This window comes from Roseimicrobium gellanilyticum (assembly GCF_003315205.1).
GTDB lineage: Bacteria > Verrucomicrobiota > Verrucomicrobiia > Verrucomicrobiales > Verrucomicrobiaceae > Roseimicrobium > Roseimicrobium gellanilyticum.
Genome location: NZ_QNRR01000005.1, coordinates 1 through 230,686, shown reverse-complemented (window position 1 = coordinate 230,686; position 230,686 = coordinate 1). Strand labels below are relative to the sequence as shown.

Genomic DNA, 230,686 nt, shown 5'->3' with positions numbered 1-230,686 from the left:
CTCGATGGACGGGAACTCGACGAAGTCTGCCCGCTGGACCTCGCCCTCCTGACCCCGGAGGAGCGGGCGCATTACCACGCGACCTACCGTACAGGCAGCGCCCTCGCCCTGGCGGTACGCAGCCGGGCGGAACTGCGCTGGATGCTTTCCCGCGAAATCGGCCTCCCGCCGAACAAGGTGCCCATTGCCCCCGACCGACACGGCAAGCCGCGTTGCACCTACCCCACCGCTGCGGACTTGGATTTCAGCGTTTCCCGCGCGGGGGACTGCGCGATCATCGCCCTCGGAGAGGCTACCGGGGTGGGCGTGGACGTGGAGGAAATCATCGACGAGGAACCCTCCGATGAGAATCTGGCCATCGTCTTCAACGAGGCCGAGTTCCGCGCCTGGGCCTGCCTCGCCGCTCCGCAACGACGCAAGGCCTTCACCCAGGCATGGACCATCAAGGAAGCAGCGTTGAAGGCCAGTGGCATGGGTCTGGATGGCGACGTCCATGAGATCACCGTCCGCTTCGACGACAACGGCAATGCCGTGCCCATCCTGCCATCTTCCCGCTGGATCTTTGAGCGCCTTGAGTTCTGCCCCAGCTACGCCGCCAGCTTCATGGCGGTGACGGCGTAGTACATTCGGAGAAACGCACCCACAGCATGGCTTCTGGAGAAGCCATCTATAATGGCTCACGGCGTCTTCGTCGCAGGAATCACCCCTGCGGGCGTTCCCGGAGCGGTCGCAGGTAAAGCCGGTGAGCCTGGCGTGGTGGGCAGAGGAGGTGAGGGTGCCGGAGCTGTTCCTTGGGTAGCAGTGCTGGTTGGTGCAGTTGCAGGGGCAGAGCCCGTGACCACGGGTGCGGCGGGTTGCGGTGGCGATTGGGGTGTACCCGGGATGGGCACGGTCTCGCCCGGCTTTGGTGCCGTGCCAGTGGCCAGCGTGGGTGGGGTGGCAGGGGGAGCAGGTGGTGGGGGCGGGGGGAAGGGCTCCCACTTGTGCAACTCATACCCTGCCCCCATGCCGCCGCAGTCACGCAGGTAGGCGCCGACCTTCTCATGCCATTTGTTCACATCCGGCGGGCCAAAGGGTCTGTCTGCGGTGCCGGGGAAGATGAGGTAAGTCACCTTCAGGTCACTCTCAGGACGCACATAGGGCGTGGCCTTTTCATTGATGGTCTTCGCCATGAGCAGGGAGGCCTCGCCCATCTTCATGGTCGGTCCATAGTCGCCGCAGATGGCGGGATAGATCTTTCCTCCATGCAATACTGCCGCGTAGTCGCCAATCGAAGGTGCATGCGGATGTGTCTTGGGGTAGTCTTTGAAAATCAGCGAAATCACGATGAAGGGGTCCTTCTCCGCAATGAGGCTGCTGCGAGCCTTGAGCGCGCGAACCGTGGACTCGATCTGCTGGAGCTCACCCTTCAGCTCTGCATTCCTCGCGGCGGAGAGCCCCTTGGCTCCATATTCCTTCTTCACCGACTCCTGCCGGGACTGCCAGCGGGCCAGCAGAGGATTGGGGGTCTGGGATTTCTTCGCCCACTCGTAGCTGGTGAAGGGCTGGTAGTAGTCGCTGTTGTAGATGCTTGCGCTCATTTCCGGCATGCGGTCGCCGTCCGAGCCGTCTGCCACTACGTCCATCTCGCTTTGGATGAGCAGCACTCGCCGCTTGGTATCCGGATGCGTGAGTTCCAAGATGGTCTCGCAGTCGAAGAAATTGTGCCGGTCGAGAATCTTGTTCAGCCGGGTGAGGTTCTGCTGCACGAGTGAAGTCTTCCGCTCATACAGCTTGTGGTAGAAGCCGGAGACTTTTGCATCCTTCAGCATCGGTTCGAGACCGGGAAGCACCTTGGGTAGCTGGTCATTGATGCGCGAGAGCTCGGCCAGTGTGGTATTCGGCTTCGGCACACGGAGCTTGAGCTGGAACTCCACGGTGAAAGCATCCTTGTCGAGACGTTCGATGCTTGCGAAGTTCCCCTCCTGGGCATCCAGCTTCGTCTGGATGGTGATGCCGTTGTAGAGCGTGGCCACGTCCACCTCTTTGCGCGGAATGAACTTGGAAGGCAAGGGCGGCGGCGGCGCAGGCACCTCGACGATTTTTTCCTTTTCCACGATCTTTTCCTTCTCCACGGTCTTCTCTTCGACGACCTTTTTCTCGCGGAAGACAACTTTGCCCTCTTTCGCCTTGTCCACGATTCGCTCGAGACCACGCTTCACCTTTCCGGCATAGGGCGTGAAAGGAAGAATGAGCGCCACCAGGATGATGCTCAGCACCAGCACACGGACCAGCCCGCCAAAAAAACCGATGCGGGGCTTCTGGCTCGACCAGCGCTCGGGCAATTCGGAGTCGTCCTCGGGTGGGGGTACCTGCGCACCGCGAAGTGGCTTGGGGGACGGAGTCTGATCAGATGGGGGGACGTCTGACATGCAATGATGAAATCAAAAACGGGGGTTCATTACTTGGCCATCGCGCGGCGGTACCGCGCCGTCAGAATGCCCCGCAACATCCAGCGGGGCATCTTCTCAAATAGAAACGCGGCAAGTGCCACACGCTTCCCAGGAAACATTCGCCGGTGACCGACCTCCAGGCTGTGCAGGGCGGAAGAAACCACGCGCTGGGGCGGGACGGTCAGCAGATCCTGCCCACTCCGATCCGTGTCCTTCCCGGCCTCTCGGCGGGCATTTTTCCCGAAGTTCGTGGGCGTGGGTCCGGGGCACACGGCGAGCAATCGAATGTGGCGGGACTCCAGCTCGATGGCGAGTCCTTCCGTGAGGCTGGATACATACGACTTTGTCGCGGCATACACGGCGAGCTCGGGCACCGGAGTCGTGCTGGCCAGCGAACTGATATTGATGATGGCCGACGGCCGCTCTTCGGTGGCCTGCGTTCGGGCCACGAATTCGTGAAGCAGCATGGTGAGCGCCGTGATGTTCAGATCAATCTGTGAACGAATACGTGCCTCGCTCGCCTCCATGAACTGGCCGTAGTCTCCGAGACCGGCATTGTTAATCAACAGATTCGGTGGCGTCGGGAGCGTTGATACCTTTTCCCAAAGCGCTGCTCTTCCCGCCTCTGTGGAAAGGTCACAGGCGACGACATGCACCTGGAGCTGCCCATTACCCAGTTCCGCCTTCAGCTTCTCCAGTGCATCGCCACTGCGCGCCGCCAGCACGAGGGTCGATGCCGAAAGCCTCAGCTGCCTGGCAAACTCTGCACCCAACCCCGAAGAGGCACCCGTGATGATGGCGCTGCAACCGGGCAGGGTGAAAGGCCGCGCCCGTCCTGTCTTGCCCACACGAGCATCTCCGGAGGGCACTACACCGTTTGCCGCTGCGGATGCGGAGACGCTCTCGTGAACCTTGGGATCGTGTGGGTTGGCCATAGGAAAATGCAAAGCACAGCAAACAGCAGCTTGCGACACAAGCCAAGCCACGAAAACGATGGCTCAGCCATGCTGACAATCAACCAGCATTCCAAGGAGGCTCGCTCGCCTGGTCCTTTCTCAGGGGGTGGCAGCGCCGCTGGGCGATGAGGAAACGCCGGTGCTATTTACTGTGCGCACCGTGTAAGAATGTTTCTTCCCGGCTTCCGCACCGATATCCTTATACCGCATCTCTGCGAGTGGTGGCGAAGGCGAGTCACTGTACCCATTCTTCTGGAAAATCGGCCGGCCAATCGAGCCCGACGGCTTCTCCGGCACCCGGCCAATTTCCTTGCCGTCTCTCTCGATGATGAATGCCGCAATACCGCTCTCAAAATCCGCCTCAGCATCCCAAGTGATCACGCCGTCTGCACTCACCTGCACCTTGGCGGGAGCAGGCGGTGGGGTGGCATCGCTCACGTTGCCGTCCTTGGTATATTCCGTCCAAGCCTTCGCCACACGTGCGTCGGGCAACCACGAGGCTGTCTTGGCGTCGCCCTTGTACTGCGCAGCTGGTAGGGCGGCATCCCCCAGCACGGCCGTCAGGTGGGCGTCCTCTTGTTTCATGGGTCTGAGTGCCGCATCGCCCGCCTTGTCTGGCAAACGTGCCGCAAGGCAGGCGTCGAACCACGGGATGGCGAGGTAGCGTTGGTTTCCGCAATCGTGGCTGCTGTTCGGATCCACGGACACGCCGATGAGCCCTCCTTTGGATCGCATGGCAGTGAAGAACGCTTCGTTGCCTTTCCACACCCCAGCAAAGCGACCTTCCTTGACCGTCACACCTTCCTGGGTGCCCAGGTTGCACATGGCGGGCACCGCGAGCGCAGCATCGGGAATAGAGAGAGGGGGCAAGGTCGCAGGAGTGGCGGCGCTCAGCTTCGGCGTTCCTGACCGCAGCCATGCTGCCGCGACGCGATCCGGATGCATCAGCATCATCGACCCCGCCCAAGTGCCTCCGCCGGAATGCCCCCACAGCGCCCATGGCACGGTCTCCAGTTCGGGATGCTGTGTAGCTTTGGCGAGGTCCGTCAGGGCTTGCTGGAACTTTTTCGCGGAACCATTTCGTGGATCACACCAGAGCTGACAGTTCTCCTTCTCCGGTTGCTCATACGAAGGCCCGAGGAGGGCGCACTCATGCTTCTTCGCCAGTGCCTGCCAGTGCAGGTCATAGGCGGCCGTCTGGCCAGATTTGCATGATCCTTCCCCGCAACCGTGCTGATGCACAATGACACCTCGTAGGGTTTTCACTCCCGGTGGCACCCAGAGCGTATACGTCACCGCGTAGACCAGCTCACCTGGTTTCGTGGAGCCATCGTAGCGGACACGGTAATATGGAGGAGCGGCAGGCGGAGGAGCGTCGTACGGAGCGACTTGGGCCGAGAGAGCACCCACTGCGACAAACGCCATGAGGAGGGACCAGCGAAACACTTGGGAGCGGAGACAGGTGTGCATGAAAGCGGTAAATGCAGTGGCGGAGGGAAAGCGGATTCTTTCATACCGTGCGACCACGTCAAACATTGCATGCTCTGTATGTTGCGGTGGTCTCTCGCCCCTCATCCCCCGCTCACTCGATGGCCATTCTCCTTGCGCCACTCGCAATCCGGCGAAACGATGACCTCACCCCGGCGCCATGACCATCAACCAGCTCTCTGCACAAGCCCCCTTCACCACGAAGGATGGCTCCACCATCCGCAGCATCCTTGATCGCACCAATGCGCCCGTGGAAATGCAGAGCCTCGCGGAAGCCACCGTCCCTGCAGGCACGGCCACCCAGCGTCACTACCACAAGGTGAGCGAGGAGTTCTATTTCATCCTCGAAGGTCACGGCCTGATGGAAATCAATGGCGAGACTCAAAACGTCGGCCCCGGCGATGCCATCCTGATTCCCCGCACCGCGTGGCATCAGATCACCGCGAATGCGGGATCGACCCTCCGCTTCCTCTGCTGTTGCGCCCCGCCGTATGCGCATGAGGACACTTATTTCGAATAAGTGCCCAGACCTGCCGAAGAGCCCGTTCCCTCCTACATTTATCACGGTGACTCGGACTATTGTCACCACGGTGTCAGTATCAGCGGCAAAGGCCCGTATGAGTCGGCATGCTCGGCAGAATTTGCCCAGCGCTTCCGGCGCTCTCGATCTCGCTCACCTTGACGGCTTTGACCCCTGCTGTCCAGGCCGGTGAATCGCGTCCGCTGACATTTGTACGGGACATCGCACCCATCCTGACCAAGGCGAGCTGCAACACAGGCGCATGTCATGCCAAAGCGGATGTGGGCCAGCGCGGGTTCCGGCTTTCGCTCCTGGGCTTTGAGCCGCAGGAGGACTTCGAGCACATCGTGAAGGAGGGGAAAGGTCGCCGCGTCTTCCCCGCCGCGCCCGAGCAAAGCTTATTGGTGCTGAAGGCAGCGAACATCGTGCCCCATGGCGGCGGCAAACAGCTTGAGCCTGGTTCGGAGAATTTCGAAACACTCGTGCGCTGGATCCGTGAAGGCATGGCATATGGCACGGAAACCGACGCGAAGCTTCTTTCCATTGAAGTCGAGCCGAAACGCATCTCGATGAAGATGCATGCCTCGCAACAACTCAAGGTGACCGCACGCTATTCAGACGGCGCGTCACGCGATGTCACACGCATGGCCCTGTATGAGGGCAACGAAACGAGCATGGTCGAAGCCGGTGGCGCGGGTCTGGTGCAGACGCTCGACATCCCCGGCAACGTAGCCGTGATGGTGCGCTACGCCGGCATGGTCACGGTATGCAGCGTCTCCATTCCGCTGGGTGCGCCGATGGATCACCTGCCGGCCTCGCAGAATTTCATCGACGACCTCGCCTTTGCCAACCTGAAGCGCATCGGCATCCCGCCCTCGCCCGTGAGCGATGACGCTACCTTTCTGCGCCGCGTATCGCTCGACATCGCGGGACGACTTCCCACCGCGGAAGAAGCCAGGAGCTTCCTCGCGAGTCAGGATCCTGACAAACGGGACAAGGCTATCGATTCCCTGCTCACCAGCCCCGACTACGCGGACTACTTCGCAAACAAGTGGACGGCGCTGCTGAAGAACAAGCGTGACGACGCGGCAGACATCACCGCGAACTTCGCCTTCCACGCGTGGATGCGCGACAGCCTGTTGGCGAACAAGCCCTATGATGAAATCGTGCGCCAGATCCTCGCGGCGACGGGCACGATCGTGGCGAATCCCGCCGTGGCCTGGTACAAGCGGGTGAAGGAACCCAACCAGCAGATTGAAGACGTGGCACAGCTTTTCCTCGGTGTGCGCATGCAGTGTGCGCAGTGCCACCATCATCCCTTTGAGCGCTGGAGCCAGCATGACTACTACAGCCTCGCTGCCTTCTTCAGCCAGGTGGGGCGCAAACCCACAGCGATCGCAGGTGAAGATCTGATCTTCCACAAACGCGGCATCGCCCAGTATGAAAACAAGAAGACACGCCAGTCGGTGAAGCCTGCCGCTCTGGGTGCTCCTACGCAGGACATTCTGCCGGATGAAGACCCGCGCCTTCGTCTCGCGGACTGGATGAGCGACAAGGCAAACCCCTTCTTCGCCAAGGCGCTGGTGAATCGCTACTGGAAGCACTTCTTCAAGCGCGGCCTCGTAGAGCCCGAGGATGACATGCGCGATACCAATCCGCCCACCAATCCCGAACTGCTCGACGCGCTCGCGAAGCACTTCGTGGACAGCGGCTTCGACCTCCGGGCATTGGTGAAGGCCATCACGCAGAGCCGCACCTATCAGCTCAGTGCGATGCCCAATGATCACAACGGGGTCGATCGCCAGAACTTCTCCCACTACTACCCCAAGCGCATGCAGGCCGAGGTATTGCTGGATGCCCTGGACCAGGTCTCTGGCGCGCGCTCGGACTTCGCCGACCTGCCTCCGGGCACACGTGCCATCTCACTCCCTGACAACAGCTACAATCGCGCCTCGCCATTCCTCAAGGTCTTTGGTCGTCCCGAAGGCACCAGCGTGTGTGAGTGCGAGCGAGTGCAGTCCTCCAGTCTCGCACAGAGTTTGCACCTCATGAATGCCTCGGATGTGAAAGCAAAGCTCGCCGCCAGGGAAGGACGCGCGGAGCGGCTCTCCAAAGCAGAATCCTCAGAGCCTGCACGCGTGCGTGAACTCTACTTCGCCACCTTCGCACGTGAACCTGATCCCGAGGAGATGCGTATCGCCGTGGAACACCTCTCCAAGCCCCGCACCGATGCGAACGGCAAACTGCTCGATACGCAAACGTCGAAGCGGCAGGCCTTCGAAGACCTCATCTGGGCGCTGGTGAATACCAAGGAGTTTCTTTTCAACCACTGACCGTTCCTTCCCATCATGTTCCGGAAGTTCAAGACTGCATTGCCCTGTGCGCTGGGCCTGGCTGCCCTCAGCATCCCTGCGATGCTCACGGCCCAACAGGTATGCCTTCCCGCACCGCGTCTTCTCACCACCATGCCCATGGGTGGCCAGGCAGGCACGGATGTGGAGGTGACCATCACGGGCGAGAATCTGGAAGACATCAGCGCGCTCACTTTCTCCACGCCGAAGATCACCGCGAAGCCAGTGCTCAATGCAGAAGGAAAAAGTGTGGAGGGCAAGTTCCTCGTGAACATCGCCGCAGATGCACCCGTGGGCGTCTATGATGCGCGTGTAACCTCGCGACTGGGCGTTTCCTCCGCACGCGCGTTCTCTGTCAGCAAGGTGCAGGAACTCACGCGCTCCAAGCCGAACACCACGTTGGAAACTGCCATGGCACTTCCCACGAATGCCATCTGCAACGCCACCATGACCGCGAAGGCCGTGGACTACTATGCATTCCAGGCCGTGAAAGGAAAGCGTGTGGCCGTCGACTGTGCAGCGGTGGGCATCGACTCGAAGCTGCGTCCCGTGGTCATCATCGCTGATGCACAGGGCCGCGACCTTCTCGTGAATCGCACCGGCGGCGTGCTGGACTTCACTCCGAAGGAAGATGGGAACTGCATCATCAAGGTGCACGCCCTCACCTTCAAAGGCGGCGCGGATCACTTTTATCGTCTCTCACTGGTCGAAGTCCCTGGCGATGAGCCCGCGCCGCGCCAGCCAGCGACACAGATGGTAAGCGCCATGTCCTGGCCACCACAAGATCTCGCGGCCACATCTCCTTCCAAAGAAACCGAGCCGAACAACCTGCCTGCCCAAGTGCAGAAGATCACGCTTCCCTACGATGGCGCAGGCAGCTTCTTCCCCGCGGCAGATGTGGATACCTATGAATTCTCCGCAAGGAAAGGAGAGGTGTGGTGGGTGGAAGTTGCCTCTGAACGTCTCGGTCTCGACACGGATCCCTTCGTGCTTGTCCAACGCGTCACCAAGGATGGCGAGAAGGAGACACTCACGGATGTGGCCGAGCTGTATGACATCGCGAGCCCCATGAAGCTCTCCAGCAACGGATATTCCTACGATGGACCTCCCTACGACGCAGGTTCACCAGATGTTCTTGGCAAAGTGGAAATCAAAGAAGATGGCATCTATCGCCTCGCTGTGCGCGATCTCTTCGGCGGCACGCGCAACGAACCCGGAAATATCTACCGTCTTCTCGTGCGTCAGGCGGCGCCAGACTTCTCCCTCGCTGCCTGGGCCGTGCACATGACCCTGCGCAATGGCGATCGCAACGCCCTCTCCAAACCCATCGCACTCCGTGCTGGAGCAAGTGTGGCCTTCGAAGTCGTGGCCATTCGCCGCGATGGATTCGATGGCGACATCGAACTTGAGATGAAGAACTTGCCACCCGGCGTGACTGCCACGGGGTTGAAGATTCCCGCAGGCAAAGTGCAGGGCTGGATGATCATCAGTGCGGACACGGATGCGAAGGCGGCCTTCTCTGTCGCGGAGATGATGGGCTCCGCACAAATCGACGGAATCAAGATCACGCGTCCCTGCCGTGTGGCATCCATGGAGTGGGCATCAAAGGATGGGAAACAGGAGATTCCCAGCCCGCGACTCATGGCGGACGTGCCTGTATCCGTGACGGACTCCGAGGCCGCGCCAGTCACCATCGCGGCGGCGGAGGAAAAGGTTTGGGAGGCAACCGCAGGTCAGACGTTGAAGATCCCTCTCAAAGCCGCCTGGCGAAATGAATTCACCGATGGCGTGCTCAAGCTCAAAGCTTATGCCACGCCCCTCGGCACCGTGAAGGAGGTCGACCTTCCCATCAAAGCCGCCGGTGCAGACTTGGTACTGGACCTCGCCACCATGAAGACGACTCCAGGCGACTACACGATCGCCTTGTATGGCAGCGCCGTGAGCAAGTATCGCTACAATCCGGAGGGTGTGAAAACCGCAGAATCCGAGCAGAAGAAGGCTGAACAGGAGCTCGTCGCTCTCACGGCCAGCACCAAGAAGCTCAGCGATGAAGCCGCCAACGCGCCTGCTGAAAAGAAGAGCGAGATGGCTGGCGCTCTCAAGTCCGCCACTGAAAAGCAAAGGCAGGCGGAAGCGATGATGACCCAGGCCAGCACCCGCATGAAGGCCGCCACCACCACCGCCACACCGAAGGACACCGTGGACATCATTGTCTCCCGCCCCATCCGCATTTCCGTGAAGCCAGCCGCACCCGCAACTCCAGCCGTAGTGGCATCGCCCAAGGCCTGACTCATCTCATGAAGGTTCGATTCCCATCGCAGTTGAAGCGCCCCCGGCATCTGGCCGCATTGGTGGTGCATGCTGCGGTGCTGCAAGCCACGGCCACACTCCAGGCAACCACGCCGGACTTCTATCAGGATGTCTTCCCCTTCCTGAAGGCGAACTGCATTTCCTGCCACAACAAGACCACCACGAAAGCCGGGCTGAATATGGAGACGCCCGAGCTCATGAAAAAGGGCGGTGACTCCGGCCCCAGCATTGTCCCCGGCAAAAGTGCGGAGAGTCTCATTGTCCTCGCGTCTCAGCACAAAGAGGACATGGAGATGCCGCCGAAGAACAACAAGTCCGGCGCCGTGGATCTCACGCCAGCTGAACTGGAGATACTGAAGGCTTGGATCGATCAGGGCGCGAAGGACTCTGTACAGCAAGAGCGGCACGTGGTACTCACGTCGCCTTCGGCCAGTGTGGATCCTATCTACACGGTTGCGATGACCCGTGACGGACGCTACGCCGCCTGCGGAAGATCGAACCAGATCTTCCTCTACGATCTCGCGCAGAGAAAATTCATCAGCAAGCTCTCTGACGGAAAAGCAAAAGATGCCTCCGCGCACCGCGCCTTGGTGCAGACACTCGATTTCAGTCCGGATGGCACCCGTCTCGCGTCCGGAAGTTTCCGCGAAGTGAACATCTGGAAGCGTGAAGCCAGCGCTGCAGCCGTTCCGCGTCATCCTGATGCTGCGCTCAACATCACCATTTGTGAAGCCACCCCGAATGGTGAACATCTCGTCGCCGTGAACAAGAGCGGCGATGTGCTTCTGCTGAAAGCTGCGGATGGCTCTGTGGTGAAGAAGGCAGGTAACCTTGGAAGCACTGAGGTAAAGCAGATCGAGGCCTCACGAGAGGGCACTCTGCTCGCCATCCATTCGGGGAATGACATGCTCCAGGTTTGGAGTCTTCAAGACGGTACTGCAAAGGCTCTGCCTGTGACCATCGCAGGGCTTCAAAAGCTGGCGTGGTCTCAAGACGGCAAATCGATCATCACTGCGGGCGCAGATGGAATCATGCGCGCATGGGCACTCCCCGCAGACAGCAACTCGCCCCTCGTGAAGGGCAAAGACCTTAAGGGAGCCGCGGGAACCATCACATCCATCATTGCCGGACCTGCCACCGACCAGCTGTTTGTCGCAAGCAACGACGGCAAAGTGCGCCTGTGGAGCATCACCGAAGCCAAGGTTCTCCGTGAGCTGCCCATCCCTGCCGTACAAAGTCTGGACCTCTCCTCCGATGGAAAGCAGCTGGCCTGCGGTACGAGCGACGGCGCCGTTCGCATTTGGGATCTCGCGACAAACAAACAAGCAGCAGAGTTGCGCGGAAGCCTCCCCACCTCCCGTCGCATCACCGAACTGGACCTTGCGATCGCGCGGCAGGCGCTGGAGCAGGAGTATCAGCGTTCCCAAGTCACGAAGCTGGAAGCGCAGAACAAGGCACTGGATGAACTGCTCAAGAAGGCCAACGAAACCATCGACTCGGTGAAGAAGTCCCTGCCAGAGAAGCAGAAGGCCCTGCCACCCGCACAAGAAGCGGCAGCAGCAGCGAAAAAGGCATTGGACGAAGCCTCAGCGAAATTGACCTCGGGCACCACGGACGGCAAAGCAGATGCTGCCTTGGAGAAAGAACGCGTCGCAGCCCAGGAGAAATATGACACGGCGGTGAAGGCAGAGACGTCCGCCCAGGCAGCACTCAGCGCCGCAGAGCAAAACATCAAGGATGCACAGGCGGAGGAGAAACGCATCAGCGATACCAAGGTGCGCAACACCCAGGAACTCACGGCTGCCAATGCTGCGATTGATGTGGCAAAAAAAGCACAGGATCAGGCGACGGCAGATCTCACCGCGGCGAAGGCTTCTCTCACCAAACCGGGTGCAGGCACCGTCACGGTTCGTTTCTCGCGGGACGCCCAGCTGCTCGCCACGACCTCCAGTGATGGCACCTGCAGTGTGTGGGCCATCTCTTCCAGTGCGTTGGTTTCGCAATCCATCAGCCAGGGCTTTGCTCCCACCAACATCACCGCTCAAGCGGACGGCACCTTTATCGCCTCGGCTTCGAATGGCGCTTCGATGAAGCTCAACCAGCCGGACTCATGGAAGCTGGAGCGTGTGCTGGACAAAGGCAAGGATGGCGCCTTTTTCGCGGATCGCGTGAATGCCGTGCGCTTCAGCCCGGATGGCAAGATGCTGGCCACGGGCAGTGGCGAGCCTTCACGCTCGGGAGATATCAACATCTTCGATGTCGCTTCAGGAAATGTCCTGCACACATGGAAAGAGCATCATGACGACACCGTGCTGTGTCTCGACTTCTCGCCAGACGGCAAGCTCCTGGCATCTGGTGCTGCGGACAAGATCGCCCGCGTCACTGAAATCTCGAGCCGTAAGCGCGTGAACCTCTTCGAGGGCCACACGCATCATGTCATGGGAATCGCCTTCCGCGCCGACGGCCGCGTGCTCGCCTCCGCGGGAGCGGATGGCATCGTGACCACGTGGGACATGGCCATGGGTGAGCGCATCAAGAAGATTCAGGGCTGGACCAAGGAGGTCACTTCTTTGCAGTTCATCGGTGCCACCAGCAAGATCGTCACGTCGTCCGGCGACAACCTCGTGCGCATCGTGAATGACAGCGGCAGCGAGGTGCGTGCCATGTCCCGACTCCCCGATTTCATGCAGTCCGCCGCCAGCACGCCAGACGGCACACTCATCGTCGCCGGCGGTGAAGACAGTGTGCTACGCATCTGGGATGGCGCCAGCGGCAAGGAGCTCGCTGTATTCGGCGGCAACCCAGCCAGCACTCCGTAAAAAATCACCCGACCCGACCCCGAACCCACGTCCATCATGTCCTCCATCATCCAACCACCCTCCATCGTGCGCTGCGCCGGTCCCATGGGCCGTAGGGGATTCATGCAGATCGGGCTTGCGGGTTTTGCCTCACTCGGCTGGCCGGGCTTGCTCAAGCTGCGCGCGGAGAATGCTTTGAAACCCGCGAGCGAGCGCACTGCCGTGATCATGGTTTGGCTTCCCGGAGGTCTCTCACACATCGACACCTACGATCCCAAGCCGGAAATCGGCAGTGAGTACCGCGGCCCCTTCAGCACCATTCCCACCAAGGTTCCGGGGCTGCACTTCACCGAGCTCATGCCGATGCAGGCGCGCATCGCGGACAAGTTCACCGTGCTGCGCTCCATGAACCAGAAAGCAGGCGGGCATCCTGCCGGGTCCATGCAGATGCTCTCGGGTGATTCGGACGAACGCGACAAGCCCAAGCCGCGTCTTCCCGACTGGATGTCCGTTGCCTATTACCTGCGCAACAAGGCAGGCGGTCGCAGCAATCCCCTGCCCAACTACGTGGGCGTGAATCCCCCGCTGGAATACAACGGCCCGGCGTATCTCGGCGATGCATACTCGCCCTTCTCGGTCACGGATGATCCGAGCCGCCCCAATTTCCAGGTGCCGAACATTGGTCTCTCCGACGAAGCGGAAACACGCCGTCTGAACGATCGCATCGCCTTGCGCAAGAATCTGGATCGCATGGAGCGTGCCTTTGATCGCGAAGGCGAACTCGGCGCGCTCGATCAGTTCGAGCAGCAGGCCATGACCTTGCTCACCAATCCGCAGACGCGTGATGCCTTTGACCTCAGCCGTGAAGATGCACGCACACGCGATCGCTACGGACGCAATCGCTGGGGACAGCAACTCCTCCTCGCCCGCCGTCTTGTGGAGTCCGGCGTGGAGATCGTCACCAGCAGTCTTAGCGGCCCTCTCTGTGGTCGTGTGCAAAACTGGGATGACCATGCGGTGAATCATCACGTGTTCGATGGTCTGCGCTTCCGCATGAAGAACTACGACCAGGCCGTCTCCGCTCTCATTGAGGACATCTACGAACGAGGCCTCGGCAAGAAGGTGCTCGTGGTGGTGACGGGAGAATTCGGCCGCACGCCGAAGATCAGCTTTGATCGCAGCACCGGCGCTGGCGATGCCAGCGCGCCTGCAGGCACACTGCAACCGGGTCGCGACCACTGGCCGCGCGCTTTCTCGAACATCTGGGCCGGTGGTGGCATCCAGACGGGCGGCATCATCGGCGCCACAGACAAGCGCGGGGAAGACGTCATCGAGCGCCCCTGCGGCCCGGGAGACTTCCTTGCGACGATCTACCACCACCTGGGCATCGACTCTTCCAAGATCACCATCAACGACTTCAACGGGCGCCCCACACCGATCGTGGATCATGGCAAACCCATCCCCGAACTGATCGCGTGAAGAGCACTCCACCTCCCGTCTCGTCATCCCATATTCCTTCATCCCGCAGCCTGAGCCGCCGCTCGCTGTTGCAGCGCCTGCCACTCGTCGCCCTGGCGGGCGGACTCCACATTCACGTGCGCGGTGAGGATGCCAGGAAGATCTGGATGACGGGTAATCCCGTGATCGACAAGGCCCGCGAAGTCGCGCTGAACATCCTCAAGCCCACGCAGGCCCAGATCGAGCATGCCTGGGAGCTGCACTTCCAGTCACTGGTGTTTGAATCCTACGGCTTCGCTCCACGCTTCGCCATCGATGGAGAACGCATCAGCCAGGCCATGGCCTCAGGCGCATCGCGAGATGAACTTGCCGACCTGCGTGAGTCCATGTCCATGAATCGCGGAGCCACCAGCGAGCGGGAACGCAAGGAGTTCTTTGACACCTTCCATGCCGCCGGGGTTGCGGTGGTGTTCCAGAATGCAGGCGAGGAAGGCAGCGACCCGCTCCGGCTCATCAAGCGGCTCGCGCATTTCACGCATGCGACAGACATGATGAAGCCACAGCTCACCAAGGTGGTGACGGTCGAGGACGCGCTGGCCGTGAAGAAGGCAGGGCATGTGGGCCTTTGCTTCACCGGCAATGGAGTGCCCCTGCGCCAGGAGTGGGAGAGCACCAAGGACGAGCTGCGCTTCATCCCGGTATTCCATGAGCTGGGTATTCGCATGATGCACCTCACCTACAACCGCCGCAATCCCATCGGCGATGGCGCAGGCGAACCGCACGACGGAGGCTTGAGCGACTTCGGCCACGCAGCGGTGGCAGAGATGAACCGCACCGGTGTGATCGTGGATGTCGCCCACAGCGGCTGGAAGACCGCGGGCGATGCGGCCAGGGCCTCAAGCAAACCCATGGTCGCGAGCCACACTTCTTGTGCCGATGTGTACCGCCACTTCCGTGGCAAGCCGGATGCCGTGATCAAGGCCATCTGCGATACCGACGGACTCGTGGGTATGTGCTGCATTCCCCGCTTCCTCGGCGGCTCAGGCGATATCAATGCGCTGCTCGACCACCTGGATCACATGATTAAGAAATTCGGCGCGCAATACACCGCCATCGGTGTGGACACAGCCTATGTGTCCCGCTTCGACAAGGAGGAACGATTGAAGATCAAGAAACGCCCCGATGGTTCCTCACCGCTTGGCGGCGCGGGAGATCGCTGGGAACATCTGTGGCCGAAAGATGACTTCCAGACCACGCTGGAGATGGATCAATCCATCGCGTGGACGAACTGGCCCATCTTCACCCTGGGCATGGTCATGCGCGGACACTCCGACGAAGCCATTCGCAAGGTGCTTGGTGAAAACGTGATGCGCGTACTGAAGGCGAATGCGGTCGCGGCGGCTTAGCGCGCTTCAGAAAAGGTCGTGGTCTTGAGTCAGGGATGGCTCCGCTGCACCGCGACCAACGGTCGCAGCCACAACCTGAGCCACCCGCCGAACAGCAATAGCGCCCCCAGACAGCCACTATTGGCTGCGACCGCTGGTCGCGGGTGGATGGCGCGGCTCAAGACGAAATGGGAAACGGTGCCTCGTTGATACAAAAACGCCTCTTCGCGGCAGCACCGCAAAGAGGCGTTTTCAAAAGTCACCAGCGCTTGAGGCTTAGTGCTTGTGGTCGTGGCCGCAGTCTTCCTTCTCGGGCTCGGTCTCTTCCACAGCAGCACTGTCCTTCAGGAACTGAAGAGCGTTCTCCAGCAGGAGGTCTTCGCGAAGACGCTCGATGAGGCCGTTCTTGCGGGCATCCGCGAGAAGCTTCTTCGGAGTCACGCGCTGCTGCGCGGCCATGCGGGCAAGCGCCATGCGAAGCTGCTCTTCACGTACGGTGAGACTTTCCTTCTTGGCCACTTCACCGAGGATGAAGCCGACCTTCACGTTCTGGCGGGCCTGCTGGGTGGCGGCGCTCACAATCTGGTCCTGGGCTCCCATGATGGCTTCTTGAGCCATGCCCTGGCGCATCGCGTTCATGGCGATGTCATTGGTGCGGCGCTGGGCTTCGCGATTCACGATGTCCTGCGGCAGTTCGAATTCAAGGCGGTCGGCGAGGTGAGCGATGACCTGGTTGGACTTGGACTCTTCACGAGCCTGCTCGCGACGGCGCTGGATGGCGATGCGCACTTCTCCGCGCAGACGCTCCAGATCCCACTCGGGATTGACCTTCTTGGCGAAGTCTTCGTCTAGGGCGGGCACCTGGGCTTCCTTCACGGCATCGGCCTTCGCGTGCAGCACGATGGTCTGGCCGCGCAGCGCTTCGAAATGGAAATCATCACCAAGGGTGACGGTCACGTCGCGCTCCTCATCCTTCTTGATGCCTACGAGGGCGGCGAAGAAACCGGGCAGGAAGTTTTCTTCTTCCGTGAGCTCGAACCAGTTGCCTTCAATCTTCTTGAGGAACGCAGGAGCATCGGGATGAGCCTCGCCGATGGGCGTGCCGTTCACTTCGCCGGTGGCATGCAGCACCACGTAGTTGCCGAGCTTCGCTTCGCCTTCCACATCATGGAAGGTCTGGTAGCGTTCGCGCAGATGCAGAAGGTCGTGCTCCACGTCTTCATCCGTCACTTCCACGCGGGGAAGCTTCACTTGGATACCCTTGTATTCGGGAAGCTCAAAGGTCGGAGCGGTGGTCACCTCAAGGGTGAAGGTGAAATGGTCGTCCGCATGAAGCGCCTTCTCCTTCACATCTACCACGTTGAGAATCTCCACGTCATCACGCTTGGCCGCTTCTTGATAGCCGCTGCGCACCAGCGCACTCTCAAGTTCTTCACGGATCTGAGGTTCAAACTTCTTTTCCACGACCGCCTTCGGAGCTTTGCCAGGGCGGAAGCCAGGAAGGCGGGCAAACTTCGCATAGTCACCCGTCACACGGTCGCGTTCCTTTTTGACCTCGGCAGCAGGGATGTCGATGCGCAGGACGGCGCGGCAGTTCGGCTGGGTTTCGAGCGTGATGTTCATGGGCGAAAGACGGAGGAAGGACAGGGGTGTGGGGGCTCCGCCGCACCACACAGGCACGGCGAGGGGGCAGGGAGCTTAGCGGATCGCCCGCCCTTGGCAAATAGGAAACGCATCCCTTCCAGAGACACGGGTATCTGGCACCATGAGGGATGGAATAATCAACATAAACATCTCTATTTCAGTTGTTTACACTAAATTCCATTCATCCCCCCTCCCTTGGACAGGCATCGCAGGGCGTTTTTCCGACCATCGGCAATGACCAGCAGCGTGCTGTCAGACGAAGAAGAGCCAGCGACATCTCGGAACAGGGTGCCCTTTCACACCTGCGCCCGGCGGCGGCGGAAACCACACCAAAGGATTCCAGTGAGCAGGAGAAGCATCTTGGAGGGCTCCGGCACTGCCACGTAAAGGATGCCGTCGGAGAGGAACCGATCGGTTTCAAAATGCAATCCCCCTCCCCATGATGCCACAGCACTGAGGTCCAGGTCTCCGAGCGTGAAGGTATTGCCGGCGCCCAGTTGCAACCAGTCCAGCAGGTTGAAAACATCGCCGACGCTAGCCATGTAGCCTTGCGCGAACTCCACCTTGATGGTGCCACCGGCATTGAGGTTCAGAGTGCCATTGATTTCGATTTGATCATACAGCCCTCCACCGCTCGCATCCGCGAAGAATCCCGCATCGCCACCGGAGGCAGGATCAAAGAGGCTGCTGGTAGTGCCTCCCAACTGGAACAAAGCACGCGTGCCTCCTGTGGCCAAGGTGAGATCGCCATTCACAGTGAGCGTGCCGGTGCCAATGCCCGCTTGCGCAAGAGTCGCACTGGCACTGTTCCCGCCCGGCTTGATGATGCTCGTTCCGCTGATAGTGAGATTTCCCGTGACTGTTCCGGTCCCAGAGAGTGTCTTGTTCGTGAGATCGTATCCGCCTCCCGTGCGTCCGGTGACATCAAAGAAGGCGCCCTGATCGACCTGAATCCACGGAGTGCCTTGAAGATTGCCAGTTCCCTTCAACGCCAGCGTACCGCCACTGATGGTAGTTTTACCCGTATAAGTACTCGAACTCGCTGCGGGGGCAGTGGCGTTGTACGTATTGGTGAGCGTCAGAATCCCGGCCCCCTTTTTGGTGAGCGCCAAGTTTCCTGTGATCTTCCCATGGTAGGTTTGGTCGGTGGCTTGGTCGATCGTGAGCGTGGATTCGTTTGCAGTATCAGAGTTGGTGACGATCACCACGTCATTGTTTCCGTTGGGGACCACGCTGCTGAGTCCTGCAATCGACTGATCATGTCCGTTCAGGTCGAAGGCGGTGATTTCAGAAACGGTAGCTGCCGTGTACACGGTGAGAACCGTTCCGGTGGGCAGGGCGTTGTCCACGCCCAGCTTCACCGTGCCTCGCACAATGCCGGTGGATCCGGTATAGACACTGTTGTTGGTGAGCAAGACCACGCCCATCTCGTTTGTGGAGGTGGTGGATCCACTCGCAGAGAACCAGATCGAACTGGCTGCACCGTCCCTGATGGCTCCTGCAATCGTCAGCGTCCCAAATCCACTCACGCCAACTCGCGAATCCGCGGCCCCGAGGAAGATATCGCCCGCCCATGTGGCGCTGGTAGCACTGGCAGCATCGCTTCCTCCAATGAGGTTGAGCGCGCCGTTGTTGTTACCATTGCCATAAATGGTGAGTGTTTCGCCGGTCACCACGATGCCATTCGCCAGGCGGAGCATGGGGCCGCCGCCACCTGCGCTTCCCACAATCGTACCACCCGCCGTGGAGCCCAGCGCCTGGTTGTGCCGCACCTCAATGATGCCCGCAGTGATAAGGGTCTCGCCGGTATAGGTATTGGCGTTTCCCAGGATGAGATTCCCTGCGCCCGTCGTGCCTCCACTCTTGATCAGATCGCCGGAGCCGCTGATGATCCCGTTGTAGGTAACATTGAAGTTCCCGGTGTTGATCGTGCCGCCACCGTCCAGCAAGGTGATGCCACGATTGCTGTTGAGCGTCATGGAAGCCGAAAACTGCAGGGCACCGCCGTTGAAGGTGAGATTGTCCGCATCAAAGCTGACCGGCACAGCGCCCAGGTTGCGATCGTTCCCGATCCGCACGGTGCCTCCATTGAAGACCGTTCCGCCGGAGTAGTTGCTGGTGGTGCTGTTCAGCACCAGGAGGCCAGGGCCATTCTTCACCAGCGTCACGGCGCCAGTGCCATTGTTCATCACACCGGCGTTCACCGTGATGGCATTGGTCGAGTAATTGTAAAAGACCAGATTCCCGGCCGTGTTGTCGATCGGCCCGCCGGCGGTCAGGGATGCGCCTGCGGTCGTTTGGTCTCCGATGGTCAGCGCGCCGGCCCCGGCGGCGAGCATGATGGCCCCGTCCGTCCCGATGCGGAGCGTGCCGCTCGCAGGGTCTGCGGAATTGTTGATCTCGATGACGGTTGGTCCCGTGGCATCCACTACCAGCGAAGCGATATCGGTGGTAGCATTGGGATCTCCCAGCAGAACATTTCCGCTTTCGCCTCCATCAATGATCTTCACATGGGCGGTGGGGCTATCCGGAATGGGGCCCGAGGCATTCGTTCCCACGGAGAAATTTGTCACCGTCTGATATCCTGTAAACGCAACGACATTTCCACCCGCGTTGACTGCAGCCCAATCCTCACCATTCACCGTGGCCCACGTGCCGAGCATACCGGCAGCATTGGTGGTGGTGATGCCGTTGAAGGCGCTTTGCCCTCCAGACGGAAGCACAAAGTTCACATACCCGCCCGTGCGGGTGATTGTTCCCAGGGAGAGCAGCAGGTTTTGCGGTGTGGTGCTGTTCTGGGCGAGTTCAATGGTGGAAGAACCGGACTGCACGGTGAGTCCGTTGAATTGCTGGCTATTTGCCGCCGTTGCACTCCCCTCAAGCCGCAACGTGCCACCTTGCATGATCAAGGTCGAGATATTCGCGGCATTGTTGACGACATTGTCCGAGATCGTACGGAAGTTCAATGCCAGCGTGCCTGCTTTCACGGTAGTGTCACCGGAATAGGCGTTGGCGCCTGTAAGCGTCTGGGTGCCTGTGCCGGTCTTCGCCAATGCCAGCACGCCTCCTTCGTTGCCATCACGAATGATGCCACTGAAGGAGTAGTTGAGCCGGCTGTCGATCGTCAACGTCGCAGCCGTACCACTGGCGTTCTCGACAAAGTTGTTGGTGGAACCTGCGTTCCCCAGTGTGAGCCCTCCGACGGACACATTGTGCCCGTTCAACTGAAGTATCTTGGAGGACGAGGAGGAAGTGAGGGGACCAAAGGTGAAGAGATTTGGTGTGTTGGCGTTAAGCGCACCCGTGCTGCCAAGCTTCAAAATGCCGGCATGCAGGATCACACCACCTGTGAAGCTGTTGTCACCACTCAGCAGGATCATGCCATTGATGCCATTGACGTTGATCGACAGACTGCTGCCTGCAACCTTCTCAGTGATGTTGCCGCTAACCGTCCCGTTGGCGTCGAAACCGTTCGTGACCACGTTGGCTGAAATCGAAGCGTCTCCACGCAAAGTGATTTGCCCCTTGAGATCACCTGCCGCATCGAAGCGAATCGCGCCGCGAGTGAGTGAGCCAACGCCGATCTCGATTGGGACTGTGTAATCGTTCGCCTGCACGATGGCCAGCGTCACCCGGTCACCCACCACCACTTTGTCGAGATTGTTGATGGCTGCAGAGTTCGCCTCTACAAACAGTCCGTCGCTGGTGTTGTTCACCAAATCCAAGAGAGTCAGCGTACCTGTCCATGTATTGTTCCCGTACAAGCGAACGGCTCCCAGCAAGCCTCCTGTATTGGCACTCGGAGTCTTGGCAATAGTGACGTTGCTACCTGCAAGGATACTGTTGAAGGTTAAGCGCTTGCCCGTGCTCGACCCAGTCGCGCCATTGAGCACCGAGATTATCGCTCCATCAGCAAACTGAATCGTGCCTCCATTGAAAATGTAGGCAGCGTCGTTGGTAGCCGGATTGAACTTCATGCCAGCCACACCCACGGTGCCGCTTACGGTTATTGTCCTGCCGGAACTACTTGGCCCAGTAGAGCCGTTTCCAAACTCCGCAATAGTCCCTGTTCCCGAAGGCCAGGTGGTGTTGGTGCCGGTCACGGGATTGAGCCAGTTCGGTCCGTTCACTGACCATGTGCCGTTGCCATCCTGCACTCCACCCATTCCAGCATTGATATCCCAAGTCAGCTGCGTCTGGGCCATCGCACCGCCACACGCAAATGACCATGCCAGAGAGGCGAGAACCTTGCCCAGCCTCGCGCAACGCTTGAATATCTGGTGATGGGAGGGTGTGGCTTGAAAAGGGCTCATGGACGTCTGGCCGTTGGAGGAAGGGGGAATTCAATTCATGAAGCAGTGACTGCAGGCCTTGCCACGAGGGCAAGCGCAGCCACAAGCCACTTGGTGGCTGGCTACCGGTTCCTGGAATACAGGCTTGGGCAGTCGCGATCCGACTCGAGTTCATCGAACGCCGCCACGGATGGGGTCACCGATGAGATCTTATATCGACTACGCGGCTATCAGTGTCTTTGGGGATGGTGTGAACAGGGGGCTTTTTGCAGAAGGGGCGAGATGACTGAATAGGCATGAGACCGTCAGCAATTGGAGGTCTCCTCACATCTTAAGAGCAGCCACGAATGGCCGTCTGTAGATGAGAGCGCTAGGTGAACATAGATAAATTGCATACGACCGGCGTGATTCTGGCAAGCGGGAAACATGCGCACGTCATTTCAACATCAACTCATCCTATTGTTATAGGTCGCATATCACAGCACCACGCGCGATTCTTTTTCCTCAGGCGTAAATCGCCCGCCGCACCACTTTTGGATGCGCGTTCCTCCCGTGAATTCTTTGCTATCGAAATCCTCCTGCGCTGGAGGCGCATCTTATCGAGCAACCATTATTTTCCGTCTTATAGATGATATATACAAATAACGACCCCAATGACAATCTCATCCTGTCACGGCAAAGCACCAGCGCCGCACGAGTAAGCAATCCGCTCAGATGAAGTTAAGCGGAATTTCTCAGCTGCTTTCCCACTAGCGATCAGGAAATTCCGAAGCTTTTTGACTCTTGTGAGTCAGCCTCCGTGCCATATCAGGCCGGAGCAGTCAGCTTCGCCACTACACGACTGAGATACGGGAAGAGCTGTTTCTTGCGGCTCACGACTCCCTTCAACTCAAACACCCCTGGCTCAATTTCCGGATATTCAATGGCGCCGATCACACGCTCGCTCCCCGCGGTGAGCAAGATGCTGTCATGGCGCGTGATGTCCGTCACCAGCACACAGGCGAAATGAACTCCACGCAGACGCACCACGTTTCCGAGTGCTTCTCGCAAGGCCTTCTCCTGCTTCCAGAATTCATCAAGCCCCAGCTCTTCAATCTGGCTGATGCTCAGCCTCCATGCATTCTCCTCAAACTCCTTGCGATCGGACTCCAGCGCGGCTGCGGCAGGCTTGTCCCGCAACATGGAGCCGGCGCTGAAGAATTCTGAGGTGAACTTGGCCACATCGATGCCTGCGATGCCCGCAAGCCAGGGAAGGATCTCCCGGTCAGTTCCTGTGGTTGTTGGGGATGTCAGGTTGAGTGTGTCCGAAATCAGTCCTGCGCAGAGGCAGACGGCCGTGGCACGATCTGGCTCCAGTTTTTGCAGCCGGAACATCATCGCCACAATCGTGCTGGTGCTGCCCACCGGTTCATTGATGAAGCGGACGGGCTCCTTCGTTCGCAAGTTCCCACTGAGACGATGGTGGTCGATGACTTCCAGGATCTCGGCCTCGTCTGCACCGGTCACTGCCTGGGCAAATTCATTGTGATCCACGAGCACGATCTTCGCGCGGGGTACGTCCACGAGGTCGGACTTGGAAAACACCCCCAGCAACTTGCCGGTGTCATCATCCACTACAGGAAACAGTGGCTGATGTGAGTCGTGCGTCTGTGCCAGGATTTCTTTCAGGGGCGTCTTTGCTGCAAAGCGCAAGAAGCCATCGTGCAATGCATCGGCGATGGGCCGTGAGAAGCGGACAAGCTGGGCCGCGCTGGCGGTGTCATAGCGTGTGTAGATGATGGGGACATTTTCGTGCCTGGCCAACGCCATGATGGCATCATCCACCTGGAAGCCACCTGTGATGATCAGGCAGTCCACGCCGTTGCGGATGGCCATTTCCTGAACATCCGGCCGATCGCCCACCAGCACCATCACGCTGGAGTGGGGAAAGCGCTTCATGCGGCTCTGAGTCGTACCCATGCTGGAACCCGCCACCATGAGCACACGGGTCTCCACCTCTTGCAACGCCTCACGTCCGTTGGGGAATGAGCCATCCAGCGCTGCCACGATGTTCGCTTCGCTGGTACGCACATAGCGGTTGGCATCCTCGTCACTCGCCTCAGAGGGGAGGAAAAGCTGCGCCAGCTCCTGCAGGGAGGGCATGCCAACGATGCACCCTTCCTCATCGACCACAGGCAGGCTGCGAAACCCATGGGCCAGCATCTTGCGGTGCACGGAGAGACAGGTGTCCTCCCGCCGGGCGGTGATGACATTCTTGCGGCACATGGTGACTGCCGTGGGCCTCACATCCATGATGAGCTTGGGTGCATCCACCTTCGCGTAGTCCAGCACCCAAGAGGTGCGGGTATTCATCTCACCACAGCACGCCGCACGGGCATCTGAGCCCCGGGACGCACGCAAAAATGCCGCATAGCCAATCGCGGAACAGATCGCGTCCGCATCCGGATTCCGGTGGCCGATGACGAAGATGGGGTCTGATTCGGGAACTGACATGGGGACAAGGGCGGGCAGGGACGTCCAATCTGGCGCGGCATTCCATGCCTCGCAATGACGAGAAAACATCCTTCTCATCCGCAGTCTGGCATGGGCGTGGCTTAACAGCCACCAGCTCCACACCCGACTTCCTTGAGGTGGTGCTCCAAATGCCAGAGCACCTATCTCAGAATTGCACCCTCACCCGGGCGGTAAAGCAATCCCTGTTACGCCAGGCTCAGTTCGCGCACCTTATCGGCAACCGCGTCCTTGTGCTTCAGAAGCTCCGCGATGGGATCCCACTGACCCGTGGTCAGTGCTTCGCGGGCGGTGTGCGGCACCACGATGGCGAATTCCTGGTCTTCGAAAAGCACCTTCTCCGCCACGAGATCCACGGTGACCTCCAACTTCGGATTGCGCTCCACTTCCTTTGCCAGCATGCGGATGTCCTGTCCGCTGGCCACGGCGCAGGGGATGCCCAGTGTCGTGCAGTTGCCAAAGAAGATTTCCGCGAAGCTCTCCGCGATGACGGCCCGGAAACCGAAGCGATACAGCGCCTGCGGAGCATGTTCGCGGGAGCTGCCGCAGCCGAAATTCGAGCCGGAAAGCAGAATGTTTGCGCCCTTGAAGCGTTCGTCATTCAGGGGGTGCTCCCTGTCCGTGCCATCGGCATTCTTACGCACATCGTAAAAGGCAAACTCGCCGAGCCCGTCAAAGGTGACGCACTTCATGAAGCGCGCCGGAATGATACGGTCCGTGTCGATGTCAGATCCTGGGACGTAGACAGCGGTACCGGCGACTTGAGTGACTTTGGCGAGGGACATGGGGTGGAGAGGATAGCGCGAATCAGCCAGAGGGCAAATGCGTGTTTGTTCTCTGAAACGCACCGGCATTGCGGGCTGTCCGCAATGCCTTCAGCGTCTGACTAGTAACTACGCGCAAACACCACGCGCCGGTTGCTGGGCCTGCCGGTAAGGAAACAAGTCCCCTCCTCTGCATACTGGTCTCCTTTGGGAATGCAGCGGATGGTGACCTTCATTTCCTTGGCAATACGCTCCTCTTCTTCGCTTGAACCTGCCCAGTGCATCAAAGCAAATCCACCGGGGGCATCCTCCTTGAAATACTCGCGGAACTCGGCCTCGGTTTCGAGTTTTTTGGTGTTCGCGTCGCGGAGAGCAGTGGCACGCTGAAGCAGGGTGGTCTGGATGCTGTCCAGGATCTCCTCCACGTCGCGAATGAATTGCTCCTTCGGGATGAACTCCTTGCCCTTGGGCGTCTTGTCGCGACGAGAAACGGCGACACTGCGCTTCTCGATATCGCGAGGTCCAAACTCCAGGCGGATGGGCACGCCCTTCTTGATCCATTCCCAGTTGCGCTGGCCGCCGGGAATGTCGCGCTTGTCCACATGCACGCGCAGGGGCTCGTTGTGGTAAGTCTGGGAGCGAAGCGTCTTCGCCAGGGCCTCGCAGGCGTCGATGACCGCATCACGGGTCTCGGGCTTGGGGGTGACGGGCAGGATGACGATTTGCGTGGGGGCAATGCGCGGAGGCAGGATGATGCCGTCATCGTCCCCGTGAGTCATGATGAGTGTGCCGATCAGACGGGTGCTCATGCCCCAGCTCGTAGTCCACGCGAGGTGACGGATGTTGTCGCGACCCAAGAATTCGATGTTCGCCGCTTTGGCAAAATTCTGGCCAAGGAAGTGGGACGTGCCCGCCTGGATGGCCTTTCGATCCTGCACCATGGCTTCCACAGTGAAGGTATTCACAGCTCCAGGGAAACGCTCGCGAGCGCTCTTTTCCCCAGGAATGACCGGGATGGCAAGGTGAGTCGTGAGGAACTCCTCATACACGCCGTGCATGAGCTTCGCCTCCTCCATGGCCTCCTGCTCCGTCTCGTGCGCGGTGTGCCCTTCCTGCCAGAGGAATTCAGCGGTGCGTAGAAACAGGCGGGGGCGCATTTCCCAGCGCATCACGTTGCACCATTGATTGATGAGCAGGGGCAAATCACGATAGCTCTCCACCCAACGGGCAAACGCGGCACCGATGATGGTTTCCGAAGTGGGGCGAATGACGAAGGGCTCCGCCAGCTCCCCGGTGGGAACCATCTTGGTGCTGCCATCTTCCTGCTTTTGGGCTTCGAGACGATGATGGGTGACGACGGCGCACTCCGTGGCGAAGCCTTCGGCATGCTCCGCCTCCTTTTCCAAGTAGCTTAGAGGAATAAGCAGGGGGAAGTAGGCATTGACGTGGCCGGTGGCCTTGAACTTCGCATCAAGCTGGCGCTGGATGTTCTCCCACAGGCCAAAGCCCCATGGCTTGATCACCATGCAGCCACGGACCTCGGAATTTTCCGCCAGATCGGCGGCGCGAACGACCTGCTGGTACCATTCAGGAAAGTCGTCAGCACGGGTGGGGGTGATGGCAGTGGCGGAACTCATGACGGATCAATATGGGAAGGGAGAGTAAAGGACATGCGAATCGGGACACCGCAAGTGCCCCGTGCACGGAGTTTCTCGACCCGGGAAGGTGCGCCAGACAATCATCCGGCGCTGTCCATGTCCCCCGGGAGGGCTATTTCGGAAACAGAGATGGACCCTGACGGACAGTGCCGTCCGGCATCACGATGTTCGGCCCGTCTCCCTTGCCATGCATCTCTCCCCGCTCAATGAGCCAGGGCTGATTCCCCCAGAGAAAGGCGGTATTGGGCCGCTCATCAAACATGGTGGGAATATACGACCCGGTAAAATCACTTTCGGTGGAATACACCTCTTCTGAGGAAAGGACATCCGCGGGACAGGTCCACATGGGCTTGCCAATCCCATAGGGCTTGAGCGTTTCGAAGTACCACCTCCACATCCTTTCATCGTCTGAGGAGTTGAAGATGTCCTCCGGGACCTGCGGCCAGACCATGTCATTGTCCATCATGTGGGCCATGAACCCACCGTGAAGGACCCGAAGGTGGCTCACACAGCTCACAAACTGGGCCTTCTTTCTGAAGTAGCCAAACAGAGGGAAAGCCAACGTGGCCAACACTGCCACGAGCGTCACAACAATGAGCAACTCAATCAGGGTCCAGCCGCGGGGGGCAGAGCGGAGGGCGGGGATCTTCATCCAAAAAAGAGGGGCATCGTTTAGGAAACGATGCCCCGTTGAAGTGCGTTCGTCAAAGGATCAGCCTAGAAATAGCGACGTGAACCAAAGACCTTGGTCTTGACGAATTCGATGTTGTTCGCAGGGCTGCTGGCGTCGTCGATTTCCTTGTAAAGATCGATGGCCGCGTGAATGATGTCGGCCAGAGCCGCCGTGTTGAAGCTATCAGTCAAAGGATCGACAAAGGCATCGAAGTCGATGGTGCCAATGGCGGTGGTGACCACGTCACGAAGGTCTTCAACCTGAGGATCGATGAAGAAGGAAGCCTCACCCTTGCCCTGGAAGCGAAGGAGGGGTGCCATCCGGGTGATCTTGGCCGTGAACTGCGAGTTCGAGAAGCCGAATCCGGGATCGGGCTCATTGCCGTTCACCACGACATAATCCGAGGCCGAGCCACCGCCAGTACCACCGGTGATGGTCGTCTGTACCGTTGTGCTTCCGTTGGTGAAACCGTGGACCTTACGGGATTCAAAGTCCACTACGCCAGTGGCGACGCCGGCATAGGTGATGCCCTTGTAATAGAGCAGGGAGCGGTTTTCCAAGCTGAACACGCTGAGTCCTGGGGAGCCGGCAGCGGTAGACTGGGCGCCAAGGGCGTTGTCCTGGGAGAACTGGCAGAAACCTGAACCGTTCTTGTAGGTCATGGTTGCCTGATACACACCCTCACGCTCATGGAGGATGTTGTAGTCACCGCTGTCAAAGGGACCACCCACCCACGCCTGGGCTTGGGGAACTGCCACAAGGGCAAACAAAAAAGCTGAAAAACTCAGGAGGCCTTTTTTCATAATTCCTTTCAATTAAGCAATTGGCATTTCCACCAGCAAGATTTTTTTAAACTCCGTGCTATGTCCCTGCGATGCCGCCGGACTATCACACCCATACTCCCCTCTGCAAGCACGCCGAGGGTCATCCTCGCGAATATGCGGCTCGCGCCGTGGATCTCGGTCTGCCGGAGTTGGGCCTGTCGGACCACAGCCCCATGCAAACCTACTTCGACGACTGGCGCATGGCGTGGGAGGAGTTCCCGAAATACCTTGAAATGGTGGACGAAGCCCGCGCTGCCCACCCCTCCCTGCCCATTCGCCTGGGGCTGGAGGTGGACTACCTTCAAGGCGGGGAAGCTTGGGTGGAGGAGCTCTCCAAAGCAGCCGATTTCGACTACCTCATCGGGAGTGTCCACTACATCGCGCCGGGCTGGGACGTGGATAATCCGAAATACATCTCCCGCTTCACGGAGGGCAGTGTCGACGAGATCTGGGCCCTCTATTTCCACCTCTATGAAAAGGCCATCCGCTCCCGGCTCTTCGACTTCATGGGCCACCCGGACTTGCCCAAAAAGTTCGGCTTCCGCGCCTCCGGCGACTTACGTCGATTCTATGAGCCTGTGATTCAAGCACTTGTAGACACAGACACCGCGTTCGAAATCAATACGGCGGGCCTCCGCAAGGACGTGCGGGAGATGTACCCCGCCCGCGAGTTTCTGGTGCTGGCGCATTCCGCCGGGGTCCCGCTGCTCATTAACTCGGACGCCCATGCCCCCGGAGAGGTCGGCGCGGACTTTGCACAGGCCGTCCAACTGGCCCAGGACGTCGGCTACACCCACAGTGCCCGATTTGAAAAAAGACGCCGTACCCTGGCTCCGCTCGACTAAGACCTGAACACCGTCATACCCCGGCCTCCCTGCTCCGATTTCATGAAGCTCACCCTCCTCTCCGGTACGAATCGCCCCGGCAGCAACACGCGGAAGATCGTCTCCATCATCGCCGACCTCTACCAGGATCTGGGTCATCCAGTGGAAATCCTCGACTTGGCAGACCTGCCACAGGACATCTTCCTGCCACAGTCCTATGCGAAAAAGCCGGATTCCTTTGGCCGCTTCAGCGAAACCATCCTGCAGAGTGACGGCGTGCACATCGTGACCCCTGAATACAACGGGGGCGTGCCAGGCATCCTGAAATATTTCATCGACATGCTGAAGTTCCCGGAGTCCTTCGAGCACCGGCCGGTGGTCTTCACGGGGCTGGCCGGCGGCATGTGGGGTGCGTTGCGCCCTGTGGAGCAGCTCCAGGCCATCTTCGGCTATCGGAATGCGTACATCTGCCCCGAGCGCGTCTTTTTGCCCCATGTCTCCGGCTTGTTGTCTGATGACGGGAACCTCACCGATGCATCCATTGTAGATCGTTTGCGCTCCCAAGCGACGGCCTTTGTGAAATTCGCCGGGCAATTGCAGGCCATTCGCTGACTTCGCGTGTTCCCAAGCCACCACCCCATGCGTCTGGCCTTACGCCACCGGAGCCTGCTTTTCCCACGCAGGCCGCTGGTGATGGGCATCGTCAACATCAACGACGATTCTTTTTGCCGGGATGGCTCGCTGGAGGTCAGCACAGCGCTGGCCCAGGCTGAGCGCATGCTGCGTGAAGGGGCGGACATCATCGATATCGGCGCGGAAAGTGCGCGCACCAACCGCGGCCCCATCTCCATTGATGAAGAAGTGGCAAGGCTGATCCCTTTCATCCGCGCATGGCCTGCATTGCTGGACTCCATGCCCACGCCTCCATGGGATGCGGAACAGTGCTGGCCTCCGATTCTTTCCATCAATACCTGGCGCAGCGAGGTGGTGGCCCAGGTACTGCCGGAAGGAGGAGATCTCCTCAACGATATCTCCGCACTGCCCACCGCACGCAATGCGGAACTCTGCGCGAAGCATGACACTGCGCTGCTCATCATGCACTCGATAGGCGAACCAAAGGTGCCCCACACCCATGTGGTGTATCCGGAGGTGATGACCACTCTGGACACCTTCTTCGCCGAAAAAATCCAGCTCGCGCTGGGGGCCGGGCTTTCCCAGGACCATCTCCTGCTGGATCCCGGCATCGACTTCGCCAAACAACGCGATGACAATCTGCGCATCTACCGCGAGCTTCCCGCGCTGCACCACTTCGAGCGGCCCATTCTGCTCCCCGTTTCGCGGAAGACGGTCATCGGTGACGTGCTTGCATTACCGGACCCACTTGATCGCGATGCGGGCACCGTGGCCTGCGTTGCCGCCGGCATTCGTCGTGGTGCACACGTGTTTCGAGTGCACCACGTACTCGCGGCGGCTCAAGCCGTGAAAACGCTTTGGAACGCCACCGTGACAGGTTAAAAAAGCACCCGAGAGACGCGGGAATTTACACAAAGCTGATGCCGAATTTCGCGCACAGGTCGCCCAGCTTGGCCAGATCCGGAGGTACATCTGAGGGCCACGAAGCAAGCTGCGCAAACATGCCCTCTATCTCACCGGGTGAGACAAGGAACCGAATCTTGGCCGGCACCTCTCCCACGCCCTTGTAAGCATGTGGCACTCCGCGGGGCGCATGCAGGACGTCCCCTGCCTTGGCGATCACAGACTGGTCTCCCGCGAGAAACTCCACCTCACCGTCCAGCACAAAGAAGACTTCATCTTCCCGAGTGTGCACGTGCGGCGGCACGCCCATGCCGGGCAGCACAATCTGCTCATAGAGCACATAGGCGCCGCCACTCTGCGCGGCGGTCACCTTGATGGTGGTGGAAAGGCCCAGGAGGTTGAAGTTTGCGCCCGAGCCTTCGGGAATGTGCAATGCTTGAAGCGTGGTGGACATGGCAGGTGAAATGGAGGAGGCAGAGCGCGGAGCTGTCTCTCCCGCAGCAGGAGCCAGGAGCAGCCGGTACAGGGGCGCATCCATGCCATAGATTTTCTCCGTGTGCGAGTAACGAAATCCCAGCTTCTCCATCACATGCAGGGATGGCTTGTTCTCCGGATGCGCAAAGGCGAACAGCTCGCGGAAGCCATACCACTCATCTGCCACCTCCAGCCAACGCGCCGCAATCTCAGTGGCCAGGCCCTTCCCCCACTCCTTCCTCGCAAGCCGGTAGCCCAACTCGACCCGATTGCTGCCAGGAATGGTATAGAAGCCTGCGTCGCCAATGGGGGCTCCCGTCTTCTCATCCAGGACAATCCACTTGCTGAAGCCATGGTTGCGACCGTGCTCCATGTAGCGGCCGATCCGCTCTTCCGTCTGGTGCACCGTGGCATCCGGAGGAGAGGGAATATAACGCATCACCTCCGGATCACTGAACCACGCGAAGGCCGCATCCGCATCCGTGAGCTCAAACGGGCGCAAGTGGGTGCGTGCAGTGGAGAGAACCTGTGGTGTGGACATGCCGATGCTGTAATGCCAGCCGCCCCACCACGTCAACGCGCAGGCGCCGCGGGCTTTTGCCTCCAGAACCACTCATGATAGTGCGCCGTGTGCCCGCTCCTGGCCTGTGCCTTCGCATACTCAAAGGCCAGCGGCAGTTCGTAACTTGAGAGGTCCGTGAGCTTGGGATTGATCCACGTGAGCATCTCACGCGGAATGCCGCCATCCAACACAGCATTCAGTTCCGCCAATACAAATCGATGATAGCGCAACCCGTCGTACTCGATGAGCTCATGCAGCAGGCCAAACTCAGCAGGTGTCTCGATCGCGCCGCTGCGGACCTTCTCGTCGACCTCATCATGCAGCCGCTTCTGGTAGGCATTCGTCAGTTCGAAGATGTGAATGCTCAACCGCGCCGCGCCTTTCAATTCCTTCGCGAGCAAGATGCGTCCCGGGCCCTGACCGGTCCCACTTTCCACCATCCCCCCCTTCTGATTTTCCAGAACATCGAAGCTGATGTCGCCACGCTTCTCCACCTCCTCCGCCATGAGGCTGTAGTACGGGCTGTTCTCTTTGAGCCAGAGATGCGCCTCTTGGTCAGATTCAAACGCGGGCAGCCCCCCTGCGTGAATCCAGGGCGCCGAACTCGTGAGGAGTACCCCAATCAGAATCAGCCACAAGCTTCTTGATCGATGGCGCCATCTTGGATGACCGCTTAAGGACTGGAATAGAGCAGACGATTTCATGACGAGCCGGGCATGGGTTGGATGGAGGCTATTCCCACCAGCGACCTCCTATATTCCATCAAGAGCGAGTCCTGCTCAATCCTCCACAAGCACCACTGGTTCCAAGCCTCAGTCGTCTGAGCTGTCTTCAGAAGATTCTTCTGTCGCTCCACGTCTGCGGATGCGCTTCACGCGCCCCATCTCCTGCAGCTTGCGCTGGAGGGTGCGGCGGCTCAGCCCCAGCAACTCCGCCGCCTCGGTGCGATTGTCACCCGTGCGCTGCAGCGCCGCTTCAATCATGGCACGTTCCATCTTCTCAAGGTTCAGGTCATCGCCTGGGCGAAACACTCCCGACCCCGTGGCGCCACCACCAACAGTGTTCGCATCCACGCCTTTACCAGAAGAAGCGCCGGGCAGGATTGACCCACCGGACAGGATGTACTGGGGCAGATGCCGCAGGCCAACGCGTGGAGTATTGCACATGACCACGCCGTGCTCCAAGGCCGTGCGCAACTCGCGGACATTTCCCGGCCAGTCATAGGCCAGCAGCGCCTGTAGCGCATCTTCACTCAGCGGCTTGTAGGGTTTCCCGTTGAGAGCGGCGAGTTCCTTCAAAAATGACTCTGCCAGGATGGGGATGTCGCCTTTGCGGGCCCTCAGTGGTGGCAGGTCAATCTGCACGACGCGAAGGCGCCAGAAGAGGTCCTCGCGGAACTTCCCCTCCTGCACCAGCGCCGCCAGGTCCTTGTTCGTGGCGGCGATGACCCGGACGTCCACTTTGATGGGTTTGCTGCCGCCGACACGTTCGATGGTCTGCTCGCCCAGTGCACGGAGCAGCTTCACCTGCACGTTGGCATCGATCTCGCCGATCTCATCCAGAAACAAGGTGCCGCCATCAGCGAGCTCGAAACGCCCGATGCGGCGATCCATGGCCCCGGTGAAGGACCCCTTCTCGTGGCCGAAGAGCTCGCTCTCCAGGACATTCGGAGCCAGCGCCGCGCAATGCACCGTGACCAGCTTCGCCTTCGGCCTGCCGCTGAGGTGATGGAGCGCTCGCGCCACCAGTTCCTTCCCCGTGCCACTTTCGCCTTCGATCAACACCGTTGCGCGCGTGGGTGCCACCTGTTCGATGATTTCGAACACCGGCTTCATCACCTCGCTCTGCCCCAGGATGCCCTCGATGGAGTACTTCCGCTCCACCTGCTTTTTGAGCTCGACGTTCTCACGCTCGAGCGTGCGGCTTTTCAGCGCCCGTTTGATGAGAATTTCCACCTCATCCAGATTGAGGGGCTTGGTGACAAAGTCGTAGGCCCCACGCTTCATGGCCTCCACCGCCGTATCTACCGACCCATAGGCGGTCATCATGATGCAGATGGGTGGGTGCGGGAGCTTGAGCGCCTTCTCGATCAAATCCATGCCGCTCTCACCACCCAGCCGCAGGTCGGTGAGCATCACGTCCATCGGATCGCCTTTGAGAATCTCCAGCGCCTCGGTGGTGCTGCCTGCCACATAGACGTCAAACTCCTCCTCGAGCGAGAGGCGCAACCCTTCACGGGTATGCTTCTCGTCATCGACAATGAGGACCGTGGCCTGGGAGGTCATTCGGGGCGGGAGGAGGGGCGAACTGCGTGTGAAAACACAACTCCTGTCCACGGCTCCCGGCGTTCGTCAAGTGCTGTGCTTCAGCACGAAGGGGTGCAACCGCCTGCCGCACACATGCTCACCCCCGCGCCCTGGCACGCTCCGCCTTCAACATCTCCAAGTCCATCACCAGTGCTGGGTTGAACCAGACATTGGGGCCATCAGGGTAGGCTCTCGGATTGGCCACCACCCTTGTCTGCCCAATATGATAGTCGCAGCTGTGATGAATGTGCCCGTGAATCCACAGCAGGGGCTCATGTTTCAAGATGAAGTCGTCGAGATGGGAGGCGTAAGCACAGCTCAACAACTTCGACCTCCGGTGCTCCGGCAATGAGCACATGGACGGCGCATGGTGTGTCACGACGACTGTCCTGGATGGATCGTGGCCCTCCAAAAACTCCCCCATGGCTTCAACGGAATGCAGATGCAGAGCCCGGGTATCCTGAGGTGTGAGATGACGGTAGCTCTTTTCAGAGTTCCTCACGCGCTTGTAGTCATTCATCAACTCCCCGGCCTCACCGGCACCCACATGCCAGTCACCGTGCAAGGCCAGGTCTGTCCACAACGTGCAGCCATAGAACCAGTACCCTCCCAGCTCCACGGCATCATTCTCGAGATAGTGCACATTCGTGCCCTCACACTCCAGCCTCAGCTTTTCCGTCACACGCGGAAGCTTCTCCCCATAGAACTCATGGTTCCCACAGAGATAGATCACAGGCATGGAGGGGAACCGTTTCCGGATCCACGTCAGTCCATTCAGCTTGGTGGACACATCGCCTGCGAGGATGACCAAGTCACACGACACCTCAGGCACATCGACTTCTCCAAATTCCTGATGGAGATCGCTCAGGATGTGAATGCGCATGCCCGCCCTTCCATTTCAATTTTTTTCCTCATCGCACTTCGGCCCGTCATACAGCGTCACCTGGTTTCGACTCCAAGTTTGCGCAGTACTTTGCTTTCCCCTCCAAGGTCTGCGGCTCTGTTTTCTTCCTAAAGAATGAATGCATGGAACATTCTGAAAAGATACCGCCTTCATTCAAGCAACCGATGCAACAAATACGGGACAATTTCCGAGTGCGATCGGTGTCATTTTCTCAGGAGTGACGGCAATGAGCACCGTCACACACCGTCTGCCCATTTCCAGATTTCCTCTGACATCGGGCCCACGTGAATCTCGTGGCGAATCACCATGCTGTACACACCTTCACGCACACGCTTCTCCCCATAAGTCTCGTAGTAAGGCGGCAGGGAAGGCGGAGGAATGGGAACTGAAGGGTTGCCCACATGGCGCAACACTTCCGTGGCGAATGCCTCCCGGCCAAAGATCTCCACGGCAGACTGAATTTCCGCCGCGAGTTCAGGATAGTGACTGGCAGCGTCCAGCTTCCGCTGCAGCGCCTGTTCGTCCAGCCGATGCACGGTGCACTCTCCTGTCGGGATCGTATCAGGCCGGCCAACCAGCAGAAAGTCCCGCACCAAGATGGGGCGCCTCTGCGCGCGCACCGCAGACAGCACCAACTGAAAGCAGAGATCATGAGAGGTGTTGTACCCCTCGACCGCATCGCAGACCACCGTGTCCACATCTGCCCTCGCCATCAAGTTGCTGATGGCATCAAAAATTGCTCTGAAGAACGCCCGGTCCTGTGTCCGCAAAGCTGTGTACATTTCGGCATCGGTTCGCTCTCCCGATTGTAGCGCCAGCGTGGAGCCCGCGCCCTCAATCAAACGACGCGTTGATGCCATGCGGCTCCGCATCGTAGAGCCCGAGCCATCGGTCAGTACAAATACCTCCGGCCTCTCCACCTCCAGCCAATGGTGCAACCTCAATTCATGGCCGGGATGGCTGACGACCAGCAACGATGACATTCCACGAACTAAGCAGCCCGGCATTGCGTGTCAACGCATCGCGTCACGATGCCACCGGGGTCCCGCTCTTGTTGTGGAATCTCACTTCTTCTTTCCCTTCGTGTCCTTCAAGGGAAACTCGGCCGAGTCCACCCGCGCAGCGCTCATCATGCCCTGGGCTTGCGTCACCACATCCGGCTTTTCCTTCGCCAGGTCCTTGGATTCCTTTTCATCCGTGCTGAGATCATAGAGTTCGATTGCCTTGGAGGGCCCACCGCGCACGGCTTTCCAGTTGTCGAAGCGCAACGCCTGAATCGTGGGTCCCTCGTGCAGTTCCCAATAGAAATACTCCCGGTGCGGAGCCTCACCACCTTTCAGCATCGAGACCAGGGAATTGCCATCGGTCTTGTACCCTTGAGGAAGCTCGGCGCCGGCCAGTTCCGCTGCTGTGGGCAGAAAATCCCAAAAAGCCCATGGCTCATCACTCACCTTTCCGGCAGGAATGACACCCGGCCAGCGTGCGATCGCCGCCTGCCGGAGTCCACCTTCATAGAGGGAACGCTTGTTGCCTCGCAGCTTGCCTCCCATGCTTTGGTCAAAGTGTTTCCCGATTTCGGACTCTGGCGCGAAGGCAGAGCCATTGTCACCCGCGAACATCACCAGCGTCTTGTTCTCGATGTTCAGCGCCTTGAGCGTGGTCATCAAGCGTCCCACATCACTGTCCAGTCGCGTGACCATGGCGGCATAGGTCTGCTGCTGCTTGGTCCACTTTTCCTGCTGTGCGTATTCCCCGAGGCTGTCGATCTCATACTTCCCGTGGGGAAGCGTGACCGCGTAGTAGAGGAAGAAGGGCCGGCTCTTTTGAGAGGCCACCCAGCGCTCCGCATCCCGCGCCAGTACTTCCTGCGCATACGTCTTCCCATCCAACGCAAACTTCTGATCGTCTGTGTACAGATAGGTGGGGAAGTAGCTGTGCGCGTGACGCTGGCAGTTGTACCCAAAGAAGTGCTCAAAGCCCACCTTCAGCGGGCTGCCGCTGGTGTTGAACATGCCCATGCCCCACTTGCCCACGCAGGCAGTCGCATAGCCTGCGTCTTTCAAGATCTGGGCCACAGTCACCGTGCCCTGCGGCAGCGGCATCTGACCCTCCTTGCCAATCTCACGATTCGCACGAATCGGGCAATGCCCCATGTGCAGCCCCGTCATCAGCGCGCTGCGTGAAGGTGCACACACACTCGTGCCACTGTAGGCCTGGTTGAAACGCATGCCTTCCGCTGCCAGCCGATCCAGGTTTGGTGTCTTGATCAGCTTCTGCCCATAACAACCGAGATCTCCCTGCGCCAGATCATCTGCGAGGATGAAGATGATGTTGGGCCGGTCGGCGCCCCGCGCACCGGGAATCCATCCCAACATTGGCAACAACAGAAGGAGAAACAGACGTCGGCTGTACGTGAGGTCCATGCGTGTGGGGATGTAACGACCAACTTAATCACATCTTCCCATGGAATGAAATGAGAGATGCATAAACAATGCCTCGTCATGGTGACATGCACCTCGGACGCATCATTCCTGCCCTGCTGCTGACCCTGCCCCTCCTGCTTTTGACGCACCGGGCACTTTGCGTGGAGCCGCTGGAGATCGGTCACACGCCGCAGTTCTTCCTGGATGACCACCTCGTGGACAACCGCTGGTCCCTGAAACCCAAGCGCGAGGAAGTGCTCCGTGCCTTTCATGCGCCCGCCAAACATGAAGGCAACCCTGTGATCGCCGACGACGGCGGCTATGTGACTGTGGCACGCGATCCGGAAAGCGGCGTCTTCAGAATGTGGTACCAAACCCACGTCCGCAGTGAGAGTGGTGAAGAGGGAAACGACTACGCCATCGCGTATGCAGAATCCGGCGACGGGCTGAGGTGGACCCGTCCCGAACTGGAATTGCACGAGTGGAAGGGCACCAAGGTCAACAACATCGTATGGAAAGGCTGGGGCGGCAAACGCGCCAGTGGACCGCAAGTCATCCAGGTACCCGAAAGAGACCGACGCGGACACCGATTCATCATGACCTATCGTACCGGCGGTGTCCGTGACCAGAGTGGCATTCGCGTGGTGGGTTCCCGGGATGGCATCCATTGGGAGGAAAAGAACGACTCGCTCGTACTCCCCCTGCATAGCGACACGCAGAACTCCATCATCTACGACGATGCCGCGGGTGAGTATGTCATGTTCTGCCGCGCCAAGGATCGCTACCTGGTGGGCGGCCGCACGGACATGCTGCACGATGGCGAGTCCCGCCGAATTGCCAGCATCCGGGGGAAGGATCTGTGGAGCACTTGGACCGGATCACCAGAGATGATTCTCGTGCCAGACGAGCTCGACATGGAGCGTGGGTTCAATCGCTTCTACGGCATGTCCGCAAAACGTCACGCGGGCATCACCTGGGGCTTCCTCTGGCCATTCAAGCTGAATACGGACATTGTCACTGAGCTCACATGGACTCGTGACGGCGAACACTGGCAGCGCTTCCCTACCCGTCCAAGACTCCTCGAACTCGGCAGGGACGGCGCGTGGGATGACGGCATGGTCTTCGGCAGCGCCGACTGGATTGAGATGGGAGACGAATGGTGGATCTACTATGCGGCCAGCGATGGTCCCCATGAATTGCGGGATCGCACCGCTGGCATCGGCCTGGCGAAGCTGCGCAAGGAGGGCTTCATCTCCATGCATGGTCCACCCGGAGGTGGCGTTCTTTGCACCAAACTCATTCGCTGGCCAGGCGGCCCTCTAATTGTCAACGCAAATGCCGGCAAGGGTGAACTGCGCGTGCAGATCTCCGACGAAAAGCGGAAGGTGCTGCCGGGCTATGCATTTGATGATGGTGAAACCTTCAAAGGTGACAGCACAGCGCACGAGCTGAAATGGCGGGAAAAGTCACTGGAGGATCTCAAAGGAAAGACGTTGCGTTTGGAGTTCTTCCTGAAGGAAGCGGACATCTACACCTTCCGAGCTGGCTCCTCATAGATCTAAAGGCAAATTCTCGAGTTCAGCGTTGCATCACCTGACGTCGACATGACATAACCCGCGCATGAAACGAGCTCTCGACTGGCTGTTCTCAAACCGGAATCTGGCAGTGCTGCTGCTGGGCCTGAAGGCCTATGCATTTGGCCTCGCCAGCACTCTTCCGGGACGCGGATGGACGATGGCCTTGGTTGCCCTTGCCGTAGCAGCGATTATTGGGCTTTGCCTGTGGAAAACTTGGGCACAAAAGCTGGCAGCAGCTCTCCTGGCCGCCTCGGCCGTTTTTAGTCTCTATGTGATGTCGAACAACGGCTTTTCCACACGCCGCCTGTTCGGCGCCATCGCATCGGCCTATATTGCCTGGGGTGTATGGAAGAGACCCAAGGAGGGTTTCTTTGACGCTGGCGACGGAGATGCCTCGCATCCTTCAAGCGATGGTGATGACAAGCCCCTCATCTCGCTGGTGCATCTCCGCTCGAGCCAGCGCTATCTTGAGCCGGCAATCCTCGCGCAAGCACTCTCCGACGCCTGGAGCATCAAGCTCGAAGCAAAAGCAGACCCGGAGGACGAAGCCTCTGATGAGTCCGATGGCTTCGTGGCCGGAGGTGATGCGGTCTACTTTGTATTCACTTTCAAACCAGCCATGGCCATGTTCATGGTGCACAACCGTGAAGACCAGTACTTCAACGAAGTGGAGGATCTCGCCAGGAAGGTGCCCAACCTCCGCTTCGCCAATATCATCCGCGAACACTCAGCATGGCTGGCCATCGACCTCATGGAAAATGCCACGGTTCCGCAGATGCGCGATCAGGCGTATCAGATGATTGGCAAGGCTATCACCGCGCTGGCCGATGACGACACCCTCGCCCTCTTCTGCCCGCAGCACCAGTATTTCAACCTGTGGAGCGAGGAGCTGGAGAACGTACTTTGCGGCCCGAATCCTCTCGGCGCCTTCAAGAAGGAAGTGAAAGCGCCCGTGATCGGTGTGAAAAACAGCACCACCATGGAAGAAGCCATCGCGGAAGCGAAACGACGGTGGCCCGAATTCGTCGCAGCCTTCAAGGAACGGGACCCTAACGATCCTCGTTTCATCGTAAAAGCCGCCTTCACCACCGGCGAGGACACGGAACACATGTGGCTGGAGGTTTTTGGCATCGAGCCGGAGTATGTGCATGGCCACCTGATGAACGAGCCATTTCACCATCCTACTCTAAAACAGGGCTCCCAAGTGGAAGTGCCTGTGTCGGATATCAGTGACTGGTTGTTCCCGAAAGGAGATGAACCCGTCGGGAACTTCACCGGCCATCTCGTCAACGCCGCGGCGAAGCCACAGGCGGGTTGATCAGGCTTCCACGCTAGAAGTCACGGAACGGTCCACGAGGCTCGCTCTCATCCATCTCCCTGCGCCAGGCAGCGAAGCGTTCCTGCACCCTCTTCAGCACCTCCGGTTTCTCGGCGGAGAGATCGTGCTTCTCTCCAAGATCGGTGCTGAGATCATACAATCCCCGACCCTTTTCGCTCTCCAGCCATTTCCAGTTGCCCACCCGTGCGGCCTTGTCTCCGCGACGCTGCCAGAACATGGCCTCACGCGGCGATTTTTCCACCCCACGCAATACAGGCATCATGTCGAACCCGTCGAGCTTCACGCCGTCCGGTGCCTTCGTGCCTGAGGCCTCAAGAAGAGTCGGAAGGATCTCCAACGCTGTGAGAAATTCGTCTGTCACCTTTCCCGCAGGCAGATGCCCGGGCCACCACGCAATGAAAGGCACACGCAGACCGCCCTCCCACATGGTGCTCTTGCTGCCCTTCAGCGGAGCGTTTCCCCCATTGCCACTGCCACCATTGTCGGACATGAACAGAACCAGCGTATTCTTGTCCTTGCCGGTTTCCTTCAGCTTCTTCAGCACCTCACCAATGGCGTCATCCATGCAGGTGACCGCGGCACAGTAGCGCTCCAGTTTCTTCTCCACCTTGCCCCGGTACATGGCCACGTATTTCTCCGGGGCCTGCACACCTGCACTGGTCTTTCGCCCATCCGCCGCAGGCTCGCCAAAGGAAGACGCACCATGCGGCGCATTGAACGCCAGGTGCAGGAAGAATGGCTTCTCTCCTGACTCGCCAATGAAACGCAAGGCTTCCCTTCCAAAGAGGTCGGTCACATAAGTCCCACGATCCTCCTGGGTGCGTTCATTGTCACGGAAGAGGCTGGGCACGCCGTAGCGCTCGTGCGTGTAGTAGTCGATGCCGTTGTTTCCATGGCCGTAGAAGAACTGGAATCCGCGTTGCAGCGGCAGGTAGCGCTTCGCCTGACCCATGTCCCACTTGCCCACCACGCCACAGTGGTAGCCTGCCTTCGTGAGCAGATCGCCGCTGGTGATTTCCTTCGGATCCAATCCCAACGTCATCTCAGGTGACACGGCATACTCTTCCGCATCATAGCGATGGCCAAAGTTCACCAGATCATTGCGCACCATGTCATAGAGGCCGTTGCGCTGCGGATAGCGACCCGTGAGCACACTGCCTCGTGAGGGTGTGCAAGCAGGCCAGGTGGCATAGAAATTCGTGGCCCGCACCCCTTCTGCCGCCAGCCGATCGAGATTCGGAGTGATGAGCGGTTTGCTGCCGATGCATCCCAGATCCGGCCAGCCCTGGTCATCGCTGATGACAAAGAGGATGTTGGGGCGCGCGGTTGTCGCCTTTGCATCGGCAGAGAAACCAGCCGTGGCGAAAAGCACACCGTGGATCACGAACAGGAATGCGCGCATGAGCATGGCTGTCTCAACGTCACAACCGCGCGGTGCTTTCCACGATTCACTTCTTGGTCACGGGAGGAAAAAAACCCACAACCTCCGAAATCTTATTCCCGAGGGGCGTCTTGATGAATTCCAGAAACTCACGCTCGATCGGAGTCGCTTCCAAGGACACGTAAAGATATGCAGCCCGTTCATAGGGATAGGGTGGCGCCCCCCCTGCCCGCCCGGGTTGAACTCCATCGATGGGGACGACCTTGATGCCCTTGGCTTTCGCATAGGCGAATCCCAAATACGCAATGCCCCCCCGCTGTCCGGCGACTTGCAGCGAAGGTGGATCGGTGTCCAAAATGCGGTTGGCGCCATAGTCCCGTCCGTTCATGGCCAGAACTTTGAAATCCTTGTAGGCGCCAGAAGACGAATTTCGCGTGGCGATGCGAACAGGAACATCATCACCACCGAGCTCAGACCAGTTCAAGATGTCACCGGTGAAAAGCTTCTCCACCTGTTCCTTCGACAGCGCGGAGATGGGGTTCTCGGCATTCAATGCGATTACTATCTGATCACGCGCCACCTCAATCTCTTGCACCTGCACACCAGCCTTCTTCAGCATTTCAGTCTCCTCTGGCGTCACTCTCCGGCTCGACATGCCAATCCGGCACGTCTTGTCTGCCAGATTGGTGAACGCTGTGGTGGAGCCCTCTGCGGCAATATCGAAGGACACTTTTGCTCCCGCTTTTCTAAATCCTTCCGCCCACTGGGGTATCAGCTTCGCCCCCAGAGTGTCCGAGCCCCGAATGACAATCACCTTGTCCGAAGGCTGCTGGGCACGCATCGACGGATGCGCTGCAAGGCACCACAACGACGCAAGGATACACATCCAGCGCAGGGAATTTCGGCTCATGGCATTCATATGGCTCCCTCCAAAAAACGTCTCATGTCTGGCACTTGTCTGTGATGCAGTAGGAACAAAACTGTCACATTCCCGCCATCTCACCAAACCCAGCCCTTCTCCGGCGACGGGCGCGTTGCAGAATGGGCAGCGCAATCACGGCTGCGAGAATGATCCCCGCTCCCAGATAAAATCCGCTGCTCATCTGTTCCGTGTCGCCGAAGACGAGCGCCGCCAGCACGATGCCGTACACGGGCTCGAGGTTGTAGGTGACGTTGATGTTGAACACGGACATCCGGCGCAGCACATCCATGTACGCAGCATAGGCACCCACTGTGCATACTTGCGAAAGCACCAGCAGACAGATCAGATCCTGTCCCGTGGGCCAGTGAAACCATGTGCCGCCATCAGCAAAGAATGGCAGGGCGATAGAGGACGCAACAAAGGCCCCGGCCATTTCATAGCAGGACACCACGGCGTAGTGCTGTCGTGACACAAGCACCTTGTTCATCACGGCAAATACCGCGCCGGCGAAGGCTGCTGCGAGGCCCGCGGCGAATCCCGCCCAGTGTGTGAACTCCACGCGAAAGATGAGCCAAACCGCCGCCACCATGAGCGCACCCATGCCCAGTTCCAGCTTGCTGATACGGCGCCCCTTTTCAAAGAGCGGCTCCAGCAGGGTGCACCACAGCATGGTAGTGGGCATGGCAGCCATGCAGACGGAGACATTGCTCAGGCGCACGGAGAGAAAGAAGAGCATCCAGTGTGTGCCGATGAGCAGACCTATGCCGAGCAGCTTCACCACCACCACGGAGGGAATGCGCAGAGTGGCGCCCATGTAGCGTGTCACGACCACCAATCCCAGGGTCGCCAGCGCCGTGCGCCACACCACGACTTCTACGGGGGGCAGGGTCAGCAGCTTCCCCAGCACCGCCGTGAATCCCCATGCCAGCACGACCAGATGCAATTGCACCCAATCCCGGGCCGTGTGGGGCGGCGTGGCGAGAGGCGGCGATGAAGTTCCGGACATGGTAATCAGCTCTCCCTCGGGCTCATGCAGCCACCCCATTTCATACGAGTGCCCTGAGACCGAGGTCCCTCACCGTGTATCTTTGTACCTGTCACGTCCATCCCCCTTCTACCATCCGTCGGCCTTTCCCGGCACACGTGGGTCATGCGCAGCCCGGAACGACTTTGCCTCCTTGTCCCACATCACCCCCTGGCTCACACCAATGCCCACGCCACTGGACTCCTTGATGATGTGTCCACGTTCCCTGAGCACCTTCATGACCTCGTCTCCCATCGCCTTCTCAACACGCAACTCATCGGGCGACCACTGGTGATGCAGCCGCGGCGCACCGAGCGCTTCCTCCACCCCCATCTTCAGGTCGAGCACGTTCACGAGGTTTTGCAGGGTCTGTGAGATGATGGTGGGACCTCCCGCTGCACCGATGGCCAGAAAAGGCTCTCCATCCTTGTCCAGCACGATGGTGGGGCTCATGCTGCTGAGGGGACGTTTACCTGGTGCGATGGCATTCGCTTCTGCACCTACCAGCTTGAAGGCATTCGGCACACCCGGCGCCACGGCGAAGTCATCCATCTCATTGTTCAGAATCACCCCGGTACCCGGTACGATGACCTTGCTGCCAAAGGCAGTATTCACCGTTTGCGTGAGCGCGACCCAATTCCCTTCCGCATCCGCTGCCGAGAGATGGGTGGTGTGCTTCAGGGTGTCGCCAAAGATATCTTCCTGCGCACGTGGCGGTTCACCATGCGATGGCACCACCGTGGCCTTTGTGAGGTCAATCTTGGCCGCAAGTTCCCTGGCATAGTCGCGATGGATGAGTCCGCGCGGTACTTTGGCGAAATCCGGATCGCCCAACCAATGGGCCCGATCTGCGAAGGCCAGTTTCATGCTCTCTGCGATCACGTGCTCGCGGTCCACGACAGGCATTGAGGCCAGTTCAAACGTTTCCAGCATGTTGAGGATCTGCGCCACATGCACTCCACCACTGCTGGGCGGCGGGAATCCCAGGATCTCGTACCCGCGGTAGTCTGTTTGCAATGGAACGTGCAGTTTGGCTTCATACCTCCCGAAGTCTTCCTTCCGCAGGATGCCACCGTTTTCCTTCATCCAGGCATCAACCTTCTCAGCCACTTCACCACGATAGAACCAATCGGGTCCATGCTCTGCGATATTCCGAAGTGTGCGCGCCAGATCCGGCTGCTTCAGGACATCGCCCTTTTTCAACAGGCTGCCATCCTCCTTGAAGAAGAGCGCCTTTGATGCCGGGAACTTTGCCAACTCCTCCTTAGTCGATTCCAATTTGCGTGCGTACACCGCATCAAGCGCGAAGCCTTCCTCTGCCAGCTTGGCAGCAGGCAACAGCACGTCCGCAAGATTCAACTTGCCGTGATGCTCGATGGCGAATGCGTATGCTGCCAATGCACCTGGCGTGCCCGGCGCGAGCGCACCTGTCTTGCTCGCCTCGTCATCCACCTTGCCGTCTCTCAGATACATGTCACGGGTGGCCAGCGCAGGTGCCGTCTCCCTGCCATCGATGGCGATAATCAATCCATCCATTCTCCGGATCAGCACAAAGCAACCGCCTCCCAGACCGCTGTTGTGTCCATCCACCACACCCAATGTGATGGCGGTCGCAATCGCCGCGTCCACGGCATTGCCCCCACGCTTCATCGCATTCAGGCCCGCTTCCGTAGCCAGCGGGTGCACCGAGGCCACAGCTCCCTTCGCCCACACCGGCTTCGGCTCCGCCATCTTGAGTGTGGCTTTGCGGATGGAGAAGCTGTCATTGCCTGAAAAAACGAGGTGCAACGCACGGCCATCCTCAGCCATCCACTTCACAGGAAGACTCGCGGAGTCACCCGGCCCCGTGTCCCACGTGGGCTCATAAAACACCGTGCTCCATGGTCCCCACGGTTCCGGAGCATCGAACACGGCCAGTCCTCCGGAGAACCGCACATCCAGCCTGCCTGACTTGTCCCGCGCCTCTTCACTCGCGATCGGCTGCACAAGAAGGTAGCGCTTCGTCGACGCATGATACGAGACGCTGGTACGGTATGCTTTGCCAGGGTGCTTGAGCACGTGCTGCCTGTCCTTCACCTCACCGCTCCAGCGTGCAGTGCCATCCGCATGCAGCCCCGCAAAGAACTCCCATGCGCTCTGTTCTTTCAACTTCCCCTTCGGCACTCGCGCGAGCACCACACCATCTGCGACATTGTATGCAGAGTCGGCATCCTGCGAATAGGTGTACACGAACTCATCACGCGCGCCTGCATAGTTCTTTCCAAAATTCAGGAACGTCGGGCACCCAAAGCTGGTGGTGAACTTCCAGTCGCTCCACTGCCAGGTCACGCCATGATCTTCAGACCACGCGAGTTGCGCATTGCCCGCATTGCGTGCCCACAAATACAGCACGCCATCCACGCAGAGCATGCCGCTTGCCTTCTTTCCCGTGGGCCCGTGCCCAATCGTTTCACCACTGGATGAGCGTACATTCGTTCCTGTGAAGCCGCCGGGCCCGCCGGTGATCTTTGCGAAGCCCATGCTCAGCTTCTGCGGCACAAAGGGTTCGAAGCCATTCCCATCGCCATACGCCGTGTACTGGGCGTCATCGTCCGCCCATGTCATGGGCCAATTGTCACTGCCCCTGGCGCTGCGCACAATCGACTCGACGGGAGACCACTCCACTCCGGTGATCACGGTGCTACGTGGATAGGGCAGTGCGGCCCTTGCAGGCGCCATGGCGGAGGCAATCACACCCAGAAAGGGTTTCAGAGGCTCATAATGTGCGTCGCCCTCCTCCCGAGGCAGAGACTTCCCCGCTCGCACCACCACCAGATCCAGGCTCGGCACCACGACAATGAGGCTGTCATACATACCCCACGTCCAGCACGCGTCCTTGGGAAGATCAGAAATGGTGCCATCGATATTGTTCCACCACAGCATGGAGTAGTGTTTCGGAGCGAGCTCATGGAGCTCCGGTTCATGCTGGGGAAGTCCCGCGAGACCCGGTTCAGGATGGCGAATCGCATCAATGAAGGCCTTCGGAAGAATTTCCTGCCCGTTCCATTTTCCATCCCGCAGATACAGATATCCCAGACGCGCCATCGCCTGCACATTGGCGGTAAAGCCGGATCCAAACTCGCGTCTCGGAACCCCGTTGAACTCCTTCGGCCGGTAGGCATGTGTGCGCCAGCGGATGTCCCCCTGCTTGATGCCGATGGGTGTGAAGACCCTCTCCCACATCACCGCATCGAGATCGCGGCCATAGTCGAGCGTGAGGCATTCCGCCAGCCAGTTCGGGCCACCGTCGCTGTAGTGCCATTTGGTTCCCGGCTCGAAAAGCAGCGGCTCATACCCACCCTTCTTCGCGAAGCCTGCCGTCTGGTTCGCCAGCATGCGCAGGGTCACCTTGTCCGGCCAGCCCTGCTGTTTGTTCTCGTCCGGTGGCACACCGAAATCCGGATGATGTTTCTTCGCAAGGTCATCCAGGTTCGCCTTCCCATCCTTCATGGCGATGCCCAGCAGCGTCACGCCGATGCCCTTCGAAGACGACTTCAAGTCATACATCGCCTTCGGATCCCCCCACTCCATGACCACTTTTCCCCGATAGATGATGCGTCCGGATCCTTCTCCCGTGAGCGCATAGTCACGCGCCTGCGCCAGCTTGGCCTTGTCCACTCCCAGACTTTCCGGCGTCGCCGCCTCCCAGGAACCACCGGGATACTGGGCGGCTGCCTGGGACACCATGAAAAGCAACATGGCGCCCAAGCACGGAGCGATGCGGAAGAAACAGTGCATGCGCTATCAACGTGGCACGGCCTCCTCCGCTTGCACAGGGGACTTCGGCGCTTTGTCCACGCTGGTCGTCGCCGTGCCCGCGTTGCGAGCGACAGAGGCCCGCACCAGCACCAGGGCCGCGAGCACACCCACCGTGGCCGTCACCACCCACACGGCATTTGGACTCCACTGGTAGAGCGCCATCGCCCCCACCGAAGCAGTGATATTTCCGATGCTCCATGCCAGCCCCAGGAAGCCGCTGTACCGACCCCGCATGTCTTCAGGTGAGAGGCTGGCTGCATACGCCTGCTGCCGCGAGAAGGCCATCATCTCACCGGCCGTGAAGATCACCATGCACACCGTGAAGGCCGTGACGCTGTTGCCGAAGAGAAACACAATGAAGCTCAGGGCCATCCCCACATAACCCACAGCTATGGCATTCCGCACGGGCATCCACCGTGTGTACGAGGCCAGCGGCATTTCCATCAGGCAGATCATCACACCATTGATCGCGAGCACCCAGCCGAGCACCGAAGCCGGATTCCCGCTCTTCTCGAAGTGCAGTGTGAATGTCGTGTTCGTCTGCCGGAACATGAATGCCACCGCCACGCACGAGATGAAGAGCACGAGGAAAGGACGATTCACCCGAATGGAGGCCAGTGCGTGACTCCATCCGCTGGTGTGGCGGCATGAGCGCTTCCCCCGGGGCAGGAAGAACAAGGCCACCACCCCGAAGATCCCACTCGAAATCGCATCCCCAGCGAACAGCCAGAAAATCGACCTCTCCACGACAAATCCCGCCACAGCCGGACCGAAGGCCCATGCCAAGTTCACCACAAAGCGCTGTACTGCGTATGCCGCCAGGCGGTGTTCCGGGGGCACGATGTCCTGCACCAGGGCCACGCTGGCTGGTCCGCCGGCTTCACCCACAAATCCCGCCAGCAGCGTCAACAGCACCAGCCAGTGCAACTGCTCCGCCTGCGAAAGCAGGAGCATGCACACCGCTCCCAGGAGGCCAGCCGCTGCCATGGTCACATTTCTGCCGAACCGATCCGCCACCCAACCTCCGACAAGGGACGCACAAAAGCTGCCAGCCGAGTAGGCCGCCACCGTCCACCCAGCCTCCAGCGGCGAGAAACCACGCTTGGTCATCACCCATGTCAAGAAAGGGACCACGAATACCCCGAACCTCGTCACAAAGGTTGCGCCCATCAGCACCCAGAAGGGCGCAGGCAGGATGCGTATACTTTCTCTGAAGGAGGGAGGCATGGGAGCAGGAGCGGGGCGTGGATCGTTGAGAAGGCGGGAGAGGCGGCAACGAGCAGGCCACAAAAAAGCCCGCTCACGGTGGTGGCGGGCTTCGCAAAGGGGATGGGAAAACGAAATAGTTCCTCGATCATCCGGCCCTGGACCCGCCACGCGCAAACTTGCCACCGCCGACGTAAATTCGGTGTTCAGGCTTGGCGCAGAGCTGGAGGGACCAGGTCATCAATTGAGAAAGGGAATGTATGGGAGATTAAGTCGACGCGAAAATTTGTCAACTGGGTGCTGAATTCGCGGTCACCGGCTGCTCAGCCTCCCTTCTTGGAGATAGAGTCCAGGTTCTTGTAAAACTCCACTCCCTTCCTTGCATCCACGGCCTCCACCAGTTTCTCCATGTCATCCACATTCAGCTCCGTGTGCTGTTTCTTGAGCCTTTGGTAGAGTTCCGCCGTGACACCCATGCCAGCCGCAATCACCTCGTCGTCCGACTGGCTTTTCATCGACGCTTCCACGCCTCCCACGATGAAGGCTCTCAACAAATGCAGACGGCTGTCAGGAGCGACCTTTTCACAGACCCCTCCCCATTGCACGATCTCCAACGGGATGTTCAGCGACACGAAGGGTGACTCTTCTGCGTAGGCGGCCACGCTGCCAGCCGCCGTCACACCTTCATCCGAGAGCGGGTCCTGGTGATATTTCTTCAGCGCCTCCTCGACCTTTGGTCTCAGGAAAGGCTCCGAGATCGCCATGCGCACCTTCTTCACCCACACCACACTCGCCGGGTCGCCCTCGAGCTTGCGATCCGCAGGGTAGATATAGCGCACTTTCACGAAGTACCCACTCACCACGGTCACTCCCAGTCGTGAAGAAACCGGTCTCGCGGCCTTGCCAGCACTTTCGTGGACCACGCAGGAAAGGGGGACCTCTACAAACGCCGTCTTCTCATTGGGACCGGTGGAGACCTTCCAGGACTCGCCCTCGCCGTACTCCAGCTTGGAACAAGCACCCTCCTTCTCCATCTTTTTGAGGTCGCCGAGCACTGCCGCTGCCTCGCCACTGACCACCTTCAGTTTTTCCTCCTCGGTGCCGTGGGGTTGCTTGCAAGGGTACACGTTCACCTCCGCCCGGACACTCCCGTCTTCACTGGCGTAGCGTACGGACACTCCGAGATCAGGGGTGTCATGACGGCGACCGCCCTGCATGGTGAGACCTCCCAGTTTCTGAGGAAGCTGGATGCCGGACTCCTCATGCTTCCAGGGGCTGCCTTTGGCTGGCTTTGGGAAATCCCCCGGCGCCCCGGGGGACTTTTCCACTTCAGCTGCGATGCAGCAAAGGGAAGGAAGCAAAACGAGAGCGGCAAAGCGAAGCATGATGGCGCGGATGCTACCACAGGCACTTGGCAGAGCCCAAGCATCACTTTTGCCCCATGGCACCGAATGCGCTTTCGCTTATGCCCCGCAGATGCCCGCGCCTCATTTCCAGAGATCCCACGCCACGATCTCCGTGTCGCTCCGGGCATATACTGCACCCTTCGTAAAGGCGGGATGGGCCCAGGTCTTCCCGACAATCTGGTGACGCGTGATCTCCTCCATCTTCTCCGGCGTGAACTGCGCAAAGAACAGCTCACCATTCGCATTCAGGCCGCAGGCAATGTTGTTCTTCTCATCCGCCCACACGAGGCTGATCTGCGGATTGCGATCCTTCGGTGTGAGTTGGTGATCGTCCTTCCATTGAATGGAGCCGTCACTGAGCTTGAAGCAGATCACCCCCTGCGCCTTCGTCAGCAGGTAAACATAGCCCTCCTTGTACAGTGGCTGGCTCATGAGACCGCAGAGTGTCTTCTCATCACTCCACGCCAGACTCACATCCTCAGGTCCGCTTCCCAGCTTGAGCGCGCGCGTTCCATGCCAGTAGCCGGAGACAAGCAGGATGCCCTCATGATAGATGGGCTGCGCAATGGAGACACCATAGGTGATTTCATAGGGGAACTTCCAGTACTCCTGGCCATCCTTCGGCGACATTCCGGTGATGTTTTGTGGCCCCCACTGGATGAGCATGGGTCCTGACGGCGCATCAAACACCACCGGCGTGCAGTAGCCCGCCTTGTCACTACCGCCACGCCAGCGCAACTTTCCCGTAGCCGACTCCAGGGCGATGATGCTTCCCTTTGGTTCCGCGCCACAGTGCAAAAGCACCGCACCCTCCCACAGGAAGGGAGAAGCCGCGAACCCCCAGGTGGGAATCACCGCGCTGTGCTCCTGCACCAGATCTACCTGCCAGACCACCTTGCCCGTGGCGGCATCCAGACATGCAGCCACTCCTGTGGTGCCTAGGGTGTAGGCCCTGCCGTCGTGAATGACCACACTCGCGCGCGGACCATTGCCGTAGTCGATGGAGCCGTACGTCACAGGATAGCGATGCTCCCAGATCGTCTTCCCGGTCGCTTCGTCCAGGCACAGCACCCGCTCAGACTCGGGTTGCTTCTCGCGGTCCATCACATAGACGCGTCCTCCGCTCACGGTCACGCCACCGTATCCACCGCCGATCTTCACACTCCAGCGTTGTTGGGGATTGATGCCAGCGAGGTCCTTGGGCAGACCCGGCGGATTCCATGCTCCGTCCCCCTTGGGTCCGCGAAAACGCGGCCATTCATGCACATTGGCCTGGGCACAGACGTCCGCTGCGAGGATGATCAGAGCGAGGGTGACACATTTCATCGCGCAAGAATACGTGTCCAATCCACCAGCGTCTGGCGCTTTTTCGTCGCGGATCCTGATTGTTTTCTTCACCGTGACTTGGGCCAGCCCCACCTGTAGACCTCACCTTCCTCCCATGAACCGACGCTTCTTTCTCGCCCTGCTAGCCGCGCTCCTCGTGGGCACGGGCACTCTGACCGCGCAACAACCAGCCCGCTACGATGTGCTGGTGTATGGAGGCACACCTGCAGGCATCGCCGCCGCCTGCGCCGCCGCAGATGAGGGGCGTACCGTGGCCCTCGTGGAGCCCTTCTCCTTTGTAGGTGGCCTGGTGACGAATGGACTGAGCCATACCGACTTCCGATCCATGGAGTGCCACTCCGGCTTCTGGTGGGACTTCACCCAGCGTGTGTACGCTCACTACGTGAGAGAGTATGGCAAGGACTCACCACAGGCGAAGCTGAGTTTCCAGGGACAATTCGGCGAACCGAAGGTGAACCAGCAGCTCCTCGAAGCCATGCTGGCGGAGCGCAAAGGGGTGTCCGTGCTGACAAAGCACCGGCTGCTGAATGTGGCCAGCACTCGCAGCATGCCCTCGCGCATCATCTCGACTGTGTTTCGCAAAGGCGACGGAGAGCAAGTGAATCTCGCCGCAGGCATGTACATCGATGCCTCCTATGAAGGAGACCTCATGGCTAAGGCGGGTGTGGAATACACCGTCGGGCGTGAAGACCAGGCCAAGTATGGCGAGTCACTGGCGAAGGGTGTGCCGGCCGGCGGGGACAAGCAGGTGCAGGGCTACAACTTCCGCTGGTGCATGACCATTGACCCGGCTAACAAATTGCCCGCGCCGAAACCTGAAGGTTACAATCGCGAGGACTTCCTACCTGTGCTGGATCTCTACAGGAGCAAGAAGCTCACCCATGTCTTCGGCGTGGCCATCACCACCGGGCTGGAAGTTCCAGACAGCATGGGAGCCAAGACTTCCAAGGCCATCTACAAGGTCCAACCGCCTCTCCTGCCGAATGACAAGACGGACATCAACGATATGTCCCACGGCGTGGTGCGCCTCTCCATGCCGGATATCAACGACGGATATCCCGATGCGTCGGATGAAGAACGCACCCGGATCGTGCAGCAGCACCTTTCGTATGCTCTCGGCCTCCTCTACTTCCTGCAAAACGATCCGGAGGTGCCCGCCAACGTGCGCGAAGACGCCCATCGCTGGGGCTTTCCCAAGGACGAATTCGTGAAGAACAGCCACCTGCCAGAGCAGCTCTACGTGCGCGAAGCACGGCGCATGGTGGGCATGCATGTCTTCACGCAGAATGACACCGCCTTCGGCCCGGATGACGTTCGCATTCCCTTGAAGAAGGACAGCATCGCCATCGGCGACTATTCACACAACTGTCATGGCACCGGTCGCGAAGGCACGCGTTTCAATGGCAAGCACACCGGCGAGTTCTACCAGCGTGCAGCGCCGTATCAGGTGGCGTATGGCACGTTGGTTCCAAAATCGGTGAGCAACCTCCTCGTACCCGTCGCTGCCTCCTCCAGCCACGTGGGCTTCTGCGCGCTTCGCCTTGAGCCTATCTGGACCCAGATGGGCCATGCTGCTGGCTTCGCCGCGCATCTCGCACTGAAGGAAGATGCTGGCTCAGTGCAGAAGGTGGATGTAAAGTTGCTGCAACGCCTACTGCACTCCCATGGTGCTGCGACCATCTATGTGAATGACGTTCCGCAGAACTCCCCGGACTATGCCGCCGTCCAGTGGCTCGGCATGCTGGGTGGGTTGCATGGATTTCACAAACCTGAAGGCGAGAACAAGCCCCTCTGGCAACCGCTCTTCGGTCAGTATGCGAAGCCGTATCCGCTTCATGAGGTGGAGCTGGAGAAGCCGATTGATGAGGCATTGCTCCAGCGCTGGATTTCGCTGTTGCCGGAGAGTGTGCGAACGAAGGCGATAGCCCTTGCGCTGAAAGCAGATAGCAAGACCACTCGAGGTGATGTCATCCGTGCGTGGTACAAGCTTTCGGCGGAGTAGAACAAAAAAACGACGGAAACCCGCTGTACACAACTAATCCACCGCATTCGCGCCCTGAAGGCGCAGGAGTCCAGCCCAGGGTTAGGGAGCCTTAGCGACCGACACCCTGGGTCGCATGAAATTGCACTACCGCCCTGAAGGGGCGGAGGAGAATGCTCCACCCGAATGACGGATGGATACCCAGTCAAAACCATCGGTCATAGATAGCATGCGCTGGATCACACCGCCCGCTCCTCCACCCTTTCAGGGTGGGATGGATTCTTGCGTCTACCCAGAGTGTCGGTCGCTAAGGCTCCCTAACTCTGGGCTGGATTCCCGCTGCCCTTCAGGCAGCAACTTCGGTATGCAGTAGAAACAACAAACCGACGACCACCGTCCTACCGTCGCACTGCTTACCGTCGCACCGACTACCCCTTCACCCGCACCGCGTAGTTGTAGTTCCCAGCCTTTTCATCCGCCTTCAGTGTCACCAATCCTCTCCGCTGGGCCTCTTCCAGAAGGGCATTGAACGACTTGAAACCAAACGCCCGCTCATTGAATCCCGGGTCGCGGCGTTTCAACGCCTGCTTGATCATGGAACCCCAGATAGGATCGTCTGAATCCCGCTCCTCTGCCAGAAGCTCGATCGTCTCGCTCAGCTTCTGCAGTGCGTCCTCGGGATCCAGCTTCTTCACTGCCGGCCCATGCTCGGTTTCCTTGGGCGCTGCAGCATCCTTGGCATCCTTCTCCTTCACATGCTTCCGCACCTTGGAGGCTTCCTTGCGCACCAGGTCATCGTAGTAGATGAACTCATCGCAGTTCGAGATGAAAAGATTCGCGGTGGAGTTCTTCACCCCCATGCCGATCACCTTCTTGGCATTCTCACGCAGCTTGCTCACCAGCGGCGAGAAATCCGAGTCACCGCTCACGATGACGAACGTATCCACGTGGCTCTTTGTGTAACACAGATCCAGTGCATCCACGACCATGCGGATGTCCGCCGAGTTCTTCCCCGACTGCCGGAGGTGTGGCACCTCGATCATCTCAAACGCCGTCTCGTGCAAGCTGCGCTTGAATTCCTTGTACCGCTCCCAGTCGCAATACGCCTTCTTCGTCACGATGTGTCCCTTGAGCAGCAGTCGCTCGAGCACCTTCTGGATGTCGAACTTGGGATACCGCGCTTCCTGGATGCCGATGACGATGTTCTCCAGATCGAGATACACCGCCATCGTGGCGTTGGTGTCTGTGGCAGTCATGATTTTGGTAAATACACCCTATCACAGATGCCAGCAGGAAACAGGAAGATTCCTTCCCTCCTCACACCGGCACCGCTTCTCCACTACCCGGCAGCTTTTCCTTCTCTTCCTCGTTCTTCCCCTTCTTGCCACGCTTCAACCAGGCCTGGAAACGCTCCATGTAAATGTAGAACACGGGCGTGATGTACAGCGTGAGAAGCTGGGACAACAGCAGACCACCCACCACCGCAAGGCCGAGGGAGCGTCGCGACTCCGCGCCAGCACCAATGCCCATGGCGATCGGCAGCGCGCCCATCAGCGCCGCAAAGGTGGTCATCATGATGGGGCGAAAACGCACAAGGCATGCCTGGTAGATGGCATCCGCAGGGCTCTTGCCTTCGTTGCGCTGCGCCTCCAGGGCGAAGTCGATCATCATGATGGCGTTCTTCTTCACAATGCCGATCAGCATCAGAATGCCCACAAAGCCATACACGTTCAGCTCATAACCAAAGATCAGCAGCGTCAGAAGGGCGCCCACACCGGCGGAAGGCAGGCCGGAGAGAATCGTGATCGGGTGGATGAAGCTCTCGTAGAGGATGCCCAGGACGAGATAGATGAGCAGCACCGCCATCACGAGAAGCAGCCCTAGGCCTTGCAGAGAACTCTGGAACGCCTGTGCCTCCCCTTGGAAACTGGTGCTCACTGTCACAGGGAGCTGTCCTTGCACGGCATCCTGGATGGAATTCACTGCATCCCCCAGGGACACGCCCGGCTTCGTCGCGAAGGAGACCGTCACGGACGGAAGCTGACCCGCGTGATTCACCGTGAGCGGGCCCACCGTGCGGCGAATCTCCGCCACGGAACCCAGTGGCACCAGGTCGCCATTGCCACCGCGGATGTACAGCATGGAGAGCGCTTCAGGGTCGGCCCGGTACCTGGGATCCACCTCCATGATCACATAGTACTGGTTGCTCGGAGTGAAGATGGAGGAGATCTGGCGCGAGCCGTAGGCGTTGTAGAGCGCCGTCTCGATCTGGTTGGCGGTGAGGCCCACGGTGGAAGCCTTGTCGCGATTCACCTTCACGAAGATCTGTGGGCTGGTTACCTGCAGGTCACTGGTCACGTCCGTGAGACCCGGAAGTCCACTCATCAGTTTTTCAATCTTGGGTGCCACCGAGAAGAGTTCCTCGATGTCCGGGCTGGCCAGCGTGAACTGATATGGGCTCTTGCTCGCGCGTCCGCCAATGCGGATGGCCGCAGGTACCGAGGCATAGGCCCGGATGCCGGGAATCTTTGCGAACTGGGGACGCAACTCATCTACGATCTGCGCGGCTGAAGGACGCTCCTTGCGCGGCTTGAGCTGGATGAAGATACGACCGCTGTTACCCGTGGAACTCGACCCACTCGCGCCCACGGAGGAGCTGTAGGCCTGGATGTACGGATTCTTCTCCAGAATGGCCGCAACCGCCTGCTGGTGCCTGACCATGGATTCATACGAGGCATCCTGGGCGCCCTCCGTGCTCACCATAATCTGTCCGATGTCTTCCGGCGGGATGAATCCCTTGGGCAGATGCAGGAAGAGCCAAGCCGTCACGGCCACAGTGCCGGCTGTGAGGAGCATCATGGTGACACGATGTTTCAGGGAGAATCTCAGCGTGTGGTCATAGATGTCCCGCATCCAGTCAAAGAACCTCTCCGAAAGCTGGAAAATCTTCCCGGGCTTCTTCTCCTGGTGCTGCCCTCTCAGGAAGCGGCTGCACAACATCGGCGTGAGGGTCAACGAGACCACGCCGGATACAAGGATGGCCACGGCAATGGTGACGGCAAATTCATTGAGCAGTCTCCCCAAGATGCCTCCCATGAAGAGCACAGGCAGGAACACCGCCGCGAGAGAGATGGTCATGGAAATGACCGTGAAGCCGATCTCTCGCGAGCCCTTCAGTGCCGCGTCCCACACCTTCTCCCCATTCTCCACGTGACGCACGATGTTCTCCAACACCACGATGGCGTCGTCCACGATGAAGCCCACGCTCAGGGTCAGCGCCATGAGCGACAGGTTGTTGATGCTGAACCCGAGCAAGTACATCACGCCGAACGTGCCCACGATCGAGAGCGGAATGGCAATGCTGGGAATGACCGTTGCTGTCAGGTTCCGCAGGAAAAGGAAGATCACCATTACCACCAGCCCGATGGTTAGCAGAAGTGTGAGCTGCACGTCATGCACGGACTCACGGATCGTCTGCGCACGGTCGGTGAGAATCTTCACCTGCACCGCGGCGGGAAGCTGGGCATTGATGGAAGGCAGCAGCTCCTTGATGGCGTCAACGATCTGGACGGTATTGGTCCCGGGCTGGCGCTGGATGCTGAGCACGATGGCTCGCTCCGTCCCGAACCAGCTTGCCACCTTGTCGTTCTCCACACTGTCCGAAACCAAGGCCACCTGATCCAGCCGTACCGGAGCACCATCGCGATAGGCCACAATCACCGGTCGGAACTGCTTGGCATTCTCCAGCTGCCCGCTGGTTTGCACTGTGAAGTTCTGGTCGCGTCCCTGTAGAGTGCCCGTGGGCAGATTGCTGTTCCCTTGTGAGATCGCATTGCGCACTTCATCGAAACCAATGCCTCGCGAGGCCAGCTTCAGCGGATCCACCTGCACACGCACGGCATACTTTTGCGCACCACGCACTTCCACCTGGGCCACGCCTTCCACCATGGAGATGCGCTGGGCGATCGCCGTTTCCGCATACTCATCCACCTCAGAAAGCGGGAGCGTTGGAGACACCAGCGAGAGGTAGAGAACCGGGAAGTCCGCCGGGTTCACCTTGCGGAAGGAGGGCGGATTCGGCATGTCCGGCGGCAGATTGCGCAAAGCACTGGAGATCGCGGTCTGCACGTCCAGCGCCGCCCCATCGATATCGCGATCCAGTTTGAACTGGATGGTGATCGAAGTGGAGCCCAGCGCACTGACGGAGGTCATCGAATCAATGCCGGCAATCGTGGAGAACTGTTTCTCCAGCGGCGTCGCCACGGAAGAAGCCATTGTTTCCGGGCTCGCGCCCGGCAGACTCGCGCTCACCGAGATGGTGGGGAAGTCGACGTTGGGCAGGTCATTGACCGGCAGCTTGAAGTAGGCAAGCAGGCCAAAGCCCAGGATGCCAATCATGACCAGCGAGGTCATCACAGGTCGGCGGATGCAGAGTTCCGGCGTGGTCATGGCGTATGAAAATGAAGATTACTGAGCCGGACTGATCAGGGCACGGTGTTCGCCACCTGCTTGCCGGCGGCTTCTGCGGGAGGGGCTTCGCTGCCTACCGGCGGCTTGAGTTCCACCTTCGCGCCAGGGAAGAGGCGCAGATGCCCATCAATGACCACACTCTCGCCCGGATTGAGACCCTTTTGGATCACGCTTTCATCCGCCACTGTACGCTCCACCACGACCTCGCGTACCTCGACCGTTTTGTCGGCTTTCACCACAAACACATAAGGCCCCTTCTGCCCGATCTGCACAGCCACCGCTGGCGCCACCGTGGCATCTTTTTGTGTGGAGAGTGTCAGCATCACTTCGCCGAACTGCCCTGGCCAGAGGGTGAGGTCCTTGTTGGGAAACATGGCCTTCAGCTCGATGGTGCCCGTGGCGGGCTTCACCGCGTTGTCCACAAAGGTGAGTTCACCCGAGGTCTGCGCTGCGGCATTCTCATTCAGCGCAATGCCAGCCTTGAGCGGTCCCTTCGCCATCTCCTTTGAAATCACGCCGAGGTATTGCTCTGGTACCGAGAATACCACCTCAATCGGCTGGAGTTGGTTGATCACCACCAGTTCTGTCTCGTCCGCCTTCACCACGTTGCCCGCATCCATGACGCGGCGGCCCACACGACCAGCCATGGGCGAGTAGATCGTGCAATAGGAGAGCTGCAGCTCCGCAGCTTCCACGGCCGCTTCTTCCGCCTCGGCGTTCGCTTGGGCCACCTTCAGGTCACTCTGCACCTGGTCCACCTGCTCTTTTGCCACCGCGCCGGACTTCTGCAGCGCGACATAACGATCCGCCTGTTTCTGCGCGAGATTGAGCTGCGTGCCCACCTGGTTCTGCTTGGCCTTCGCCTGCGCGAGGGCGACCTGGAAAGGCTTCGGATCGATCGTCACCAGCAAGTCACCCTGCTTCACGAACTGCCCTTCCTTGTAATGAAGCTCCGCGATCTGGCCGGACACCCGCGGTTTCACCGACACCGTGGAAAAAGCCCGCACATTGCCGATGCCCGGCAGTATCACCGGCATGTCCTTCTTCACCACGTCCGCCGCAGTCACCGGCACCGCACCACCACCCCGGCCACCACCGCCCTTCTGGGCGCCTTCCGGCGATTTGGAACACGCGGCGAGCGCCAGGGACAGGACGCATCCCGCGAGTGCGAGCAGGCGGTGGTGGTGGTTGGGGGGAAACATGGAAAAGCTGCCTTTCTGGGACCGGTTGAGGAGGGTTTCTTTTGGCGCTGCCCCCGTGGTGATTTCGAAGGGAAGTAGTGAGATGGCGGGACGCATCAGGTGCGGGCCACCTCCATGGGCTGGCAAGGCTGGAAAATGCTGCGCAGGCTGCGCATGGCGGACAGGATCTCCGAACGCTGCGGCTCTCCGAGGTGCTCCACCTTGTGCGAGAGGAAGGCGCGGGCATGCGAGAGTATGGCCTGGTGCTTCGCTTCCCCCGAAGGGCTGAGCTTCAGAGAAATCTTGCGGCGGTCCGTGGGATCCTGGCGGCGAATCGCAAACTGCGCCACGACGAGGCCCTCCACCAGCTTCGAAGCGGCAGGCAGGCTCTGACCCAGAAAGTTGGCCACGTCAGAAAGCATGGCCCCCTCATTTCGGCCAATGAAGGCCAATGCTCGGAACTGGGGCATCGAGAGCTCCGGGGCACGATGCCCGCGCACCTCTGCCCTCATGGCGCGCATGACCATCGGCACCACCTCGAGCAACTCGGCGGCGCAGTCTTGGGGCATGGCGGGATTTCCTTCCATCTGGCAATAGTGTCGGACGTTAACTAATCGGATCTGAGAATTTGGACGGGCTGCTCGGAGGAATTGTTCAGGCCGTCGGGACTGTCCGGCCAGATACATACGCAGTCATCTCAGCAAGAATGACATGCATGCATCACTAAAGGAATTGCTTGGCGTCAATTCCAGCATGTCGCCACTCGCCTCCAGCCGAAAAAGCAGGGCCCCTCCCGCCGCCTCAATTCACGGATCAGCGCAAAAAATTGCCCCGCTACAGTATCAAGACCGCAGCGGGGCTGGATGGAAAACTCTTGAGGTTGAGAGACCCAAGTTGTGCCGCTTAGCTTCGGCGCAGAAGGGACTTGCCGGTCATTTCAGGAGGCTGCGGCACGCCCAGCATTTCCAGCAGCGTCGGCGCGACATCTGCCAGTTTGCCATCGCCCACGGAGAAGAGGTGGGCGTCCTTGGCCACATACACGCCATGCACCAGATTGGTGGTGTGCGCGGTGTGCGGCGAGCCATCCTCATTGCGCATCTGCTCGCAGTTTCCGTGGTCGGCGGTGATGAAGAGTTTGCCGCCCAATGCGAGGGTCTTTTCCACCAGGAGCTGCACACCGAGATCGATGGTCTCCACCGCATGCACGCCGGCTTCCACAATTCCCGTGTGGCCCACCATGTCCGGATTGGCGAAGTTTACGATCACGAGATCGTAGTTCTCGAGACGGCGATACACCTCGAAGGCCACATCCGGTCCGCTCATCTGCGGCTTCTGATCGTACGTAGGCACTTCCTTAGGGCTGATGGCGAGGTAGCGATCTTCGCCAGGGAAGGGTGTCTCCACGCCACCATTGAAGAAGAAGGTCACGTGCGGGTATTTCTCCGTCTCCGCGGATCGGAGCTGTTTCAGCCCGGCGGCGGACACCACCTGGCCGAGGATGTTGTTCATGCTTTCCGCCGTGAATACCACCTTGACGCCGAACGCCTCATAGGTGGCATCATATTCAGTGAGGGTGTAGTACTCCACCTTCGGCTGGACCTCGCGGTCGAAGCCCTTGAACTCGGGATCGAGGAAGGCCACGGAAAGCTGGCGCGCGCGGTCGGCACGGAAGTTGAACCAGAAGATCACATCGCCGTCGCGCACACGCTGCTCATTCGCATGGCTGAAGATGAGAGGCGGCAGGAATTCATCACCACGGGTTTCGGTGGCATATGCCTCCTGGATGGCCTGGCTCGGCTTGTTGGCCTTCACCTCACCGCGACCCAGCACAATGGCATCCCACGCGAGCTTGTTGCGCTCCCAGCGCTTGTCACGGTCCATGGCGAAGTAACGACCGATGACGGTGGCAATATTCGCCCCACTGGCCGCGAGATCCGCCTCCAGCTTGGCAAGGTATCCCGCACCACCCTTCGGCGAAGTGTCGCGGCCATCCGTGATCGCATGTACCATGATGTCATTCACCCCAGCCGCCTTCGCGGCATTGCAGAGGGCCACGAGATGGTCCTGGTGAGAATGCACCCCACCATCGCTGATGAGGCCGAGGAAGTGGATGCGCTTGCCCTGTGCCTTGCTCAGCGCCTCCTGCAGCACGGGATTTTTCACCAACTCGCCTTCGCGGATCGCCTTGTTGATACGGGTCAGGTCCTGATACACGACGCGGCCCGCGCCGAGATTCAGGTGGCCCACTTCGCTGTTGCCCATCTGGCCTTCCGGCAGGCCCACGTCCTCACCACTTCCGCTGACCTTGCCCCAGGGATAGGTGGCATACAGATGATCGTGGAAGGGCGTGCGCGCCAGCAGGGTCGCATCGCCATTGTCCACGGCCTTGGCTTTGCCGCCGGGGTTGATTCCCCAGCCATCGCGGATGATCAGAACAACGGGTTTCTTGGACATGATGATATGAAAAGGGTTAAGGACGCCGGGCGATCCTCGTGCAGGATGTGGCGAGCTGTTTCCATGCCTGCAAAGAGGCCGGAATCAAGGGGAACAAAAGCCAGCTGCACGCCTGACCTATGCGCTGGTGCCGAATGCCCATTTATGATATCACTCCTGCATGGGCGAAGAGCCGGCTCCACAGAAGACAACCACCACCACGATGTGGGCTGCCGTTTGCACCCTGGTGCTACTCGTGTATTTGCTATCTCCCGGCCTGCTTGTGGCGGCCTCCATCCGCTGGGGTTGGAAATCAAACGAAACGATGGAGAAGGCGGTCTCCATCGCCTACTCCCCCATTGGCCTTCTCGTGAAATGGCACCCGGCTGCCGAGTTCTACGCATGGTACTTCAGCTTGTGCAGCGGTCGGGACGTCAAGATCCCGCCTTGAAGCTCAGACCGCCCCCAGCGGAATAGAGCCGGAAGGCGAAGGACGACATCCTGGCATTTTTTCCCTCGCCAAGCTAGACCACCCGTGTATTCTGCGCGCCCCCTTTTCCACAACGCGCATGGCGGACAACAGCACCCAGAAGAACATCCTCCGGCTCGGACTGCCCAAAGGCAGCCTCCAGGAGCCGACCTTGGATCTCTTCAACCGTTCTGGATACAACATCGTCGTCAACAGCCGCTCCTACCGCCCCAGCGTGGATGATCCGGAACTGGAGATCCGCTTGCTGCGCGCCCAGGAAATCGGTCGCTACGTCGACCATGGGTTCCTCGACTGCGGCATCACCGGAAAGGACTGGATTGCGGAGAATGCTGCTGACGTTGAGGTGATTACAGACCTGCGTTACAGCAAGGCCACTTCCATGCCCACCCGCTGGGTGCTGGTTGTCCCCGAGGACTCCTCTATCCGGACCGTCAAAGACCTTCAGGGCAAGCGCATCGCAACCGAGGCCATCGGTCTCACCCGTGCCTACCTTGACCGCAACGGCGTTCAGGCGGAGCTCGAGTTCTCTTGGGGTGCTACCGAAGTGAAGGTCCCCGAAATGGTAGACGCCATCGTGGACATCACAGAGACCGGTTCCTCCCTGCGTGCGAACAAGTTGCGCATCGTGGACACGCTGATGGAGAGCTACCCGCAGTTCGTCAGCAGCAAGCCGGCCTACTCGGATCCCTGGAAGCGCGAAAAGATGCAGCGTCTCTCGATGCTGCTGAATGGAGCCCTCGAAGCCCGCTACAAGGTCGGCGTGAAGATGAACCTGCCAGAGCACAAGCTGGAGAACATGCTCCACGCTCTGCCCTCCCTGCGCCGTCCCACCATCTCCCAGCTCGCCGGCGGTGGCTGGGTGGCCATCGAAACCATCATTGATGAATCGGTGGTCCGTGAAATCATCCCCCAACTGAAGGCGCTCGGCGCGGAGGGGATCATCGAATACCCTCTGAACAAGGTCGTCCATTGACCTGCAGACCCCTTTCCCCTAACCAAACCAAAGACAAACACGAAACATGGGCTCGCTCAAGAAGCGTCGTAAGACGAAAATCAACAAACACAAACGCAAGAAGCGCATGAAGGCCAACCGCCACAAGAAGCGCTTGCGTTACAAGGCGTAGCCCGCCTGGGACGCACGCTTTTGCTGCAGTCCCGCGTGTTGCCCTCCCGACAGTTTTCCTTCAAAGCGTGCTGCCACACCGTGGGCGGCACGCTTTGTTGTGCCCGGATAGAAAGTAGTCCGCCGAGCCTCGGCGGTCAGTCCTCCGTGCTCCATGCGTGGCGGGAGCAGTCGTCTATCGCTGAATGCCCAGCGCGCCCAGCAGGCTGCTCACGGTGACACCATCGAGGTTCGGCAGGGCAACGTCCGCATCCGTGAGTGTATGGCGCGGGTGCGTGGTAGCCACGCCCACAACTTTCATGCCCGCACGCTTGCCTGCCTCGATGCCAACGTAGGCATCTTCGAATACAATGCAGTTCTTGGGCTCCCGCTGGATGCCTTCTGCCGCTTTCAAGAAGACCTGCGGATCCGGCTTACCGGCGGTGACGTCCTCTGCCGTGACGCTGGCGGTGAACATGCCGGACAGCCCGATCATATCCATGACGAAGTCGATGTTCACCCGGGGAGTGGACGAACCCACGGCCGCAGGGATTCCAAGGTTCTGCAGTTCCTCAAGGAGGTCGTGCACCCCCGGCAAGGCCTGAAGTCCATCCCGGCGCAGGATATCCCGATACAGCTCCTCCTTGCGGCCACCGAGGCGGGCAATAGTCTCGAGGTCGGACGCGTCTACGAAGTCGAACCACTCGGGGATGATCTGCTGATTCCGCATGCCGAAGGTGCGCTTGAAGAAGTCCTCCGGCATGTCGCGGCCCAACTCGTCGAAGAGAAGGCCCCAGCTTTCCTCATGCTGGGCGTGCGAATCGATGACCACGCCGTCCCAATCGAAGATGAATCCCAAATGCTGCATGTGGCATGGAGCACGCAGATGCGCGGGATGCAAGCGCCAGCGGTGATGCAGACGCGGCTATTCCGTCACCCTACCGGCGGACGAAACTTCCTTTCCCCCATCGATCGCATTGTGGGTCGCCGCACGACTGCGCAGCAATCCATGGGGGCCAAACAGCCACGCCAGGACGAACAATCCTGTCCCCGACACCACCACCGCGGCCGCCATGGAGCTGCCGATCCACAGACTGAGATGCAAACCAAGCACCGAGCTGATGGCCGCAAAGACCACACTCAGCCACAGACAGGCGGAAAGCCGGGAACTAATAAGCTGCGCCGTGGCACCCGGCAGGATGAGCGTGGCAATCACCAGGATGGCCCCCACGCTTTCAAACGCCGACACAATCACAATGGAAAGCACCGCCATGAGTGCGAGGTGGATGAGCTTGGGAGGGAAGCCCAGCGATGCCGACAGTGATGCATCGAACGAGCTGACAAGCAGTTCCTTGTAGAAGAGCGCGATCAAAAGTGCCACGACAATAGCCACCCCACCCATCACCAGCACTTCCTGCGGAGCGATTTCATCCGCACCACGGCTGAGATAGCTCAGCTCGCCGTACAACACGCAATCGGTGTCCAGGTGCACGCGCGAGGCAAAGACATTGATGATCACCACACCGAGCGCGAACAGGGTGCAGAACGTGATGCCGATGGCCGCGTCCGCCTTGATGCGGGAGCGCGTGTGGATGAATTCAATAAGCCCCGTGGTGAGAAGCCCGGCTCCCAGCGCCCCGGCAAACATGATGGGAATCGACAACGCGCCCGTGGCAAGATAAGCCACGGCCAGACCCGGAAGCACACTGTGGCTGATGGCGTCTCCCACCAACGCCATGCGACGCAGGATGAGATAATTCCCCACCAGGCCGCACGTGGCAGTGACGAGGAAGGCCATGAGCACCATCCACCCGTACACATCGATCGCATCCGTCCATGGCGAGACCACCATACGGTGAAAATCGAAAGCTGGGATCAACTGGCTCATGACTTGTAACCGGTGAGGTCCGAGGTTGGCTGCGGGGCCATGTCTGCCTCGCGCACGCCCGGAATCTTACGCCCGTGCGGATCGGTCTGCGGGAACGCCAGCTTGCGCTCGAGCTCGCGCACCGCGTCCGCACCGAGGATGTGCTCGATCTTCTCCGCCTCATCATGCACATGGTCCGACTCGAACTGCATGATGTTCGTGAGGTAAAGCTCCCACAGCCGGTGATTCCGCACAATGGCCTGCGCCTGCTGCCAGCCCTGCGGGGTGAAGTGCAATTCCTTGCCGCCCTCACTCAGGGTGGCCAGATGCGCACGCTGCAGCTCAAGCGCCCGAAGCCGGCTTTCCTCAAGCGTTTCACGGCGGAGCTGGGCCAGCTCCAGCAGCGACACGGACTCTCCGTGAAACTGGCGGTTCTCCAGAACACGATGCATTGCCTTGAGCGTATTCTCACGCTCGGTGCGAAGACGACGGGAACGCTGTCGCCACAGCCTCACCAGCCAGCCGTGACGGGGACTCAGGAAGAACGCCGCCAGGAAGAACACCGCTCCCGCGAGTACCATGAAAGGCCCCGTGGGCAGATTGTTTCCAAGGAACGAGAAGAAGGCTCCCAACGCCGCCGTGAGCACGCCCAGAACCGCCGCATACACCAGCAGCCGGTGCATGCGATCGGTGAGCAGATACGCCGTGGCCGCAGGAATGATGAGCATGGCGGAGACGAGCACGACTCCCACTGCCTGCATCGCGGTCACCACCGCGAACGAGGTGAGAAGCATGAGGACGTGATGCAGCCAGCTCATGGGCAGGCCGAGCGTCTCCCCATAACCGCGATGAAAACTCAGCGTGAGGAGGCCTCGATAACACACTGCGAGGAATGTGAGCGACACCAGCGAAGTGCCGGACAACAGCCACAGGTCACCCTCCGAGATCGCGGCCGCCTGGCCGAAGAAGAATTTGTCCAGGCCGCTTTTGTTCCCTGTGGGCAACTGCTGGATGATGGATACCAGACACAAGCCAATCGCGAAGAATGACGAGAGCACGAGACCCAGCGCCGTGTCCTGCTTCAGCTTCGTAGTGCGCGTGATGACATTCACCACCAGCATGGCCAGGCCGCCAACCAAGGTAGCGCCCACCAGGATGGCCACGGGGTGCTTGCTCATGTTCCACAGGAAACCCAGTGCCACCCCGGGGAGCACTGCATGTGAAAGTGTATCTCCCACGAGCGAGAGACGACGCACCACGATGAACCCGCCAAGCAGGCCGCAGTTCAACCCCAACAGCATGCAACCAGCCAACGCCACACGCAGGCCATCGTCACGGAAACTGAAGAAACGCAGGGCCTGCTCCCACGCATTGGTGTCCGTCACATCGCCAATCCGTGCAGCGTGCGCGGGACTTGCGACCACCAATGCCAGCAACAGCAGCATCAGGATCTTGCGCCCGTGCCTTGCGAACCTGGATATCATGCCCTGACGGTTCATCTCCAAGCGCGGGTCATCCCCGCTCCCCCCTTTCGCTACGCGCCAGTTCGCTCGTGACATCGCTCAGCAGGGTGAGCTTGCCACCGTAGGTTTTCTGCAACAGCTCCGCATTGAATATCTGCTCCGTGGGACCCGTGGCCACCACGCGCATGTTCAGCAACACCAGCCGGTCAAAGTATTCCCGCGCCGTCGTGAGATCATGATGGACCACCAGGATGGTCTTGCCTCGGGATTTCAGCTCCTGGAGCAACGCAATGATGGCGCGCTCCGTAGCCGCATCCACCCCGGCGAAGGGCTCATCCATGAGATACAGGTCACTTTCCTGCGCCAGCGCTCGTGCAAGGAACACCCGCTGCTGCTGGCCACCGCTGAGGTTGGAGATCTGTCTTCCAGCAAAAGGAAGCATGGAGACCTTGTCGAGCGCTTCACGGGCCTTTTCGCGGTCCTCCTTGCCCGGCCGCTTGAAGAGCCCCAACTTCCCGTACCTTCCCATGAGCACCACGTCCATGACGTTCACGGGAAAGTCCCAATCCACCTCCTCACGCTGCGGCACGTAGCCGACACGCTTGCGGGCATCCTTGAACGGCTGGCCGAAGACCTTCACCCAGCCACTCGAGAGCGGCAGCAGCCCCATCACGGCACGGATGAGCGTGCTCTTTCCCGCGCCATTGGGACCGATGAGTCCTACGAGCGACCCCTCCGGAATCTGAAGATCCACGCCATAGAGCACAGGCTTCTTCTGGTAAGAAACCGTGAGATCGTGAAGCTCCAGTGCCGGGGTCAGGGGTTCGCTCATTGAAAAATTGCTAATGCCTCCAAGAAAAGCCTACGAAAGCACCAAAGTCCTCCGCTGCATCATTCACGCCAACAGCAGCGCCGGCGTCCAATACGAAATCGTCCGAGACAGCAAAAGTGACACCGGCTTTCGCATAACCCTCCCACGAAGCTTCGGCCCGGGTGGTTGCCACGCTGATGAATTCCACAAAGGAACCCCAGCGCTCAGAGAGTTCGATGCCCAACACGATGGTGTTTACGAAATCCACTTCGTAACCATCACGCACGTCATCGTACACCCAGTCCACTTCGAACATGGTACCAAAGCTGAAGGTGTCGTTCAACGTCACCGCCAGTGGGAGGATCACACCCCCCTCCACCTTGTCATTGCCCAGGTCGTGGCTTGCCGTGGGCGCCTTGATGAAAGGCATGACAGCGAGCGCGATGTCACCCTGGTCATTACCCAGGAGATTCCACTTCCAGCGCACCTGCAAATCGCCAATGCCACCCTCATCCACACCATCCCCGCGCACGTGCTCATAGAAGGGAACCACCAGCTGGAGGTCGGTGTTGTTTGTGAGGCCTAGTTTGAAGTTGGATTCCGCAAACGTAAAGCCCTCCACACCGCCGTCCTTGGCAAAGCCGAACAACGTCGACTCCACCTGGAAGTGGCCCGCATCCACCGAGTACGCACTCTCCGTGGTGTCTGGCCGATCCGTACTCATCTCACGCATGAATTCGCGCGGCGTAGGATTCAGCAATGTGTAGCTGGATTTGTCAGGCGGCGAGGCCGGCTCGAGTGCCTGGCACACCACCGGGAAGAGCGAAAGGAACAAGATAGATACTCTCATGACCAAATGACTGATGACTAAAAACTGACACCCAATGACTACTTCAGCGCCTCCACGACGGTGTGCACGTTGCTCTTGATCATGCCGACATAGGTTCCCTGGTCGACCTTCTCGCCTCCGACGTCCTTCATGTCCCCCGGCGTGCCGAGCGCATCGGAGAAGAGTTCACCGCCGATCTTCGCACCGCTGTCCTTGCTGATGCGCTCAATGGTGGCATGCGGCACGGAGGACTCCACAAAGATGGCCTTCACATTCTTGCTCTTGATGAAATCCACCGCCTTGGCCACGTCCGCCAGGCCAGCTTCCGTGACCGTCGAGATGCCCTGCACCCCAACCACCTGGAACCCAAAGGCATCGCCAAAATAGGCAAAGGCATCATGGCTCGTGATGAGCACCCTCGACTCCGGCGGAATCTGCGAAACGCGCTGCTGACACCACTCAAAGGCGGCCGTGTAGCTGGCCTTGGTCTCAGCGCCTCGCTTGGCGTAGTCCGCGGCATGGGCGGGATCCGTCTCGCTCAGGCCCTTCACCACCACGTCCACGCAGAGCACCCACAGGCGAGGGTCGCCCCAGACGTGGGGATCATAGTGGTCGCCATCCGCGTGCTTGCGGTTCGCCTCGTTGATGGCGGAGCCGAGTTCATAGACCTTCCCGCCGTCCTTTTTGGACTTCTCAAAAAGCTCCTGCATCCGCCCCTCCAGCATCAGACCGTTGTAAAAAGTCGCCTTGGCCTCGCGGAGCTTGCGGGCGTCCTCCGCGGTGGGCTTGTACAGATGCGGGTCCACGCCCGGTCCCATGAGAGCCTCTACCCGAACCTGATCTCCGCCGATTTCCTTCACCATGTCCGTGATCATGGTCGTGGTAGTCACCACGGAGAGTTTGCCGTCAGACGGCTGCGGAGGGGTCGGTTTGCACGAGGCCAGCACCAGTCCGGCGAGGGCGGCCAGTGTTGGGACAAGAGAAAAGTATTTCATGATGTTAACAGAGTTAGACGAGGCTAACATTTTTGGCAAGGGCTTAGTTTGTTTCGTTCCTGTTGAACAAGCCGCCACTTTCGCCGAAGCTGTTGTCAGCCCCCGAAGCATGCCCGCCGCCCGCAAAACCACTCCAGCCAACGGACAATCCCGCGCCAGCGAGGATTGCCTGGAGCAGATTCATAACCTCATCGAAACCAAGGGCTACGCCCGCGTAGTGGACATCGCACGCAATCTCGGCATCTCCCAGGCCAGCGTGACGAACATGATCCAGAAACTGGACGCCGAGGGCTGCGTCATCTACGAGCGCTACCGCGGCGTGACCCTCACCCCCGAGGGAAAAAAAGTCGGCCAGGCCATCGCCCGCCGCCACGACGTCCTCTCGCGTCTGCTCACCGGCTTCGGCCTCGACGCGGAAACCGTGCACCGGGACGTGGAGGGCATGGAGCACCACATGAGCAAGAGCACACTGAAGGTGCTCACGTTGATCCTGGAGGAGCTCGAAGGAAATGCCGAGCTGCTGAAGAAGCTGAGAAGGAAGATGGAGTAGCGGCGAGCCGGTCGACTACAGGAGGTAGAGGTCGTCGGATTTGACGGAGCGTTATCGCAAAGCACGTGAAAGTCCGCCAGGACGCTCAACTTCTGAATACCCGACCGCCCTGTCCGATACCACCTCAATTCCTCTTCTCATGCTCAAAATGCTTTTTCAAAGAGAGAATGGGCTTTTCGAGGAGGTGATAAGAAAGAGAGGCGATCGCAAAGGTGGATAGAACCTTGATGGGGACACGATACACCCATTCCAGAGGCCTGAACGCATCGTTCACAAAGTAATAAATGGGATAATGGTAAAGGTACAGACCATATGATATTTTCCCACAGTAGGTAAGCACCCGATTCTCCAGAAGATTTCGGAACAACGAAAAGGGAGAGGCCACCAGGTCCAGAACCACTACACAAGCTGCCATTGCCGCCAGCGTAAATCCAAGGCGGCCCATCCAGGGGCTATACCATGAGAGAAACATCAGCCCAAGAGTTATCAGGATACTAATGGGGAGGGCGATTCTACTTACCCGTTTAAAGAAAACATCCAGCGCTTTCCGGTCCTCTATGCTGGATAGAAACTGCACCAAATAGGACAGGGAAGAGCCCAGGACCAAGCCATCCATGTGGGTATCAAGCCCGAAGTATATTCTTTCTGCGCCAAAAGTACCCACCATGGCCGCTCTGTAGAGGGCGAGAGCAAGGGCAAAGCTCAGCAAAACCAGAAACTTGTTCAAGTTTGTTTCCAGATGACGTTCCAGAGCAACTATCGCCAGCGGCCATACGAGGTAATATTGCTCTTCAATGGCCAGGGACCAGCAATGCCCCATGTGTTGCAGGTCGTATCCAAACAATGCCCGCGCAAAATTGCTTGTATATGTAAGGGAGATGATAAAAATATCCATTCTTACCGAACCCAACGAGACAAGGGAGAGGATAACGAAGAGGAGCACGCAGGCCACCAAGCAGGGACTCAACCGAAGAAGTCTTCGAATGTAGAAATTCTTTCGGCTGATGGAACCATATCGCTGAAATTCTCCAGAAAGAATCCCTGTGATCAGGAAACCGCTCAGCACAAAGAAAATGTCTACTCCTATGCCTCCGGTGAAGTGAGGCCAGCCTATTACGTGGGCCAGCATGACTATGCCCACCGCAATTGCCCTCAGACCATCAAGAGATTTCCAATATTGTTTCATTCTGGCTTGTCGAACTTCTGAGTCGGAGCGGTGACGGGATGACGAGCTGGAGTTACGTCAAGCATGCGTGAGAAAGCTGCCCGGGCTGTTGGAAGGACCACATCGTTAGCACCAAGTTGGCAGTTACTTCCAACTGATTTTTTGCGGCAGAACAGGGCAATGTCGTTCTATGGGCATGTATGTAGAGCCGTGGTAAGAATGACAACCCAGGCAAAGCCCCCCTCCGCCAATACCGTCTGTGGAGTGAGGGCTGCCATCCAACGAGTGGCTCCCTTCCCTCATTAAACCTTCACTTCACCACCTTCTTATCCAGCTCCTCCAGCTTGAAGCGCACGCTCACGATCCACGGCATTTCGCCTTCCGCCCAGTGGCCGTAGGTGGTGGTGACGAAAGTGCCGTCCGGTAGCAGTTCCACGCCGGGATAGGTGCAGTCTGCGCCCTTGGTATTGTCCATGAAACGGATGCGGTATTGCCCTTCGGTGCCTTTCACGATGTCATCATAGGTACCCACCCAACCGACCCAGTCTCCCTTGGTGGGGCTCACATGCGTGGTATCACGGAAGCTGATGAAGAGGCGGCCATCCGGCGCATACTTAGCCACATGGCGGTCTCCCGTGAGAGCGGCAGGCAGTTCTTTGGGCTCCGTCCACGTCAGGCCCTCGTCATCGGAGAAAATCACGAAGGAGTTGTACTTGCGACTGTTCTCGCGCAGCAGGACCGCAATCTGCTTTCCATCCGGTGAGCGCAGCACTCCTGGCTCGCAGAGGTTTGCATCCGGCAGCATGGCAATCGGTGCCGGCACGCTCCACGTCAGGCCGCCATCTTTGGAGAGAGTCGTGTACACCCAGAAGCGCCAGGGCTTGGCTGCGGACGAGGTGTGGTCACTGTGCGGACCTTTGACGGTAAACTTACCCTCCATGCCACCGCGAATGAAACGGCCGTCATCATGGAAGAAGGCAAGGTAGTACCCGGGCGTCTTCAACCCGATCACCGTCGCCATGGTCACGACTCCACCGAAGTCTCCAATCGGCTTGAGCTCGCTCCAGTTCACCCCGTCATCCTCCGTCACCGCCATGCGGATGGGATACAGCCCGCTGAACATGATGATGCGCTTCTTCCCCGCCGCATCCACCACGCGGTGCAGCGTAGGCACTTCCAGCGACGTCTCCCAATTCTTCGGTGTGGGAAGACGCTCGCTCCAAGTCAGACCTCCATCCGTGCTGCGCTTGTACACAATCGCGCCACGTCCATGCCCCTTCGGATACACGATGAGCATGGTTTTGTTGTCCTCCAGCAACAAAGTCGTCGGGTGTCCGAGATATTGTCCCGGCTCCTTGTCCACCACCACCTGCCGCTCCTTCTCCCCACTGATATCCACAATCGGGATCGTGTAGCCCGGCGGGAGCTTCGTCTTCAGGTTCTTCGGCGGCGCCAGTGTGGTGTCCTTCTTTTGCAACGGTGTCTGCTGGGCTACGGCGACGCCGGAAACAGAACAGACCACAGCCAGAAGTGAGGCGGAGAAGAGGAAGCGCTTCATGAAAAGACCTTACGTTGAGGCTTCTCCGTTTTGCTCAACCTCCACTGATTTTGCCTGAATCCAGTCCGTGTCTTTCTAGAGAAAAATTCACTCTTTAGTGCTGGCGATTTTCTCCGTCCCTGCGAGATCCCCGGCGCTTCCGGTCACGCCCTTATCATCAGGCACATCCCACGGATGCGGCATCTTTGCCGATGCCATCCCCGTCAAAATCATCTCCATGAAAACGAAAGTTTGTCTTCTGACCACCATGGTCGCCCTCTCCGTTTCTCTTGCAGCCTACCTTCAGGCCAAGGACCCGGCACCCTCGGAAGCCGCTCCCACGGTTACCGGTGCCGAAGCACTCAATCTTCTTAAAGAAGGGAATGTGCGCTTCGTGGCGGACAAGCTCAATCACCCGCACCAAGACCGCACCTCCCGCGCAGAGCTCGCCAAGGGCCAGCATCCCTTCGCCATCGTCCTCGGATGCGCGGATTCCCGTACTTCTCCCGAGCTCGTGTTTGATCAGGGTCTCGGTGACCTCTTCGTGATCCGTGTCGCGGGCAATGTGCTCAATGATGAAACGATAGGCAGCATCGAATACGCCGTGGAACACCTCGGCAGCCCGCTCATCGTGGTGCTGGCCCATGAGCGCTGCGGCGCCGTGAAGGCCGCTCGTGATACCATCGCCACCAATGGCAAAGCACCGGGCCACATCCAGTCGCTGGTCAAGGCCATCGAGCCCGCCGTGGCCACCACGTCCTCCGCCGATGCCGAAACGACCGCCAAGGCCAACGCCCTGCACGTGGCCAAAACCCTCCGCGAGTCCGAGCCCTTCCTGAAAGAAAAGGCCGCGGCTGGCAAGCTCACCGTCGTGGGCGCGCACTACGACCTCGACACGGGCAAGGTGGAGTTCCTCAGCGAAGGCGCCAAGTAAGCAGATTTAGCTTCGAGCGTTTCGCCGGGAGGGCCATGCTGGCCTTCCCGGCTTTCTATTGCTCAGCAGACGCCAGGTATCGGGAGCATTCCTCTCCAGAATGGATTCGGTGGGTGCTCGAATAGTCTGGCGCGAAGAGCCGTCCCTGTGTTGACTCTTCGCAATCGAGAATCCTGGATGTCATCCCATGATGCAGAACTGCACAGTCATCATCCTGCTCGCAGCCTGCTTGAGTGCCGCCACACCTGTGTGCGGTAAGGCTGAGGCGCAGCCCATCATGGAAGTACGGCAGCGCATCATCCGCGCCCCCGAATCCGCCATCATCGAAGCGGTAATGACCCACGGCCAGGGAGCTGCATTCGCGGCGGAAGTGCAACGAATGGTCACGGCGGGCGAAGCACATGAGGTGTCCTCACTCGCAGGCGCTACGCAGGGAGACTCGCGACTTCAGATGGAGACGGGCAAAACCATCCAGTGGCCATGGGTGTGCGATGAGAACGAGGACAATTTCACCTCAACTCCCACTGATTTCTTTAGCGTGCTGCTTGGCTCCTCGCTGGAGGTCGCCGCACGGAAGAGTTACGCGATCAGGAACGAGCCTGGGACAGAGGTAGCCTGGGCCATGCACTTTTCTCCGCGAGACCCAACTACACTAGAGTGGCCGCTCGTCTGGCCTGCCAAAAAAGAACCCGGCGCAGGCATCTTCAAGCAGCAGGACCTTTATGAGGAACGCCTGACTGTGATTGGTTGGGCTCCGGCGTCCGGTTCGTCAGTGTTGGGATTCATGCGTCCGGCGGACCATGTGGAGATGGGTTCACGAAGAGAGGCGGTGCTCGATGTGATCCTGGCGGAAGCACACCCCCAGAGTGCCCCAGCTTCCAGCAACCAACCTGCCACGGAGTCCCTCGCGAATGTGATGCTGCTGGGCCTCGGCGTGAGTTCAGAAGATGCGCAAACGCTGCTCGAGAGTCGTGACATTTTGTCCGATCACTCGTTGTTGAAGGACCTCCTGCAACGACAACGCGCTGGCAAAGCCACCTTGCGCGTGGTCGCAGGTCTTCAGGCCACCAGCCCCGTCTACGATTCCGATCTCGAATCGATCAGGCGGCACAGCAGGCCCGCTGACACCATCGTATTTCCCACCTCTTGGGAGTGCGACACGGGTGTCGGAACTCAGCTTCGCATCCAGCGGAAGGCTATTCGTACCCTCGTGCTGGACCTCATGCAATCTCCGTGCCCGCCTCGGCAGCAGACATGGCAGTGCGCGAAGAACTCCCCTGAGATGACCATCTGGCGTCCCCAGTTCTACGAGCAGTCGGTGAGGACCACCACCACTGTTCCAGCGGATGGTGTCTCCCTCATCGCCATCATCCGCACGCCTGAATGCCTGAAGGACGGAGAAGGACTGGCACCGGGTGAGACGATGCTCTTGTTCGCCAGGCTGGATGAGACGCCGGCAGGTACCAAAGACATCGCACCGGAGGCGGCAGCTCAGCTCGAAGGGGAGGCCATGGTCTTCGAGGTGCTGGCCAAGGAATTCGATTCGTGGAATACAATGGGGTCACCCACAGAAGACCAATCCCGCCTCGAAAAATTGCTATTCCGGGTCAAGGAAGGTACCGCCACCCTGGCAGGGCATGCCGTCGTGAAGACCTTGCCGGGGAAGGCAGCGACCGTACGCATGGTGTACCTCATGGAGTATTGCGCCGAAGGAGATCCTGTGGAGGAGATACCCGGACGCTTCTGGCCGGGAGCGATGGGGATGATCCCGGTCGGCACCGCTTGGGCGATCACCGCGGAGATACCGTCTCCCACAGGCCCGTTCGACTTCTCAGCACCACCATCAGTCACCCTGACCTACAAGCTCAGCCACGATGCCGCCTTTCCTCGCCTGCCCACCTTGGATGAGACTCTGAAACACTTTCCCAAGGTTGCGGGCACCGTAGAGGCAGGCAGTCCTCCCGATCCGGTGGAATTCAAAGCCACTTGGGAAGGCAAGAAACAGGTAAAATCGGGACAGGCCATCTGCCTCGGTGTCCGCAAGATCCCAGGCGGAGATGACAGCAAGGTGCATGTGGCCTTTGTCAGGCTGACGCTGAAACCCGTACGGTAGCCCGCCTGCGGACTCGCGAGTGCTTGCACGCCGAGCGATTCGCCCCATCTTACCCGCCCGCTCACCCACCCATTCCCCATGTCAGCCCGAACCAAATCCGCCGCCAAGTCCGACCTGCACCGCAAGCATTCCGCCATCGTGGTGGATGGAGTGGAGCGCGCCCCGAGCCGCGCCATGCTGCACGCCGTCGGATTCAGCCGCGCGGACTTCAAGAAGTCGCTCATCGGCGTGGCGTCCACCTGGAGCATGGTGACCCCCTGCAACATGCACATCGACCGCCTCGCTAAGGAAGCGGCGAAGGGCATCGACGCTGCCGGCGGGAAGTCGATGATCTTCAATACCATCACGATTTCGGATGGCATCAGCATGGGCACGGAGGGCATGAAGTACTCCCTCGTTTCCCGTGAAGTCATCGCCGACTCCATCGAGACCGTGGTGGGTTGCGAAGGCATGGATGGCTACGTGGCCATCGGCGGTTGCGACAAGAACATGCCGGGCTGCATCATGGCCATGGCCCGCCTGAACCGCCCCAGCGTCTTCGTGTATGGCGGCACCATCCTCCCCGGCTGCGTGGGCCCGGAGAAGAAGGACGCGGACATTGTGACCGTCTTCGAAGCGGTGGGCAAGCACGCCAACTGCCAGATTAACGACAAGGAACTTATCGACATCGAAGAGCACTCCATCCCGGGTGAAGGCTCCTGCGGTGGCATGTACACGGCGAACACCATGGCCAGCGCCATCGAAGCGCTCGGCATGAGCCTGCCGAACAGCGGCGCCCAGTCCGCCGTGGGTGATGACAAGCTGATTGACTGCTTCGACGCCGGCGCCGCCGTGCTGAACATGATCAAGCTGGGCATCACCCCGCGTGACATCATGACGAAGGAGGCGTTTGAGAATGCCATCACGCTCATCATCACGCTCGGTGGCTCCACGAATGCGGTGCTGCACCTCATCGCCATGGCGCACAGCGCGGGCGTCAAACTCACCATCGATGACTTCACCCGCATCGGCAAGAAGACTCCGGTGCTCGCCGACCTGAAGCCGAGCGGCAAGTACTTCATGAACGACCTCGTGAAGATCGGCGGCACCGTGCCGCTCATGCGCATGCTCGTGGAGGAAGGTCTCATGCACGGCGATTGCCTCACGGTGACCGGTCGCTCCATGAAGGAGAACCTGAAGAAGTCCAAGATCGTCTACCCGAAGGACCAGACCATCGTGCAGCCGCTCGACAAGCCGCTCAAGAAGGACAGCCACCTCGTCATCTTCCGTGGCAACCTCTGCGCCGAAGGCGCCGTGGGCAAGATCAGCGGCAAGGAAGGCCTCCTGTTCTCCGGCAAGGCCATCGTATTCGATAGTGAGGAGAAGGCGCTCCAGGCCATCCTCAATGACAAGGTGAAGAAGGGCCACGTCATCGTCATCCGCATGGAAGGACCGCAGGGCGGCCCCGGTATGCGCGAGATGCTCTCCCCCACCAGCGCCATCATGGGCAAGGGACTCGGCAAGGACGTGGCCCTCATCACGGACGGACGGTTCAGCGGTGGCAGCCACGGCTTCGTGGTGGGCCACGTGACTCCGGAAGCCTATGTGGGCGGCACCATCGCCATCGTGAAAAACGGCGACCCCATCACCATCGATGCTCAGAAGCGCGAGATCACCCTTGGCGTTCCTGCCAAGGAAATCGCCGCCCGCCTCAAGGCCTGGAAGAAGCCCAAGCCCCGCTACACCCGCGGCATCCTGGCGAAGTACGCCGCCACGGTGAAGAACGCCAGCCAGGGCGCGGTGACGGATCTGGATGTGGTGTAGTCTGCCCTCTCCTTCGAGAACTTCTGAAAACCAAGCATCGGCAACGGTGCTTGGTTTTTTGTTGGTCATGATCACCATGAAACAACCCGGAGGCTGTAACCGTCCCACGCCTGCAGCGTCACACCCCTCAATCACCCACCGCTCACGGCCATGCTTTTCTCCCAGCAATTCTTCTACCTCCTCATCGGGCTTGGGGTCCTTTTCGGGCTGCCGGCGTTCTGGCTCTTCTCCCGCGGCATGTGGCCCGTGATGACAGAAAAATCCCGCGCGGCAGCCTCGCGTGGTTTGCTGGTGAATTTCCTCATCGGCGTCCCCGTCTTCGCCATCGCCCTGACCATCCTCACGGTAGGAGGCAAGCGTGGCCAGGTGGGCGGTATCATCGGCATCGCCGTCGTCAGCCTCGTAGCCATCTGGGGTCTCGCAGGACTCACGGGCCTGGCACTGCACATCGGCTCCCGGTTGTGGCCGGGATGTACTGGTGACGAAGCCTGGCGTGCCCTCTGGCGCGGAGGCCTGGTGGTTGCCGGGGTGCTGGCCATTCCCTTCATCGGCTGGTATGTGCTCTTCGCCGTGCTGTTGACCATCGGCCTCGGAATTCGCGTGCGGATGTGGTTCATGCGCGTCCCGCAACCCGAAACACAACCCTTTCCTGCTCCAGTTCCATCACCCTTGGTGACCACTGGTACGGTGACGACCCCACCGCTTCCCGCAAACGCGCCGCCCCTTCCTCAGGCCGTCGCTTGATTTTTGGGTTCACCTCGCTGTCGCTGCCATGTCCACGGACGGCATCTCCACCTCACGGCGCTCGCTCTTCAAGGCAGCCCTGGCCGGCACTGCGGCAGCGCTCACAGGTTGCGAACGATCTACGGCATTCTTTGGCGACCAGATGGGCCAATCCATCCCGCCGAACCTGACTCCGGCACAGAGTGCAGACATCGATCCCGACTTCCATCTGGTCTCGCGCGCCGGCTTTGGTCCCTGGCCCGGAGACCTCGCCAAGGTGAAGCAGATGGGCCGCGACGCCTGGCTGGAGGAACAACTTCACCCGGAGCGCATCGATGACTCTGCCGCCGATCTGCGCGCCGAGTGGTTTGAGTCCCTCTACATGGATGCGGGAAATGCGTGGGAGTTCCGCAAGGATGTGCTGCGTGATGAACTCACGCGCCATGCTGTCTTGCGCGCCGTGTATTCCAAGCGGCAGCTCTTCGAGGCCATGGTCGAGTTCTGGGGCGACCACCTCAACATCGATCTGGAGAAGACGGACTGCATCTACCTGCGCCCTTCCGATGATCGCGATGTGATCCGCAAGCATGCGATGGGCAAGTTCCGCGATCTCATCCTCGCCTCCGCGAAGTCGCCTGCGATGCTCACCTACCTCGATGGCCGCGATAACAAGGTCACGAAGAAGAGCCCGGTGCCGAATGAGAACTACGCCCGCGAGCTCATGGAGCTGCACACCATGGGCGTGAACGGTGGCTACACGCAGAAGGACATCTATGAAGCCGCGCGCTGCCTCAGCGGTTGGACTGTGGACCTGAAGATGCGCATGGCGGATGCGCTGAATCCCTTCAAGGCCCAGCGCGGTACGACTCACTTCAAGAAGGAATGGCACGACGACGGCACCAAGGAAGTGCTCGGTCACACCATCGCGGCCAAAGGCGGCGAAGCCGATCTGGAGCGCGTGGTGGACATCGTGTGCGCCCATCCTTCCACGGCGAAATACATCTCCCAGAAGCTGTGCCGACGCTTCATCAGCCATGAACCGCCACAGAGCGCGGTGGACAAAGTGACTGCTGAGTTCACCCGAACGTCGGGCGATATCAAGAGCACGCTGCGCGTGCTGTTCCAGAGTGAGGAGTTTGCAAATGCCCGCGGACAGCTCTTGAAGCGACCTTTCCGTTTCATCGTTTCTTCACTGCGCGCCGTCGCTGCCGATGTGGAGACCAGCTATGTGGGTCGTCGCGACAATCCTGCCGCAGCCGCCACTCAAGCTATCCAGGGCAAGCCACCGCGCATTCCTCTGGTGAGCTATCTCCATCCACTGGGTCAGCCGCTCTTCCGCCATCCCACCCCGGACGGCTATCCCGATGAGGAAACGCCGTGGCTCGGCACGCTGTTGTGGCGCTGGAACTTCGCCTTCGCACTAGGCGGAAGTTTTGTGCCTGACGTGAAGACGGAGGGCAACGCGCTGCGCAAGGCATTGGGCCTGCGCAAGGACTCCAAAGACAAGGCGTCGCGGCTCTTCGCCCACTGCATCGGTCGCAAACCTGCCGAGGCCGAACTCACTGCCTTGCAGTCTGTGGAAGATGATGCGGACCTGCTCGCACTCGTCCTCGCGTCTCCCGCTTTTCAACGCTGTTAATCCAGCCTGTATCCATTTCCATCATGCCCTCCTTCACCCGACGCGCCCTGCTTTCCAAGCTTGCCGTGGCTGCTGCTCCGCCGGTGGAGGATGCTGGTCGCCACACGCTCATCGTCGTCTTCCTTCGCGGTGGTGCGGACACGATGAATCTCGTGGTGCCGTACGCCGACGACAGCTACTACAAAGCGCGGCCTACCATCGCCATCAAGGCACCTACTGGCGATTCCGACAAGGGACGCGCACTGCGCCTGGATGATCGCTACGGCTTCCATCCGGCGCTGCAGCCCCTGCACGAGAAGTTCAACGAAGGCCGCCTCGCCATCGTGCAGGCCGTGGGCACAGACAACACCACTGGTTCCCACTTTGAGTGCCAGGACCAGATGGAACACGGTGATTCCATGGCTGCCTCCGCTGCAGGCGGAGGCTGGCTGGGGCGCTACCTCCGCACGCGTGCGAATTCCAAGCTCGGCCCGTTGAGCGCTGTGGCTCTCGGCACCACTCTGCCAGAGAGCTTGCGCGGCGCGCCGGTAGCCAGCGTGATGCAGTCGCTGGAAGAAATCGCCATCCGCACACCTTCCGGCAAACCCGATGCCGCTGCGGCTGTGCTCGCCGCGATGTACGGCGCGGATGTCACCCTGCTGGGAGCCCAGGGACGCGAAACACTCGACCTCTTCAAACGTGTCAGCGCCCTTCAGGAAGGCGGCTACAAGCCTGCCAACGATGCCAAGTATCCCAAGGACGGCTTCGGCAATGGCATGCGGGAGATCGCGCGCTTGATCAAAGCTCGGGTCGGTCTCGAAGTCGCCTGCATCGATGTGGGAGGCTGGGACACCCACTTCTTCCAAGGAACCACGGACAGCTTCCAGGCCGAGCGGGCCCGCATTCTCGCCGAAGGTCTCGCCGCCTTCGATGCGGATCTCAAGGATCAGCGCGGCAGCTTCACGGTGATGGTCACCACCGAGTTCGGTCGCCGTATTTACGAGAACGCCTCCCTCGGCACCGACCACGGTCGCGGCTTCGCTCTCATGACTTTGAGCAATCAGATCCAAGGCGGTCGCATCCTCGGCAAATGGCCCTGCGTCGTGGAAAACGATTCGCCCGCCGGCCCCGGCGGCATGCAGATCCAGCATGACTATCGCAGCGTGTTTGCAGAAGTGTTGCGTGGTTCGCTTGGGCTTGATTCTACAGCGGCGAGCACCGTATTTCCCAAGTGTGAGTTCGGCAAGGTGGGATTGGTGGCGTAGCCGATAAAGGGAAACTTGTGTGGCGAAGCCACCTTGGACTGCGTGCAGCCCTGCTGCCGCTTTCCTCAAGTGCAGCCTGCTGCACGCTTCACCGCGACGAAGTCGCCAACCTTCTCTGGACGCATCACCCTGCGAGCGAGTATCACCATCGCCACAGCAGGCTGTGGACTCTGGAAAGCGGCAGCAAGGCTGCGCACAGTCCAAGGACGCTTCGCGTCACAGCGTCTGGATCAGTCGCGTGTATCACGATGCCTTCCAATCTTGACGCACATTCGCAGAACGGGACCCATGAGAATCTCGCACGGCCTCTGCATTCCACACCATAACGGAAAAACGGGAAGCCGTCTCCAGCTTCCCGTTTCACAAAGTGTGATATTGATACTGCTCTTCGCAGCTCTGCCTAGCTCGCAGCCTTCACCACAGCCTCAGCAGTCATGCCGAGTTCCTTCATGACGGTATTGCCAGGGGCGCTGATGCCGAAGCGGTCGATGCCGAGTACCTTGCCGGCGGTGCCGACGTACTTCCACCAGAGGGCGGACACACCGGCCTCGATGGCGACGCGCTTCGTGCAGGAGGGCGGGAGCACTTCGTCACGATAGGCCTGCGTCTGGCGATCGAAGCGCTCAAAGCAGGGCACGCTGACGACGCGGACGCCGTCACCGAGCTGCTTCGCAGCTTCCACCACGTGCTGCACTTCGGAACCGCTCGCGAGGAGGATGGTCTTCAGGTCGCCCTTTTCCTTCACCAGCACGTAGCCACCCTTGAGGGTGCCTTCGCGGCGTGCGGCGGCGCTGGCGCTGCCCTGGTGCGGGATGTCCTGGCGGGTAAGAGCAAGGAGCGTGGGGCCATCTGGACGGCTGAACGCAGCGGCGAAGGCAGCGGCACACTCTTCGGCATCGCCAGGGCGGATGACGTCGAGGTTCGGAATAAGGCGGAGGCCGCTCACCGTTTCCACCGGCTGGTGGGTCGGGCCGTCTTCACCCACACCCACGGAGTCGTGCGTGAAGATGTAGGTTGCGGGAAGCTTGGCCAGGGCGGCGATACGCATGGACGCGCGGCAGTAGTCAGCAAACACCAGGAAGGTGGCGCTGCTGGCGCGGAAGAGACCGTCGTATTTGATGCCGTTCACCATCGCAGCCATGGCGTGTTCACGAATGCCAAACCACAGGTTGCGGCCGGTGGGCGTGTTCTTGGAGAAGTCGCCGCCGTCCTTGATGTAGTTCTTCGTGGAGCCGAAGAGGTCAGCGCTGCCCGTGATCATGTGCGGGATCGCCTTCGCCAGATGGTTCAGGATCTCGCCACCGCTGTTGCGGGTCGCGGCCTTGCCTTCGGCGGGATACTCAGGGATGAGCTTCAGCAGCTCTTCCGCGGTGTAGTCGTGATTGAGGGCGTCATCGAGCTGGGCCTTGAGCTCAGGGTTGGCCTTGCCCCAGGCTTCGAAGCGCTTCTGCCAGTCAGCCTTCGCGGCGACGCGCTTGTCCTTGAGCTCGGAGAAGTGGGCCTTCACTTCCTCGCTCACGAAGAAGTGCTGGTCAGCAGGGAGGCCGAGCGCCGCGCGGGCAGCGTCCACAAACTTCGCGCCACCTTCGCCGTGGGCCTTGGCGGTGCCGGCCACTTCGGGGATACCGCGACCGATCTCGGTCTTGGCGATGATGATCTTCGGCTTGTTGTTGTTGCTGGTCTTCGCCCGGTCGATGGCGCTGTAGATGTCGCCGAAGCTGTGACCGTCGATGGTGATGACATCCCAGCCCATGCCTTCGTACACCTTGGCGGTGTCTTCGCTCTGGGTGAGCTTGGCCATCGCGTCGAGGGTGACGTCGTTGGAATCGTAAATGAGGATCAGGTTGTCGAGGCCGTTGTGGCCGGCAAAAGCCACCGCTTCGCGGGCCACGCCTTCCTGAAGGCAGCCGTCACCGGCGAGCACGAAAATGTGGTTGTCGAGCAGCTTGAAGTCGGCGGTGTTGTACTTCGCCGCGGCCATCTTGCCGCTGATGGCGAAACCGACTGCATTGGCCACGCCCTGGCCGAGGGGGCCGGTGGTGCACTCCACGCCCACGGTCTCAAAGGACTCCGGGTGGCCGGGGGTATGGCTGTGAAGCTGGCGGAAGTTTTCCAGCTCCCTCATCGGCAGGTCATAGCCCGCGAGGTGCAGCCAGGTGTAGATGAACATCGAACCGTGGCCTGCGCTCAGGATGAAGCGGTCGCGATTGAGCCATTTCGGGTCGGTCGGGTCGCACTGGAGCATTTCTCCGAAAAGGACGGCGCCGATTTCCGCTGCGCCGAGGGGCAGACCAAGGTGTCCGGACTGGCACTTGTGCACCGCGTCCATGGCAATGCCACGGGCTTCATTGGCGGCTTTCTGAAGGATAGCTTTGTTCATTTACTTTGAGTATTGGGTGGGTGCGAGGAATGCCGGAAGGTGCGGAAAAAGGGCTGGCTACCTACCGCAACGGGGCCGATCTGCAAGGGCGAAGTGGACCCCTGCCCACCCCTCCGGCAAGGGGCTTCTGGTGAAGGGTTGGTCACAGAGACAGGAGGCTAAGGGCGGCTGCGGGTCGCCACGCCACAGAACGGCGGACAAGAGTGTCCACGCTCCTTTGGGCCGCCTCCGCATCTCTGCCTCCTCCAACTCGAGACACACCACCCCGAAGCATCCACAACCTACCCCACGCAGAGAATCTCCAATCCTCTGCGTCCTTTGCGCCTCTGCCCCTTTGCGGTTAACCCGAAATCACCCAGCACGCTCCACCTCTCCTAGCCACTCACCGCCAGCTTCTCGAGATCCGCGCGCGTGGTCTCGTACGTGGTGTTGTACACCATCGCCTCCGGATCCGGCTGCAGACCATGAAGCGAGCAGAACTCGGCGTACAGGTCCGGCCACCAGTTGTAGTGGTCCGTCTTGCCTTCATCCTTCCACTCACGCCAGCCGATGAGCACCTTGCTCCAGCAGTTGCTGCCGTACTCGATCGCCTGCTTCTGGTCACCAAAAGCGCTCACGTACCACTGCTTCCCGATGCTCGCGTGCAGGACTTCGTCCGCCCAGTCATAGTCCTGGAAGAGGCGGGCCAGCGGATCTCCAGACTCGGTTCCCACTTCCCACTCGAAGCGCTTGCCCGTCTTCGTCATCAAGCCCTGCTCGATGAAATACAACACGGCGTGCCGCTCCCAAGGTTTGAGCTGGGTGTTCAGGCCAAGCGCCCACGTGTGATTCACCAATACGAGGCGCGGCCAGTCGATGCCATTCGCCACGAAACCTATCTCACCCATCATCGCGTGTCTCGCTTCATCCCAAAGCTGGCGCGTCATGTCGCGGTAGTAGCCCCACGGCTTGTCCGTCGTTTCCGAGAGAATGGAGGCCATCATCTCCGGCACGTCGATTTCACGAAGCCGCTTGTAGTACATCATGAGCGTCTTGTCCCGTGCGCGAAACTTGGCGTCATAGAGGAATTCCTCTGCATGCACGCCCATGTTGTACGGATCGGGGAAACGCTCATCGCGTTGCGGCACCCCATCATACTTGAAGGGAGTCGCACTGTGGATCGGCGTCAGGTCTTCGGCGATACGCGGCTCTTGCGAACCATCGAGATCGCCGGCGGCATGCAGGAGATTCTCCAGCAGCTTCTGCCACTTCAACACCGCGTCACTGCGGATATCCTCCACGAGGCTACGCACCGCCTCCATCCCATACCGTTCCGCCTCCTCCATCTCCATGAGGGCAAACTTCAGGATCCGCACCGTGGGATGATCCGCAATCGGATGCGTCACATCCAGATGGCGCCGCATGCCCCAGATCAAAGCAGGGATCGCATACTCATAAACTCCGATGACCAACTCCTCCGTGGTGGGAGCATTCTGGATCTCATCAAAGAACACCTTGAGATGTTCATTCGGTATCTTCTCCAGCCCGAGCGGCGGCGTGCGCATCTCCGCCACACGCTCGCGCATGGCGCTGCAATGTTCCGCACAGTAGTGTGAGTGCAGGCTGAAAGCCATCTTCAGCTCATACACCGGCTCAGCTGTGAGGCGGGATTGGAAGATCTGCATGAGCCGCTTCAGCGCAAAGTGATAGCGCTTCACGCGATCCACGCAGTCATCGATGGAAAGCCCGGGCTTCATCGCATCTCCGAACGAAGCCAGCCCGGCCAGCGGGGGAAGGTTCTTGTACGGGCGATAGTTCGCCTTGAAGGATTCAATGGCAGTCATGCCCTGATTTTACCGGCATAGCCCTTTTCCAGCCACCCTGCCGTTTGCCGATATTCCCCGGATTTTGACCGCCGGGGCACCCAAAACTTGCCAGATCGGACAGAATGCTGGCAAAATAGCCCCCATGCGGGCGCAGTTCGAAGATGTGCATTGGACCGGTCACGAGTCGTTCCTCGTCCGGACGTTCGACCTGCCTCGCTTCACCGTGCCGTGGCACTTCCATCCTGAGCCGGAGCTCACTCTCATTCTGGAGGGCAGCGGAGATCGGTGCGTGGGAGATCACCTGGAATCCTTCCGCGCGGGTGACCTGGTACTGCTCGCGGGGAACCTTCCGCATTACTGGCACAGCCACGCGCATGCCCCATCCAGCAAAGCCAGGCCTTCTCGGGAACGTGCCCGTGCTGTGGTAGTGCATCTGCGCGAGGAGAACTTTGGTAGATCCCTGCTTTCGCTACCGGAGGCTGTTTCATGGAAAAAACTCCTGGAGCGTGCACGGCGTGGGCTGGCCTTCGAAGGAAGGACCGCTTCGCACGCCGCGAAGGACCTTGAGCGCCTCCCTGACAAGGAAGGTTCCCATCAGTTGCTCGCACTGCTCGGCATTCTGCAAACGCTGTGTGATGGCACAGCCGACACACGACCACTCGCCGGCGAGCACTACCTTCCAGCCTGTGATGATCACGCCGCGGATCGTGTACGGCGCGTGTATCAATTCATCTACGCTCATCTCGCCGATCCCATCGGGCTCGATGATCTCGCTCGCGCTGCCGGCATGAGCAGCGCCGCCTTCTGCCGCTATTGCAAACGGGTCACGGGACGCACGCCCACACGCCTGCTGAGCGAGTTGCGCATTACGCAGGCATGCAAACTTCTCACGGATACTTCGCAAAGTGTGAGCGAGATCGCCTTCGCGAGTGGATTCCAGTCCATCTCGAATTTCAATCGCGTCTTCCAGCAGATCAAAGCCACGAGCCCACAGACGTTTCGCAGGCAGCACGGGAGAACACATTGATATAGGATGTGTCGGTGTCGCGCTTCAGTCTCACACGTCTGACCTCGTTTGCGCACATCATCATTGAAGAGGAATTCAGATGGGAAGGTCTCGACGAGGCCTGAGAGTGGGCTTCCAGATATTTTTTGCTCGTGATGGCTAACCAGTGAGCAGAGAAGCCGAACTCTCCCTCGTCACCAGATTGTTCTCACTCACTCCGCAGATGTCTGAAATCCGTCAACATGCCAACGATCTTCTCCGTCTCATCCAGGAGTCACTTCCCATGGAGGGAGAAGCAGCTATCGAGTGGGACGAGAGCAACCAGTGCTGCCTTACCTTCGACGAAGACATCACCGTCATCATCACGCTCAATGAAACGGCGGAGACCATCTTCATGAACTGGATCCTCGGCGCCCTGCCGACCGCGCCCGGAGAGGTGACCAGCGCCATGCAGGAACTCCTGGAGGCGAATCACGAATGGAACCATACCGAAGGCGGCGCACTGGGTCTCGATTCCGAGACCGGCTTGGTGACACTCTCTTACCGCGTCGATCTCCCGTTGGAGGATGCCGCAGTGATTCAAGACATCATTGCCAGACTCTACAGCGTCTCCAGTCATTGGCAGAAGAGTCTCAACCTGGGCTATCCAGACGAGGCCGCGGCGTCGACACGCTCCGCCCACGTTCCTCCGTAAATCCACGCCAGGAAGCATCAATGACGGCACCGCGAAAAGCATTCCATCACACGATGCTGGCGGGGATCGGTCGAGCTGACTGAGGCGGCAACCAAGCCATCAGAGTTCGGATTACCGCCCGGTGGAGAATTGCATGGAGATGCCCACCCCATCTTTTGTGCCTGAGCAGCGATTCCTAAAAGAGGATCCAGCCACAAGATGAAGGGGCATGGGTGCAGTTTTATTAGGTCATTCAGATGTTTTGAACATCTTTAAAATCTGCTTTGTCTAACGTATGCAGAAACAACAAATATTGTTGTGAAATTATGGAAATTAGAGTAAACTGCCTTCGTTATGCCGCCCAAGTCTTCCGCCGCCTTTGCCCACCAGCCTGTTGCGAAGATGATTCTTCGTGAGCATCTCGCTCAGTTGGAGTCCTCTCTGGAAGAAACTCGCGGTCGGGTGCTCAGCGCCTTGGATGAAGAGCTGGCCTCCATCCGCCAGTGGATGGAATCGCTGAAGGATTTCGATACCGCCCTCACGGTCTACCGTCCCGAGGCTGAAACTTCAGCCGAAGGTTCAGAAAAAACCCCCTCGAAGTTCAAACCCTCCAAACCGAGCAATATCGTGGAACTCACCGCCCAGGACTTTGCCATGACCCCGGAACCGCTGCGCGAACCAGCGCTGGATCCCACTCTTGAGCAGGCGACGATGGACGAGCTGAACGCCGCCCTCGCTGCCGTGTTTGAGCACATGGGTCACAAACCCGCCTAAGTTCTCCTCCTTCTTCAAGCGTTCACGGCCCGTCGTCGCACCGCGATGCAGAAAGGCGTCGAGGATCGGAAGTTGAGGAAGCCGATGCGCTGAGCCTCAAACTCCATGGATGGCAGTGCCGTGATCAGGCACTCCACCGAGCTCGCCTCCTCCCTGCCACCCTCGTGACCAGGATATAGCACGACGGTCATGATGCCGTCCTCAGCGAGCCACTCCAGCGCAATGCGCACGGCTGCAAGTGAGGTTGCCTCTTGCGTGATGACTTTCTTGTCTCCGCCAGGCAGGTAACCAAAGTTGAACATCACCGTGCGCAGACGTCCGCGCGCCTCAGCCGGCAACAGCTCCGCCATGCGCTCGTGTCCGGCATGGTGCAGGGACACCTCCGCCAGCTGCTGAATGGTCAGATGGCTCGCCAGATTCTCACGCGTCTTTTCAATCGCCTGCGCTTGCAGATCGAACGTGAACACACGTCCGCCGGGAAGCACTCGTTGCGCCAGGAAGAGTGAGTCATGGCCGTTTCCCGCCGTGGCATCGACCACCCAATCGCCCGCACGCAGACGTGGCCCCACGATCTGATGCGACCACTGCACAGCAGTGGGAAGAGCGGTGAAGGAAGATGGAGATTCGGAAGGCATGGAGCAGCGGGGCCTACTCTATCACTCATAGTTCAACGCGATGCACTCACAGATCACCATGGCTCCCTGGCATCATGTCATCACGACGAGCGCGAGGTTCACCCATTCGCCCGCACATCCACCTCCGCTTCGATGGGCTTTCCGTCCCAAAAATGCTCCATCAGCATCCGCGAGAAGAACGGCGCACGCAGCACCCCCTTGGAGCCAAGTCCATTCAGGATCAACACGCGCTCATGCACGGGATGCCGGCCCACAATCAACTGCTGCCGCTTCACAATCGGTCTGAGACCGGTCTGTGAAGAGAGAATCTCAAATGGCACCTTCAACAACACGTGCAGCTTCCCTCGCAACTCTTCGGTGGATTCCTCAAGGCTCCGCGTGAAATCGAACTCATAGGTCGAGCCCGCGCGGTAGATCCCGCCATCACCCCGCGGCTGCATCCACCCGCCCCGCTGCACCATCCGGTGGTCGCGATAGTCCGCGCGCACATCCGCAATCACGCCGCGCGCGCAATCCCATTGCAGCCAGGGAAAGAATCGCGAGGCATGGCGTTCGTCAGCACCGCGGCAGAACACCGCGGCAGCATACCTCTCACCCTGCCATGTGACCATATCACTGGAAACATCCAGCTCGTCATCCTTGAAGGCGCCGGTAATCCACCTTCCCTTCGCAGAAAAGAATTCCTTGGATGCCTCCAGATACGCCACGGTATCGAGCCATGCCGCATCGGGCTGGCCGAAGCCGCCCAGCTCGTTGTGGAAGATGGACGCATCCACCTGCGCGTCCGCGGTGGTCGTATCCGCCCATCGCTGGATGTCAGGCTCGTCTCTGCGCAGCCCCCAGAACTTCAGTTCCCGCTCATTGCTGAAAAGCCGCACCATCGGCGAGGGATGGTAAAACGTTCCCCCCACCGCCTGCTCCATGCGCTGATAAAATACACGTGCCTCGGGCAGCAGTTCCTCCAGCCTCCAGCTCACCTTGAGCCTTTGGCCGGTGATGGGAGTCACCAGACCAGCAGCCACCTTTGAGGTGGTCCCTGGCTCACCCGGATCAAGTACCAGAAACGGCACTGCGCGCGCCCAGCATTGCCAGGCCACCGCAGTCCCCGCGAGCCCACCGCCCACAATCAACACGGGCAGTGCACTCGAACTCGCGGCGGACATGGCGTTTGCAGCCAGGCACTCCGCCCGGCTGCCATTCACTGAATTTACATGCCCATGATCTGGTAGCCGCCGTCCACGTAGAGCACCTGGCCGGTGATGGACGCTGCGCCATCGCTGGCGAGGAAGACACCCGTGGCGCCCAGTTCGGAAGGCTCGCAGCTGCGGCCAATCGGAGCATGCGCATCATAGTGCTTCAGCATTGCGCCAAAGCCGGCAATGCCACGCGCCGCGAGGGTATTCACCGGGCCAGCGCTGATACAATTCACACGGATCTTCTTCTTGCCCAGGTCGTACGCGAGGTAGCGCGTGCTGGCTTCCAGGGAGGCCTTGGCCACACCCATCACGTTGTAGTGGGGCACCACCTTCTCCGCGCCGTAGTAGCTCATGGCAATGATGCTGCCGCCGTCCGTCATGAGGGGAGCAGACTTGCGGGCGAGATGCACCAGCGAGTAGGCGCTGATGTTGTGCGCGGTCGCGTACGCTTCGCGGGAGGTGTTGATGAAGTCGCCTTCCAGAGCTTCCTTCGGGGCGAAGGCGATGCTGTGCAGGAGCAGGTCCACCTTGGGGGTGATCTCACTCACCTTGTTGAAGAAGGTATCGACTTCCTCGTCCTTGGTCACATCGCAGGGGAAGAGGGGGGTGTCCGAGCCAAAGGTGCCCGCCAGTTCTTCCACATTGTCCTTCAGGCGTTCGCCCTGGTAGTTGAAAATCAGCTTCGCACCCGCTTCCGCCCAGGCCTGTGCAATGGCCCACGCAATGCTGCGTTTGTTGGCGACTCCGAAGACGAGTCCGACTTTTCCTTCGAGTGGTTTGGCGTTCATGGGACGGCTTGCATAGGCTGAGTTCCGCCAAAGATCAACTTCAGGTCAGAAATGCAGAATGCCCAGACCGATTCTCGGAAGCGGCAAAGAGCACTCCCAAAGTAGCTTCGGCTTCAGCCGAAGTGGACGTTACCACTCGCTGGGCCATCCCGAGTTCGGCTGAAGCCGAAGCTACTTTAAGGACTCGTCTGAAAACAAAAAACCGTCCGGAGCACTCAGCTGCGGACGGTTGAAAATGAGGCGCTCGTGTCGCTCTCGCTACCCTTAGTTACCCGAAGGGGCAGGAGCGGGAGGTGCCGGAGGCGTGCTGGGCACGGGTGCGGGAGCCACCGGAAGCTCGCTTGCGGGCTTGTTCTCGGGAGCAGGCGCAGGGGCTGTAGGAGCAGGCGCAGGGGTGCTGGCCGGGGCAGCGGAAGGTGCGGGCGCAGGCGTCGGAGCCGGGGTAGGAGTGCTGGCTGGAGCAGCAGGAACAGCGTCGGCGGGCTTCACGGGCTCGGTCGGCTTGGTTTCAGGAGCAGGAGCCGCAGGCGCGGGAGCCGTAGCAGGCTTGTTTTCCGCAGGGGCAGGGACTGCAGGAGCGCCCGGAACGGGTGCCGGGGTCTCAGGCGCGGCAGGAGCCACCACGGGAGCGGGAGCGCTGCCTTCACCCGCCAGGGAAGCCTTGGGCTTCGGAGCGTTGTGCGCCAGAAGCGCCGCCAGGACGAAGGTCAGCAAGAACATCAAACCGCCAAGCCACGCCGTGCCCTTCTGCAGCACATTGGTCGCTTGCGCACCGGCCAGAGAGTCCATCATGCCAGCGCCGAAAGTCGCACCAAGACCCTCCTGACGCGGGCGCTGCATCAGGACGATGAGGACGAGGAGCAGACAGACGATCGCCGTCAGCACCATGAGGAAACCGATAAGAATGGACATAAGGGGTCGCAGTATGGCACCGTGCGCCCTCTTGGCAAGGGAAACCGCGTCCCCGGCGGAGCTCCTGCCACGCCACCCTATTGGCCCATGCTTGCGGAGTGCTGCCCGGCCAGCTTTTTCCCGTTGCAGCCGCAGATCTCGCTCCGTATTCAACCTGAACCGCAAGAGATGAAAGCCCCGCACCTCCTCGCCTCCACTCTTTTCGCCGCTGCCGCCACCCTCCTCACGCCCTCCCCTTCCCGGGCGGACGAGGCAGCTTTTTTGACCGGCATCCGCCAGCTCACCTTTGAAGGCAAACGCGCCGGGGAGGGCTACTTCAGCGCGGACGGGAAGAAGATGATCTTCCAGAGTGAGCGTGAGGCGGACAACCCCTTCTACCAAATCTACCTGATGGATCTGGAAACCGGCGACCAGCGCCGCGTTTCCCCCGGCTTTGGAAAGACCACCTGCGCCTGGATCTACCCGGATGACAATCGCATCCTCTTCGCCTCCACCCACCTCGACCCGGAAGCAAAGGCCAAGCAGGACGCCGAGTTCAAGGAACGCCAGAGCAATCGCGTGCGGAAGTACTCGTGGGACTACGACGAGCACTTTGACCTCTTCTCCTATTCACTGTCCGACAACAAGCTCACGCAGCTCACCAGCTCCGTCGGCTACGATGCGGAGGGTGCCGTCTCCCCGGATGGACGCCAGATCGTCTTCGCCAGCAATCGCGCCGCCTATGAAGGCCAGCTCAGCGCCTCCGACGCAGAGCGCCTGAAGATCGACAAGCAGTACTTCATGGACATCTACGTGATGAATGCGGACGGCACGAACGCGCGCCGCCTCACGGATGTACCCGGCTATGATGGCGGCCCCTTCTTCAGCGCGGATGGCTCGCGCATCTGCTGGCGGCGCTTTGATGAGAAAGGCATGACTGCCGAGATCCACACCATGAAGACAGATGGCTCCGACCAGCGCCAGATCACCAAGGTGGGCGCCATGTCCTGGGCACCGTATTTCCACCCCAGTGGTGACTACCTGATCTTCACAAACAACGTGAACGGCTTCGCCAACTTCGAGCTCTACATCGTGGACGCGCTGGGCAAACACGACCCGGTGCGCATCACCGGGACGGATGGCTTCGATGGACTGCCGGTCTTCTCTCCCGATGGCAAGAAGCTGAGCTGGACCAGCGGCCGCACGGCGAACAGCAACTCGCAAATCTTCATCGCCGACTGGAATGATGCCGCGGCACGCAAGACCCTGGGACTGGACAAGCCCAGCACGGGCGCCGTCGCTGAGAAAGGCACGGCACCCAAACCCGGCACTGTGGAGCCACCCCCGGGCGCACCGGATCTCTCCACCACCAGTGCAGAGATCACACCCGCGGACATGAAACAGCACATCACCTACCTCGCGAGTGATGCACTGCAGGGCCGCCTCACGGGCACACCCGGCGAAAAACTCGCCACCGAGTACATGGCCAGCGTCTTCCAACAACTCGGCCTGGTTCCCTTCGGTGATGACAACACCTACTACTCAAATTTCGAATTCACCGCCGGCGTGGCCCTTGGTGAGGGAAACAAGATGGAACTCACCAGTGCCTCGCAGAAGATGCATCTGACGAGCGATCAGGACTGGCGCCCCCTATCCTTCTCCCAGACGGGCGATATCGCCGCCTCGGAGATCGTCTTCGCGGGCTATGGCATCGAAACGCCGGACAACTGGACGGACAGCAACGGCAAGAAACTCGAGCCGTACAGCAGCTACTTCCATCTCGACGTAAAAGACAAGTGGGTGCTTGTGCTGCGCTACCTGCCGGAGAATCTTTCCCAGGATCGTCGCAACGAACTGCTCCGCTTCACCAGCCTGCGGCACAAGGCCCTCACAGCACGACAGAAAGGCGCGCGCGGCATCATTGTTGCCAGCGGCCCCAACAGCAAAGTCGTGGAGCAGCTTGTGCCACTCACCTTCGATGCCTCACTCGCCTCCTCCGGCATTGCGGCAGTGAGCGTTACCGATGCGACAGCGGATCGAATTCTCGCCGCTGCGGAAATCGGAAAGACACTGGTCCAGCTCCAGTCCGATCTGGACAAAGGCGATCCCATCCAGGGCATTCCCCTCGGCAAGCTGAAGCTGTCCGCACACATCGCCATCGCCCAGGAAAAGAAGAAGGGCCGCAACGTGCTGGCCGTCCTCTGCAAGGGCACGGAGCCCGACTTCCACACCGCGCCCATCATCATCGGTGCGCACATCGATCACCTCGGCACCAATGGCGGCTCCAGCTCGCGCGCGAAAGGCGGCGACGTGCACAAGATTCACCATGGCGCGGATGACAACGCCTCAGGAAGCGCCGGTGTGCTGGAAATTGCCCAGTGGCTGGTGGACATGAAGAAGCAGGGCAAGCTAGACCAAAAGCGCGACATCCTCTTCGCCGCATGGTCCGGGGAAGAGCTCGGCCTGCTGGGCTCCACCCACTTCTGCGAGAGCCTGGCGAAGATGATCAAAGGCGATCCCAACGCCAAACTCACCGGCATGCTCGCCGCCGTGCTGAACATGGACATGATCGGCCGCTTCAACAAAAACCTCGTCCTGCAGGGCGTGGGCAGCAGCTCCTGGTGGCCGCGTGAGATCGAGCAGCGCAATGCGCCGCTGGGCATTCCCATCACCACACAGAATGACGCGCATCTCGCCACGGACTCCACCACCTTCTACACACGCGGCATCCCCACGTTGAATGCCTTCACCGGCGCACATGAGGACTACCACATGCCCTCCGATACAGCAGACAAGATCAACTACGAGAAGGCCGCGCAGGTGGCGAAGTTCATGGGGCTCGTCACGCGTTCACTGTCCACCACCTTTGATGCGCCGGACTACATCGCCATGGAAGCGCCGAAGAATCAGGGCACACGCACGGGATTGCGTGTCTACCTTGGCACCATCCCCGACTACGCGCAGGGTGACATCAAGGGCGTGAAGCTCAGCGGCGTGTCTCCCGTGGGCCCGGCTGCGAAGGCAGGCGTGAAGGCGGGCGACATCATCACCAAGCTCGGGGACAAGGATATCCAGAACATCTATGACTACACCTACGTCATGGGTGAGATGAAGATCGGCAAGGAGACCACCATCATCGTCCAGCGGGAGGGCAAGCCCGTGGAGTTGAAAATCGTTCCGGGCTCGCGAGACTGAGCGCCGCATGGCACTCACGTGGCAGGTCACCCAGCAGGACACGCTTCGCATTCAGGACCGCGCCAACGGTGGCCCGGTGATCTGGGTGTGTGCCGGGATTCTCCTGTTGGTAGGCGCGAAGTTTGGGTGGTGGCTGCTGCTGGCCCTGGGTGAAATGGCGCGGGCCGTACTCCATGCGGACTTCGGCTACATGTTCACCTACATCTTTGGCCTCATCCTCCTGGTGGTGATGACCGCCGCCTTTGTGCTTCCCGGACTCTGGATGCTCTTCGCCCGGAGTGTGGTGGAGGTGCATCCTGCGGAAGGCTACATCTCTGAGATGCGCGACTACGTGGCGTGGCGGAAGACGAAGCGGCATGAGATTTCTGAAGTGTCTGCGGTGCGGGGCACTCACGAAGTGAGCCAGAATAGAAGCAACTCCACCGTCGAGAAGTACCGGCTCGATGTCACTTTGAAGGGAAAAGGTACGAACGAATTCCTCGCCGCTCAGCCCGACACTCGCGAGCGTGCACAGGAGCTTGGCGCACTCATTGCTGCAAAGATAGGCGTGCCCTTCTTGGATCACACCCTTAAGCGCGACAGCTACGAAGACTTTCGGTATGAGCGCTAGGTCTGACACAACAATGCCTTGAAATAGGTAAAAGTCGTGACTCGCCTGTCACACTCCCGGATTTTTTGCCATTCCACTACGAAGTCCCATTCCATGAAAGCATCCCTCGTCCTCTCCGCCGTCGCGGCCCTTGTCGCCCTCGCCCCCCTCGCACCCGCACGTGAATCCCAGGTGTGGGGTCGCTCCCCCTCCAAGTACATCACCTGGAGCGTGGACCCCGCCACCAACGGCCTCTACTTCACCAATCAGGAAGGTTCCTCCTCCAAGCTCTGCGACGTTTCCGCGCCCACCGCACTGAAGCTCACCTTCTCGCCAGATGAAAAGTACGTCTTCGTGACAGATGGCTCCAGCATCGGCACCCGCGTCTCATTGTACAAGCGCAACTCGGGCGTGAAGTACTCGAAGGTCACCGCGTATGACTTCGACCTCGCCACCCAACGCCTCGCCCTCCAAGTGGAAACTGGCAAGGAGATCAGCAGCACCGTGCTGAAGAATTCCCGCTACCTCGACTGCGCCGGCTGGTCCAAGGATGGCCAGTGGGCTCACCTGACCCTGAGCGGCTCAGGATCGCTGAATGGTCGCAAGGTGGAGATTGATGGCTTCAAATGCTCGTTCAACCCGGCGCGCGGAGAATTCACCAACCGCTAAGCAAACAGGGTACACCTTCCATCATTCAAGGAAAGGGGGCTTCGTGCCCCCTTTTTCGTTGCGTGAAATGGGTCTGCCAGAGGTGTCAGTAACCGAACACGCGTTGTTCGACCACCGACATCGCTGACACCATGCGCAACACCTGCGGCAGGCAAAGCAAGCCGCCTAGATGCAGCAGGATGAATGGCTTCAAGCAGGTCTCCCGATGTTCCAGAGCCAATCGAATGGCGAGCATCGGAAGAAATCGCGACCAGCGCGCCATGTGGGCATCTGCCCGATAACTCGCAAAGAGAAACCATACCCAGCCGACAACACCCACCACCAATCCGGTGACAAAGAGCGGCGCCGTCCATGAATGGAAAAATTGCGGAATCATGAGTTCAGAGAATGAAGCATCCAGTCAAATCCACCGCGCCACCTGCGCAATCAACATGGCCGCTGGCACCAGGAGCAACTGCGCGAGAAGCACCCCAGCAAGACGCGCGCCCACCAATGACGTGACCGCCGCCCGGAACTGCCCCTGCCCCACCCGCTGCCGCGCGGCATCATCAGTCATCAGCGAGAGCTGTGGATCGAGTACCAGGAACATGATGATGGTCGCGAGGCCATTGATGATGGCGGAGAGGTTGCTGCAGGTCACCCGGAACTGGGGCTCCAAGGCACCGGCATACAGGGCAGCGAAAACACCCACCGTCCAAAGTGCGACCGCCACCACGTTGAGCACGATAAAATTCCACGAGAGCCCGCCACGCGTCTGCATGGCCCGGAGATTTCCACGTGAAGGCAGAGTGAGATAGCGCCGCATGAGCAGCAACCGGCGCGGATGCATGCCGTGGCACACCAGCCGGAACATCGAACGATGCACCTGCAACAACGCGACCGCACGCGAGAGAGCGCGTTGCGCCGTGGGTACCAGAATCGCGCCCACAGCGGTCGCCAACGCGGCAGCGCCGAGAATCCACTGAAAGTCTGCAAACAACGGAGCCATGGATTCCGCGAGGGAAACTTCGATGCGCTTCGCAAGGAAGGGTGCCTGAAAGGAATTCGAGGTCCGCGAGATCAGCACCAGCACATTGAAGAGCGTCAACGCTGTGGCGATGTGCCCCGTCCGGATTCCCGCAATACGGGCGGCATAAGCCAGGGTCCCGATGAGGTGGATGACAAACGTCAGACCGCAGATCACGAGCAGGTTGGTATCCATGCGACAGGCGCACTCTACCGCACCTCGTGCGCGCTGACATGCGATTTCCGGCAATCAAGTTGGAACCCCTCCCCACTTGCCCCACCTTCCAGACTGGCCTACAGCCTTCACCCGCCAATCCCCCCCCAGAACCCCTTCTGCATGCTCTCCGCCAACGAACTCACCCTCAGCTATGGCAATCACCGACTGCTGGACGGGATCACGCTGGCAGTGAACGAAGGCGAAAAGGTGGGCCTCGTAGGGCGCAACGGCACCGGCAAGACCAGCCTGCTGAAGATCCTCGCCGGCACGGAGCGCGCGGATACGGGCGACCTTTCCATTCGTCGCGGACTGCGCATCGGCTACCTGCCGCAGGAGTTTGAATTGGATGGGAGTCTGACGGTGCTGGAGAACATCCGCAACGGAGCCGCTGACCTCATCGACATGATCGCGCGGTATGAGGCGGGCGAAGGCAGCGAAGCCGAGCATGCGGACCTGCTGCATCACATCGAGGCGGCCGATGGCTGGAATCTTGATTCACGCATCAAGTCCATCGTCACGGCACTCTCTGCACCTCCGCTGGATGCCCCGGTGGGTCCACTCTCCGGGGGGGAGAAGCGTCGCGTGGCCCTGAGCCGTGCTCTCGTCTCACAGCCGGATCTGCTGCTGCTGGATGAGCCGACGAACCACCTCGACTCCGAATCCATCCGCTGGCTGGAAGATTACCTGCGCAGCTTTCCCGGCGCGGTGATCTTCGTCACGCACGATCGCTATTTCCTGGATGTCATCGCCACACGCATCCTCGAGCTCGCAGATGGGAAATGCTTCTCCCACGAAGGAAACTACACCGCCTATCTCGAGTCCAAGGCCGCACGCCAGGCCATCGCGGAGCAAACAGAACGCCGCCGTCAGCGTTTTCTGCGTACTGAGCTGGAATGGGTCCGCGCTGGCGTGAAGGCCCGCGGCACGAAATCGCGCCACCGGCTCGACATGTTCTATCAGATCGAAGGCCTGCAAGCCCCACCTGAGGAGCGCGAGATGGACCTCCTCCTGCCACCTCCGGCAGAAATCGGCAACGTGGCTGTGGAACTGGATGGCGCAGGCGCGATGGTCGTGGATGAGATGGGCCAGGAGCGCTGGCTGTTCCGCAACCTCACCGCTTCACTGAAGCCCGGACAATGCACCGGCATCGTCGGTCGCAATGGAGCGGGCAAGACCACTTTGCTGCGTCTCTGCATGGGCACACGCCAGCCCGATGAAGGCACCGTGGCCATTGGCAAGAAGGCCGCGTTCAACTACATCGACCAGGCGCGCATGCAGCTCAATGGCAACGGCACCGTGCTCGCAGAGGTGGTGGACCACGATGAGATTGTCTTCTTCGGAACGCAGAAGCTCGGCGCGCGCGGCTACCTGCGCCGTTTCCTCTTCAACGATGACCGCATCAATGAGAAAGTGGAGCTCCTCTCCGGCGGCGAGCGAGCACGATTGATGCTCGCCAAGGTGTTGAAGCGCGGCGGCAACATCATCGTGCTGGACGAGCCCACCAACGACTTGGACCTGCAAAGCCTGCGCATCCTTGAAGAAGCCCTGAGCGACTTCGATGGCACCAGCATCGTGGTGAGTCACGATCGCTACTTCCTCGATCGTGTGTGCGATCAAATCATCGCCTTCGAAGACGCCGGCGTGCACGTACAGGTTGGCAACTACAGCTACTACCTGGAGAAGCGTCGCGAACGTGAACAGCGCGACAAGGCCTACATCCAGGCCGCGAAGGTGGACAAGCAGCCCGCTGCGAACGCTGCTGCTGCATCGAAGACTTCAACGAAGCCTCGCAAACTGAGCTTCAAGGAAACGCGTGAACTCGAAGGCATCGAAGAAGCCATCCTCGCCGCCGAGGAGAAGGTGCAGACGCTCGACACGACGCTGAACGATCCCAGCTTCTACATCACCCGCTCCGCCGAAGCCCCTGCGATGATCGCGGAACTGGAAACGGCGAAAGCCGAAGTCGCACGGCTCTATGCCCGCTGGGAAGAGCTGGAAGGGATCAAGGCGGCGGCACAAGGAGCTTAGGCGTCCCGCCTGACAGCGGATGTTAGACCTCCGGTCTGACCGTCATGAAACGTAGCCCGCGTTAGCGGAGCCCACGAAGGAGGAATCCCTTCACAACGTGTCTTTGTTTCAGTGCGTGATGCCACCATTTCTTGGTATGGATATACACGTCATGCCACAACTCAAAGTAGCTGTGGGTAAGGAGAGGGTGAGTGACGGTCAGACCGGAGGTCTAACGCCCACTGTCAGGCCAGAAGGCCTAACCTCCAATCTCCTCCTCGCTACTTCACCATCTCCATCAGTTTCGCGAGCATCACCTCCGCAATGGCCGCATTCCCTGACACATCAGGATGCACGCCATCCTTTGTTAGAGCGTTTGCAGGCACCACGCCGTACAAGGTCACAAACTCCGCGTTCATCTCCTTCGCCTGTTTCTCAAACGCCGCACCGAGTTCCACCAGCTTCCCATCTCGCTCATTCGCAATCGGTTTCGTGGGGCCAAGCGCGTTCTTGTTGATGTTCGGAGGTCCCACCAGAAGCACGGCCAGCTTCGCACCATAAGCCGTGCGCCCTTTCTCCACCATGCTCTTCACATTCGCCACGGCCTTGGGGACACACTTGTCCGTGATGTCGCGGGAATCATTCGTGCCCAGCGCAATCACCAGGATGTCTGCCTTCGGTTGACGCTGCAACATCGCCTCAAACTCCTTCACGGAATCCGTCGGCCTGCCGCCCTTGCCTTCATTGATCATCTCCAGCCTTCCCCTGGAGTCGCCTTGCACCGTAGTCACCCAGACCTTCGGTTTGTCCTCCTTCGGCATCGCACTTCCCTGCGTAATGGAGTCGCCAAAGACGACCACCTTCTTCGGCGCATCTGCGGCGAAGGTTGCATGCACAGCTACAAGCAGTGAGAAAGCGATGAGGAATTTCATTGGAGCGGATTATGCTTAAAGTACATCAGACAAGCCGGAGGCTCTCTATTCCGTACCAGGATGAAAAGCGCTCCTTCACATGTTGAGTGCTTTCCACACCATGGATTCATCGGCGCGCGGTTCCCGAAGGGTTTCATAGATCACCACTCACTTCCACGCATCCCGCCACTGATCCGAATACCAGCGGCCTTCATCCTTCTCAATGAGGTCGAAGTCCGTCACCAGCGTGCCGTCATCCGCAAAGCCATAGTCACGAATACATTCCGGGATGTAGCTGTCCGTTTCATCGTCACGCCAGCCGCGCTTGCTCATGAAGCTGTTGAAGAAAAGAATCTCCTCATCATTGAGCCGGCGTCCTGTGCTCTGGCACCACTCCAGCACTTCCCCATCCGACTTCCCGGCGAGCACCTGGGCCTTCACGTCTTCGTAGTTCACCTTCAGGTAACGGCAGGTGCGACCATCAAAGCCCGTACCGAGATACGCGTGATGCCCCTCCGGAAGCTTGCCTTCCGCGTGCAGGCGAATTTTTGAGCACATGCGCGGGAAATAGAAGAGCCCGCCCGTCTTTTCATAGCAGCCTTTGATGCCTTCAATCTTCATGGCAGGGGCATGCTAGGCATGGCATCGGCCCTTGTCGAGCAATCACGTGTCGGTCCACATTTTGTACGGTTTCTTGGATAGACTCGAATTGTAATAGCGAACATCGCCTGAGACCTCTTTGCCCGCCCAATCCGGCATCTCCACATGCGCGTCTTCGCTCTGCAATTCCACCTCCGCCATGATGAGACCTTCGTTGTCTCCATGGAAGACATCCACCTCCCACGTGTGACCGGCATACGGAATCTTGTGCCTCGTCTTCTCCACCAAAGGTCCCTCGCACAGATTCAGGAGTTCCTCTGCATCCTTCAGCGGGATCTCATACTCATACTCCGCGCGGCTCGTGCCACTCGTGCGGCCTTTGATGGTGAGATACGCCTTCGCACCCGCCACACGCACGCGCACGGTGCGCTCCTTGTCCTTGGCGAGGTAGCCCTGGCGATACAGCGTGCCCTCGGCGCCTTCGCGCCAGCCATCGCCCGTCACCAGAAATTTGCGTTCGATCTCCTGTCCCATGATTGAACCTCGCATCAATCCTCCAGCAATGCCTGAAGCAAATGCCGATGGCAGTGTTTTTCATCGGGCGCACAGGAACAGATGAGCGTGACGGTCTGGCCCTTCGCGAGCAACTTCAGCAATTTCAGCGTGTGCTTCTGACCGGAGTTCCTCATGTGCGCATTCTTCCCATCCTCATCACCATAACCCTTCGTCATTTCCTTCTTGTACTCTTTCGAGAAGGCAGCCCACGTGATCTGGTCGGCGAGAAAGGCACGCAGCAGCTTCTCACTGGGCGCGAGATTCGGCAGCCACGCATCGCATTCATCGCGACCGTGGCCACGTGGCCAGAAGCGGGTCACGTACAGGCGCACACCATCCTGCTTCGAAGGTTTCTCTTCGGCGGACTTCGTACGGATCATGGGAAGCTTGAAGTATGGTCAGGATTTCCGCTTGAGTCCGATCACCGTCAGTACCGCTCCACTCAGGAGCAGCCCGGCCACCATACCGCATATGGCACCGGCAATGAACCCACCAGGCCAGCCGCCTTTGAACAAACCAACAAGCGAACCGACAGCCACGAATGCGCCAATGGCGAGCGCCTGGTACAGATTGTCCTCCATCCGCACATTGGGCACACCACCAATCTTGTCCGCAAACACGTGGTAGCCCTCCTTGTTCTTGTCTCGAAGCGGCTCGGCGGCGGCGGACACCGGTGGTGGCACCTGCGAAGGAATGGGCGGTGGCTGGGCGTCACTCATGGCGCTTCAAGGTGCATGGAGTTCTCTTTCGAGCCTCACCGTAGCGAGAGCATTGTCAACCAACCGCGACCCTCCAGGACCAAGTTGCGACTTGCTTTACTTGTAGACACCCTTCTCAATCCTCTCCGCCACCTCTCCCACTTTATCCGTACCGAGGATGCAGCCGCTCATCACCTTGATTGCCGTCTTCGAGTTTTTGAACTTGGGCAGTGCTTGGGTAAAGGCCTTGTCATCGCTGAGTTTCAAGCCCAGCAACCCGTACAGCTGCCCTTCGACTGTGGCATTGGCCACCAGCTTCTGACAGGTCGCCACCGCATCAGGCTGTTTCAACACTTCGCGGAGCGCCAGCTCGGGACCCGACGTCGTGCCTGCGAAACCCACTCCGCCGATCGCGAAGGTACTGGTGCTCATCAAGGAGGTATAAGCCTCGTAGGCGGAGTAACCGCCACCCTTCGGTTCATCAGCCCGAATCACGAGTGGCCACAAGAGCGCCAGGACCAGAATCGAAAAGACCTTCTTCATGCTGTGTCGTTGGGACTGCATTCCATCTGCTTTCGTTCGAATGTCGGGCTTGGTGGCGCGCGAGCACTCCCTGCTACCTCCCCTTCCGCTTGCCCCGGAAATCAAACCAATGGTCCATGACCATGAAGAAACCGACCAGCACCATGCCATAAAAAATCGCGTAGCCACCTCCCTCGGACCGGGCATGCAAATAGGAGAAGATGGTCGTACCGGCCCCAATCAGAATCATTCCCACTCCCAACCACAAAAACGGTGTGGCCTTTGCTTGCTTCTGCTCCACCGCGATTTGCGCACGCGTGGCTTCTGGATTGGGAACTGTGAGAGTCCCCTGGCACTTGGGACACTTCACCGGATTGCCGCGATCGATCCAGCGCGACTTCACCATCTGCTTGCACGCGCCGCAGGGAAAGAGCAGCGGCTTCGTCGGCGCATCCCCCATGAGCTCCGCCAGCGGATACCAGAAATCCTGGTGCTCCAGCGTCACCAGCGCTGTGCCTGGGATGTTGCCATCCGCATACGCATTCTTCAACTTGGCAAACTCCATCTGCGCCGGCGCCTGCTGGCCGGGGATGCGGACGGTGTAGGTGAGTGAACTCATCGCAGCAGCCCTCTACGGCTGTAGATCACTGAAACTTCCGAATCCTCGTGCGCACATCTTCCTTCAGACGATCCACAAACCCCAGTGCAAACGCTTCCGGGTCCAGCTTGTCATCCAGGATCAACGGCGTGAGATCCATGGCGAATGTAAGAGAGTTCGTGTTGTCCGTGGTGTGCGAGTCAAAGTAGGTCGCATTCGCGCGACGCAGGCCTTCCTCGGCGAGATCGTAGCGTTTGCCCCCACTGATTTGCGAATCAAACACCGCGATCAGTGCACTGATGAGGTGGGGGAACTGGTCCACCCAGAGCATCACCTTGTCATCCGTGAGCAGCCAGTCGAGCTTGCGCCATACTTCGCAGCCGTAGACCTTCTGCGGGCGCGCTTCCTTGGGCAGGGAGCGCAGCGCTTCCAGACAGCGCAGGAATGTCGCCACGTGCGTATCATGACGGTCCGCCGGATTGTGCAGATACACAAACTGCGGCTGCGTCATCTTCAGGATGCTCAGGATGTCAGCGCTCACATCTTCACGACGCGTGTGCTTCACCTCATCACTGGGGTAGCCGAGCTGCACCATCACACTGTACTCACCTACGAAGGCCGCCTTGCGCTGCTCCTGCTTCCGCACTTCCTGCATGCCTTCATCCGTGTACTCCGCGTACGGACCTTTGCGCGGACTGCCGGATCCATTCGTCACTACGACACCGCCGAACCATTTGTCCTCACGACGGAAGCACTCAGTAATGCCGTGATAGGCCGCAATTTCCAGGTCATCCTGATGGCTCACAATGCCCAGGTGCGTCACACGGGCAAAGGCTTGGGCGGGGTCGCTTTGATCGGGAACGAAAAGGTCGGCTTTGGGATGACGAAAGAGCATGAGGAAGGCACTCAATGTGGCGGGGAACACAAGGCGGGCAAGCAAATGTCCCGAACCCAGCCGCGACTTCCATTGTGCGCTGCCTTACGGTTTCAACATGGCAGGTGAGCACTCAAGAAATTCAAGTGCTTCACATTTCCGTAATGCCCATGCCTGCTGGCATGCTTTACGCATGCAACGAACTTGTCACTCCCAAGAGCCTCATTTTTCAGAGATTCCGGATTTTTGTGCTTGCTATACCAGCCAGGGATGAAGAATACTTCGGGCAACTTAAAGAACTCGGATGCCCGTCTCATCCGCACTCCAAAAACCACCCGAGGACGCACGACGTCTCCCGATGGTGGAATACTCTCAGCACCAAGGCTGAAGCAGTTGATACCAACCCGCAACCAAACCCACACCCGCACCTCCATGCTCCATGAAGCCGCCTCTCCTGCCGATGTGTCCCTTTTCTCAGAAGAAGAAACCCGGCAGTGGAACGGAAATGGAAATGGGCACGGCCATTTCCCCGAGCACGCTCCCAATGGCAACGGTTCCACCAAAGTCGGATTGAGACGACGAAGAGGAACCCAGGGCCGCAACGGCACTGCCAAGCCCACGCAGGTGAAGACCTTCGTGCTGGATACGAATGTCCTGCTGCATGACCCCGCGTGTCTGCATCGCTTCGAGGAAAACGATGTGTGCATCCCCGTGGAAGTCCTCGGCGAACTGGATCGCTTCAAAGGCGAGCCCAGCGAGCGTGGTGCGAATGCACGTGAAGTGCACCGCACACTCTCGAAGTTCTTCGCGCAGCCGGAGATCAATGTGATGGAAGGTGTGCCCACCGCTGGTGGCGGACGCGTGCGCCTCATCGTGTTCGATACCGAGGAGGCGAAATGCTCCCTCGCGGTTCAGCGATTCCAGCGCATTTTCCACGACCTGGACAAACCAGATCACCGCATCCTCGCCTGTGCATTGTGGATGGCCGAGCGCACCGCAGGCCCTGTCATTCTGGTGACGAAGGATCTGAACATGCAGCTCAAGGCCCGCGCTACCGGCGTGGTGTGTGAAGACTATCTGCATGACAAGGTCGAGGCTCGTGATGCCACGCATCATGAGATTGCCCGCATCGAAGTCACGGCGCATGAACTCCAGCGCTTCGCCAGCAGCGGAACACTTGAGCTTCCACCGGCACGCACGGCCGGACTCGCGCTCAATGAATACGTGCTCCTCATGGCAGGTGAAAAACAATCCATGCCCGCGCGCTGGATCGGGCAAATGGGCTTCACCCGCCTGCTCGTGCCGGAAAGCATGCGCATCATGCAGGGACGCACCATCAAGCCCATGAACCTGGGCCAGGCCTGCTTTCTGGATGCGCTGATGAATCCGGACATCTCGCTGGTGACCTGCTTCGGCCAGGCAGGCACGGGCAAGACGCTCCTTGCCTGCGCCGCGGGTCTCTCGCAGGTACTGGGCAATGCCTACACCGGCATCACCGTGAGCCGCCCGATCGTGGCCATGGGCCAGGGCATCGGTTTCCTCCCCGGCAGTCTGCAGGAAAAGATGCGCCCCTGGCTCCAGCCGGTATACGACGCGCTCGACCTGCTCACCCGCCCCTCCGCGAATCCCACCTTCAGCAAGAAGAAGGCGGCGCGTCATGGCAACCCCAGCCCTGCTCCCATGTCCACGGTAGCCGGCGGTGCCTCCGCTCCCTACGACCCACTGATCCAGGCCGGCATGGTGGAGATTGAAGCGCTCTGCTACATCCGCGGACGCAGCATTCCGGATCGCTTCTTCATTCTGGATGAAGCTCAGCAGCTCACACCACTCGAGGCCAAGACGGTCGTCACCCGCATGAGCCGCGGTAGCAAGCTGGTGCTCATCGGCGACCCAGCCCAGATCGACAACCCGTATGTGGACAGCCGCAGCAACGGCCTCGTGTACACCCGCCAGCGACTGCGTGGCCAGCCCTTCGCGGCCCACGTTCCCCTCAGCAAGGGCGAACGCAGCCCGCTGGCAGAGGCGGGAGCGAGGTTGTTGTAGTCGCTGCCGCCAGGAGCATTCACCCTATCAAGCTGCCGAAGGCCCTGGACCGCCGTCCAGGGCCTTCGACTTTTTCGGATCATGAGGCCGCAGTCACCTCGCCTTCGAAGAGAATACACATTCCCGCGCAACCCTGAGCATTGTCGGAGGTTGAAGCACAACACGCCCCAATCGGCTTACCGGTGCGAGGCGCCTTATCAACCATAGCCAAACCATCCACGACGATGAAGATCATCCTGACCCTTGGAGCCATGCTCCTGAGCGCCACCCTCGCCCTCGCCGCTGAAGGCGACAAGCCCGGCAAGCCCCCTGGTGGCGGTGACCGCCCCCGCGGCAATCCCGAAGAATTCTTCAAGAAGCTCGACACCAACAGTGACGGCGCCATCAGCAAGGAAGAGTACCTGGCCTCTCCTCGCGCCAAGGAAAACGCGGAACGCGCTGAGAAGGGCTTCGCCGCCAAGGACAAGGACAAGGACGGCAAGCTCACGAAGGAAGAGTTTCTTGCCCGTCCTGAAGGTGGCCGCAAGCCCGGTGAAGGTGGCGACCGCCCCGGCAAGAAGCCGGAAGGCGACAAGAAGCCCTGATCCCCTGGGCTAAGAAGCAAATCAGTAGGGTCCGAGTCATACCCGCCCCTGCTCCGGCTGCGCCGGGGCAGGGGTTCTTTTTTCCCGGGGATCCTACGGTAAAGAATTCAGAAGATTCCGAAGCAAAAGGTCCCTGCCCAGTGCGATATAAAAAAATCCTGCAATGTCCTGCAAGACTCAGCGTTACCCCCGCCCGCGCTGAGCGTTTCGCGTGACGGTGCGTGACAATCCAAACTTAAAACATCATCAGAATCAGAATATGAAAATCACTGCAGTTCTTTTCGCGCTTATCATGAGCGCCTCCGTCTCTTTCGCCGCTGACGAGAAGAAGCCCGCCGAAGGCGCCAAGCCTGCTGAGGGTGCCAAGCCCAAGCCCGATCTGGCCGCCCAGTTCGCCAAGAAAGACGCGAATGGCGACGGCAAGGTGACCAAGGAAGAATTCCTCAAGGGTCAGAAGGACGCTGCCAAGGCTGAAACCGCCTTTGGCCGGAAGGACAAGGACAAGGACGGTTCCCTGACCAAGGAAGAATTCACCGCCGTTGGCAAGAAGAAGGAAGCCAAGTAAGCCTTCCTCCCCGACGACTGGCTTTCCTGTCATCAACCGCCGCGCCTGCCACAAGCAGGCGCGGCGTTTTGCTTTTTGTGTGACGTCCCGCAGGAAGATGCACCCACCTTGAGTCCGCCTTTCGATTTCGGGAGTATTCCCTGCAATGTCTCCTCCCGACCTGCCCGCCACGCTGAACGTTTTCACGGACATTCAAGTCGAGCCCGCGCTCTTGGAGCGGCTGCGCACCGGCATTGAACCTCATCGATTGCTCGTGCCCTCAGCGGGTGGCACCTCGGTGTTGGAGGATGCGCCAATTGATGCCCAGCTTGCGGAAGCGCACATCGCCCTCGGACAGCCTGCCGTGGCTGGGGTGCTGGGCTCCAAAAATCTCCGCTGGTTGCAAGTGAGCACGGCCAGCATCACACGGTATGATACTCCCGAATTCCGCAGTGGGGTGGGAGAGAAGCAGCTGGTCGTGACCAACAGCTCGCCGGTCTATGACCAGGCATGCGCGGAGCACTTACTCGCCTTCATGCTGGCACAGGCCCGCCAGCTCCCGCGTGCTTTGGCGACCGTGACACCGAGCGGCACCGACACCTGGTACCAGCTCCGCGCCAGCTGCCGCCTTCTGCGTGGGCAGACAGTGTTGATTGTGGGGTACGGTTCCATTGCAGAGAAGCTGGTCGGCATGCTCGCCCCCTTCGCGATGCGCGTGCGGGCCGTGCGCCGCGAGCCCCGCGGGACGGAGAGCGTGAATGTCCTCACCCCGGACCAAATCTATCCTGCACTGGCCACAGCCGATCATGTCATCAACATCCTGCCGGACAGCGAGAGCACTCGCGACTTCTTTTCCACCAAGGAATTCGCCGTCATGAAGCACGGCGCCACCTTCTACAACATCGGCCGTGGCACGACAGTGGACCAGAATGCCCTGGCGCAAGCGCTGCAGGAGGGACTGCTCAGTGCCGCCTGGCTCGATGTGACCGAGCCTGAGCCGCTGCCCGCAGACCATCCGCTTTTTGCCCTGGAAAACTGCCACATCACCCCGCACACCGGAGGCGGTCAGAAGGATGACATGCGCGACATGGTGGAGCATTTCCTCGAAAACTTCGCGCGCTTCCTGAAAGGTGATGAACTGCTGAGCCGGGTGATGTGAAGCAGGTCGCGGTGGGAGGAGTCATTCCCTGCAAAACGGTTGACCAACGACCGTTGACCTCTTGACTCCTCTCCATGCCCGCTCCTGTCCCCAAGCCCATCGATCCCGCGGAACTTCCCGCGCTCGCCGAAGCGACCATGCGCGCCGCGAAGTTTCCCATGCTCGCGAGCATGGATGGCGATCAGGCGCGTGTGCGCCCTGTATCTCCCGTCCGCACGGATGGATTCACGGTGTATGTCGCGAACCTCAAGAGCTACCACAAGACTGGAGAGATCGCCGTAAACCCGAAGGTCGAGCTGTGCTATCTCGATCCGGATCATAACCAGGTCCGCATCACGGGCCGCGCCGAAGTGGTGACCGACCGCATGCTCATCGATGACATCTGGCAGGAGAATGCACTGCTGAGGGTGTATCTTGGCTCACCAGACAATCCGGTGTTCATGCTCTATCGCATCGTACCGGACCAGGTGCGCTACATGCGCGAATGGGCACTGGAGTATCATGTGGTGCCGGTGTGAGGGATTTTGAGTTCTTGGTTCTTGGTGAAAGAGGGAACCGGCATCCGGCTTTGATCCCGGGCACATGCACATTTTCCGCGCCATGAGACTTCACACTCTGCTCAGCTTTGTCTGCCTCGGCCTGGCCTCTGTCTCCCAAGCACAAGAGAAACCCACCCTCACTCTTGCAAGGGAACAGAACTGGCTGGTCATCAAAGGCGCTCACCTGCCGAAGGGAGAGATTCGCATCAACTATCTGGAAGCCTACTGCCGTGCCGGCTCCACCGATGCGGACTGGATGAAGCACACCTACGTGGGCCACACCACGGAACACCTCTCCACCAGCGCGGATGGCAAGGACATGAAACTCCGATGCAAGGTGAAGGACGGGCTCGTGGTGGATCACGATATCAAGGCCGGTGATGACGAAATCACCTTTGACCTCACGGTGCACAACCCCACGGACAAAGTGAATGAAGCCCACTGGGCACAGCCTTGCGTGCGGCTCGGTGACTTCGCTGGCGCAGAGACGAGTGATCCGAAGTGCGTGGACATCAAGCTTTCCAACAGCTTCATCTTTCTCGACGGCAAACTGACACGCATGCCCACTCAACCATGGGCCACCAAGGCGCGCTACGTACCGGGCCAGGTGTGGTGCCCGAAGGATGTCCCCCGCACTGATGTGAATCCACGCCCGCTGAGTACGCTTGTGCCCAGCAATGGATTGATTGGCTGCTTCAGCCAGGATGGAAAATGGCTCTATGCCATGGCCTTCGAACCCTACCAGGAGCTTTTCCAAGGCGTCGCAAAATGCCTGCACAGTGACTTCCGCATCGGTGAAGTGAAGCCGGGGGAGACGAAGAAGATCCACGGCAAGATCTATCTCATGACCAATGATGTGAATGCGCTGGTGAAACGATATGAGAAGGACTTCCCGCGGTAAAGAGGTGAAACGCAAAGCAGCGAAGCAGCAAAAGGGGTTTTGGTTCCCACTGGACCACCATTTGCGACGGGGCCTGTTGATGGCTGCCTGCGTGCCACGACACTGTGATTCATCCAGGCACAACACTGTTCGCATCAGACTCCATCTCATATCCTCTTCGTTGCTTCGCTGCTTTGCGTTTCACCTTGGGAAAATCAAAAGCGCCAGCCGGTGAGGGCTGGCGCCTTGGGAGGGCCGGATGGAACGTTTTGTTTTTGGATCGTCCGGCGGGTTCCGTGAACTCCGCGTTCTTCTTCGCTTGTTAGCCAGTCTGCAACTTAGTTGGAGTAGCTGTGCGGAGGAGCGACTGCGGAGAAGCTTTCAGGCGCGCTGTACACATTCGTGTTGTAGCTGCCGCTCACACCAGCGGGCTTGTAGGAGGGCTCCACATAACGCGTGCGGGTGTGGTAGTGGTGCACATGCGCGGGGGGCGGATCGCTCGCGCAGCTGGCAAGGGCAAGGGCGGAAAGAGCAAGGCTCAGGGAGGTGACAATGCGTTTCATGGCAAATGATGACGATGGGTTATGACAAACTTGAAGTTTCTTGAGACCCAAACCCCGCCACCGGAGTGACGGGGCTTTGGTACATCTTTCGAGGCATTAGTTGGCCGAGACAGCCGTCTCAACGATGGGATTCTGGCTGCCGCTGGTGAGCGTCGTTCCGCTGATGCCACCCTTGGCAGCGCCGCGACGACCGACAAGCACGTAGTAGCTGGCGAGACCGTTGGCGCGGGCCATGTTCAGGTACACCATCGCGGTGCCGTTGTAGCTGGCGCGGAATTGCACACCGGCAAGACGGGTGCTGCGGCGGTCGTCGAGAATCAGGTTGCCCACTTCATCATAGACATACACATCCACGTCGAGAGCGCTCTGGTCTGCACCGGCCAGGAACACATAGTCAAGGCCCTTGGTCACGGGAATGAGGAAGCGGATGGCCTGCCCACCGCCGAGCACACCAGAGTGGTCGGTCGGAGCCATGGAGAAGCCCTTGGCGACGTAGCTGGTGGCCATGCGGTAAGCGACGTCTTCCGCTTCGCGGGGGTCAGCCTTGAGGGCTGTGGTGGAGGCGATCATGAGAGCGCCGGTGATGATGAGGTTTTTGATGCTGATTTTCATGGTCTTTGACTTTTGAATTGTAGAAGGTTGCACTGGCAAAATGAGATTTGGTTTTGCCATATTCATGTAGCGCCCCAAAACGACGTGACAGGTTTTTTGAATTTTTTTGGAGGCGTTCACGTCTATGCGCGGTTCGCGAACATACCTGATTCAAATCGCAGCAGGAATACGGCCACCGACCGTTTTTCACAAACACTTCCGTCACGCGGCGGCCATGACGGATCTGTGGAGAATATGATGCGGATTGCGTCTGCGATGTTTACACAGACAATGGCAAAACAAAACCAGCCAGCCTATCGCTTGCCCTTGAATACTTCCTTCAGGTCTCGTCCACCGAGGATGTTGCGCTCGATGAATTTGCGAGCCGCAGTCTTTTCGCTCTCAGGGGTGCGATCGTCGCCTGAGCGTCTGCTGCTCCCACCACCACTGCGCTGAGGTGGAGACCAGTCGGGCTTGTCCGGCTGGTTTGCCAGTTCGAGAGCGGAGATGGTCGGGCCATCGAGCTGACCAGTGGGTTGCAGTGCGTTTGCGGTTTGGAACTTCTGAATGGCCTTGTGCGTGCCGGGCCCGACTTTGCCGTCCGCGCCAATCCCAAGACCTTGTTGTGCCTTGTACAGCAGATAACGTCGCCCGGCCTCCGAGTAACCTGCATACGTGGAGCTGGAGAAGATTTCGTCCAGCTGCCAATGCCCATCTGAGGGGTCTCCCACGGTCGGCTGAACCCCAGGAGGACCAGCCATGTTTGGACCGACAGGCGCCCCTCCCTCCGTTGGCGTGCTGGCATTGGGGGCAGGCGCAGAAGGCGAAGCGGAGGGCTCTACTTGCCCCCCTGCAGAAGCGGAAGCCATGGCGGCGGCATTTGGCGCAGGCGCCGGAGGAGTATCCGCCACGTCGAGCTGTGGCTGTGGCTGTGGCGGGACCTGAGGTTGCGGGGGCGCAGGTGCGGGGGGATTGCTTCCGGCCGAACTGGAGGGACTTGCACTGCTCTCAGGCGGCGGACCGTCCGAGGAGGAAGGCATGGGAGGTGTCTGCGGGGGCGTGTTCGCCGCTACCACAGGCGTCGGGGCAGGAGGTGGAGGCGGCTCAGGCTTCTCAAACTTCAAGGTCTTCGGCACATCAATGTTCCGGACGACCTGCACCACCGAGTGCTTGGTCTCGCCATCGTGCTCCATGGACACCTCATAGGTGCCCACGGGCAGGCGCAAGACGCGCGGTGTCACGCCAATTTCCTGCGGTTGCTTGTCATTCGTGGTGGATTTCACCACAAATTCCACGCCATCAGGATCGCTGGAAACCGTCAGGCTTCCTGTGCTGCGCTCCAAGCTCACGGTGCCGATGTCCACGGGTTTCCCCGGGGAGACACGGAATGCCACCGTGCGGGGTTCAAACCCGTCCTTGGTGACCGTGGCCCGGTAGTCGTCAGGCTTCAGCCCTTGGATCGTGGCAGGAGACTTCACCGTGTACCCGTTCATGGTGACCGTCGCGCCGGGAGGTTCTGTCTCCACGGCCCACTCACCTGGGCGGTTCAGCCACCACCAGATGCCGCCAGCACCCAGACCAGCGAGCAACAGCACAATGGCACAGGTGATGAGAATCCACCGCGCCAGGGGAGATACGGGTGCCTTTTCCCGCTTCTCAGTCGGCGGAGACTGCACCTCAATCGGACGAAGTCCCACCGAGTTGGTCTTCACCTGCAGCGAGGGTTTCGTGTCATTGCGGAGGGAGACTCCCAACATCTGGGCCAGATCCCCGGCGGTCTGTGGCCTGCGGGCCGGATCTTTGTCGAGGCACGCGGCAATCGCATCTTCCCACTCCCTGGGAATATCGTCGGCGGCCGAAATCTGCAATTCTTCGCGACGATCCTTCAGCCGGGGAGCGATCTTGCCGGTGATCTGCGTGGTGATGTCCCCACGATAGAAAGGCGGCTTCCCGGTGAGCAGCTCAAACAAGGTCGCGCCCACCGCATAGATGTCATCCGTGGGACGCGGGAGATCTCCCATGGCCTGCTGCGGGCTCATGTAGAGCAGGGTGCCGCTGGTGCCCGTATGCTGCTGCATCCGGCTCAGGCGGCTCATGGTATCAGAGAGGCTGCAGGAGATGCCGAAGTCGGTAATCTTCACCTGCGAGTCCGAGTTCACCATGAGGTTCGCCGGCTTCAAATCGCGGTGCACAATCCGCTTCTGCAAGTGCGCGTAGTCCAGGGCATCACACATCTGCCCCACCAGGGGACCAATCTGATCGACCGTGAAGATGTGATGCGGGAGGGAGATGCGACGCTCGGAGAGGCTCTTGCCATCCACAAACTCCATGCTGATGGCGGCCGCCCCCTCGTCGTCATCGATGAAGTCGTAAATGCGGACAATGTTCGGATGCGCGAGATCGAGACCGCGGCGGGTTTCTTCCTTCAGCTCTTTGAGGGCCATGGGGTCGAGGCCCACGGCATCCGGCAAAAATTTCAGGGCCACTGCGCGCTCCAGCTTGGTGTCCACGGCGAGCCACACCACGCCCATGCCACCACGGCCCAGTACCCGTTGCAACCGGTAGCGACCAAACGTCAGGGTGCCCGCGCCGGGCATGCGCACCGTCTGCTGGAGATCCAGATCCGTCTCCAAGATGCTGCTGCTCGCGCTGGCAGAAGGCTCCTCAGCCTGCGACGACTGCCGCGGCAGAGTAGGACCGATGTTCAGCGTGTCATCCAAGGGGTTCATGGCGGGTCTACCGCATTCCGAATCTTCGAGCCCCTCAGCATACGGGATGCTGCTCATCTGTCACGCAGAAAGGCGCTCAGGTTCACACTGGAAAACCTGCTGGCGAGAGAAGCGTACCACCCGCAAGAACTGTTCAACAGCATCTGCATACAAATGAAGCTCCTTGATCGTCCGCTGATAGGCCCGTTATAGCTGTGGACTCCGGCGCCAAAGGCTCCAGCATCCCCCGACTCTTCTCTATGCCTGATCTTCCTGAACGAATCCACTTTCTGGGGATTCATGGGCGCATGGTCGGCGGTCTCGCTCTGGCTCTCAAGGAGCTGGGCGTGAAGGTTTCAGGCACAGATCCCGTCGGATTCCCTCCCATGCCGGGCATTCTGGAAAGGGCTGGAATCAAGGTCACACCTCACGGCCAGAATGGGCGGCTCCCCTCCCATGTGAACGCCGTGGTGACCGGCTCCATGGTGAATCGGGGGGAGCCTCTTCTGGAATCCGCCCTCAAGCGCGGGCTCCCCGTTTGGAATGCGGCAGCTTTCCTCCAGCACCACTTCCTGCGGGCGACGGACAACCTCGTCGTCGCAGGCACCAAGGGCAAGACCAGCACGACCGCAATGCTCCTGTGGATCCTCCTGGCCGCGGGAAAGCCCCCGTCTTTCCTCCTCGGAGGCGGCATACGAGGCCGTGAACAGCGGGTCTCGCTCTCCCGTTCCAAGGTTTTTGTGCTGGAAGGTGACGAGTACCCATGTGGACTGGGCGATCCCCTGCCCAAGTTCCTGCGCTACCATCCCCGCCACCTGGGACTGACCACCCTGCAGCAGGACCATCTCGAGGTGTATCCCACTCCAGACGCGTATCGGCAGGCCTTTGTGCACCTGGTCCATCAGGTGCCGGGGAATGGAAGCATCACCATCAACACAGACGATCCCGGAGTCGCCACCCTGGCTGGTCTGACGCCGACTCCCATCACGTCCGTGGGCTTCGCCAAGGGTGCGGACATCCGGATCGAAGAATTTCACGAAACCGCTTCCGGCATCACGTTTCGGCTGGGTACGGTTCCATTTGCCCTGTCCCTCCCCGGAAAAATGAACGCGCGCAATGCCGCCCTGGCGACTGTGATGGCGCAGCATGCCGGAGTCACTCCGAAGAAAGCTGCACAGGCGCTGCGGACCTTTCCCGGCGTGGAAGGCCGCCTTGACTTGGTGGCCCAAGGAATGCGCTCCCGCATCTACACGGACGAGGCGTATCATCCCCTGGCACTCCGGGCAACCCTGGACGCCCTGCGCAGCCGCCACCCCTCACGCCGGATCGTCCTGCTCTTCGAACCGAGGTACACAGGGGGTGCTCGCGGCCCCTGGATTCAAGCACTTCCGGGGAGCGTGGCGGCCAGCGCAAACCTGGTCATCGCGAGCCCCCCCGTGGAGTTGCACTCCTACGCCCGGCCTTTCTCCACCACGGGCTTTTGCCGTCGGCTGAGAACCCTGGGGGTGCAAGCTGTCGCAGCCCCGAGTCTGCCGGCCATGGAAGCGTCCATCCGTCGCTGGTGCCAGCCTGGTGACGTGGTGGTCATTTCCTTCTCGATGATTCGCCAGGACGAAACGGCCCACCTCACTCGTGTTCTGCGAGAGGTGCTGGAGATCCGGGACGAGCACGGCACGTTGCCCACATGAAACTCCTGCTCACCAATGACGAGCTTCATGAAGTGCGCGGTGGCACGCAGGTGTTCATCAGCGATCTGGCCATAGCCCTTCAGGAACGCGGCCATACGGTGGCGGTCTACGCCTGGCTGCGCGGGTCCGTGAGCGCCGCGCTGGAGGCTCAAGGTGTCGCCGTGCTGGAGTCTCCCCAAGCCTGTGCGTTCGTGCCGGAGGTGATTCATGGCCAGCATCACCTCGCCACCATGACGGCGCTCTGCGCCTTTCCCTCTGCTCCCGCCATCTACCACTGCCACGGCTACGGCCCCTGGCAGGAGCGGCCTCCCCGGCATCCCCGCATCGCCAGATATGTGGGCATGGCGGAAGCAATGAGGCACTGGCTCGCCGTGGAAGCAGGAAGGCCTCAAGAAGACATCTGCATCCTGCCCAACTCGGTGCACCTGGGCAGATTTCGCAACGTCCGACAGCTCTGTCAGAGGCCCCGCCGTGCCCTGCTGTATGGGAACGCGTTCATCCCCGCACATCATGTGAGCCGGATCCAGCAGGCCTGTGAGCGCGCAGGCACTCACCTGGACAAACTGGGCGCACCTTTCGGGAACGCCATTACCGCTCCCGAAGACGTGCTTCCCGAGTACGATCTGGTATTTGCCATTGGTCGCTCCGCACTGGAAGCGATGGCATGTGGTTGCGCCGTGATGCCGTGCAGCGTGCGTGGCTGTGGGCCTATCATCAATCCAGAATCACTCGAGGCATGGGGTCGCAGGAACTTCACCGTTCCCGGAGACATCTTTCCCATGGAGGTGAAGCGCGTGGAGAAAGAGATTCGGAGCTTTGATCCTGGCAAAGCCAGCGAGGTGACACGACGCGTGAGAGCACGGTACAGCTTCGATGGAACCTGCACGCAACTTGAGGCACTCTACACAGAAGTCCTCGCCACCTGGACCACTGCCCCGCCACCGGACGCCCTTGCCGAAAACAGAGCCATCAGCAGTTATCTCGCGACCTTGGGTCCATTGATCAAAGGTGCCGAGGGACGTGTGAAACAACTCCGTGAACAGGCGCAAACGTCCCGCGGAAGGGTGGCAAAACTCAAACTGCGTTTGCAGGAGGAACAACGACGTTGGAAGCAACTGACCCAACGCATGCCTTCCTTTCTGAAGCGCTGGTGGCTCCGCGAACCCTGAGGCGAATTCCCCTGGCTGCGCAGTTCATTTTCAGAAAATGACAGTCCCGTTGTGCATGCACACAACGGGACTGCCGGGAGTCTAAAGTCTTTAGCGGATCACCAATTTACGGCACCGGAGGTGGCGGAATCGGCGGAGGGGGGGGCGGAGGTACAGTGGACATGTGTGTTCAATGTTGGGGTTAAGTGCGCCGTTCGTACCACAAGAGGCCCATTCCTCTTGCAGCCAGCTTGGCGGGGATTTTTGCTTCCAGACCCGTCTCGCGCAACCCATTTTGTAAAGGTTTGTTGCAAAACGCCCAGTGCCAGGGTGGAGAGCGTCCTCAGTCTGGAAATTTTGACAGGCGGAAGTTTGTTCGATGCACCTCAGTCTCATTGCCTTGCGTGTCGACGCCTTGGAAGTAGTCCTTTTGCCAGCCACCGCGCTTTTGCACCTCCGAATTCATGAATTCGCTCCGGCTTTTCCGCCACTCACAAAACCGCTTTTCAATTTCCGGATCATTCTTCACCGGCATACGGTGCGCTTCGAGCTTCTCCGGCAGGTCCATGTCAAAGGGCTGGATGAAACAGACAGGAGTGGCCGGATCAAAACGCACCTCGCGCCCCGGCTCCAGAATCTTCCAATTCATCGTGAAGGTGGAGGAACTCCAGTCCGTCTCCACCAGGCCTTCGAGCGGATGGAAATTCACCAGCGGCCAATTCGGCGCGCCACGAACGAGCAGTCCGACTCCGGGAGGCGTGCGGAACAAGAAGGGAAGCCGGAAAGTGATGATGCCGCAGCCAAAGTGCGAAAGGATTGAGGCAGAGGCCTTCTCCCGAGTCTCCTCGGGAAAGTCCAACGTGATCCCACTGGAGTCGACTTCTCCATTCCACACTGCGGTGAAGCCGAACGCACAGTGGACAAACCATCCGGCTTGGTTTGCCATGCTGAGCGGCAGGCAGCGATAGGCACCACGCCCGGGCGTATCATCCATCAGCTGGCGCTGGTACGAGGCCGGAGTGATGGTCCAGCCAGCCATTTCCGCACCGACTTCATATGCGGTGATTCTGGGGCGCAACGTGTCCTGGTTCTCAATAGACATAAAAATGCGGGAGAGGTGATACCGCACCCAACAACTTCCTGATGCCTGTGCAAGTCAAGGGTCGCAAAGGCGAAGCGGGATTTTGTCCCCCGATGAGCTGATTCCTGAGTTTCTTGCTGACAGGCGGATTTTGTGCAAAGCGAGGCAGATTCCAGACTCCATTCCATCATGGAACCTCCCTCCCATTCGCCCCAACCGTTCCTGCTCCGCCTGGCGAGGCACTCAAGTCTTGTGCTGTCATGATGGCATTCACCGGCACCAGTGGTGGCAGCCTTGATTGCCCGACCGTGGAGAAGCACGCTGTCCCCCGCTGGCTGGTATGGGCAAGCCTGAGTTACCTGACACTGCCGGTGTTGCTGTTCCTCTCCGGCTGGCTGCAGCCGCTCTGGGCGTGCCTCGGCACCATCTCTGCCTTTGCCATGGTGGCGACACTCGGATATGGGCACAAGGTCTGCCGGATGCCGTCAGGATGGCGCTGGTGGCATGGCGCACTCCTGGTGGTGACCATCGCTTTGGTGGTGTCCACCCAGGGCGCCGGCGGGTTCGGCATCCAGAACTGGGATTGGGCCAAACACCTCGCCATTCTCCGGGATCTCATGGATCATCCGTGGCCCGTGATGTATCACACCACGAAGGATACAGTGTCGCTGACCTACTACGTGGCATACTACCTGCCTGCGGCCCTGGTGGGCCATGCGTTTGGGTGGACCGCTGCCAACACCACTCTCTGGCTGTGGACCATCGCCGGATGCGCCCTGGCGTGTTTCTGGCTCGTGGCGCTTTCAGGGGCGCGCTGGTGGATTGTCCTGCTGGTGCTGTTGCTCTTCTCCGGTGGCGATCTGATCGGCGCCATGGTGTCGCCTGGCGCTCTGAACGCCCGTCCGTGGCAGGGGAATTTTGACATGGAATGGTGGTCCAAGCGCTGGGTGTTTCCCGCCAACCTCACCCTCATCGCCTATGTGCCTCATCAAGCAATCGCGGGATGGCTGCTCACAGCGCTCTTGATTCACGGTTTGCACAAGGATGCGGAAGCCTATCACGCCGCGGGTCTGATGGTGCTCAGCATGCTTTGGTCACCTTTCATCACCATTGGTCTGGCTCTGGTCTATGCCGGATGGCTTGTCTGGCATCGCAACCTTTGGCGGGCATGGCTGGCGGCCCAATGCACCTGGCGGAATGGACCCACACTTTTCCTGGGATTGATTCTGGTGCTCTACTTCGCCTCGAAGTTCACACCTTACGAATTGCCTTCTGAGTTCTACCCGTCGCGGAAGATCACTGCCAAGGGGGACTTCTACTTCGCGCTAAGCCACGGTTCCAGGGACGAGTTCGCGGTGCTGTACCTCCTCACGCTGCTGCTGGAGTTTGGCCTACTGGCATTTCTTCTTTTCAAAACACTGCCTGACAGGCACCGGACCGACGTGGCCCTTCTGGCAAGCGCAAGTGCGTGTCTCCTGCTGCTGCCCTGGGTTCACTACGGGCACTTCAATGATCTGGTCATGCGGGTGTGCATTCCAGCGCTCTTCGTGCTGCAGGTGCTGGTGCTCCACGTCTTGAGCGCTCCGAGGGCGGCAATAAAAAGTCCCGCCTCCGCCTGGGCCAGACCTGCCTTGATCGGGTTGCTCATCATTGGCGCCCTCAACCCCGTCAACATGTTGCGCGTCACCGGCCAGCGTCTGGCGCAACGACAGTGGCACCTGTATTACCTTTCGGATTACAAGCTGCACCCCGATCTCTTCCAGCAACAACTTGATGGAAAAAAGCAGTTTTATTTGATCGGGCAATACATGGGCGCCTCTGACTCGTTCTTTTTCCGCCATCTGGCCAGGAGCGCCCCTCCATGGTCGGGAACCGCCATAGGAAAAAAATCAAAGCCCGCCCCATGATCCACGGCGCAGAGAACACTTCCCCTTCCTCTCCCGGCCACAGGAAGCCGTGGCTGGGCGGTCGCATCTCCGTGTGGAATCTCGCCCTGCTGCTGCTGGCCCTGGTGTCAGCCACCCTCTTTGTCGTGCGCTGCCTGCGCTTTGAAGGTCTCTGGTATGACGAGTCTGTCCAATACTGGATCTCCAGAGGCATCGACGCGTTCTCTCCTCCCTTTCAGAAACCCGGGAATGTGGCGGACGTGATGCACCACAATGCGCGCGGCAACCTGGATCCGGGTGGCTACAGCATCCTGCTGCATTTCTGGCTCATGATGTCTCGCACCTTGGAATGGCAGCGCCTGCTTCCGCTGCTGTTCTTTGCACTCGGGTCCGGATGTCTGGCATGGCTCGGCTGGCGGTGGAGGCGCAGTTTCAAGTTTGCCCTCCTAGCGGGACTGGTGCCGGCAGTTTATCCCGTGCTACGCGACCATGCCAATGAAGCACGAGCATACAGCATGGAGCTCGCCGCCATTGTCATCGCGTGTCTGACGCTGGACGTCGTGCTCACACATAGGCGGCGGAATGCCCTGCTCATCGGCGGACTGGTGATCGGCCTCTTCTTCTGGTCGAGATACAGTTTCGTCCTTGTAGCGATGGCCGTGACCGGTGCGTTCGCGACGTATTGCCTGCTGGAGAAAAAAACGCTCAGCGCGCGATTGGCGCCCATCGCGTGGTTCGTCCTCCCCATGGTGGTGCTGGGTGTGCTGGTGCTCTGGCTTGGCTTCTACCCACAATACCGTGACCGCATCTCCTGGGAGAACGGTGCTCTGGTGCGGTATCTGGATGTGTTCAAGGCATCACATGCCACGACTGAAAAGGTGATGACCAACCTGTTTCATCCCATCGCCTGGCCTCTTACTGTCATTCCCCTGCTGGTGCTCTCACGCAAGATCTGGCGCCGACGGGGCCAGCGTGCCCCACTTGGAAGCGAGCAACCACTGGCACCGCAGTACCTGGTGGCTCTTTTCACCATCATCATCACGGCGGCCGTTTGGAAATGGCATCCCTGGGCCGTGGCCATGAAGTGGGGCAACTACCTGCAGGCTCTTTCCGCGGTCACTCTCGTACGCGTTGCCGCTGATTTGCTGGCGCTGGTTGAGCGCAAGGACACCTCCCGTGTGCGTTTCGCACGTTTCGAACCCCTGGCTCTCACCTGCGCCATCACCGTGGCCTGCGTGCTGATGATCAGGCACGATCGGAAACCGTGGACTCATGTGCCCGAACTCATCCGTTTTCTCGACAAGCTGAATCCCAAGCGTGAGGAGGTCAGTGTCATCCCCAACTACTACCCCACCCTGCGGTACTACTATGAAGATGGACCGGCACGGGGGAGCAAAGACTTTCCGCGCATCTATCGCCTGCCCTACTGGGGTGCCAATACTCCGCTCATCTGGAAGAGAACCAGGTATCTCGTCAGCGATCTGCCACTGCAGACAACCCAGAGCCACTACCTGGAAACGACCATCCTCTCCAAGGAAGGATTGCCCAAGAACTTGTACCTCGTGGAAAAGCCTACCGCGCCCGATTCCAGTAGTGCCGCACCACCGCCATCGCCATCGACACCAGAACGCTGACTCGTGGCATTTGCCCAACCCAGTGCTCAGGCAGCCTGGGACGCATCCGACGCGTTGGCTGTCGTCAGGTTGTAGGTCTGCACTGTGTAGCCGTATGGCCCCAGCCGGACCTTCGCCCCATCGGTAAGCAAAATCAGTTCGTTTGTTTTGCTGCGCAAATCCGCACCTGTGGCCACCGCCACCACGCTGGCCTCCACTGGCTCAAACCAGAACTGCCCGGCGAAGCGCTGGATTCTGGCCACCGGATGAGCGGCAGAATCAGCCCGCAACCAGGGGCGGCCCGACTTGGAGAAATGGATGCCTACGTCGCTCAGTACCATGGCCGCCTCGCACAAGAGCACCCCGCTTCCGCCGGGTCGCAGAATCACTGCGCCGTGGAGCTTGCCGTCTTCACCCTCAGGCGCTGACCAATCCTGCACCTCGCGCCCCAGGACAAATTCCGTGGCAATGGCGCGGACCTCGATAGGAAACTCACCGGCCAACAGGAAATTTACCGGGAGTTCCACTTCGGCGAATCCGGGAATGGGAGCATCCTGCAGCACCGTGGGATTCACCGCATCGCTCTCCTCGACGATCAGCTTGCCATCCTGGAGCTGTACGCGTGCCTGCGCACGGCTGACGCGGCGTGAGCGGGCGTCATTCATGTTGGAACGCGGACGGAACTGCGCGATGAAGTCCGCATCGCTCGCCGAACGGCCCAGTACCACATTTTCCTCACCCACAAGGGCAAAGATGGGTGCCTCTTCACTGTCCGGCACGAGGCGGATGCGGAGCGTCGGGCTCAGGGACAGGGCTTTCTCGCGGTCCGCCGCAGTCACGGCAAGGACGGCCACGCTGGGACCTGCTGGCTTGGCGGCGGGCAGCGGGGGCGGTCCGGTGCGCTTCACCGTCACGGCATCGAAACTCACCGGCTGCTCCGCACTAGTGGATGCTGGACCCGCCACCGGAGGCGGCGACGAGGAAGCGGGACTGCTGGAAGTGGAGATGAGGGCCGTGAGGAATGAGCCTGGGGCATGCGAGCCCGTGGTGAAGGCGCCGGACATCCCGGCAGGGGGAGGCGGTGCCGCGGGCACAGGACCGGTGGCAGAGCGATGTGAAGGGACGGTGAGGGTCCGCAAGCGCTCGGTATGCGCGGCGATGCTGGGCTGCATCGACACCCCGAAGAACTCGTCCATGAACGCCTTGGCCGAGCCAAATCCGGCGCGGCCCTCGCTGGTGAGCGCACGGCGCAGGAGGACATTCTGCTGGGAGGTGAGCTGGGGCACCGGCTGGTAACGGGCATTCCCCCCACGCATGTGCTGGGGCTGGCCGAGCAGGTCACAGGCGAGCGCTGCCAAGGGCAGCACATACTCGTGCGTGTCCTTCGGCACGGGATCGACCAGGGCAGCGCGCAAGGCGGCGGCGCTGAACTGCATGGTCGCCATGGGATCCATATCCGTCACGTCCGAGCCGGCATTTTCAAACGCCGGCACGTCTGGCGCGGGGATGCGGGGCAGGCCCAAGCGAGCATCCAGATACAGGTGCCCGGCCTCCAGTTGCAGGCGAGGCCAACCCAGCGCGGTAGCGGCCTCACAAGCCTCCGTGAGCAGGCGCAGGAAGGCCTCCACCTCCTCCATGGTGAGGGACTGACGCTGCTGGAGCAACTCCCGCAGGCTGTAGTCGCCCGGGTACTCAGAGACCGTCCATTGGTGGTCCGGCTTGAGCTGGAAGTCCGTCACCCGGCAGAGCAATCCCACAGGCGGGCGCATCATCACCTCCACCGCCCGGCGCTGTTGGGCCAGGGAATCCATGCTCAGCGGCTTGGCATAGTCACAGTAACTCAGCACCAGGTAGTCCGGCGTGCCATTCGACGCCTGCACCGCATAGCGCTGGTGCGTGGCACCAAGCGCGGGAAGGCGCGCAATGAGGCGGTAGCGGTTACCGAGGAACTGTTCGAGCGTCATGGAAAAGGGTCGGTCAGAACGATAGGCGCACCCGCGACAATGTCGAGCATTGGAGGAAGCACCTGAATCGCAACTGGATGTCTGGTGCTAACGGGGTGTGACAGATTCGTTTTGCGGATCCGGCCGAAGATGGTGTGAAAGCAGGGATATTTTACAGGGTTTTGACGGTGCCTTCCCCCCTCCCACGCTAGCATCCCAGCCGAATCGCCATGCCCATGAGCCTCCCGAACAAACCAATCACGGGCGTTGCCGCCGCATGGCTGGTGTGGTCGCTGGCCTGCTGCTCCGTCAGCCAGGCAGAGCCCCCGCCCACCCCCATCCCCGCGCCGAAGGATGCCTGCGAGGATATGATAGCCGCAAAGGTTCAGGTAGCCCCGGAGCTCACATTCAAATTCTTCACCTCCCTGGAGACCTCCCGTCCGTGGCACATCACGGGAAATCCGGATGAAGGACTCGAAGACACCATGGATGGCAGCATCGACGAAGAGGATTTGATTCTTCTGGAGCACACCTCCGCGTGTACCTCGACCCATCAGGGAGAGCACCTCATGTCCTTCTGCGAAACCAAATCCACCGAGCACGGCGGTGTGGCGCTCTTCATCCACGGTGGTGTCCCTGCCCACGCCAGCTCCCTGACGGTGGATGTGGACCCAAAGACCGCCAACTTCACCTGTTCCTTCAACGCGGTGTACCCTTCGCCAACTCCTCCACTCACCTGGCGCATCACAAAAAAATCCATGCGGGCCAAGTCCCTTGAGGTCCATCCCGGACGCAGGTTCTACGCCTGGATTTCCGTCGAGTTCGACGAGGTCTGGATGGAAAATGGCAAGGAACGGAAGCACTCCTACAAGATCGAAGGCCCGGTCAAACCGGTTATTCAGCACCCGCCCCAGAAGGAATGACCCTCACACACCTCGCAATTCAGCTTGCGCGAAGCTCATCGACACGCACTGTAGGCACCCATCCAGATACCGCGCGGGTAGCTCAGCGGTAGAGCGGCTCGTTTACACCGAGTTGGTCGGGGGTTCGATCCCCTCCCCGCGCACCATCTTGCTGAACTCAGTTCCGAAGTTCGCAGATGCGCATCAAAGCAAAAACGACCACTCCCCTTTTTTGAATTCGGGGACGGTGGTCGAGGTTGGGTAGGCAGGGCGGGGAAACGTGAGGATCACGCGTGCCGATCTGCAGGTTGGCTGGCTGCTTCCCTCAGGATGCCTCAGCAAGGCGATGGCTGTGGCTGTGACGCCAGTGGTGCATCCGCAGACGCACGCGCCCCACGCTGCTCACGCCCAGCCAGCACATGTAGAAGGACCAGGCCAGGAGCATCCATCCGGCGCGGGCCGTGAGGGTGGGGCCCGCAGGGACTGCCTGGGCAAAGGGTGAAGGTGTCGATTTCATGACTTCGCAATGATACCGGAAGCCCCATGGATGAAACAATCGTGCCAAGGTGAACAAGATGTTGCATACTCATGGCACGACGTAAGCGGCCAGGAGGGATTGCAACATTTGCCGACATCCGGGTGGCTCCGTCGGCGCAATCAGGGCCGGAAGGTCCGCAGCTTGCCGCTGGTAGGGTGGACCTGGATGGTCACAAAATTCGCCGGTGCATTCTGTTGCGAGGCATGCTTCGCCTCCAGAATCGTGAGGAACCAGGCCTGTGTGGACGGCAAATCGGTCGAGCCATCTGGGAAAAAGTGGAAGGAGACGTACCTGCCCTCTTCATTTGTGCCCGCTGACTTGAAGGCTCTCCCAAGCAGTGACGTGAGTTGCGTCTCGCTGCTGATGGCCATCGAGTCGTCGAGTTTCAATGCCACGCCCTCAGGCTTGTAGTCTCCCTCGACACCAATGTCGCTGGTGCGCAATACGAGAGTCCGCAGCGTACGCACACGCGGGGTGTCATCCACCGCGGTGCCGCTGACGGATTCGTAGAGCCGCACCTCCACCTCCACATTCTGCGCCACGGCGAGTTGCTGGGCACTGGAGAGAAAGTTGCGGACGTCATCGGCAGCCGCACTCAGCCGTGTCGAGCGCAGAATGCCATCAATCCCCGGGGCGCTGATCGCAATGAGCAAGCCGAGGATGACGATGACCACGAGCATTTCGATCAGGGTGAATCCTGCCGTGCCGGTGGTCTTGAATGCGCGATGGGTCTTCATGAAGTGGCTTGGGCTATTCGCGTCCATCCCAGCGCGCGTTGCGCATGGCGACGGCGGCGGTGAAGACGCGGTAATTCAGCCGCTGGGCGGAGAGGTGGTCCTTCAACCTTCCGAGATCCCTCTCGTAGAAAGCCGCTTCCGTGAAGGTGGACTTGGCTTCGGCCAGAAGATCCACGGGCTTGTCACGGTGCTGCTCTGCCAGACGTTGTGCCGAGGGCTCGTCCAGCGCCACGAGAGTCACCTGCACGAGGGGTGGCAACAGGTGTTGTGTGCCTTGTTTCGCCGAGCCGTCCTCATTGAGCTGGACGGGCTCCACCGTGGTCGTGCTGTTGTCTGTATCGAGTGAGTTATACCGGTAGCTGGGGGCGACCCATGACACATTCCGATTGGCAGCCTTTGCGGTGGCCTCCGATACACGCGGAGACACGAGCAGGAGGATGATGTTGTCCGCCAGTGGCTCCGATGAAGTCGCGAGATCCTGGCGGAACCATTCATCCGGCTTCACGTACACCGTGTTCCCCTGCTCAGTGGATGCAGGCGCGCTGGTAGCGCGCTCGGAAGGCGGGCGGTATTCGATGAGGCGGTAACGAAATTTTTCTGCGATGCCACGCTGACCGAGAAACGGAGGGCGATCCTTCACATCACTGCCGAACTCGATGAAATAGCCACGCGCATTCAGCAGGGTGCCCAACTCCCGATGCTGCTGCGAAAGTCCGAGAGGCGCCTGGAAGAAAACGGCATGTCCCGGGTGATCCGCGGGGGTGGTGGTCGCTCCGAGGAGGTTGATGGTTTGATCGGTGCGGAATTGAAGCTCGGAAAAGCGCACGTACGCGCTGGGCTGCACGGCGGCATCAGGCGGCGCCTCATTCGTGCCTGTTTCCGCATAGTGATAGTCCCAGTACGTGTTCAATGTCGCCTGTGAGATGTGTCGGGTGATGGCTTCAAAGGCGAGGCGGGCTTCACGGAACTGCTCCACTTTCGCCTGCGAATACTTCCAGGTGCGTTGTGTCTGATCCAGCGCGGTGACGCACACCAGCATGATCACGGACACGATCACGGTGGAGATCATGATTTCCAGCAGGGTGAAGCCGGAAGCTTTCGCACGATGGAATGGCTGCGCTCTCATTTTCCTGAACGCGAAACCACGGATGCGTAGGTGCGGAAGGTCGACGCCGGCGCATCGTCAAAGCTGAACTGGGTGCTGTTGGCATTACCCACCTTCACCACCACACGACGCAGGTAGGGATCGGAATCACCATTGTTCGGGACCGGGCTCGTGGCAGGAAGCGAGATGTCTGACTGCGGGACTTCCACCTCAGCGACATAGGACACCCAGTCACCGGGATTCTTGGAGTCGAGCTCCACGGCGAGGTCGTCAAAGTAGTACCGCTTGCCCTGGTATTCATTCGTGAGCACGTCGTTGCCAGAGGCATCCACCCATTCGGAATTGGAGATGCTGGAGAGGATCTGCTCGGTGATACGGGTCTCCGTGGCGATGTCTCCTGCCTGCTTGAGGGTGTGCATGCTCTGCGGCAAAAAGCCCAGCAGGGAGGTCAGCCCCAGCGCCGCTATGGCGATGGAGATGGTGGCTTCAGGCAGGGAGAAGCCCTGGAGCAAGCGGGACTTCAGTCGGTTCAGGTTCGATTGCATGTCTTGTCGTTGGGGGATGAAGGCTTTTGTTTTTCGATTTCGTTACGACCCAAACTTCTTGGTCTCGATGACGCGGAACTGGTGGTACTGGTCGAGTGTGTCTGTGGTGACTCCGGAGGTGAAGTCGGGCAGGTTCTTTTGCGCGGGGTCGAGGTAGCGCTCGATCACGGTGGAACCGCGGTGCTCGCTGGTGATCTTGTCCACTTCGTTGTCCACCACATCAGGGGCGGTGGAGCGCGCCTTCACCATGGACTGTGCGACGTAGTGCACCTTGAAGGTGTTGGAGCGCGTGGTGAGGCGTGGATAGATATTCGCGTAGGGGCGCTCGCGGGTGTTGTCACCCGTAAGACGATGGTCCGCCCAGAAGTCCGGCATGTCCTCCGCGCTCTCCACACCCACCGGGATGAGGTGGATATCGCAGATCTCGCTCGGGGTGATGAAGGCCCTGCCGACATTGAAGCGCTGATCGAACTGCTTGAGCGTGGCTTCGATGTCCAGCTTGCGATGCCAGGTCTTCCCATCCTGCTCCTTCCAGAATGTTTCGTTGTTCCCCGCGACAGGCCATGCCTTGTAGTCGGACATGTCCCCCTTGTTCACGGCTGTGAGACGTTCCTTTTCCAACACAGCGTGCAGCCCGCTCGCGCGACGGATGTTTGTGAAAGGGAAGATCTGGTAGTTGAGATTGATCTTGCCCGCCGTGCTGAAGGGTTCGCTGATCGCGTAGGGCTCGACCACCGGCATCCAGAAGAACTCAAGGAAGAGATGATCCGGAGGATCCTGCCCGCCATTTGCTTGCGAGCCACCGGGATGTCCCTCCTGCGGACGGAAGAGCAAGGTGCGCCACGGCTTGCCTGCTTTCACTCCCGTGGGCAGGGATCCGAGGACCGCCGGGGAAGGGATCTGCCGGTTCGGCGAGAAGAAGTTCTCCCCCATGGATTGCTGCTTCCCGGCATCTACAAAATAGGCGAGTCCATTCTTGCTGTTCAGATTGCCTTCATCGGGTTTGTTGATGTAGGGACCGTCACGCGCGGGGCCAGTGCCATTGTCGAAATCCCAGGTGCTGTGCGCCGCGCTCGCCGCTTCGGTAAAGAAAGGGAAATCGGGAATCCGGTTGTTCGCATATTTCTGTCCAGCATCTCCGGCCTTGTTTGGCACGAGGCGGTTTTCGTAATCCGTGTTTCCACCATAGTCATAACCCGGCATCTGCTGGGAGACGAAGTTGCTGAAGTTATGCGCAAGCCTGCGCGAGCCCCAGTTGCGGTGAGGCTTCCACTGGCTGGCGTCCACCACGGGCGAGGCCGCGGTGAGACGGTAGTCGCCGTGCTTGATAAGCATGGTCTGCACGACATCGCTGCCCTCGGCCTCTTCACCCACCGCCGGCTTGTTCGGCGTGAGCTTTGGACGGAAGGGACGCGGCGCCCCGGCGATGTCCGGATCAAAGCCATAAAAGAATGCCCCCCGGCGAAGCTGGTTGCTGGCCTGGGGCTCGGAGTTGGATCCCCAGAAGCGCCCGCCGATCACCTGGGCAGTACCTTTCTTCAGGCTGTCGACATCGAAGCCCATGCAACCTTTGCCGTAGAAGGTCCACCAATACGGCGCCTCGACCTCGGGGTCCGTGACCTTGCCCTTCGCATTGGTGATGGCCTCGATGGGCACACGCACCAGCGTCGGAGCTTTCACCGTGTTCGAGGGGAAATTGAGCTGCAGCGTCTGCACACGTGTGGCGGCGATCTCAGGAAGCGCCACGATCTTGCCCAGGTGCCCGCTGTAGATCTCAAGTTCGACATTGGCTCCGGTGATTAGCATCGGGATGGAGCCATCCTCACCCACTTCGATGTCGACGAAATTGCTGATGAGATCGTAGTTCAGCACGCTGAGAGGAGCTGGCGTGTCCGAGGAGGGCTTCACCTGCCAGGGCACCGCGCCCCACTGGTTGTCCGCGGGCATCGGCGCACGCGCAGGTGCCTCGCGCTCACGGAGGAATCCTTTCAGCCCAAGTCCATAGCCGCCGGTTTCCTGGTTTCCCACATGGGTGGCGCGGCGACCGGTGCGCACGACGAGATCCTCATTGGGGAAGAGCTGCGTCTGCGTGCCATTGGGATGCACGATCTTGAAGTTCTTCAGCCCCTTCACCTTCACGGAAAACTCCGGCTCAATGATGGTGTACCCCGCAGCCGGAATGAAAAACTCCAACAGGAAGCGGGCCTGGATACGGCGCTTGCCCGGAGGCAGTGGCTTGTTCGGCTCCAACTGCCAGTTCCAGTTTGGTTTCTGGTATCCGGGATGATTCACATCCGGACCGTAGGGTTTGCCAACAGGATTGGGCGGGAAGTTGGAATACCACCGATCGGTGGGATCATTCGCCTTCGGCCGGAGCTTGGGAGCGCTGCCGCCACCCGGCTTGCCAATGGCTGCCGACACCTTGGCGAAGGGATTGTTGGGATCGTTGGTGTTGTCCGCAGCGCAGATGAAGTGCAGACCAGCCTCCGTGATGGTGGGAAAGCGCGCGATGCCTTCATAGCTCTTTCCATTGCGCGTCCACACGGAGGGGGTGACCTGGCCGTGACCGGGAAAGGCCAGGAACTCGTGCTCCACCGGCTCGCCCGTTTCCGCATCCGCGCCTGTATGGATGAACCGCGGATCGGTGAAGGTCTTGAACTTGATCGGGCGTGTGTACGAACCCTGATATCCGAGCATGAAGTTCGCGGTGGTATTCGCCGGCTTGTCGCTGGGATCGGCCAGGTATCCGTCATGAAGATTGACGGAACGGATGTAGTCGAAGATCTCCACGAGGATCTGAGGCAGGTCTTCGCCGTACTTGGTGTTGAAGTTCTTTTTCGCGTCGTCGGAGAACCCGGGCACCGGCTTTTGCCATTGGTTCAGCAGGTAGTTCAGCAGCGCCTGGTTATCCGCCTGGGTCACATCCATGGTCGGAGAGTCCGCATAGCCGCGCTGGAACATGTATTGCCTCTTCCCACCGAGCTTCGCGAGGGTGGCGCAGAAGGCGATCACCGTGTCGTACTTGCTGCGATACTCCGGGCCACGATAGTTCCCCGGCCATGTAGCGATCTTCGGAAGGCCGAATGGATTCGACTCCGGCGCGCGACTGCGCGCCGTGAGGAAGAAGCCCGTGCGTTGCAGCTTGTCAGGCCCCACATCTGCAGCACCGAAGTCATTCTGCGTGCGATCTTCCTTCAGGAGGAATTCATCGAGGCTCGCATACAGGCGCTCCTTGCGGAACTGGCTGAGGTTCACGGCTTCGATCTTGGGATCGTCATAGGAGACGGTACCGCCCTTGGTGCCTCCCGGTCCGATCTTGGGCACAAGGCCGTAGATGAGTTCCTTGTCCTCCCACTCGATTTGCTTTTCCGGGAAAAGGATTGGGCTCAGCGCGGTGGTGGCCGGGTGGCCGGGGTACCGCTGGAACTCGCCATTCACCGGCTGATAGCGTGCCCATGATGCATCCTCATCATGGAAGAAAGTGGGAGGCGCCCAGAAGGTGGGCTCGGACGCGGTGTTGATGTTCACCTTGCTGCTTTCATCATCCGTCCAGAAGGCCACGCGACCCACGATGGGATTCTCCTTGGTGGCAGGAACGCGACCGGTGAATCGCTTGTCTGGATCCAACGTTCCCAGACTTCCGTCCTTCAACACATAGATCCACTCGACCGGCATGGGCAGGCGCTGTCCGTCTCCCGCCTGGGTGACCACTCCCTGGATCTTGCTGCCACCGATGAAGGTGTCGGTGTATTTGAAACCGTGCACCGCGTCGTCCGCACCGGACATCGCGCGCGGATCGATCACTGGAAACAGGAGGCGCGGCTGGCCCAGGTGATTCGTCCGCACCACCGGCTGGTTGAGATCCACATAGCGCTCTGGCGTTGCGGTCCAGTCGGACGGAGGGACATCTTTGAGCAGCTTGTCCTCCAGCTTGGGTTCATCTGCCAGGGCCATCTGCGAGCTCGAGTAGAGCTTGTAGGCGGCCTGCAACTTTCCAGTGGTGGCATAGCGCCGCACCAGACCGGGCTGGGAGGTCCAGATTTCTCGGCCGTTGGCCGTGTCGCTTTGCGTGGTGCTCTTGCGAAGCTGGGAAATGACGATGTCCACGGCCACATCAGAGATCTGCCGGGACTGCTGGCCGCTGGAATAGTGGCGGGCGCCTTTCAGTTCGGACTCCGCAAGCGAATACAGCGCGAGCACCAGCACGGTGATGAGGCCCAGCATGGCCACCACCATCACGAGGGCAACGCCCCGGCGGCTGGCTGAGATGAGAGGTCTGATTTTCACGAGAGAACGAAGGGGGCAGACGACAAAGGCACGAAGGCCTGTGCGTGGGGGGGTGCCTGCTCCTTCCCTTCTCGGGATCAGTGCCTGGCTGATGTCTGACGACGCCGTCCGTGATGCGGATGGGCTGTAATCATCGAGCAACGCTGGTCACTCGCGTTTATCACACTAATTCAATGTAGATTAAGATCAAGCAGAAGGTCGGCTTTTTTGCCTCCAATTTGCGCGCCGCCCACAAAATGAACGAACTGCGCCGGGCACAAAAAACCAGTGTCCGGCTCGGGACACTGGCTGAAGGGGGGTGAACAGCGAATCTGAGGGACTTAGAGCGGTTTAAGTTACAGTGTAGCCATTTTCGTATTGGGGCGCGCCACCCCAACCGCGACCAGCGGTCGCAGCCACGGCCACGGCCTGAACCATCCGCCACGGCAGTAAGTCTTGGTACTACTGTGGCTGCGACCGCTGGTCGCGGTACGGCAAGTCACCTCCGCGCTCCTGTGGGGTGCGGGACGGCTTTATCTTTTTGCGAGGATGGTGGCCCCACCTGACCGCCGAGGCTCGGCGGACTACTTTCTGAAGAGAGTCTGAGGTTGCACCGCTGCACGGGCTCCACTACCGCATGAGCATGTGGTCCCGCATCGCACGCATGCTGATTCATCCCGTCATGATGATGGTGGTGCTCGTTTTGCTGTGCCGGGTGGTGAAGAATGCGTACCCCTTCAACAGCTTCCCGATGTATGCGGATCCCAGCCCGCACCCTTCCGACTACCTGATCGTGGCGGATGGCGCTGGCAATCCGATCAATGTGAAGCACATGACCGGACTGAGTTCCGCGAAGGTGAAGAAGATCTACACCGAGCGTCTCAACCGCACCTGCAGCAAGCTGGACATCGAACCCACGGAAGCGACGCCAGAGATCCGCGCGAAGGTGTTCGCGGAAACTATGCGGCAGTTGCGTGAGCTCGCAGACAAGCGCAAGCGTCCGCTGCCGGACAAGGTGCGCATCACGAATGTGTTGATCTATCAGGACTACAAGGACGGCGCGGCCTTCCGCGAGGAACCCCAGGTGCTTGGCGAAGGATGATCAAGCTTTCTCCCCAGGCATTCCGCCCCGTGAACGTGGGACCTTGGGAGGCGCGGCTCATGCGCCTCCTCTTTGCCATCACCGCCGTGTGGTGCATGTGGAAGGTGCTTCCCTTTGAGAAGATGGAGGTACCCAACGGGTTGGCCCGCATCATACCGCTGGAGTTCCTGGGTGGTGAGGATGCCATGCTGTGGTTCCGCCCGCTCATCATCGGCGCGGCCATCTTATACGTACTTGAGTGGCTGAATCCCCTTGGCCTCGTGGTGCTGACACTGGCTCACCTGGGCTACAACACGCTCCAGAATTCCCAGGGCTTCACCTACCACGGGTACAACATCATCGGCCTTGTGTTGATCGCCCAATGCGTCGCCGAGCTGTGGTGGAGGATCCGGCCGCTGTTGGAGAAGGGGGGCGCCGTGGCGGATGCAGTGCGCCATGGGTATCAGCTCTACTTCGCACAGTGCGCCATCGCCGCGGTGTACGTGACCTCCGCCATCACGAAACTGAGCAAGTCCGATGGGCTCTGGCTTTTCCGTAGCCACTACCTCGCGAAGTCGATCGTCAAGACCCACCGGCAGACCTTCTATGACAACCCAGAGGGTCTCGCAGTGCCACAGGTATCAGCCATCGCCCAGTGGCTGGCAGAGCACCACGTCGTCACCCGCCTCGCGTTTGGCGCCGGGTTCATGCTGGAGCTGTTTGCCTTCCTTGCCCTCTGGAACCGTGCATGGGCGCTTTTCATCGGACTGAGCATCATTGCCTTCCACTTCGGAGTGGAGTTGATCATGCAGCTCGACTTCCGGGTGAACCAGATGATGTGCTTCATCTTTCTGGTGAATATCCCCTTCTGGATGTGGTGGTTGGCGAAGGGTAGGAAGTCCGGGGCACTCTCCCTCAGGAAGGAGCCGACTTTGTGACTCGAAAGAAGAATTTGACTGAGAGTCAAAAACCTGCCAATGTGGGTACTGTGACCGCTACCCGCAAAGAACGCGAGCGCCAGGCAAGGGAGGAACTCATCCTCGACCACGCCCAGCGTTTGTTCCGGCGTGACGGGTATCAGGACGTGAACCTGGACGAGCTGGCCCAAGCGGTGGAGTACTCCAAGGGGACCATCTACCTCCACTTCCAGTCCAAGGAGGACCTGGCCTTGGCCGTGGCCACCAGAGCGCTACGGCATCGGGCGGACCTCTTTGAGCGTGCGCTGAAGTTCACAGGTGGCAGTCGGGAACGCATCCGCGCCATCGGCTATGCCTGTGTGGAGTTCATGCTCACGTATCCGAACTACTTCAGCGCGGAGCTCATGCTGAAGAGTGATTCCTTCTGGGAAAAGGCCTCGGAGGCCCAGCGGCAAAAGCACGCCGTCGAGGGGGGGCGGTGCTTTCGCACGGTGCACAAGGCCATCATCGATGGCCAGACCAGCGGTGACCTGCCTCCCTCACCCCACATGACCACGGAGTTACAGGCCTTCTCCCTGATTGCCATGACCATGGGCAGTCACATCATGACCCAGGTACATGACCTGCGGGTGCTGGCCGGGATCGAGGACGCCGCGACGATTGTCCGGGTGAACCAGGACCTCGTACTGGATGGCATGGGTTGGAAACCGCTCTTCCGCGACTTCGACTACGCCTCCTCTGACAAGCGCATCCATGACGAGATCTTTCCCGAGTCGAACTGGTTCAAAGCCAAGTAGTCCCTTTTTTTGGCCCAAAACTGACTTCCAGTCATTTATTGAATCTCATTCATCGATTTAGACATGAACTTCGTCGCCTTTCGCATGCTGGTGGGAGATCGGGCCAAGTACATCGGGCTCATCTTCGCGATCGCCTTCTCCACCTTCCTGCTGCAGAACCAGACGTCGATCTTCGCAGGGCTGATGAAGCGGACGGGCCACCAGATACTGGATGTGGCGGATGCGGACGTGTGGGTCATGGATCCCCGCACCCGTTACTTTGACGAAACCAAACCCCTGAAGGACACCGACCTCGCCCGCGTGCGCGGTGTGGAAGGCGTGGACTATGCGGTGCGCCTCTTCAAAGGGACGCCGGTGGCACGCACGGTGGATGGCACCTTCGCCGCCTGCACCGTGCTGGGCATCGACGAAGCGACGCTCCTCGGTGCACCGCGCAACATGTTGCTGGGCAAGTGGGAGGACCTTCGCAATCCGAACTCCATCATCATCGACAAAGCCGGGTACCTCATGCTCTTCCCCGGTCGTCCGCTGGAGCTGGGACAGACACTGGAGCTCAATGACAATCGCGTGGAGATCGTGGGCATCTCGGATGCACTACCTGCCTTTGTCTCCTTCCCCATCATCCACGCGCGCTACAGCGAGGCGTTGAACTTCCAGGGACGCCAGCGCCAGCAACTCTCCTATGTGCTCGTGGGCGCCAAGCCAGGCGTGACCCCCGAAGAGCTCGCCACTCGCATCAGCACCGCCACGGGACTGAAGGCGCGGACCACGCTGCAGTTCATGTGGGACTGTGTGGGCTACTACATGAAGAACACCGGCATCCCGGTGAATTTCGGCATCACCATCGGTGTGGGCATCCTGGTGGGACTCGTGGTGGCAGGGCAGACCTTCTACCTTTTCACGGTTGAAAACCTCAAGCAGTTCGGTGCGCTCAAGGCCATCGGGGTAACGAATGCACGGCTGCTCGGCATGATCCTGCTGCAGGCCTTCATCGTGTGGTTCGTCGGCTTTGCGATTGGCACCGCGCTTGGTGCCACGTTCTTCGAAATCACCAGCCACAAGGTCGCCACCCGTCACTTCGTGCTGCTGTGGCAGAGCGCTGCGGGCGTGGGCGTGCTGATGCTCACCGTGGTGCTGCTGGCCAGCATTGCCAGCCTCCGCCGCGTGCTCGTGCTGGAGCCCGCCACCGTCTTCCGGGGATGAATGAATGCGACCATGACCATGCACATGCCTTCACAAACCTTTATGCACTCATTGGTGGAAACCGAACCTGCCGTCCGTTGCGAAGGAATCCGCAAGTCCTTCGGCACGGGCGAGGCGAAGGTCGATGTCCTGCGTGGCGTCGACTTCACTGCCGCCCCTGGTGAAATGACTTTTCTCGTAGGACCAAGCGGCTGTGGAAAGACCACGCTCATCTCCGTGATCGCGGGCCTGCTGGATTTCAGCGACGGCGAAGTCACCTTGTTTGGAGAACGCTGGTCCGCCCTCAGTCCGCGCGATCAGATCGTGTTCCGCCGGCAGAACCTTGGCTTCGTCTTCCAGCAGTACAATCTCCTCCCCGCCCTCACCGCCGCGGAGAATGCCGCCGTCCCTCTGCTGGCCGCGGGTGTGAACCGCTCCAAGGCCGTGCGCCGTGCGACCGAACTGCTGGATCAACTGGGCCTGGGTCATCGCGCCAACGCGTATCCGCGCACGCTCTCCGGTGGCCAGCAGCAGCGTGTGGCCCTGGCACGCGCACTCGTGCATGAGCCACGCCTTTTGATCTGCGATGAACCCACCGCCGCTCTCGACCACCACACGGGTGAAGCCGTGATGGATCTCCTCGCGAACTCTGCCGTGCATCCCGAGCGCGCGGTCATTGTCGTCACCCATGACAATCGCGTCTTCCACTACGCCGACCGCATCGCCCACATGAACGACGGCGCCATCACCGAGGTGGAATCACGCGCCTCCAAGACATTCTCAACCGTCCCTGTCGCCCTATGAAAACAAAAGGTCTTCTCCTGCCCATCCTCAGCGTTGGACTGCTCGCGTACGCCACGTTGAGCGTGGTGCGTTCGCAGCCGCACACGCCGCGCGTCGATCCTCCGATGCCACCGCCGCGCTCCACCTTTGAGCGCACCGTAGCCGGGATCGGCCTGGTGGAGCCCAGTTCGGAGATCATCTCCGTGTCCTCCCACCTTCCAGGTGTGGTGGAAAAGGTGTACGTGAAAGCGGGCGACCGCGTGAAGGTCGGCGCACCGCTTTTCAAGCTCGACACCCGCGCCCTTGAAGCCCAGCTCGCAGAGAAGGAAGCGAGTGTCACTGCGTTGCGCGCCAGCGCCTCCAGCGCCGATGCACGAGTGAAGACAGCCGCGGCGGCGCTGAAGGAGGCGAAACTTCTGCTGGTCACGGCGGAAAAGCTCACGACTTCACGCACCATCAGTGCGGATGAAGTGACCCAGAAACGCGCTGCAGTAGAGACGGGTGAAGCCGCGCTGGAATCATCGCGCTCCGAAGCCGAAGCGGCCCAATCCCAAGTCAAGGCTGCCGAGGCCGCCAGCAACATGGTGCGTGTGGACCTTGAACGCAGCACGGTGACAGCGCTGATCGACGGTGAAGTCCTGCAGGTGCGCATTCGCCCCGGAGAGCACGCGACGGCCGGCGCAGCAGCGCAACCATATCTCATCCTTGGTCAGACCCTGCCCTTGCATGTGCGTGTGGACGTGGACGAGCAGGACGCCTGGCGTGTCTCGTCTGAAGCACGCGCCATTGCCCAGATGCGTGGCGACTCCACGCGGTCTGCGCCCCTGAAGTTTGTGCGCATTGAACCGCTTGTCGTGCCGAAGCAGAGTCTTACCGGTGCTGCAGCGGAGCGTGTGGACACGCGGGTGCTACAGCTCATCTACCGCCTGGAACCTTCGGTACATCGCTTCCTTCCCGGACAGCAGGTGGACGTTTTCATGGAGGAGTTGCCCACCGCCAAAACCTCCATGCCGCAGACGCTGGCGACGGGGATGTGAGAAAGTAGTCCGCCGAGCCTTCGGCGGTCGGGAAACACCAAAACACCCGTCTCGGAAACTCGGACGCGGACGGTCAGCGAGCTGACCACTCGCGAGCTGAAGGGCGAAATCCCCCTGACCGCCGAAGGCTCGGCGGACTACTTTCCGTTGTCGGGCGGGCGTTGCCAGGCGCGAAAGGAATGCCAGCAGGGGATGCCAGGGTTCCCATGTTCGTGACGGCAACGGAGTTCCCGCCGCGCGTCAAGCCGCCTGTCGGCCGCGAAAAAGCACACGATGAAACGTGACCGCCACGGCGGCGATGCCCATGATCAGTACCACCGTCCGGTTATCACCGGGAATTTCGGAGGAAGGCACGGTTGCATTCGCCGCAGCCACGGCTCCTGCGGATGCCATGGCCGGTATAGCATTGTCCGTGAACGCATTGCCTTCCGCAAAGGCCGAGGTGGCCAGCATCAGCACGCATGCGATTTTCACTGCGATTGACATCGTAATTACAAGCTAATCAGATTGCTTAGTTTGTGGCAACAGACAAAAACATCCCGGCTGAAGATTCACTTCCCTGTAGTGCAAACACCCTATCGTTCAGCCAATTCGACGTGACAGTTGCGTCACCGGTCACTCTCGTTCATTCATTCATCGTACGCGCCCCCTCTCCCGCTCCTCTGCATGCCTGGCTCCACTGAAAAATTTCGCACCGTCCGCATCGGCTTGGCGGGTCTTGGAAATGTAGGCATGGGGGTGTACAAGAACTTGGAAACCAACGCCGGACTGCTGCGCGAGCGCACGGGATTCCATCTCCAGGTCACCAGGATTTCCGTGCGGGATCCGAAAAAGCCGCGTGATGGCAAGGTCCCCCAATCGCTCTTCGTCGGTAGCTGGCAGGAGCTCGTGGCCGACCCGCAAGTCGATGTGGTGGTGGAACTCATCGGAGGAACCACGGAGGCATTTGATCTCGTCTCGGCTGCGCTACGTGCCCGCCGGCCCGTGGTGACTGGCAACAAGGCCCTGCTCGCGGAGCGCGGGAAGGAACTCTTTGCCCTCGCCGAGGCGAACCGCGTGCCCATCTACTTCGAAGCCGCAGTGGCTGGCGGCATCCCGATCATCCAGACCCTGCAGGAGGGTTTCGTGGGAAACCACATCCGCAGCATCTACGGCATCATCAACGGCACCTGCAATTACATCCTGACCCGGATGTCACAAGCAGGCCTGAGCTACGAGATTGCCCTGGATGAGGCGCAGAAGCTGGGCTTTGCGGAGGCGGATCCCACGCTGGACGTCGGCGGTTGGGACGCGGCGCACAAGGCCATCATCCTCGCCTCCCTGAGCTACGGATTTTGGATCAAGCCGGAGGACGTATTTGTGCAGGGCATCGACAAGGTGAGCCTCACGGACATGAGCTTCGCCGACCGTCTGGGCTACACCATCAAGCTTCTCAGTGTGATCCGAGCGGATAGGGACGGCAAGGTGGAGGTGCGAACGCAGCCCTCCCTGGTACCGAAGAGCCACGTGCTCGCCAGCGTGGGCGGCGCCTTCAATGCGGTGCTGGTGAATGGCGACATCGTGGGTGAAACGCTTTTCTACGGCAAGGGCGCAGGACAGGACCCCACCTCTTCCAGTGTGATCAGTGACATCGCCGAAGCAGCCGCCACGCTCGTGTATGGCTCGCGCCACAGCGGCTTCGTGCCGCACGGGCTGTATGGCAAGAGCAAGCCGGTGGATGAAACTGTCTCCAACTTTTATGTGCGCCTGACCGTGGAAGACACTCCCGGCGTGCTGGCCCAGGTGGCCAAGGTGCTCGGCGATCGTGGCATCGGGATCTCCTCGGTGATCCAACCCGAAGACGAAGGCAGCGATACCACCTCCCTGATCCTCATGCTCGATGACGCCACGCTGCGCACCGTGCGTGAGGCCATTGATGAGCTGAAGCAGCTCGCGTGTGTGCGCGAAGAGCCGAGCTGCATGCGCGTGGAGACACTGGGGGGCTGAGGCTGCCCTAACATTCAAACGAAGCCCCAGATCAAGGAGCGACACTAGCTTAGTGCTGTCATGTAGCAACGCTGCGGTGTGGGGTGGACGCGTTCACAGAGCTTCCAAAAAATTGGCTCCGCACCAACATTTGCCCACCACCGGCACTAGGCTAGTGCCGCTCCCTGCGAATCAGCCGCACCCCTCAATCCTTCGGGAAAATTCTTCCGCGATTCTCGAGGGAGGGCAGCAGGCCAATCTTGTCCCAAGTCTGGCCTTGTGGGGCGATGAGTTCACCCGTGGTCAAAATCAATCGGCCACCTCCGCGCAGGTCGATGCCATTTTGGGTCATGCCCTTGCCGTAGGATTTGGTACCCTGGCTTGCACCTCGGGCGGTCTTGCTCGCGATGAGGGCAGCGATGACCAGTTCCGCGCCGCTCGCAGTACCGGAGTCTTGAAGAAGAATGACACCCGCTGGCTTGAACTCGCGTGGCTTGTTGGCCGAAATGACCTCATCCGGCTGGCCACGACGTCGTACGGTGACGATGGGCTCTCCAGGTTCCATGAACATACCGGCGAACTCCAGAGCAACATCCAAATCACCACCGGGGCAGCCCTGGAAATCAACGGTCAGGGTGCCTCCCGGGCTCAGCTGTGAAAGCGCCGAGCGGGCCTCGGTGAGCAATTCCTTGGAGAATTTCCGCACGCGGAGGATGAAGCTGGAAACACGCTTCTCCGTGAGCACGCTCGGTGTGGAGAGGGTTTCACGGGTTACGCGGATGGTCTGGGCACGACCAAAGGTATGCTCCACACGCAGGCTGACCTCGGTGCCCGGCGCACCACGGATGACTGCGGCGAGGTATTCCAAAGAGCGTCCCTCGACAGGTTTGCCGTCCACGCTGACCAGTTTCTGACCTGCTTTGATCCCCGCAGCCTCCGCAGGGGACCCGGGAAGTGGGTAGCAGTAGAAACCATCCTCCTTCTCCATGACGGACATGCCCACGGCGCTGCCTGTGGTCTTGCCCATGAGCTTGACCAACTTCAGTTCATCCGAGCGGATGTAGCGGGTGTAGGCGTCGTGCTGGCGGCAGTAAGTCTGGAGCGCACGCTCCGCGAGCTCCCGAAGGGTAAGACGCTGGCCGGGGGTGGAAGCAATGGCCTGCAGGATGCGGATGAACTCGGCCTCGGCCGCGTCATCAATCATTGTGGAGAGGTCCTTCTCCTGGCTCCTGGCAGACTCGCCGAGCTGGGTCACCAGGCCTTTGAGCGCCTTGGTGTAAATGACGGCCTTGGGTTCCGTCTTGTACGCAGCCTTGGTGACATGATCCGTCACCTCACGCACGAGACTGGTGACGGTGGCCGGGTCGTCACCTTCAGGTGCCTGGGCGTGCGTTTGTACCGGGGCATGAAAAAGGCTGGTGGCAAGAGCGAGGCACCCGGCGAACCGAGCCCACTTCTGCCACCAGCCCTGAGAATAGACCATCAGACGAGAACCCGTGTCGTTACCACGAGCCCTGTTGATTCTTCTTGCGGGCGTACTCGTTCTCGAGCGCTTCGGTGCGGCCCTGCTGGTACGCATTGGAGCGATCCAACTGGTTCAGACGCTGCTCGCGCTCATGGAGACGGTAGTCCGCCTTGGACTGGGACCAGCCGAAGAGACCACCCTGGTTCGGGTCTCCCGTGGTTTCACAGGAGGTGAGCAACAGGGAGGCGCCGACGGCGGCAAGGGAAAGGATGCTGGGAAGTTTCATGTTCGCAGTAGATGTATGTGATAGTCGCGGCGACTGTGACGGCCGGATTTACACGTCAATCTGATTGCCGAGGTCGGCCAGGCGATCCTGGTTGCTGCTGAGGGAGGAGCGGGTGCTGCGCAGCTGGGTCACGCGGCTGCTGAGGCCGGAGCTGCCAGTCTGGTTGACCACGGAGGACTGCTCCTTGATTTCGTTGTCCACCAACTTGGACTGCTCGCGGGACTCCTGCTGGAGAGAAACGACAGCCTGCTTGATGTTGCGCATTTCAGCCTTGTTGCCACTGGCCTTGGCGGAGGCGTAGCGGGATTCCAGATTGGAGATTTTGCTGGAAAGGGAGCGGTTGTAGGAGCGGGCGTTGGCGTTCACGCGCTCAGCCTGGGCGATGCAAGCGTCCAGCCAGGCTTCCTGGGAGGCGTACTTGGCCTTTTTGCGGGCCACGTGGTCACCCACGGCCAGGCCGGCGAGGCTGCCGATGCCGGCGCCCAGAAGCGCGCCTTCAAATCCACGGCCGCTCTGGTGACCGATGATACCACCGGCAATGGCACCGAGAGCACCGCCAGCCAGGGTACCCTCCGTACGAGTACGGGTCTGGTCATCCTTGATGTTCGCGCAGCTGGTGACGAAGGCGAGGGCGGTGACGGCAGCGGTGGATCGGAGAAACAAGTTCTTCATGACGTGTTGACGACAGTGGTTGATTCGGGGGCTGTAACGCACGATGACGCGGGGGCGACATTACCCAATGCTCCCGGCACAAAGCAAACAAAAAGACGTTTTCTTCACAACGCTGCTGCGCAAGAATCCTGCCAATCCCGCCAATCCTGCCCCCGCTGAATGAACGGCCATATCACCCTCGCATTCCAAGGCGATCTCCGCGCCTTCGCGCTCGACAAAACCTCTACGAGCATCGGCAACTCTCCCAGCGCGGATCTGCAATTGGCGGCAAAGGGCATCGAATCCCTCCATGCCACGCTTGCCTGGGAGCCACGCGCTTCTTCCTGGTTGCTGAGCGCCGGCAGTCCCTCCGCCCAGAAAACACTGCGGCTGAACGGCCAGCTTTTGTCCTCCGTTGCATCGCTTGAAGACGGCGACATCATTGAAATGCCTGACGTGCTGATCCGGTTCGGACTCACGCCGATGACGCCGCGCTTCCGCGGAGTGGAGACCAATGAAGTGGTCTTGCGCGGTCTGAACAAGCTCACGCTGGGTCGTGCCACCGGTGAGCAGACTGCCGATCCCAAGGTGGAACTCGACAGCGAGGACGCACGCGTTTCCCGCCAGCATCTGGAGCTCGACCAAACGGAACCTGGCGTGGTGTTCGTCACTGACAAGAGCCAGACCGGCACGCTGCTGAATGGCCAGCGCTTCGACCGGCGCCAGCTCATTGTGGGCGATCGCCTGAAGCTGGGAAGCTACACCTTTGAGTTCACCGGCACATCCCTGCGTCGTGTGTCTGCTTTCGGCGGCGCCAAAGTGGAAGCGCGCAATCTGACCTTCACCCTGCAGAACGGGCGCAACATCCTGAATCAGATCTCGCTGGATATCTCCCCGTGCTCCTTCGTGGGCATCCTCGGCGGATCCGGCCAGGGCAAGAGCACCCTGATGAACGCGCTCTGCGGTGTGAACCCGGCGACGAGCGGTGAGAGCTACATCAACGGCGTGAAGCTGGGCGATTCCCGGCAGATGGCTGCCGCAGGAATCGGCTACGTGCCGCAGGATGACATCGTGCACCTCGAGCTGACGGTGACGGAGGCCATTACGTACAGCGCGCGGCTGAAGCTGCCGAGCGGCACACCGCGCAAGGCGATTCGCGATCTTGTGGAGGAAACCATCGAGCGCCTCGGTCTTGCGGAGCACAAGGAGAAAAGCATCTCCATGCTCTCCGGTGGCCAGCGCAAGCGCGTGAGTATCGCCACCGAGTTGCTGGCCAAGCCAAGCGTGCTCTTTCTCGACGAGCCTTCCAGCGGTCTCGACCCGAAGACGGAGTTTGACCTGATGTCGCTGCTGCGCCGCCTCGCTGGTACTGATTGCACGGTCATCTGCACCACGCACGTGCTCGGTCGCGCGTATCTCTTTGACCAGCTCCTGTTTGTTCACGGCGGTCACATCATCTTCAACGGCACTCCCGATGAAGCGGTGGACTACTTCAAGGTGGAGAATGGTCTTGAGGAAATCTACCTGAAGGTCGGTGGAGACGAAACGCGCACGGGCGCGAACTGGCGTGATGAATTTGAAGCCTCACGTCCCGCCGCGAAACCGCTCGCGTATCTCCCACCCGCGCAGGAAGACACCACGCAGCAGGTGAAACCGAAGCGCGGACCGGGTTGGTTGCCCACACTCATCATCCAGCTCCAGCGTCAGTGGAGCATCCTGAGGGCAGACTTGCTGAATCTCCTCTTCCTGCTCGCACAGCCCATATTGATTGGCCTGCTCGTGGGCTGGGTGGCAGATGATGCGGTGCTGCGCACCTTCCTCTGTGTGGTGGCCACGTTGTGGTTCGGTTGCAGCAATGGTGCGCAGCAGATCGTGCGTGAGATTTCCATCTTCCGTCGCGAGCGCGTGTGCGGCCTGGGATTGAATGCATACCTGCAGAGCAAGTACGTGTTCTTTGCGATCGTCACCACGTTGCAGGCGTTGTTGCTCTATCTGGTGACGCTGACCACGGCGCACATCATCAACCCCTCAGACTTCAACAGCACGAAGTACATGGAGGTGATGACCACACGCCTGACTCCGGCGCCGACCGCGGCACCTGGCGTGGCGGCGGCCACCACTTCCGTGCAGGCGCAGGTGGATGAGTTCGACATCGTCACCGAGGACACCAAGGGTAAGGAAGAAGCCGCACCGGCAGCAACAGCAGCGCCTGCCGCTGAAGTGCCCAAACCCAAGGGCCCGGGCTTCCTCATGACCTCGCTGCTGCGCGTGGCAAATTTCTTCGAATGCGGCCAGAACATCATGGACACCACGGATCCGGGCGAAGGCCAGCCTCCGAGTCCTGATACCAAGTCGAAGACCCTGGGCATCATTTTCCTGGTGCTGCTGCTGAAATTCTCGGCACTCTTCGCTGCAGCGCTGGTGGGCGTGACCATTGGCCTCGCGATTTCCGGTCTGGTGCGCACCAGCACCCAGGCCGTGATGTGGGTGCCGCTCGTGCTCATTCCGCAGATCCTCTTTGGCGGCTTCGTGGTGACGCGCCCGGAGATGACTCCGAGTGTGCGCTTCGCGAGCGAGTTCGTCCCCAGCTACTGCGCCCAGCGCATGATGGACGTGGCCGGCATATACGGCCAGATCACACCGCGCATGACCAATCGCACGAAGTATCCCGTCTTCCTCACGCCGACGGGTGAACAGGAGGAAGTGACGTGGACCGAACTCGGCGAATCCACCACCGAGAAGTATGACAAGGTCTCTGACTGGAATGTGAGCTGGCAGAACCTGATCGTCTTCCCCAACCGCGTGGGCCAGCACCACAATGCCTTCCGCATCCAGCGCGGCGTGAAGAAGTACGACGAGAGCACCGAACAGCGCAACGACGTGCGCTACAAGATGGGCACGCTGTACGGGTTCACCGCACCGGCCATGACTTCCGCCACGATCCTGGGCATCTGGATTCTCGCGTGCTACGGCATCACAATCTGGGGGCTCATTGGGAAGCAGAAGGGGAAATGATGCCATGTCCGCCGCCACGTCCACTACGTCGCAGATGATCCGCTTCATGCGGCGCTATCCGTGGCGGGTGGCGGCGGGGGCCTTCATGGCGATTGCGGGGACGCTGCTGGGTTTTGTGTTTCCGGCGATCACTCAAAAATTCATCGACAAGATCATCCCGCAGCGGAAAACGGAATTGATCCTCGGTACGGCGGCAATCGCCCTCGGGGCATTTGCACTGCGGCAGGTGTTCTACAGCCTGCGCACCCTGGCGAACAATGCTTTCGAACTGCGCATGACGTATGATCTGCGCAGCGAGCTGCACCGCAAAATTCAGCACCTGCCGCTGAAGTGGTTCGACCGGCAGAGCTCGGGCGACATCCTCACGCGCATGGCGGATGACGTGCCGGCCACGCAGCGCGTGATCCTGGAGGGGATCGATCAGGGCCTGCCATCCATCCTGCAGGTGATTCTCACGGGCGGCGTGATGTTCACCATCCATCCAAAGCTCGCACTGGTGGTGCTGATTCCCGTGCCATTCATCATCGCGGGCGGATGGATCTATGCCAAGTGGGTGTCACCACGCGCGACCAAGGCCCGCGAGGCGGCGAGCGGTTTGAGCACGCTGCTGCATGACAACATCGCGGGCATCCGTCAGATCAAAAGCTACACCCTGGAGCAGGAGAAGCAGGAGGACTTCGATGAGTCCAGTGGTGCCTATCGCGACCAGCAAACAAAGCTGCAGCGTGCGTGGTCCATCTACGGACCGGGTATGGGATTCCTCGGCGATCTGGGCGTGGTGCTGCTCATGGGATTCGGGGCGTATTGGTGCATTCAAGACATGCTGGCCCTGGATTCCCTGCGTGCCTCCGGTGCAAATGCAACGGCGCTGGCGAGCTTTGAGGCGAATGCTCTGACCATCGGCAAGTTGAGCCAGTTCCTGCTGCTGATGGGGATGTTCTATGAGCCTATTGGGCGGCTCCACGGCGTGAACCAGACCTTTGTAAATGGCCTCGCCAGCGCGAAGCGCATCTTCGACATCCTCTCTCTCGATGGCGCCGAGAAGCTCCACGAAGGAGATGAACTCAAGGAGGTGAAGGGTGAGATTCGCTTCGAAGATGTGAGCTTCCGCTATGACGAACACCGACCCACGGTGGAGCACATCCACCTGGCGGTGCAGCCACAGCAGACAGTCGCCATCGTCGGCGCCACGGGTGCTGGAAAGAGCACACTCTTCCAGTTGCTCACACGCTTCTATGATCCGGACAGTGGCGACATCCTGCTCGACGGAAAGTCCATCCGATCGCTGAGCAAGGTCAGCCTGCGTGACTCCATCGGCTACGTCACGCAGGAGAGTTACCTCTTCAACCAGACCATCCGTGAGAATCTGAAGCTCGGCAAACCCGACGCCACGGAGGAGGAACTGTGGCGCGCGCTGCGCCTTGCCTGTGCCGCGGACTTTGTGGAGAAGCTGGATGGCAAGCTCGATGCCACGGTGGGCGAACGCGGCTCACGCCTGAGCGGTGGCGAGAAGCAGCGCATTTCCATCGCGCGTGCTTTCTTGAAGGATGCGCCCATCCTTCTGCTCGATGAAGCGACGAGTGCGGTGGACACCAAGAGCGAACGGCTCATCCAGCAGGCAATTGATGAGTTGAGGAAGGATCGCACGTGCCTCGTGATCGCGCACCGGCTCAGCACGATTCTTCATGCGGATCAAATCTACGCGATGCGCGCCGGCCAGGTGGTGGATCACGGCACGCATGAAGAGCTCATGCAGAAGTGCCCGTACTATGCGGAGTTGGTGGCATTGAGCTTTCAGGAGGAGAAGCTGGCGGAGTAGGGTGCTCCGCTGCCAAACGTTAGAGGCCTTGCGACGCTTCTCTGGTCTGCCATTTCGCCAACCAAAAAGCCCGGTGGGGGTCCCCTGCGCCGGCTTCCGAGGGCGGTTTAAACAAAGTCGTGGCCTTGGATTAGGGGTGACTTGCCGCACCGCGACCAGCGGTCGCAGCCACAGTGGTACCAGGACTTACTGCCGTGGCGGATGGTTCAGGCCGTAGCTGTGGCTGCGACCGCTGGTCGCGGTTGGGGTGGCGCGCCGTGAACAGGTCCCGCTACCGGCAGACTCGGAGGGTTACCACTACCGCAGCAGCGCCCCGCCTCTTTTGCTTTGGGCGGACGAATGGTTTCCCCTATACTGCACCGAAGCCCCAACCCCATGGACCTCATCCTCAACGAAGCCACCTACACTGCCGTGATGGGTCGTGTGGTGCCGGCAGCGAGGCGGGTGTTGTGGATTGTCACGGCAGACCTCAAGGACCTGTTTGTGGATAATGGTACTGGGCGCTTTGTACCTTTCCTCGAAATGCTCGCGGGCAAGCTTCGCGAAGGGGTGGAAGTGCGGCTTATCCACGCCAAGGAACCCGGGCCGCGCTTCCGGGAGGACTTCGACCAGTTCCCCGAATTTGTGCGCAGCGATCTCTTCGAACGCATCCTGTGCCCGCGCATGCACATGAAGTGTGTCATCGCTGACGATCGCATGGCCTACGTGGGCAGCGCGAATCTCACGGGCGCAGGCATGGGAGCGAAGTCACCGGATCGGCGCAACTTTGAGGCGGGCTTCCTCACGGAGGATCGGGATCACATCCGCGAGCTGATGGCGTGGCTGGATAGCTTTTATCTGGGGGATTTTTGTGAGAAATGCCAGCGTCGCGAGTTATGCCCAAGTCCGATCCGGTAAAAGCTTCGTTTGTTTCCGAGACGCGACCCAGGATGTTTATTATCCCTCGTGAAGGAGCCTGCACATTTCCGATCGGGCTTCCACTCGTCTTTATGGGTGATGCTGGGAGTCCTATGCGTCTATGCCCTAGCCTATTTCACCTTCAGAGTCCTTGGTCCTGTCTCCGCTGACTATTCGATTCCATTCGGCTCTCCGCCCCCGGCTGCTGCCACTGATCCCCTGCCCGGCGCTGCCGACAGCGGCGATCACATTTTCTGCGTGTTGAGCAACATTTCACCGCCTTCGATGCGCGTTTACCCAACCACGAGCGGTGGGAGGTTCATGGTGCTGTTCTTCCAGCCAGCTTTGCAGATAGAGGTGTCAGTGCGCAGAGCGCTCTATGAGGTACGATAGTCTTGAGGGCGTCGCCTACGAGACCCCACACGGCACCAGCATCGCATCCGACATGCCGTGCAGGATCTTCTTGTCTGCCGGCACGATGGTCGCCAGCACGCCGCTGAGCTTGGCTTCATCTCCCTGCACAAAGTAATACGGGCACAGGCGCACACGGCCCTGCATCATCACGGCTTCTTGCTTCGCTTCATCCCACACGGGGTGCGCAATCACCCGACCGCGGTGGAAGCGCTGCATGAGATGCGGATTCGTGGGGAAGGCAGCCAGTGCTTCGTCGATGGCAGCAGCCCAGCCTTCTGTGGAGAGATCGTGGCCGATGTTCACGCCGCGTGAGCCCCAGCTCTTCTCGGACCAGCCACTGATCTTGATGACGAGTTCGCGCTCTTTGTTGCCGAACTTCTTCATCTCCTCCCAGGAATGGATGCCCAGGCGAGGCCACTCGGCATGCAGCGGCAGCTTCACGGGATCGAGCACCCAGCCGTACGGAATGCATTGCTTCAGCAGCGTGAGATGCTCCGGTGAGAGATTCTTCTCCCACCACTCCTGCAAGGCGGGTGACCAGAACAGGCCCAGCCACAACTTCTCCTCCAGGAAAGGCTTCAACGGTGGCGAGATGCGAATCTCACCGCGCTCCGCCATGGCCAGGATCTCGGCACTGTGCTCCACGTTGTCCAGGTCCCAAAGCTCGAAGAATCGGTAGATGTCGAGTCCGGCCAGCTGTGAGGCATGCACCGTCCAGGGATTGAACACACGCCCCGTCGGCAGGCCCTTCGCACGCATCCGCGCATTCAGCCACTCCATCTCCGGCTGGTAGCCTTGAGATTCGCGTGAAACGAGGATGTCATAGCCGGGAAAGGCGTTGGCAAATCCCTCCACCATGCCGGAAGCGCCACCCACGATGTTTTCTCCAAGCGTGGCATAGGTCTCCCCGAGCCAGCCGGTGAGGCCGATGCCGCCAGGCAGGTTATCGAGTTCCGTGATGCTCAGGCCGGTCTCCGTGAGGATGAGGTCCGGGCGAATGACGCGCGGCACTTCCTCACGCCAGCTCTTCCGTCCCAGAGCAACCATGCGCTCCGGCTTGCCCTGATCCAGAAGGCGCGCCACCCAAGCGTGCGAACCGCCTTCGGCCGACTCGAAGTAGAGGCGGTTGCACGCCCGCTGAAACGCCAGCGCCGCGGTGCCGAGCGCTTCGATGATCCGGACTTGCGCTTCCTCAAGCGGGAAGGCCTCCGGGGAGATGCGCCACTCCTTCCCCTCAAACATGCCGCCCTCTGGCATGGAATCGCGCACGTGGCGGACTCTTTCGAGGGTCATTGCGGAGGTGGAAGGCATGGAGGCGGGCATCGTAGAGAAACCCGGCTCGGACACAACGCGGAATGCATACATCCTCGCAAGCCGGGGCGATGGGATACGCTCGAAGTTGCGCAGAAGGTTGCGAATCGCACTCCTCACGCATCCTCGCGCGCTTCTCGCTTGACTCTGCCGCCACCCGGAATTCCCATCGATGCATGATTCACGCGCGACTATCTCTGGCTGCCCTGGCGGCGACCTGCCTTTTCCTGCTGAGCTCCTGCCTCGACTACGAGGAAGACATGATCATCCACAAGGACCTTTCCGGGGAGGTTATCTCCACCATCACCCTGCCCGACAGCCTTATTTCCTCCTACTCCAAGGTCGGCCCGGAATTTGACGAAGCCAAACTCCGCGCGCGTTTTGACGCCTTGAGCGGCGTGAAGCTGCTCAACTATTCCAAGAGCAACGACCGCCGCCCCGTGGTGAAGCTGCACATCAGTTTCTCCTCCCTGGAAAAGCTGAATGAGGCCCTTGCCGCGAACAAGCCGGCCGGCATCCTCGGAGGTGAGTTCACCGTTAGCAAGGCGGATGGCAAGACCAGCATCGTGCGCAAGCTCGGCGTCGGCGAACCCATCTCCGATCTCCCCCAGCAGAACTGGGTGCAGTACAAGACCCACTTCGACGGCAAAATCGCCAACACGAACTCCGGCTTCTATGACCAGGCGAACAGCGATGTCCGCTACCGTTTCAAGCTGACAGAAATCCTCGCCAACCAGCCCACACAGGAGACCGTGCTGGCCCGCGCGCTCCCGTGGAAGTGGATCTTCATCTGCCTGGTGGTCATAGCTGCCGCGGCCTACTACGGCTGGGAGCTCACGAAAAAGAAGAAGGTGGTGGTGAACCCCCAACCGCTGCATGCGACCCGCGCCGCCGCCGTCACTCCGCCTGGTGCGACACCTCAGGCTGCCCCGGCCCCGGCTCCGGCCCCCGCACCACCGTCGGCGGGCCCCCAGCGCCCGGCTGGCCCCCCGCGTCCGCAACGGCCCGGCCCGCCTCAGAATCCGGGTCCAGGCCCGAGCGGCCCGTCAGCCTCATAGGGCAAAAGGTTCCCTCAGAACCAAGCAATTCACGCCTTGCCATCATGGCGCGGACTCTCTAGTCTCCGCGCCATGCCAGCCGAGACCAACCCTACACCATCGGGACAATGGGAGAAAATCGCCCAACATCCCGGCTTCGCGGAGCTCAAGCGCGCCAAGCTCCGCTTCATCATTCCGGCCACCATTTTCTTCATGGTGTATTACATGGCGCTGCCGGTGCTGGTCGGTTTTTTCCCTGAAATCATGAAGAAGCCCGTGCTGGGCAAGGTGAACTGGGCCTACCTCTTCGCCCTTTCGCAATTCATCATGACCTGGGTCATCTGCGGCCTGTACGTCCGCGCCGCCCGCCGGTGGGACAAGATGAACGCCGAACTTCTCAACTCCGTCACCAAGGACTGATCCATGCTCGCCTTTACCATGACCCCAGCCTTGGGGATGTTCCTCGCCTTCGTGGCGCTCACGCTCGTCATCACCTACTTCAGTGCGAGGAAGGCCACTGGTTCCGCTGCGTACTTTGCCGCGGGCCGCTCCATCACGGGCTGGCAGAATGGTCTTGCCGTTGCCGGTGACTACATGAGCGCCGCCAGCTTCCTGGGCATTTCCGGCATCATCTGCCTCAAGGGCTACGATGGCTTCATGTACTCCGTGGGTTTCCTCGTGGCGTACCTGACGGTGCTGCTCCTGGTCGCCGAGCCGCTGCGCAATGCGGGCAAGTACACCATGGCGGACCTGCTGGCCTACCGCATGAAGCAGCGCCCGGTGCGCGCGATGGCCTCGCTGAGCACGCTGACTGTTTCCACCTTCTACATGATCGCGCAGATGGTGGGCGCGGGTGGCATCATCGAGCAACTCATCGGGGTACCCTTTGCTCCTGCCGTGATCGGCGTGGGTGTGCTCATGCTGGTGTACGTGGTCTTCGGCGGCATGCTCGCCACCACCTGGGTGCAGATCATCAAGGCCATCCTTCTCATGGCCGGTGCCTTTGCCCTGAGCTGGATGGTGCTCGCGAAGCATGACTACAGTCTTGCCACCTTCTTCGAGCATGTGTCCAAGGCGGACTACGCTGGCACCAAGGAGCCGGTGAACCTGCTCGACCCCGGTATGGCCTACGGCAAGACAGACGCCAATCCCTGGGGACACTGGGACTTCATCTCGCTGGCCCTCGGCCTCGTGCTCGGCACCGCCGGTCTGCCTCACATTCTCGTCCGCTTCTACACTGTGCCGGATGCGAAGACCGCCCGTAACAGCGTGGTGTGGGCCACCGCCATCATTGGTGTCTTCTACGTGCTCACGACCTTCTTCGGCTTTGGCGCCGCAACCCTCCTCAAGACCACGACCATCGCCGCGGATGTCACCGCAGGACACATTCCGCTGGATGCCAAAGGGCTTCCGAATGGAAACATGGTGGCACCCACGCTGGCCCACGTGCTGGGCGGTGAATTGTTCTTCGCGTTCATCAGTGCAGTCGCGTTTGCCACCATTCTCGCGGTGGTCGCCGGTCTCACCATGAGCGCCAGCACTTCTTTCGCACACGACTTCTACACGAATGTGATCCACCACGGCAAAGAGAAGACCGTGGGCGAGGAAGTGCGAGTGGCGCGTATCACCGCCTTCTTCGTGGGAGCGGTCAGCATCGGCCTCGCCATCAAGCTGGGCTCCAGTGTGAATGCCGCCATGCTGGTGGGTCTTGCGTTCTCGGTCGCAGCGTCCGCCAACCTGCCGGTGATTCTGTTCTCCGTGTTCTGGAAGCGCTTCAACACCACAGGTGCGGTCGCCGGTCTGGGTGTGGGTCTTGTCTCCTCCATTGTGCTCATCCTTCTGAGCAAGAATGGACTTTATGATGCGAAGACCGCGCCCTTCCCGCTGGCGAACCCCGGCATCGTGAGCATCCCGCTCGGATTCCTTGGCGCCTATTTGGGTACGATCCTTTCTGGTCGTGACCTGGACGCGGAGGCCAAATTCACCGAACTGAGCGTCCGCGCGCAGACCGGTCTTGGTGCGGAGAAGGCGTCGTCACACTAAATTCACGCAGAAACGTCATTCCCGGTTTCTCCGCGCAAGCGCAGAAGTGTGCCGGGAATTTCACGTGGCATAGATGTTGCAGCCCTCCGGTGGTTCACCGGAGGGTTTTTGGTTCATATGGGGGTGATCATGAACTCTCCCCTGGTAAAAGTTGTGCGGCGGAGAAAGCGCCGCCGTGTGCCGACCACCATGAAGATGTGGCCGGACATCCGCCTGCTTTGCAAGCACATGGCGGGTACGTTCTTCCGCCGACCACGGTGGATGATTGCAGCCACAGTCTTCGTGCTTATGGCCATCGGTCTTCTCGTGCTGCCCAGAGATGGTGCATTGCTGCGCGCGCTGCAGTTGAAGCACGTACCGGACAAGGAACTGCGCCAGGACCTGAAGGACCTCTCCGGGGATATTGGCCAGTGGGGTGATTTTGCCGGCTACAATCTCGTGCTCGTCGTCGGCCTGTGGATCGGGGGACGCGCTTTCCGCTCGCGCTACTTTCAGCGTCTCGCGGTGGCCAGCATGCTGTGCGCGATCTTCGCCGGTGCGGTGGCCAATGTGTTTCGCTTCACCGTAGGCAGGCCCCGGCCACGTGCCATCGAGCGTGATGGTGTGAAGGATGGCATCTACGGTCCCCAGGTGAAATGGAACTACAATTCCTTCCCCTCCGGTCACACGGCTACGGCATTTGGTTCGGCGATTCCCCTCGCGGTGGCCATGCCTCCGGTGGGCGTGCCAGCACTCGTGGCAGCAGGCGGTGTCTGCTGGGCACGCATGTACGGAAATCAGCATCACCCTTCAGACGTGGCTGTCGCCATCTGGCTGGCGGTACTCTTCGGTGTGCCTCTGGGTCTGGCCGTACGCCGCACTCGATTCATCAGCGACGGTGACGGTCCCGACGGTCCGGCAGATGATCACGAGGAGCAACTTCCCGATACGGAGCCTCTGGATGCCACTACTCCGGTGGCGGTGGGGACGGCATCACCGATCGCTGCCGGCTCGCTGGACCGTGAGCTCCGGTCCTGAAGGTGTCGATGGCTGCTTCCGCACAAACACCCGCACAGTCACCCAACTGCTGCGAGCGGCGTTGAAGCCGCTGGTGTCCTTCCAGTCGTAGTCGGTGCTCACCGCGCTGGTGAGCGCTTCCACTTCCTTCTGGAAATCCCTGGATGTGGTGTGCTGGGTTCCCGTCGTGAGGCTCTTCCACCACTGGGCAAGCGTCCACTCAGAGATTTGCGCGACGACCATGCCAGTACGAGGCTGATGCATGCGCTCACGCACCCGCTCGATTTTCGAGAGCATGGTCCACGAATGATCCGAATAGAACACCAGGCACGGCTCGGTGTACTGCCACGCAATGGCATTCGATTCCTTGGGTAGAGAGCGCAATGCGGGAGCCATCTGCACGATGGGATGGATGGATCGCAGCGATGAACCAAACACCGCGAGCCCCAATGCGACAGCCACCAAGGAAACTCCGGCCAGCATCCATCGACGCCACACCACCGCCGCTCCCAGCACGGCGAGGGCACCCAGCATGACTGCACCGCTGGTGAGCATCAGGCGCAGTGACGACTGCGGCACGATACCACCAGCCCACAGAGCGGTGATCATTCCAATGGAGAGCAGAACCAACAACCCCAGATACGTGATTCCGAATCGTCCTAGTTTTGTCGGTATGAAAGAGCGCTGTTGTCCATCCGCCAGGGTCAGGCCCAGCAGTACAAAGAAACCTGCGAAGCCCGGCATGGTGTAATGCGGAAGCTGGGTCGCGTAGAAGAGGAAAATCAACTGCGGTGCAGCAAACCACGCCACGAGAAGCGCTCGATGAGCATCCCATCGCGAGCGCACGTGGCGCCACATGTGAGGCAGGAACACCATCCATGGGAGCAGGCTGAGGAAGGCGCTGATGAGGTAGTATCCCGGGAGAATGGTACGTCCATTGAAGGCCTGCGTGCCACGCTTCACCACATGCTCGCCCATGCCCACGTTCCAGAATTTTCCTTCCGTCTGCACAAGTGCCGGGATGCCCCACGCGGCGACCATCGCCAGCGCCAGCACCAAGCCGGAGCCGAGGCCGAGCTTGCCCCACGGCATGGGCTTCCTCCAAAAGGCCAGCCGGAACAACACGAGTGCGAGCGCAGGCACCAGCAAAGCAATAGGCCCCTTCGCCAGGAAACCAAGACCCAACGAACACCACAGGACCCACCACCACTTGCTGAAGGGCCGGGCTTCGTCCGGCGGTGAAAGCAGGATCTTGGAGAGTGCCAGCATGGCCAGCGCGACACAGAGCACCATGGGCATATCCGCCACACACAATCTCCCATGGATCAGAGTTTGAAGTGATGTGATCCATCCCACCGCTCCCCACCATCCGGCGGCGCGGCCACCGAGGTCCCTTCCCATGCGGAAGATGACCAGGGCCACCAGCCACACCGAGACCACCGAGTGCAGGCGTGCCGCGAGTTCATTCACCCCCAGCAGATGGAAATGCAGGCGCATCCACCAGTAGGTGAGAGGCGGCTTGTCGAAGCGGTACTCGCCGTTGAACCACGGAATCACCCAGTCTCCGCGCTGCATCATCTCCACCGTGGCACGCGCGAAGCGTGGCTCATCGCGATCCATGAGTGGGATGCTTCCCGTGCCGGGCAAGTAGAGGAGCAGCGTGAGCACCAGCAGCAGCAGCCAAGCGTGGCGGCTGGTCAGGTGGGACCAGAGCGCGCTCATGAGAGGCGCTGCGACCCAACAACGCAGCGAAGGAAGAAGGTGGGGGTTACCGGCATGACAGGCTCATGCCTTCCATGCGACGCTCACCCGCAGTCGCAATCGACGATCATGTCACTTTGGCCCTGGCCAGCAGGCGGTGCTTCCGGCGCTCATTGAGTGATGCCAGCACGAGGCAGACGGTCGCCAGCGCGACGGAGAGCAGCACCACCTGCCAGGGTGAGAGCGTACGGCCAACCGCTTCTTGCAAGGGCTTTCCTGTGAAGGGAATGGAGAACAGGATCAGCAGGTGGGACACATACACGAAGAGGGATTCCCGTCCGGCCAGCAGAAGCCACTGCGGTGCAAACCATCCCGCCACGCCATGCACCGCAACAGCAAGCAAACACACCCAGCCCAGGCGCTCGCCAAAGAAGGTGGGATGCGTGTACGACCACGGCGTGGGCTCGAACACATACCCCGCGGCCATGAGCGCCACGGCGAGAGGCACATACCATTTCCACGAAGGCTCCCAGCGGCTGGCCAGGCAACCCGCAGCCGCGAATCCAAACCACGGGAAGAGCGGGAACAACGAGCCTGTGTTGTGATTCAGCCACGCGTCCACAAACCAGAACCCCGTACTCCACGATCCTGCGAGGGGAGCAATGAACACGGTTGCAGCACCCGTCAATAGCACCAACCCATCAAACCAGCGCACACCAGCAATGCCCATGGCCAGCAGCAGGGCAAGACTCGCGGCGAGGCACTGGAGGGCATCCACCTGGAGGAAGGTCTTCCAGCTTTCCGCGCCAAAGTCACCCTTCAACCAATGCGCGAGCGGCAGATGCAGCAGGTAACCGATGAGCAGAATGATGCCCAGCCGGTGCCAGCGCCGGAATCCGCCCACAGGTCTCCCTTCCCGATGTGCCCTGCGGATGGCGAGACCCTGCACATAACCCGCGATCCAGAAAAAGCTGGGCGCGACCAATCCACTGTAAGAGGTGAACTCATGCCGCCACGCCGCGTGCTCATGGTCCGGATGCAGGAAGGCATTCATCACATGCGTGACCAGCATTCCCACCACGGCAAGGCCCCGCATCCAATCGATCCAGGAAAGGCGTGAGGTGAGGATGGGCATTGCTGGGTCCTACTCCGTGGAATCCAAACGCCGCGCAACTGGAAAGAAATCGCTCTGGATACCACGGAGAAAAATCGCGTAACGTATTTCCGGATTTGCTTCTGAGGGACGCATATGAATACCACACCGCCATCTGGCACGCCCCCGGAAGCGAAGAAATGCGTCCAGTGCGGCGCCCTCCTGCCTGCGGGCAGGCTGGAGGGGCTGTGTGCCGCGTGCCTGCTGCAGCAGGGAGTCATGACAGACTCGCCCACGCAGGGCGGTGCTTCGTCCTTTGAACCGCCTTCGATCGCGGACGTCGCGCGCCTTTTTCCGCAACTGGAGATCCTCGCCTTCATTGGTCGCGGCGGCATGGGGGCGGTGTACAAGGCGCGGCAACCGTCGCTGGATCGGTTTGTAGCGCTGAAACTCCTCGCCACCCACCGCACGGACGCAGCCTTCACCGAGCGGTTCGGGCGGGAGGCACGCGCTCTTGCGAAGCTGGTGCACCCGAACATCGTCGCCGTGCATGACTTCGGTCAGGTGGAAGGGTGGAACTACATCCTCATGGAGTTCGTGGATGGCGTGACCCTGCGACAACTCGAACGCTCCGGACGACTCTCTCCCCGCGAGGCGCTGCAGATTGTGCCGCAGGTTTGTGACGCCCTGCAATTCGCCCATGACAACGGCGTGGTGCATCGCGACATCAAGCCGGAGAATGTGCTGATGGACACGCGAGGCCGCGTGAAGATTGCGGACTTCGGCATCGCGAAGCTGATACAGCGTCCCGAAGGGGATGCCTTCCTGACGGGCGCACAGGAGGTCATGGGCACGCCGCACTACATGGCACCCGAGCAGGTGGAGCGTCCGCAGGAAGTGGATCACCGCGCGGACATCTACTCCCTCGGCGTAGTGTTCTATGAGCTGCTTACCGGCGAGCTGCCTCTCGGAAGATTCCAGCCACCTTCACGCAAAGTCACGGTGGATGTGCGGCTGGACGAGGTGGTGCTTCGTGCCCTGGAGAAGGCTCCAGAGATGCGCTACCAGACGGCTGCAGAATTTCGCACGCAGGTGGAGACGGTGATGGTGACACCGAATATCCCTGCTCCTGCCGACACCCCGGAAAACGCTGGAGAAGAGGGAGAAGTCATGCTCAACGAGCAACTCTGGAAAGCAGTGCCGGTGGTCGCCATTCTGATGGCGTTCTTCAATCCTTGGGGTGGATCGGGGTGGATTGTCTTTGCCGCAGCCTGCGCGGTGCTGGCCGTGCTGCCCCCCATCCCCTTGGGAGCATCGCCACATGTCGCCCATCGCCGGCGCATCTACGAAGCGATGGGCCTCCGCTCACGGTGGGCACAATGGTGCTGCAGCCTGGGCTGGCTTGGATTCATCGGTTTTCTCGGTTTTCTGCCCACGTGGGAGCCATTCCGGGGGTTCTTGGGATTCTTCGGCTTTTGTGGTCTCGCGGTAATCATCGAGGCCATTGCGCGTGGGTACGCCAAAGCAACCGGCAGACCACTCGCTCCACCCGCGAACCGGGAGCGGGTACTGCGCAACTTCGGCACCCGGATGCTATTCACCATTGTCATCGCGGTCATCACGGCGATGCTGCTCCGCGCCTATTTCGTGGAGCCCTTCCGCGCTGCCACGGACGCTGCCGCGCCGGAGATTCCCCAGGGCAGTCACATGCTGGTGTGGAAAATCGCCACCCGGTATTCACGCGGAGACCTGATTGCCTATCGCTACAACGGAGTGGTTTGTGTGGGCCGGATCAAAAGCACCAGCAGGGACCAGTTCACCCTGTCGCACTACAACCGACCTGATGTCATCATTTCACGTGGAGCGGTGGTGGGCCGTGTGATCAGCGTCTACTGGAGGCCACCGATGCCAGAGCAGAGCAGTGCGGCGGCGAGCGTCTTTGGTCCCACCACGGAGCGTGTCATTCCCGCACCAGGGCCAGGTGTTCCCTCCGTGCTCTCCTTCCGCACCGGCCGCCTGGAATCTCCCCCGCGCTCGATTTCGGAAAAGTTTGAGCGAGGAGAACCCATCCTCACCGCAGAGAATTTGAAATGGCTGCGTGACGCTGATGGCGATGTAGTGATGCAGGCCTCCCTCGATGGCACTCTGCGCATGATCGAAGCGGTGGCCATGCGTCCAGCGGTGAATGGACGCACCTTCAGATGGGATGACATCACGCCAGACGAGGTCGAGCGCTTTGTGAAGCAGGCCGACTGGGAGCGCAGACAGTACATACAGGATGGAGGCAACGGCTTCATGGCGATCACGGCTTTCTCTCCCGATGTTCTTTTCTTCATCACACGACGCGGCACCAAGGGGGTGCTGGAAGTCTTCCCCATGGCTCCCGGTGATCGCAGTGTGAAGGTGCGGTACAAGATGGTTACCACCCCTTCGCTGTATCCCAACGCTCCCGACCACCCCTCCTCGCACTGATGTCCGGCGGAGCACATTCCATCCCCCCTGGTGACATCTTCGCCACCACGCGCTGGACCCTGGTGCTGGCAGCGGGGCAGCGCAGCACACCAGAGTCCGAAGTGGCATTGGAGGAACTCTGCCGCACGTACTGGTACCCGCTCTACGCGTATGTGCGGCGTCGCGGTCATGCGAAGGAAGATGCCGAGGATCTCACACAGGCATTCTTCGCGCGTTTGCTGGAAAAGAATTCCCTTCAGGGTCTCAGCAGTGAGCGCGGAAAGTTTCGCGCATTCCTCCTAGCAGCGTTGAAGCATTTCCTCGCGAATGAATGGGACCGCGCCTCGCGTCAGAAACGCGGCGGTGGCGCTGTGCATCTCTCGCTGGATTGGGAGAGTGGTGATGAACGCTACCAGTGCGATGTGGTGGACACGCTGAGTCCCGATCTCCAGTACGACCGCGCGTGGGCCGTCACTCTGCTGGATCGGGTGGTGGCGCGACTCCGTGAAGAGCACATGGCGGAACAGAAGACCGAACTGTTCGATGCATTGAAGCCCTTCCTCACCATGGAGAAGGGGGCCATCCCCTATATTGAGGTGGCTTCCACCATGCAAATGAGCGAGGGCGCGGCACGCGTGTCCGTGCATCGGTTGCGACTGCGGTATCGCGAAATTTTGCGTGAAGAGATTGCCCAGACCCTGGCGGACCCCTCCACGGTGGCAGATGAGATGCAGGCGCTCTTTGCATCCTTTGCTGGTTGAACCTGAATCGCGAATCGGTATCACTGGCGTGGACATTGGAACGCAACGCCTTCACCCGTTTTGGCCACACCAGATCCAGTCATTCCTCCAGTATCACCCTCCACCCCGGCACCCAAGGCGCAGCTTTTGCGTGGAAAGGAAGTGTGGGGCCTTGGCGCGCTGTTGGTGCTCGCGCTTGTCCTGCCGTGTGTTGTCCTGGCCGGTTCACACAGTGTGTGGACAGTGGTGGCGTATGCCGCACTGACCGTGGGTGTGGTGCATGCGGTTCTCTTCGCCTGGTTGTGGTGGCGCTACCGTGCCGCACGCGCGCGATCATTCGCAGACGCACGTTTGATGCTGGGGGCAAAGGTCAAGACCCAGCTCACCCTCATCATGGCGGCAGCGGCGCAGTCCGATTCCAACACAAGGCAACGCAGCGTTCAAAACGCCGCGGAGGAAATCACGCATGCCTTGCAGACTTTGGGCGAAGACTCCCTGCGCGAGTGGCATCTGCGTCATGACGAGGCGCTGAAGGCGGCAAAACAAGGCGGCCTGAAACTGCCCTGATGCGAAACATCTTTTCGTGAACCCTGGATTGCCATGGCGCAACTTTCCCTGGCACAATCGTTCACTTGAAATGCGTTTCAGCGCGACCGACCTGAAACCGCATCCGTATTCCCCTCGCACGGCGAATTTCCTCCCCGCCCTCCGGTATTTTCATCCCAACCTCAACGATCAAGAAACACCACCATCATGAGCACCAAGGTCAAAGTCATCTTCTACAGCCTGTACGGACACATCTACCAAATGGCGGAGGCCGTGGCGGCCGGTGCTCGCGAAGCCGGTGCAGAGGTGGAACTCCTGCAGGTGCAGGAAACCCTCTCGGATGACATCATCGCCAAGATGGGCGCGACCGAGGCCAAGAAGGCCTTTGCGCATGTGCCCATCGCTGATCCCAAGAAGCTTGCCGAAGCGGACGCCATCATCTTCGGCACCGGCACGCGCTACGGCAGCGCGACCGCGCAGATGCAGACCTTCTTCGATGCTACCGGGGGCCTCTGGACCACCGGTGCGCTCGTAGGGAAGGTGGGAGGCGTCTTCACCTCCACCGCCAGCCAGCACGGCGGACAGGAAACGACTTTGATCAGCATGCAGACCTTCCTCTTCCACCAGGGCATGGTGGTCGTGGGTGTGCCCTATGCCGCGCAGGAACTGCTGAACATGAAAGAAATCACCGGTGGCTCTCCCTATGGCGCCACGACCATTACTGATGCCCAGGGCCAGCGTCTGCCGAGCGAGAATGAGCTGGCGATTGCGCGCTACCAAGGCAAACACACGGCGCAGATCGCGGCCAAGGTGGCGGCGAAGTAGTCTGCGTTGTTCGCATACTTTGGGCAGGGGCAGGAATGCCCCCGCTCCTTGAGAAAAGTCCAGGGGACGTTCTGGTCCCCTGTTCCCCATACCATCACTCCCCGGCGGGCTTCATCATCTTCATGAAAACGAAGGTGATCACCAACGCATACATCAGGGTCAGGAATCCGCCGACGAACACCCCTACCAGCGCGTGCATGCGCTCCCGACTCTGCGGGTCGGCTTTTGTATCCTTCAATCCCTTGAGTCCAAAGAAGATGGCGGGGATGGCGCAGAAGATTCCGATGCCGGGAATCAGCCCCAAGGCGGCGAGATAAAATGAGGTTAGCGCCGCACCCTTCTTGAACACGGGTGGCGACGTGGCGGAACTCTCCACATCCGGTGATGCCTCGCCTTCCGCGCCCTGCAGCAAGACTGCCACCGTGGTGGGAACCGATGAGCCTTCCTTCCACACCAGATCCGCACCCGAGACCTCGCCGGCTTCGGCCATGGCACGCACCTGGCCAAGGTCGTAGGGACCGAGCTTCTTCGTTTGATGCTGAATCGTGTAAGCCATGCGCGGGATCATAGGCACACACGCACCATTGCAACCCCATTGGAACAAACTTTGCTGTGGACAAGGCACAGCTCCTCGGCTGTTTTGGCGCCATGTACTACGTCGGAAAGAATGGACAGCAGACCGGCCCCTTCACCCTTGAACAGGTGCAGGCCAAGTATATCAGCGGCGAGATCCTCCCCACAGACCTCATGTGGAAGGAAGGCACCGCTGATTGGAAAGCGGCCAGTGCCTTCTCCGAACTGGCTGCCCCCACTCCAGCGCCCAGCCCGGCCTACGGTGCGCCGGGCTCCTCGCCAGTCTCTCTCTCCAAGTCAGACCCTGCCCCGACAGTGCTGCCGCCCTCCTCTGCCACCCCCGGTGCGCCGAACACCGGCTACCCTGTGGCTGGCCCTGTCGGCCCCCGGCAGAACCCCATGGCCATCACTGGCCTGGTGCTTGGCATTGTATCCCTCTTCTCCTGGTGCTGTTGCTTCGTCGGTTTGCCCGTCAGCATCGCGGGCATTGTCTTCTCCATCATCGGCCTGAACCAGATCAAGAAGGACCCCATCAACCAGCTTGGAAAGCCTCTTGCCATCACGGGTCTCGTCCTTTCCATCCTGGGTCTGCTCGTCCTCATCGTAGCAGTGGCTATCAATGGTGTGGCGAGCTATGCTGACATTCAACGGCAGCTCAATGAGGCCAGATAGGTCGGAGACACACCCCTCCATTCCTCCCTCCTCTGTTGCCATGGATGCCCGTGGCAGCAGGTAACCTTGAGAGCCAGCCCCATGGACACCTCCCTCCAGACCCATGGCTTGCTGAGGCCACGTGTCGCGCTGGTGCTGGCACTCCTGTGCGGTCTCACGATTGGCGCGGTGGTCCTCTATCGCAATCCACCCGGCAGCTCGTGGATCACGCCCCCCTGCATGATGCACAAGATCACGGGGCTGCACTGCCCGGGCTGCGGCTCCACGCGGGCGACCTATGCGCTGCTGCATGGCGACTTCCCCGGCGCGATGAAGAAGAACATCATCTACGTGCTCGCCCTTCCCTTCCTTGGCTGGTGGGCAGGGTGCAGTGCGTGGCGCTGGATGTGCGGCCGGCCCCCTGCTCCGACGACACCAGAAAAGGTGAATCTCCAGCTCCGCCTCGTCTGGGCATTCGTGGCCGTCGTGGCGCTCTTCTCCGTGTTGCGGAACCTTCCCTGGGCACCCTTCAACTGGCTCGCACCGCATTGAGGTGAGCCAGTCAATCAAATCAGCAACTCGTCCATCACGTGGCCGTGCACATCCGTGAGCCGGAAATCGCGGCCGGCGTGACGGAAGGTGAGCTTCTCGTGGTCCATGCCGAGCTGGTGCAACACGGTGGCATGCAAGTCATGGACCTCCACAGGCTTTTCGATGGGATACTTGCCAAGTTCATCGGTGGCGCCATGCACATGCCCTGGCTTGAAGCCGCCACCAGCCAGCCAGATGCTGAAGCAATCGCGATGGTGTCCGCGTCCATTCGTTCCTTCACGCCCGGGGGTGCGGCCGAATTCCGTGGCCCAAAGGATGATGGTCTCATCCAGCATGCCGCGCTGCTTCAGATCCGTGATGAGGGCTGCGATGGGCTGATCCACATTGTAAGCGATGGCCGCATGGTCCTTCATCTCACCATGGGAGTCCCAGTTCGGACGGGAGCCCGTATCGATGAGCTCGATGAAGCGCACCCCGCGCTCGGCGAGGCGACGCGCCACGAGGCACTGCCAGCCAAACTCCGAGCCTGCGCCCTTCAGCTTGCGGTCGAGCCCATACAACCGGCGGATGTGCTCCGGCTCTGAGTTCACATCAAAGGCCTCTGGAGCGGCCTGCTGCATCTGGAAGGCGGTCTCGAAGGACTTGATGCGTGCCGCGAGAGCCGTGTCATGCGTGCGCGAAGCGAAGTGCCGGCGGTTCATTTGATCCACCAGACCCAGTTCCATCTGCTGCAGATCTTTCGTGGACCCTGGCGGACGCAGATTGGCAATGGGATTATCTCCGGGGATCACACGCGTGCCCTGGTGGCAGGCGGGCAGGAAGTCGCTGCCATACACCTGCGTGCCTCCATAAGGAAGGAAGGGGGCGATGACCACGAAGCTCGGCAGATTCTGATTGAAGGTGCCAAGGCCATAGCTCACCCATGATCCCATGCTGGGCCGTGCGAAGGTGGGCGACCCCGTGTGCATGCCGAGCGTGGCCTCCGAGTGGTCGAAGTGCGAGGCCTTCATGCTGCGGATGAGGCAGATCTCATCCATGACATTGCGCACATGAGGGAAGATATCGCTCACCTCCGTGCCGCAGCGCTTGTTGCGTTGCGCACCGAAGATGTTCCCCATGAGCTTGTCTGATCCGGTGCCGTCGCGTCCCTTCGCCATGGACTTCGGGTCAAAGGTATCAATGTGTGATACACCACCGGTCGCGTAGATGAAGATGATGCGCTTCGCCTTTCCCGCTGTGTGTGGGCGATGCGGGTTGAGCGGTTCATCCGATGCCGCGCACAGCTCGGACAGCACACCCGGCATGAGCAGCGTGGAGCTGCTGAAAAGCGAGCGGAGCAGGGTGCGGCGCTGGGGTGAGAACGGGGTCATGCAGGTGGCGTTCAGTTCAGCTCAGCTCAATCAAGGTACATGAATTCATTCAACCGGAACAGTGTGCGGATCAGGCTGGTCCATGCCTGTCGATCCCCGCTCGGGTCCGGCTGCATGCGCTGGCGCATTTCATTCACGTAGCTCAGCATCAGAGTGGATTCCTCTTCATCGGGCAGGCGTGAGAGAATCGCCGTGAAGGCGCTGTCCAGCCGTTGCTCATCATTCTGGGATTCCCTGGTTATTTTCTTTGCAAAGCGTTCCGCTTGCTCGTGCAGGAACTTGTCATTCACGAAGTACAACGCTTGCAGTGCGGTGACCGAACTGTCGCGATTGCTGGTGCACACGTTCGGGTCTGCGCCATCGAAGGTCTGGAAGTAGCTCTTCGCCGTGAGGCGCTTCGTCATGAGGTAGACGCTGCGCTTGCTGCTGGGGTAATCGTCCTTGAAGGGATGGTGCTGTGTGTAGCCCCACTGCTTGGAGGGGGGGAAAGCATAGGGCTTCATCTGCGGTGTGGTATCGAGACCACCGCTGATGAAGAGCAGGGTATCGCGCAGCGATTCTGCGTCGAGACGCTGACGGGTGAATTTCCAGTAGAGCTTGTTCCCCGGATCACTGGCCACATTGTCATCCGTATCCTGGCTGGAGAGCTGGTACGTATGCGAGGTCATGATGATCCGGTGCAGATGCTTCATGGACCACCCGCTGCGCATGAATTCACGTGCCAGCCAATCGAGCAATTCGGGATGCGTCGGCTTCTCACCACGGAGGCCGAAATCACTCGTGCTCGACACCAATCCCGTGCCGAAATGCCGCTGCCATACACGGTTCACGATGACACGTGCGGTCAGTGGATTCTTCTCGTCGGTGATCCACTTCGCAAGTTCCAGGCGACCGCTTCCCGACTGCGCCTGGTCCGGCAACGTCTGTCCTCCCAGCACCTCCAGGAAATGCCGCGGCACCTCCGCACCCAGCCGGTCGGGCTCCCCTTTGATCTGCACACGTGCATTCAGCGGTTTCGCCTCCTGCACCGCATACGCCGTGGGAATGACGGGTGTGGTCTTCAAGTAGTCTGCAAGCGCCTCACCAGCCTCGCGTGCCTTGAAGAGCATGCCATCGAGTTCGCCCTTTGCCTGGCGCTGTTCGTTAAGAGAGCGCTCCCCTTCTTTCGCCGCATTCTCCAGTGACTTCTTTTCACACAGCGCCAGCAGACGCTCGAGTTCCCTGGTGAGTTCATCCGTCTTCGCCTGGTAGGGCTGCATCGTCTTGCGCACTTCCTCCTGCGGGATGAGCGGCACAAAATCCCGCTGTGTTTTAAAGAGCTCAAGGCCGGGGAATGGATACCTCGTGCTGGCGAAGATGCCGTACAGTCCGTAGTAGTCGCGCGTGGAAATGGGATCAAACTTGTGATCGTGGCAACGCGCGCAACTCAGAGTGAGCCCCATCATGGTGCGGCCCATGTTGTCCAGCGTGTCCTCAATCGTGAGATGCCAGGGATACCGCTCCACCAGCGAGCCGAAACGGCGCGCCATGGCAAGATATCCAGTGGCAATGGTCTGCCGGTTCTGCTGCTGCTGCGTCTCCGCCGGGAGCAGATCCCCCGCAATCTGCTCCGTGATGAAGCGATTGTAAGGCAGGTCGGCGTTGAAGGACTCGATGATGTAGTTCCGATACAGATAGGCCTGAGGGATGGGATAGTCCGAATTGTCACCCGCGGTGTCCGCATAGCGCACCCAGTCCATCCAGTGACGGCCCCAGCGTTCGCCATAGCGCGGATTGTCCAGCAGGCGATCCACCCAGGCCGCGAACGCCGCGGGCGTCCCGCCGGGTGTCTTGCAGGCAGCGACAAAGCTCTCCACTTCCGCAGGCGTGGGAGGCAACCCGGTGAGGTCATACGTCGCACGACGAACCAACGCCACCGGATCCGCATCTGGTGAAGCGGTGAGACCTGCGGCTTCGCGTGGCGCTTGAACGAAGCGGTCCAGAGGCGTGAAGGCCCACTGTGCATCCTTCACCGAAGGAGGTGTGGGATTCGCTATCGGCTGGAAGGACCAGTGATCGCTACCGTTCTTTTTCGGTTTTTGCGCGACCACATGTTCGGGCCACTGGGCGCCGGAGGTGATCCATGACTTCAATGTTTCCACTTCCGCCGCGCTGAGTCTCGCACCTTTCGGCGGCATCTGCTCCTCCTTGTGTGTGGAGGTGATGCGCTTCAGGAGCTGGCTCTCCTCCGGTTTACCGGGAACGATCGCATGACCACCGGAATCCCCCTGGGCAAAAGCGCCCACCTTGTCGTCATAACGCAGGCCGCCATTCTGCTCCTCGGGTCCGTGGCATTTCACGCAGTGCTGCTGCAGGATCGGCTGCACCTTCCTGATGAAATCCACAGCGCCAGTCTCCGCTGCCCTGAGGGGGAGCGAAAGCGCGAGCAGGCCGACGCCCGCACTGGCGGCGACCATTCTCATCGGGCAAAGCGTTCTGGATTCAGGATGCGGCGTTTGCCGGCTTCGAGATGCTCCACGATCAGATCCGCAGCGCGAGGGCCCTCTCCATCCAGCACGGCATTGATGATCGCCACGTGCTCCGCCACGCTCTCGGCCGGACGCCTGCTGTCCGTGTCTGTGACTCGGAGGATCACCTGGTGAATCTTGTCACGCAGGCGTTCCATGGTCGTGATGATCTCCTTGTTGTTGAGGTAGGAGCACAACAGGAAGTGCATCTGCTCATCGAGGTGCATGAGGGAGTTCAGGTCCCACTCCTTCAGCGCTGCTTCCTGACGTGCGATGTTCTCGCGAAGCTGCGCCTGCTGTTCCGCATTGAGCTTTCCCGCGATGCGCCGCACCACCCAGCACTCGATGGCTTCGCGCAGCTCATAGTGATCCACGATGTCCTCCACGCTCATGCCCCGCACCACGATGCCCTGCTGCGCCGAGATGGTGACGAACCCCTCCGCCTCCAGTCGCTCAAGCGCCACATGGATGGGCGTCTTGCTCATGCCGAACTGGGCTGCAAGCTGACGCTCCGAAAGGAACGTCCCGGGGGGAAACTCACCGGAAGCGATGAGCCGCCGCAGCTCAGAATACGCACGCGACTGGAGACGGGAGGGGGCGGGCGGGGTTGCCATGGTTTTGGGGGGGAATATCGAAATCGAATTGGAATCAAACTGGTATGCCAGTTCTACGGCTGGCTGGCAAGGCTCTTTCAAGCGTTCGGGATTTCATCCCGGCAGGACATGGGCCGTGACTGCGAAGATGGGGGCCACCTGCGCACGCAGGCATATCACCGTTTGCCCACGCGCGGGCTAAGGATCGCCGGGCAGGTCCGTATTATCCAGCCCGAATGCGTCTCACTGTTCTTGCTCCATTCCTTTTTCTCTCCTCGCTCCCGGCTGCCCAGTCTGCGGCCAACCCTGCTCCTGCACTGAAGACGTTCCTCGAGCAGCATTGCGTGGAGTGCCATGATGCCGAGACCAAAAAGGGCGAGCTCGATCTCACGGCTCTTTCGTTTCAACTGGACGATGCCAAGGCGCTTTCCGCTTGGGTAAAGGTGCACGACCGCGTGCAATCGGGTGAAATGCCGCCCGCCAAAAAATCGCGGCCTGCCGCCAGTGAGACGGATCCCGTGTTGAAGTCCCTGGCCACCGAGCTCCGCCATGCGGATGCTGCACGGGAGCAGCGAGACGGTCGCTCCCGCCTGCGCCGGCTGAACCGCGTGGAGTTTGAGAATTCGATCCGCGACCTCCTGTCGATGCCGGCACTGAAGGTAAAGGACTCCCTGCCGGAGGATGGCAAGTCCCACGGCTTTGACCGCCTTTCCGGCGCCCTGGACATCTCCTTTGTCCACATGGAGTCCTACCTCGCCGCCGTGGACAAGGCGCTGAACGCCGCGCTGTGCCCCACCCCGGAAGCTCCGCCGACACTCAAGTACCGCTACAAGCCCTGGGAGCCAGTGCACCACAAGGGCACCCAGTGCGAAGGCTCCGTGTCCCAGGCGGTGCGCAACAAGACGGCGATCGGGCTCGTCGGCATGAAGCGGGACGAGACCTTTTTCGCGGATACACCCTATCACATCACAGATGAGGAACCGAAGGCCACAGCCGTCGGACTCTTCCGCCATGAGGACGCGGACTACCGTACCACCATGACGAAAGTCCAGCCCTACGTCACCGGCTGGTACAAGCTGCGCGTCTCCGGATACAGCTTTGGATGGAATGGCAAACAGGTGGTGCCCACGGATCGCCACGGCGCCTTGGGCTGGGGCGTGTATCAAAAGGGAGAGCATCACGGCACGGTGGATCTGCCACCGAACAAAGCCGCCGTACGCGAGGTAACCGCCTGGCTGGAGCGCGGCGGTGGCATGAACCATCCGCACGATGACTTCATCCGAATCATCGGCGCCTCGTTGGAAAACGTGCGCGACTATGCCCACGGTCCGAACAAGGATGTCCTCGGCCCCATGTGGAATGTGCCCGGCATCGCGGTGGAATGGATCGAGATCGAAGGACCGCTGCATGACCAGTGGCCACCGGCAAGTCATCGGGCTCTCTTCGGCGATCTGCCGGTGAAGGTCTGGACGCCGGAGCTTGGCATTCCCAAGCCAACGCAGCAGATCTGGCCACGCGGCAATCCGCGCTCGGAACCTGCAGACATCTATGGCGAGCGCGGTCAGCACCGCCCCATCGTGTATGTGGAGTCGAAGAACCCGGTCACCGATGCCGAGCGGCTGCTGCGCACGTTCCTGCGCAAGGCCTTCCGCCGCCCCGTGCTGGATGCCGAGGTCGCCGAGTACACCGCCAAGGTGAAGGCACGACTCGATGCGGGTGCCGCTTTCGAGGACGCGATGCGCACGGCCTATCGTGAGGCGCTCACGTCACCGGAATTCCTCTTCATTCGTGAACCCGCTGGAAAGCTCGATGACCACGCCCTCGCCTCGCGGCTCTCCTATTTCCTCTGGAACACGCTTCCGGATGAGGAGCTCTCCAAGCTCGCCGATGAAAAGAAGCTGTCGCGGCCCGACGTGTTGCTCGCGCAGACGAAGCGCATGCTGACTGACAAACGCTCACAGCGCTTCGTGGAGGACTTCCTCGGTCAATGGCTCATGCTGCGCGAGATCGGAGCCACACAGCCGGATCGCAAGATGTATCCGGAGTTCATGCCCTGGTTGCAGGACGCGATGCTTCTGGAAGCTCGCGCCTATTTCACCGACCTGTTGAAGAACGATCTCGGCATCAGCACCCTCGTGCAGTCGGACTTTGCCTATCTCAATGAGCCACTGGCACGTTTGTACGGCATCGACGGAGTACGCGGCTGGGACATCCAACGTGTGACGCTGCCGAAGCACAGCCCGCGTGGAGGATTCCTCACCATGGCGGCGGTGATGAAGACCACGGCGAATGGAACCACCACCTCGCCCGTGAAGCGCGGCGCCTTTGTGATGGAAAAGGTGCTCGGCATTGTTCCCTCCCCACCGCCAGCGGATGCAGGCACGGTGGAGCCAGACACACGCGGCACCACGACGATTCGTGAACAACTCGACAAGCACAAGCGCAACGCCACCTGTGCTGCATGCCACCAGAAGATGGATGGCTATGGCTTCGCACTGGAGAGCTTCGATGTCATGGGCGGCTGGCGCGAGCAGTACCGCGCCGCAGGATCTGCTGGTGATTCGAAAACCCGCCCGGTACTGCATGGCCGCGGCATCGAATATCACGCCGCAGCACCCGTGGATTGCTCCGGTGCCATGCCAGATGGGCGCGCCTTCAAGGACGTGAATGAGCTGCGCTCCATCCTTGCTTCACAGCCGGAACGTCTCGCTCATGCGTTCGCCAGCCACCTCATCACGTATGCGACCGGCGCTGACATCAGCTTTGCGGATCGTGATCGTGTCGATTCCATCGTCGCCAAAACGAGGAGTTCCAACTACGGCGTGCAGAGCCTGCTTCTGGAAGTGATACAGAGCGAGCTCTTCGGCATGAAATAACCTCCCCTCAGAATAGCATGAACATCGCCCTTCGTTCTCCGATCTCGCGCCGCACCTTTCTGCGCAGCACTGGCGCAGCGCTGGCCCTGCCATTTCTTGAGGCGATGATGCCGCGCCTCGGTGCTGCATCGCCCACGCCTCCGCGCCGCTTCATCGGCATGATGACGAACATGGGCATCCTGCCGGATCAGTTCTTTCCCACGACGGCAGGTCGCGACTACGAGAGCACGCCGTACCTGGATATCTTGAAAGAGCATCGCAACGACCTCACCGTCTTCTCAGGCGTGTCACTGCCGGGTGTGGATGGTGGCCATGCTGCGGAGAAATCCTTCCTCACCTGTGCGCCGGGAGCGAGCCGTGGCTCCTTCCGCAACAGCATTTCTCTTGATCAGTTCATGGCTGAGAAAGTGGGTAGCGAGACGCGCTTCCCATCACTCGCACTCATGATTGGCTCGGACAACCTCAGCCTCTCGTGGACACGCAGCGGCTCCATGATCCCACCGCAGAGCAGCCCGCTGAAACTCTATCAGCAGCTCTTCATTGAGGACACCACAGAAGGCAAGGCACTGGCGGTGCAGCGGCTCAAAGATGACCGGAGCCTCCTCGACAGCCTGCGTGAGAAGTCCAAACGCCTGGAGCGCGAAGTCGGCGCGGCGGATCGCGAACGTCTCGATCAGTATTTCACCAGTGTCCGTGAACTGGAGAGGCGTCTCGCCGCGGCGGAAGGATGGGTGAATCAACCCAAGCCAGTGGTGAAGACGCCGAAGCCGGAGGAAATCGGTGATCGAAACGATCTGCCCAAGTGCAATCGTGTGATGTTTGACCTGGTGCGTCTCGCACTGGAGACGGACAGCACCCGCATCGTCACCGTGTGCGCCAGCCTGGCCGGCATCACCGCGCGCACCATTCCGGGTGTGAAATCCAACACCCACGAACTGACGCACCACGGCAACCGCGAGGAGAAGCTGGACGAACTCCGCCGCATCGAAGCCGCACAATTCCAGGATCTGGCCGTCTTCCTCACCGGACTCCGCCAAACGGGAGAACAAGGCCGCACCCTGCTCGATCAATCCTCCGTGCTCTACGGCACCAACATGGGCAGCGCCAACGCGCACTCGAACGACAACCTTCCCGTCCTGCTCGCTGGCGGAGGCTTCAAACATGGCCAGCACCTCGCCTTTGATCGCAAGCACAACTACCCGCTCAGCAATCTTTTCGTCTCACTCATCCAGCGCATGGGCATCGAGGCGGGTTCCTTCTCCAGTGGCACCACGACGATGAAGGGACTGGAGACAGCATAAAAGCGCAGCTCATCCTTCAGGAGATGTGGCGGCTCGATCTTCGATGGATTCCACTTCCCCAAGATCGGCAATCTCGCCGGCGACTTCGTGCATCTTGCGCTCGGGGATCTGGACGTCCAATTCGACCTGGCCGCGGTGCGCATCCAGCATCGACCACTGGCCACGGGAGGACTGGATGTGATAGGCGCTCAGGATGCGCTGCAGCTTGGCCTGGGTCTTTCCCCGATGGCTCTGGAAGGTAATACGCACCCGCCATGTGCATACGTGATCCAGAAACTCCCGCTCGTATCGGTGCACGAGATCCAGAACGGTCCGGACTATCACACTCAAGGCGAGCCCAGGAATGGCATAGCCAGCGCCCACCGTGAGCCCAATGGCCGCCGTGACCCAGATGGTGGCCGCAGTCGTCACGCCGACCACGGAGCGACGGGAGTGCAGAATCACCCCGGCGCCAAGGAACCCGATACCTGTGACGATCTGCGCCGCCACCCGGCCCGAATCCCCGGTGGTGGTCACAAACGCGAACGATGTCATGGTGAAGACCGCCGCTCCCAAGGAGACAAGAATGAGCGTCCTCATCCCTGCCGGCTTGTCACGGCGCTCCCGCTCGCTTCCGATGACGGCACCGGCAGCAATGGACGCAAACGTCAGCATGATACCGGCCCAGGCGGGTTCCAGCATCTGCCAGCAATTTTGCGTAACCCAGTTCACAACGTCAGCTCTCAGGAATGGATGACACGGGCTTTCGTGATGACCCGTCCCTGATCATACGACCGGATTCTGCCTCACGACTGCCGCAGCCGTCAATGAGCAAGACCAACCGTGCAGATGAGGTGGCGCTCTATGCCGCCATTTCCTTGATCACACCGGAGCTGTCTCCATGGCGCTCGGCCTCGATTCCCAATCCATGGAGCAGGGTAAGCCAGGCGTTGCACAATGGTGTGTCCTTCGAGACCACGATGTTGTGCCCCAGCTTGATGCCTGCGCCACCACCGGTCAGGAGCGTGGGGCAATTGTCGAGGCTGTGCTCCGTGCGGATGTTGCTTCCATAAGCCACGGCCACATTGTCGAAGAGCCGCGAACCATCCGCTTCCTTCGTGGCCTTCAGCTTGTCGATGAATCCAGCGAGCAATTCGCTTTGCGCAAGGTCGCGGCGCTGTGAGGCATCCAGCTTCTCGCCCATCGTGGAGTGGTAGTGGCTCATGTCGTGCGGCGCGACCTTGATGTCCATGCTGGTGAGCAGGGTACTCACCGGCTGGCGGTACGTGAGCACCCGTGTGCTGTCCGTCTGCATCGCTGCGACCATGATGTCATACATCAGGCGAATCTCTTCGCGTCCCGCGAGACCGGGCTTTGGTTCGGGAAGGGGCGCCGTGGCGGGCGGCACTTCCAGCCACTGCTCATCCTTGCTGAGTCGCGTTTCGATATCGCGGATGCCCTGGAAGTATTCCTCCAGCTTGGCGTTGTCGTTCTTTCCGAGACCGCGCTTCAGTGTATTGGCATTTTCCAACACGGCGTCGAGCACACTGCGCTTTTGTGCGAGCATCGCTTTCTTCTGCTCAATGGGTGTATTGTCCCGGGAGAAGAGACGGTGATATGCTTCCAGCGGTCCCTTCTGCCCACCGATGGGTTTGCCGCTCACGTCCCACGCAAGTGAAAGTCCCGGACCGTGTCCTGAGCGATCGCTCTCCTCCGCGGCATTCAGTTGCAGCGAGGAGAAGCGTGTGTGCAGGCCGAACTTCGCAGCTGCTACTTGATCCGCGGAGATGCTGTTGTGAAACGTCTGCCCTGGCTGCGCATAGCGATTGGCGCCGGTGAGCCACATGGTGCTGCCCCAGTGACCGTCTGAGCTGTATTTGTTCCAAAGTCCCTGGACGATGGAGAAGTCCGCCTTGTGCCTGGCGAGGGGTTGCAATCCGGGAGGCAGCGTGTAGCCGGAGCCGGGCTCGCTGATTTTTGGGAACCACGTTTCATCCGTGATGCCCCAGCCGAAACCCAGGAAGACGAGGCGCTTGGGTGCTGCTGCCGGAGCGGCCGCTGAGGCAAAGCGCCGGAACCCGAGAGACTCAAGCACCGGCAATGCAATGAGTGCGGTACTCGAGCGGAGGAAGTGGCGGCGGGTGGATGGGGTGTGCATGGCGAGGGGTGGGAAGCGACGGGGCTGGGAAAAAAGTGCGCCAAACGAACTATCGATTGCGAAACTCCGGGCTTATAACAATTAGGTGGACAAATTCACGGATGGCGTAGTCTTTCGTCTTTGCCTGCTTCACGAGGTCCGCGACAACGGCTTCATCCCGGAAGCCGAGCGGTCGGCCCAGCGCATACTCCAGCAGGGCCTTGCTGAAACCGCGGGCGAAGTTCTCCGCCCTGCTGGCGATGATCTCGCGAAACTCTCCATAGTTCTTGAATGAGCCACCCTTGTGGAAGGTCGCGGCGACATCGATGGTCCAGTCGATCTTCAACTTCGGATCGGGCCTCCCGTTTGCCGCGACAGCCTGGTAGCTGTCGGCCGTGCGCCACTGGCCAGCCGCGTCGAAATTCTCCAAGCCCATGCCGACGGGGTCAATTTTGCGATGGCAACTCGCACACTGAGGATCCTCCTGATGCATGCGCAGGCGATCGGGTGTGGTAAGGGCCTTGCCAGCAAGGCGTGTCAGCGCGGGAATATTCGGTGGCGCGGGTGGTGGTGGGTCATCCAGCAACTTGCGCAGCACCCACGCACCACGCTCCACCGGGCTCGTGTGCTCACCGTTACTGCCCATGAAGTGAATCGCGGCCATGCCGAGCAACCCACCTCGGGGGGAATCCGCCGGCAACCTGACCCTTTCAAAGCCGGAGCCCTGCACACCGTCGAGTCCGTAGTAGTGCGCCAACACCCGGTCCACGATGACATAGTCCGACTTCAAAAGATCACGCAGACTTGCATTGTGACGCAGCAGGTAGTCAAACGTGGCATACACCTCTTCACGCGCAGAGAGCTTCGTGCCGTTGTCGAAGCGCGGGTACTTCTGTCGATTGATCTCGAAGAAGTCGAAGCGGTCCATGCCGAGCCATTGATAGACAAAGGAACGCACAAACGCATCTGACCTTGAATCATCGAGCAGCCGTCTGGTCTGCGCAGCAAGCACCTCCGGCTTCAGGATTTCGCCGTTCTTTGCAAGCGCACGCAGCTCAGCATCCGGCGGAGCACTCCAGAGATAGTACGAGAGACGCGAGGCCAGTTCCGGTGCTGTGAGCACCCTATGTTCTTCATTTGCCGCAGGCTCGGCAAGGTAGAGAAACATGGGGGATGCCAGCACCACGGAGAGCGTCTCCTTGAGCGCCGCGCCAGGCTTGTCTCCCAACTTGCGGCGCATGTCATAGATGCCGAGAAGACGATCGACATACTGTGGCGTCGGCGTGCTTCCGCGGAAGGCCTCCATGGCAAAACGCTCCAGAGACGCGCGGAGGTCATCTGAACTCGGAGCGGGCGCCTTGTCATCCAGCGGAAGATGAAGCGCCGCAAGCCCTGGCGGCGTGGGCTTGGCGCCGGTGGCGGGCACACGCTCCACCTCCACCCAATCGATCCACATTACCAACTCCGGTCCAAGGCCGTTGCGCGCGACCGCTTCACTGCGCCGCTTACCACCGGACTCGTTTGTGTCCCAGGCGCCTTTCTCCCGGAAGTAGATGGTACGTGTGTCATGGTCGCTATTGCCGCGCGTGAGTGTAAGCGGGAACTCGACCACCTGCGGTTCATCAATGGTGCCCGTGATCTCACGCGTCGCGAGTACTGGACCCTGACGGGCATTGATCCCGAAATCCAAGAAGCGGCGTTCCGGTGGCGCATCCTTCGTCACCCCGGCTCTCACCCGCACGATGTAGTTCCCCACGGGCCAGTTGAAGGGCACGAGCACATTGACCGACTTCAGATTCAACTCCGCCGGATGTCTGGTCTCAGGTCCGAGGTACGCGCCACGATCCAGCGCCGGCTGCCGCAGATAATATTGATGATACTCCAGCCATCCCGCACGAAGGGAATCATTTGCAAGGTCCGCATCGTTCTCACCTTTCTTGTCGAAGCCGAAAGACCGCGGCGATGGTGCGCCGGGAATCTTTGCCCACTCGCGGCGGAAGAGTGTTTCATTCTTCACGGTCTTGCGCACTGCTGCGACGAGCCCGGCATTCTCCGGCTTCGCTGCGGCGGCATCCACCGCCTGTACCCAGCGCTGCGCCCGCTCGCGTGCATCGAGTTGATGCGCCACGAACTTCTCCATTACCGGGGTAAAGACCTCTGCCTCGTAGCGCAGCTTGCGCTGCTCACCTGCAGCAGCATGCCAGGCAATGGCCTCCGTCAACGCCTCGCGCCCGAGCGACTGGTACTGCTCGAATTGATTCGCCGACATGAAGAGATTCACGCCATTCGTGTCGAACCCACCCGCTCCCGTGTCCGCAGGAAGTTCACTCACATTGATCTCCACGCCCAGCAGCTCACGGATGGTATTGCGATACTCCCGCCGGTTCAGGCGGCGCATGGTGATCACGCCATTCTGATCGCTGAACTGCCGCCTGGCCGCGACCATCACATGCGAGAGATCATCGAGGAAGTCCGTCTTCGCTGTGGAGTCCGGTTGTTTCTCCTCTTCGGGCGGCATGTCACCCGCATTCATGGCATTCAGGACCTTCTGCCACCGTTCTGCGTCTTCCACCGTCTTGATGGTGAAGGGCAGATCATCGACACGGAAATGCCCCTTTTGTTTGTCAGCCTTGTGACAGGAAACGCAGTGCCCCTGGAAAAGAGCGCGATGCTTCTCCGACATCGTTGCGGAGTTTGGCTCCTCGGCAAATGCAGTGGAACCCAGCACGAGCCATGCACACGAAGCGGTTCGAAGAAGAGAGTTGGAAAGAGAACGCGGGGACTTCACAGGCAGGCAATCAAGGACGGGCGGCGTTTTGCGTGAGAGACACGCGGATGTCATCGAGGAACAGACCTTCAAACACGACTGGCTTGGCCACTTCCGCACGGTGCGAGCCACGGAGGTGCATGCGGAGATGAATGAGGCAATAGCGCGAGTCCGCGGGCAGCCTCATTTCCGAGCGGGCCGAGGTCCAGGTGCGACCGTCGCTGGGCGCCTTTTCGCTACGCGTGGCACTGGCCAGGATGCGCGGCTCAAACTCTGGCTCCGAAGTCTCTGTCAAACCGGCACTCGCGCGCTTCAGGAATACATCATCACGCATGCTTTCCGGTGGCAGGCTATCAAGCGCATAGATCGTCATGCCACAATTCAAGCCCTGCAGCTCGCCCTGGGCTTGTGCGGCGAAGTGCGCCTCCACGGCCACAGTCGCTTCTCCTGTGGCAACACCTGTGTCCCGCAGATCGACCAGACGGAAAAGGTCTGCTACATAGCCATCACGCACGGGCTTCCCTTCATAGTCCGCCTGACGAAAGCGCAACATCTTCCGGCCTTCCTCAGGCCTCACGCCGCGGAACTCGCCAACCACTTCAGAGAAGTCACCACTCCAAACTCCCGGCTCCACCGGAAAACCGGTCACGTGTGGCGCGGCGCCGTTCTCAAAACCTTCCGCGAGCAAGGTCGTCACCTGATGCGCCTTGGAACCGACATACCCCCACACGAGAGAGGCCCCGAACAGACCGATCACCAGCCCTGCAGCCGCCGCGGTAAACGGGCTCAACCGGCGGCTCCACCCACGTGCCGGCGGCTTCTGCTCCTGCGCGGACGAGACCTGCGAACTTTTGAGTTCGGCCAGGTTGCACTCGTTGTCGTTGTAAAGGAACCAAAGCTGCCGGGCCTCGGCACTGGATTTCAGCAATGAGGCAAGCTGTGCTGCTTCCTCCACAGTGATGGTGTCATTCAGCGCCGCGCTGAAAAGGCGGTGCCATTCGTTCGAACGTGAGTCGTCAGTGCTCATGATGCGACCTCCGCCATCCGCCGTTGCACGCACTCAGCGAGCACGCGACGGATGAAGTTCAGTTTGTTGTAGATGGTTTGCGCAGCGCGACCCTGCTGCCGGGCGACGGCATCGGCTGCCTGACCCTGGGTGTAAATGGCCTCCACCAGGTCGCGGCTTGCGGGGTCCAGCTTTTCCACGCAGACCTCCAGGGCTTCGGCCCGCACGCTCCACTGCCGGACTTGCACCGCACGTTCGGCAGCAAGCGTCTGCATCAGCTCGTCATCAAAGGCGAGCCGGGACCTGCCCGTGACCCGCTGGAAGTTTCGCACCTCGTAAAACGCGACGGTGGTAGCCCACGCGATGAAGTCTGTGCCCGGCTCAAACATGCCGAACCGCCGCCACATCGACACGCTGGCGCGCTGCAGCACATCCTCCGCGTCATGCCGGTTGCCCACCAGGGACATCACATAACGCAGCAAGAGTGCATGAGCCCCGTTCAGCAGCAGCACGAACTCCTCCTGCCGCTCCACAGGAAGCGGCGCAGGAGATTCAGGCTGTCCCGGATCATCAGTCACACCGGGGTATGTATGCCACCCGCATTGACTTACCGAAAAAAGTTGGGGCGCGAAACTACCTCTTCAAGCATGCCTCCACAAAGTCCCACAATGCCCTGGTGGAAGCATCACCCGCCACACCGAGGTTGGCATTGATGTTCGTGTGATTCGTGTTTGCCGCACCGTGGACCGTGGTGGTCACGCCCGCTTCCTTCAGCGCTTTGCCAAATCGCTGTGCTTGGGCGGTGACATCCGGATGGTCCGCGACGTGCAACAGCAGGAAAGGCGGGATGCCGCGATCCCCGGCCACATGTGTGATGGCAGAGTACTCCACATGCTGCTCAGGGGTGCCAAACTTTTCACGATGTCCAAACTTCGGATCCGGCTTGCCTTCAGCTTTCCTGCGTGCCGCGGCTACAGCAATGATCTCCGGTACATCATACGTGTCGCCGTCGACCGGCACACATCCTTTCACGTCAGCAAAAGAAACGCCCTCGGCCTTCAGGTACTTCTCATCCGCACAGAGCAGCGCCGCGAGTTGTGCGCCAGCGGAGTGACCCATGATGAAGAGTCTCTTCGGATCGCCGCCATGCTCGGCGATGTGCTTGTGCACCCAGCCCACAGATTTCGCCACATCGCGGATGATGTCTCCCATCGCCACCTGAGGCAGCAGACGATAGTTCACCGAGACAAACACGAAGCCTTTCGCTACAAACGCTTTCGGTTTCTCCTGCACACTGGACTTGTCGCCCGTCTGCCAACCGCCACCGTGAATCCAGACTACCACGGGCAGGTCCTTGGCTCCTGCGGGCGCATACACATCCAACACCTGCCTCTCCAGAGGAGGATCTGCATAGGGGATGTCCTTCTTCACGGGGACGGGTGTCGCTTCGGCAGCAAACATGGTCCCTGTGATGACCGACCACTGAAGGAAAGAGAGCGCGAGCGTTTTCATAGGTGGGTGCAACGCCATTCCACAGTCAGGTGAAATAACGTCGTTCTGCCACTACGCAGTCACGCGCCTTCTTTTCGCACTGGGATGCTGAGCACAGGCCCAAGGGACTCCGCTCATGCGGCCAGGGAGGAACGCTCAGTTGTCCCCGGCGAGCGAACCGTCTGTCGAGGGTTCCCACTGCGGATTGGAGTCGAGCTTCGCCAGCAGCGCAGTCATTTCTCCCGGAGTCAGCGGCAACTGCACCATGGCCGTGCCGGAGCCCGGCTCCGTGAGCTTGAGCAGATGATCTGCCAGACGGATCTCCGCATCTCCCGCGGAACGTGTGGTGGCGACCGTGTCCCGCATGTCCAGCAACACATTGCGCGCCGCCTGCTTTCTGCCGCCAAGCAGATGGACGCTGGCGAGGCAGCGGGAGAGAGCCAGCGACGACGCGCTTCCGCTGAAACCGTGACCACTCCGAATGGGAATCAGCTCCTGGATCTTGCGTTGCAACTCAATGATGGTGGACTCGTGCTGCCGGGCATACGCGCTGGCGCCCGCGCTGCTCTTCCGCATCGCGAGGATGGCCTCTTCCAATGCCGTCTCCAGGGCCTTCTGTTGTTCGTCGAGATTTCCGACGGGCGCTGGTGCAATTTCCCGCGTGGATGCCATGGACACCACTGCAACGGGAACTGGAGCCGGCTGCGAGTCGAGGGGTTTCGGGGCAGAGCCAGCCTTGGCATTGGCGGGAGTGATCGCTGCCAATACAGGGACCTGCGGTGGCGAGCCTCCGGACACGGCCTGCTTGGATGTCACGGACTTCTGTGGTTTCGCCGTGCTTTGTTTGTGTTTCTCGGCGGTGACATCAAGACGACTTGGTGCTGCGAGTGCTGGATCACTGGATGCCACGGGGGCCACCGCAGGACTGGAGCTGTGCTGGAGGAAATCCAAGGCCACCTTCGCCAGCAATCCCACCAGCAGAGTCACACAAATGCCGGCCGCAATTGCCACACCCGGCTTTCTCTTCGAAGCCTCGCCCAACCGCCGCACGGTGATGGAATCGGTAAAGCTAAAGATGATAAAACGATGGGGCTGATACTTCCGACCGCCCGCCCTCTGGGGAATAAACAGCGTGTCTTCAAACGGCTGCTCCGCGCCGTCGTCCTGCGATTCGACGTTCTCCGAGGGTAACGGTTTGGCGTAGGCGCGCCTCCCCGGAACGGGCCTGGTCGGAGAGCTATGGTCCGCGGACCTCTTCAGCATCCAGGCAGGCAAACCACGACGGGGCAACCCGCGGCGTTCAATCGCGTGTGGCCTCACTGACACCCGGTGACCTTCGATACGACATAATTCCAGTTTCATGGGCGCTTGAGCCACAATCTCCATCCTCGAGGTGTGGGCCTCGATTGCCATCTTCTCCCTTGGCGCAGGGAAGGGCTCACTCACGGCCGATTTTTTCGGCAGTGCCGGCTGCTCATCCACAAGAGCAGGAGATGCTTTTGCCAACACCACTGCCGCTGCGGCTGTCGGCGGTGTGCTGGGAGCTTGAGGAAAACTTGCTGGCGTGGCAGCGCTCTTAATCTCGTCCTTCTGAAGAACGTCAGGAGAGAGCTCCGTGCGATCAGGCTGACTGTTTTCAGCAGTAGAATTCTCAGCCTCAGCAGGGACAGGGGATGACAGGCACATGCCGGCCGCGTTTGCGCCGGTGAAGGCTTTCCGGCCAGCGACCACAGGCGCATCGGGGCCTGCATCAGAGGATGCAGGCGAAGGTGGCACGGATGCATCCGAGACCTGAGGAGGGGCCGTGAGATCCGTCGATGGAAGCAGGTCCATCGCAGCACCCTTGGCTTCTTTTGGACCCTCTCCTTCGAGCACCGTCGGCAGTGCAGGGATCGGCGGAAGGACGGATCCAGTCTCAAGGACGAAAGCATGGGGGACCCTCGCCCCGGGAGCCTTTCGGTCGTTCGATTCCGAATGGAACAATGAAACCTCGGGAAGAGCCGGCGGTGGCGCCGGGTGCTCTTCCACCCAGTGACTGCTGCCCAGCTCCGTGCGGCGATTCTCGAAGAGCACGGGAGCGACCGCAGTAGAGTCAGTGTTTTCTGGAAACGAAGGAAGCTCTGACAGGGCACCACGGCCAGCCACAGAGAGAGCTTCTGTGTGGTTTGCGGCATCGTTGTTTGCAACTCCCTGATGAAACGTACCGTTCGTTTTCACCGAAGGTTCACAGGCTGCCGGTGACACTTGCCGCGCCACCACCGTCGAGACAGCTTCTTTGGCCCTCACTTCCCTCTGAGCGGAAGCTCGCGGGACCACGGAAACTCCTGTCGCGGGTGCTTCTTGCGAAGCGGGTCCAGCATCACGCGAGACTGGCTCCACTTCTGCCTTGGCTTGCGCAATGGCTTCAAGTGTCGCGGCAAGCTCGGCACTGAAGGTCTGCGCAGGGGGAGAGCTGTTGAAATCTTCCGATGGCTCTCCCGCCAACCGGATGATCGGCAGCAGGCGCAGCAATTCATCAGCATCTCTCACCTCGCGCACCTTCGCTGGTGAGCTCGCAAGTTTGCGGCGGTGCCGTTCCTGCTTTTTCAGCACCTGTGGCGGACGCTTCGCGTCGGGAAGCATCATCCGGCAAAAAGCTTCATCCAGCAGGTAGTGCCTCGCAGGCTTCTTCCGCCTGGCGGCTTCTCGCGCCTCCCAAATCTCAAGCGACCAGAAGTCATCTTCGTCTTCGCTGGAAAGCATGGGACCGGGATCCACTCCGATGAGCTGGATGAACACATCACAGTCGTGCAGCAGCGGACCGAAGTGTCTGGCACATTGCGAACGTGTGCGCACCTCAGCGGCGCCATGGCGCACGAGACATCCTTGCGACTCCAGGCGGGCCTTCACGGCAGCCGCCATCAATGCCGTGTCCTGACCACGTGCGGAAAGGTACACCATGGGCGCCGTGGCAACGCCCATCTCCTCTCCCAAAACGGGAGGTTCGACGGTTGCCGACAGCGAGTCGTTTTCCATGCAATCACAGTGGCTGACGCAAGCAAACTTTCGACGTCTTGATGGTGACGAAATCGTTCCCCAATGCGTGGTGCGTGCGAAGAGAAACTCGCGATACATGGCCCCCGGTTGCGGGTCACTCCGCAGCTAGTTTGGCTACACTGCCTCCATACATCAGTACCCTCATCAATATGAAAACTCGACCCGGACTCTTTAAGCTCGCTGCCATGGCAGCGGCTGTCCTTGGGTTGGCCATTATCGCCCAACCTGCACAAGCTCAGTTGGTCACCTACAACCAAGGTGACCTTCTCCTCGGATTCCGCAAAGCGGGAGTCGGACAGGACGTCGTAATCAACATCGGCCAGGCCTCGCTTTACCGTGATGCCACCTCCGATTTCTCGGTCAATGTCGGCAACCTCGGAACGCTCCTGAGTGACACCTTCGGCGCCAGCTGGGCTGACGATTCCAGCCTCCAGTGGGCTGTTTTTGGCAACCCGACGAACAACGGCACGACCTTCAACGGTGACACCTCCAACACGACCTACATCTCACGCGAACAGACCACTACGGACACACAGTCCGCTGCCTATTCCGTGAACAGCGTCAACCGCTCGGTGGCCGCTGGACGCATGCAGACGCTGCAAAGCCAGTTCATGCTACAGAACGCAGCGACGGGCAACAGCAACGCGACCGTGTGGGACAATACGATTCAAAGCGGTGCGAACGTGGACTGGACGGACACCATGGAGGGCACTGGCACCAGCAGCCTTGTGTTTCAGGTGTTCCAGCCGGTGCAGGTACAGGGTCTGAGTCCTTCGGGCATCGACTATCCTGGCAATGCACTGGACCTCTACCGGCTCCTCGCCGGCTCCTCCGGTACCACCAACGTGACCTACGAAGGCACCTTCCGCATCGATGACACCGGTGCTGTCACCTTCGGAATCACCCCCGGAATCGGTGTGGTGCCTGAGCCCAGCCGTGCGCTGCTGCTCGCTTTCGGTCTCGCCCTCCCGCTCCTGCGCCGCCGGCGTGCGACCGCACCTGCGGTCGCCTGAGTTTCACTCCTCCCCAGGACAATTCTTCCTCCATTCGAATTCATCTCCCTTTCATGAAATCCAAATTCTTGACGCTTGTTGCGCTTGGCTTTGCCATGACCGCCCAAGCCGCGAACATCAACGTGTACATCACCGGCTCCACGGCCGGCCGTGCATCGATTTACGATGCGATCCAGCAAATCTTCCCGGCCCCGATCACCATCACCAAAGACAACGCGACGCTCAACAACGCCGGACGCGCCAACTTTGTGAAGGTTGTCGGAGCTGATACCTACACCATCTACACCTCGTGGTCCGGATCGGCCACGGGCGTGGGATCCCTCGTGAACAACAGCAATGTTGCCTTCATGGTGGCAGTTGGCGGCACCACCGAAAACCCCACTACGACGTCTACGTTCAACCACACGGCTGACATTGCGTTCTCGGACGTGTTCCAATCCTCCACTCCGCACAGTGCCGTTCCCCTGAATGACTTCACGACCATCGTGCTGCCGTTCAAGTTCTTCACCAGCGAGGGCTCTCCGATCACCAACGTGACGCCCCAGCTCGCGCAGTACCTGTACATCGTCGGCTCCATGCCGCTGGCGCTGTTCACCGGCGACAGTGCTCATGAAACCCATGGCGTCATTGCCACGGGTCGTGACAGCGGCTCCGGCACTCGTATCACCACGATGGCGGAAACCGGCGTCGGCGCATTCAGCAACGTGGTGCAATACACCCCCACCGTCGCCGGCACGCTCGGTGCGAATGTGGAAATCAACGGCACCGTTCCCAATCCGCTGATCACCACCCTCGACAGCCCCGTTGTGACCCACGCGGGTGGAGTGACCCTCGTCGTGAACCAGCCGATTCGCGGCCCTGGCATTCCTCCGGGTGCGAAGGTCCTGACCGTCGACAGCACGACCCAGTTCACCATGACTGAGGACGCCACGGCGAGCCAGAGCATCACCGTGAACCCCACGGGCATCCGCGGTGGCCAAAACGTCTCCGCCCACACCAACGTGGGCAACGGTGGCTCCAACAGCGGTGGCACGGTGGCAGGCTATGTGGCAGCGACGACCGAAGGCCTCAGCCAGGACGGACGCAGCCCCTGCTACTACCTCAGCTACCTGGGTGTCTCGGATGGCAACACCGCCATCCTCAACGGTGCAGTAGAGTGCCAGTACAACGGCGTGACCTATACCCCCGACAATGTGCGCAATGGCCGCTACTCCCTGTGGGGTTATCTCCACCTGATGACGCGTCCGGACGTGAACTCTGACGCCGAGGCCTTCGCGTCTCAGCTCACTGGCGCGCTGGACGGCTTCCCAGGAACCTCCGGTCTCAAGCTCAGCACCATGCGCGTCTCGCGCCTTGCTGACGGTGGCCTCATCGTAAACGAAGCGTACTAAGGCAAACGGCCGGCCTTTGTCGTTTGATGCATGCATGGGGGCTGTTGCGGTTCATCCGCAACAGCCCTTCTGCGAAAAATCCCTTCAGCATCTTCCCCTCATGAAAAACTCCGCCCGACATCCTCTGAAGCCTGGGACCCTCTGGCCCCTTCTCATGATTTCAGTTGCCATGAATCTGGCGGGACTGGCCTGGGGATTGCACCAGCATCTCCGCAGTTTGGAGGATGAGGAAACACGCCTCTCGAGTCCGGGCCTTCATACCTCTGCGCCCCGGACCACCGCTTCGCAGGTGGTTCCATCCTTCCCGGAAAAGAAGATCTCCACGTCACCCACTCCTGTACGCAAGTTCCACTGGAGCGAACTGGAGGCCCAGGATTTTGACACGTATATTGCCCGCCTTCGCGAAGTCGGCTGTCCTGAGGCCACCATCAAATCCATCGTGCTAGGCGACCTGAAGACGAACTCCATCAGCCGACGTGCGGAACTCGAGCGCAAGATTCTCCGCTCCCCAGATTGGAGTCCACCTCGTGGAGTATCCCGCGAGGCATATCTCGCCTCCCAACTTCGCAAGCTGGACCGTGAACTGGAGCTGACCGCAGCTGACCTGACAAATTCCACGCCGGACTCCGATGGACAGCCGGCGATTGCAGGAACGGGCGTACAAGGAAGACCGCCAGTGCACTACCCCGCAGTGATGGGCGATGTCACCTTCCAACCTGCCACCTCAAGCGCTTCAGAGCAGACGTCTGGAGATTCCAAGCCGGTAAGCTACGTCTCCCCTGGAGTCGTGGAGACGTCTCCCGATGCGCTGGCATCGATCCAGGAGATTCAGCAGAATTTTGTCCAGGACATCGGTGGTCCCAATCAGGATGTGGAGGATCCACAATACGAGAGCAACTGGAGAACCGCCCAGTGGAAGGCGGACCAAATCTTCCGGGCGCGCCATGGCTGGGCGGCACACAACGATCTGGTCCGTGCGGCTGCATTGAAAGCTTACGAAGCCGCGCGCGCAGCCAACCCATAACCCAGTCCCACGACCATCTCTATTTTGCAGGATATTGTCACGGAATCGTCAGACTCGGAGGGTTGTGGCTCCGGATGCCCCACGGCAGATAGCGATCTGTTTCGGGTTACGCATCGCATGTTCTCACCAGATTCTCGATGGACGGATTTCTTCCAGCGTTCAGGCGCTGCCCTGCGGATCGCGGGATGCATGCTCGCGATGTACCACGGCGCCCCAGCCCCCGTAAGCGGAGCAGAACAAGCGGCAACGGAGCCCTCCGCCTCCGCGGAGACACAGCCAGCAATCTATATTCGTGAATATCGTGTGCAGGGATCCAAGAAACTTGGCCCTGTGGAAATCGGCAACGCGGTATATCCCTTCCTCGGACCCGCACGCACCGTGGACGACGTGGAGGAGGCACGTGCCGCATTGGAGAAGGCATACCATGACAAGGGGTTCCAATCTGTTTCTGTCGAAGTGCCGCAGCAATCGGCAGCGCGCGGTATCATTGTGTTGCGTGTCGTTGAGAACAAGGTGGGCCGCCTGAGGGTGCATGGCGCCCGCTACTTCCTGCCCAGCGACATCAAGCGCATGGCGCCTTCGCTGGCCGAAGGCGCGGTCCCTGATTTCAATGAGGTCCCCAAGGATCTGGTAAAAATGCAGTCAGCGGATCGCCAGGTCACACCAGCCCTGCGCACAGGCGTTGAGCCCGGAACGGTGGACGTTGACCTGACCGTGAAGGACACACTGCCACTCCACGGCAGCATTGAGTTCAACAACCGCTACAGCCCGGATACGGTGCCGCTGCGCCTCAATGCCTCCTTGAGCTATGGCAATCTCTGGCAGCTGGGCCACTCCATTGGAGCGAGCTTCCAAATTGCCCCAGAACGGCCTGAGGATGCCACCGTGTACTCCGGCTATTACATCGCGCGTGTGCCCGGCATGGACAACTTCAGCCTCATGTTCATGGGAACCAAACAGGACAGCGACGTCTCCACCCTTGGCGGTGCTGCGGTCGCTGGCCGCGGTGAGATTCTCGGAGTCCGCGGATTGGTGACCCTGCCTTCGCTGGGTAATTATTACCAGTCTCTCAGCTTCGGTTTGGATTGGAAAAATTTTGATGAGGACGTCGTCGTCGGAGATGACACCTTTTCCACACCCATCCAGTACTGGCCCATCAGCATCAACTATGGCGGCTCCTGGCTCGGCAAAAGGAGCTTCACGGAGTTCAATACCAACGTGACCTTCCACCTGCGCGGCACGGGCAGCGATCCGATCGAATTCGACAACAAACGCTATCTCGCGGATGGAGCCTTCATCTACTTCCGTGGTGACGTCTCCCATCAACACGACCTGCCACACGGCTTCCGTGTTTTCGGAAAGGCGCAGGGGCAGATTGCCGATTCGCCTCTTATCAACAGCGAGCAGTATGCCGGAGGTGGTCTGGGCACCGTGCGTGGCTACCTCGAATCCACCGCGCTGGGTGACAGCGGCCTCTTTGGCACGTTGGAGCTGCAATCCCCGTCATTCATCGGCACCGATCGTGAAGAGCGCGGTCAGCGTGTGAACGAGTGGAGGGTGTACGGATTTGTCGAGGGTGGCAGTCTGTGGCTTCGCGAACCCCTGCCAGATCAGCAGGACACGTTTGAGCTGGCGAGCTTGGGCATTGGCAGTCGGGTGAGGCTGTTCGGTACTCTGAATGGTTCCGTCGATATCGCATGGCCGCTGATCGAGCAGGGCACCACCTCTGAAGGCGAGACCTTTGTAAGCTTCCGCGTGTGGTCGGATTTTTGATCCCTCATCACCTCCGTGTCTCGCGACAGCGACTCACTGGTGGGAGGCAGCGACAACACGGAAAATTGCGAACAGTACGGCAGACAGAAAGAATCCAAGGCTCACCAGGATGATGGCGAGGTCATTGCCATTCGGCGCCACTTCCAGCACCCGTCTGCCCTTTTTTGTGGAGGCCTTGGATTTGCTTTGCTGAGTGGAGCCCAATGAAAGGGTTGGGATTGACGCCAGCACATCCGGCTTGTCCGGCACTCCGATGGCCTTGTGCTGGACGCACTCGGAAGCTGGCGGAGGGACTGCCGGACCTTCCGGGCTTTCCGGCGCTTCCACGACCTTCCGCCAAACGCCGTCGGAAGACAGCGGCGTGGGACCTGCAGATACTGTCCCGGGATCGCTGCGTTTGGCGGAGGTCTGCCACACCCACCGCGTTTTCAGAGAAGGCAAAGATGGCCTTGGGGCTCTCTTCGCCGACTCCGAAGGCGGAGGCACTGACACCGGATCCACCATGCGCTCTGCTGATATCTTGCTACCAGGCGTAGGTGAGGAGCCGGATTGCACAAGAAGTGTGGGGTTCATCGATTCCATGAAACGGACCGCCGGGAAGCCTGGCCAGGAGAGGTGCGCGCTGCACAAGCATCGGCGCGCAGATAGTCACGGATGCCATTGAGGATCGCTCAGAATCTTCTCGACCCGGCGCTTCACTTCCTCATTCTGGGCGGGTGTCAATGTGGGGGACAATTCCGACAGCAGAGCCCGCGCTGCGCCTTCACCCTTTTTCAAGCTGGTCTCCAGCAGGGCACATGCCTGCACGATATCCCGCTTCACGCCGTGGCCCGAAGCATGGCGGGAACCAAGGTTGAAAAGCGCCCTGCCATCGCCGGCGCCGGCTGCCTTGCGGAGCCACTCCACGGAAGTGGCGTCATCCTTGGGCACTCCGTGCCCATACTCATACATGGCCGCCAGGGTGTTCATCGCCCACGGATCGCCCGCCTCCGCCAGGGGATTCACCACGGAGACTGCTTTCCCATAGTCCTTCTCCCATCCTTCGGTGCCATCGTAGTAAAGCAAGGCGAGGCGCCGCTTCGCCTCAGCATTCCCTTGTTGCGCCGCACGCTCGAACCATGCCACCGCCGAAGGTATGTCCCGCTTCAACACGCGCCCCTCCTGCAGGCATACTCCCAGCGTCACCTGGGCTCGATCTGCCCCACACTCCGCCGATTTCTTAAACCAGTCCAGAGCCACCTCATTGTCCTTCGACACCCCCCGCCCCTGGAGGTACATGGAACCAAGGTTGTTCATGGCTTTGGCATTTCCCTGCGCCGCTGCCTTCTCGTACATCTCACGGGCCTTCGCAAAATCCTGCGCCACATTCTCCCCGCGATCATAGGAGCGCCCGATGAGGAATTGCGCCTCCGAGTTACCGGCTTCCGCTTCCTTCATTTGCGATGCGAAGTCCGATGCGGGCAGGCCCATGCCCAAGACAAACAACCATGCGCCTGCCAGCAACGATGCAAAGTGCGTGCCACGCAGGCATCTCACGGAATATCGACAAAGCTTCATGAGGAGAATGGGTGACGGATTGAAACAGATGATGTCGGCGATGGAATCAGCGAGCGGGATTGGCCCATGGGGCAGGTGCTTGATCGGCCGCACTCTCCTGAGTCTCGAGAGCACGGCGGCGGCGCTTTTCTTCTTCATCCTCCTCATCGCCGGTGCCGGATCCTCCCCCATAACCAAGGACCTCGACGACCATGATGGACGGCACAGCGTCCACTGGCGCAGCTTCTTGACGAGGCGTATTCGCAGCTTGAGTGGCGGCGCTGGCTGCCGCGCCCGCCGTCGATGACGCGGTGGTAAGGCCTCCGATGTTTGGCGCGGCGACTACAGGCGCGGAGGGCGTTCCAGTACTGGTTCCACCCACGGCAATGTTGCTGGCATTCAACACCGCAGCTGCCGCAATACTGAGATTCCCTGTGGCGCGGATGCCCGCGTCGCCGGCATCCACCGTTCCCACAGGCGCAATCAAGTCCACATCGCCCGGCGGCACGTTCTTCACGGTGGCCAGCACGCCAATGCCGCCCCCCGTTGCGAGACCCGCAAGGTCGGTGGTGATATCGGCGCTCTGGGGATCGATGAGCACGCGAGTCGGCGGTGCAGACTGCACTGTCTTCGCTGAAGAACCCGCTGCGATGTCGCCAGTGGACGACCAGATGGTGATGTTGCCCCCGCGCAAGGTGAAGATTCGCGAGATGCCGACATTGACGCTCTCATGAGTAAAGATGGTGATCGAGCCCCCGGACTCCGTAACCACACCTGGAGGGACTTCTGGACTCCCGAGAATACTGTCCCCGAGCGCCAGGCCGCCTCCGGGTGCTATGATGCCAATCCCGCCGCCACTCTTGCTGCGGATGTCCCGTGAGAAGGTGCTGATGTTCCCGGCATTGCTGCCTGCTTCCGGGAACAACGCATCAATGGCAGCGAACCCCGCATCATAATTTCCAGCCGTTTCGAAATCGCGGCCTGCATCCCTCAGGGCAATGAAGAACAGCTCCAACACGATCCGTGCCCGTTCCTCATCGCTGAGCTTGTCGAGCGCATCCACATTGGTGATGGCGACGCCGTTGGAAGTCGCGCCGAGTTCGGAGAAATATCGGGCGCCCAGTTCGCCTTCCAGTACTTCGGAAACGAAGGTCTCGATGTCCAGTGTGCCCCTGGACAGGCCAAACGTACTGCCAAGACCAGCGCCCACAATGAGGTTCGCCCCTTCAAAGGGCAGGTAGGGGTTGCGCGCATTGCCAATGCTGGTGATACCCGCGCCGGTGCCATCGGCATTCACAGCGCCCGAACCAAGTGACAGATCTCTGCCGGCCAGGATGGCCAGCGTGCCGGGACCGCTAACCTGCAAGTCACCTGACAACGGACCCGAGCCCAAATTCAGTAGATTGCCCGGAGCGGCCGCCTGAACACGGGCCGGCGAGCTGGGATTGTACGCCACAATATCGCGTCCCGCAGCCACGATGCTGATGTCCTCCTTGTCCACATTCTGAATGAAGAGGGCTACATCCGTGATATCTCTGTCGGCAAATACTTGCATTCTCTTCGGAGAAAACACCGTGAGCGAAGCGATGTCACCACCACCGGCATACAGTCGAACCGGATCAGGATCGTTCTTGTGAAGGAGCCCGGGAGTATGCAGCGCCTGCTTGAACTGAAGCACAGCGGCGTTGCCGGTCGTGGAACCTGTCTCGGCAAAGCGGCGGTTGAAGGCGTCCAGAAAATTCGTCTGCGTGATGCGGCTGCCACCGGCGGTTGGGATCTCAAGAAAGTTCTGATACGCCAGCGGTTGGGTGACGCTGTAGATGCCTGACGGATCCGTATCAGAGACATTGATCGTCGTGGCAGCCCAGAGCTTGGTCGTCACTCCACCGATGGTGACGTTACCCGTGGGGCGCATGCCGTTGATGGCTCCTGCTGCCAAAAATTCAAGGGATCCCGTCGACGATGGGCTGAGGATAAACTGCCCAGCCGTATTAATGTCACCCGAGAATGCCGTCACTTTCAGAGTTGGCGCCATGAGATCCATCACAGTCCGGAAGGGTGCGACGCTGCTTTCAGCGAGTCGCAACCAGGGCTGCGCATTGGAAGCGGACTGGTCCTGTCCCGAGGTGACCAAAAGCAGCTCCTTCCGGAACCATTCATAAAGCACCGGTGAAACGCCGGTCTGCGTGCTTCCCGGCATGGTTACGGCCTTGCGCAGATTGACCGTGCCCCCGAGCGACGAGATCTCCACGCCGCTGTCTGGGGCATACGTGGAGAAGTACGTCTTGTACCAGTGCGAGTTGTTGAATCCCTGCGGCATCAGGAACGCATTGGCCACAGGGCCGAGCAACACATTCCCGCGGGCGGAAACATCGAATGTGCTCTTCCCGACAAACAGCGTCGTCGGAAGCCAGGTTTCCGGAGCAAGCACATCGGGCGTGTTCAGGTTGGCAATGATGCCGCGCGAAGGGGATCGGGTCCGGTTGGTGGTGACTTCATTGCCGGCGAAGAGCGTGCCCGTTCCTTTCTCCACGTAATACACACCACCATCAATGTTGCGCCCCGCACGCACGATGAGGTCGCCGCCTCCCAACTCCACGAGAGAACCGGCATTGGGCGCGATCGGCGAGCCACCCGTTGTCTTGCCCGGCATGCGAGCGTTGGTGGGCAGAAGGGCGTCCACGTTGCTCACATCACGTCCGGCGATCAAAGTGACATCACCGCCGCCAAGCGCACCCACACCTTCAAAGAAGTTTGTGAAGTCCACCCACCACGTCGTCGACGCGATGTCACTGACGGGAGAGTTGTAGCCATAGCTGGACTCGGTGAAGAGCCCCGTCAGCGGATCCACCGCGCCACGCCGATAGAGCCAGTTGGTCGGCATTTCGCGCGACGAATCTGCAATGAGAGCATTCAGGCCATTGCGAGTGAGATGCGTGATGTCGTTGCCAGCCACCACGGAAATGCTGCCGCCCGAAAGGGTGTACTGGACCGGGGCCGGTGTGGTTTGCTGAGGAGAACCGAGTGGGCTGGGCGGAGTAGCCGTGGCCGCGTTGGGCTGCGGGATATCGAAGGTGCCGCCCATCGTAGGATCCTGGACCTGGACGCCCGCGGTGAAAATCACCGCGAACTGATTGAGCAATTGCACATCTCTTGCCGTCGCAATGTCAATGCTTCCTGTGCCGGTGCGGATGGCTTGATACTTGTAGGCACTGGAGGTTGGATTGCCAATGGCATTGGCAGTCAGCGCGCCAGTTCCAGCGGTGGTTGTGTTAGCCCCTCCATTCTTGCCCAACTGCAGCGAGCCTGAATTCGCGGCTACATTCGCCAGGGGGCGCACTTGATGGAAATCCACCGCCTGCACATCGGATCCTGCCGCGAAGCGGTAGCTCCAGGACTGCAGGTTGAGCGGCAGATTGGGATTGTAGGCCAGAAGACCTGATGTGTAGAGCGACGACGAGAATCCATCGCTGATGGTGTTGAGCAGCACCAGGTTTCCGGAGGCGCGCAATGTCAGCACTCCAGCCGCTTCCTTGGGACCAAAGCGGAATCTCTGGCCCGCCGTTGTGTTGCCGAGATTCCAGTCAGAAGTCGAAGTGCTGTTCGTGGCACCCAGCGTGAGATCGCCCAGGCGGTTGATGATTTCGGAACCTGGCGCGATCACCAGCAGTGGTGCGATGCCGGTATTGCTTCCCACAATGCGATTGAACATCGTGTCGTAGCCGGCGGAAGGAGATCCCGCGACACCCACGAAAGCATTGCCATTGGTGCGGACGTTGTTTTGCACGGTGGTGGTGATCGTGGCACCGGCGGCGTTGGAGAGATCAAAGAGCCAGTAACCTTCCACGAGAATGCTCGAGGCTCCGATGACCGAGCCGTCGATGGTATCCACAGCCACGTCCGTGACGTTGTTGAAGGCGGTGCCAATCTGCGGGGCACGAAGATGAAGTGTGCCCGTGAGCCAGCCCACGGAGGCGCTGTCCGGGGTGTTCGCCGCGACGGAAAGATCAATGGTGGAGCCCGAGCGAATGTCGACCCAGCCCGTGGGAGCGGTGGTCCCGCCCCGAATCACCCCATTTTTCTGGGAACCCGCCTCCAGGAAAACCGCGCCACCCTTGCCAGCATTGCTGAACGTCTGTGCGCTGGCATCTAACAACGAACCGGACTCCAGAATCACATTCCCAAAGGCACGCAACGCGATGGAACCTCCTGTGACACCCGAGGAATCCACCGTGCCCGTCACCGTGATGTCTCCAGAATCCACGGACAAGACGAAATTCCTCACCGCAGTGATGCCGTCCACGACCACCGCGGTATCAAGGCGGTTGCGGATGGAGCGTGACTCATTGAAACCCACGAGTGAAGGCGTGATGCTGCTGAGCAAGCCACCCTCCAGTCCACCCACATCCAGAACCAGGCTGCCGCTAAGTCCTCCACTGCCACCGACACCAAGCAGCCGTCCGTCGATGGAAAGCGTCTTGGTGGGAGACACGATGCTGATCCTGCCGGCATCACCGCCGCCCACGTGGGCCGAGGCATTCAATACCGCGTCAGGAAGGATCGACACCGCCCCCGCATCCGCCGTGAGTGTGATTTCACCCGCGTCGGTGTACTTCACCATATCATAAAACGTCTGCGCCGTGCCGCCGACATCAAGCCGGCCTCCGATGGTGAGATCTCCCGTAGTCGCGCGAACGGACAGCAACCCACTCGGCAGGATGACATCCGCATTCACAAGGGCGCTGGTGCCCTGCAGGGCGAGTGTCGCCCCCAATCCTGAAGTCACATGCGCTGCCTCTCCGGTGTGCTGCACAACCAGCGCGCCACCCGCGGTGAGTGCCTGCACTGCGGAGCGTGCGGCGCTGACCACCGGCGTATTCACCGTGACGTTCTGCTGGGCTGTGAGACCGCCGGTACCGGTAAAGAGCAGTTCGTTGCCCGCAGTCAGCACCACGGACGCATAGCGATTCACCGCCATGATATTTGCGCCGATTTGGATGTTTTCAGCGTTGAACTCCAAGGTGCCAGACGCCGCCCCAGCCGTGCCCGTGACCGGTACATTGGCGGCATTGTCCAGCAGGATGGATGATGCACCGAAGGAGACCGAGCCAGCGCCTTGATTGAACCCACGGATCTCCGCCGCATGCAGCGTGAGACTCCCCTGCGTGGTGAACCCTCCGGTGCCATAGAAATCCATGGACGAGTAACTCAACAGAGAGAGCGTCCTGGCGGAGCGGAGCGAATCCAGCGCATGCCCGGAGAGCACCAGGCCTACTGTAGGCTGCAACGCACCGGGACTGTTGAACTGCACGCTGATCTGCCCGCTGTTCAAGTTGATGGACTCGCCCGTAAGGGTGGCGCTCGAGTGAAGCGAGGTCGCATACGTGGAATCCAGCGTGAGGCTCGCGCCTTGCAGACGTACACCAGCGCCCACCATCAGGTTGGGCTGTGTGGAAGCGGCCACGGCCCCGCGTTTCGTGACCGCCGCAGGATCGCCGCTTACGCGCACGAGAGCCCCATCTCCCAGCGAGATTGGGATGGAACCACCGGTACCACTGGCGAAGCTGATGGTGCCTGCTCCATTTAGCGTGACCGTGCTGCCAGGGGCCAGTGCTGTGGGAGTGTTGGCCGCAAGCGTCGTAGTCGTGCCATTGGCGGCTGTGATGGTTCCACCCACGGTGGACGTGATGCGATTGTCCCCTGGGGTGCCATTTGGGAAGCTGATGGGTGTGCCTCCACGGGCGAAGGTGATGTTCTCACCCACACCATGCAGTTCGAGTGCTCCTACCACGGTGAGCGAGTCTGTAGATCCAAGGGAACCGGACTGCACCACGGAAGAGCCCGGCGCCAGCGTCAGGTTCTTGTTGGCCGCAAGAATGATTTCGGGCCCGGAGAGCGCACCGCCAGGGTTGTCGAGCGTGAGATTGCCTGAGCGGACGGTCACCGTGGTGCCTGCCTCGCCAAAGGTCCTGAAGCCGCCAATCAACAGGCTCTCCGCACCGAAGCTGGACAGCTTGGACGCACTGAGGGTGAGCACTCCGGAGCCACCTCCGGTGCCAGAGTCATTAATCAGAATGTCGAGCACACTGCTAATGTCGATCAGGCCGCCTCTCCCGCCGTGACCCGCACGTGCATTCACATTTCCATCCAGCCGCATGGCCTGACTTGCCTGGAGCAGCAGGTAACCACCGTCCTGTGGGAGGCGCGGCACATCTGCTCCCACCGCCAGCGCTCCCTCACGAAGGAAGGTGCTAGCGAGATAGCCTTCGTACTCCGCGCGCTGCAGCATGGTCGAGGCTGGGGCCACTTCGAAGCGGGAGAACCTGGGTGAGAGGACGCGATCGGCATTCAGATCGTTGAAGCGATACCCGGCCACAAAGCTTGATCCATCTGCGTTGGTGAAAGTGCCGATGGGGCCTCCACTTGCCGGTGTCACCAGGAACGCTCCCGGCAACAGCGCGTAACGCGCAGGCAGCAAGGTATACACTCCCGCTCGCAACCCAGGACTGCCATTCAAGTACACGCGATCACCCACTGAGAGTGTGTCATTGACATAGCCGCTTTCGCCCTGGGTCAGATTGTCATCGAACGCGGAGTCGTTGAACGGTGCGTAGGGAGCAAAGTTAGCTGCATACCCGGGGATGATGGCAAAGCTGCCCGTGGAGCCAAGAATATCTGTCCCTCCCCCATTGCCGGGAATGAACCGGTAGGCAAACAGATCTCCACCGCCACTGATGTCGATCAAGGATCCGGATTCGGTGGTGAGGCTGCGCGCCGAGAGATTCACGGCTTTGGACGGCACACCGCCGGCAGTGATGTCGATGCCAAAGGGATCCACCCAGACATTGCCATCCGGGCTGAACCCGTAGGGGATGAGCAACTCCTCCCGTGTGATGCCATCCACTGCGGAAACGGAGGTGACACTGCCTGCCGCCAGGGTGAGCTGCTGGGTCGTCGCCACGGCCACACCACCAATGAGAGATATCGGAGCGGAACCAGTACCATCCCAACCGAGATTGATGGTACCTATGGGCGCACGCAGCACTCCGCCTTGATGAATGTGGGATGCGTAGATGCTCAGCACCCCTCCTGCCGAAAGTGGCGTGTTCTGCGACCCTGTGCCGAGTATCGTCACGCTGCCCTGTTGCAGACCTGCGGGGGTGGCATAGTCATGCGCCACGATCGTGAACTTGGCTCCGGTGGTCGGGTAGATCTGACCAGCCTGGAGGATCAGATTGCCTGCAATCTCCAAACCTCCATTCCCGCGGATGTCCCCTCTGGCAAAGAGTCTCGCTTCCCCGATACCCTGAAGCGAGAGCGTGCCGACATCCAATGTATCCGCAGTGACCTGCAGACTGCCGGTGCCCCAGGTCGGGGAGAATTTGTACTCGCTGGGATTGTTTCCAGAAACATCCGTGCCTTCGAACAGGGGGTTTGGCTGATCCGATTGAAGCGGGGGACGGAACGGCTGGCCGAGCCGCACATACGGTGCCGATAACTTCACCAGAGTGTCTGCACTGATGACGCCACCGGAGGCGACCTTCAGGAAGCCACGCGCGTGGATGTCAATGAGGCCGGAGAATTTGACGTTTCCACCGAGCGTAAGGGAATCGAAACCTCCTCCGAGGAAGTCCTCCACCGCGAAATACCCCATGCCAGGCACGGGCAATCCTCCTGCGCCAAGCACGGCCTTTCCAATTGCGGACTCGCCCGGAGCGAACGGCACCGGAATGGTGGGCCCACGCTGGGTGACAACGAGATTCATGTCAGCCGTGGTCTCCTGTGTATTGGGCAGGACAAACCTTTGGGAACTCACGGACAGGCTGCCGCCCAGCGCCCGCGGTCCACCTGCCCCGCCCCTCAAGGTCGCATCGACAAAGAGCATCTCACCGCCAGTAAAGGTCATCGTGCCACCATCGCTATCCACACGCGTAGGCACACCCAATCCCTGGAAGAGCGGTGAGTTGATACCGCTGGTGGCGGGAATCATGGGCAGCACCAGCGGGCCATTGAGATAGTAGTTGAGCCCGAGTTGTGACGGATGGAAGTCCAGCACGCCGCTCGTTCCTGAAACATCCAGCACAGCGCCCGCTGCCGCCACGATGTTTCCACTGACTGCAATGCTGCCACCCGGAAGCACACTGCCCGTAGCACGACCAAACACATCCGGTGTGAAAACGGTTTTGCCTTTGGTGGATAGAAGACTGCCCGGTGCGAGATACACGGTCGCCAGGGCTTGAGTCGCCAAATTCGGATCAGGCAAGGGAAACTCAGCCGCGCCCTGCACCCTGATGGAACCTCCGGGCGCCTCAATGGATCCAAACACCGCTACCGTACCGCCGACGAAGGAAACCGAGCCCAGCGCATCTGTCTTGATGGAGGCTCCCCTGCCAAACACGATGTCGCCGCGTGATAGAAGCACCGTCGTGGCGAACGGATTTCTCAGCACCGACGCATTGAGGGAGATGCTGACCGGTGAACGCATGCCTTCAGGTTTCAGAACCGTGATGAAACTCGCGTCCTGCGAGTCCGGGGAATTGAGCACCGCGACCTGACTCAATGCCACCGGTTCAATCTTCGTACCTGGAGCGACATAGACCGCAGGTGTGTCTGGCTCCTCGGGATCACCGACGCCAGCAAGGCTGAATTTCGCAAACCCTCCCTGGCTGAAGAATTCGGGGTCCAGCAGCAGGGTGTTCTCCTCATGCAACGCACTCCCACCAATCTGGATCAACATTGCCTGTATCGAGAGCGAGCCCCCGGTGGCCCCGGAATAGCCGCGCAGCTCCGAACCGAGAAGCAAGGGGCCTCCGACAACTGCAGGCAGTCCAGGATCCTGCCCCGTCTTGACCACAATGCTGCCCGCGTTTCCGTAGCTGCGCGCGCCGGTACTGCTCACTGCGAATCCACCGGAAACATCGATCACACTCCCGGCAGAAAGGTTTGCCGAGAAGGCGGTGATATTCACCGTGCCACCATCCGTCACCATCGGGAGGGACAAGGGCGCGGAAGCACTGAGCCGATCATCCACGAGCAGGCCTGCGGTGTTCAGGACTGCGGACGGCCCGAGAGTCACCAAGCCTCTTCCCACGCTGGGCTGGGGTAGGGAAGGGGTCTCTGCATCTTGCAGAGCCTGCGTCACCGTGGGAGAAATGTTGTAGGCCAGCAGTGAGACGAGCCCCCCCGGAGCGGTGATGGTGCCATTCACGGTGATGTTTGCGGCACTGATCCTCAAGGCGCCCATGGGTGGGGCCACCACATGCACACTCCCAGGCACAGTGACATCACCATCCGGGTTCTCAATGGTCAGGCTGGCGAAGCCGTTTGAGGTGAAAATCGCGGGCGAGATGAGCACTCGGGAAAGACGATCTGCCGGCAGAGGCAGGGGTTCACCGGAGGCATCCAGTTCGAACGCACCCACGGAAGTCTGCGCTGTGTTTTCCTGGAACACAATCTCCGGCGGGGTCGGTGATACGAAAGGATAGTCCGGCTGCTGCATGAGCTGGCTCTTGAAGGCCAGAGTGAGTTCACTTCCTTTTGGCAGAACTTCGCGCTGGCGTGAACCCGCGACAGTAGCGCCGCGCATCACGCCATCGAGTGCCATGGCGGATGCTCCCATCACAAGACTGCCCCCATCACCACCGTGGATATACGGCTGCTCATAGTGCTCGCCCGTCATCCAGGGAATCTGATATGTCCGGGTGATGCCCCAACGCGTGTGCACTTCGGAGAAGAGTCCGGTGAAGATGCCGTCGTAGACCATGTCAGGTGTGGCATCCGCGATCTCCATCAGGTATCCGGAGTGCATGACGCGGGTCGTTTTGACCGTTCCACCCTGGTAGTTGATGAACCCGCCCGAGACATCGATCACCGCACCCTGCTGCAACACCACGGAGCCGCCGGCATTCAACGTCACCGAACCCCCGGCAACCGTGAGTTCTCCGACGGTTCGCTGGATGAGGCCAAGATATCCGCTGAGATCCGCAAGCGGTGTGCCGTACCAGGTCTTTCCGTTGTAGATGCCGGTCTTGCGCAGATCGACAGTGATGTCGGGATTGTCCTGACCTATCTGGCGGAAGATGCTGTTTCTCTGCAGCGGCGAGCCCGCGAGTTCGGCGCCGCGCAATTCCACCGTAAGGATGTGCTGGCTGAGCGGTGCACTGATGTCCGTGGAGCCCGCGACATTGATCATGGCGCCGCGATCCACATAGATCTGACCACCAGAGTACACAAAGGTGCTGGTCGCATTGACATCTCCGTTGAGCGTGAAGTCCCAAACACCCGCGCTGATTGCCACGAGTGCATTGGGAGCATGAATCGAAGAGGCCGCTCCAAGGTGCACCACTTTGCCCCGGATATTGACCTGCGAGCGCAACGCCAGTTGCGTGCCCACCACGGTCTCGGCACTCAACCATTCCGGAAGGAGACTCACAAGGCTTCCCGCACCCAACTCCACGACGCCGGTGGAGCGGCGCAGGAACGGCGGTATGTTCGGACGGTCAATCGGACTGTACGCGGTATTGCTGAGGGCATCGTAACTGGCATCGAAGTCGATGCGCCCATTCAACGAGACGGATGTGGAGCTCTCGATGGCGCCATGGTGCCGGATGGTCTTGCCAGCGAAGGTGACGTTGGCACGCGGAGCGCTGATGTAGCCGGTGTTGGTCACCGTGCCTGCATATTCCGGCAATGCGGCATTGGGATCTTTGACGGCGCCGATGTATACATCCAGGCCACGCAGGGTGGGATCACTGCTGCGGTGCGCCTCGAAGCCCACTTGCAAACCTGCCGCAAGGATTGTCTGACCATCCGGCGTGGAAATGGTGCCCGCATTGTTCACGTTTGCTCCGACAAGCATGACACGGCCGCCTACATTTGCCGCCGTGGTGGGAGCGACAATCTGCGCCCCGGCCTGCACGGTCACATCGCCAATCCTGCCACTCGCAGGAAGCGGCGGTGGTGTGAACGCTTCAGTAGGGCCCTTTGTTCCCGCCGCCTGGGCCATGGCGGAGAAGAGGAATTGCGCATCCGGATTGTTGAGCAGACCACGCGTGATCAACGTGTTCTTTGTCGGATCCGAGATGAGTCTGCCATGGCTGTCATAGGTGCCGCTGATGGGAAGTGACGATGCCACCAGCACATGCGTATTCACCTGGCTGCCACCACCGAAGATGATGCCGTTCTGATTGATGATATACACCTGCCCGGGTGCCGTGATGGCGCCGAGAATCTGCGAAGGTGAGCCGGAGGGGTCGTTCACCTTGTTGAAGGCAATCCATTGCCCCACGTCGTTACCACCTGCACTTTGATCGAAGTACAGGTGGGTGTTGCGACCCACGTTGAAGGTGCGCCAGTTGAGCAACGCTTGGGATGCAGTCTGCTTCACGGTGACGCGAACCTTGCCTGCGCTGCTCGATTGTGTGGGCAAACTGGCGCCGGACCATCCGCCGCCCGGCTCGACTTGAAGTCCGCCCACGGCAAGTCCATTGGGTACGTCCGGCAGCATCAATCCAGGATGATTCGGATCCGGGCCGAGGTTGTTGGCGCCTCTCGCCGTGGCGGCGGCCTGGGCTGCAGCTTGCATGGCCTTCGCGGCATTGAGCGCCTGCGTGGTGCGGGATAGCGCATCCTTCGCATTCGCGCGTGCCTGTGCCGCCGCCGCCGCAGTGGCCTGGTCGCCAGCATCGGCACGCTTGGCATTGGGCTTCGCAGCACCGCCGCGCAGGATGTCACCTCCATGCACCATGGCTCCCGCAGCAAGCATCACGCAGGCTACGATGCTCCATAGCGCGAGGCGCCCCGCAGGACGCCGCACACCGGAAGGATTCAGGGTTTCCGGGTGACGCATGAGGGCTGGTGAGTCGGCTACTTCTTCGTGGGGGGAGTGGCCAGTTGCGAGACCGCGACCTCATTGACGGCCACAGGATTGTCTCGAACGAGTTCGGCGAGGTAGGCCTGGGTATTTGCCCGCGCTTTCTCTGCACGCATCTGGCTGACGAGCCGGGGCCTCACTTGATCAAGCGTCGGTGTGAAGCTTTCCCGGACATCGAGGACCTTCAAAATGTGCCAGCCATCCTCCAATCGGACGGGCTCGGAGATGGCATTGAGCGAGAGCGCGGGCAGACGGGAGAGAATCGCCGGCTGAATCTGATTCTCCGTGAGCCATCCAATCTCTCCACCGCGTGAGGCACTGTTCGTCTCCTGGCTGTGAGCCGTCGCGATGGCCGGGAAGTCCGCGCCAGGCTTCGCCAGCATCTTGCGCACTTCATCGAGTTTCTTCTCGGGTTCACCAGGCTTCGCGTCTTTCGCGTTCGAAATGAAGATCTGCGCGAGGCGATAGCTGCGTGGCACGAGCAGCGCCGGCTTGCTGATCTCATACGCCGCGGCGAGCTCCTCCTGGCCCGGATAAGTCTCAGGGACAGCGCAGGTGGATTGCAGATAGCTTTCAGAGATCGCGGTCTCACGCATGCGCGCGACATAGGCCGTGATCTCGGGGCTCTGTTCCCAATTCTCCTTTGCAGCACGCTCAAGCACGAGCTTCTGCACGAGTAGAGAACGAACCATCTGGCCAAGCAATGCCGGATCCTGCATGGCTGTTTCGCGTTCGTACTTCGGCAAGGCCGCGAGTGACGCGCGGATATCCTTGAACTGCACCTGGTGGGTGGCCACACTTCCCAGTATCAGGTCATCGGCAGGCGGTGCTGCCAGCAGGGAGCCGGCGGGCAACAGCAGCAGCGACATCAGAAGGAGATGGGCCTTCATGACTCTCCTTTCTGTGCAGAAGATTTCGCCGCGGGCTTTTCGGAAGGAGCGGCCGGTGCGGTTGCGGAGGCCGGAGGAGAGGAGGTGGAGGAGGCAGACTTCTGAGCATCTTCCGGCTTGATGCGACCGTCAGCGAGCTTGTCCGAATAGTCCTGGATGAGGGTTTCAAACTTCACACGTGCGATGCCGGTGAAGGGCTCCCGACGGACAATCGCAGTACCGAGGCCAAACTTTTCATACCGCGTGAGGATTTCCAGGCCCAGCTTGTGCAGTTCCTGGTTCTTCACCTGCTGCTCTGCCACCCGTCGCTCAAGCACGATCACCTTGGCGGCAGCTTTCACGCGCCTGGCCTCGGTATCATTCGCCACGGTGGCGGCCTGCTTGTAGCCCGTCTTCCACTTCTCCAGATTGGAAGTGAGTGCCGCTAGCTCCGTAGCCTGCGTGCCGATCCTGGCATCCTGTTCCTTTGCCACGCGGGCGGCGTTCGCCTTGTCGGTATCTGCCTGCTTAATCAGGGATGTAATGCGAGCATTGAGCTCTGTGATTCTGGCCTCAGCCTCCACCAGCTTCGCCTGGGAGGCGGCGTTTTCGGCCTGGGCCGTCTGCAACTGAACCATCGTGTTCCGCAGCGCATCACGCATGCGACCCATGGTGGCCTCGATGGCCTTGGCATCCTGTTGAGCAGGGAGTGAACCCGTGATGAACAGCAGCGGCACAATCGCGAGCAGAAGTCGGGGGTGCGGCGTTTTCATGCTTAGAATTTTGCGGAGAGGTCAAAGAGCACGACATCACTCTTAAGCGGCGGGCCAGCGATCTGCGTGGCGCCCATCCAGCGGACACTGACACTGACACGGGAGGAGAGCGCGAGAGCCGCACCCAGCGTGTAGCCTTTCACATTCGTGCCGCCGACGGCGAAATCGGAATCGGTGAAGGCATCCACCACCGCGTCTGATTCCACGTAACGATAGCCCACGCTCAGGTTCCAATCGCCTGCTTCCTGGAATACCGCCTTGCCCACGATGAGACCCACGTTCCATGCGGTGTCTCCACCTTCAAAGTCACCCACTCCTGTGGGAATGCCGGAGTCATCCACAGGCACGGGACCGCGGTTGTTCACCGCCACCTCATTGATGGACTCTCCATCGAAGTCCATGTTCTTCGCGTACTCACCCAGCAGTGACACCTGGAATGGCTCGAAGTGATTGAAGTCCAGTCGCGCAGAGTACGCTGCCACCTTGAATGGTGTGGCCAGGCCGAAGTACTGGAACTGCTTGCTGGTACCGAAGTCGTTGAGCGGGCTCGGAATGATATCGCGAATCGGGCGATAGGTATTGCCCTTCTGCGCAAACGAAGGACGGCTGTTGTCCGCATCGCTGGCATCCGAACTCGTCAGCGGGATGTAGGGCGTGGAGAGACGGCCCTCCACGCTGTTGAAGTCATAGTAAGCAGCGGCCACCTTCGCAGCGAAGTCCTTGTCATGCTTGAACTCGATGCCGACCTGCGCAGCGTAGAGCCACTTGTCCTCACTCTCAAACTTCGCCGGCTGGTTCGAGGAGAAATTGAAGTCCGTGTTGAAGATGGGGAATGCACCCCCATTCACGAAGACGGAAAGGCTCTCGTTGAGCGGCACGCGAAGTTGAGCCGCCACGCCGTCAAAACCCACGTCCTCATCCCAGAGGATCTGGCTGGTGGTGAAGAACGGATTGTCAAAGCGACCAAAGAGGAAAGCGACACCCCAGTCGTGCCCACCACCATACTCGTACTTCATGAATCCCCGGTCGAGCCAGATGGAATACTTGCTGAAGTTTCCCCCTGACCCACCCAGCGTCTGATTGGTGGAAGCGGGACTGTTGTTTTCGCCAGTGGCGATGCGGATGCCGCCGGAGAATCCTTCCTCCAGATTCACATCCACGCCGAGGCGGGCGCGCAGCCGGAGGCGCTGGCGCTCCTGATCCACATTGTGCTGTGGTGAGAAGACGGTGCCCGCGACATCAAAGGGTGAGCCGGTGTTGATGGCATTGAAGTTCGGGAAGGAGCCCGTGTTGTCGTTGCCGTCCGGGAAGAAGACCCCCTCATAACGCAGACGCACATCGCCGAAAAAACGGAAACGGCTGGCCCAGTCCGGCATGGTGCGTGGCGCTGCCCAGCCTTCATCGCGCGCCTGGGAGAGCACCATGTCCTTGAGCTGCTCGCGAATCTCCACCTTCACATTCTCCGGCACATAGGTGACGCGCACGGTGTCGCCATCCACCGCCATGGCATCCTGCTCGGCTTCCTTCGCCTTTGCGACCTCGACATCGGCTTCGGCCTGGGCAATCAGTTCCTGGGCCTCCGCGTGAGTGAGCACCCCCTTTTGCACGAGGCGGTTGATCAGATTGATGGTGACGTTCTGCGTGGGTGTCGCGGGCCCCGAACGTGGCGAAGCGATGGGCTCCGGCGCAGGCTCGGGATCCGTGCCGGGAGGATTCAAGGCGAGTGGCTGCGCGGTGTCGAAGAGCAGCGCGGAATGATCGTCCGCCGGAGCAGGAGTTGCAGCCGTGGCAGCCTGAGATGGTGCTGGCGTGGAAGAGGGAGCGGCAGCAGAGGTCGGCGCGGGAGTGGGTGCCTCTTTCTTTCCCGGTGAGCCGACGGGTGCGGTGTTGGCGGCAACCAGCATGTCGGCACCGTTGCCCACGGGCAGTGCAAGGCGCTGTGTCTCCCGTGCAAGAGCTCCAGACGACCCGACGGCAACCAGACCTGCGATCAGGATTGGGAGATGTTTGCGAAGGAACTTGGTGACAACAACAAGCATGATGAAGTTTAGGGGAATCTTCTAGCCCGGACGTCGGGCGGTGAGCCGGAGAACAATCGGCATTGGCATGTCTGCCGGAGGGGGTTGCTGCAAACGGAGGCCGGTGAGAACTTCGTCACGAATGGCGCGGTCCAGCACCGCATCGCCGCTGCCGCCGGCTATCGTGGCGCGTGTGACGAGGCCATTGGCGTCCGCCCAGATGCGCACCTGCACACTCATGCTCGCATTCTTGGTGCGGGAGTTTTGTCGCATGGCTTCCGCGATGCGTGTCTGTACCTGGGCGGCATACCAGCCGTACTTGCTGCCACCGCGCCCACGGCCCAAACCATCTCCGCTTCCAATCCCGCCGCCACCGCCGCGGCCACCACTCAACCCAAATCCATCTGGTGGTCCGTTGCCCTGCACATTGGTGCCAAGAGGCGCGGGAGGTGGCTCATCCATCTTCGCAGGTTCAGGCTCAGGCTCCGGTTCATTCACCGGAGTCTGCTCCACCATCTTCTCCTCGGGCTCCTCCTTCGGCTGCTGAATCTTGGGCGGAGGAGGTGGCGGCGGCGGTGGTGGTGGTGGCGGCGGAAGCGCGATGCTGAACATGCGTTCCTTCGGCGCGGGCTTGGGAGCCTCCTTCGGTCCCATCATCTGGGTGGTCATGAACCCGCCACCAGCGAGCACCAGCACGCCGAAAATGAGCTTCATCTTGTGCTTCGCAAAGAAGCCTTCCTCGGCCTCGTCCTCCACTGGCGGCCTCTTCACCGTAGCGGAGGCGCGCGGCGGCGGTTGGCGGTTGGCGGTTGCTTCGCCAGAGTGAGAATCTTTTCCCGCCCGCCCACGGTTGCCCGTGCCGTCGCGCCGCACTTCAAGGATGTCAGGACCTTCACTCATGAGGCAGTCGTGGGGAGAGATGCCTCACTTCGGTGCCTGGGTGGCGAGTCCGATCTGGGTGATGCCAGAGCGACCAAGAACGTCCAGCACGTTCATGATCATTTGATATTGCGTCTGGCTGTCGCCGCGGACGACGACGGGAAACTCGGGGGTCTTTGCCTTGATGGCGGCAAGCTTCTGCTCCAGTTCCTCCAGTGATACCGGGACGGTGTTCAAGAACACCTTGCCCTCGTTGTTCACCGTGATGGCCTGGCTTTTTGGCGCATCCATCTTGGAAGCGGAGCTTGCCTTGGGAAGGTTTACCTTGGTGCCCTGCACACCAGCCGTGGTCATGATGATGAAGATCAGCAGCAGCACCAGGTAGAGGTCCACCATCGGTGTGACGTTGATATCATCATAGGATTTGCCGGAGTCAGCTTGCATGGCGGCTCAGTCCTTGAAAACTTCGGCGATTTTCGCCACGAACTCGTCAATGAAGACCGTCATGTCGCTGACGGCGTCCTTGATGCGGGTGCTGATGTAGCTGTAGGCAAAAAGGCAGGGAATCGCGACCGCCAGGCCTGCCACAGTGGCGAGCAGCGCGCCTGCGATACCTGGAGCAATGGAGTTCACTTCCACCTCACCCGTCTTCGCGATGACCGCGAAGGTGATCATCACCCCAATCACCGTTCCCAGCAGACCCAGATACGGACCACCAGCGATGCCGATGGTGAGGAACACCAGATGCGAATTCAGCTTCTGCGTCTCGCGCACCAGTCCCCCGTCCAAAGTGGCGCGGATGGCCTGCACGGAACGACCTGAGAGAGACACGTAACCATCTTCAGCCTTGGAAATGCGGTGGTGAATTTCCGCAGAACCGATCTTGTAGATATGATACAGCGGCGACTGGTTCAGCACTTTCTGCACCTTCTTGCTGGCCTGCCCGCCCATACTGCTCACGTTTTCTGGATCCCCGTGGTCGAGTGAGCTCAAGTCTCCGGCAAGGCCTTCCCATTTTTCCATGAAGGCCTTCGTAGCCTTGTTGATCTTGCTCAGGTACATGAGCTTCGCGATGCACACGATGCCTCCGACGATGGCCAGCGCGCCGCAGAGGTAGATCACGACCCAACCGTCGAGCGTGAGGTCCTTGGAGATGTCCTTCAGCAGTGAAAGGTGCTTCGCGAGTTCGTTCTCGTGATGCCCGCCCTCTCCTGCGCTTTCATCCGCGCCTTCGGTGAGAAGCTTGGCGGTCTTCTCACCACCAGCCTGGGACATGGCGGCGAACTTCACAAAGCCTGCCGAGCGTGCCACCTTCGAAATCGCCATTTCATCAAGCTCACCCACAAATCCTGCCACACCACCTGATGCGCCGGGGTCCTTGCCGATGACACAAGGACCATTGAAAGCTGGAAGCTCTACGCTCAGCGTGGCATAGCTGGCGCCATCGAGATACAAGGTGACCTGGGTATTCGTCGCCACCACCGCAAGGTGCTTCCAGGCATTGGGTGGCAGAGGATCCCCGGCAGTCGTACGTTGCGTTCCGCCCGGGGTGGTGACTTCCACATAGGGGATGCCATTGTCCGCACCGATAACGAGACTGTTTGCACCCTCACGACGGCTGAAGATCGTGGCATTTGATCCAGGCACTGATTGCCTCACCCAGGCAGACCATGTCATCGGCGCTCCCTGCGCGGCATTCAATGTGGCACTGGCAGGGACATTGATGGTGTTCTGCCCCGTGAGACGAAGGCCGCCGGCGATCTGGGCTCCCGTCACCGAAACGCCTGCCTGCTCTCCATGGTTGCCACCCGTGGAGAAGTCCTTGGGTGCCGCATTGTTCTCGGAAAAATGATACACCAGGGTGGTGTCCGTATCGTAAGTGCCCTTGGCATCATCGGCGCGTTCGGCTTCCGCGTGTCCATAGTACAACCAGAATGATACCTGTGCATCGGGCTTGGCGTCAGGCACCTTGATCCAAACGAAAGCTTCGTTCAGAAGCGAATCATATCGCTCGATGTGGTACGACAGCTCCGTCTTTCCATCTTCTGCGATGATGCGGATATCGCTGCCATCTTCCTTGGCGAGGCCGAACTGGAAATTGCCATCATGCAGACGCAGCAGCACTGGAGCGGTGCCGATGGGTTCCGTGATGCCGTCACCTTTAGCGCTCGTATCGAGCGTCATTTTTTTCCTCACAGCCCACGCAGGCTTCCACCAATCCCCCTCTGCTCGCACGCCGTCCGTGACGAAAAGGACGCAAACGAACAAACCAAAATAGAGGAAGGTGTTGAGTCTTGAAGTCTGCACAAACGGGCTTCGGGAGTACGGTGGCACTTCTGAAAATGGTGCCGAGGAACTACCCTCTTAAATCTTGAGTGCCAGACGGTGAGTGCGACGATTTCGTAACATCACTGCGATGGAAGCTCCAAGGAGCAAAGCTAGAAATGGCCACTGGCAATGCAGAGGCAGGAAGACTTCACCCACTTGCAGTTTCCGCGCTCGCGGCGGGTGATGCATGATGATCAGGGCACGAGCACACGCGTGAAGTTTTATCTATATCTGCTGGTGTTTCTTCTGACTTTTGCTTCCTCAGCTTTTTGCCAGGAAGGCGTGGAACAAAGCGCGGGAGCGCGGGCCCGGAAGGAATTCACCAACAGTCTGGGCATGAAACTGGTGGAGCTGCCAGGCTCTCCAGTAGCCATCTCAATCTGGGAAACGCGTGTCTCTGATTGGGATACTTATCTCAAGCATGAGGGCATGACCTGGACACACAGGCCCAGCTTCCCCCAGACCTCCGAGGATCCCGCAGTGAATATCACTCTGCCTGAGGCCATGGCGTTCTGCGTGTGGCTGACAGAACACGAACGAGGCTCCGGCCAAATCCAATCCAGCCAGACGTATCGGCTCCCCACCAAGCTGGAGTGGGATGCTGCGACCGGCATCACCGCAGATGGCAATCAGTCCAACGCACTCTATCCCTGGGGGGACGCCTGGCCACCCATGCGACAGTCGGGAAACTACTGCACCCGGCGCATCGCTGGAGGTCGCGATGATGGTTTTGAGTTTACCGCACCTGTGGGCCAATTTTTCCCCTCCCGGTCGGGATGTTATGACCTCGGTGGGAACGCGTGGGAATGGACCAGCGATGCGGATCCAGACGGCGCGGTGATCTCTGGCTTGCGTGGTGGTTCATGGATGTACTGGCGCCGTGACTGCCTTGAGGCCCAGTACATCTACGGCGCTCCCTCCAACACCCGCTCGCCGGGCATCGGTTTCAGGTGTGTGCTCGAGGATGCTGCAGAGGTCGCTCGTCTCGCACGCGCTCGGCAAGACTCCGCTGCCAGGCTGATGGAGAAGCCGGAAATCGATCAAAAAGAGATCGAGGAAATGAAGCGCAAGCTGATGGAACGGCGCAAGCCGAAGGAAGGGGAAGAGACCACTCCGGCGTCACCCAAGGAAGCTCCCACCACCAAATGAGCGCGCCCGAGGCAACGACATCCACTCCTCAGGAGCCACAGCAGCAGAAGCTGCACGTATCGCGCTCAAATCGGAAGGTCTGGTGGATTGTCATCGGATTGGCCGGGGTGCTCGCAATGTCGGCCGCTGCGTGGAAGCTGATCCCCAAAGCGAAGGAAGCGTGGCGCGCTCGCGAAGCGAAAGAGCTCACCGCCAAGGCAGAGGCGCTCGTGAAATCCGGTCAGCCGGAGGAGGCTTTTCGCTACTATGCAGAGGCCATCCGCAAGACGCCCAGAGATGCCTCCGTGATGCGAGCCATGGCACGGTGCCTGGATGAGATCCCCGGTGCTGAAGTGAGTGCCCTCCGCTGTTGGAATGAACTTCACCACCTCGGTGAAGCCGCTTGGGAGGATACCGTTGCGATGGGACAGGCGGCCCTCAAGAGCAACAACCTCAGCCGTGCCCGCGAGATTGAATCCGCCCTTCCCAAGGCGATCTACGGCAAGCGCCTCGTGCGCGAGTTTCGCACCGCAGTACTCGGCAAAGCGGGCAAGGTGGAAGAAGCGAGGCAGCAGATGCGCCAGATCTGGAGCGAACATCGGGACGAACCCGAGTGCCAGTTGAAGCTCGCGACTCTCGACATCAAATCAACGGACAAGGCTCTGAAGAACGCCGCGGCGGAAACTCTATGGGAAGCAGCCCGTGGAGAGGGCAAGTTTTCAGCAACGGCCATGTTGACCCTTGCCGACTCAGACGTGGTAGCGGCGCCACTGCAACTGGGTGAGCTGGCGCTTCTGGCGAGGAAATCTCCGCTCCTGAAAGACGATCAGCGATACTACATCTTTGATCATTGCGTGGCGAAGGCGCCCGAACTCCTGCCAACGATCATCGGGATGGCCAGAGAGATCACCGCGCTGAGCCGGACAGGATCGCGGGAGCGCTTTTATCAATGGGTGTCCGCACAAAACCAGCCTGATGTCATCCTCAGTGAGATACCGGAGACTGAGGCCATGAATTCCCGTGGCCTCTTCCTCGCCCGCGCGGATTCACTCATGCGCAAGAACATGTGGGAGGACCTTCGGCGCATGCTGGATGGCCGGTTCCCCCCAGTGTCCAAGGTGGACCTGGAACTCATGCGAGCTTTCCTCGCACGCGCCGAGGCTCCAGTGGACAAAAAGCGGGAGCAAGTACGCGCGCATCTCAACGGCGCCATCCTCTTTGCCTCCGGTAACTCCCGCGCCCCAGCACTGGCCCAAGTGGGCGCTGGCGCAGAGTCCCTGGGACAACCAGACATCGCGCTCCTGGCCTACGGCGAACTCGCCAAAATAAATTCGCCGGCACGTCTTCAGACGCTCAAGCGGATCTACTTTCTCTGCGAGGAAAGCGGCGACGCCACGGGCATGCTTAAGGCTGCCAACACACTTCTTGAGCTGGAACCCGCCCTGCTCGCCTATGCAAACAAGCTGGACTATCTGCGACTGATCACTGGCTTCCAGTTGGATGAGGCTCTGGATCATACGCTCCACGCCACCGACAGCGCTCCAGACGATCGGTCGATGACGCACCTCGCGAAATCTCTCGCCGCTTACTATTCGGGTGAGCGTGAAGTCATGAAGGAAAACCTGGAGACGGCGCTTCGTCTGGCATCCAGCCTGGATCCCGGTCCCAAGGCTGTGCTCGCCGGCCTGCTCTGGCAGGAGGGCAAGCGCGAGGATGCCATTTCCCTCGCCCAGGAAGTTCCCGTCTTGAAGATCCTGGAGGAAGAGCGCTGGTTCTTGGAGCCCATCAAGCAGAACTGAACCAGACAGGCATGGGTTCGTGATCGCATGGGCGATTGCTGCCACCACTCTGCGAGCAGTACCGCCACCGAAGTTTGCTCGATGCCTCATGTGACCATTTCGTAACATCCACCTCATTGTCGACCTTCCTTTCTCAAACCTAGGCTAAATCCATGAATCCATCAGAATCCCCTGAGCCGCTCCCCTCGTTCGATTCACTCCTCGCAGAGGCCATCTCCCGCAGAGACTTCGTGCGCATGGGACTCGGCAGTCTGGCCGTGGGCTTTTTTGCCGCCGAATCGTCAGCGAAGGAACCTGAGACTTCCCTTTTCAGCTTTCAAGGAGTGGGTGTCAGCACTGAAGACAAGGTCCATATCCCCGATGCCTACGGCAAACCCAAGGTCCTCTATGCCTGGGGCGATCCCATCGATGGCCAGGGCCCGGTGTTCAAGCCAGATGCAGGCAACTCCGCGGAGGAACAGGAGAAGCAAGCGGGCATGGGCCACGACGGCATGCAGTGGTTTCCATGGCCGGGTGATGATGCGAGCCGCTCGGATCGAGGCCTGCTCGTGATGAATCACGAATACACCGACCAGGGACTCCTGTTCACTGACGGCCTGGAACCGATCACCGAGGAGAAGGTGCGCAAATCGCAAGCGGCCCACGGCGTGTCCATCATCGCCGTCGAAAAGAAGGATGGCGAGTGGAAGGTGGTGCCATCCCAGTGGTCACGACGCGTCACGGCCTACACGCCCATGACACTGACTGGTCCCGCCGCGGGCTGCGAGCTGGTGCGCACACAAGCGGACGCCAAGGGCCTGAATGTCCTCGGCACCTTCAACAACTGTGCCAGTGGCAAAACGCCATGGGGCACCTACCTCGCCTGCGAGGAGAACGTTCATGGTTACTTCGGTTGCGATGCTGAGGGATTCCAACCCAACGCCGATCAGAAGCGTTATGGCTTCACTGCCAGCGGAGCCAACTACGAGAAGGAGGAAGGCAAAGCCACCTCCCTCTATCACTGGTGGAAGCACGACCAGCGTTTCGATCTTGGCAAGAATCCCCACGAGGCCAACCGCTTCGGCTTCGTAGTCGAAATCGACCCTCAGAATCCGGACTCCGTCCCGCGCAAACACACCGCCCTGGGAAGGTTCAAACACGAGAACGCCGCAGTGACCCTCAGCAAGGGAAAGCATGCCGTTGTGTACATGGGTGATGACGAGAAGAACGAGTACATCTACAAGTTCGTCAGCAGCGGCACCTATGATCCCGCCAATCGTGAATCCAATCTGAAGCTGCTGGAAACCGGCACGCTCTATGTGGCGCAGTTCAAGGATGATGGCTCGGGCAAGTGGCTTCCCCTGGTGCTGGGCCAGCCAGGGCTCGTCAAAAGCGATGTATTCACAAATCAGTCCGACATCTCTGTGCGCACACGACAGGCGGCTGACAAGGTCGGAGCCACCACCATGGACCGCCCTGAATGGGTGGCTGTCCATCCCATCAGTGGAAAGGTCTTTGTCACCCTGACCAACAACAGCTCCCGTGGTGAGGAGTCCGCGAAGATCAACAGCGCAAACCCCCGCACCAAGAATGCCTTCGGTCACATCATCAGTTGGGACGAGGCTGGTGGCGATGCGGCGGCGGAAACCTTTCAGTGGAGCATCTTCCTGCTCGCAGGTGATCCAACGATTCCCCCGGCGAAGGATGGCGAACCCAAGGTGAACATCAAGGGCGACATCTTCGGCAGCCCTGATGGCCTCACCTTTGATCCTCGTGGCATCCTCTGGATTCAAACGGATGTCTCCTCCTCCAAGATCGGTCAGAAGGACTACAAGAACTTGGGCAACAACATGATGCTGGCCGCGGATCCCAACACCGGCCTCGTGCGCCGCTTTCTCACGGGTCCGAAGGGATGCGAGATCACTGGACTGGCCTTCACTCCAGATCTCAAGACCATGTTCGTGAACATCCAGCACCCCGGCGAGCGGTCGAAGGAGAACGAACCCAGTGATCCGAAGGATCCCAAAGCGGTCAGCACGTGGCCAGATGGTGCGAATGGCGGACGCCCCCGCCCAGCCACCGTGGTCATCACGCATAGTGATGGGAAGCTGATCGGCGAATGAGTGCGCCAGAGATCCCCGAAGGATCTGCAACAACGAAACGCCGCCTCCCAAGCATGCCTTGGGAGGCGGCGTGATGTCCTATCCGACGAATGGTGCCAGCACATTCCGGGCGACACGGAGGGCGCTCTTGCGGCCTTCCAGAGTCTTCCCAAACGTGTCGTCCTCCACCTCGATGCACAGCGGGCCGTCATAGCCGATGCGCATAACCTCTCCCATGAAGGCAGCCCAGTTGATGTCACCAAAGCCCGGAATGCGCGGCTGGTGCCAACGCAGCGGAAAATCAAAACGGCCCACCTCATTGAGCGCGGCGTGATCGATCTTCACGTCCTTCGCATGCAGGTGGAAAAGTTTGTCGCGGAACTCCGCGAGCGGACGAATCGGGTCCATGCCCTGCAGGATGAAGTGCGAGGGATCGTAGTTTAGTCCGAAGTTCGGTGAATCGATGTCGCTGAACGCGCGCCGCCAGATCGCCGGCGTAGTGAGGAGATTCTTCCCACCTGGCCACTCATCACGCGTGAATGACATGGGACAGTTCTCAATCCCAATCTTCACATCATGATCTTCCGCGTATTGGATGATGGGCTTCCAGATTTTCAGGAAACGAGGCCAGTTCTCATCCACCGTCTTGGTCCAGTCCCGTCCCACGAAGCCATTCACACGTTTCAGGCCCAGCTTCGGGGCCGCCGCGATGACTTTCTTGAAATGGGCCACCGCTGCCCTGGATACCTCGGCATCGGGATCCAGCATGTTGGGATAGTAGCCCAGCGCACTGATGCTCACCCGGGCATGCTGGCACTGGGCAAGGATGTCCTCCGCCGCACCTTTTGTGAGCGACGTCACATCGATGTGCGTCACCCCTGCAAAACGTCGCTCCGCTTTCCCCGTCGGCCAGCACATGACCTCGATGGTGGAGAACCCTTCCGTGGCAGCGAAGGACGTCACTTCCTCAAAGGAGAGCTCCGGTAGAATGGCAGTCACAAATCCGAGTGAGATAGGCATGATGGTTAGTAATCACGGGGGGAGGCACCCCCATATTTCTCAAAGCAGGTGACGAGAAGATGTACATCCGTGATGCTGCCACTGCGGCTCAATGCTGGCCCCGGTCTCCCACAAGCCTTCACGCCGTGGCCTGCGAATGACGGCATAAGATGGTACGCCAGCAGGGCGGGCAGGACCGTCCCTCCGTTGCCATGGGAAGTGACACCTGTCTGCCGGTGGGTTAGCATGATGCGTGCTTTCATGTCCGGTATCTGATTTCCCCCTCACGCCACTCCGGCACCAGACAATGCGGCGGATTGTTGCCCTCCTGCTGTGGGGTGGGTGGGCCATGGGCGTGCGCAGTGAGGAATCGATCCCGTCTCCTTCGCCCGCACCGGTACCCGTCGAGATGCTGGTCGATGGCAAGCCCTTCTCTGCATCTCAAGGCATCTACAACATCCCCGCACTCGCGAAAAGCGTGGGCTTCCGGCTCGGCAAATCTGCCCTGGAAGATCCGGAGGGCTGCAGGCGCATGCGCTTCAAGCTGGACGGCGTGGATGAAGCCTGGCGCCAGATGAGTAGCGAAATGTGCTTCATTGTGCGGTTTGCCGACGCCGCAGGAGATCAGGTATGGCAGCGCAGGTTTTCAGTGGATGGCATCAGTACAGGCTGGCACGGCGAGCCGGAGACCTCCACTTTCACCCCGCGGCAGGAAACGGTACGCGTGCCGACCAGCGCAACCTCGATGACGATCGCGATCTCCTCGTCGGGTCCGCCAACGGCCATGGGCATCTACGTTGTTCAGGCGTTGAAGATCACCGGCACCTCCCCCTCAGGCAGGCGTGTTGTCTATGAAGCCGGATCCAGTGCCGGAGAGCATCCCTCCATCGCAGATGGCTGGGGACGCAGCGGTACACGCCCTTCCATGGCCAGGCTGGTCTCCACCAGCACGGGCGAGTCCTTTTGCATCCTGGATGATGATCCCGGCACGCACGCGGAGTGGAATCTTTCGCGGGCAGGGGCGCCACGCGTCGAACCCGGCGAGGTGCTCACCATCGAGTGGTCTGAGATGTACGACATCGGCATGGGCAATCGCTTCGATGTCAACTATGGCAACCTGAGTCCAGGCACGTACCTGTTCTGGAGCGAGGAACTGGACGCCACTGGCAAAACGCTCACGGGACCCCGCTCGCTTTCATTCGTGGTGTTGCAGCCGTTTTGGAAGAGGGCATGGTTCTGGGCCGGCGGTCTGATGCTGGTCGGGGCGCTGCTCTGGCTGGCATGCCGCGCCATCATCCGGCGGCGCATTTACCAGCATCTCTCACGACTCGAGCAGGAGCGTGTTGTGGAACAGGAACGCCTGCGGATCGCGCGCGATCTTCATGATGACCTCGGGGCTAGACTGACCCATATCTCACTCATGAGCGGTCTGGCGGAGAATGAACCGCAGAGCGCAGCTTCGAGGGAGAACTTCCAGCGCATCTCCAGCATGGCTCGTGAGCTGGTGGCTGCCCTCTACCAAACCGTGTGGACGGTGAATCCCGAACATGATCACCTGGAAGCACTCGTGGACTACCTTTGCCAACTGACGCAGACCTTCTGCGATACGGCGAAAATCCGCTGCCGCATTCATTCCTGCGAGGTGCCCGGTGAGCGTCCCGTGTCCAGTGAAGTACGTCACAATGTTACTCTTGCTGTGAAGGAAGCGCTGCACAATGCCATCAAGCATGCGTCGGCAACGGAGATCACCGTGCGTATGGAGTTCGCAGATCCACACCTCACCATTCTGGTCTCTGACAATGGGCGCGGATTTGATTCCACCATTGTGGCTCCAGGCAATGGCCTCGACAATATGGCGCGCCGCATGAAAACCCTGGGCGGAACCGTTTCCCTCCAAGGCGCACCCCACGAAGGCACCACCGTGCGATTCGAGGTATCCATTCCCGCTGCACCATCCAAACGCTCACCAGCGACCTAAGCCGATGAAAGAAAAGAAAACGGTCGTGATCGTCGAAGATGACACGGGACTGCGTGAGCAGCTCTTGCTGGTGCTCAAAAGTGCACGCGATATCGAGTGCCTGTACGCCGTGAATTCAGGCGAGGAGGCCATCGGGCAAATACCCTCCAATCCCCCCGATGTGGTCCTGATGGATATTCAACTGCCCGGCATGTCCGGCATTGAGTGCGTGGCTGCGCTGAAGAAGCGCCTGCCGGATTTGGAGTTCATCATGCTCACGGTCTATGAAGACGCGGATCGTATTTTCCGCGCCCTCAAGGCGGGTGCCAGTGGTTATCTGGTGAAGTCGAGTGCGCCGGAGAAATTATTCGAAGCAATCCGGGATGTGCATTCTGGCGGAGCACCATTCTCCGCCCACATTGCGCGAAGAGTGGTGCAGTATTTCCGCGGCCCCACCAAGCCGGTACAGGAGACTGAAAAACTTTCGCCGCGCGAGAGCGAGGTGATCGAGCTCCTGGCCTCGGGATACATCTACAAAGAGATTGCCGACAAGCTGGGCATCGGTACCGAGACCGTGCGTACCTATGTCAAAAACATCTGCGCCAAGTTGCGTGTGAAGAATCGCACTGAAGCAGTTGCGAAGCATTTTTCCTGAGATTCCTGGCAGGAATAGAGTGCACCCTTCCTCCCCGCTTTTGGGGATGCTACAGAAGATGACGGCCTGAGCGAATGCGTCCACCTTGGGCTGCGAAGCCCGGAGCACCGCTGTCTCGTTAAAAACCCCAATACCGCGAGGGGGGGTGCCCGGGCTCACCGCACCTCTGTTCAATCACTGTTCATCATCTCTGTGATCAAACGTTCATTGTTGAAGTCCGGCCTTCGTCTAGGCGCACTCCTGCTGGCCCTCTCCTTTACCTCCCGCACACTGCCGGCACAACAAAGGTCTCCCGCACCGGCTGTCACGAAATCCAAGGACGCTATCTCGGTACTGGTGATTGGAGGACAGAACAATCACGACTGGAAGATTGGCAATGAATTCCTGCTGACCCTGCTGAACGGACAGCCGGGCATTGTCGCAGAGGAATCCAATACCCCGGCGAAAGGCGCGCCTGCCTCAGAATGGGATGCCTGGGATCCGCAGTTCCACAAGTACCAGTGCATCGTGCTCGACTACAACGGCGAGATGTGGCCGCAACGGGTGAAGGCGGCCTTTGAGAAATACGTGGCCGAGGGCGGTTCCGTGACGCTCGTCCACGCAGCCAACAACAGCTTCACCGGCTGGGTCGAATATGAAAAGATGGTGGGGTTGCTCTGGCGCCACACGATCTACGGAGCCGGTATCTATCTTGAAGAAGATGGCACCATCGTGCGTGAGCCTGCTGGCAAGGGCCGCTCCTCCGGACATGGCAAGCAGTGGGACTGGCAGGTCACCGTGCGCGATACGCAACATCCCATCACCGCTGGCATGCCCCGTGTGTGGAAGCATGTGAAGGATGAACTGTACCACGGCCAGCGTGGTCCTGCGGAGAATGTGCACATTCTGCTCAGCGCCTTCGACGATGCGAAGTACCAGGGAACAGGCAAGCACGAGCCGGTGCTCTGGTGGGTGCCCTATGGCAAAGGGAAAGTGGTGACCAACGTGATGGGCCACGTCGGAGATAGCTCAGGTCCCCTCGCCTGCGTCGGTTTTCAGACCACATTCCTGCGTTCCATCGAATGGCTCGTCACCGGACAATGCCAAACGTCCATCCCTGGGGATTTCCCCACGGCGGAGCGCACCAGCCGACGCTTCCCCGGTGGCATCCCCAAGGAACCCATGCGGATGGACCTGACTACGACGGAGGCCATGGAGCGTATTCAGGTGCCGGAAGGATATCGCCTGGAGCTCGTCGCGTCTGAGCCTACCATTGTGCATCCCGTGCTCTGCACCTGGGATGGTGACGGTCATATGTACGTCGCAGAGATGCGGACCTACATGCATGATGTGAAGGCCACGGGTGAAGACGAACCTCTCTCACGCGTGTCCCGTCTCACGGATACTGATGGCGACGGCGTCCTGGACAGGACGACTGTCTTTGCCGACCACCTCGTGCTGCCACGCATGGTGCTGCCTTTGGACAGCCGCGTCATCATTGCGGAGACCTACACGGGGAAATTCGTCACCTATCAGGACACCAACGGCGATGGTATCGCTGATGAGAAGAAGGACTTCTACCATGGCGAGCCGACAAAAAACAATCTGGAGCACCAGGACACGGCACTCCAGTGGGGCATCGACAATCACCTCTACAGCGGCAATCTCTCCCGCCGCTTCCGTATTACCAGCAAGGGCATGAGCATGGAGCCCGTGCAGATCTTCGGCCGCACTTCGCAGTGGGGATTGGCCATGGATAATCAGGGCCGCTTCTTCTGCTCGGCGGCGGGTGGTGAAAATCCCGCCTTCGGTTTTCAGCAGATCCCCACGTACGGCAGCCTGAGCTTCCCAGACGAGACCGCGCCTGGATTTGCAGAGACCTTTCCCGGAGTACAAACGCTTGACACCCAAAGCGGGCTCAATCGCATTCACAACATCAAGGGCACACTGAACCACTTCAGCGCGTGCTGCGGGCAATCCATCTTCCGCGGCGATCGCTTGCCGGAGGAATTGCAGGGCGATTACCTTCTGCCGGAGCCGGTAGGTCGTCTCATCCGCCGGGCAAAGGTGAACAATGTCGAGGGCAAGCGCGTGCTCTCCAACGCCACTCCCGGCACGGAATTCATCACCTCCACGGATATGGCGTTCCGTCCTGTCTGGACCGCAACAGGTCCCGATGGCTGCCTGTACATCGTGGACATGCACCATGGGGTGATTCAGGAGAGCGCCTGGGTTCCCCCTGGAGGCTATCTCCACGACACCATTATTAACGAAGGGTACGACAAGTATGTCGGCCACGGTCGCATCTACCGTCTGGTGCACAAGGATTTCAAGCCGGGTGAGAGCCCGCGCATGCTGCAGGAAACTCCCGCGCAGCTGGTTCAGCACCTCTCCCACACCAACGGCTGGTGGCGCGACACTGCGCAAAAACTTCTCGTGCTCAAGGGTGACAAGAGCGTGGTACCGGCACTCACCGAACTCGCCCGCAAGGGCAAGGAACCGCTGGGCCGCATGCACGCGCTGTGGACGTTGGATGGTCTTGGCGCCACAGATCGCCAACTGCTGATTGATGCCTTCCACGACAAGGACGAACGCGTGCGGGCTGCTGCCATCCGCATCAGTGAAGCCTATCTGCAAAAGACTGACGAAGGAGTGATGGCCGAACTGGAACCCCTGCTCAAAGACCCCTCACCAGATGTGGTCGTGCAGGCGGTCAACTCCCTGCGCTATGTGCCAAAGAAGGGTGGACACGCCGCCATCCAGGCCGCGGCCACCGCTCATCCCTGGAATGAAATCATCACTGCATCAGCACGGCAGAGTCTGCAGTTCGATCCAGAGAAGCCGAGCGGTATCTCGGTGAGGATTGATCCAGTGGGCATGGCGCTCATGCGAAAGGGCAGTGAGCATTACCAGCAGCTCTGCTTCGCGTGCCACGGCTCCGATGGCAAAGGCGTGGTGACATCGGACGGTCTGCACCTCGCTCCCCCGCTCGCCAATTCACCGCGTGTGGTAGGCAGTCCGGATGCGCTCGTGCGCATCGTGCTGCATGGCCTCATGGGCGAGGTCGATGGTAAAACCTATCCCGGGGCCATGGTGCCGATGAAAGCCAACGATGATCAATGGGTCGCGGAAGTGGTGACCTACATCCGCAACAGCTTTGGCAACAATGCGCCAACCATCACACCCGCCGAAGTGAAGACCATCCGCGCGGACTCAGACCGGCTGGAGCCTTACACCCTCGCAGAGCTCGCTCCGTACCTGGCAGTCACCCGCGATGTCATGACTCAATGGGCCTTCAGTGCCTCGCTCAAGGACCACGAAACAAAGCGCGCCTGGGACGGTGACGCGAAGTCCCGCTGGTCCACCGGCACCCCGCAGCGCCCGGGTCAATGGTTCCAGTTCGACATGCGTCAGCCTCACGTGTTGACCCGCATCGCTCTCGATTCCCTGGCGTCCAAGGATGACTACGCCCGGGGCTACGAAGTCCGGGTGAGTGATGACGGTGAGAAGTGGTCCGAGCCCATTGTCACCGGCAAGGGAGCCGCCATGACCATGATCAACTTTCCTCCCAAAACCGTGAGCCGCTTTGTGCGCATCACGCAGACCGGTTCCGACAAGGGCTGCTTCTGGTCCTTCAACGAAATGGCGGTGTATGGAACCGCGGAAGGTAGTGAGAAGTCAAAGTAACACCGGCACACATCGAAAACGGATCGACAGGAACCTGCTCCAGTGTCTTGCAGTAGGTCCAAGGATCGGGAACGCCTCGTTCCCGTGAGCGGGCTCCACGTCTGTTGACATGATAGAGCCCTCTGATTCCTATGTGTGTTGAACAGGCGCTTCGGCAAATCAAAGCTAAAGACGCTTTCACCATGGGAACGAGGCGTTCCCACTCCCTGGGCCTATGCCATGTCCACGTTGCATGGGCACCTTTGGGGTAGGCATTACTTCAAGCAGCGCGTTGTCTCCACACTGCGGGATTCGATTTTCGCATCCCCAAGTAATGAGCTGATGAAGTGACTCGAAAAGCCACTGTAGCTATGCTTGCCCCGCTGCCTTGAACGCTGTGAGCGCTGCGGCGAGTTGCTGCCGGGTGTGCTGCTTCTTGATCGTTTCCATGGCATCACGGCAGAGTTGGTCGCAACGCTCGTTGTCATCGTGACCGGCGTGCCCCTTGACCCAGTGCCACTTCACCTGATGCGGTGATGCCGCCGCATCCAGCGCCCGCCAGAGATCCGCGTTTTTCACCGGCTCCTTGCTGGCAGTCTTCCATCCGTTCTTCTTCCACCCGAACAGCCACTTCGTAATGCCATTGCGGACATACTGGGAATCAGTGTGCAGCGCGACAGCACAAGGCTTCTTCAAGAGGTTGAGCGCTTCGATGGCGGCGCGCAACTCCATGCGATTGTTGGTCGTGGCCGGTTCACCACCGCTGATCTCCTTGCGATGCTTGCAGGACTCCAGCACGGCTGCCCAACCTCCCACGCCGGGATTGCCGAGGCACCCGCCGTCGGTGTGGATGGTGACTTGTGGGAGGCCTGGTTCCATCGGGATTCATATCAGGAGAGCACTGAATGGCAAGCAGCAAGCCCGGTGCCGATGGTTGGTTGTTCGCTCACTTGATGTTGAATTTCTCCCGCAAACGCTGGCGATTGTAGGCCGCGTCATCCCGGAACGGACGCGGTGGTCCATTGCCTTCCATGATGTCCACCAGGATACTGAGATACATCACATCCAGAGAGCGGAGCCGTTCAAACGATGGATGCTCCACCAGGCGGCGTGCGATGTCGCGCCATTCCTTAGGCTTTCGAAACTCCAGATCGTGAATGAATATCGACTGTGGTGTCGAGCCTCCGCTCGGGTTGGGTTCCTCATAGAACCACTTCACCGCCCGTTCTCGATCTGAGGTATCGCCCAGCGCAGCAAGAGCCGCCATGGCATGGGCACGATCCCATGACTCGTATTCGCCATCCAGATCCTTCATCGCTGCCCCTACTGCCCCGCGTACCAGCGCAGGGTCGGCGTCTGCTGCCGCGGTGTAGAGTTTCAGTTTCAACAGTTCTTCCGCTTGGACTGGGGAGAACAATCGCGCGGCATAGGTGATGATGAATCGCCGTCCATTCTCGGGCTTGTCGAGCTGGGACACCCGCAGGCCCGCGCGTTTCCCGCTACGCAGGAACTCAAGGAGAGCCTCCGGTCCGAGCTCCCGTGCCGCAGCGATCATTTCAGCTTCCGTGGCAAACCAGTCCAGCCAGTGGCCGCTGCTCCCGAAGACATCATCCGCCAGATAGAGCAGCACCCAAGCGCGTGTCGCCCTCGGCAGAGCTTCCAGGGAATCCGTGAAACGTCGGAGAGCCGGTCTTACACTATCCTCTGGATGATAAAATCCTTTGACTGCCCGCTCGTAGCGGAGCTTGTGCCATGCAAGCCAGTCGGGATTGTCTTTCCTGGGAGCCAACCAAGCCTCTGTATCTGGATCATTACCCAACCAGCCCAACCTGTACAGGATCGTCCGCGCCACGTCTCCAACCGTCTGCGGATGGGTAAAAGGATGGTCCATCAGCTCGCCCGTCATGCCTGATGGTCGAGCCTCACGCGGCAGTGTAGCGGCATCGTTTTTCACCAGCTTGAGGCACGCGGGCACCACCTCGGGTGTCTCCTTGGCCAGAAGTGCAAGAAGCGCCAGCGCGCGGATGTCAGCATCTGAATGGGTGGTCAGTTGCACAAGGTCCGCGGTGACAAGCTGCGGGGCGTTCAGCTCCGTGAGTATCTTCCATGCCGCGGTAACTTGATATCCCCGGGTGTAGTCGCGAGGTTCCCGTCGAAAGTAAAACTCACCAGTGGAAATGAAAGGCAGACGCGACTTGATCGACTGCAGGACATCCTCCGTCTCCCCCGCTTGCGTGCGCACACCACACAGGAGTAGGGGCACGATCCAGATGCCAGCACATAGCAAACGCATTCTCATCATCGTGGACACTACACGAGCCCGTGTGGCCACCGTCAAGAGTTTGTAAAAACCACTGCCGTCAAAGGTCCCGTGGTAGTCGGGTGGAACAATCGGCGCGGTGTTACGGCCGATTGTCCGTCCCTGTGCATGGTATCGAAACGCCTACTTCACCTTCAGCACCCCACGCATGATGATGGAATGCCCCGGGAAGGAGCATACATAGGGGTAGTCTCCGGGCTTCTCAGGAGTAGTGAACTCGATGATCTGTTCCTTGCCATGATCGAGAAGCTTGCTGTGCCACAGGATGTCCTTGCTCTCGGGGATGAAGCCAGTCTCGAAGCCCTGCGCACCCATCGTGAGAGCCTTGTTGGCGATCTCATCAAGCTTGCCGGGATTCACGAGTAGAATGTTGTGCGGCATGAAATCCGGGTTGGCAAAGGTGAGTTTCACCTTCTTGTTCGGCTTCACGGTGATTTCTTTCACGTCATACATCATGCGCTCAGGAACAGTGGCGATGCGGATGGTGGTGAGTTCCGGCGTATCGCTGATGATGCCGGACTTCTGCGCCTTCACTTCCTCCTCGCCGGCGATGACACCTCCGTGGAACGTGGACTCGACATTGTACCAGAAGTGCTGCACCACATGAGCGGCATTGCGTGCATGCGGCTCGGGTGATTTCAGGAGCTGGCCGAGGAGCTCGACGTTCCGCACGTTGTGCTGCTGGTAGAGCCAGAGGGCTTCCAGAAGATGGTGGGCGTCCTCCTTCTTGTTCGGGTCGAACTGCTTGATCCACTCCTTCGTCGCGGCAATCACCTCCTTCGAGTCGCGCGCGCTCAGCTCCACCCGCGTACGGTGGCGGATGCTGTCCGTGGGATGCTTGAGGTTCTCCAGCAGTGCAGGGATGGGCTGTCCGGCAATCGCCACCGGCTTCTGCAAAGCCCGCCCCGTGGCAGTGATGCGGTAGATGCGTCCGTGCGCCTTGTCACGGTTGGGGTCGCGCACGTTGTGCTGCATGTGACCGATGATCACGTTGTGCCAGTCCGCCATGTAGAGAGAGCCATCCGGGGCGAAGACCACGTCCGACGGGCGGAAGTTCTTGTCACCGCTCATGAGGAAGCCGCGGGACTTCTCTTCGCCTACCGTGCCATCTGCTTGCGTGACTTTGACCGTGAGTTCCTCACCAGAAGGTTCACCCCACACGGTGGCCTTGTCCGCATCGCGTTCCAGTTTGTACTGCTTCACGCCAAGGAAGCCGATGACGTTGCAGATCAGAAAGTCTCCCTGCATTTCTTCCGGGAAGTGCTGGCTGCTCACCACCTCGCTCGCAGTGACGGGACGCACTTCCTTCTTCAAGAGTTCGTACATCTTGAAGCTGTTGCCCTCGGGCCTGACCTGGAAGGCACGGCCACCTGTGCCATCCGTGGCGTACTGATAGCCCCAGTAGTCAAAGGAGGTGCCATGCGGATTCGGTGAATTATCCGCGTGCTTCGAGATGGTGAAGCGACGCGGGTCAAAGCGATACATCGCGCTGGCGCTGGCCTGCAACGACGGGCCCCACGGATGCTCGTGGTTGTGCTGCATGAAGACGCCGCTCTGCCAGTAGATACCACCGTCCGGGCCGAAGATGAGATTGTTCGCGCCATGGTGCGTGTCGCTGCTATCGAGACCCTGCAGCATGATGATGCGCACATCCGCCTTGTCATCGCCATCGGTGTCCTTCAGGAAGAGCAGTTCGCTCTGACGCGTGACCAGCACACCGCCATTCCAAAACTCAAATCCCAGAGGGTTGTTGACCTTGGCGAACTCGGTGGTGCGGTCGGCTTTGCCATCGTTGTTGTCGTCATGGAAGATGACCAGGGCATCGCGGGACTCCTTCAGCGGCTCCCACTTCGGATAGTCCGGCCACACCGCAACCCACAGGCGGCCTTTGGTATCGAACTGGATCTGCACGGGATTTGCCAGCTCGGGGAACCTTTTCTCATCCGCGAAGAGCTGGACTTCGAAGCCTTTCCGCACGGCCAGATGCTCGATGCCTTCCTCGCCACTGACGTACTTGAGCAGGCCTTCCTTCTGCGCACTGCTGCTCTTGCTGCCGCCACCGACATTCGACTTCACCGGAATGGGTGTGGGCACATTGCTGTCGTCCACCTTCTTGTCTCCGCCCTTGATGCGCGCCCATACACGCTCATCGCGATTCGCGGTCATCACATCGAGCATGGAAAGCTCATGCTGCAGCACCACGCCGTTGGTCTGGCCATCTACAAAGGCCAGTGTCGAGCGGCTGCCCCAGACGTCGTTGCCATCAGACGCATGGTAGCGCTGGTACCAGTGGTAACTCTTGTCGAGCACGGCCTCGCGCAGCTGGTCCAGGGAAGCGGAGGTGCTCACCGGCTTGCCCAGCAGCGCCGTACCGATCACTTCCGCGAGCTGGCGATTGCCTTCATCCGTGAGGTGCACGCCATTGATGGTCAGCGGTTCCTTCGCAGCCTTGAAGAGTTCCAAGGACGGATGGTACAGATCCACAAAGCCCACACCGGCCTCTGCTGCTGCTGCCTTTGTTGCTTTGGTATAGGCCTCGAGCTGCACATTGTGCGCCTTGCCGTCTGGGACGTTGGGATTGCGTGTGTCCTCATGCGCGATGGGACTGAAGAGCACGATACGTGGGAAGGACTTGCCGTTGGGCTTCGTGCCACGCGTCTTCTTCACAAACTCCAGGAGCTGCGCCTTGTAGGCGTCCGGCTTGTTGTCGAACGATTCGTTGTAACCAAAGAAGCCGAAGACCACATCTGCCTTCACATGCTGCAAGTAGGTGGCCATGGAAATCTGGCCAGGACTGCGCGGATATGAATTCGGACGGTCTCCGCTGGTGGTCATGTTGCGGAAGCGCACCTGCTGGTCCGTGAGCTGGCTCTGCAACACGGTCTCCATCCATCCATCATGCTGCATGCGCTCGGGCAGACCATTGCCAAGGATGGCAACGACATCGCCCTTCTTGAAGGCAAAGGGCAGCACATCCTTGTAGCCCACAGGCACCTCCACCATTACCGGCTCCGGCGGACCGGATGGCTGCCCGCCAGACCTGCCCGCTTTCGACGCGGGCTTGCCCGGCTTGCCGTCAAAGGTGAGGTACGTGAGCTTGCCCTTGTCCTTGATGTCGATCGTCATCGACTCGGGGGCCTCGATCTTGGTGGCGACGAAAACATCCTTCCGATCCGCGTCGAGCAAGCGCAGCGTGAAGGCATCCAGACGACCAGTGAAACCTGCGCGATTCCAAATGCTGACTTTCTCAATGTCCATCGCCGTGCCGAGGTCCAGTTCCCACCAGGGGTTCGGCTTGTTTTCTTGGGTGTGTGTCTGGCCGGCCTTGCCCCAGTCAGGATTCTTGTTCCCGTCGACGGCGCGCTGAGGGACGCCGCCATTGCTCGCGCTGGACTGCGTGGCCTTGCCCGAGGGCGCGATATTCTTGCCACCCACGATGACCTCCACTTCCGCCAGGGTGAGTGTTTCACTCTCACCGGGAATCTCGATGCGTACAAAGCGGGCAGGCTTGCCCGTTACGAGGGGTGCTGGAGCCGCCACCGCTGGCGCAGGCTTTGTGGTTTCGCTCTTGTCCGCAACCTTCGGCTTCGCGGGTGCGCTCGTATGGTGATTTGCGGGAATCTGGCTGTCGTAGGCAGCATACATTTCCGGCTTGATGCCGCGCGCATAAGCGCCACCGCCGAACGTATTGGGCTCAAAGGGACCCACGAAGGCGATATCGAGATCCGGCTTGATCCTGTCCTCCAGACCCACCGCCCAGAGGATGCCATTCACCACGAGACGACGATAGCCATCATTGGTGATGTCTTCCGAGGTCCCGTAGAGTGTCGTGAAGACGCGCGCCTCTTTACCAGACGCCGACTTGTACGTGCGGGTCCACTCGCTCGGCATCGGCGGCTTCGTCGCATCCGCGGGAGACTCCGGCGTCATCCCATTGAGCGGTTGCGCCGTGGTGAGCACCTCTCCGCTCGTCGGCTTGCCTACATACCCACCGACTTGCACCCACACATCCTTCACCCCGCGGAGGATGGGATGCGATGCCTTGTCCGGAGCGATGGCAATACGCGTGCTCTGTTTGTGATTCGTGCCGTAGTGGCCCACCCACGTCTGGCCGAGTACTTGATGGCCAAAGCCCAACTCATAGTCCTTGCCCTTGTAATCATACGAATACTTCGCGAAGGCGCCATCCTTCGGAATCTTGAACCCATGCGTCGCCGTGCGCAGTCCGACCACCGGACCACCGCGATTGATATAAGCATCGAAATGCTTCATCTGCTCTGCCGGGAAATTCTGGAAACGCAAAAACACCACCGCGAGGTCTGCCGTGTCCAGCGCCTCGATGCCCGGCATGTTCGAAACTTCTCCCGCCACAATGTCCCCCTGGCTGTCGATGTCGAAAAGCACCGTGCACTTGAAGCCGAGATGCCTCGCCAAAATGCGAGCCAACGCCGGTAGCGACTCCTCCGAGCGATACTCATGGTCGCCCGCGAGGAAGACAATGTGCTTCCCCTTTCCCGGCCCCTCCGTGCCCTCAAATACCAACGGTGCCGCTCCTGCCAAACCGGCAGAGACAGTCAAAACGAGGAGAGTACGCGTCAGGAAACCAGCAAAACGTGAGAGGGAGGTCATGGGAGGACGGACAATACGTCCCTTGGAATCACGCTCGATCGCCGGATTAGGACTGCATTTCGAAGCTCTTGTTGCCAACCTCAACGCTTTTGCCCGGAATCTCGTGCTTGCACTCCGATCACCACTCCAGCTGATACCGCTCAACGAGTGGTGTCGGGCACGAAGTAAACTCCCGTTCAGGGAGCTTTTGAAGTCAGCTGCTTATTGGAAACGCCAAAGGATGTACCGAATTCGGCGTGATGTGCATTGCTTGGGACTCATGCTCCGTTGAATGATGCAGTTGAGAACATTGAAGGGCAGCTATGTCTTGGCTGGAAGAGTGGCGAGTAGTTGGGCAAGCTCGCTCACGGCCGGCTCAATCGCGTCTGGAAACATATGTTTGGAAAGCGACTTCTCTCCGTCAGTGAATCCACCAGCGCTGCAGAGCAGGGTGTGCAATTCAGGAAACTCGTTCAGTTTGCCGCGCCCGGTGCTGAGGTAGTATCGCCCCCCTTGGAATCCGATCCAAAACCACAACTCTTCGCCGCCATAAATGAACTTGAGCGGGATAGATGGTTGATGGTCCCTCCCGGACACGGATAGGTAGCCAAAAGGTTCCAGCGGTTTCAAGCTGCCATTCTTCTGCAACTTTTGAAGGACGGTATGATGCAGTGTATAGCTGAAGAGCTCCGCATACATGCCTTTCATCCGGCTCTTGCTGAGCAGATAGATTTCGTTCTCCGACTCCCAGCGCATCAGCTTCTGTCCGCAATATTCAATCGCATGGGGCGTCCGGACAAAGGCTTCAATCCAAGGTCGCAGCCCGGTAGCCGCAGCGACCAGCTCATCGAGTTGTTGGCTGAGCGGGCGATCGGCTTTGAGTCGATCCCAAAGCTGTTTGAGTAATGGACGCTTTCCAGGATCATCTTGTGTCGAGCCCCGGAGGAGCCGCTTCCAACTGGCGACGTCCGTCTGAGCATCGGCCAGGAACGACCAATTTCTTCCGGTGGGCAATGTGTAGTCGCCAACGGAAAGCAGGGCACGCTGCCAGCGACAATCACCGAGGTTCATTACGCCGTGTCCGGTGAACATTGCTTCCGCCTTCGCCAGGTAATCCTGAAACCGCTCCTGCAGATGTCGATGCGTTTCCGCGCTCCAATCGAAAGACCCGCTTGATTGCCATTGTTCCACCGCCCCTGAAAATTCACACAAGAAGTCGATCTGACCCCGGAAGTAGCCGTGACATTCTGCCCGCTCGACCAGCGTCCTCCACCCTTCGTGTCTGAGGATCAGACCGGCTTTCATCCGCTCTTCTCTCAATTGCTGTTCGGTGAAACCCGCAACCTTATCCTTCGCACCAAGAGTACAAAGGTGCTCAAGAATTTTTGTAGAATGCGGGAGAAGATCTCGCAAGCCCTTTGCAGGACTTTGCAAACGATCGGTGCGATCGATATCGGAGTTGACCGCCAGATTGTGCACGACCCGCATCCACTCCCGAAACGGACCCGCATCAATCTTTCCCTCGTGCGCCTGGATGAAGAGCGCATAGCCAGTAAAGAGAACTACCTCTGGAGCGGTAAGCTTGGTGGGGGCCTCGATCAATTTCTGAAACACCTTCTTCTCATCGAAGTATGGGCTATCCAACAGAGGCTGTGACAGATCTTCTGCATTGCACCATGCTTCCAGCAAGCTGATCAGCATTCTTGTGAATGATTCATCCAGCCAGCCCTGGGCAGCAAAGGTGGAATAAGAAGGCAGATTACTTTCGTCCCGAAGGAGGGAGGCGTGCTTGAAATATCTGCTGTCCCCCGGGTCGCGCGAAACGAGCGCCACCACGCGAAACAGGTTCATCACGGCTTCATCATAGATGGCAGAGTCTTCCTGTCGGTGCGTCCAGAAAAAGTCGGCCCAGGAGGTGTCCATCTTGCGGGCAACGAACTCTGCGATCGGGAGGGACTCCTCACCGATGTTCCGCGTCTCTCCTGGGAAGAGCTCCTTTAGTTTCTCCTCATAACCTGCCTTGAATGTTTCAAACGCCGTGAGCGGTTTCCCACGGGCGTTCATTTTGATGTAGAGATCGTCTGTAAGCTTGAACCTTTCCAGATCCAGTAGTTGGAAAGTGATCGCCGGGCGCTTGTCATCCGTGAGCCGCGCGTATAGCCCGGAGGATCTGGAAAATCGCCGATGCATCGCATCAAGCATGTTCAGAACCGCCTGGATGGTGGGGTCCAACCTCCAGTAGCGGAAATACCATGGCTGGTCTTCAAGCCAGGCGCTGATCACTTCGAGGTCTTCCGGTCGGCACTGCGGCGGGTGGGCCACCAGCTTGTCAAAAAACTCCGTGCTCGTAGTCCGTACGCTGTAGGAAAAGCGTGCGTGCTCAGTTCCGCAGAACAGCTCCTCGAATTCACTCCAGCACCCGTCCTTCCAAGCCAGATACCAGTGGAGAAGAAAAAGCGTGGTGAGCCGTTGCTGTCCGTCCAACGGCAGAAACGCGCCTTCAGCCCTGCTCCCGTAGATGAAGTCCAAGTTCAGCGGCAGTTTGGAATCGTCCGGCGGCAGTTCCAGGTGCTCTTGCAGCACTTTCAAAAAATTTTCCCGAACTTCCGTCTGGGATGTGCGCCCTTGGGCGTAATCGCGCTGAAGCCGGGGAATCCGGATCTGCCCATGATCCCGGATCAATTGTTTATAGCTGATTGGCCTGATAGCGTCGGTGCTCATGAATGATCCTCCACGCGGCCCAAGAAAAAGCCGGTCAGCGTTTTTACCATCGCGTCGAAATAACCTTGCTGGTCACGCTCCCCCCAGAAGATCGCCTCTCCCACCTGCTGACTATAGCACTTGAGGAAAACGTTTCGGGTACAAAGTGGAACAAAAATGCCAGCCTGGTCCAAACTGAGAATACGTGTCCGCTTCACGGCGAAAGGTGCGTTTTGATAGCTTTTGTTCGTCCTCTCATCCAGCAGGGCGAGGTTGGCTATGCCGTTTTCTACCTCATCTGTCTTGGATTCGCCAAACCGCTCCAGCACCCGGGTGAGGAGCGGTTCGAAATCCAATTGTAAGGCATCGCGTGGCGGCAAGGCTAGGTAACTCTCCATTTCCGAGATGAGGTTGAGACACTTTTCGTCCTTGTCATTTTGGTCCTTGAGATATCGCAAGCATCCCTCCATCCAGTTCTTGCGAACCAGATGACTGTTCATGGGATTCGATGTCACGGATCGGACATGTTCAATGTTCCACGACTCCTCCTTGTAGCAGTCGAACTGAAAGCGGATATTCGAGCTCTTGTCTTGGAGGAGCGTGGCGACATTGAACAGCAACAGAATGGAGTGGATCTTCTTGTTCATCGCAGTTGTGCCATATTCCAGGTCCTGAAGCCTCGTTGAGACGAGTTCGCGAATTGTATCTTCCGCTTCGACAACCAATCCTGCTTCAGGAAGACTTCCAATGTTCAGAGAAAATACTCTTTCGCGAAGCCTCTGATTGAAAGTGGTTTTTGTGCAATCCAGCGAAAGTTGACGCACTTCGTTGAGATCCACTTCCTCACTCAGCAAGAAACCCACGATGTGGTAGAGGACGCGATCTTCATACCATTCCTGCAAGCGCATAAACTCCTCTTTCACGCGAAGCCACTCCTGCCGTGGCGTATGGCCATCCTTCATCCGTTTGCTGAAGACAAAAAAGTACTTGAAAGGGTCGTCCCGGACCTCTGGTGGCAACCCATATGATTGTGCGAGCTTCTCAAAAAGAAAGCCGATGCGGTTGTGCCGGCGTTCGGACTCATTGCTGAGGAACCCCCAGAAAGGCGGATCTTGTAGAGCCTTCTCAAGTGTATCCCATTCATGGGCAATCTGCTGCCGTTGATCATGAGCTCGACCTTCCACCGTCCCGGAGCTTTCGGCTCGCAGAAACAAGGCACGGATTAGCTCGTCGTCCGTAAGGGGAATTTTCCCAACATTCAGACGCGTAAAGGCTTCGATCGGCTTGTCGTTTTGTCCCAACTGAAACCAGATAACCTGGGTCCGGTTCAAAAGGGCCGACTCTATGTCATTGACATGATTCAACTTCGCTTTGAACCACTTTCCTATCGCCTGCATGGCTTCGTGCAGATGGTAAAAATCAACATTGGTGGAGGCCAATTCCTCACTTGGTTCGTTCAGGAAATCATCGAAGCCACGCCGCGTCTCGAACGTAATTTTGAACAGGCTGCGACGGTAATCCTCCGTCATGCGCTTGTTGAGATGGTGGAGAATAAGCAGAATGGTGGTCAAGCGCTGTTGTCCATCAACCACTTCAAAACTCTTCTCTTTTACTCTGACGACCAGCGGCTGTAGGCAATAGAACTGCTCCGGGTCTGGATCCTGATGTCGAATAGAGGACTCCCACTCCCAAATGTCGTCTAACAACTGCCTTACCTGCAACGGTGACCAGCGATAACCCCTTTGATAGGCGGGAATGAAATAATTGACCGGATCGCCATTCTGGTCCGTGAGCAATGAACTGATGGGTTTCAGGCAAAGGCTTGATTCGCTCATTACATTTCAAGAGCGCAGTTTCTCCACGCGATCAACCTGAGCTTGAAACAAGCACTACGCCACAGCCGCTCAGCGAAAGGTGTTTGTATTTCACGATCCCGGCTCGCCGCCCCCAACTTTTTTGGAGGCGGGGGCGGGAATCGAACCCGCGAATGGAAGTTTTGCAAACTTCTGCCTTACCACTTGGCTACCCCGCCAGTGACTGGCGCGAATAGGCACCCTATCGCGGGGAGGGGCGCTGTCAAACAGGGAGTGCAAGGGCTTGACCCGGCTTTTTGGCCGTTTCATGCTATGGTATTCCATGAGCGAGCGCCCCACGGAGGCATCCAAGGCTGAGCTGACCCCATCCCCTACCCCGGCACAGACCCGTGGAGGCAGCGGGTGGTGGAAGGCGTTTGCCGTCGTGGCGGTGACGGCGCTGCTGTGCTTCACGGGGTTGGCGGTGTATCTGGGGATGTCGCTCAAGGAGGCGTTCTCCCAGCCCGGCAAGCTGCTCAGTGGATTCTTTTCGGGAGAGGTGAAGCATTCAAATTTCAATGTGCTGCTCGAAATCCAGCGCACTCATGGGGACAATCTGGAAGTGGCCTCTCCCACGACGACCATGGAGACCTTCACCAAGGCGGACAGCCGCATGGCGGCTTGGGGCAAAATCTATCTCGGCACCACGGTCACGGAAATCAAAGTGCCGGCGTCCTACCGCTTCCACGTCAAGCTCTCGGAACTGAAGGACGCGCGCGTCGAGGGCAATGTGCTCATCATCACCGCGCCCGAGATCCGGCCTTCTCTGCCGGTAGCCTTTGACAGTACCGGAGTGGAAAAGAAGTCGGACAGCGGCTGGGCGCGCTTCAACAGTGCGGAGCAGCTTGCGGAAATGGAGAAGAACATCACCACGGGTCTCGGCGAGCGTGCCGTGAAGCAGGCCGAAGTCGTGCGCGAGGTCGCTCGCAAGGACATAGAGGAGTTCGTGCAGCGTTGGATCGTGGATAACAATCCAAATCTGCGGGAGCAGATCCGCGCCATCAAAGTGCTCTTCCCCGGAGAGACCTCGGACAAGGTGAAGTCAGAGACACCGCTGCCGTAAGGTCCTAAGGCGAAGCTTTCCAAAGTAGTTTCAGCTTTCAGCCGAATGGAAGCTGGCGGATGTGGTGTGGACTACGTTGTAGAGCTGAACATCACCAGCACGACATCCCAAGGATCGGGGGCACTCTTGCCCCATTGGCGGGTGCCTTCATCTGAGCGCCCGACTCGCCAGTCACCATGAGATGCACCTGCAACTTCATGCATTGCGCAGGACAAAATGGGGGCAGGAGTGCCCCCGAATCTTGAAAGGACCTTCGGCCCTGCGAACGCATCTCGCGAACAGGCAGTCAAAATAACAAAAAAGGATGCACTGCGCGCAGTGCATCCGAATCCATTCGGCTTCAGCCCAATGCCATGAAGGAAAATGCGGGGTATTTTACCATGGTATGAGCTTAAACTCGAAGTGACCATTGCGGGAGGAGCGCTCATGGATACGTG

The 230,686-nt window shown here is 60.0% G+C and carries 171 protein-coding genes and 2 tRNA genes (1 of these 173 cut by a window edge); 75 read left to right on the top strand and 98 right to left on the bottom strand.

Going from position 1 to position 230,686, the window contains the following annotated elements:
- Positions 1-621, top strand: partial view of a 4'-phosphopantetheinyl transferase family protein gene (locus tag DES53_RS15785; RefSeq protein ID WP_113959250.1) — the 3' portion only. The gene continues 117 nt to the left of window position 1, outside the view; 621 of the gene's 738 nt are visible here — the last part of the coding sequence; its start codon lies beyond the left edge, outside the window; it ends in the stop codon at positions 619-621.
- Positions 622-677: 56 nt separating this feature from the next.
- Here the strand turns inward: DES53_RS15785 and DES53_RS15780 are convergent, their stop codons facing one another.
- The 3 genes from DES53_RS15780 to DES53_RS15770 all read right to left on the bottom strand — a co-directional run bounded on the left by DES53_RS15780 (position 678) and on the right by DES53_RS15770 (position 4,858).
- Positions 678-2,411, bottom strand: a complete 1,734-nt coding sequence (locus DES53_RS15780; RefSeq protein ID WP_113959249.1) for a glycoside hydrolase family 75 protein — start codon at positions 2,409-2,411, stop codon at positions 678-680.
- Between the two features lie 29 nt (positions 2,412-2,440).
- Positions 2,441-3,367, bottom strand: a complete 927-nt coding sequence (locus DES53_RS15775; protein WP_113959248.1) for an SDR family NAD(P)-dependent oxidoreductase — start codon at positions 3,365-3,367, stop codon at positions 2,441-2,443.
- Between the two features lie 120 nt (positions 3,368-3,487).
- Positions 3,488-4,858 carry an alpha/beta hydrolase family protein gene (locus DES53_RS15770; protein WP_245958185.1) on the bottom strand — a complete coding sequence of 457 codons (1,371 nt, stop codon included), beginning with the start codon at positions 4,856-4,858 and terminating at the stop codon, positions 3,488-3,490.
- Positions 4,859-5,036: 178 nt separating this feature from the next.
- On the opposite strand from DES53_RS15770, the gene DES53_RS15765 reads away from it, so the two are divergent.
- From DES53_RS15765 to DES53_RS15740, 6 genes are all read left to right on the top strand, one after another.
- Entirely contained in the window at positions 5,037-5,396 is a 360-nt protein-coding gene (locus tag DES53_RS15765) for a cupin domain-containing protein (RefSeq protein ID WP_113959247.1), read from the top strand.
- 158 nt (positions 5,397-5,554) lie between these two features.
- The gene (locus DES53_RS15760; RefSeq protein ID WP_245958184.1) at positions 5,555-7,729 is read left to right on the top strand and encodes a DUF1549 and DUF1553 domain-containing protein; all 2,175 of its coding nucleotides are present in this window, start codon (positions 5,555-5,557) and stop codon (positions 7,727-7,729) included.
- Between the two features lie 15 nt (positions 7,730-7,744).
- The gene (locus DES53_RS15755) at positions 7,745-10,036 is read left to right on the top strand and encodes a serine protease (RefSeq protein ID WP_113959245.1); all 2,292 of its coding nucleotides are present in this window, start codon (positions 7,745-7,747) and stop codon (positions 10,034-10,036) included.
- Between the two features lie 8 nt (positions 10,037-10,044).
- On the top strand, positions 10,045-12,876 hold the full coding sequence (locus DES53_RS15750) for a WD40 domain-containing protein (protein WP_113959244.1): 2,832 nt from the start codon (positions 10,045-10,047) through the stop codon (positions 12,874-12,876).
- Positions 12,877-12,912: 36 nt separating this feature from the next.
- Positions 12,913-14,334 carry a DUF1501 domain-containing protein gene (locus DES53_RS15745; RefSeq protein WP_113959243.1) on the top strand — a complete coding sequence of 474 codons (1,422 nt, stop codon included), beginning with the start codon at positions 12,913-12,915 and terminating at the stop codon, positions 14,332-14,334.
- Positions 14,331-15,719: a dipeptidase gene (locus DES53_RS15740; protein WP_245958183.1), complete on the top strand. Its 1,389-nt coding sequence runs from the start codon at positions 14,331-14,333 to the stop codon at positions 15,717-15,719. The genes DES53_RS15745 and DES53_RS15740 overlap by 4 nt, the downstream gene beginning before the upstream one ends.
- Before the next feature lie 255 nt (positions 15,720-15,974).
- Here DES53_RS15740 and tig read toward each other — a convergent pair whose 3' ends face one another.
- From tig to DES53_RS15705, 7 genes are all read right to left on the bottom strand, one after another.
- Positions 15,975-17,321, bottom strand: a complete 1,347-nt coding sequence (gene tig / locus DES53_RS15735; RefSeq protein WP_113959242.1) for a trigger factor — start codon at positions 17,319-17,321, stop codon at positions 15,975-15,977.
- A 317-nt stretch (positions 17,322-17,638) separates the two neighbouring features.
- Positions 17,639-21,655, bottom strand: a complete 4,017-nt coding sequence (locus DES53_RS15730; RefSeq protein WP_113959241.1) for a PEP-CTERM sorting domain-containing protein — start codon at positions 21,653-21,655, stop codon at positions 17,639-17,641.
- 786 nt (positions 21,656-22,441) lie between these two features.
- On the bottom strand, positions 22,442-24,127 hold the full coding sequence (locus DES53_RS15725) for a putative manganese-dependent inorganic diphosphatase (RefSeq protein ID WP_170157155.1): 1,686 nt from the start codon (positions 24,125-24,127) through the stop codon (positions 22,442-22,444).
- Between the two features lie 206 nt (positions 24,128-24,333).
- Positions 24,334-24,930 (bottom strand): 3-isopropylmalate dehydratase small subunit, encoded by a 597-nt coding sequence (leuD, locus tag DES53_RS15720; RefSeq protein ID WP_113959239.1) that lies wholly within the window; start codon positions 24,928-24,930, stop codon positions 24,334-24,336.
- Between the two features lie 101 nt (positions 24,931-25,031).
- Entirely contained in the window at positions 25,032-26,546 is a 1,515-nt protein-coding gene (gene proS / locus DES53_RS15715; RefSeq protein ID WP_113959238.1) for a proline--tRNA ligase, read from the bottom strand.
- A 133-nt stretch (positions 26,547-26,679) separates the two neighbouring features.
- A complete protein-coding gene (locus tag DES53_RS15710; RefSeq protein WP_113959237.1) occupies positions 26,680-27,219 on the bottom strand; it encodes a type II secretion system protein in 540 nt (179 codons plus the stop codon).
- Between the two features lie 65 nt (positions 27,220-27,284).
- Complete coding sequence (locus DES53_RS15705) at positions 27,285-27,998, bottom strand: hypothetical protein (protein WP_211325565.1); 714 nt, start codon at positions 27,996-27,998, stop codon at positions 27,285-27,287.
- A gap of 116 nt (positions 27,999-28,114) precedes the next feature.
- Between DES53_RS15705 and DES53_RS15700 the strand changes: the two genes are divergently transcribed.
- Genes DES53_RS15700 through folP form a run of 3 tightly spaced genes read left to right on the top strand, consistent with a single transcriptional unit; the run spans position 28,115 to position 30,403 of the window.
- Positions 28,115-28,909 carry a histidinol-phosphatase HisJ family protein gene (locus tag DES53_RS15700; protein WP_113959235.1) on the top strand — a complete coding sequence of 265 codons (795 nt, stop codon included), beginning with the start codon at positions 28,115-28,117 and terminating at the stop codon, positions 28,907-28,909.
- A gap of 42 nt (positions 28,910-28,951) precedes the next feature.
- Complete coding sequence (locus DES53_RS15695) at positions 28,952-29,500, top strand: NADPH-dependent FMN reductase (protein WP_113959234.1); 549 nt, start codon at positions 28,952-28,954, stop codon at positions 29,498-29,500.
- A gap of 27 nt (positions 29,501-29,527) precedes the next feature.
- Positions 29,528-30,403 (top strand): dihydropteroate synthase, encoded by an 876-nt coding sequence (folP, locus tag DES53_RS15690; protein WP_245958182.1) that lies wholly within the window; start codon positions 29,528-29,530, stop codon positions 30,401-30,403.
- A gap of 25 nt (positions 30,404-30,428) precedes the next feature.
- Here folP and DES53_RS15685 read toward each other — a convergent pair whose 3' ends face one another.
- The 6 genes from DES53_RS15685 to DES53_RS15660 form a co-directional block, all read right to left on the bottom strand.
- Complete coding sequence (locus DES53_RS15685; protein WP_113959232.1) at positions 30,429-31,439, bottom strand: GNAT family N-acetyltransferase; 1,011 nt, start codon at positions 31,437-31,439, stop codon at positions 30,429-30,431.
- A 32-nt stretch (positions 31,440-31,471) separates the two neighbouring features.
- The gene (locus tag DES53_RS15680) at positions 31,472-32,098 is read right to left on the bottom strand and encodes a hypothetical protein (RefSeq protein WP_113959231.1); all 627 of its coding nucleotides are present in this window, start codon (positions 32,096-32,098) and stop codon (positions 31,472-31,474) included.
- A 174-nt stretch (positions 32,099-32,272) separates the two neighbouring features.
- Entirely contained in the window at positions 32,273-33,745 is a 1,473-nt protein-coding gene (locus DES53_RS15675) for a sigma-54-dependent transcriptional regulator (protein ID WP_113959230.1), read from the bottom strand.
- 118 nt (positions 33,746-33,863) lie between these two features.
- The gene (locus tag DES53_RS15670; protein ID WP_113959229.1) at positions 33,864-34,649 is read right to left on the bottom strand and encodes a metallophosphoesterase; all 786 of its coding nucleotides are present in this window, start codon (positions 34,647-34,649) and stop codon (positions 33,864-33,866) included.
- A 257-nt stretch (positions 34,650-34,906) separates the two neighbouring features.
- Positions 34,907-35,530 carry a hypothetical protein gene (locus DES53_RS15665; RefSeq protein WP_147263433.1) on the bottom strand — a complete coding sequence of 208 codons (624 nt, stop codon included), beginning with the start codon at positions 35,528-35,530 and terminating at the stop codon, positions 34,907-34,909.
- 204 nt (positions 35,531-35,734) lie between these two features.
- Positions 35,735-37,093, bottom strand: coding sequence for an arylsulfatase (locus DES53_RS15660; RefSeq protein ID WP_113959227.1), 1,359 nt, complete (start codon positions 37,091-37,093; stop codon positions 35,735-35,737).
- 86 nt (positions 37,094-37,179) lie between these two features.
- Between DES53_RS15660 and DES53_RS15655 the strand changes: the two genes are divergently transcribed.
- Both DES53_RS15655 and DES53_RS15650 read left to right on the top strand, forming a co-directional pair.
- Entirely contained in the window at positions 37,180-38,649 is a 1,470-nt protein-coding gene (locus DES53_RS15655; protein ID WP_147263432.1) for a hypothetical protein, read from the top strand.
- A 64-nt stretch (positions 38,650-38,713) separates the two neighbouring features.
- Positions 38,714-39,988, top strand: coding sequence for a DUF2314 domain-containing protein (locus DES53_RS15650; RefSeq protein WP_113959225.1), 1,275 nt, complete (start codon positions 38,714-38,716; stop codon positions 39,986-39,988).
- A gap of 13 nt (positions 39,989-40,001) precedes the next feature.
- On the opposite strand, the gene DES53_RS15645 is transcribed toward DES53_RS15650, so the two are convergent.
- The 7 genes from DES53_RS15645 to DES53_RS15615 form a co-directional block, all read right to left on the bottom strand.
- Entirely contained in the window at positions 40,002-41,411 is a 1,410-nt protein-coding gene (locus tag DES53_RS15645; protein ID WP_113959224.1) for a sulfatase-like hydrolase/transferase, read from the bottom strand.
- Positions 41,412-41,457: 46 nt separating this feature from the next.
- Positions 41,458-42,300 (bottom strand): PstS family phosphate ABC transporter substrate-binding protein, encoded by an 843-nt coding sequence (locus DES53_RS15640; protein ID WP_170157154.1) that lies wholly within the window; start codon positions 42,298-42,300, stop codon positions 41,458-41,460.
- A 73-nt stretch (positions 42,301-42,373) separates the two neighbouring features.
- Positions 42,374-43,318, bottom strand: a complete 945-nt coding sequence (locus DES53_RS15635; RefSeq protein ID WP_170157153.1) for a DMT family transporter — start codon at positions 43,316-43,318, stop codon at positions 42,374-42,376.
- Between the two features lie 108 nt (positions 43,319-43,426).
- On the bottom strand, positions 43,427-47,062 hold the full coding sequence (gene ggt, locus DES53_RS15630) for a gamma-glutamyltransferase (protein WP_211325564.1): 3,636 nt from the start codon (positions 47,060-47,062) through the stop codon (positions 43,427-43,429).
- A 57-nt stretch (positions 47,063-47,119) separates the two neighbouring features.
- Positions 47,120-48,361, bottom strand: a complete 1,242-nt coding sequence (locus DES53_RS15625; RefSeq protein WP_113959220.1) for an MDR family MFS transporter — start codon at positions 48,359-48,361, stop codon at positions 47,120-47,122.
- A 302-nt stretch (positions 48,362-48,663) separates the two neighbouring features.
- Positions 48,664-49,725, bottom strand: a complete 1,062-nt coding sequence (locus tag DES53_RS15620) for a hypothetical protein (RefSeq protein ID WP_113959219.1) — start codon at positions 49,723-49,725, stop codon at positions 48,664-48,666.
- A gap of 102 nt (positions 49,726-49,827) precedes the next feature.
- Positions 49,828-51,072 (bottom strand): PQQ-binding-like beta-propeller repeat protein, encoded by a 1,245-nt coding sequence (locus tag DES53_RS15615; RefSeq protein ID WP_113959218.1) that lies wholly within the window; start codon positions 51,070-51,072, stop codon positions 49,828-49,830.
- A gap of 115 nt (positions 51,073-51,187) precedes the next feature.
- Here DES53_RS15615 and DES53_RS15610 point away from each other — a divergent pair, with 115 nt between their 5' ends.
- On the top strand, positions 51,188-53,095 hold the full coding sequence (locus DES53_RS15610; protein ID WP_211325563.1) for an FAD-dependent oxidoreductase: 1,908 nt from the start codon (positions 51,188-51,190) through the stop codon (positions 53,093-53,095).
- A 407-nt stretch (positions 53,096-53,502) separates the two neighbouring features.
- On the opposite strand, the gene DES53_RS15605 is transcribed toward DES53_RS15610, so the two are convergent.
- The 5 genes from DES53_RS15605 to gpmI form a co-directional block, all read right to left on the bottom strand.
- Positions 53,503-54,330 carry an NYN domain-containing protein gene (locus DES53_RS15605; RefSeq protein ID WP_113959217.1) on the bottom strand — a complete coding sequence of 276 codons (828 nt, stop codon included), beginning with the start codon at positions 54,328-54,330 and terminating at the stop codon, positions 53,503-53,505.
- 61 nt (positions 54,331-54,391) lie between these two features.
- The gene (locus DES53_RS15600; RefSeq protein WP_113959216.1) at positions 54,392-57,523 is read right to left on the bottom strand and encodes an efflux RND transporter permease subunit; all 3,132 of its coding nucleotides are present in this window, start codon (positions 57,521-57,523) and stop codon (positions 54,392-54,394) included.
- A 35-nt stretch (positions 57,524-57,558) separates the two neighbouring features.
- Positions 57,559-58,746, bottom strand: a complete 1,188-nt coding sequence (locus DES53_RS15595; RefSeq protein ID WP_170157152.1) for an efflux RND transporter periplasmic adaptor subunit — start codon at positions 58,744-58,746, stop codon at positions 57,559-57,561.
- A gap of 95 nt (positions 58,747-58,841) precedes the next feature.
- The gene (locus DES53_RS15590; RefSeq protein ID WP_170157151.1) at positions 58,842-59,294 is read right to left on the bottom strand and encodes a MarR family winged helix-turn-helix transcriptional regulator; all 453 of its coding nucleotides are present in this window, start codon (positions 59,292-59,294) and stop codon (positions 58,842-58,844) included.
- A 334-nt stretch (positions 59,295-59,628) separates the two neighbouring features.
- Entirely contained in the window at positions 59,629-61,179 is a 1,551-nt protein-coding gene (gene gpmI, locus DES53_RS15585; protein ID WP_113959213.1) for a 2,3-bisphosphoglycerate-independent phosphoglycerate mutase, read from the bottom strand.
- Positions 61,180-61,339: 160 nt separating this feature from the next.
- On the opposite strand from gpmI, the gene DES53_RS15580 reads away from it, so the two are divergent.
- The 3 genes from DES53_RS15580 to DES53_RS15570 all read left to right on the top strand — a co-directional run bounded on the left by DES53_RS15580 (position 61,340) and on the right by DES53_RS15570 (position 62,772).
- Complete coding sequence (locus DES53_RS15580; protein WP_113959212.1) at positions 61,340-61,609, top strand: hypothetical protein; 270 nt, start codon at positions 61,340-61,342, stop codon at positions 61,607-61,609.
- A 118-nt stretch (positions 61,610-61,727) separates the two neighbouring features.
- A complete protein-coding gene (gene hisG / locus DES53_RS15575) occupies positions 61,728-62,621 on the top strand; it encodes an ATP phosphoribosyltransferase (protein ID WP_113959211.1) in 894 nt (297 codons plus the stop codon).
- Between the two features lie 46 nt (positions 62,622-62,667).
- The gene (locus tag DES53_RS15570) at positions 62,668-62,772 is read left to right on the top strand and encodes an AURKAIP1/COX24 domain-containing protein (protein WP_113959210.1); all 105 of its coding nucleotides are present in this window, start codon (positions 62,668-62,670) and stop codon (positions 62,770-62,772) included.
- A 174-nt stretch (positions 62,773-62,946) separates the two neighbouring features.
- On the opposite strand, the gene DES53_RS15565 is transcribed toward DES53_RS15570, so the two are convergent.
- Genes DES53_RS15565 through DES53_RS15540 form a run of 6 tightly spaced genes read right to left on the bottom strand, consistent with a single transcriptional unit; the run spans position 62,947 to position 68,715 of the window.
- Complete coding sequence (locus DES53_RS15565) at positions 62,947-63,618, bottom strand: HAD family hydrolase (RefSeq protein ID WP_113959209.1); 672 nt, start codon at positions 63,616-63,618, stop codon at positions 62,947-62,949.
- A 57-nt stretch (positions 63,619-63,675) separates the two neighbouring features.
- Entirely contained in the window at positions 63,676-64,638 is a 963-nt protein-coding gene (locus DES53_RS15560; RefSeq protein ID WP_113959208.1) for a metal ABC transporter permease, read from the bottom strand.
- A complete protein-coding gene (locus tag DES53_RS15555; protein ID WP_170157150.1) occupies positions 64,635-66,101 on the bottom strand; it encodes a metal ABC transporter permease in 1,467 nt (488 codons plus the stop codon). Before DES53_RS15555 ends, DES53_RS15560 begins: the two co-directional genes overlap by 4 nt.
- Positions 66,102-66,129: 28 nt before the next feature.
- The gene (locus DES53_RS15550) at positions 66,130-66,912 is read right to left on the bottom strand and encodes a metal ABC transporter ATP-binding protein (protein ID WP_113959206.1); all 783 of its coding nucleotides are present in this window, start codon (positions 66,910-66,912) and stop codon (positions 66,130-66,132) included.
- A 10-nt stretch (positions 66,913-66,922) separates the two neighbouring features.
- Positions 66,923-67,741: a transporter gene (locus tag DES53_RS15545; protein WP_113959205.1), complete on the bottom strand. Its 819-nt coding sequence runs from the start codon at positions 67,739-67,741 to the stop codon at positions 66,923-66,925.
- A 38-nt stretch (positions 67,742-67,779) separates the two neighbouring features.
- Positions 67,780-68,715 carry a metal ABC transporter solute-binding protein, Zn/Mn family gene (locus tag DES53_RS15540; RefSeq protein WP_170157149.1) on the bottom strand — a complete coding sequence of 312 codons (936 nt, stop codon included), beginning with the start codon at positions 68,713-68,715 and terminating at the stop codon, positions 67,780-67,782.
- Positions 68,716-68,824: 109 nt separating this feature from the next.
- On the opposite strand from DES53_RS15540, the gene mntR reads away from it, so the two are divergent.
- A complete protein-coding gene (gene mntR, locus DES53_RS15535) occupies positions 68,825-69,265 on the top strand; it encodes a transcriptional regulator MntR (protein ID WP_113959203.1) in 441 nt (146 codons plus the stop codon).
- A 124-nt stretch (positions 69,266-69,389) separates the two neighbouring features.
- On the opposite strand, the gene DES53_RS15530 is transcribed toward mntR, so the two are convergent.
- The 3 genes from DES53_RS15530 to DES53_RS33865 form a co-directional block, all read right to left on the bottom strand.
- A complete protein-coding gene (locus tag DES53_RS15530) occupies positions 69,390-70,451 on the bottom strand; it encodes an acyltransferase family protein (protein ID WP_113959202.1) in 1,062 nt (353 codons plus the stop codon).
- A 289-nt stretch (positions 70,452-70,740) separates the two neighbouring features.
- The gene (locus DES53_RS15525; RefSeq protein WP_113959201.1) at positions 70,741-71,988 is read right to left on the bottom strand and encodes a sialidase family protein; all 1,248 of its coding nucleotides are present in this window, start codon (positions 71,986-71,988) and stop codon (positions 70,741-70,743) included.
- A gap of 87 nt (positions 71,989-72,075) precedes the next feature.
- A complete protein-coding gene (locus DES53_RS33865; protein WP_281270163.1) occupies positions 72,076-72,207 on the bottom strand; it encodes a hypothetical protein in 132 nt (43 codons plus the stop codon).
- Here DES53_RS33865 and DES53_RS15520 point away from each other — a divergent pair.
- From DES53_RS15520 to DES53_RS15495, 6 genes are all read left to right on the top strand, one after another.
- The gene (locus DES53_RS15520; protein ID WP_113959200.1) at positions 72,206-72,901 is read left to right on the top strand and encodes a carbonic anhydrase; all 696 of its coding nucleotides are present in this window, start codon (positions 72,206-72,208) and stop codon (positions 72,899-72,901) included. The genes DES53_RS33865 and DES53_RS15520 overlap by 2 nt on opposite strands.
- A gap of 187 nt (positions 72,902-73,088) precedes the next feature.
- Complete coding sequence (locus DES53_RS15515) at positions 73,089-75,014, top strand: hypothetical protein (protein WP_113959199.1); 1,926 nt, start codon at positions 73,089-73,091, stop codon at positions 75,012-75,014.
- A 78-nt stretch (positions 75,015-75,092) separates the two neighbouring features.
- Positions 75,093-76,817 (top strand): dihydroxy-acid dehydratase, encoded by a 1,725-nt coding sequence (ilvD, locus tag DES53_RS15510; protein ID WP_113959198.1) that lies wholly within the window; start codon positions 75,093-75,095, stop codon positions 76,815-76,817.
- Between the two features lie 150 nt (positions 76,818-76,967).
- Positions 76,968-77,561 carry a hypothetical protein gene (locus DES53_RS15505; RefSeq protein ID WP_113959197.1) on the top strand — a complete coding sequence of 198 codons (594 nt, stop codon included), beginning with the start codon at positions 76,968-76,970 and terminating at the stop codon, positions 77,559-77,561.
- 28 nt (positions 77,562-77,589) lie between these two features.
- A complete protein-coding gene (locus DES53_RS15500; RefSeq protein ID WP_113959196.1) occupies positions 77,590-79,179 on the top strand; it encodes a DUF1800 domain-containing protein in 1,590 nt (529 codons plus the stop codon).
- 23 nt (positions 79,180-79,202) lie between these two features.
- Positions 79,203-80,423: a DUF1501 domain-containing protein gene (locus tag DES53_RS15495; RefSeq protein WP_113959195.1), complete on the top strand. Its 1,221-nt coding sequence runs from the start codon at positions 79,203-79,205 to the stop codon at positions 80,421-80,423.
- Between the two features lie 400 nt (positions 80,424-80,823).
- On the opposite strand, the gene tkt is transcribed toward DES53_RS15495, so the two are convergent.
- The gene (gene tkt / locus DES53_RS15490; RefSeq protein ID WP_113959194.1) at positions 80,824-82,803 is read right to left on the bottom strand and encodes a transketolase; all 1,980 of its coding nucleotides are present in this window, start codon (positions 82,801-82,803) and stop codon (positions 80,824-80,826) included.
- A 374-nt stretch (positions 82,804-83,177) separates the two neighbouring features.
- Positions 83,178-84,626, bottom strand: coding sequence for a hypothetical protein (locus DES53_RS15485; RefSeq protein WP_113959193.1), 1,449 nt, complete (start codon positions 84,624-84,626; stop codon positions 83,178-83,180).
- A 124-nt stretch (positions 84,627-84,750) separates the two neighbouring features.
- On the opposite strand from DES53_RS15485, the gene DES53_RS15480 reads away from it, so the two are divergent.
- The 3 genes from DES53_RS15480 to DES53_RS15470 all read left to right on the top strand — a co-directional run bounded on the left by DES53_RS15480 (position 84,751) and on the right by DES53_RS15470 (position 87,061).
- Complete coding sequence (locus DES53_RS15480) at positions 84,751-85,635, top strand: helix-turn-helix domain-containing protein (protein WP_113959192.1); 885 nt, start codon at positions 84,751-84,753, stop codon at positions 85,633-85,635.
- A 202-nt stretch (positions 85,636-85,837) separates the two neighbouring features.
- The gene (locus tag DES53_RS15475; protein WP_147263430.1) at positions 85,838-86,308 is read left to right on the top strand and encodes a CesT family type III secretion system chaperone; all 471 of its coding nucleotides are present in this window, start codon (positions 85,838-85,840) and stop codon (positions 86,306-86,308) included.
- A 333-nt stretch (positions 86,309-86,641) separates the two neighbouring features.
- The gene (locus DES53_RS15470; protein WP_113959190.1) at positions 86,642-87,061 is read left to right on the top strand and encodes a hypothetical protein; all 420 of its coding nucleotides are present in this window, start codon (positions 86,642-86,644) and stop codon (positions 87,059-87,061) included.
- Between the two features lie 14 nt (positions 87,062-87,075).
- Here the strand turns inward: DES53_RS15470 and mnmM are convergent, their stop codons facing one another.
- From mnmM to secG, 4 genes are all read right to left on the bottom strand, one after another.
- Positions 87,076-87,696 carry a tRNA 5-(aminomethyl)-2-thiouridylate-methyltransferase MnmM gene (gene mnmM, locus DES53_RS15465; protein ID WP_113959189.1) on the bottom strand — a complete coding sequence of 207 codons (621 nt, stop codon included), beginning with the start codon at positions 87,694-87,696 and terminating at the stop codon, positions 87,076-87,078.
- 98 nt (positions 87,697-87,794) lie between these two features.
- Entirely contained in the window at positions 87,795-88,859 is a 1,065-nt protein-coding gene (locus tag DES53_RS15460; protein ID WP_113959188.1) for an NAD(P)/FAD-dependent oxidoreductase, read from the bottom strand.
- 44 nt (positions 88,860-88,903) lie between these two features.
- On the bottom strand, positions 88,904-89,680 hold the full coding sequence (locus tag DES53_RS15455; protein WP_113959187.1) for an enoyl-ACP reductase FabI: 777 nt from the start codon (positions 89,678-89,680) through the stop codon (positions 88,904-88,906).
- 264 nt (positions 89,681-89,944) lie between these two features.
- Positions 89,945-90,592, bottom strand: coding sequence for a preprotein translocase subunit SecG (gene secG / locus DES53_RS15450; RefSeq protein WP_113959186.1), 648 nt, complete (start codon positions 90,590-90,592; stop codon positions 89,945-89,947).
- A gap of 168 nt (positions 90,593-90,760) precedes the next feature.
- Here secG and DES53_RS15445 point away from each other — a divergent pair, with 168 nt between their 5' ends.
- From DES53_RS15445 to DES53_RS15435, 3 genes are all read left to right on the top strand, one after another.
- The gene (locus DES53_RS15445) at positions 90,761-93,766 is read left to right on the top strand and encodes a M28 family peptidase (protein ID WP_113959429.1); all 3,006 of its coding nucleotides are present in this window, start codon (positions 90,761-90,763) and stop codon (positions 93,764-93,766) included.
- A 7-nt stretch (positions 93,767-93,773) separates the two neighbouring features.
- Complete coding sequence (locus DES53_RS15440; RefSeq protein ID WP_113959185.1) at positions 93,774-94,376, top strand: hypothetical protein; 603 nt, start codon at positions 93,774-93,776, stop codon at positions 94,374-94,376.
- A gap of 93 nt (positions 94,377-94,469) precedes the next feature.
- Positions 94,470-95,024, top strand: coding sequence for a hypothetical protein (locus tag DES53_RS15435; protein WP_113959184.1), 555 nt, complete (start codon positions 94,470-94,472; stop codon positions 95,022-95,024).
- Between the two features lie 85 nt (positions 95,025-95,109).
- Here the strand turns inward: DES53_RS15435 and DES53_RS15430 are convergent, their stop codons facing one another.
- Positions 95,110-95,400 (bottom strand): hypothetical protein, encoded by a 291-nt coding sequence (locus tag DES53_RS15430; protein ID WP_113959183.1) that lies wholly within the window; start codon positions 95,398-95,400, stop codon positions 95,110-95,112.
- A gap of 24 nt (positions 95,401-95,424) precedes the next feature.
- Positions 95,425-96,225 carry a lipid II flippase family protein gene (locus DES53_RS15425; protein ID WP_113959182.1) on the bottom strand — a complete coding sequence of 267 codons (801 nt, stop codon included), beginning with the start codon at positions 96,223-96,225 and terminating at the stop codon, positions 95,425-95,427.
- Between the two features lie 141 nt (positions 96,226-96,366).
- Between DES53_RS15425 and DES53_RS15420 the strand changes: the two genes are divergently transcribed.
- Positions 96,367-98,274, top strand: a complete 1,908-nt coding sequence (locus tag DES53_RS15420) for an ABC-F family ATP-binding cassette domain-containing protein (RefSeq protein WP_113959181.1) — start codon at positions 96,367-96,369, stop codon at positions 98,272-98,274.
- Positions 98,275-98,534: 260 nt separating this feature from the next.
- On the opposite strand, the gene DES53_RS15415 is transcribed toward DES53_RS15420, so the two are convergent.
- The 8 genes from DES53_RS15415 to DES53_RS15380 all read right to left on the bottom strand — a co-directional run bounded on the left by DES53_RS15415 (position 98,535) and on the right by DES53_RS15380 (position 103,032).
- Positions 98,535-99,185, bottom strand: a complete 651-nt coding sequence (locus tag DES53_RS15415) for an SGNH/GDSL hydrolase family protein (protein ID WP_113959180.1) — start codon at positions 99,183-99,185, stop codon at positions 98,535-98,537.
- A gap of 147 nt (positions 99,186-99,332) precedes the next feature.
- A complete protein-coding gene (locus DES53_RS15410) occupies positions 99,333-99,785 on the bottom strand; it encodes a DUF5069 domain-containing protein (protein WP_113959179.1) in 453 nt (150 codons plus the stop codon).
- 42 nt (positions 99,786-99,827) lie between these two features.
- Positions 99,828-100,298 (bottom strand): CYTH domain-containing protein, encoded by a 471-nt coding sequence (locus DES53_RS15405; protein WP_113959428.1) that lies wholly within the window; start codon positions 100,296-100,298, stop codon positions 99,828-99,830.
- Positions 100,299-100,312: 14 nt separating this feature from the next.
- Complete coding sequence (locus tag DES53_RS15400) at positions 100,313-100,699, bottom strand: DUF488 domain-containing protein (RefSeq protein ID WP_113959178.1); 387 nt, start codon at positions 100,697-100,699, stop codon at positions 100,313-100,315.
- Positions 100,700-100,717: 18 nt separating this feature from the next.
- The gene (locus tag DES53_RS15395) at positions 100,718-101,038 is read right to left on the bottom strand and encodes a hypothetical protein (protein ID WP_113959177.1); all 321 of its coding nucleotides are present in this window, start codon (positions 101,036-101,038) and stop codon (positions 100,718-100,720) included.
- Positions 101,039-101,134: 96 nt separating this feature from the next.
- Positions 101,135-101,560, bottom strand: a complete 426-nt coding sequence (locus DES53_RS15390) for a hypothetical protein (protein WP_113959176.1) — start codon at positions 101,558-101,560, stop codon at positions 101,135-101,137.
- A gap of 73 nt (positions 101,561-101,633) precedes the next feature.
- Entirely contained in the window at positions 101,634-102,158 is a 525-nt protein-coding gene (locus DES53_RS15385; RefSeq protein WP_113959175.1) for a hypothetical protein, read from the bottom strand.
- Between the two features lie 25 nt (positions 102,159-102,183).
- Complete coding sequence (locus DES53_RS15380) at positions 102,184-103,032, bottom strand: PIG-L deacetylase family protein (RefSeq protein WP_113959427.1); 849 nt, start codon at positions 103,030-103,032, stop codon at positions 102,184-102,186.
- Positions 103,033-103,443: 411 nt separating this feature from the next.
- Between DES53_RS15380 and DES53_RS15375 the strand changes: the two genes are divergently transcribed.
- The 6 genes from DES53_RS15375 (at position 103,444) to DES53_RS15350 (ending at position 108,781) form a co-directional block, all read left to right on the top strand.
- Complete coding sequence (locus tag DES53_RS15375; RefSeq protein WP_113959426.1) at positions 103,444-105,054, top strand: PhoH family protein; 1,611 nt, start codon at positions 103,444-103,446, stop codon at positions 105,052-105,054.
- Between the two features lie 224 nt (positions 105,055-105,278).
- Entirely contained in the window at positions 105,279-105,638 is a 360-nt protein-coding gene (locus DES53_RS15370) for an EF-hand domain-containing protein (protein ID WP_113959174.1), read from the top strand.
- A 292-nt stretch (positions 105,639-105,930) separates the two neighbouring features.
- Positions 105,931-106,203 carry an EF-hand domain-containing protein gene (locus tag DES53_RS15365; RefSeq protein WP_170157148.1) on the top strand — a complete coding sequence of 91 codons (273 nt, stop codon included), beginning with the start codon at positions 105,931-105,933 and terminating at the stop codon, positions 106,201-106,203.
- A 145-nt stretch (positions 106,204-106,348) separates the two neighbouring features.
- Entirely contained in the window at positions 106,349-107,341 is a 993-nt protein-coding gene (locus DES53_RS15360) for a D-2-hydroxyacid dehydrogenase (RefSeq protein ID WP_113959173.1), read from the top strand.
- Between the two features lie 74 nt (positions 107,342-107,415).
- Entirely contained in the window at positions 107,416-107,859 is a 444-nt protein-coding gene (locus tag DES53_RS15355) for a pyridoxamine 5'-phosphate oxidase family protein (RefSeq protein ID WP_113959172.1), read from the top strand.
- 82 nt (positions 107,860-107,941) lie between these two features.
- The gene (locus tag DES53_RS15350) at positions 107,942-108,781 is read left to right on the top strand and encodes a hypothetical protein (protein WP_211325562.1); all 840 of its coding nucleotides are present in this window, start codon (positions 107,942-107,944) and stop codon (positions 108,779-108,781) included.
- 317 nt (positions 108,782-109,098) lie between these two features.
- Here DES53_RS15350 and DES53_RS15345 read toward each other — a convergent pair whose 3' ends face one another.
- The 3 genes from DES53_RS15345 to DES53_RS15335 form a co-directional block, all read right to left on the bottom strand.
- Positions 109,099-109,323 carry a hypothetical protein gene (locus DES53_RS15345; RefSeq protein ID WP_113959171.1) on the bottom strand — a complete coding sequence of 75 codons (225 nt, stop codon included), beginning with the start codon at positions 109,321-109,323 and terminating at the stop codon, positions 109,099-109,101.
- Between the two features lie 96 nt (positions 109,324-109,419).
- The gene (locus tag DES53_RS15340) at positions 109,420-109,935 is read right to left on the bottom strand and encodes a hypothetical protein (protein ID WP_113959170.1); all 516 of its coding nucleotides are present in this window, start codon (positions 109,933-109,935) and stop codon (positions 109,420-109,422) included.
- Positions 109,936-110,228: 293 nt separating this feature from the next.
- The gene (locus DES53_RS15335) at positions 110,229-112,643 is read right to left on the bottom strand and encodes a protein kinase domain-containing protein (RefSeq protein ID WP_170157147.1); all 2,415 of its coding nucleotides are present in this window, start codon (positions 112,641-112,643) and stop codon (positions 110,229-110,231) included.
- 239 nt (positions 112,644-112,882) lie between these two features.
- Here DES53_RS15335 and DES53_RS15330 point away from each other — a divergent pair, with 239 nt between their 5' ends.
- A complete protein-coding gene (locus DES53_RS15330) occupies positions 112,883-114,310 on the top strand; it encodes a Mur ligase family protein (RefSeq protein WP_113959168.1) in 1,428 nt (475 codons plus the stop codon).
- Positions 114,307-115,479 carry a glycosyltransferase family protein gene (locus DES53_RS15325; RefSeq protein ID WP_113959167.1) on the top strand — a complete coding sequence of 391 codons (1,173 nt, stop codon included), beginning with the start codon at positions 114,307-114,309 and terminating at the stop codon, positions 115,477-115,479. Before DES53_RS15330 ends, DES53_RS15325 begins: the two co-directional genes overlap by 4 nt.
- A 322-nt stretch (positions 115,480-115,801) precedes the next feature.
- Here DES53_RS15325 and DES53_RS15320 read toward each other — a convergent pair whose 3' ends face one another.
- Positions 115,802-116,560: a DUF6065 family protein gene (locus DES53_RS15320; RefSeq protein ID WP_113959166.1), complete on the bottom strand. Its 759-nt coding sequence runs from the start codon at positions 116,558-116,560 to the stop codon at positions 115,802-115,804.
- A gap of 239 nt (positions 116,561-116,799) precedes the next feature.
- Here DES53_RS15320 and DES53_RS15315 point away from each other — a divergent pair, with 239 nt between their 5' ends.
- Complete coding sequence (locus tag DES53_RS15315) at positions 116,800-118,446, top strand: hypothetical protein (protein WP_113959165.1); 1,647 nt, start codon at positions 116,800-116,802, stop codon at positions 118,444-118,446.
- Positions 118,443-120,059 carry a hypothetical protein gene (locus DES53_RS15310; protein ID WP_113959164.1) on the top strand — a complete coding sequence of 539 codons (1,617 nt, stop codon included), beginning with the start codon at positions 118,443-118,445 and terminating at the stop codon, positions 120,057-120,059. Before DES53_RS15315 ends, DES53_RS15310 begins: the two co-directional genes overlap by 4 nt.
- A 26-nt stretch (positions 120,060-120,085) precedes the next feature.
- Here the strand turns inward: DES53_RS15310 and DES53_RS15305 are convergent, their stop codons facing one another.
- Positions 120,086-122,002, bottom strand: coding sequence for an FHA domain-containing protein (locus DES53_RS15305; protein WP_113959163.1), 1,917 nt, complete (start codon positions 122,000-122,002; stop codon positions 120,086-120,088).
- Between the two features lie 215 nt (positions 122,003-122,217).
- Between DES53_RS15305 and DES53_RS15300 the strand changes: the two genes are divergently transcribed.
- The gene (locus DES53_RS15300; RefSeq protein ID WP_170157146.1) at positions 122,218-122,904 is read left to right on the top strand and encodes a hypothetical protein; all 687 of its coding nucleotides are present in this window, start codon (positions 122,218-122,220) and stop codon (positions 122,902-122,904) included.
- A gap of 71 nt (positions 122,905-122,975) precedes the next feature.
- Positions 122,976-123,050: transfer RNA gene (locus DES53_RS15295), tRNA-Val, on the top strand.
- A 158-nt stretch (positions 123,051-123,208) separates the two neighbouring features.
- Here DES53_RS15295 and DES53_RS15290 read toward each other — a convergent pair.
- The 5 genes from DES53_RS15290 to vccA all read right to left on the bottom strand — a co-directional run bounded on the left by DES53_RS15290 (position 123,209) and on the right by vccA (position 130,095).
- A complete protein-coding gene (locus DES53_RS15290) occupies positions 123,209-123,400 on the bottom strand; it encodes a hypothetical protein (RefSeq protein WP_113959161.1) in 192 nt (63 codons plus the stop codon).
- A 140-nt stretch (positions 123,401-123,540) separates the two neighbouring features.
- Positions 123,541-124,158 (bottom strand): Verru_Chthon cassette protein D, encoded by a 618-nt coding sequence (gene vccD, locus DES53_RS15285; RefSeq protein ID WP_170157145.1) that lies wholly within the window; start codon positions 124,156-124,158, stop codon positions 123,541-123,543.
- A 13-nt stretch (positions 124,159-124,171) separates the two neighbouring features.
- On the bottom strand, positions 124,172-125,284 hold the full coding sequence (vccC, locus tag DES53_RS15280) for a Verru_Chthon cassette protein C (RefSeq protein WP_113959159.1): 1,113 nt from the start codon (positions 125,282-125,284) through the stop codon (positions 124,172-124,174).
- Positions 125,281-125,808: a Verru_Chthon cassette protein B gene (gene vccB / locus DES53_RS15275; protein WP_113959158.1), complete on the bottom strand. Its 528-nt coding sequence runs from the start codon at positions 125,806-125,808 to the stop codon at positions 125,281-125,283. Before vccB ends, vccC begins: the two co-directional genes overlap by 4 nt.
- A 42-nt stretch (positions 125,809-125,850) precedes the next feature.
- The gene (gene vccA / locus DES53_RS15270; RefSeq protein ID WP_147263429.1) at positions 125,851-130,095 is read right to left on the bottom strand and encodes a Verru_Chthon cassette protein A; all 4,245 of its coding nucleotides are present in this window, start codon (positions 130,093-130,095) and stop codon (positions 125,851-125,853) included.
- 616 nt (positions 130,096-130,711) lie between these two features.
- Here vccA and DES53_RS15265 point away from each other — a divergent pair.
- From DES53_RS15265 to DES53_RS15240, 6 genes are all read left to right on the top strand, one after another.
- Entirely contained in the window at positions 130,712-131,176 is a 465-nt protein-coding gene (locus DES53_RS15265; protein ID WP_113959156.1) for a hypothetical protein, read from the top strand.
- On the top strand, positions 131,173-132,093 hold the full coding sequence (locus tag DES53_RS15260) for a hypothetical protein (protein WP_113959155.1): 921 nt from the start codon (positions 131,173-131,175) through the stop codon (positions 132,091-132,093). The genes DES53_RS15265 and DES53_RS15260 overlap by 4 nt, the downstream gene beginning before the upstream one ends.
- A gap of 50 nt (positions 132,094-132,143) precedes the next feature.
- Complete coding sequence (locus DES53_RS15255) at positions 132,144-132,869, top strand: TetR/AcrR family transcriptional regulator (RefSeq protein ID WP_170157143.1); 726 nt, start codon at positions 132,144-132,146, stop codon at positions 132,867-132,869.
- 63 nt (positions 132,870-132,932) lie between these two features.
- Positions 132,933-134,072: an ABC transporter permease gene (locus DES53_RS15250; protein WP_113959153.1), complete on the top strand. Its 1,140-nt coding sequence runs from the start codon at positions 132,933-132,935 to the stop codon at positions 134,070-134,072.
- Positions 134,073-134,096: 24 nt separating this feature from the next.
- Positions 134,097-134,855: an ABC transporter ATP-binding protein gene (locus DES53_RS15245; RefSeq protein WP_245958181.1), complete on the top strand. Its 759-nt coding sequence runs from the start codon at positions 134,097-134,099 to the stop codon at positions 134,853-134,855.
- Complete coding sequence (locus DES53_RS15240; RefSeq protein ID WP_113959152.1) at positions 134,852-135,871, top strand: efflux RND transporter periplasmic adaptor subunit; 1,020 nt, start codon at positions 134,852-134,854, stop codon at positions 135,869-135,871. The genes DES53_RS15245 and DES53_RS15240 overlap by 4 nt, the downstream gene beginning before the upstream one ends.
- 240 nt (positions 135,872-136,111) lie before the next feature.
- On the opposite strand, the gene DES53_RS15235 is transcribed toward DES53_RS15240, so the two are convergent.
- Positions 136,112-136,357: a hypothetical protein gene (locus DES53_RS15235; RefSeq protein ID WP_113959151.1), complete on the bottom strand. Its 246-nt coding sequence runs from the start codon at positions 136,355-136,357 to the stop codon at positions 136,112-136,114.
- Between the two features lie 180 nt (positions 136,358-136,537).
- On the opposite strand from DES53_RS15235, the gene DES53_RS15230 reads away from it, so the two are divergent.
- Complete coding sequence (locus DES53_RS15230) at positions 136,538-137,857, top strand: homoserine dehydrogenase (RefSeq protein WP_113959150.1); 1,320 nt, start codon at positions 136,538-136,540, stop codon at positions 137,855-137,857.
- 184 nt (positions 137,858-138,041) lie between these two features.
- On the opposite strand, the gene DES53_RS15225 is transcribed toward DES53_RS15230, so the two are convergent.
- From DES53_RS15225 to DES53_RS15215, 3 genes are read right to left on the bottom strand one after another with little or no spacing between them, the layout of a single operon-like run.
- Positions 138,042-139,319: a S41 family peptidase gene (locus tag DES53_RS15225; RefSeq protein WP_170157142.1), complete on the bottom strand. Its 1,278-nt coding sequence runs from the start codon at positions 139,317-139,319 to the stop codon at positions 138,042-138,044.
- Positions 139,320-139,338: 19 nt separating this feature from the next.
- Positions 139,339-139,587: a hypothetical protein gene (locus tag DES53_RS15220; RefSeq protein WP_113959148.1), complete on the bottom strand. Its 249-nt coding sequence runs from the start codon at positions 139,585-139,587 to the stop codon at positions 139,339-139,341.
- 48 nt (positions 139,588-139,635) lie between these two features.
- Positions 139,636-140,259: a glycine zipper domain-containing protein gene (locus DES53_RS15215; protein ID WP_113959147.1), complete on the bottom strand. Its 624-nt coding sequence runs from the start codon at positions 140,257-140,259 to the stop codon at positions 139,636-139,638.
- 159 nt (positions 140,260-140,418) lie between these two features.
- Here DES53_RS15215 and DES53_RS15210 point away from each other — a divergent pair, with 159 nt between their 5' ends.
- From DES53_RS15210 to DES53_RS15200, 3 genes are all read left to right on the top strand, one after another.
- Complete coding sequence (locus tag DES53_RS15210) at positions 140,419-143,253, top strand: ATP-binding cassette domain-containing protein (RefSeq protein ID WP_113959146.1); 2,835 nt, start codon at positions 140,419-140,421, stop codon at positions 143,251-143,253.
- Between the two features lie 4 nt (positions 143,254-143,257).
- Positions 143,258-145,072, top strand: a complete 1,815-nt coding sequence (locus DES53_RS15205) for an ABC transporter ATP-binding protein (RefSeq protein WP_113959145.1) — start codon at positions 143,258-143,260, stop codon at positions 145,070-145,072.
- A gap of 375 nt (positions 145,073-145,447) precedes the next feature.
- A complete protein-coding gene (locus DES53_RS15200) occupies positions 145,448-145,969 on the top strand; it encodes a phospholipase D-like domain-containing protein (protein WP_113959144.1) in 522 nt (173 codons plus the stop codon).
- A gap of 408 nt (positions 145,970-146,377) precedes the next feature.
- Here the strand turns inward: DES53_RS15200 and DES53_RS15190 are convergent, their stop codons facing one another.
- Positions 146,378-147,694 carry a hypothetical protein gene (locus tag DES53_RS15190; protein WP_147263428.1) on the bottom strand — a complete coding sequence of 439 codons (1,317 nt, stop codon included), beginning with the start codon at positions 147,692-147,694 and terminating at the stop codon, positions 146,378-146,380.
- Between the two features lie 176 nt (positions 147,695-147,870).
- On the opposite strand from DES53_RS15190, the gene DES53_RS15185 reads away from it, so the two are divergent.
- The 4 genes from DES53_RS15185 (at position 147,871) to DES53_RS15170 (ending at position 151,791) form a co-directional block, all read left to right on the top strand.
- Positions 147,871-148,752 (top strand): hypothetical protein, encoded by an 882-nt coding sequence (locus DES53_RS15185; RefSeq protein ID WP_113959141.1) that lies wholly within the window; start codon positions 147,871-147,873, stop codon positions 148,750-148,752.
- Between the two features lie 72 nt (positions 148,753-148,824).
- Positions 148,825-149,151, top strand: a complete 327-nt coding sequence (locus DES53_RS15180; protein WP_113959140.1) for a DUF485 domain-containing protein — start codon at positions 148,825-148,827, stop codon at positions 149,149-149,151.
- Positions 149,152-149,154: 3 nt separating this feature from the next.
- Complete coding sequence (locus DES53_RS15175) at positions 149,155-150,774, top strand: solute symporter family protein (RefSeq protein ID WP_211325561.1); 1,620 nt, start codon at positions 149,155-149,157, stop codon at positions 150,772-150,774.
- 129 nt (positions 150,775-150,903) lie between these two features.
- Entirely contained in the window at positions 150,904-151,791 is an 888-nt protein-coding gene (locus DES53_RS15170) for a phosphatase PAP2 family protein (protein WP_170157141.1), read from the top strand.
- On the opposite strand, the gene DES53_RS15165 is transcribed toward DES53_RS15170, so the two are convergent.
- Together DES53_RS15165 and DES53_RS15160 are read right to left on the bottom strand one after the other, a co-directional pair.
- Complete coding sequence (locus tag DES53_RS15165) at positions 151,747-153,492, bottom strand: ArnT family glycosyltransferase (RefSeq protein ID WP_113959138.1); 1,746 nt, start codon at positions 153,490-153,492, stop codon at positions 151,747-151,749. The two genes, DES53_RS15170 and DES53_RS15165, sit on opposite strands and share 45 nt — an antisense overlap.
- Before the next feature lie 106 nt (positions 153,493-153,598).
- A complete protein-coding gene (locus DES53_RS15160) occupies positions 153,599-154,606 on the bottom strand; it encodes a heparan-alpha-glucosaminide N-acetyltransferase domain-containing protein (RefSeq protein WP_113959137.1) in 1,008 nt (335 codons plus the stop codon).
- A 114-nt stretch (positions 154,607-154,720) separates the two neighbouring features.
- Here DES53_RS15160 and DES53_RS15155 point away from each other — a divergent pair, with 114 nt between their 5' ends.
- The 4 genes from DES53_RS15155 (at position 154,721) to wrbA (ending at position 159,126) form a co-directional block, all read left to right on the top strand.
- A complete protein-coding gene (locus DES53_RS15155; RefSeq protein ID WP_113959136.1) occupies positions 154,721-157,036 on the top strand; it encodes a serine/threonine-protein kinase in 2,316 nt (771 codons plus the stop codon).
- The gene (locus DES53_RS15150) at positions 157,036-157,776 is read left to right on the top strand and encodes an RNA polymerase sigma factor (RefSeq protein ID WP_113959135.1); all 741 of its coding nucleotides are present in this window, start codon (positions 157,036-157,038) and stop codon (positions 157,774-157,776) included. Before DES53_RS15155 ends, DES53_RS15150 begins: the two co-directional genes overlap by 1 nt.
- Positions 157,777-157,836: 60 nt before the next feature.
- Positions 157,837-158,322: a hypothetical protein gene (locus tag DES53_RS15145; protein WP_113959134.1), complete on the top strand. Its 486-nt coding sequence runs from the start codon at positions 157,837-157,839 to the stop codon at positions 158,320-158,322.
- Between the two features lie 186 nt (positions 158,323-158,508).
- Complete coding sequence (wrbA, locus tag DES53_RS15140) at positions 158,509-159,126, top strand: NAD(P)H:quinone oxidoreductase (protein ID WP_113959133.1); 618 nt, start codon at positions 158,509-158,511, stop codon at positions 159,124-159,126.
- A gap of 94 nt (positions 159,127-159,220) precedes the next feature.
- On the opposite strand, the gene DES53_RS15135 is transcribed toward wrbA, so the two are convergent.
- Entirely contained in the window at positions 159,221-159,682 is a 462-nt protein-coding gene (locus DES53_RS15135) for a DUF4339 domain-containing protein (RefSeq protein ID WP_147263427.1), read from the bottom strand.
- Between the two features lie 92 nt (positions 159,683-159,774).
- Here DES53_RS15135 and DES53_RS15130 point away from each other — a divergent pair, with 92 nt between their 5' ends.
- On the top strand, positions 159,775-160,371 hold the full coding sequence (locus tag DES53_RS15130; protein WP_147263426.1) for a GYF domain-containing protein: 597 nt from the start codon (positions 159,775-159,777) through the stop codon (positions 160,369-160,371).
- 81 nt (positions 160,372-160,452) lie between these two features.
- Positions 160,453-160,902, top strand: coding sequence for a DUF2752 domain-containing protein (locus DES53_RS15125; RefSeq protein WP_113959130.1), 450 nt, complete (start codon positions 160,453-160,455; stop codon positions 160,900-160,902).
- 14 nt (positions 160,903-160,916) lie between these two features.
- Here DES53_RS15125 and DES53_RS15120 read toward each other — a convergent pair whose 3' ends face one another.
- From DES53_RS15120 to DES53_RS15110, 3 genes are read right to left on the bottom strand one after another with little or no spacing between them, the layout of a single operon-like run.
- Positions 160,917-162,272: a DUF1501 domain-containing protein gene (locus DES53_RS15120; RefSeq protein ID WP_113959129.1), complete on the bottom strand. Its 1,356-nt coding sequence runs from the start codon at positions 162,270-162,272 to the stop codon at positions 160,917-160,919.
- 26 nt (positions 162,273-162,298) lie between these two features.
- Complete coding sequence (locus DES53_RS15115) at positions 162,299-164,734, bottom strand: PSD1 and planctomycete cytochrome C domain-containing protein (RefSeq protein WP_113959128.1); 2,436 nt, start codon at positions 164,732-164,734, stop codon at positions 162,299-162,301.
- Entirely contained in the window at positions 164,731-165,393 is a 663-nt protein-coding gene (locus DES53_RS15110; protein ID WP_113959127.1) for a GntR family transcriptional regulator, read from the bottom strand. Before DES53_RS15110 ends, DES53_RS15115 begins: the two co-directional genes overlap by 4 nt.
- Before the next feature lie 215 nt (positions 165,394-165,608).
- Here DES53_RS15110 and DES53_RS15105 point away from each other — a divergent pair, with 215 nt between their 5' ends.
- Complete coding sequence (locus tag DES53_RS15105) at positions 165,609-168,248, top strand: DUF1592 domain-containing protein (protein ID WP_113959126.1); 2,640 nt, start codon at positions 165,609-165,611, stop codon at positions 168,246-168,248.
- Positions 168,249-168,265: 17 nt separating this feature from the next.
- Positions 168,266-169,549 carry a DUF1552 domain-containing protein gene (locus DES53_RS15100; protein ID WP_113959125.1) on the top strand — a complete coding sequence of 428 codons (1,284 nt, stop codon included), beginning with the start codon at positions 168,266-168,268 and terminating at the stop codon, positions 169,547-169,549.
- A gap of 9 nt (positions 169,550-169,558) precedes the next feature.
- Here DES53_RS15100 and DES53_RS15095 read toward each other — a convergent pair whose 3' ends face one another.
- The 7 genes from DES53_RS15095 to DES53_RS15065 form a co-directional block, all read right to left on the bottom strand.
- Complete coding sequence (locus DES53_RS15095; RefSeq protein WP_113959124.1) at positions 169,559-170,230, bottom strand: MgtC/SapB family protein; 672 nt, start codon at positions 170,228-170,230, stop codon at positions 169,559-169,561.
- Between the two features lie 160 nt (positions 170,231-170,390).
- The gene (locus DES53_RS15090) at positions 170,391-171,686 is read right to left on the bottom strand and encodes a DUF1552 domain-containing protein (protein WP_113959123.1); all 1,296 of its coding nucleotides are present in this window, start codon (positions 171,684-171,686) and stop codon (positions 170,391-170,393) included.
- A gap of 49 nt (positions 171,687-171,735) precedes the next feature.
- On the bottom strand, positions 171,736-174,348 hold the full coding sequence (locus DES53_RS15085; protein ID WP_113959122.1) for a DUF1592 domain-containing protein: 2,613 nt from the start codon (positions 174,346-174,348) through the stop codon (positions 171,736-171,738).
- A gap of 115 nt (positions 174,349-174,463) precedes the next feature.
- The gene (locus DES53_RS15080; RefSeq protein ID WP_147263425.1) at positions 174,464-175,459 is read right to left on the bottom strand and encodes a hypothetical protein; all 996 of its coding nucleotides are present in this window, start codon (positions 175,457-175,459) and stop codon (positions 174,464-174,466) included.
- Entirely contained in the window at positions 175,456-176,016 is a 561-nt protein-coding gene (locus DES53_RS15075) for a sigma-70 family RNA polymerase sigma factor (RefSeq protein ID WP_113959120.1), read from the bottom strand. The genes DES53_RS15080 and DES53_RS15075 overlap by 4 nt, the downstream gene beginning before the upstream one ends.
- 55 nt (positions 176,017-176,071) lie before the next feature.
- Entirely contained in the window at positions 176,072-176,950 is an 879-nt protein-coding gene (locus DES53_RS15070) for an alpha/beta hydrolase (protein WP_211325560.1), read from the bottom strand.
- Between the two features lie 135 nt (positions 176,951-177,085).
- Positions 177,086-179,944, bottom strand: a complete 2,859-nt coding sequence (locus DES53_RS15065) for a hypothetical protein (protein WP_113959119.1) — start codon at positions 179,942-179,944, stop codon at positions 177,086-177,088.
- Between the two features lie 170 nt (positions 179,945-180,114).
- Here DES53_RS15065 and DES53_RS15060 point away from each other — a divergent pair, with 170 nt between their 5' ends.
- The 4 genes from DES53_RS15060 (at position 180,115) to DES53_RS15045 (ending at position 185,166) form a co-directional block, all read left to right on the top strand.
- On the top strand, positions 180,115-180,978 hold the full coding sequence (locus tag DES53_RS15060; protein WP_170157140.1) for a PEP-CTERM sorting domain-containing protein: 864 nt from the start codon (positions 180,115-180,117) through the stop codon (positions 180,976-180,978).
- 53 nt (positions 180,979-181,031) lie between these two features.
- Positions 181,032-182,369 carry a hypothetical protein gene (locus DES53_RS15055; RefSeq protein WP_113959117.1) on the top strand — a complete coding sequence of 446 codons (1,338 nt, stop codon included), beginning with the start codon at positions 181,032-181,034 and terminating at the stop codon, positions 182,367-182,369.
- 154 nt (positions 182,370-182,523) lie between these two features.
- The gene (locus DES53_RS15050; protein ID WP_211325559.1) at positions 182,524-183,393 is read left to right on the top strand and encodes a hypothetical protein; all 870 of its coding nucleotides are present in this window, start codon (positions 182,524-182,526) and stop codon (positions 183,391-183,393) included.
- Positions 183,394-183,510: 117 nt separating this feature from the next.
- On the top strand, positions 183,511-185,166 hold the full coding sequence (locus DES53_RS15045) for a ShlB/FhaC/HecB family hemolysin secretion/activation protein (protein ID WP_211325558.1): 1,656 nt from the start codon (positions 183,511-183,513) through the stop codon (positions 185,164-185,166).
- Positions 185,167-185,199: 33 nt separating this feature from the next.
- On the opposite strand, the gene DES53_RS15040 is transcribed toward DES53_RS15045, so the two are convergent.
- From DES53_RS15040 to DES53_RS15000, 9 genes are all read right to left on the bottom strand, one after another.
- The gene (locus DES53_RS15040) at positions 185,200-185,607 is read right to left on the bottom strand and encodes a hypothetical protein (RefSeq protein WP_147263423.1); all 408 of its coding nucleotides are present in this window, start codon (positions 185,605-185,607) and stop codon (positions 185,200-185,202) included.
- Positions 185,608-185,814: 207 nt separating this feature from the next.
- Complete coding sequence (locus DES53_RS15035) at positions 185,815-186,723, bottom strand: tetratricopeptide repeat protein (protein ID WP_170157139.1); 909 nt, start codon at positions 186,721-186,723, stop codon at positions 185,815-185,817.
- 46 nt (positions 186,724-186,769) lie between these two features.
- Positions 186,770-198,550 carry a filamentous haemagglutinin family protein gene (locus DES53_RS15030; protein ID WP_113959113.1) on the bottom strand — a complete coding sequence of 3,927 codons (11,781 nt, stop codon included), beginning with the start codon at positions 198,548-198,550 and terminating at the stop codon, positions 186,770-186,772.
- Between the two features lie 17 nt (positions 198,551-198,567).
- Positions 198,568-199,464, bottom strand: coding sequence for a peptidylprolyl isomerase (locus tag DES53_RS15025; protein WP_113959112.1), 897 nt, complete (start codon positions 199,462-199,464; stop codon positions 198,568-198,570).
- Complete coding sequence (locus DES53_RS15020; RefSeq protein WP_113959111.1) at positions 199,461-200,216, bottom strand: hypothetical protein; 756 nt, start codon at positions 200,214-200,216, stop codon at positions 199,461-199,463. Before DES53_RS15020 ends, DES53_RS15025 begins: the two co-directional genes overlap by 4 nt.
- 2 nt (positions 200,217-200,218) lie before the next feature.
- Positions 200,219-202,255 (bottom strand): putative porin, encoded by a 2,037-nt coding sequence (locus DES53_RS15015; RefSeq protein ID WP_113959110.1) that lies wholly within the window; start codon positions 202,253-202,255, stop codon positions 200,219-200,221.
- A 21-nt stretch (positions 202,256-202,276) separates the two neighbouring features.
- Positions 202,277-203,134, bottom strand: coding sequence for an energy transducer TonB family protein (locus DES53_RS15010; RefSeq protein ID WP_113959109.1), 858 nt, complete (start codon positions 203,132-203,134; stop codon positions 202,277-202,279).
- Positions 203,135-203,158: 24 nt separating this feature from the next.
- Positions 203,159-203,557: an ExbD/TolR family protein gene (locus DES53_RS15005; RefSeq protein ID WP_113959108.1), complete on the bottom strand. Its 399-nt coding sequence runs from the start codon at positions 203,555-203,557 to the stop codon at positions 203,159-203,161.
- Positions 203,558-203,563: 6 nt separating this feature from the next.
- On the bottom strand, positions 203,564-205,297 hold the full coding sequence (locus tag DES53_RS15000; protein ID WP_113959419.1) for a MotA/TolQ/ExbB proton channel family protein: 1,734 nt from the start codon (positions 205,295-205,297) through the stop codon (positions 203,564-203,566).
- A 357-nt stretch (positions 205,298-205,654) separates the two neighbouring features.
- Here DES53_RS15000 and DES53_RS14995 point away from each other — a divergent pair, with 357 nt between their 5' ends.
- The 3 genes from DES53_RS14995 to DES53_RS14985 all read left to right on the top strand — a co-directional run bounded on the left by DES53_RS14995 (position 205,655) and on the right by DES53_RS14985 (position 210,470).
- Positions 205,655-206,590, top strand: a complete 936-nt coding sequence (locus tag DES53_RS14995) for a formylglycine-generating enzyme family protein (protein WP_211325557.1) — start codon at positions 205,655-205,657, stop codon at positions 206,588-206,590.
- Entirely contained in the window at positions 206,587-208,368 is a 1,782-nt protein-coding gene (locus DES53_RS14990) for a tetratricopeptide repeat protein (RefSeq protein WP_113959106.1), read from the top strand. The genes DES53_RS14995 and DES53_RS14990 overlap by 4 nt, the downstream gene beginning before the upstream one ends.
- A gap of 152 nt (positions 208,369-208,520) precedes the next feature.
- Positions 208,521-210,470 (top strand): PhoX family protein, encoded by a 1,950-nt coding sequence (locus DES53_RS14985; RefSeq protein WP_113959105.1) that lies wholly within the window; start codon positions 208,521-208,523, stop codon positions 210,468-210,470.
- 78 nt (positions 210,471-210,548) lie between these two features.
- On the opposite strand, the gene DES53_RS14980 is transcribed toward DES53_RS14985, so the two are convergent.
- Complete coding sequence (locus DES53_RS14980; protein WP_113959418.1) at positions 210,549-211,463, bottom strand: TIM barrel protein; 915 nt, start codon at positions 211,461-211,463, stop codon at positions 210,549-210,551.
- An 11-nt stretch (positions 211,464-211,474) separates the two neighbouring features.
- Positions 211,475-211,711, bottom strand: coding sequence for a hypothetical protein (locus DES53_RS33025; protein ID WP_170157137.1), 237 nt, complete (start codon positions 211,709-211,711; stop codon positions 211,475-211,477).
- A gap of 44 nt (positions 211,712-211,755) precedes the next feature.
- Here DES53_RS33025 and DES53_RS14975 point away from each other — a divergent pair, with 44 nt between their 5' ends.
- The 3 genes from DES53_RS14975 (at position 211,756) to DES53_RS14965 (ending at position 217,726) form a co-directional block, all read left to right on the top strand.
- Complete coding sequence (locus DES53_RS14975; protein WP_113959104.1) at positions 211,756-213,426, top strand: sensor histidine kinase; 1,671 nt, start codon at positions 211,756-211,758, stop codon at positions 213,424-213,426.
- 4 nt (positions 213,427-213,430) lie between these two features.
- A complete protein-coding gene (locus DES53_RS14970; protein ID WP_113959103.1) occupies positions 213,431-214,060 on the top strand; it encodes a response regulator transcription factor in 630 nt (209 codons plus the stop codon).
- Positions 214,061-214,252: 192 nt separating this feature from the next.
- On the top strand, positions 214,253-217,726 hold the full coding sequence (locus tag DES53_RS14965) for a DUF7133 domain-containing protein (protein ID WP_113959102.1): 3,474 nt from the start codon (positions 214,253-214,255) through the stop codon (positions 217,724-217,726).
- Between the two features lie 348 nt (positions 217,727-218,074).
- Here the strand turns inward: DES53_RS14965 and rnhA are convergent, their stop codons facing one another.
- From rnhA to DES53_RS14935, 6 genes are all read right to left on the bottom strand, one after another.
- Positions 218,075-218,584, bottom strand: a complete 510-nt coding sequence (rnhA, locus tag DES53_RS14960) for a ribonuclease HI (RefSeq protein ID WP_113959101.1) — start codon at positions 218,582-218,584, stop codon at positions 218,075-218,077.
- A gap of 67 nt (positions 218,585-218,651) precedes the next feature.
- Complete coding sequence (locus DES53_RS14955) at positions 218,652-219,968, bottom strand: hypothetical protein (protein ID WP_147263422.1); 1,317 nt, start codon at positions 219,966-219,968, stop codon at positions 218,652-218,654.
- A gap of 180 nt (positions 219,969-220,148) precedes the next feature.
- Complete coding sequence (locus DES53_RS14950) at positions 220,149-224,654, bottom strand: PVC-type heme-binding CxxCH protein (protein ID WP_113959099.1); 4,506 nt, start codon at positions 224,652-224,654, stop codon at positions 220,149-220,151.
- A gap of 300 nt (positions 224,655-224,954) precedes the next feature.
- Positions 224,955-227,354, bottom strand: a complete 2,400-nt coding sequence (locus DES53_RS14945) for a DUF262 domain-containing protein (protein ID WP_113959098.1) — start codon at positions 227,352-227,354, stop codon at positions 224,955-224,957.
- Entirely contained in the window at positions 227,351-229,168 is a 1,818-nt protein-coding gene (locus DES53_RS14940) for a DUF262 domain-containing protein (RefSeq protein ID WP_113959097.1), read from the bottom strand. The genes DES53_RS14945 and DES53_RS14940 overlap by 4 nt, the downstream gene beginning before the upstream one ends.
- Before the next feature lie 122 nt (positions 229,169-229,290).
- A tRNA-Cys gene (locus tag DES53_RS14935) sits at positions 229,291-229,365 on the bottom strand.
- Between the two features lie 104 nt (positions 229,366-229,469).
- Here DES53_RS14935 and DES53_RS14930 point away from each other — a divergent pair.
- Positions 229,470-230,249, top strand: a complete 780-nt coding sequence (locus DES53_RS14930; RefSeq protein WP_113959096.1) for a hypothetical protein — start codon at positions 229,470-229,472, stop codon at positions 230,247-230,249.
- Positions 230,250-230,686: the final 437 nt, after the last annotated feature.

What these genes read in the sequence shown, in the direction of transcription:
- DES53_RS15565 (WP_113959209.1), bottom strand. Translation starts at nt 63,618, where the DNA reads ATGCAGCATTTGGGATTCATCTTCGATTGGGACGGCGTGGTCATCGAT.
- DES53_RS15115 (WP_113959128.1), bottom strand. Translation starts at nt 164,734, where the DNA reads ATGAGAATGGTCGCCGCCAGTGCGGGCGTCGGCCTGCTCGCGCTTTCG.
- DES53_RS15245 (WP_245958181.1), top strand. Translation starts at nt 134,097, where the DNA reads ATGCCTTCACAAACCTTTATGCACTCATTGGTGGAAACCGAACCTGCC.
- tkt (WP_113959194.1), bottom strand. Translation starts at nt 82,803, where the DNA reads ATGAACAAAGCTATCCTTCAGAAAGCCGCCAATGAAGCCCGTGGCATT.
- DES53_RS15095 (WP_113959124.1), bottom strand. Translation starts at nt 170,230, where the DNA reads ATGCTGGAACCCGCCTGGGCCGGTATCATGCTGACGTTTGCGTCCATT.
- DES53_RS15775 (WP_113959248.1), bottom strand. Translation starts at nt 3,367, where the DNA reads ATGGCCAACCCACACGATCCCAAGGTTCACGAGAGCGTCTCCGCATCC.
- DES53_RS15180 (WP_113959140.1), top strand. Translation starts at nt 148,825, where the DNA reads ATGCCAGCCGAGACCAACCCTACACCATCGGGACAATGGGAGAAAATC.
- DES53_RS15015 (WP_113959110.1), bottom strand. Translation starts at nt 202,255, where the DNA reads ATGCTTGTTGTTGTCACCAAGTTCCTTCGCAAACATCTCCCAATCCTG.
- DES53_RS15570 (WP_113959210.1), top strand. Translation starts at nt 62,668, where the DNA reads ATGGGCTCGCTCAAGAAGCGTCGTAAGACGAAAATCAACAAACACAAA.
- DES53_RS15315 (WP_113959165.1), top strand. Translation starts at nt 116,800, where the DNA reads ATGATGGCATTCACCGGCACCAGTGGTGGCAGCCTTGATTGCCCGACC.
- ggt (WP_211325564.1), bottom strand. Translation starts at nt 47,062, where the DNA reads ATGGTGTCCCAGGCAGCCGCCCAGTATCCCGGTGGTTCCTGGGAGGCG.
- DES53_RS15520 (WP_113959200.1), top strand. Translation starts at nt 72,206, where the DNA reads ATGAAAACGAAAGTTTGTCTTCTGACCACCATGGTCGCCCTCTCCGTT.
- DES53_RS15335 (WP_170157147.1), bottom strand. Translation starts at nt 112,643, where the DNA reads ATGAACCCCTTGGATGACACGCTGAACATCGGTCCTACTCTGCCGCGG.
- vccD (WP_170157145.1), bottom strand. Translation starts at nt 124,158, where the DNA reads ATGAAGACCCATCGCGCATTCAAGACCACCGGCACGGCAGGATTCACC.
- DES53_RS15625 (WP_113959220.1), bottom strand. Translation starts at nt 48,361, where the DNA reads ATGCCTCCCTCCTTCAGAGAAAGTATACGCATCCTGCCTGCGCCCTTC.
- DES53_RS15420 (WP_113959181.1), top strand. Translation starts at nt 96,367, where the DNA reads ATGCTCTCCGCCAACGAACTCACCCTCAGCTATGGCAATCACCGACTG.
- DES53_RS15530 (WP_113959202.1), bottom strand. Translation starts at nt 70,451, where the DNA reads ATGAAACAATATTGGAAATCTCTTGATGGTCTGAGGGCAATTGCGGTG.
- DES53_RS15155 (WP_113959136.1), top strand. Translation starts at nt 154,721, where the DNA reads ATGAATACCACACCGCCATCTGGCACGCCCCCGGAAGCGAAGAAATGC.
- DES53_RS15050 (WP_211325559.1), top strand. Translation starts at nt 182,524, where the DNA reads ATGATTTCAGTTGCCATGAATCTGGCGGGACTGGCCTGGGGATTGCAC.
- DES53_RS15655 (WP_147263432.1), top strand. Translation starts at nt 37,180, where the DNA reads ATGCACCTCGGACGCATCATTCCTGCCCTGCTGCTGACCCTGCCCCTC.
- DES53_RS14940 (WP_113959097.1), bottom strand. Translation starts at nt 229,168, where the DNA reads ATGAGCGAATCAAGCCTTTGCCTGAAACCCATCAGTTCATTGCTCACG.
- mntR (WP_113959203.1), top strand. Translation starts at nt 68,825, where the DNA reads ATGCCCGCCGCCCGCAAAACCACTCCAGCCAACGGACAATCCCGCGCC.
- DES53_RS15770 (WP_245958185.1), bottom strand. Translation starts at nt 4,858, where the DNA reads ATGCACACCTGTCTCCGCTCCCAAGTGTTTCGCTGGTCCCTCCTCATG.
- DES53_RS15700 (WP_113959235.1), top strand. Translation starts at nt 28,115, where the DNA reads ATGCCGCCGGACTATCACACCCATACTCCCCTCTGCAAGCACGCCGAG.
- DES53_RS15710 (WP_113959237.1), bottom strand. Translation starts at nt 27,219, where the DNA reads ATGAAGATCCCCGCCCTCCGCTCTGCCCCCCGCGGCTGGACCCTGATT.
- DES53_RS15000 (WP_113959419.1), bottom strand. Translation starts at nt 205,297, where the DNA reads ATGACGCTCGATACGAGCGCTAAAGGTGACGGCATCACGGAACCCATC.
- DES53_RS15500 (WP_113959196.1), top strand. Translation starts at nt 77,590, where the DNA reads ATGTCCACGGACGGCATCTCCACCTCACGGCGCTCGCTCTTCAAGGCA.
- DES53_RS33865 (WP_281270163.1), bottom strand. Translation starts at nt 72,207, where the DNA reads ATGGAGATGATTTTGACGGGGATGGCATCGGCAAAGATGCCGCATCCG.
- DES53_RS15305 (WP_113959163.1), bottom strand. Translation starts at nt 122,002, where the DNA reads ATGACGCTCGAACAGTTCCTCGGTAACCGCTACCGCCTCATTGCGCGC.
- DES53_RS15100 (WP_113959125.1), top strand. Translation starts at nt 168,266, where the DNA reads ATGAACATCGCCCTTCGTTCTCCGATCTCGCGCCGCACCTTTCTGCGC.
- DES53_RS15320 (WP_113959166.1), bottom strand. Translation starts at nt 116,560, where the DNA reads ATGTCTATTGAGAACCAGGACACGTTGCGCCCCAGAATCACCGCATAT.
- DES53_RS15175 (WP_211325561.1), top strand. Translation starts at nt 149,155, where the DNA reads ATGCTCGCCTTTACCATGACCCCAGCCTTGGGGATGTTCCTCGCCTTC.
- DES53_RS15265 (WP_113959156.1), top strand. Translation starts at nt 130,712, where the DNA reads ATGAGCATGTGGTCCCGCATCGCACGCATGCTGATTCATCCCGTCATG.
- gpmI (WP_113959213.1), bottom strand. Translation starts at nt 61,179, where the DNA reads ATGTCCAAGAAACCCGTTGTTCTGATCATCCGCGATGGCTGGGGAATC.
- DES53_RS15555 (WP_170157150.1), bottom strand. Translation starts at nt 66,101, where the DNA reads ATGATATCCAGGTTCGCAAGGCACGGGCGCAAGATCCTGATGCTGCTG.
- ilvD (WP_113959198.1), top strand. Translation starts at nt 75,093, where the DNA reads ATGTCAGCCCGAACCAAATCCGCCGCCAAGTCCGACCTGCACCGCAAG.
- DES53_RS15210 (WP_113959146.1), top strand. Translation starts at nt 140,419, where the DNA reads ATGAACGGCCATATCACCCTCGCATTCCAAGGCGATCTCCGCGCCTTC.
- DES53_RS15670 (WP_113959229.1), bottom strand. Translation starts at nt 34,649, where the DNA reads ATGCGCATTCACATCCTGAGCGATCTCCATCAGGAATTTGGAGAAGTC.
- DES53_RS15525 (WP_113959201.1), bottom strand. Translation starts at nt 71,988, where the DNA reads ATGAAGCGCTTCCTCTTCTCCGCCTCACTTCTGGCTGTGGTCTGTTCT.
- DES53_RS15505 (WP_113959197.1), top strand. Translation starts at nt 76,968, where the DNA reads ATGCTTTTCTCCCAGCAATTCTTCTACCTCCTCATCGGGCTTGGGGTC.
- DES53_RS15160 (WP_113959137.1), bottom strand. Translation starts at nt 154,606, where the DNA reads ATGCCCATCCTCACCTCACGCCTTTCCTGGATCGATTGGATGCGGGGC.
- DES53_RS15595 (WP_170157152.1), bottom strand. Translation starts at nt 58,746, where the DNA reads ATGTTTCCCCCCAACCACCACCACCGCCTGCTCGCACTCGCGGGATGC.
- DES53_RS15065 (WP_113959119.1), bottom strand. Translation starts at nt 179,944, where the DNA reads ATGGAAAACGACTCGCTGTCGGCAACCGTCGAACCTCCCGTTTTGGGA.
- vccB (WP_113959158.1), bottom strand. Translation starts at nt 125,808, where the DNA reads ATGCAATCGAACCTGAACCGACTGAAGTCCCGCTTGCTCCAGGGCTTC.
- DES53_RS15445 (WP_113959429.1), top strand. Translation starts at nt 90,761, where the DNA reads ATGAAAGCCCCGCACCTCCTCGCCTCCACTCTTTTCGCCGCTGCCGCC.
- DES53_RS15240 (WP_113959152.1), top strand. Translation starts at nt 134,852, where the DNA reads ATGAAAACAAAAGGTCTTCTCCTGCCCATCCTCAGCGTTGGACTGCTC.
- DES53_RS15780 (WP_113959249.1), bottom strand. Translation starts at nt 2,411, where the DNA reads ATGTCAGACGTCCCCCCATCTGATCAGACTCCGTCCCCCAAGCCACTT.
- DES53_RS15730 (WP_113959241.1), bottom strand. Translation starts at nt 21,655, where the DNA reads ATGAGCCCTTTTCAAGCCACACCCTCCCATCACCAGATATTCAAGCGT.
- wrbA (WP_113959133.1), top strand. Translation starts at nt 158,509, where the DNA reads ATGAGCACCAAGGTCAAAGTCATCTTCTACAGCCTGTACGGACACATC.
- DES53_RS15430 (WP_113959183.1), bottom strand. Translation starts at nt 95,400, where the DNA reads ATGATTCCGCAATTTTTCCATTCATGGACGGCGCCGCTCTTTGTCACC.
- DES53_RS15370 (WP_113959174.1), top strand. Translation starts at nt 105,279, where the DNA reads ATGAAGATCATCCTGACCCTTGGAGCCATGCTCCTGAGCGCCACCCTC.
- DES53_RS15085 (WP_113959122.1), bottom strand. Translation starts at nt 174,348, where the DNA reads ATGTCGGAGAAGCATCGCGCTCTTTTCCAGGGGCACTGCGTTTCCTGT.
- DES53_RS15455 (WP_113959187.1), bottom strand. Translation starts at nt 89,680, where the DNA reads ATGAACGCCAAACCACTCGAAGGAAAAGTCGGACTCGTCTTCGGAGTC.
- folP (WP_245958182.1), top strand. Translation starts at nt 29,528, where the DNA reads ATGCGTCTGGCCTTACGCCACCGGAGCCTGCTTTTCCCACGCAGGCCG.
- DES53_RS14975 (WP_113959104.1), top strand. Translation starts at nt 211,756, where the DNA reads ATGCGGCGGATTGTTGCCCTCCTGCTGTGGGGTGGGTGGGCCATGGGC.
- DES53_RS15060 (WP_170157140.1), top strand. Translation starts at nt 180,115, where the DNA reads ATGAAAACTCGACCCGGACTCTTTAAGCTCGCTGCCATGGCAGCGGCT.
- DES53_RS15605 (WP_113959217.1), bottom strand. Translation starts at nt 54,330, where the DNA reads ATGACTGCCACAGACACCAACGCCACGATGGCGGTGTATCTCGATCTG.
- DES53_RS15695 (WP_113959234.1), top strand. Translation starts at nt 28,952, where the DNA reads ATGAAGCTCACCCTCCTCTCCGGTACGAATCGCCCCGGCAGCAACACG.
- DES53_RS14950 (WP_113959099.1), bottom strand. Translation starts at nt 224,654, where the DNA reads ATGACCTCCCTCTCACGTTTTGCTGGTTTCCTGACGCGTACTCTCCTC.
- DES53_RS15545 (WP_113959205.1), bottom strand. Translation starts at nt 67,741, where the DNA reads ATGAGAGTATCTATCTTGTTCCTTTCGCTCTTCCCGGTGGTGTGCCAG.
- DES53_RS15080 (WP_147263425.1), bottom strand. Translation starts at nt 175,459, where the DNA reads ATGAGCACTGACGACTCACGTTCGAACGAATGGCACCGCCTTTTCAGC.
- DES53_RS15235 (WP_113959151.1), bottom strand. Translation starts at nt 136,357, where the DNA reads ATGTCAATCGCAGTGAAAATCGCATGCGTGCTGATGCTGGCCACCTCG.
- DES53_RS15230 (WP_113959150.1), top strand. Translation starts at nt 136,538, where the DNA reads ATGCCTGGCTCCACTGAAAAATTTCGCACCGTCCGCATCGGCTTGGCG.
- DES53_RS15390 (WP_113959176.1), bottom strand. Translation starts at nt 101,560, where the DNA reads ATGAAGAAGGTCTTTTCGATTCTGGTCCTGGCGCTCTTGTGGCCACTC.
- DES53_RS15005 (WP_113959108.1), bottom strand. Translation starts at nt 203,557, where the DNA reads ATGCAAGCTGACTCCGGCAAATCCTATGATGATATCAACGTCACACCG.
- DES53_RS15010 (WP_113959109.1), bottom strand. Translation starts at nt 203,134, where the DNA reads ATGAGTGAAGGTCCTGACATCCTTGAAGTGCGGCGCGACGGCACGGGC.
- DES53_RS33025 (WP_170157137.1), bottom strand. Translation starts at nt 211,711, where the DNA reads ATGAAAGCACGCATCATGCTAACCCACCGGCAGACAGGTGTCACTTCC.
- DES53_RS15395 (WP_113959177.1), bottom strand. Translation starts at nt 101,038, where the DNA reads ATGAGTGACGCCCAGCCACCGCCCATTCCTTCGCAGGTGCCACCACCG.
- DES53_RS15440 (WP_113959185.1), top strand. Translation starts at nt 93,774, where the DNA reads ATGGCACTCACGTGGCAGGTCACCCAGCAGGACACGCTTCGCATTCAG.
- DES53_RS15250 (WP_113959153.1), top strand. Translation starts at nt 132,933, where the DNA reads ATGAACTTCGTCGCCTTTCGCATGCTGGTGGGAGATCGGGCCAAGTAC.
- DES53_RS15590 (WP_170157151.1), bottom strand. Translation starts at nt 59,294, where the DNA reads ATGCCCCAAGACTGCGCCGCCGAGTTGCTCGAGGTGGTGCCGATGGTC.
- DES53_RS15185 (WP_113959141.1), top strand. Translation starts at nt 147,871, where the DNA reads ATGATTCACGCGCGACTATCTCTGGCTGCCCTGGCGGCGACCTGCCTT.
- DES53_RS15685 (WP_113959232.1), bottom strand. Translation starts at nt 31,439, where the DNA reads ATGTCCACACCACAGGTTCTCTCCACTGCACGCACCCACTTGCGCCCG.
- DES53_RS15460 (WP_113959188.1), bottom strand. Translation starts at nt 88,859, where the DNA reads ATGTCCGCCGCGAGTTCGAGTGCACTGCCCGTGTTGATTGTGGGCGGT.
- DES53_RS15200 (WP_113959144.1), top strand. Translation starts at nt 145,448, where the DNA reads ATGGACCTCATCCTCAACGAAGCCACCTACACTGCCGTGATGGGTCGT.
- DES53_RS15045 (WP_211325558.1), top strand. Translation starts at nt 183,511, where the DNA reads ATGTTCTCACCAGATTCTCGATGGACGGATTTCTTCCAGCGTTCAGGC.
- DES53_RS15070 (WP_211325560.1), bottom strand. Translation starts at nt 176,950, where the DNA reads ATGAAAACGCTCGCGCTCTCTTTCCTTCAGTGGTCGGTCATCACAGGG.
- DES53_RS15105 (WP_113959126.1), top strand. Translation starts at nt 165,609, where the DNA reads ATGCGTCTCACTGTTCTTGCTCCATTCCTTTTTCTCTCCTCGCTCCCG.
- DES53_RS15150 (WP_113959135.1), top strand. Translation starts at nt 157,036, where the DNA reads ATGTCCGGCGGAGCACATTCCATCCCCCCTGGTGACATCTTCGCCACC.
- DES53_RS15515 (WP_113959199.1), top strand. Translation starts at nt 73,089, where the DNA reads ATGATGCAGAACTGCACAGTCATCATCCTGCTCGCAGCCTGCTTGAGT.
- DES53_RS15540 (WP_170157149.1), bottom strand. Translation starts at nt 68,715, where the DNA reads ATGAAATACTTTTCTCTTGTCCCAACACTGGCCGCCCTCGCCGGACTG.
- DES53_RS15645 (WP_113959224.1), bottom strand. Translation starts at nt 41,411, where the DNA reads ATGCGCGCATTCCTGTTCGTGATCCACGGTGTGCTTTTCGCCACGGCT.
- DES53_RS15385 (WP_113959175.1), bottom strand. Translation starts at nt 102,158, where the DNA reads ATGAGTTCACTCACCTACACCGTCCGCATCCCCGGCCAGCAGGCGCCG.
- proS (WP_113959238.1), bottom strand. Translation starts at nt 26,546, where the DNA reads ATGAGTTCCGCCACTGCCATCACCCCCACCCGTGCTGACGACTTTCCT.
- DES53_RS15190 (WP_147263428.1), bottom strand. Translation starts at nt 147,694, where the DNA reads ATGCCTTCCACCTCCGCAATGACCCTCGAAAGAGTCCGCCACGTGCGC.
- DES53_RS14930 (WP_113959096.1), top strand. Translation starts at nt 229,470, where the DNA reads ATGAGCGAGCGCCCCACGGAGGCATCCAAGGCTGAGCTGACCCCATCC.
- DES53_RS15125 (WP_113959130.1), top strand. Translation starts at nt 160,453, where the DNA reads ATGGACACCTCCCTCCAGACCCATGGCTTGCTGAGGCCACGTGTCGCG.
- DES53_RS15135 (WP_147263427.1), bottom strand. Translation starts at nt 159,682, where the DNA reads ATGGCTTACACGATTCAGCATCAAACGAAGAAGCTCGGTCCCTACGAC.
- DES53_RS15675 (WP_113959230.1), bottom strand. Translation starts at nt 33,745, where the DNA reads ATGACCTCCCAGGCCACGGTCCTCATTGTCGATGACGAGAAGCATACC.
- DES53_RS15215 (WP_113959147.1), bottom strand. Translation starts at nt 140,259, where the DNA reads ATGAAGAACTTGTTTCTCCGATCCACCGCTGCCGTCACCGCCCTCGCC.
- DES53_RS15130 (WP_147263426.1), top strand. Translation starts at nt 159,775, where the DNA reads ATGTACTACGTCGGAAAGAATGGACAGCAGACCGGCCCCTTCACCCTT.
- DES53_RS14970 (WP_113959103.1), top strand. Translation starts at nt 213,431, where the DNA reads ATGAAAGAAAAGAAAACGGTCGTGATCGTCGAAGATGACACGGGACTG.
- DES53_RS15020 (WP_113959111.1), bottom strand. Translation starts at nt 200,216, where the DNA reads ATGAAAACGCCGCACCCCCGACTTCTGCTCGCGATTGTGCCGCTGCTG.
- DES53_RS14990 (WP_113959106.1), top strand. Translation starts at nt 206,587, where the DNA reads ATGAGCGCGCCCGAGGCAACGACATCCACTCCTCAGGAGCCACAGCAG.
- DES53_RS15480 (WP_113959192.1), top strand. Translation starts at nt 84,751, where the DNA reads ATGCGGGCGCAGTTCGAAGATGTGCATTGGACCGGTCACGAGTCGTTC.
- DES53_RS15170 (WP_170157141.1), top strand. Translation starts at nt 150,904, where the DNA reads ATGAACTCTCCCCTGGTAAAAGTTGTGCGGCGGAGAAAGCGCCGCCGT.
- DES53_RS15340 (WP_113959170.1), bottom strand. Translation starts at nt 109,935, where the DNA reads ATGAAAATCAGCATCAAAAACCTCATCATCACCGGCGCTCTCATGATC.
- DES53_RS15425 (WP_113959182.1), bottom strand. Translation starts at nt 96,225, where the DNA reads ATGGATACCAACCTGCTCGTGATCTGCGGTCTGACGTTTGTCATCCAC.
- DES53_RS15475 (WP_147263430.1), top strand. Translation starts at nt 85,838, where the DNA reads ATGTCTGAAATCCGTCAACATGCCAACGATCTTCTCCGTCTCATCCAG.
- DES53_RS15610 (WP_211325563.1), top strand. Translation starts at nt 51,188, where the DNA reads ATGAACCGACGCTTCTTTCTCGCCCTGCTAGCCGCGCTCCTCGTGGGC.
- DES53_RS15620 (WP_113959219.1), bottom strand. Translation starts at nt 49,725, where the DNA reads ATGCTTCGCTTTGCCGCTCTCGTTTTGCTTCCTTCCCTTTGCTGCATC.
- hisG (WP_113959211.1), top strand. Translation starts at nt 61,728, where the DNA reads ATGGCGGACAACAGCACCCAGAAGAACATCCTCCGGCTCGGACTGCCC.
- DES53_RS15035 (WP_170157139.1), bottom strand. Translation starts at nt 186,723, where the DNA reads ATGAAGCTTTGTCGATATTCCGTGAGATGCCTGCGTGGCACGCACTTT.
- DES53_RS15220 (WP_113959148.1), bottom strand. Translation starts at nt 139,587, where the DNA reads ATGAAACTTCCCAGCATCCTTTCCCTTGCCGCCGTCGGCGCCTCCCTG.
- DES53_RS15325 (WP_113959167.1), top strand. Translation starts at nt 114,307, where the DNA reads ATGAAACTCCTGCTCACCAATGACGAGCTTCATGAAGTGCGCGGTGGC.
- DES53_RS15355 (WP_113959172.1), top strand. Translation starts at nt 107,416, where the DNA reads ATGCCCGCTCCTGTCCCCAAGCCCATCGATCCCGCGGAACTTCCCGCG.
- mnmM (WP_113959189.1), bottom strand. Translation starts at nt 87,696, where the DNA reads ATGCCTTCCGAATCTCCATCTTCCTTCACCGCTCTTCCCACTGCTGTG.
- DES53_RS15635 (WP_170157153.1), bottom strand. Translation starts at nt 43,318, where the DNA reads ATGTCCGGAACTTCATCGCCGCCTCTCGCCACGCCGCCCCACACGGCC.
- DES53_RS15660 (WP_113959227.1), bottom strand. Translation starts at nt 37,093, where the DNA reads ATGGACCTCACGTACAGCCGACGTCTGTTTCTCCTTCTGTTGTTGCCA.
- DES53_RS15090 (WP_113959123.1), bottom strand. Translation starts at nt 171,686, where the DNA reads ATGCACACCCCATCCACCCGCCGCCACTTCCTCCGCTCGAGTACCGCA.
- DES53_RS15560 (WP_113959208.1), bottom strand. Translation starts at nt 64,638, where the DNA reads ATGAGCCAGTTGATCCCAGCTTTCGATTTTCACCGTATGGTGGTCTCG.
- rnhA (WP_113959101.1), bottom strand. Translation starts at nt 218,584, where the DNA reads ATGGAACCAGGCCTCCCACAAGTCACCATCCACACCGACGGCGGGTGC.
- DES53_RS15755 (WP_113959245.1), top strand. Translation starts at nt 7,745, where the DNA reads ATGTTCCGGAAGTTCAAGACTGCATTGCCCTGTGCGCTGGGCCTGGCT.
- DES53_RS15290 (WP_113959161.1), bottom strand. Translation starts at nt 123,400, where the DNA reads ATGAAATCGACACCTTCACCCTTTGCCCAGGCAGTCCCTGCGGGCCCC.
- DES53_RS15365 (WP_170157148.1), top strand. Translation starts at nt 105,931, where the DNA reads ATGAGCGCCTCCGTCTCTTTCGCCGCTGACGAGAAGAAGCCCGCCGAA.
- DES53_RS15345 (WP_113959171.1), bottom strand. Translation starts at nt 109,323, where the DNA reads ATGAAACGCATTGTCACCTCCCTGAGCCTTGCTCTTTCCGCCCTTGCC.
- DES53_RS15750 (WP_113959244.1), top strand. Translation starts at nt 10,045, where the DNA reads ATGAAGGTTCGATTCCCATCGCAGTTGAAGCGCCCCCGGCATCTGGCC.
- DES53_RS15415 (WP_113959180.1), bottom strand. Translation starts at nt 99,185, where the DNA reads ATGAAATTCCTCATCGCTTTCTCACTGCTTGTAGCTGTGCATGCAACC.
- DES53_RS15410 (WP_113959179.1), bottom strand. Translation starts at nt 99,785, where the DNA reads ATGAAGATTGAAGGCATCAAAGGCTGCTATGAAAAGACGGGCGGGCTC.
- DES53_RS15725 (WP_170157155.1), bottom strand. Translation starts at nt 24,127, where the DNA reads ATGTCAGTTCCCGAATCAGACCCCATCTTCGTCATCGGCCACCGGAAT.
- DES53_RS15165 (WP_113959138.1), bottom strand. Translation starts at nt 153,492, where the DNA reads ATGAGCGCGCTCTGGTCCCACCTGACCAGCCGCCACGCTTGGCTGCTG.
- DES53_RS15375 (WP_113959426.1), top strand. Translation starts at nt 103,444, where the DNA reads ATGCTCCATGAAGCCGCCTCTCCTGCCGATGTGTCCCTTTTCTCAGAA.
- DES53_RS15495 (WP_113959195.1), top strand. Translation starts at nt 79,203, where the DNA reads ATGCCCTCCTTCACCCGACGCGCCCTGCTTTCCAAGCTTGCCGTGGCT.
- DES53_RS14985 (WP_113959105.1), top strand. Translation starts at nt 208,521, where the DNA reads ATGAATCCATCAGAATCCCCTGAGCCGCTCCCCTCGTTCGATTCACTC.
- DES53_RS15745 (WP_113959243.1), top strand. Translation starts at nt 12,913, where the DNA reads ATGTCCTCCATCATCCAACCACCCTCCATCGTGCGCTGCGCCGGTCCC.
- DES53_RS15405 (WP_113959428.1), bottom strand. Translation starts at nt 100,298, where the DNA reads ATGGGACAGGAGATCGAACGCAAATTTCTGGTGACGGGCGATGGCTGG.
- DES53_RS15360 (WP_113959173.1), top strand. Translation starts at nt 106,349, where the DNA reads ATGTCTCCTCCCGACCTGCCCGCCACGCTGAACGTTTTCACGGACATT.
- DES53_RS15435 (WP_113959184.1), top strand. Translation starts at nt 94,470, where the DNA reads ATGAAAGCATCCCTCGTCCTCTCCGCCGTCGCGGCCCTTGTCGCCCTC.
- DES53_RS15055 (WP_113959117.1), top strand. Translation starts at nt 181,032, where the DNA reads ATGAAATCCAAATTCTTGACGCTTGTTGCGCTTGGCTTTGCCATGACC.
- DES53_RS15110 (WP_113959127.1), bottom strand. Translation starts at nt 165,393, where the DNA reads ATGGCAACCCCGCCCGCCCCCTCCCGTCTCCAGTCGCGTGCGTATTCT.
- DES53_RS15580 (WP_113959212.1), top strand. Translation starts at nt 61,340, where the DNA reads ATGGGCGAAGAGCCGGCTCCACAGAAGACAACCACCACCACGATGTGG.
- DES53_RS15120 (WP_113959129.1), bottom strand. Translation starts at nt 162,272, where the DNA reads ATGACCCCGTTCTCACCCCAGCGCCGCACCCTGCTCCGCTCGCTTTTC.
- leuD (WP_113959239.1), bottom strand. Translation starts at nt 24,930, where the DNA reads ATGTCCCTCGCCAAAGTCACTCAAGTCGCCGGTACCGCTGTCTACGTC.
- vccC (WP_113959159.1), bottom strand. Translation starts at nt 125,284, where the DNA reads ATGAGAGCGCAGCCATTCCATCGTGCGAAAGCTTCCGGCTTCACCCTG.
- DES53_RS15665 (WP_147263433.1), bottom strand. Translation starts at nt 35,530, where the DNA reads ATGGCATCAACGCGTCGTTTGATTGAGGGCGCGGGCTCCACGCTGGCG.
- DES53_RS15615 (WP_113959218.1), bottom strand. Translation starts at nt 51,072, where the DNA reads ATGAAATGTGTCACCCTCGCTCTGATCATCCTCGCAGCGGACGTCTGT.
- DES53_RS15260 (WP_113959155.1), top strand. Translation starts at nt 131,173, where the DNA reads ATGATCAAGCTTTCTCCCCAGGCATTCCGCCCCGTGAACGTGGGACCT.
- DES53_RS15470 (WP_113959190.1), top strand. Translation starts at nt 86,642, where the DNA reads ATGCCGCCCAAGTCTTCCGCCGCCTTTGCCCACCAGCCTGTTGCGAAG.
- DES53_RS15330 (WP_113959168.1), top strand. Translation starts at nt 112,883, where the DNA reads ATGCCTGATCTTCCTGAACGAATCCACTTTCTGGGGATTCATGGGCGC.
- DES53_RS15550 (WP_113959206.1), bottom strand. Translation starts at nt 66,912, where the DNA reads ATGAGCGAACCCCTGACCCCGGCACTGGAGCTTCACGATCTCACGGTT.
- DES53_RS15225 (WP_170157142.1), bottom strand. Translation starts at nt 139,319, where the DNA reads ATGGTCTATTCTCAGGGCTGGTGGCAGAAGTGGGCTCGGTTCGCCGGG.
- DES53_RS15350 (WP_211325562.1), top strand. Translation starts at nt 107,942, where the DNA reads ATGAGACTTCACACTCTGCTCAGCTTTGTCTGCCTCGGCCTGGCCTCT.
- tig (WP_113959242.1), bottom strand. Translation starts at nt 17,321, where the DNA reads ATGAACATCACGCTCGAAACCCAGCCGAACTGCCGCGCCGTCCTGCGC.
- DES53_RS15300 (WP_170157146.1), top strand. Translation starts at nt 122,218, where the DNA reads ATGAGCCTCCCGAACAAACCAATCACGGGCGTTGCCGCCGCATGGCTG.
- DES53_RS15030 (WP_113959113.1), bottom strand. Translation starts at nt 198,550, where the DNA reads ATGCGTCACCCGGAAACCCTGAATCCTTCCGGTGTGCGGCGTCCTGCG.
- DES53_RS15600 (WP_113959216.1), bottom strand. Translation starts at nt 57,523, where the DNA reads ATGACCACGCCGGAACTCTGCATCCGCCGACCTGTGATGACCTCGCTG.
- secG (WP_113959186.1), bottom strand. Translation starts at nt 90,592, where the DNA reads ATGTCCATTCTTATCGGTTTCCTCATGGTGCTGACGGCGATCGTCTGT.
- DES53_RS15765 (WP_113959247.1), top strand. Translation starts at nt 5,037, where the DNA reads ATGACCATCAACCAGCTCTCTGCACAAGCCCCCTTCACCACGAAGGAT.
- DES53_RS15640 (WP_170157154.1), bottom strand. Translation starts at nt 42,300, where the DNA reads ATGAGCCGAAATTCCCTGCGCTGGATGTGTATCCTTGCGTCGTTGTGG.
- DES53_RS15400 (WP_113959178.1), bottom strand. Translation starts at nt 100,699, where the DNA reads ATGATCCGTACGAAGTCCGCCGAAGAGAAACCTTCGAAGCAGGATGGT.
- DES53_RS15025 (WP_113959112.1), bottom strand. Translation starts at nt 199,464, where the DNA reads ATGAAGGCCCATCTCCTTCTGATGTCGCTGCTGCTGTTGCCCGCCGGC.
- DES53_RS15310 (WP_113959164.1), top strand. Translation starts at nt 118,443, where the DNA reads ATGATCCACGGCGCAGAGAACACTTCCCCTTCCTCTCCCGGCCACAGG.
- DES53_RS15650 (WP_113959225.1), top strand. Translation starts at nt 38,714, where the DNA reads ATGAAACGAGCTCTCGACTGGCTGTTCTCAAACCGGAATCTGGCAGTG.
- DES53_RS15205 (WP_113959145.1), top strand. Translation starts at nt 143,258, where the DNA reads ATGTCCGCCGCCACGTCCACTACGTCGCAGATGATCCGCTTCATGCGG.
- DES53_RS15485 (WP_113959193.1), bottom strand. Translation starts at nt 84,626, where the DNA reads ATGACTGCCATTGAATCCTTCAAGGCGAACTATCGCCCGTACAAGAAC.
- DES53_RS15380 (WP_113959427.1), bottom strand. Translation starts at nt 103,032, where the DNA reads ATGCTCTTTCGTCATCCCAAAGCCGACCTTTTCGTTCCCGATCAAAGC.
- DES53_RS14945 (WP_113959098.1), bottom strand. Translation starts at nt 227,354, where the DNA reads ATGAGCACCGACGCTATCAGGCCAATCAGCTATAAACAATTGATCCGG.